This is a genomic window from Bradyrhizobium prioriisuperbiae (genome assembly GCF_032397745.1).
Classification (GTDB): Bacteria; Pseudomonadota; Alphaproteobacteria; order Rhizobiales; family Xanthobacteraceae; genus Bradyrhizobium_A; species Bradyrhizobium_A prioriisuperbiae.
Window position 1 is genome coordinate 3,142,299 of the sequence record NZ_CP135921.1, and the last position, 230,686, is coordinate 3,372,984.

213 protein-coding genes and 2 pseudogenes (2 of these 215 only partly in view) are annotated in these 230,686 nt (G+C 62.3%); 112 read left to right on the plus strand and 103 right to left on the minus strand.

The genetic code is table 11. The features are described from left to right. On the plus strand, positions 1–364 hold the 3' portion of the coding sequence (locus RS897_RS14750) for a hypothetical protein (RefSeq protein WP_315837261.1). Its footprint begins 140 nt before the window's first position; the window shows 364 of its 504 coding nt (coding positions 141–504); the start codon falls outside the window, past its left edge; its stop codon occupies positions 362–364. Positions 365–536: 172 nt separating this feature from the next. On the opposite strand, the gene pobA is transcribed toward RS897_RS14750, so the two are convergent. Further along, positions 537–1,709 (minus strand): 4-hydroxybenzoate 3-monooxygenase, encoded by a 1,173-nt coding sequence (gene pobA, locus RS897_RS14755; protein ID WP_315837262.1) that lies wholly within the window; start codon positions 1,707–1,709, stop codon positions 537–539. A gap of 271 nt (positions 1,710–1,980) precedes the next feature. Between pobA and RS897_RS14760 the strand changes: the two genes are divergently transcribed. From RS897_RS14760 to RS897_RS14790, 7 genes are all read left to right on the plus strand, one after another. Then, positions 1,981–3,006, plus strand: a complete 1,026-nt coding sequence (locus tag RS897_RS14760; RefSeq protein ID WP_315837263.1) for a TRAP transporter substrate-binding protein — start codon at positions 1,981–1,983, stop codon at positions 3,004–3,006. Positions 3,007–3,168: 162 nt separating this feature from the next. Next, complete coding sequence (locus tag RS897_RS14765; RefSeq protein ID WP_315838646.1) at positions 3,169–3,663, plus strand: TRAP transporter small permease; 495 nt, start codon at positions 3,169–3,171, stop codon at positions 3,661–3,663. A 6-nt stretch (positions 3,664–3,669) separates the two neighbouring features. Then, entirely contained in the window at positions 3,670–4,974 is a 1,305-nt protein-coding gene (locus RS897_RS14770) for a TRAP transporter large permease (RefSeq protein WP_315837264.1), read from the plus strand. Between the two features lie 4 nt (positions 4,975–4,978). Beyond that, entirely contained in the window at positions 4,979–5,440 is a 462-nt protein-coding gene (locus RS897_RS14775) for a DUF3237 domain-containing protein (RefSeq protein WP_315837265.1), read from the plus strand. A gap of 81 nt (positions 5,441–5,521) precedes the next feature. Next, on the plus strand, positions 5,522–6,325 hold the full coding sequence (locus RS897_RS14780; RefSeq protein ID WP_315837266.1) for a crotonase/enoyl-CoA hydratase family protein: 804 nt from the start codon (positions 5,522–5,524) through the stop codon (positions 6,323–6,325). A gap of 188 nt (positions 6,326–6,513) precedes the next feature. After that, positions 6,514–8,403 (plus strand): feruloyl-CoA synthase, encoded by a 1,890-nt coding sequence (locus tag RS897_RS14785; RefSeq protein ID WP_315837267.1) that lies wholly within the window; start codon positions 6,514–6,516, stop codon positions 8,401–8,403. A gap of 184 nt (positions 8,404–8,587) precedes the next feature. Beyond that, positions 8,588–9,745 (plus strand): ABC transporter substrate-binding protein, encoded by a 1,158-nt coding sequence (locus tag RS897_RS14790; protein ID WP_315837268.1) that lies wholly within the window; start codon positions 8,588–8,590, stop codon positions 9,743–9,745. Between the two features lie 151 nt (positions 9,746–9,896). On the opposite strand, the gene RS897_RS14795 is transcribed toward RS897_RS14790, so the two are convergent. From RS897_RS14795 to RS897_RS14805, 3 genes are read right to left on the minus strand one after another with little or no spacing between them, the layout of a single operon-like run. Next, positions 9,897–10,628 (minus strand): ABC transporter ATP-binding protein, encoded by a 732-nt coding sequence (locus RS897_RS14795; RefSeq protein ID WP_315837269.1) that lies wholly within the window; start codon positions 10,626–10,628, stop codon positions 9,897–9,899. Continuing rightward, on the minus strand, positions 10,625–12,391 hold the full coding sequence (locus RS897_RS14800; protein ID WP_315837270.1) for a branched-chain amino acid ABC transporter ATP-binding protein/permease: 1,767 nt from the start codon (positions 12,389–12,391) through the stop codon (positions 10,625–10,627). Before RS897_RS14800 ends, RS897_RS14795 begins: the two co-directional genes overlap by 4 nt. Before the next feature lie 5 nt (positions 12,392–12,396). After that, positions 12,397–13,437, minus strand: coding sequence for a branched-chain amino acid ABC transporter permease (locus RS897_RS14805; protein WP_315837271.1), 1,041 nt, complete (start codon positions 13,435–13,437; stop codon positions 12,397–12,399). Positions 13,438–13,715: 278 nt separating this feature from the next. On the opposite strand from RS897_RS14805, the gene RS897_RS14810 reads away from it, so the two are divergent. Beyond that, positions 13,716–14,240, plus strand: a complete 525-nt coding sequence (locus tag RS897_RS14810) for a MarR family winged helix-turn-helix transcriptional regulator (protein WP_315837272.1) — start codon at positions 13,716–13,718, stop codon at positions 14,238–14,240. Positions 14,241–14,261: 21 nt separating this feature from the next. On the opposite strand, the gene RS897_RS14815 is transcribed toward RS897_RS14810, so the two are convergent. From RS897_RS14815 to RS897_RS14850, 8 genes are all read right to left on the minus strand, one after another. Continuing rightward, positions 14,262–15,542, minus strand: a complete 1,281-nt coding sequence (locus RS897_RS14815; RefSeq protein WP_315837273.1) for a glycerate kinase type-2 family protein — start codon at positions 15,540–15,542, stop codon at positions 14,262–14,264. Between the two features lie 283 nt (positions 15,543–15,825). Then, positions 15,826–17,055: an ABC transporter substrate-binding protein gene (locus RS897_RS14820; protein ID WP_315837274.1), complete on the minus strand. Its 1,230-nt coding sequence runs from the start codon at positions 17,053–17,055 to the stop codon at positions 15,826–15,828. 185 nt (positions 17,056–17,240) lie between these two features. Further along, positions 17,241–18,467 (minus strand): ABC transporter substrate-binding protein, encoded by a 1,227-nt coding sequence (locus tag RS897_RS14825; protein WP_315837275.1) that lies wholly within the window; start codon positions 18,465–18,467, stop codon positions 17,241–17,243. A gap of 51 nt (positions 18,468–18,518) precedes the next feature. After that, positions 18,519–19,541 (minus strand): branched-chain amino acid ABC transporter permease, encoded by a 1,023-nt coding sequence (locus RS897_RS14830; protein ID WP_315837276.1) that lies wholly within the window; start codon positions 19,539–19,541, stop codon positions 18,519–18,521. A 2-nt stretch (positions 19,542–19,543) separates the two neighbouring features. Further along, positions 19,544–20,422 (minus strand): branched-chain amino acid ABC transporter permease, encoded by an 879-nt coding sequence (locus RS897_RS14835; protein ID WP_315837277.1) that lies wholly within the window; start codon positions 20,420–20,422, stop codon positions 19,544–19,546. An 11-nt stretch (positions 20,423–20,433) separates the two neighbouring features. Next, a complete protein-coding gene (locus tag RS897_RS14840) occupies positions 20,434–21,147 on the minus strand; it encodes an ABC transporter ATP-binding protein (RefSeq protein WP_315837278.1) in 714 nt (237 codons plus the stop codon). Continuing rightward, positions 21,144–21,968 (minus strand): ABC transporter ATP-binding protein, encoded by an 825-nt coding sequence (locus RS897_RS14845; RefSeq protein WP_315837279.1) that lies wholly within the window; start codon positions 21,966–21,968, stop codon positions 21,144–21,146. Before RS897_RS14845 ends, RS897_RS14840 begins: the two co-directional genes overlap by 4 nt. Positions 21,969–22,049: 81 nt before the next feature. Then, entirely contained in the window at positions 22,050–22,922 is an 873-nt protein-coding gene (locus RS897_RS14850) for an IclR family transcriptional regulator (protein WP_315837280.1), read from the minus strand. 182 nt (positions 22,923–23,104) lie between these two features. Between RS897_RS14850 and RS897_RS14855 the strand changes: the two genes are divergently transcribed. The 5 genes from RS897_RS14855 to pimD all read left to right on the plus strand — a co-directional run bounded on the left by RS897_RS14855 (position 23,105) and on the right by pimD (position 30,514). Beyond that, complete coding sequence (locus RS897_RS14855; RefSeq protein WP_315837281.1) at positions 23,105–25,204, plus strand: 3-hydroxyacyl-CoA dehydrogenase NAD-binding domain-containing protein; 2,100 nt, start codon at positions 23,105–23,107, stop codon at positions 25,202–25,204. Positions 25,205–25,206: 2 nt separating this feature from the next. Further along, the gene (gene pimA / locus RS897_RS14860) at positions 25,207–26,874 is read left to right on the plus strand and encodes a dicarboxylate--CoA ligase PimA (protein WP_315837282.1); all 1,668 of its coding nucleotides are present in this window, start codon (positions 25,207–25,209) and stop codon (positions 26,872–26,874) included. 6 nt (positions 26,875–26,880) lie between these two features. Beyond that, on the plus strand, positions 26,881–28,065 hold the full coding sequence (locus tag RS897_RS14865) for an acetyl-CoA C-acyltransferase (RefSeq protein ID WP_315837283.1): 1,185 nt from the start codon (positions 26,881–26,883) through the stop codon (positions 28,063–28,065). A gap of 80 nt (positions 28,066–28,145) precedes the next feature. Next, the gene (gene pimC / locus RS897_RS14870; RefSeq protein WP_315837284.1) at positions 28,146–29,336 is read left to right on the plus strand and encodes a pimeloyl-CoA dehydrogenase large subunit; all 1,191 of its coding nucleotides are present in this window, start codon (positions 28,146–28,148) and stop codon (positions 29,334–29,336) included. A gap of 29 nt (positions 29,337–29,365) precedes the next feature. Further along, entirely contained in the window at positions 29,366–30,514 is a 1,149-nt protein-coding gene (gene pimD / locus RS897_RS14875; protein ID WP_315837285.1) for a pimeloyl-CoA dehydrogenase small subunit, read from the plus strand. Positions 30,515–30,680: 166 nt separating this feature from the next. Here the strand turns inward: pimD and RS897_RS14880 are convergent, their stop codons facing one another. Beyond that, positions 30,681–31,964, minus strand: coding sequence for an IS701 family transposase (locus RS897_RS14880; RefSeq protein ID WP_315831101.1), 1,284 nt, complete (start codon positions 31,962–31,964; stop codon positions 30,681–30,683). 226 nt (positions 31,965–32,190) lie between these two features. Between RS897_RS14880 and RS897_RS14885 the strand changes: the two genes are divergently transcribed. Then, positions 32,191–32,964 (plus strand): SDR family NAD(P)-dependent oxidoreductase, encoded by a 774-nt coding sequence (locus tag RS897_RS14885; RefSeq protein ID WP_315837286.1) that lies wholly within the window; start codon positions 32,191–32,193, stop codon positions 32,962–32,964. Between the two features lie 15 nt (positions 32,965–32,979). On the opposite strand, the gene RS897_RS14890 is transcribed toward RS897_RS14885, so the two are convergent. The 3 genes from RS897_RS14890 to RS897_RS14900 all read right to left on the minus strand — a co-directional run bounded on the left by RS897_RS14890 (position 32,980) and on the right by RS897_RS14900 (position 35,091). After that, positions 32,980–33,399, minus strand: coding sequence for a type II toxin-antitoxin system VapC family toxin (locus RS897_RS14890; protein ID WP_315837287.1), 420 nt, complete (start codon positions 33,397–33,399; stop codon positions 32,980–32,982). Further along, positions 33,396–33,644: a FitA-like ribbon-helix-helix domain-containing protein gene (locus RS897_RS14895; protein WP_315837288.1), complete on the minus strand. Its 249-nt coding sequence runs from the start codon at positions 33,642–33,644 to the stop codon at positions 33,396–33,398. The genes RS897_RS14890 and RS897_RS14895 overlap by 4 nt, the downstream gene beginning before the upstream one ends. A 121-nt stretch (positions 33,645–33,765) precedes the next feature. Beyond that, a complete protein-coding gene (locus RS897_RS14900; RefSeq protein WP_315837289.1) occupies positions 33,766–35,091 on the minus strand; it encodes an alpha/beta hydrolase in 1,326 nt (441 codons plus the stop codon). Between the two features lie 207 nt (positions 35,092–35,298). On the opposite strand from RS897_RS14900, the gene glpK reads away from it, so the two are divergent. The 9 genes from glpK (at position 35,299) to RS897_RS14945 (ending at position 44,364) form a co-directional block, all read left to right on the plus strand. Next, positions 35,299–36,807, plus strand: coding sequence for a glycerol kinase GlpK (gene glpK, locus RS897_RS14905; RefSeq protein WP_315837290.1), 1,509 nt, complete (start codon positions 35,299–35,301; stop codon positions 36,805–36,807). 9 nt (positions 36,808–36,816) lie between these two features. Further along, on the plus strand, positions 36,817–37,431 hold the full coding sequence (locus RS897_RS14910) for a GNAT family N-acetyltransferase (protein WP_315837291.1): 615 nt from the start codon (positions 36,817–36,819) through the stop codon (positions 37,429–37,431). After that, positions 37,428–38,057 (plus strand): glutathione S-transferase family protein, encoded by a 630-nt coding sequence (locus tag RS897_RS14915; RefSeq protein WP_315837292.1) that lies wholly within the window; start codon positions 37,428–37,430, stop codon positions 38,055–38,057. The genes RS897_RS14910 and RS897_RS14915 overlap by 4 nt, the downstream gene beginning before the upstream one ends. Positions 38,058–38,357: 300 nt before the next feature. Further along, positions 38,358–39,245, plus strand: coding sequence for a helix-turn-helix domain-containing protein (locus RS897_RS14920; protein ID WP_315837293.1), 888 nt, complete (start codon positions 38,358–38,360; stop codon positions 39,243–39,245). Positions 39,246–39,483: 238 nt separating this feature from the next. Continuing rightward, positions 39,484–40,149, plus strand: coding sequence for an NADPH-dependent FMN reductase (locus RS897_RS14925; protein WP_315837294.1), 666 nt, complete (start codon positions 39,484–39,486; stop codon positions 40,147–40,149). A gap of 84 nt (positions 40,150–40,233) precedes the next feature. Further along, positions 40,234–41,400 carry an LLM class flavin-dependent oxidoreductase gene (locus RS897_RS14930; protein WP_315837295.1) on the plus strand — a complete coding sequence of 389 codons (1,167 nt, stop codon included), beginning with the start codon at positions 40,234–40,236 and terminating at the stop codon, positions 41,398–41,400. Positions 41,401–41,414: 14 nt separating this feature from the next. After that, entirely contained in the window at positions 41,415–42,179 is a 765-nt protein-coding gene (locus RS897_RS14935; protein WP_315837296.1) for an alpha/beta fold hydrolase, read from the plus strand. A gap of 99 nt (positions 42,180–42,278) precedes the next feature. Further along, complete coding sequence (locus RS897_RS14940) at positions 42,279–43,526, plus strand: MFS transporter (protein WP_315837297.1); 1,248 nt, start codon at positions 42,279–42,281, stop codon at positions 43,524–43,526. 79 nt (positions 43,527–43,605) lie between these two features. Then, positions 43,606–44,364 carry a glucose 1-dehydrogenase gene (locus RS897_RS14945; RefSeq protein WP_315837298.1) on the plus strand — a complete coding sequence of 253 codons (759 nt, stop codon included), beginning with the start codon at positions 43,606–43,608 and terminating at the stop codon, positions 44,362–44,364. A 46-nt stretch (positions 44,365–44,410) separates the two neighbouring features. Here RS897_RS14945 and metH read toward each other — a convergent pair whose 3' ends face one another. Beyond that, positions 44,411–48,274, minus strand: coding sequence for a methionine synthase (gene metH, locus RS897_RS14950; protein ID WP_315837299.1), 3,864 nt, complete (start codon positions 48,272–48,274; stop codon positions 44,411–44,413). 7 nt (positions 48,275–48,281) lie between these two features. Next, the gene (metF, locus tag RS897_RS14955; RefSeq protein ID WP_315837300.1) at positions 48,282–49,199 is read right to left on the minus strand and encodes a methylenetetrahydrofolate reductase [NAD(P)H]; all 918 of its coding nucleotides are present in this window, start codon (positions 49,197–49,199) and stop codon (positions 48,282–48,284) included. Between the two features lie 430 nt (positions 49,200–49,629). Between metF and RS897_RS14960 the strand changes: the two genes are divergently transcribed. After that, positions 49,630–50,643: an LLM class flavin-dependent oxidoreductase gene (locus RS897_RS14960; RefSeq protein WP_315837301.1), complete on the plus strand. Its 1,014-nt coding sequence runs from the start codon at positions 49,630–49,632 to the stop codon at positions 50,641–50,643. 9 nt (positions 50,644–50,652) lie between these two features. Here the strand turns inward: RS897_RS14960 and RS897_RS14965 are convergent, their stop codons facing one another. After that, entirely contained in the window at positions 50,653–51,501 is an 849-nt protein-coding gene (locus RS897_RS14965) for a prephenate dehydratase (RefSeq protein WP_315837302.1), read from the minus strand. 38 nt (positions 51,502–51,539) lie between these two features. Continuing rightward, positions 51,540–52,283, minus strand: coding sequence for a 3-deoxy-manno-octulosonate cytidylyltransferase (locus RS897_RS14970; protein WP_315837303.1), 744 nt, complete (start codon positions 52,281–52,283; stop codon positions 51,540–51,542). A 218-nt stretch (positions 52,284–52,501) separates the two neighbouring features. Here RS897_RS14970 and RS897_RS14975 point away from each other — a divergent pair, with 218 nt between their 5' ends. The 6 genes from RS897_RS14975 (at position 52,502) to RS897_RS15000 (ending at position 61,002) form a co-directional block, all read left to right on the plus strand. Continuing rightward, entirely contained in the window at positions 52,502–53,053 is a 552-nt protein-coding gene (locus RS897_RS14975) for a c-type cytochrome (protein ID WP_315837304.1), read from the plus strand. 258 nt (positions 53,054–53,311) lie between these two features. After that, entirely contained in the window at positions 53,312–55,213 is a 1,902-nt protein-coding gene (locus RS897_RS14980; protein WP_315837305.1) for an extracellular solute-binding protein, read from the plus strand. Between the two features lie 14 nt (positions 55,214–55,227). Further along, the gene (locus tag RS897_RS14985) at positions 55,228–57,093 is read left to right on the plus strand and encodes an extracellular solute-binding protein (protein ID WP_315838647.1); all 1,866 of its coding nucleotides are present in this window, start codon (positions 55,228–55,230) and stop codon (positions 57,091–57,093) included. Beyond that, a complete protein-coding gene (locus RS897_RS14990) occupies positions 57,090–58,199 on the plus strand; it encodes a microcin C ABC transporter permease YejB (protein WP_315837306.1) in 1,110 nt (369 codons plus the stop codon). The genes RS897_RS14985 and RS897_RS14990 overlap by 4 nt, the downstream gene beginning before the upstream one ends. Then, on the plus strand, positions 58,199–59,377 hold the full coding sequence (locus RS897_RS14995; protein ID WP_315837307.1) for an ABC transporter permease: 1,179 nt from the start codon (positions 58,199–58,201) through the stop codon (positions 59,375–59,377). The genes RS897_RS14990 and RS897_RS14995 overlap by 1 nt, the downstream gene beginning before the upstream one ends. A gap of 5 nt (positions 59,378–59,382) precedes the next feature. After that, entirely contained in the window at positions 59,383–61,002 is a 1,620-nt protein-coding gene (locus RS897_RS15000; RefSeq protein WP_315837308.1) for an ABC transporter ATP-binding protein, read from the plus strand. On the opposite strand, the gene RS897_RS15005 is transcribed toward RS897_RS15000, so the two are convergent. Both RS897_RS15005 and RS897_RS15010 read right to left on the minus strand, forming a co-directional pair. Beyond that, positions 60,999–61,847, minus strand: coding sequence for a C40 family peptidase (locus tag RS897_RS15005; protein WP_315837309.1), 849 nt, complete (start codon positions 61,845–61,847; stop codon positions 60,999–61,001). The two genes, RS897_RS15000 and RS897_RS15005, sit on opposite strands and share 4 nt — an antisense overlap. Further along, on the minus strand, positions 61,840–63,219 hold the full coding sequence (locus RS897_RS15010) for a leucyl aminopeptidase family protein (RefSeq protein ID WP_315837310.1): 1,380 nt from the start codon (positions 63,217–63,219) through the stop codon (positions 61,840–61,842). The genes RS897_RS15005 and RS897_RS15010 overlap by 8 nt, the downstream gene beginning before the upstream one ends. 128 nt (positions 63,220–63,347) lie before the next feature. Here RS897_RS15010 and RS897_RS15015 point away from each other — a divergent pair, with 128 nt between their 5' ends. Beyond that, entirely contained in the window at positions 63,348–64,175 is an 828-nt protein-coding gene (locus RS897_RS15015) for a tetratricopeptide repeat protein (protein WP_315837311.1), read from the plus strand. 63 nt (positions 64,176–64,238) lie between these two features. Here RS897_RS15015 and RS897_RS15020 read toward each other — a convergent pair whose 3' ends face one another. From RS897_RS15020 to RS897_RS15060, 9 genes are all read right to left on the minus strand, one after another. Beyond that, positions 64,239–65,216 carry a type II secretion system F family protein gene (locus tag RS897_RS15020; RefSeq protein WP_315837312.1) on the minus strand — a complete coding sequence of 326 codons (978 nt, stop codon included), beginning with the start codon at positions 65,214–65,216 and terminating at the stop codon, positions 64,239–64,241. Positions 65,217–65,225: 9 nt separating this feature from the next. Beyond that, positions 65,226–66,200 (minus strand): type II secretion system F family protein, encoded by a 975-nt coding sequence (locus RS897_RS15025; RefSeq protein WP_315837313.1) that lies wholly within the window; start codon positions 66,198–66,200, stop codon positions 65,226–65,228. Between the two features lie 133 nt (positions 66,201–66,333). Continuing rightward, positions 66,334–67,806 (minus strand): TadA family conjugal transfer-associated ATPase, encoded by a 1,473-nt coding sequence (locus RS897_RS15030; protein ID WP_315837314.1) that lies wholly within the window; start codon positions 67,804–67,806, stop codon positions 66,334–66,336. 16 nt (positions 67,807–67,822) lie between these two features. Continuing rightward, positions 67,823–69,088, minus strand: coding sequence for a CpaE/TadZ family protein (locus RS897_RS15035; RefSeq protein ID WP_315837315.1), 1,266 nt, complete (start codon positions 69,086–69,088; stop codon positions 67,823–67,825). After that, on the minus strand, positions 69,085–69,834 hold the full coding sequence (locus RS897_RS15040) for a CpaD family pilus assembly protein (protein WP_315837316.1): 750 nt from the start codon (positions 69,832–69,834) through the stop codon (positions 69,085–69,087). Before RS897_RS15040 ends, RS897_RS15035 begins: the two co-directional genes overlap by 4 nt. Positions 69,835–69,848: 14 nt before the next feature. Then, on the minus strand, positions 69,849–71,309 hold the full coding sequence (locus RS897_RS15045) for a type II and III secretion system protein family protein (protein ID WP_315837317.1): 1,461 nt from the start codon (positions 71,307–71,309) through the stop codon (positions 69,849–69,851). 16 nt (positions 71,310–71,325) lie between these two features. Then, positions 71,326–72,111 (minus strand): Flp pilus assembly protein CpaB, encoded by a 786-nt coding sequence (cpaB, locus tag RS897_RS15050; protein WP_315837318.1) that lies wholly within the window; start codon positions 72,109–72,111, stop codon positions 71,326–71,328. 128 nt (positions 72,112–72,239) lie between these two features. Further along, positions 72,240–72,764, minus strand: coding sequence for an A24 family peptidase (locus tag RS897_RS15055; protein ID WP_315837319.1), 525 nt, complete (start codon positions 72,762–72,764; stop codon positions 72,240–72,242). A 338-nt stretch (positions 72,765–73,102) separates the two neighbouring features. Next, the gene (locus tag RS897_RS15060; RefSeq protein WP_315837320.1) at positions 73,103–73,279 is read right to left on the minus strand and encodes a Flp family type IVb pilin; all 177 of its coding nucleotides are present in this window, start codon (positions 73,277–73,279) and stop codon (positions 73,103–73,105) included. 381 nt (positions 73,280–73,660) lie between these two features. Between RS897_RS15060 and RS897_RS15065 the strand changes: the two genes are divergently transcribed. The 3 genes from RS897_RS15065 (at position 73,661) to RS897_RS15075 (ending at position 75,529) form a co-directional block, all read left to right on the plus strand. Further along, complete coding sequence (locus RS897_RS15065; RefSeq protein ID WP_315837321.1) at positions 73,661–74,194, plus strand: pilus assembly protein N-terminal domain-containing protein; 534 nt, start codon at positions 73,661–73,663, stop codon at positions 74,192–74,194. Positions 74,195–74,318: 124 nt separating this feature from the next. Further along, the gene (locus tag RS897_RS15070) at positions 74,319–74,876 is read left to right on the plus strand and encodes a TadE/TadG family type IV pilus assembly protein (RefSeq protein ID WP_315837322.1); all 558 of its coding nucleotides are present in this window, start codon (positions 74,319–74,321) and stop codon (positions 74,874–74,876) included. Continuing rightward, positions 74,873–75,529, plus strand: a complete 657-nt coding sequence (locus RS897_RS15075) for a TadE/TadG family type IV pilus assembly protein (RefSeq protein ID WP_315837323.1) — start codon at positions 74,873–74,875, stop codon at positions 75,527–75,529. The genes RS897_RS15070 and RS897_RS15075 overlap by 4 nt, the downstream gene beginning before the upstream one ends. Positions 75,530–75,627: 98 nt before the next feature. Here the strand turns inward: RS897_RS15075 and RS897_RS15080 are convergent, their stop codons facing one another. From RS897_RS15080 to RS897_RS15090, 3 genes are all read right to left on the minus strand, one after another. After that, a complete protein-coding gene (locus RS897_RS15080; protein ID WP_002714433.1) occupies positions 75,628–75,840 on the minus strand; it encodes a cold-shock protein in 213 nt (70 codons plus the stop codon). A 275-nt stretch (positions 75,841–76,115) separates the two neighbouring features. Further along, positions 76,116–76,397 carry a translation initiation factor IF-1 gene (gene infA, locus RS897_RS15085; protein WP_315837324.1) on the minus strand — a complete coding sequence of 94 codons (282 nt, stop codon included), beginning with the start codon at positions 76,395–76,397 and terminating at the stop codon, positions 76,116–76,118. A 39-nt stretch (positions 76,398–76,436) separates the two neighbouring features. Continuing rightward, entirely contained in the window at positions 76,437–77,867 is a 1,431-nt protein-coding gene (locus RS897_RS15090; protein WP_315837325.1) for a DEAD/DEAH box helicase, read from the minus strand. 523 nt (positions 77,868–78,390) lie between these two features. Here RS897_RS15090 and urtA point away from each other — a divergent pair. The 16 genes from urtA to RS897_RS15170 all read left to right on the plus strand — a co-directional run bounded on the left by urtA (position 78,391) and on the right by RS897_RS15170 (position 92,931). Beyond that, positions 78,391–79,713, plus strand: coding sequence for an urea ABC transporter substrate-binding protein (gene urtA / locus RS897_RS15095; RefSeq protein WP_315837326.1), 1,323 nt, complete (start codon positions 78,391–78,393; stop codon positions 79,711–79,713). 136 nt (positions 79,714–79,849) lie between these two features. Beyond that, on the plus strand, positions 79,850–81,445 hold the full coding sequence (urtB, locus tag RS897_RS15100; protein WP_315838648.1) for an urea ABC transporter permease subunit UrtB: 1,596 nt from the start codon (positions 79,850–79,852) through the stop codon (positions 81,443–81,445). Continuing rightward, positions 81,442–82,614, plus strand: a complete 1,173-nt coding sequence (urtC, locus tag RS897_RS15105) for an urea ABC transporter permease subunit UrtC (RefSeq protein WP_315837327.1) — start codon at positions 81,442–81,444, stop codon at positions 82,612–82,614. The genes urtB and urtC overlap by 4 nt, the downstream gene beginning before the upstream one ends. A 4-nt stretch (positions 82,615–82,618) precedes the next feature. Continuing rightward, positions 82,619–83,380 (plus strand): urea ABC transporter ATP-binding protein UrtD, encoded by a 762-nt coding sequence (gene urtD / locus RS897_RS15110; RefSeq protein WP_315837328.1) that lies wholly within the window; start codon positions 82,619–82,621, stop codon positions 83,378–83,380. A gap of 3 nt (positions 83,381–83,383) precedes the next feature. After that, positions 83,384–84,079 (plus strand): urea ABC transporter ATP-binding subunit UrtE, encoded by a 696-nt coding sequence (gene urtE, locus RS897_RS15115; protein WP_315837329.1) that lies wholly within the window; start codon positions 83,384–83,386, stop codon positions 84,077–84,079. A gap of 44 nt (positions 84,080–84,123) precedes the next feature. Next, positions 84,124–84,960, plus strand: coding sequence for an urease accessory protein UreD (locus RS897_RS15120; RefSeq protein WP_315837330.1), 837 nt, complete (start codon positions 84,124–84,126; stop codon positions 84,958–84,960). 29 nt (positions 84,961–84,989) lie between these two features. Further along, the gene (locus tag RS897_RS15125) at positions 84,990–85,292 is read left to right on the plus strand and encodes an urease subunit gamma (protein ID WP_315837331.1); all 303 of its coding nucleotides are present in this window, start codon (positions 84,990–84,992) and stop codon (positions 85,290–85,292) included. 25 nt (positions 85,293–85,317) lie between these two features. After that, on the plus strand, positions 85,318–85,890 hold the full coding sequence (locus RS897_RS15130) for a HupE/UreJ family protein (protein WP_315837332.1): 573 nt from the start codon (positions 85,318–85,320) through the stop codon (positions 85,888–85,890). A gap of 7 nt (positions 85,891–85,897) precedes the next feature. After that, on the plus strand, positions 85,898–86,203 hold the full coding sequence (locus RS897_RS15135) for an urease subunit beta (RefSeq protein ID WP_315837333.1): 306 nt from the start codon (positions 85,898–85,900) through the stop codon (positions 86,201–86,203). 49 nt (positions 86,204–86,252) lie between these two features. Next, positions 86,253–87,965, plus strand: coding sequence for an urease subunit alpha (gene ureC / locus RS897_RS15140; protein WP_315837334.1), 1,713 nt, complete (start codon positions 86,253–86,255; stop codon positions 87,963–87,965). Positions 87,966–88,015: 50 nt separating this feature from the next. Further along, positions 88,016–88,315 carry a putative quinol monooxygenase gene (locus tag RS897_RS15145; RefSeq protein WP_315838649.1) on the plus strand — a complete coding sequence of 100 codons (300 nt, stop codon included), beginning with the start codon at positions 88,016–88,018 and terminating at the stop codon, positions 88,313–88,315. Between the two features lie 25 nt (positions 88,316–88,340). Continuing rightward, positions 88,341–88,640: a putative quinol monooxygenase gene (locus RS897_RS15150; RefSeq protein ID WP_315837335.1), complete on the plus strand. Its 300-nt coding sequence runs from the start codon at positions 88,341–88,343 to the stop codon at positions 88,638–88,640. Between the two features lie 10 nt (positions 88,641–88,650). Beyond that, entirely contained in the window at positions 88,651–89,292 is a 642-nt protein-coding gene (locus tag RS897_RS15155; protein WP_315837336.1) for an urease accessory protein UreE, read from the plus strand. Positions 89,293–89,407: 115 nt separating this feature from the next. Beyond that, positions 89,408–90,061 carry an urease accessory protein UreF gene (locus tag RS897_RS15160; protein ID WP_315838650.1) on the plus strand — a complete coding sequence of 218 codons (654 nt, stop codon included), beginning with the start codon at positions 89,408–89,410 and terminating at the stop codon, positions 90,059–90,061. A gap of 33 nt (positions 90,062–90,094) precedes the next feature. Then, on the plus strand, positions 90,095–90,733 hold the full coding sequence (gene ureG / locus RS897_RS15165) for an urease accessory protein UreG (RefSeq protein WP_315837337.1): 639 nt from the start codon (positions 90,095–90,097) through the stop codon (positions 90,731–90,733). 533 nt (positions 90,734–91,266) lie between these two features. Beyond that, positions 91,267–92,931 (plus strand): CHASE domain-containing protein, encoded by a 1,665-nt coding sequence (locus RS897_RS15170; RefSeq protein WP_315837338.1) that lies wholly within the window; start codon positions 91,267–91,269, stop codon positions 92,929–92,931. Positions 92,932–93,086: 155 nt separating this feature from the next. Here RS897_RS15170 and RS897_RS15175 read toward each other — a convergent pair whose 3' ends face one another. Further along, the gene (locus tag RS897_RS15175; RefSeq protein ID WP_315837339.1) at positions 93,087–93,629 is read right to left on the minus strand and encodes a sigma-70 family RNA polymerase sigma factor; all 543 of its coding nucleotides are present in this window, start codon (positions 93,627–93,629) and stop codon (positions 93,087–93,089) included. Next, on the minus strand, positions 93,629–93,832 hold the full coding sequence (locus RS897_RS15180; protein WP_315837340.1) for a NepR family anti-sigma factor: 204 nt from the start codon (positions 93,830–93,832) through the stop codon (positions 93,629–93,631). The genes RS897_RS15175 and RS897_RS15180 overlap by 1 nt, the downstream gene beginning before the upstream one ends. A gap of 224 nt (positions 93,833–94,056) precedes the next feature. Here RS897_RS15180 and RS897_RS15185 point away from each other — a divergent pair, with 224 nt between their 5' ends. Both RS897_RS15185 and RS897_RS15190 read left to right on the plus strand, forming a co-directional pair. Beyond that, a complete protein-coding gene (locus RS897_RS15185) occupies positions 94,057–94,863 on the plus strand; it encodes a response regulator (RefSeq protein WP_315837341.1) in 807 nt (268 codons plus the stop codon). Positions 94,864–95,138: 275 nt separating this feature from the next. Continuing rightward, positions 95,139–95,702 carry a hypothetical protein gene (locus RS897_RS15190; RefSeq protein WP_315837342.1) on the plus strand — a complete coding sequence of 188 codons (564 nt, stop codon included), beginning with the start codon at positions 95,139–95,141 and terminating at the stop codon, positions 95,700–95,702. A 153-nt stretch (positions 95,703–95,855) separates the two neighbouring features. Here RS897_RS15190 and RS897_RS15195 read toward each other — a convergent pair whose 3' ends face one another. The 4 genes from RS897_RS15195 to RS897_RS15210 form a co-directional block, all read right to left on the minus strand. Further along, on the minus strand, positions 95,856–96,299 hold the full coding sequence (locus RS897_RS15195) for a hypothetical protein (protein WP_315838651.1): 444 nt from the start codon (positions 96,297–96,299) through the stop codon (positions 95,856–95,858). Between the two features lie 108 nt (positions 96,300–96,407). Continuing rightward, a complete protein-coding gene (locus tag RS897_RS15200) occupies positions 96,408–96,770 on the minus strand; it encodes an ElaB/YgaM/YqjD family protein (RefSeq protein WP_315837343.1) in 363 nt (120 codons plus the stop codon). Positions 96,771–96,833: 63 nt separating this feature from the next. Continuing rightward, positions 96,834–97,931, minus strand: coding sequence for an AI-2E family transporter (locus tag RS897_RS15205; protein ID WP_407654551.1), 1,098 nt, complete (start codon positions 97,929–97,931; stop codon positions 96,834–96,836). Positions 97,932–97,983: 52 nt separating this feature from the next. After that, entirely contained in the window at positions 97,984–98,142 is a 159-nt protein-coding gene (locus tag RS897_RS15210; RefSeq protein ID WP_315837344.1) for a DUF3309 family protein, read from the minus strand. 234 nt (positions 98,143–98,376) lie between these two features. On the opposite strand from RS897_RS15210, the gene RS897_RS15215 reads away from it, so the two are divergent. From RS897_RS15215 to RS897_RS15230, 4 genes are all read left to right on the plus strand, one after another. Next, positions 98,377–99,168, plus strand: coding sequence for a L,D-transpeptidase (locus RS897_RS15215; RefSeq protein ID WP_315837345.1), 792 nt, complete (start codon positions 98,377–98,379; stop codon positions 99,166–99,168). Positions 99,169–99,193: 25 nt separating this feature from the next. Beyond that, a complete protein-coding gene (locus RS897_RS15220; protein WP_407654497.1) occupies positions 99,194–99,847 on the plus strand; it encodes a DUF2865 domain-containing protein in 654 nt (217 codons plus the stop codon). A gap of 56 nt (positions 99,848–99,903) precedes the next feature. Beyond that, positions 99,904–100,068 carry a hypothetical protein gene (locus RS897_RS15225; protein ID WP_315837347.1) on the plus strand — a complete coding sequence of 55 codons (165 nt, stop codon included), beginning with the start codon at positions 99,904–99,906 and terminating at the stop codon, positions 100,066–100,068. A gap of 103 nt (positions 100,069–100,171) precedes the next feature. Continuing rightward, the gene (locus RS897_RS15230; protein ID WP_315837348.1) at positions 100,172–101,887 is read left to right on the plus strand and encodes a right-handed parallel beta-helix repeat-containing protein; all 1,716 of its coding nucleotides are present in this window, start codon (positions 100,172–100,174) and stop codon (positions 101,885–101,887) included. A 154-nt stretch (positions 101,888–102,041) separates the two neighbouring features. On the opposite strand, the gene RS897_RS15235 is transcribed toward RS897_RS15230, so the two are convergent. Beyond that, a complete protein-coding gene (locus tag RS897_RS15235; protein ID WP_315837349.1) occupies positions 102,042–104,135 on the minus strand; it encodes a methyl-accepting chemotaxis protein in 2,094 nt (697 codons plus the stop codon). 207 nt (positions 104,136–104,342) lie between these two features. Between RS897_RS15235 and RS897_RS15240 the strand changes: the two genes are divergently transcribed. Both RS897_RS15240 and RS897_RS15245 read left to right on the plus strand, forming a co-directional pair. Further along, entirely contained in the window at positions 104,343–104,501 is a 159-nt protein-coding gene (locus tag RS897_RS15240; RefSeq protein ID WP_315837350.1) for a Thivi_2564 family membrane protein, read from the plus strand. A gap of 235 nt (positions 104,502–104,736) precedes the next feature. Beyond that, positions 104,737–105,327: a DUF2865 domain-containing protein gene (locus RS897_RS15245; RefSeq protein WP_315837351.1), complete on the plus strand. Its 591-nt coding sequence runs from the start codon at positions 104,737–104,739 to the stop codon at positions 105,325–105,327. Positions 105,328–105,401: 74 nt separating this feature from the next. Here RS897_RS15245 and RS897_RS15250 read toward each other — a convergent pair whose 3' ends face one another. The 7 genes from RS897_RS15250 to cysD all read right to left on the minus strand — a co-directional run bounded on the left by RS897_RS15250 (position 105,402) and on the right by cysD (position 113,978). After that, on the minus strand, positions 105,402–107,564 hold the full coding sequence (locus RS897_RS15250; protein ID WP_315837352.1) for a malate synthase G: 2,163 nt from the start codon (positions 107,562–107,564) through the stop codon (positions 105,402–105,404). Between the two features lie 297 nt (positions 107,565–107,861). Next, positions 107,862–108,311, minus strand: coding sequence for a hypothetical protein (locus RS897_RS15255; RefSeq protein WP_315837353.1), 450 nt, complete (start codon positions 108,309–108,311; stop codon positions 107,862–107,864). Between the two features lie 11 nt (positions 108,312–108,322). Then, positions 108,323–109,207 carry a sulfate ABC transporter permease subunit CysW gene (gene cysW / locus RS897_RS15260; protein ID WP_315837354.1) on the minus strand — a complete coding sequence of 295 codons (885 nt, stop codon included), beginning with the start codon at positions 109,205–109,207 and terminating at the stop codon, positions 108,323–108,325. Further along, positions 109,207–110,034, minus strand: a complete 828-nt coding sequence (cysT, locus tag RS897_RS15265) for a sulfate ABC transporter permease subunit CysT (RefSeq protein ID WP_315837355.1) — start codon at positions 110,032–110,034, stop codon at positions 109,207–109,209. Before cysT (RS897_RS15265) ends, cysW (RS897_RS15260) begins: the two co-directional genes overlap by 1 nt. A gap of 158 nt (positions 110,035–110,192) precedes the next feature. Then, a complete protein-coding gene (cysP, locus tag RS897_RS15270) occupies positions 110,193–111,197 on the minus strand; it encodes a thiosulfate ABC transporter substrate-binding protein CysP (protein ID WP_315837356.1) in 1,005 nt (334 codons plus the stop codon). A 54-nt stretch (positions 111,198–111,251) separates the two neighbouring features. Then, positions 111,252–113,168, minus strand: a complete 1,917-nt coding sequence (gene cysC / locus RS897_RS15275) for an adenylyl-sulfate kinase (RefSeq protein WP_315837357.1) — start codon at positions 113,166–113,168, stop codon at positions 111,252–111,254. Between the two features lie 15 nt (positions 113,169–113,183). Next, positions 113,184–113,978 (minus strand): sulfate adenylyltransferase subunit CysD, encoded by a 795-nt coding sequence (gene cysD, locus RS897_RS15280; RefSeq protein ID WP_315837358.1) that lies wholly within the window; start codon positions 113,976–113,978, stop codon positions 113,184–113,186. 227 nt (positions 113,979–114,205) lie between these two features. On the opposite strand from cysD, the gene cysG reads away from it, so the two are divergent. The 12 genes from cysG to RS897_RS15340 all read left to right on the plus strand — a co-directional run bounded on the left by cysG (position 114,206) and on the right by RS897_RS15340 (position 125,687). Continuing rightward, the gene (cysG, locus tag RS897_RS15285) at positions 114,206–115,627 is read left to right on the plus strand and encodes a siroheme synthase CysG (protein WP_315837359.1); all 1,422 of its coding nucleotides are present in this window, start codon (positions 114,206–114,208) and stop codon (positions 115,625–115,627) included. Then, positions 115,624–115,938, plus strand: coding sequence for a DUF2849 domain-containing protein (locus RS897_RS15290; protein ID WP_315837360.1), 315 nt, complete (start codon positions 115,624–115,626; stop codon positions 115,936–115,938). Before cysG ends, RS897_RS15290 begins: the two co-directional genes overlap by 4 nt. Before the next feature lie 12 nt (positions 115,939–115,950). Continuing rightward, complete coding sequence (locus RS897_RS15295; RefSeq protein ID WP_315837361.1) at positions 115,951–117,603, plus strand: nitrite/sulfite reductase; 1,653 nt, start codon at positions 115,951–115,953, stop codon at positions 117,601–117,603. Beyond that, the gene (locus tag RS897_RS15300) at positions 117,590–118,099 is read left to right on the plus strand and encodes a DUF934 domain-containing protein (RefSeq protein WP_315837362.1); all 510 of its coding nucleotides are present in this window, start codon (positions 117,590–117,592) and stop codon (positions 118,097–118,099) included. Before RS897_RS15295 ends, RS897_RS15300 begins: the two co-directional genes overlap by 14 nt. After that, entirely contained in the window at positions 118,096–118,830 is a 735-nt protein-coding gene (locus RS897_RS15305) for a phosphoadenylyl-sulfate reductase (protein ID WP_315837363.1), read from the plus strand. The genes RS897_RS15300 and RS897_RS15305 overlap by 4 nt, the downstream gene beginning before the upstream one ends. A gap of 122 nt (positions 118,831–118,952) precedes the next feature. Then, complete coding sequence (locus RS897_RS15310) at positions 118,953–119,942, plus strand: sulfate ABC transporter substrate-binding protein (protein ID WP_315837364.1); 990 nt, start codon at positions 118,953–118,955, stop codon at positions 119,940–119,942. A gap of 24 nt (positions 119,943–119,966) precedes the next feature. Continuing rightward, a complete protein-coding gene (gene cysT / locus RS897_RS15315) occupies positions 119,967–120,803 on the plus strand; it encodes a sulfate ABC transporter permease subunit CysT (protein WP_315837365.1) in 837 nt (278 codons plus the stop codon). A gap of 7 nt (positions 120,804–120,810) precedes the next feature. Further along, positions 120,811–121,746: a sulfate ABC transporter permease subunit CysW gene (gene cysW, locus RS897_RS15320; RefSeq protein ID WP_315837366.1), complete on the plus strand. Its 936-nt coding sequence runs from the start codon at positions 120,811–120,813 to the stop codon at positions 121,744–121,746. Continuing rightward, positions 121,736–122,785: a sulfate/molybdate ABC transporter ATP-binding protein gene (locus RS897_RS15325; RefSeq protein WP_315837367.1), complete on the plus strand. Its 1,050-nt coding sequence runs from the start codon at positions 121,736–121,738 to the stop codon at positions 122,783–122,785. The genes cysW (RS897_RS15320) and RS897_RS15325 overlap by 11 nt, the downstream gene beginning before the upstream one ends. A gap of 142 nt (positions 122,786–122,927) precedes the next feature. Further along, positions 122,928–123,446, plus strand: coding sequence for a CAP domain-containing protein (locus tag RS897_RS15330; RefSeq protein ID WP_315837368.1), 519 nt, complete (start codon positions 122,928–122,930; stop codon positions 123,444–123,446). Positions 123,447–123,719: 273 nt separating this feature from the next. Further along, positions 123,720–124,886, plus strand: a complete 1,167-nt coding sequence (locus tag RS897_RS15335; protein WP_315837369.1) for a patatin-like phospholipase family protein — start codon at positions 123,720–123,722, stop codon at positions 124,884–124,886. A gap of 12 nt (positions 124,887–124,898) precedes the next feature. Then, on the plus strand, positions 124,899–125,687 hold the full coding sequence (locus tag RS897_RS15340; RefSeq protein ID WP_315837370.1) for a 3-hydroxybutyrate dehydrogenase: 789 nt from the start codon (positions 124,899–124,901) through the stop codon (positions 125,685–125,687). Positions 125,688–125,749: 62 nt separating this feature from the next. On the opposite strand, the gene RS897_RS15345 is transcribed toward RS897_RS15340, so the two are convergent. The 10 genes from RS897_RS15345 to RS897_RS15390 form a co-directional block, all read right to left on the minus strand. Beyond that, complete coding sequence (locus RS897_RS15345) at positions 125,750–127,129, minus strand: flippase (RefSeq protein WP_315837371.1); 1,380 nt, start codon at positions 127,127–127,129, stop codon at positions 125,750–125,752. 107 nt (positions 127,130–127,236) lie between these two features. Beyond that, on the minus strand, positions 127,237–128,061 hold the full coding sequence (locus RS897_RS15350; RefSeq protein ID WP_315837372.1) for an aspartate dehydrogenase: 825 nt from the start codon (positions 128,059–128,061) through the stop codon (positions 127,237–127,239). 57 nt (positions 128,062–128,118) lie between these two features. Beyond that, complete coding sequence (locus tag RS897_RS15355; RefSeq protein ID WP_315837373.1) at positions 128,119–129,618, minus strand: tripartite tricarboxylate transporter permease; 1,500 nt, start codon at positions 129,616–129,618, stop codon at positions 128,119–128,121. Then, entirely contained in the window at positions 129,618–130,106 is a 489-nt protein-coding gene (locus RS897_RS15360) for a tripartite tricarboxylate transporter TctB family protein (RefSeq protein WP_315837374.1), read from the minus strand. The genes RS897_RS15355 and RS897_RS15360 overlap by 1 nt, the downstream gene beginning before the upstream one ends. After that, positions 130,103–131,071 carry a Bug family tripartite tricarboxylate transporter substrate binding protein gene (locus RS897_RS15365; RefSeq protein WP_315837375.1) on the minus strand — a complete coding sequence of 323 codons (969 nt, stop codon included), beginning with the start codon at positions 131,069–131,071 and terminating at the stop codon, positions 130,103–130,105. The genes RS897_RS15360 and RS897_RS15365 overlap by 4 nt, the downstream gene beginning before the upstream one ends. A 67-nt stretch (positions 131,072–131,138) precedes the next feature. Continuing rightward, on the minus strand, positions 131,139–131,693 hold the full coding sequence (locus tag RS897_RS15370) for a DUF924 family protein (protein ID WP_315837376.1): 555 nt from the start codon (positions 131,691–131,693) through the stop codon (positions 131,139–131,141). A 36-nt stretch (positions 131,694–131,729) separates the two neighbouring features. Further along, positions 131,730–133,421: a long-chain fatty acid--CoA ligase gene (locus RS897_RS15375; protein WP_315837377.1), complete on the minus strand. Its 1,692-nt coding sequence runs from the start codon at positions 133,419–133,421 to the stop codon at positions 131,730–131,732. Between the two features lie 228 nt (positions 133,422–133,649). Then, the gene (locus RS897_RS15380; protein WP_315837378.1) at positions 133,650–135,056 is read right to left on the minus strand and encodes a D-alanyl-D-alanine carboxypeptidase family protein; all 1,407 of its coding nucleotides are present in this window, start codon (positions 135,054–135,056) and stop codon (positions 133,650–133,652) included. Positions 135,057–135,415: 359 nt separating this feature from the next. Then, on the minus strand, positions 135,416–137,215 hold the full coding sequence (locus RS897_RS15385; protein ID WP_315838653.1) for a glucan ABC transporter ATP-binding protein/ permease: 1,800 nt from the start codon (positions 137,213–137,215) through the stop codon (positions 135,416–135,418). 83 nt (positions 137,216–137,298) lie between these two features. Then, positions 137,299–138,327 (minus strand): ABC transporter substrate-binding protein, encoded by a 1,029-nt coding sequence (locus RS897_RS15390; RefSeq protein WP_315837379.1) that lies wholly within the window; start codon positions 138,325–138,327, stop codon positions 137,299–137,301. Positions 138,328–138,569: 242 nt separating this feature from the next. Between RS897_RS15390 and RS897_RS15395 the strand changes: the two genes are divergently transcribed. The 6 genes from RS897_RS15395 (at position 138,570) to RS897_RS15420 (ending at position 142,886) form a co-directional block, all read left to right on the plus strand. After that, positions 138,570–138,965 (plus strand): hypothetical protein, encoded by a 396-nt coding sequence (locus RS897_RS15395; RefSeq protein WP_315837380.1) that lies wholly within the window; start codon positions 138,570–138,572, stop codon positions 138,963–138,965. 146 nt (positions 138,966–139,111) lie between these two features. Beyond that, positions 139,112–139,513 (plus strand): phosphoribosyl-ATP diphosphatase, encoded by a 402-nt coding sequence (gene hisE / locus RS897_RS15400; protein ID WP_315837381.1) that lies wholly within the window; start codon positions 139,112–139,114, stop codon positions 139,511–139,513. Positions 139,514–139,575: 62 nt separating this feature from the next. After that, a complete protein-coding gene (locus tag RS897_RS15405) occupies positions 139,576–140,157 on the plus strand; it encodes a YqaA family protein (protein WP_315837382.1) in 582 nt (193 codons plus the stop codon). A gap of 150 nt (positions 140,158–140,307) precedes the next feature. Beyond that, positions 140,308–140,916 carry a hypothetical protein gene (locus RS897_RS15410; protein ID WP_315837383.1) on the plus strand — a complete coding sequence of 203 codons (609 nt, stop codon included), beginning with the start codon at positions 140,308–140,310 and terminating at the stop codon, positions 140,914–140,916. Between the two features lie 166 nt (positions 140,917–141,082). Beyond that, positions 141,083–142,051 (plus strand): NAD(P)H-dependent flavin oxidoreductase, encoded by a 969-nt coding sequence (locus RS897_RS15415; protein WP_315837384.1) that lies wholly within the window; start codon positions 141,083–141,085, stop codon positions 142,049–142,051. A 46-nt stretch (positions 142,052–142,097) separates the two neighbouring features. Continuing rightward, positions 142,098–142,886, plus strand: a complete 789-nt coding sequence (locus tag RS897_RS15420; protein WP_315837385.1) for a thioesterase family protein — start codon at positions 142,098–142,100, stop codon at positions 142,884–142,886. A gap of 101 nt (positions 142,887–142,987) precedes the next feature. On the opposite strand, the gene RS897_RS15425 is transcribed toward RS897_RS15420, so the two are convergent. The 4 genes and pseudogenes from RS897_RS15425 to RS897_RS15440 all read right to left on the minus strand — a co-directional run bounded on the left by RS897_RS15425 (position 142,988) and on the right by RS897_RS15440 (position 147,422). Continuing rightward, a complete protein-coding gene (locus tag RS897_RS15425) occupies positions 142,988–143,713 on the minus strand; it encodes a thermonuclease family protein (protein ID WP_315837386.1) in 726 nt (241 codons plus the stop codon). A 184-nt stretch (positions 143,714–143,897) separates the two neighbouring features. Beyond that, the gene (locus tag RS897_RS15430; RefSeq protein ID WP_315837387.1) at positions 143,898–144,563 is read right to left on the minus strand and encodes a hypothetical protein; all 666 of its coding nucleotides are present in this window, start codon (positions 144,561–144,563) and stop codon (positions 143,898–143,900) included. A 166-nt stretch (positions 144,564–144,729) separates the two neighbouring features. Then, on the minus strand, positions 144,730–146,355 hold the full coding sequence (locus RS897_RS15435) for an MFS transporter (protein ID WP_315837388.1): 1,626 nt from the start codon (positions 146,353–146,355) through the stop codon (positions 144,730–144,732). After that, positions 146,342–147,422, minus strand: a pseudogene (locus RS897_RS15440) (HlyD family secretion protein). Before RS897_RS15440 ends, RS897_RS15435 begins: the two are co-directional and overlap by 14 nt. Before the next feature lie 319 nt (positions 147,423–147,741). Between RS897_RS15440 and RS897_RS15445 the strand changes: the two are divergent. The 5 genes from RS897_RS15445 (at position 147,742) to RS897_RS15465 (ending at position 152,500) form a co-directional block, all read left to right on the plus strand. After that, positions 147,742–148,497: an SDR family NAD(P)-dependent oxidoreductase gene (locus RS897_RS15445; RefSeq protein ID WP_315837389.1), complete on the plus strand. Its 756-nt coding sequence runs from the start codon at positions 147,742–147,744 to the stop codon at positions 148,495–148,497. 110 nt (positions 148,498–148,607) lie between these two features. Further along, on the plus strand, positions 148,608–150,707 hold the full coding sequence (locus RS897_RS15450) for an FUSC family protein (protein WP_315837390.1): 2,100 nt from the start codon (positions 148,608–148,610) through the stop codon (positions 150,705–150,707). Further along, on the plus strand, positions 150,704–150,901 hold the full coding sequence (locus tag RS897_RS15455; RefSeq protein ID WP_315837391.1) for a DUF1656 domain-containing protein: 198 nt from the start codon (positions 150,704–150,706) through the stop codon (positions 150,899–150,901). The genes RS897_RS15450 and RS897_RS15455 overlap by 4 nt, the downstream gene beginning before the upstream one ends. A 16-nt stretch (positions 150,902–150,917) precedes the next feature. Further along, positions 150,918–151,817: an efflux RND transporter periplasmic adaptor subunit gene (locus RS897_RS15460; RefSeq protein WP_315837392.1), complete on the plus strand. Its 900-nt coding sequence runs from the start codon at positions 150,918–150,920 to the stop codon at positions 151,815–151,817. Further along, positions 151,817–152,500 carry an esterase/lipase family protein gene (locus RS897_RS15465; RefSeq protein WP_407654552.1) on the plus strand — a complete coding sequence of 228 codons (684 nt, stop codon included), beginning with the start codon at positions 151,817–151,819 and terminating at the stop codon, positions 152,498–152,500. Before RS897_RS15460 ends, RS897_RS15465 begins: the two co-directional genes overlap by 1 nt. Positions 152,501–152,505: 5 nt before the next feature. Here RS897_RS15465 and RS897_RS15470 read toward each other — a convergent pair whose 3' ends face one another. From RS897_RS15470 to RS897_RS15495, 6 genes are all read right to left on the minus strand, one after another. Beyond that, positions 152,506–153,855 carry an HlyD family type I secretion periplasmic adaptor subunit gene (locus tag RS897_RS15470; RefSeq protein WP_315837394.1) on the minus strand — a complete coding sequence of 450 codons (1,350 nt, stop codon included), beginning with the start codon at positions 153,853–153,855 and terminating at the stop codon, positions 152,506–152,508. Next, positions 153,852–155,618, minus strand: coding sequence for a type I secretion system permease/ATPase (locus RS897_RS15475; protein ID WP_315837395.1), 1,767 nt, complete (start codon positions 155,616–155,618; stop codon positions 153,852–153,854). The genes RS897_RS15470 and RS897_RS15475 overlap by 4 nt, the downstream gene beginning before the upstream one ends. A gap of 194 nt (positions 155,619–155,812) precedes the next feature. Continuing rightward, the gene (locus tag RS897_RS15480; RefSeq protein ID WP_315837396.1) at positions 155,813–156,820 is read right to left on the minus strand and encodes a hypothetical protein; all 1,008 of its coding nucleotides are present in this window, start codon (positions 156,818–156,820) and stop codon (positions 155,813–155,815) included. Beyond that, a complete protein-coding gene (locus RS897_RS15485) occupies positions 156,817–157,062 on the minus strand; it encodes a hypothetical protein (protein ID WP_315837397.1) in 246 nt (81 codons plus the stop codon). Before RS897_RS15485 ends, RS897_RS15480 begins: the two co-directional genes overlap by 4 nt. Further along, positions 157,059–157,685: an aspartyl/asparaginyl beta-hydroxylase domain-containing protein gene (locus RS897_RS15490; RefSeq protein ID WP_315837398.1), complete on the minus strand. Its 627-nt coding sequence runs from the start codon at positions 157,683–157,685 to the stop codon at positions 157,059–157,061. Before RS897_RS15490 ends, RS897_RS15485 begins: the two co-directional genes overlap by 4 nt. Then, positions 157,682–158,248, minus strand: coding sequence for a GNAT family N-acetyltransferase (locus RS897_RS15495; protein WP_315837399.1), 567 nt, complete (start codon positions 158,246–158,248; stop codon positions 157,682–157,684). Before RS897_RS15495 ends, RS897_RS15490 begins: the two co-directional genes overlap by 4 nt. 121 nt (positions 158,249–158,369) lie before the next feature. Here RS897_RS15495 and RS897_RS15500 point away from each other — a divergent pair, with 121 nt between their 5' ends. Further along, complete coding sequence (locus RS897_RS15500) at positions 158,370–158,708, plus strand: DUF6916 family protein (RefSeq protein WP_315837400.1); 339 nt, start codon at positions 158,370–158,372, stop codon at positions 158,706–158,708. A gap of 91 nt (positions 158,709–158,799) precedes the next feature. Here the strand turns inward: RS897_RS15500 and RS897_RS15505 are convergent, their stop codons facing one another. From RS897_RS15505 to RS897_RS15515, 3 genes are all read right to left on the minus strand, one after another. Further along, positions 158,800–159,360 (minus strand): phage tail protein, encoded by a 561-nt coding sequence (locus RS897_RS15505; RefSeq protein WP_315837401.1) that lies wholly within the window; start codon positions 159,358–159,360, stop codon positions 158,800–158,802. 33 nt (positions 159,361–159,393) lie between these two features. Continuing rightward, a complete protein-coding gene (locus tag RS897_RS15510) occupies positions 159,394–159,957 on the minus strand; it encodes a phage tail protein (protein WP_315837402.1) in 564 nt (187 codons plus the stop codon). 103 nt (positions 159,958–160,060) lie between these two features. Continuing rightward, a complete protein-coding gene (locus RS897_RS15515) occupies positions 160,061–160,609 on the minus strand; it encodes a phage tail protein (RefSeq protein WP_315837403.1) in 549 nt (182 codons plus the stop codon). 456 nt (positions 160,610–161,065) lie between these two features. Here RS897_RS15515 and RS897_RS15520 point away from each other — a divergent pair, with 456 nt between their 5' ends. From RS897_RS15520 to RS897_RS15530, 3 genes are all read left to right on the plus strand, one after another. Then, positions 161,066–162,598, plus strand: a complete 1,533-nt coding sequence (locus RS897_RS15520) for a methyltransferase regulatory domain-containing protein (RefSeq protein WP_315837404.1) — start codon at positions 161,066–161,068, stop codon at positions 162,596–162,598. A gap of 425 nt (positions 162,599–163,023) precedes the next feature. Next, positions 163,024–170,640, plus strand: a complete 7,617-nt coding sequence (locus tag RS897_RS15525; RefSeq protein ID WP_315837405.1) for an Ig-like domain-containing protein — start codon at positions 163,024–163,026, stop codon at positions 170,638–170,640. Positions 170,641–170,761: 121 nt separating this feature from the next. Further along, on the plus strand, positions 170,762–171,625 hold the full coding sequence (locus RS897_RS15530; RefSeq protein WP_315837406.1) for an outer membrane protein: 864 nt from the start codon (positions 170,762–170,764) through the stop codon (positions 171,623–171,625). A gap of 113 nt (positions 171,626–171,738) precedes the next feature. On the opposite strand, the gene RS897_RS15535 is transcribed toward RS897_RS15530, so the two are convergent. Further along, positions 171,739–172,104: a Crp/Fnr family transcriptional regulator gene (locus RS897_RS15535; RefSeq protein ID WP_315837407.1), complete on the minus strand. Its 366-nt coding sequence runs from the start codon at positions 172,102–172,104 to the stop codon at positions 171,739–171,741. A 334-nt stretch (positions 172,105–172,438) separates the two neighbouring features. On the opposite strand from RS897_RS15535, the gene RS897_RS15540 reads away from it, so the two are divergent. Continuing rightward, complete coding sequence (locus RS897_RS15540) at positions 172,439–172,621, plus strand: hypothetical protein (protein WP_315838954.1); 183 nt, start codon at positions 172,439–172,441, stop codon at positions 172,619–172,621. Positions 172,622–172,648: 27 nt separating this feature from the next. Here the strand turns inward: RS897_RS15540 and RS897_RS15545 are convergent, their stop codons facing one another. After that, the gene (locus RS897_RS15545) at positions 172,649–173,824 is read right to left on the minus strand and encodes a GGDEF domain-containing protein (protein ID WP_315837408.1); all 1,176 of its coding nucleotides are present in this window, start codon (positions 173,822–173,824) and stop codon (positions 172,649–172,651) included. A gap of 180 nt (positions 173,825–174,004) precedes the next feature. Next, positions 174,005–174,469, minus strand: coding sequence for a MarR family winged helix-turn-helix transcriptional regulator (locus tag RS897_RS42275; RefSeq protein WP_407654553.1), 465 nt, complete (start codon positions 174,467–174,469; stop codon positions 174,005–174,007). A gap of 156 nt (positions 174,470–174,625) precedes the next feature. Here RS897_RS42275 and RS897_RS15555 point away from each other — a divergent pair, with 156 nt between their 5' ends. The 4 genes from RS897_RS15555 to RS897_RS15570 are packed head-to-tail and all read left to right on the plus strand — an operon-like array spanning position 174,626 to position 177,861. Continuing rightward, positions 174,626–175,237 carry a glutathione S-transferase N-terminal domain-containing protein gene (locus RS897_RS15555; RefSeq protein ID WP_315837410.1) on the plus strand — a complete coding sequence of 204 codons (612 nt, stop codon included), beginning with the start codon at positions 174,626–174,628 and terminating at the stop codon, positions 175,235–175,237. 12 nt (positions 175,238–175,249) lie between these two features. After that, on the plus strand, positions 175,250–175,990 hold the full coding sequence (locus RS897_RS15560) for an SDR family NAD(P)-dependent oxidoreductase (protein ID WP_315837411.1): 741 nt from the start codon (positions 175,250–175,252) through the stop codon (positions 175,988–175,990). Between the two features lie 27 nt (positions 175,991–176,017). Continuing rightward, positions 176,018–176,935: a DMT family transporter gene (locus tag RS897_RS15565; RefSeq protein ID WP_315837412.1), complete on the plus strand. Its 918-nt coding sequence runs from the start codon at positions 176,018–176,020 to the stop codon at positions 176,933–176,935. Between the two features lie 14 nt (positions 176,936–176,949). Further along, a complete protein-coding gene (locus RS897_RS15570) occupies positions 176,950–177,861 on the plus strand; it encodes a DMT family transporter (RefSeq protein ID WP_315837413.1) in 912 nt (303 codons plus the stop codon). A gap of 25 nt (positions 177,862–177,886) precedes the next feature. Here RS897_RS15570 and RS897_RS15575 read toward each other — a convergent pair whose 3' ends face one another. Further along, complete coding sequence (locus RS897_RS15575; RefSeq protein WP_315837414.1) at positions 177,887–178,405, minus strand: hypothetical protein; 519 nt, start codon at positions 178,403–178,405, stop codon at positions 177,887–177,889. 357 nt (positions 178,406–178,762) lie between these two features. On the opposite strand from RS897_RS15575, the gene RS897_RS15580 reads away from it, so the two are divergent. From RS897_RS15580 to RS897_RS15610, 7 genes are all read left to right on the plus strand, one after another. Then, positions 178,763–178,984, plus strand: a complete 222-nt coding sequence (locus RS897_RS15580) for a hypothetical protein (RefSeq protein ID WP_315837415.1) — start codon at positions 178,763–178,765, stop codon at positions 178,982–178,984. Positions 178,985–179,507: 523 nt separating this feature from the next. Continuing rightward, the gene (locus tag RS897_RS15585) at positions 179,508–179,909 is read left to right on the plus strand and encodes a hypothetical protein (protein WP_315837416.1); all 402 of its coding nucleotides are present in this window, start codon (positions 179,508–179,510) and stop codon (positions 179,907–179,909) included. 422 nt (positions 179,910–180,331) lie between these two features. Further along, positions 180,332–182,701 (plus strand): tellurite resistance TerB family protein, encoded by a 2,370-nt coding sequence (locus RS897_RS15590; RefSeq protein WP_315837417.1) that lies wholly within the window; start codon positions 180,332–180,334, stop codon positions 182,699–182,701. Next, positions 182,698–184,011: an ATP-binding protein gene (locus tag RS897_RS15595; protein WP_315837418.1), complete on the plus strand. Its 1,314-nt coding sequence runs from the start codon at positions 182,698–182,700 to the stop codon at positions 184,009–184,011. Before RS897_RS15590 ends, RS897_RS15595 begins: the two co-directional genes overlap by 4 nt. After that, positions 183,980–186,214, plus strand: coding sequence for a DEAD/DEAH box helicase (locus RS897_RS15600; RefSeq protein WP_315837419.1), 2,235 nt, complete (start codon positions 183,980–183,982; stop codon positions 186,212–186,214). The genes RS897_RS15595 and RS897_RS15600 overlap by 32 nt, the downstream gene beginning before the upstream one ends. After that, complete coding sequence (locus tag RS897_RS15605) at positions 186,214–189,642, plus strand: TM0106 family RecB-like putative nuclease (RefSeq protein ID WP_315837420.1); 3,429 nt, start codon at positions 186,214–186,216, stop codon at positions 189,640–189,642. The genes RS897_RS15600 and RS897_RS15605 overlap by 1 nt, the downstream gene beginning before the upstream one ends. A gap of 307 nt (positions 189,643–189,949) precedes the next feature. Further along, positions 189,950–190,141 (plus strand): hypothetical protein, encoded by a 192-nt coding sequence (locus RS897_RS15610; protein WP_315837421.1) that lies wholly within the window; start codon positions 189,950–189,952, stop codon positions 190,139–190,141. A gap of 181 nt (positions 190,142–190,322) precedes the next feature. Here the strand turns inward: RS897_RS15610 and RS897_RS42280 are convergent, their stop codons facing one another. From RS897_RS42280 to RS897_RS15655, 10 genes are all read right to left on the minus strand, one after another. Further along, positions 190,323–190,868 carry a DNA-binding protein gene (locus RS897_RS42280; RefSeq protein WP_407654498.1) on the minus strand — a complete coding sequence of 182 codons (546 nt, stop codon included), beginning with the start codon at positions 190,866–190,868 and terminating at the stop codon, positions 190,323–190,325. Further along, positions 190,865–192,049 (minus strand): Wadjet anti-phage system protein JetD domain-containing protein, encoded by a 1,185-nt coding sequence (locus RS897_RS15615; protein WP_315837422.1) that lies wholly within the window; start codon positions 192,047–192,049, stop codon positions 190,865–190,867. The genes RS897_RS42280 and RS897_RS15615 overlap by 4 nt, the downstream gene beginning before the upstream one ends. Next, positions 192,046–195,501: an SbcC/MukB-like Walker B domain-containing protein gene (locus tag RS897_RS15620; RefSeq protein ID WP_315837423.1), complete on the minus strand. Its 3,456-nt coding sequence runs from the start codon at positions 195,499–195,501 to the stop codon at positions 192,046–192,048. The genes RS897_RS15615 and RS897_RS15620 overlap by 4 nt, the downstream gene beginning before the upstream one ends. Next, positions 195,498–196,181 (minus strand): DUF4194 domain-containing protein, encoded by a 684-nt coding sequence (locus RS897_RS15625; protein ID WP_315837424.1) that lies wholly within the window; start codon positions 196,179–196,181, stop codon positions 195,498–195,500. The genes RS897_RS15620 and RS897_RS15625 overlap by 4 nt, the downstream gene beginning before the upstream one ends. Continuing rightward, positions 196,178–197,566, minus strand: coding sequence for a Wadjet anti-phage system protein JetA family protein (locus RS897_RS15630; protein ID WP_315837425.1), 1,389 nt, complete (start codon positions 197,564–197,566; stop codon positions 196,178–196,180). Before RS897_RS15630 ends, RS897_RS15625 begins: the two co-directional genes overlap by 4 nt. Before the next feature lie 598 nt (positions 197,567–198,164). Next, positions 198,165–198,398 (minus strand): hypothetical protein, encoded by a 234-nt coding sequence (locus tag RS897_RS15635; RefSeq protein WP_315837426.1) that lies wholly within the window; start codon positions 198,396–198,398, stop codon positions 198,165–198,167. 72 nt (positions 198,399–198,470) lie between these two features. Further along, positions 198,471–199,754, minus strand: coding sequence for an IS701 family transposase (locus RS897_RS15640; RefSeq protein ID WP_315831101.1), 1,284 nt, complete (start codon positions 199,752–199,754; stop codon positions 198,471–198,473). Positions 199,755–199,912: 158 nt separating this feature from the next. Then, the gene (locus RS897_RS15645; RefSeq protein ID WP_315837427.1) at positions 199,913–200,584 is read right to left on the minus strand and encodes an NADPH-dependent F420 reductase; all 672 of its coding nucleotides are present in this window, start codon (positions 200,582–200,584) and stop codon (positions 199,913–199,915) included. A 93-nt stretch (positions 200,585–200,677) separates the two neighbouring features. Then, the gene (locus tag RS897_RS15650; RefSeq protein ID WP_315837428.1) at positions 200,678–201,643 is read right to left on the minus strand and encodes an SDR family NAD(P)-dependent oxidoreductase; all 966 of its coding nucleotides are present in this window, start codon (positions 201,641–201,643) and stop codon (positions 200,678–200,680) included. A 53-nt stretch (positions 201,644–201,696) separates the two neighbouring features. Continuing rightward, the gene (locus tag RS897_RS15655) at positions 201,697–202,431 is read right to left on the minus strand and encodes an SDR family NAD(P)-dependent oxidoreductase (RefSeq protein ID WP_315837429.1); all 735 of its coding nucleotides are present in this window, start codon (positions 202,429–202,431) and stop codon (positions 201,697–201,699) included. A gap of 84 nt (positions 202,432–202,515) precedes the next feature. On the opposite strand from RS897_RS15655, the gene RS897_RS15660 reads away from it, so the two are divergent. Continuing rightward, a complete protein-coding gene (locus RS897_RS15660; RefSeq protein ID WP_315837430.1) occupies positions 202,516–202,875 on the plus strand; it encodes a winged helix-turn-helix transcriptional regulator in 360 nt (119 codons plus the stop codon). Between the two features lie 342 nt (positions 202,876–203,217). On the opposite strand, the gene RS897_RS15665 is transcribed toward RS897_RS15660, so the two are convergent. Then, positions 203,218–203,826 (minus strand): FMN-dependent NADH-azoreductase, encoded by a 609-nt coding sequence (locus tag RS897_RS15665; protein WP_315837431.1) that lies wholly within the window; start codon positions 203,824–203,826, stop codon positions 203,218–203,220. A 170-nt stretch (positions 203,827–203,996) separates the two neighbouring features. Continuing rightward, entirely contained in the window at positions 203,997–204,911 is a 915-nt protein-coding gene (locus RS897_RS15670) for a LysR family transcriptional regulator (RefSeq protein ID WP_315837432.1), read from the minus strand. A 455-nt stretch (positions 204,912–205,366) separates the two neighbouring features. On the opposite strand from RS897_RS15670, the gene RS897_RS15675 reads away from it, so the two are divergent. Further along, positions 205,367–206,148, plus strand: a protein-coding gene (locus RS897_RS15675; RefSeq protein ID WP_315837433.1) for an IS5 family transposase whose coding sequence is annotated in 2 segments (ribosomal slippage) — positions 205,367–205,691 and positions 205,691–206,148 — 783 coding nt in all. Because the reading frame shifts where the segments join, the coding sequence is not laid out codon by codon here. A 140-nt stretch (positions 206,149–206,288) separates the two neighbouring features. Here the strand turns inward: RS897_RS15675 and tnpC are convergent. From tnpC to RS897_RS15695, 4 genes are all read right to left on the minus strand, one after another. Then, entirely contained in the window at positions 206,289–207,860 is a 1,572-nt protein-coding gene (gene tnpC, locus RS897_RS15680; RefSeq protein WP_315838655.1) for an IS66 family transposase, read from the minus strand. Between the two features lie 73 nt (positions 207,861–207,933). Then, positions 207,934–208,281 (minus strand): IS66 family insertion sequence element accessory protein TnpB, encoded by a 348-nt coding sequence (gene tnpB / locus RS897_RS15685; RefSeq protein ID WP_315837434.1) that lies wholly within the window; start codon positions 208,279–208,281, stop codon positions 207,934–207,936. Then, complete coding sequence (gene tnpA, locus RS897_RS15690; protein WP_315837435.1) at positions 208,278–208,688, minus strand: IS66-like element accessory protein TnpA; 411 nt, start codon at positions 208,686–208,688, stop codon at positions 208,278–208,280. Before tnpA ends, tnpB begins: the two co-directional genes overlap by 4 nt. Before the next feature lie 43 nt (positions 208,689–208,731). Next, positions 208,732–209,613 carry an alpha/beta fold hydrolase gene (locus RS897_RS15695; RefSeq protein ID WP_315837436.1) on the minus strand — a complete coding sequence of 294 codons (882 nt, stop codon included), beginning with the start codon at positions 209,611–209,613 and terminating at the stop codon, positions 208,732–208,734. Positions 209,614–209,728: 115 nt separating this feature from the next. On the opposite strand from RS897_RS15695, the gene RS897_RS15700 reads away from it, so the two are divergent. Both RS897_RS15700 and RS897_RS15705 read left to right on the plus strand, forming a co-directional pair. After that, on the plus strand, positions 209,729–210,337 hold the full coding sequence (locus RS897_RS15700) for a TetR/AcrR family transcriptional regulator (protein WP_315837437.1): 609 nt from the start codon (positions 209,729–209,731) through the stop codon (positions 210,335–210,337). Positions 210,338–210,462: 125 nt separating this feature from the next. After that, a complete protein-coding gene (locus RS897_RS15705) occupies positions 210,463–211,323 on the plus strand; it encodes a DMT family transporter (protein WP_315837438.1) in 861 nt (286 codons plus the stop codon). 285 nt (positions 211,324–211,608) lie between these two features. Here RS897_RS15705 and RS897_RS15710 read toward each other — a convergent pair whose 3' ends face one another. Continuing rightward, complete coding sequence (locus tag RS897_RS15710; RefSeq protein ID WP_315837439.1) at positions 211,609–212,421, minus strand: SDR family NAD(P)-dependent oxidoreductase; 813 nt, start codon at positions 212,419–212,421, stop codon at positions 211,609–211,611. An 87-nt stretch (positions 212,422–212,508) separates the two neighbouring features. Next, the gene (locus RS897_RS15715) at positions 212,509–212,655 is read right to left on the minus strand and encodes a hypothetical protein (RefSeq protein WP_315837440.1); all 147 of its coding nucleotides are present in this window, start codon (positions 212,653–212,655) and stop codon (positions 212,509–212,511) included. A 17-nt stretch (positions 212,656–212,672) separates the two neighbouring features. On the opposite strand from RS897_RS15715, the pseudogene RS897_RS15720 reads away from it, so the two are divergent. Both RS897_RS15720 and RS897_RS15725 read left to right on the plus strand, forming a co-directional pair. Next, positions 212,673–213,107, plus strand: a pseudogene (locus RS897_RS15720) (TraB/TrbI/VirB10 family type IV secretion system protein); the annotation flags it as partial. A gap of 4 nt (positions 213,108–213,111) precedes the next feature. Beyond that, positions 213,112–213,351, plus strand: coding sequence for a DUF2274 domain-containing protein (locus tag RS897_RS15725; RefSeq protein WP_315837441.1), 240 nt, complete (start codon positions 213,112–213,114; stop codon positions 213,349–213,351). On the opposite strand, the gene RS897_RS15730 is transcribed toward RS897_RS15725, so the two are convergent. After that, positions 213,327–214,271, minus strand: coding sequence for a LysR family transcriptional regulator (locus RS897_RS15730; RefSeq protein WP_315837442.1), 945 nt, complete (start codon positions 214,269–214,271; stop codon positions 213,327–213,329). The two genes, RS897_RS15725 and RS897_RS15730, sit on opposite strands and share 25 nt — an antisense overlap. 396 nt (positions 214,272–214,667) lie before the next feature. Here RS897_RS15730 and RS897_RS15735 point away from each other — a divergent pair, with 396 nt between their 5' ends. Further along, positions 214,668–215,081: a nuclear transport factor 2 family protein gene (locus tag RS897_RS15735; RefSeq protein WP_315837443.1), complete on the plus strand. Its 414-nt coding sequence runs from the start codon at positions 214,668–214,670 to the stop codon at positions 215,079–215,081. Between the two features lie 306 nt (positions 215,082–215,387). Next, positions 215,388–216,308 carry a LysR family transcriptional regulator gene (locus RS897_RS15740; RefSeq protein ID WP_315837444.1) on the plus strand — a complete coding sequence of 307 codons (921 nt, stop codon included), beginning with the start codon at positions 215,388–215,390 and terminating at the stop codon, positions 216,306–216,308. 49 nt (positions 216,309–216,357) lie between these two features. Here the strand turns inward: RS897_RS15740 and RS897_RS15745 are convergent, their stop codons facing one another. The 7 genes from RS897_RS15745 to RS897_RS15770 form a co-directional block, all read right to left on the minus strand. After that, positions 216,358–217,143 (minus strand): enoyl-CoA hydratase/isomerase family protein, encoded by a 786-nt coding sequence (locus RS897_RS15745; protein WP_315837445.1) that lies wholly within the window; start codon positions 217,141–217,143, stop codon positions 216,358–216,360. A gap of 21 nt (positions 217,144–217,164) precedes the next feature. After that, positions 217,165–217,401: a DUF2867 domain-containing protein gene (locus RS897_RS42285; protein ID WP_407654554.1), complete on the minus strand. Its 237-nt coding sequence runs from the start codon at positions 217,399–217,401 to the stop codon at positions 217,165–217,167. 433 nt (positions 217,402–217,834) lie between these two features. Further along, complete coding sequence (locus tag RS897_RS15750; protein WP_315837446.1) at positions 217,835–218,887, minus strand: NADPH:quinone reductase; 1,053 nt, start codon at positions 218,885–218,887, stop codon at positions 217,835–217,837. Beyond that, a complete protein-coding gene (locus RS897_RS15755) occupies positions 218,853–220,019 on the minus strand; it encodes an iron-containing alcohol dehydrogenase (protein ID WP_315837447.1) in 1,167 nt (388 codons plus the stop codon). The genes RS897_RS15750 and RS897_RS15755 overlap by 35 nt, the downstream gene beginning before the upstream one ends. Before the next feature lie 58 nt (positions 220,020–220,077). After that, on the minus strand, positions 220,078–220,896 hold the full coding sequence (locus tag RS897_RS15760; protein ID WP_315837448.1) for an MBL fold metallo-hydrolase: 819 nt from the start codon (positions 220,894–220,896) through the stop codon (positions 220,078–220,080). Positions 220,897–220,917: 21 nt separating this feature from the next. Next, complete coding sequence (locus RS897_RS15765; protein WP_315837449.1) at positions 220,918–221,718, minus strand: MBL fold metallo-hydrolase; 801 nt, start codon at positions 221,716–221,718, stop codon at positions 220,918–220,920. 22 nt (positions 221,719–221,740) lie between these two features. Next, positions 221,741–222,856 (minus strand): CaiB/BaiF CoA transferase family protein, encoded by a 1,116-nt coding sequence (locus RS897_RS15770; protein ID WP_315837450.1) that lies wholly within the window; start codon positions 222,854–222,856, stop codon positions 221,741–221,743. Between the two features lie 194 nt (positions 222,857–223,050). Here RS897_RS15770 and RS897_RS15775 point away from each other — a divergent pair, with 194 nt between their 5' ends. The 5 genes from RS897_RS15775 to RS897_RS15795 all read left to right on the plus strand — a co-directional run bounded on the left by RS897_RS15775 (position 223,051) and on the right by RS897_RS15795 (position 228,175). Then, on the plus strand, positions 223,051–224,253 hold the full coding sequence (locus RS897_RS15775) for an acyl-CoA dehydrogenase family protein (protein ID WP_315838656.1): 1,203 nt from the start codon (positions 223,051–223,053) through the stop codon (positions 224,251–224,253). Positions 224,254–224,306: 53 nt separating this feature from the next. Continuing rightward, entirely contained in the window at positions 224,307–225,098 is a 792-nt protein-coding gene (locus RS897_RS15780) for an enoyl-CoA hydratase/isomerase family protein (protein WP_315837451.1), read from the plus strand. Positions 225,099–225,132: 34 nt separating this feature from the next. Then, on the plus strand, positions 225,133–226,365 hold the full coding sequence (locus tag RS897_RS15785; RefSeq protein WP_315837452.1) for a thiolase family protein: 1,233 nt from the start codon (positions 225,133–225,135) through the stop codon (positions 226,363–226,365). Continuing rightward, positions 226,362–227,309: an NAD(P)H-dependent flavin oxidoreductase gene (locus tag RS897_RS15790; protein WP_315837453.1), complete on the plus strand. Its 948-nt coding sequence runs from the start codon at positions 226,362–226,364 to the stop codon at positions 227,307–227,309. The genes RS897_RS15785 and RS897_RS15790 overlap by 4 nt, the downstream gene beginning before the upstream one ends. Before the next feature lie 215 nt (positions 227,310–227,524). Next, positions 227,525–228,175: a TetR/AcrR family transcriptional regulator gene (locus tag RS897_RS15795; RefSeq protein ID WP_315837454.1), complete on the plus strand. Its 651-nt coding sequence runs from the start codon at positions 227,525–227,527 to the stop codon at positions 228,173–228,175. Between the two features lie 44 nt (positions 228,176–228,219). On the opposite strand, the gene RS897_RS15800 is transcribed toward RS897_RS15795, so the two are convergent. Then, a complete protein-coding gene (locus RS897_RS15800; protein ID WP_315837455.1) occupies positions 228,220–229,008 on the minus strand; it encodes an SDR family NAD(P)-dependent oxidoreductase in 789 nt (262 codons plus the stop codon). A gap of 189 nt (positions 229,009–229,197) precedes the next feature. Then, complete coding sequence (locus RS897_RS15805) at positions 229,198–230,001, minus strand: glucose 1-dehydrogenase (protein WP_315837456.1); 804 nt, start codon at positions 229,999–230,001, stop codon at positions 229,198–229,200. A gap of 130 nt (positions 230,002–230,131) precedes the next feature. Between RS897_RS15805 and RS897_RS15810 the strand changes: the two genes are divergently transcribed. Beyond that, positions 230,132–230,686 carry the 5' portion of an acyl-CoA dehydrogenase family protein gene (locus tag RS897_RS15810; protein WP_315837457.1) on the plus strand. The gene runs 660 nt beyond the window's last position, so only the first 555 of its 1,215 coding nucleotides appear in the window; the start codon lies at positions 230,132–230,134; the stop codon falls past the right edge of the window.

Here is a 230,686-nt window from a genome sequence, read left to right on the forward strand (position 1 = left end):
CACCAGGCACACCGGACGTGGCGATATTCATTTCGGCTGGGTGCTGCAGGGACGCGCGATCCAGGATGTCTGGATCCTGCCGGGCATCTTCTATGGCACGACGCTGCGGGTCTATGATCCCGGATTGGATGCCTGGCACATCCTCTGGACCGATCCGCTCAAGCAGCTCTATACCCGCCAGATCGGCCGCGCGCACGGGAAGGACATCGTGCAGGAAGGCAGAGCCGACACCGGCGCGGCCATCCGATGGAGCTTCAGCAAGATCACATCGAACTCGTTCCGCTGGCGCGGCGAGCGCTCGTTTGATGACGGCAAAAACTGGCAGCTCCAGTCCGAATTCCGGGCGCGACGCGTTGCGATCTGAAAGTCGAATAAAGTAAGTTATCCGTCACCCTGAGGTGGCCGTGCGGAGCGCGGCCCTCGAAGGGCGACGGCCAATACTTAAATAGAATTGGCCGTGCATCCTTCGAGGCTCGCCCAGCGGTGCAAGTGCACCGCAAGGCTCGCACCTCAGGATGACGGTCAACATCATTTCTCTAATACGGCAACCCGACATAATTCTCCGACAGCGCCGCTGTCGCGGCTTTCGAGCCCACCAGATAAGTCAGCTCAGCAATCTGGATACGCGCGCTGAATTCGTCGGTGTCGGCGAAATGATGCAGCATGGAGGTCATCCACCACGAGAAACGCTCCGCCTTCCACACCCGCGCCAGCGCCTTGGTGGAGTAGGCATCGATGCCGGCGGCGGATTTCTCGGCGTAGAACTCACGCAATGCGACCGATAGATAATGCACGTCACTGGCCGCGAGATTGAGGCCCTTGGCGCCGGTCGGCGGCACGATGTGGGCAGCGTCGCCGGCCAGGAACAGACGGCCGAATTTCATCGGTTCGGCGACAAAGCTGCGCAGTGGCGCGATGCTTTTTTCGATCGAGGGACCGGTGACCAGATGGCCGGCGGCCTCCGGATCAAGACGCCGTTTCAGTTCGTCCCAGAACTTCTCGTCCGACCAGTTGTCGACGTGATCGTCCAGCCGGCATTGCAGATAATAGCGGCTGCGGGTTTGCGAGCGCATCGAGCAGAGCGCGAAACCGCGGTCGTGCTTTGTGTAGATCAATTCCGGCGACACCGGCGGCGTCTCGGACAGAACACCCAGCCATCCGAACGGATAGACCCGCTCGAACTGCCTGATGGCATCGGCCGGCACGCTCTGGCGGCTGATGCCGTGGAAGCCGTCGCAGCCGGCAATGAAGTCGCAGGCGATCTCGTGGGTGGTGCCGTCCTTGACATAGGTCACGCGCGGCTTGTCGCCGTCGAAATCCCGTGGCGTCACCTGGTCGGCGTCGTAGATCGTGGTCAGCCCGGCGGCGGCGCGGGCATCCATCAGGTCGTGGGTGACTTCGGTCTGGCCGTAGACCGTGACGGTCTTGCCGCCGGTCGCCTCTTTCATGTCGATGCGGTGGCGCACGCCGTCGAACACGAGCTCGATGCCGTCATGGATCAGGCCCTCGCGATGCAGCCGCGCCGAGGCGCCGACCTCGTCCAGCAGCTTGACGGTTCCTTGTTCCAGCACGCCGGCGCGGATCCGTCCCAGGATGTAGTCGCGATCCTTGCGTTCGACGATGATGTTGTCGACGCCATAGATGTGGAGCAACTGGCCCAGCAACAATCCGGCTGGACCGCTGCCGATGATCACGACTTGCGTGCGCAAGACTTCTATCCTTCAGTTGATGCGTTGTGTCGGTGGTCGGGTTACCCGCAGGTAACGGTGTTCAGCCGGGTAATGATTATATGATACAACGGTCGCTGAAAAGGTTGCCTTGGCAAGCATCGTCGGGCAGTCGTTAAATTATATAAGGTGCTCTGGGGAGGCTTGTTGCCGCAGTGCGATGCGGTTGCTTGCAAACCGACGTAAACTAGATAACATGTTAAGGAATTAATCCGGGCGATTGAAACCGGGACAATCACGGAGGGAGATGCCGATGAGAAAAGCACTGTTGGCGTTATTGGCTGCCGCAAGCGTTTTGCCCGCGCTCGCGCAAGGCGCGTTTGCTCAGGACAAAACCATCAATCTGAAGATTTCGCTGTGGGTTCCTCCCGCGCATCCGCTGGTGCCGGCAACCCAGGCCTGGGCGGCGGACCTCGAGAAGGCGTCCGGCGGCACCATCAAGGCGACGGTGTTCCCATCTGAACAGCTCGGCAAGGCGTTCGATCATTACGACATGGCGCGCGACGGTATCGCCGACGTGACCTATGTGAACCCGGGTTACCAGCCGGGGCGTTTTCCGATCGTGGCCGCGGGCCAGATCCCGTTCGTGTTCGGCGACGGCAAGAAGGGTACGCTCGCGCTCGACGAATGGTATCGCAAATACGCGCCGACCGAGATGAAGGACACCAAGCTCTGTTTCGCCTTCATCCATGATCCGGGTTCGCTGCACGGCAAGAAGAAGATCGTGGTGCCGTCCGACCTCAGCGGTGTGAAGGTGCGCCCGGCGCAAAGCACCATCGCCGAGATGGTGAAGCTGCTCGGCGGCACCAACGTGCAGGCCTCCGCGCCGGAATCCCGCGACGCGCTGGAGCGTGGCGTGGCCGACGAGATCGCATTCCCCTGGGGTTCGATCTTCCTGTTCGGCATCGACAAGGTGGTGAAGTATCACATCGATGTGCCGCTCTACTCCACGGTGTTCACCTACAACGTCAATCTCAAGACCTACAATGCGATGTCGGACGCCCAGAAAAAGGTGTTCGACGATCACTGCACCCCGGAATGGGCTTCGAAGGTGTCCGATCCCTGGACCGATTTCGAAGCCAACGGGCGCACCAAGATGAAGGCGCTTGCTGGCCACGAAGTCTACAAGCTGACCGACGAGCAGATCGCGCAGTGGAAGACCGCAACGCAAGTGCTGCATGCCAACTGGGCCGATCAGGTCAAGGCCGCCGGCGGCGATCCGGCCAAGATCAACGCGGATCTGGAAGCTGCGATCAAGAAGCACGGCGCCGGAATCTGATCCCGGTGTCTTGATCGGTCGCGGCGGCGCTCACGTGCCGCCGCGTTCGCCCCTGCCTAATTCTCACACCATCTCGTTGGCCGAGTCATGACCGCATCGCCCGAAGTCACAAAGGACGGCGCCCTGGCGCCGCCACCCGAGACCAGCCGCAGCAAGAGCTTCATGGATCGGTTTATCGATTCCATCGAGTGGGTGGCTGCGGCGTTTGTCGGCATCGTGGCGCTGAACACCTTCGTCGCCATTATCATGCGCAAGTTCTTCGCGGTGACGATCCCCGACTATTATGATTTCGGCCGGCTGCTGCTCGGTATTCTGATTTTCTGGGGCATTGCCGCCACCAGCTATCGCGGTTCGCACATCACGGTGGATCTGGTGTGGGCCAACGTCCAGCCGCGCTACCAGCGCTGGATCGATGTGTTCGCCACCCTGGTGCTGCTGTTCGTGGTCACGGTGCAGACCTACACGCTGTTCGACAAGGTCTACACCACCTACCAGGACAACGTGCTGACCTACGACTTGCGGCTGCCGAACTGGCCGTTCTTCGCGGTGGCCTGGATCGGTGACGTCTCCGCCGTGCTGCTGATCGCGATCCGCACCTATCGCCTGATCTTCCATCCGGAAGATATTCATGATGCCAAAATCAAGACGGCGGAGTAAGCGACCGTGAGCCCTGAAACAGTCGCCGTCCTCGGCTTTGTCTCTCTGTTCGTGCTGATGCTGCTGCGCGTGCCGGTCGGCATGGCAATGGGCCTCGTCGGCATCACCGGCTTCGGTTATCTCACCGGTTTTTCGCCGGCGCTGAAGCTCGTGGGACAGACCACCATGCGCACGGTCACCGACTATACCTTCGGCGTGATCCCGATGTTCCTGCTGATGGGCACCTTCGTGTCGGTGTCGGGCATCAGCCGCGAGCTGTTCCGCGCCGCCAATACCTTCGTGGGACACTGGCGCGGCGGGCTCGGCATCGCCACCATCGCTGCCTGCGGCGGTTTCGCGGCGATCTCCGGCTCGTCGGTCGCGACCGCCGCGACCTTCTCCGCGGTTGCCTATCCGGAGATGCGGCGCTTCAATTATCCGCAGTCGTTCGCCACCGGTGTGATCGCGGTCGGCGGCACGCTCGGCGCCATGCTGCCGCCCTCCACGGTGCTGGCGGTCTATGGCATCATCACGCAGCAGGATATCGGCAAGTTGTTCATCGCCGGCATTTTGCCGGGCCTGCTGGCGATCGCCATGCACATGATCACCATCGCCATCATCGGGAAGGCCAGGCCAGGGTTCCTGCCGACCGGCATCAAGAGCTCGTGGGCGGAGCGCGCCAGCGCCCTGCGCGACGTCTGGTCGCCGCTGCTGCTGTTCCTGTTTGTGATCGGCGGTCTTTATGGAGGGCTGTTCATCCCGACCGAAGCCGGCGCGGTCGGCGCAGTCGGCGCCTTCGTGATCGGCGTGCTGCGCGGCAAGCTCAACCGCGAAGGCATCCTGCAGTCGCTGCTGCAGGCGACGCGGACGGCGGCGGCGGTGTTCACCGTGCTGATCGGCGCATTGTGTTTCGGTTATTTCCTCACCATCACCCAGACGCCGCAGCACGTGACCCAGTTCCTGACCGGGCTCGGCATCGGTCCCTACGGCGTGCTGGCGCTGATCCTCCTGATGTATCTGGTGCTCGGCTGCCTGATGGACGCCATGGCCATGATCATCCTGACCGTGCCGATCGTGTTTCCGGTGGTGATGGCACTCGGCTTCGATCCGATCTGGTTCGGCGTCATCATCGTGATGACGGTCGAACTCGGCTTGATCCATCCGCCAGTCGGCATGAATGTGTTCGTGATCAAGAGCGTGATCAAGGACGTCAACATGTCGACCATCTTTGTCGGCGTGCTGCCGTTTGTGGTCACCGACCTGATCCGCCTCCTGATCCTGATCCTGTTCCCGCTGCTGGCGACATGGTTGCCCGAGCGGATGATGGGGTAGGCAAATGGCACCAACGCTCGCCACCCGATATGTGTTCAACCTTGCGATCAAGGTCGGAGCGCCGATCGAGGCTGGCGATTTCGGCTATGGCCATCGCCGGGTGATTCCGATCCTCGGCGGTGAACTGACCGGTGAGGGGATGCACGGGACAATCCGGGAAGGTGGGGCGGACTATCAAGTCATCCGCCCCGATGGCCTGACCGAGCTCGAGGCGAAATACGCCATCGAAATGGATGACGGCGCCATCATCTACATCGAGAACATCGGTATCCGGTTCGGCCCGAAGGACGCCCTCGACAAGATCCGCCGTGGTCAGCCCGTCGATCCCGCTCTGATCTATTTCCGCTCGGTGCCGCGGTTCGAGACGGGCGCGCTGTCCTACCGCTGGCTGATGCACTCGCTATTCATCGGCGTCGGCACCCGCCATCCCGACCGGGTGGAGCTGGACGTCCATCAGGTGCTGTAGGCTGCTTCAATTGGGCAGGGGCGTTGACTCGTCTCAATATAGTTATATAACATAATTATATCGAGGGATAGCAAACCGCCCATGGGACACGCCACGCCAGACACCACTCCCGGCGCCTCGTCGCCCCTCGCCATCGCGCGGGCCGGGGCCATCCTCACCGTCGGCCTGAACCGGCCCGCCAAGCGCAATGCGCTGAACGACGGCACCGTGCTGGCGCTGGATGAGTGCTTTTCCAGCATTGCCGACGATGTCCGTGCCGTGGTCATCCATGGTGTCGGCGACCATTTCTCCTCGGGCCTCGACCTGTCGGAATTGTCGGAACGCGACGTGACCGAAGGCCTGGCGCATTCGCGGATGTGGCACCGGGTGTTCGACAAGGTGCAGTTCGCGCGTGTGCCGGTGATTGCTGTGCTAAAGGGCGCCGTGATCGGCGGCGGGCTCGAACTCGCCTGCGCCGCCCATATCCGTGTCGCCGAGCCCAGCGCCTATTACGCGCTGCCCGAGGGACAGCGCGGCATTTTCGTCGGTGGCGGCGGCTCGGTGCGGCTGCCGCGGCTGGTTGGCGTGGCGCGGATGGCCGACATGATGCTGACGGGCCGTATCTACAACGCGACGGAGGGCGTGGCGCTCGGTTTCTCGCAATACCTCACGGAGGCCGGCGGCGCTTTCGACAAGGCGATGGAATTGGCCGAGCGGGTCACCACCAATGCGCCGCTGACCAATTTCGCGGTGCTGCAGGCGTTGCCGATGATTGCCGAGGCGAACCCGCAGGTCGGGCTGATGATGGAATCGCTGATGGCCACTGTCGCCCAGAACGATAAGGAAGCGAAGGCGCGCATCCGCGCGTTCCTCGACCGCAAGACGGCCAAGGTCAAGCCGACCTGACGGGCTAGTGTGGCGCTTCCGAAATTCCCCTCACATCGTGGCGATCTCCTCGAGGGAATTTTGGAAACATAAGCCACACGAGAATCTAAAGTTTTCTAGTGTCCTGATCGAATTCGAAGTTTGCTCAGGGGTGCTGCTAGGTGATGCGAACTTCGAATTCGGGACACGAGATAACGGGGACGCGCACGATGTCTGCGACTGCTTCGAGGCACGATCCGGCCAATCCCACCAGCGCCCCGTTACGGCCGATTTCGTTCGGCCGGCCCGCGGTAACGATCGACCGCCGCGACAACGGCACCATCTACCTTCGCCCGCGGATCGCGCTGAGCGATTATCCGCGTCGGCTCACCGACAAGCTGCATCATTGGACCAAACTCACGCCGCATCGCGTGTTCATGGCGGAGCGTGACAGCGGTGGCGGCTGGCGCGAAGTCACCTATGCCCAACTTTTGGACTCCAGCCGCGCGATTGCATCGGCACTGCTGGAACGGCGTTTGTCGGCGGACCGGCCGCTGGTCATTCTGTCGGGCAATTCGATCGACCACGCGCTGATGGCGTTTGGCGCGTTCTATGCCGGCGTGCCCTTTTGCCCGGTGTCGCCGCCGTATTCGCTGGTCTCGAAGGATTACAGCAAGCTCGCCTATGTCATCAGCCTGCTAACGCCCGGGCTGGTGTTCGCTGACAACGCCTCGGTGTTTGCCGATGCGATCCTGGCCAATGTACCGGGCGAGACCGAGGTCGCCGCGAGCCGCGGCGAGATCGCAGGCCGCGCCATTACGCCGATTGCTGAATTGTTGGCGACGCCGGAGGACGTGCGGCTGGATGAAGCCAATGCGGCCATCGGGCCGGAAACCATCGCGAAATTCCTGCTGACGTCAGGGTCGACCGGCAAGCCGAAGGCCGTGATCAACACCCAGCGCATGATTTGCGCCAATCAAGTGATGCTCAGCGACACGCTCGCCTTCCTGAAAGACGAGCCGCCGGTCATCATCGACTGGCTGCCCTGGAATCACACCTTCGGCGGCAATCACAATATCGGGCTGACGCTGTTCAACGGCGGCTCGATGTATCTCGACGAGGGCAAGCCGACGCCCTCCGGCATCGAACAGACCGTGCGCAATCTCCGGGAGATCTCGCCCACGGTCTATTTCAACGTGCCCAAGGGGTATGAATCGCTGCTGCCGTATTTCCGCCAGGACAAGGCGCTGCGAGACAAATTCTTCTCAAGGCTGCACGCGATGTTCTTCTCAGGCGCAGCGCTGTCGGCCCATGTCTGGAACGCGCTGGACGAGATCGCGGTCGAGGCGACGGGTCAGCGGGTGCCGATGCTGACCGGGCTTGGCGCGACCGAAACCTCGCCCTTCTTCATGTGCGTGACCCCGGAGACCAGCCGCTCCGGCCATGTCGGGCTTCCGGTGTCCGGCAACGAGGCCAAGCTCGTGCCTGATAACGGCAAGCTGGAAGTCCGCGCCCGCGGACCGAACGTGATGCCGGGCTATTGGCGGGAGCCGGCCATGACGGCAAAGGCGTTCGACGAGGAAGGCTTCTATAAATTCGGCGATGCGCTGAAGCCGGTCGACCCGAACAATCTGAACGCCGGCTTCGATTTCGACGGTCGCCTCACCGAGGACTTCAAGCTCGGCAGCGGCACCTGGGTCAGTGTCGGTCCGCTGCGGGCGCGCTTTGTCGCCACCTGCGCGCCGCTGGTGCGCGACGTGATCATCACCGGATTGAACCGTGACGAACTGGGGGCGCTGGCGATCCTCGATCTCGATGGCTGCCGTGATGTCAATCCGGCGCTTCCCACGGGCGATCTGGCGGCGGCCGCGGCCGACCCCCTGGTTCGCGAGGCATTTCGGATCAGCCTTGCGGCATTAGCCGAGGGTGCGACCGGCTCGTCCACCCGGGTCACCCGCGCCGTCTTGCTGGATGTGCCGCTCTCCATCGACCACAGCGAGGTCACCGACAAGGGCTCCGTCAACCAGCGCGCTGTGCTGGAGTTTCGCGCTGATCTGGTGGACCAGCTTTATGGCGATCCGGCCTCGGTTCGGGCGATTCTGCTCGGCGAGGCCAGCTGATGCGCAGCGCCGCGGGCTGCGTCGAAAAATGCCATCGCTCGTCTCTGCGATATCGTGCACAAGTCTTTGAAGCCGACAATAAAAGAGGCGACTAAAGTCCAAGGCAGCGAGTGAGGAAATTCTCGCCCGTTTCGGGCAAGCCTGAACTAAAATAAGCGTCAATCGCGTTTAATGGGAGGACTTGATGAATAAATTGATTTTCTCGGCTGCCGCTGCATTGCTGGCCCTGCCGGGACTGGCTGCACCGGCGGCGGCGCAGAGCAACGAGATTGTGATCGGCATCACCACGTCGACCACGGGTCCGGCGGCGGCGCTCGGCATTCCGGAGCGCAATGCGGTCGAGTTCGTGCCGACCGAGATCGGCGGGGTCAAGCTCAAGGTCATCGTGCTCGACGACGCCGGCGATCCCACCAATGCCACCACCAATGCGCGGCGTTTCATCACCGAAGCCAAGGCTGACGTGATTATGGGCTCCGCCACCACGCCGCCGACCGTCGCGGTGTCGACGGTCGCCAATGAAGCGGGCGTGCCGCACTTCGGGCTCGCGCCGATGCCGTTCACACCGGCGCGCGAGAAGTGGTCGGTGGACATGCCGCAGCCGATCCCGATCATGGGCAAGGTGCTGTATGCCCACATGAAGAAGAACAACATCAAGACCGTGGGCTACATCGGCTATTCGGATTCTTATGGCGACCTCTGGTTCAACGACCTGAAGGCGCAGGGTGGTCCGTTGGGCCTTCAACTCGTGGCGGAAGAGCGTTTTGCGCGTCCCGACACGTCGGTCACCGGCCAGGTGCTGAAGCTGCTCTCGGCCAATCCGGATGCGATCCTGATCGGCGCGTCCGGCACGGCCGCTGCGCTGCCGCAGTCCACGCTGCGTGACCGCGGCTACAAGGGGCTGATCTATCAGACCCATGGCGCTGCCAGCATGGATTTCATCCGCATTGCCGGCAAGGCCGCGGAAGGCGTGATCATGTCGTCGGGTCCGGTGATGGCGCCGGAAGGCCAGCCCGACACCGCGCTGACCAAGAAACCGGGCCTCGCGCTCAACACTGCGTATGAAGCCAAGTATGGCCCCAACAGCCGCAGCCAGTTCGCCGGTCACTCCTACGATGCGTTCGAAGTGCTCAAGCGCGTCATTCCGGTGGCGCTGAAAGAAGCGAAGCCCGGCACGCCGGAGTTCCGCGAGGCGATCCGCAAGGCGCTGATCAGCGAGAAGGAAATCGCCGCCAGCCAGGGTGTCTACAACTTCACCGAAAAGGATCGTTACGGCCTCGACGACCGCTCGCGCATCCTGCTGACGGTCAAGGACGGCAAGTATGTCGTCCTGCCGGAGGACTGAGGTTTCTCCAAAAAGAAGCCGGGGCCGATCGCAAGATCGGCCCCGTTTCGATTCAAGCACCGTGAACGCGTAGCCCGGATGAGCGAAGCGATATCCGGGGCTCTGGTCTCCCGGATGTCGCCGTGCTCATCCGGGCTACAAGTGGTGCCGCTCACACCGCCGATGCGTCGTCGTGCTGGAAGCCGAGATAACTCGCCACCACGCGCTGGTCCGCCGCGATGTCCTTCGCCGGGCCGTTCAGGATGAATTCACCCAATTCCATCACATAGGCGCGGTCCGCGATCTGCAGCGCGGCCTGGGCATTCTGCTCGACCAGCAGCACCGAGACGCCGGCTGATTTCAGCTCGGCGATGATCTTGAAAATGTCGGCCACGATGCGTGGCGCCAGCCCAAGGCTCGGCTCGTCCAGCATCAGCAGTTTAGGCTGCCCCATCAGCGCCCGGCCCATCGCCAGCATCTGCTGCTCACCGCCGGAGAGGGTGCCGGCCAACTGAGTGCGGCGCTCCTTCAGCCGCGGAAACAGTGCATGAACCCGCTCGAACGACTGTACTGTCGCGGCCGCGTTGCGAAACGCGCCAAGCTGCAGGTTTTCCTCCACGGTCATGGTCGAGAACAGCTCGCGGCGTTCCGGCACCAGGGACAATCCGAGGGAGACCCGGTCCTCGATGTCGAGCAGTCCGATATCCTTAGCGGCGAAGGCGACGCTACCTTTGAGCGGCAGGATGCCTATGATGGCGTTCAACAGCGTTGTCTTGCCGGCGCCATTGGCGCCGACGATGGTGACGATCTCGCTCGTTCCCACGTCCAGGGAGACGGAGCGGACGGCCTCGACCTTGCCATAGGCCACATGCACATCGGACACCGCAAGCAATGGCGCACTCATGCGACGCCTCCGAGATAGGCCTTGATGACATCCGGATGGGACTTGATCACGCTCGGGGTGCCCTCCGCGATCTTGGTGCCGAAATCCAGCACCACGATGCGGTCGGCGAGGTTCATGACAAAGCCCATGTCGTGCTCGACCAGCAGCACCGACATGCCCTCGGTGCGCAGCTGCCGCAGCAGTTCGGCGAGCTGTTGCTTTTCTTTATGGCGCAGGCCGGCTGCGGGCTCATCGAGCAGCAGCAGGATCGGATCGACGCACAAAGCGCGCGCGATCTCCACGATGCGTTGCTGTCCCAGCGCCAGGCTGCCGGCCAGCTGATGCATCTGGGCGCCCAGCCCGACGCGCTCGATCTGCCGGGCGGCTTCCGCCAGCAGCTTGGCCTCGTCCACGCGATCGAGCCGCAGCATGCTCGCGATCGCGCCGGCACTGCCGCGCAGATGAGTGCCGATCGCGACGTTTTCCAGCACCGTCATGTCGGGCACCAGCTTCACATGCTGGAAGGTGCGGGCGACGCCGAGTTTGGCGATGTCCTGCGGCGTCGTGTTGATGATGGGCCGGCCGAACAGCGAGATCTTTCCCCCCGTCGAGCCCAGGACCCCGGTGATCAGGTTGAAGGTCGTGCTCTTGCCGGCGCCGTTCGGGCCGATCAGGGCGACGATCTCCCGTCCCTGCACCTCGAAGGAGACGTCGTTGACAGCGATGACACCCCCGAACTGCTTGCGGGCGCCTTCCAGCTGCAGCAGCGTCGCACTCGTCGTCTCGGTGTGGCTGCGCACCGGCAGCGCCGCGGCGGGTTCTGGCCGCTTGCGCGGCGGGGTGAACGGCCACAGCGCCGCCAGCCGCGGCCACACCCCGGTCGGGGCGACCTGCAGCAGCGTCACCAGCAAGAGGCCGAACACGATGGTTTCCAGCTGACCTTCGCCGAAGACGAAAGGCAGGTAGCTTTGCAGGATCTCTTTCAGGATCACCACAATGCCGGCGCCGAGCACCGCACCCCAGACATAACCCGCGCCGCCGACCACGGCGATGAACAGATATTCGATGCCGGATTGGGCGCCGAACGGCGTGGGATTCACCGCGCGTAGGAAGTGGGCATAGAGCCAGCCCGAGAGCCCGGCCAGCACCGCGGCATAGATGAACACCAGGAGTTTCGCGCGCGCGGTCTGCACGCCGAACGCTTCCGCCGCCACATGGCCGCGGCGCAGGGCGCGGATGGCGCGCCCGGTGCGGGAGTCCAGCAGGTTCAGCGTCAGGATTCCGGCAATGATCACGCCGGCCCAGATCACGTAATAGATCGATCCGGCGCTCATCATCTTCAGCGGGCCGATCGACAGTGGCGGAATGCTGGAGATGCCGTCGTTACGTCCCAGGAATTCAAGCTTGCTGAACAGATAAAAAAGACTGAGGCCCCAGGCGATGGTGCCGAGCGGCAGATAGTGGCCGGACAGCCGCACCGTAACCAGGCCGAGCAGCACCGCGGCAAGCCCGCTGACCAGCAGCGACAGCGGCAGCGTCAGCCAAGGCGACAGGCCGTAGGTGGTGGTCAGCACCGCGGTGGTGTAGGCGCCGAAGCCGCAGAAGGCGGCCTGGCCGAAAGACGTGAGGCCGCCGACGCCGGTCAGCAGCACCAGCCCCATCGCCACCAAAGCGGCAAGGCCGATATTGTCCAGCAGCACGATCCAGAACGGCGGCATGCCGGGAATGATCGGGAGCGCCGCCATCACCAAAGCGAACACGAGAATGGGCCATCGCTGCGTCATGGCGATCAGTCCTTCTCTTCTTCGACGGCGGGCGACGATAGCGAACGCACCATCAGCACCGGAATGATCAAAGTGAAGACGATGACCTCCTTGTAGTCGCTGGCGTAGAACGACGACAACGCCTCGACGCAGCCGACCACAAGCGCCGCGATCGCGGTCACCGGATAACTGCCGAGCCCGCCGATGATGGCGGCGACAAAGCCCTTCAGCCCGATCAGGAAGCCGCTGTCGTAATAGATCGTGGTCATCGGCACGATCAGGATGCCCGACACCGCGCCGATCACCGCGGCCAGCAGGAAGGCGATCTGTCCGGACAGGGTGGTGCGGATGCCGACGAGGCGCGCGCCGAGGCGATTGACCGCGGTGGCGCGCAGCGCCTTGCCGTACAGCGTGTGGCCGAAGAACAGCCACAGGGCGACAATCAGGACCAGTGCGATGCCGTAAACCGCGAGGTTCTGTCCGGTGATCCGCATCGGCCCGAGCGAGAACGCCACATCTGCGATCGGGGGCGCCCGCAGGCCCTCGGCACCGAAGAACACCAGCCCCAGGCCCTGCATGGCAAGATGCACGCCCACTGATGCGATCAGCAGCACCAGCACCGAGGCGTGGGCGATCGGCTGGTAAGCGATGCGATAGAGATAGAGCCCGATCGGGGCGACGATGACCAGCGACAGCAGGAAATTGACGGTCATGCCGTTCTGCCGTCCGGCGACCAGCATGGCTAGGCCGAGGATCAAGAGCGGCAGCGCGACATTGATCGCAGCCGAGCGGGCGATTGACTGGATGCGCAGTGCTTTGCGGGCGACGAACAGGTCGAAACAAAATGCAATGATCCCCATCACCAGCGCGAGGCGCGCCGTGCCCGGCAGTTTCCCGGCCGACAGCGTCGCGTAGGTCAGTGCGCCATAGGTGATGAATTCGCCCTGCGGGATCAGGATCACCCGGGTGACCGCGAACACCAGCACCAGCCCCAGGCCGAGCAGGGCGTAGATCGCGCCATTGGTGATGCCGTCCTGAAGCAGGAACAGCAGAATTGTGCTATCCAAGGTTGTGCATCCCCCTCGAGCACCGGCGCGTGCAGAGTGTGCGCCGGTGTGACCGTGTCTTCAGCAGCGATATGTCTTCAGCGGTGATATGTCATCAACAGTGAAATAAAGTCATATGCAGTGATAAAGTCAGGAGCGGTTGTTTGCCGCTTCAGTTATTTGATATACTCCATAACAATTATTAGATATAACTACAAGTGGGTCTGGCTGCGAGCGCCGGTCGCGACCCGGTCCGGCAGATCGCTGCGATTTCAACGAGATATTTTGCGGGTCCCCTCATGGCCGTTTCCAGGACAGCAGCTTCTCCCGGCGCCAAGCCGGCCGCAATTCGCAAGACGCCGGCGCCCAAAGCGGCCGCCGATGTGGAGGCGGCGCCGCTCGTGCTTGGCGAACTGTCCGAGCTGCTCGGCTATCAGTTCAAGCGGGCGCAGCTGCGGATTTTCGAGGACTTCATCCGTTGCGTCGAGCCGCTGCATCTGACGCCGGCGCAATTCTCGGTGCTGATCATGCTGGAGAAGAACCCGGGCCGCAATCAGACCGAAATCGCCACCACGCTCGGCATCCTCAGGCCGAATTTCGTCTCGATGCTGGACGCCCTGGAGAGCCGCGAGTTGTGCGCGCGGGTACGCTCCACCGAGGACCGCCGCTCGCACATCGTGCAACTGACCGACAAGGGCCGCTCCATCCTGGCCCGCGCCAAGCGGCTGGTTGCAACCAAGCATGAAGCCCGGCTCAACGCCTTGCTCGGCGAAGCCGACCGCGCGGCGCTGCTGCAGATGCTGGACAAGCTCGCGAAATTTTAGGGTAAGCCGTCTCCGCAAGACCTAGTCGACCAGAATCACCCGCACGTCATTGACGTTGGTCAGGGTCGGGCCGGTGATCAGCAGGTCCCCGGTTTTCTCAAAAAAGCCGGTGGCGTCGTTGTTCAGGAGATAGCCGGCCGGATCGAGCCCGAGGGATCGCATCTTGTCGAACGTTGTCTGGTCGATCATGGCGCCGGCCGGATCGGTCGGCGACCCGGCACCGCCGTCGGCGCCATCGGTGTCGGCCGCGATGGCGGCGATGTTCGGGGTGGTGGCGAGCTTCGCCGCCAGCGCCAAGGCATATTCCTGGTTGGGGCCGCCGCGGCCGTTGCCCGTCACCGTGACGGTGAGCTCGCCGCCGGACAGGATGGCGAGGCGCCGGCCCTCGGCGCGCGCCTTCAGCGCCATCTCCGCATGGTCGGCGGCCACGGTGCGCGCCTCGCCCTCGAGATCGGCGCCGAGGTCGATGACTTCATAGCCGGCCTGCTTCGCGGTCAGCGCCGCGGCGTCGATGGAGTCGCGGGGACGGCCGATCAGCTTGAAGCTGGTGTGCGCGAAAATCGGATCGTCGGGCTTGCAGCTTTCATTGCGCGGGTCATCCAGCGCGCGGCGCACCGCGTCGTCGACGGTCAGATTGTAGCGCGCAATGAGGGCACGGGCGTCCGCCAGCGTCGTTGCATCGGGCACCGTCGGCCCGGACGCGATCACAGCGGGATCGTCATGGGGCACGTCGGAAATGCCGAGTGTAATGATTTGCGCCGGGTACGCGGCGCGGGCGAGGCGGCCGCCCTTGATGCGGGAGAGATGCTTGCGGACCGTGTTCATGTCGCCGATCGGCGCGCCTGAGCGCAGCAGCGCCTTGTTGACCTGCTGCTTCTGGGCGAACGAGACGCCCTCGACCGGGGCGACCCAGTTTGCCGAACCGCCACCGGAAATCAGCACCAGCACCAGGTCGTCGGCGGTCGCGGTGGCGGCGAGCTTCAGGGTCTCGTCGGCGGCTTTCAAGCCGGCCTCGTCGGGGACAGGATGGCCGGCCTCGATCACCTTGATGCGCCGGGTCGGAACGCCATGGCCATGCCGGGTGGTGGCGAGGCCCGACAGCCGTGCCGGGTCGAGCCCGAGCCGGTCGAGATAGTGGACTTCCGCGGCGGCGGCCAAAGCGGCGGCGGCCTTGCCGGCGGCGAGGCAGATCACGCGGCCCTTTGGAGCAGCGGGCAGATGTTGCGCCAGCACGCGGTCCGGATGGGCGGCGGCGACGGCGGAATCGAAAATCGAACGGAGCAGGGGGCGATGGTCGGTCATTCTCGGTGCATATTCCTCGGGCCGCGTCTTTCGCAAGACGCGGGGTGACAACGGTATCCATCCTGTTCCGGAGCGAAAACGCGAGGCGCGCTTTCCTTAGGCTTCCCGTTCAAATCATTGGATTTTTTGGCGCAGTCAAGGGCGCAGTGGGGATCAATAGCAGCATTTCCTGCTTTTCAACAGGGTCGCGTTGTCAGGCCAATTGGAAGGTGTTTCGCGAACGATCAAAAAAAGCCCCTCGGCAACGGGTGGTTGCCGAGGGCTGGCATTCAAGACGGTCCGGCTAGCCGCCGGTCTCACCGCTGATCACGGGCCCGAACAGCTCCCATTTCTCGCCCTTGATCTTCTGCAGTTGCACCTGCTCGATCGGTGCAAAGTCGGTGGGGCTGGTGTTGATGGTGATGCCGGGCAGCAGGTTGGTGGTCCGGAAGCCCTTCAGGCTGGCGGCCTGCTTCATCACATTCTCGCGCGTGAGGTTGTCGCCGCACTGCTTCAGCACCTGCACCAGGGTCTGGGCGACATTGTAGCCGACCATGACCGAGGCGTCGGCGCGATTGCCCTCGGGGAAATCCTTGGCCAGGAAATCGTCGAAGGTCTTCATGCCGGGATCGTCCTTCCATTGCGGATCGAGCGGATCCTGCAGATAGGCGACCGAGATGATGTCCTGCGCGTTCTCGAAGCCGGCCGGCTTGATCACGCTGCCGATCGAGGCGCTGACGTTGTTGAGGAAGTGCAGCGGCTTCCATCCGAGCTCGCCGACCTTCTTGATCGCCTGCGCCGCGAACTTCGGCGTGGTGATGTTGACGAACACGTCGGCATTGAGCGACTTCAGCTTGACGATGTGCGAGTCGATGGTCGGCTCGGACACTTCATAGGGCTCCTCGATGATGATCATCGACGCGGCCTTGGCGCCGAGGCCGTCCTTCAGTCCCTTCAGGTAATCCTTGCCGTAATCGTCATTCTGGTAGAGCACGGCGATCTTGGCGTTCGGCTTTTCCTTCAGCAGATATTTTGCGTAGATCCGCGTCTCGGCCTGGTAGTTGGGCTGCCAGCCCATGGTCCAGGGAAATTCCTTCGGATCGTTCCATTTGGTCGCGCCGGTGGCCACGAACAATTGCGGCACCTTTTTCGCGTTCATGTATTTCTGGATCGCGGTGTTCGACGGCGTGCCCAGGGAATTGAACACGATGAGGGTCTCATCGCTTTCCACCAGCTTGCGCGCCTGCTCCACCGCCTTGGGCGGGCTGTAGGCATCGTCATAGGAAATGAAGTTGATCTTGCGGCCGTTGATGCCGCCGGAGGCATTGATCTTGCGGAAGTAGGCCTCTTCGGTTTTCCCGATCACGCCGTAGGCGGAGGCCGGTCCGCTGTAGGGCATGATGTTGCCGATCTTGATTTCGGTATCGGTGGCGCCGGTGTCGTATTTCTTCTGGGCAAATGCGCCGCTGCTGCTCGCAGCGATCACGGCAAAAGCGGTCGAAAGCACCGCCAGTCGTCGGGTGACGAAAGACATTCAGTTTCTCCCTTTTTGTTTTGGTCGATGTGTCTTTTTGGTTGTTTTTGGAAACCTCTGCGGGTCTCGCGTCGACATTGAATACCGTTTACCGGGGGTCTTCAAGAAAAAGCCCCCGGCGACAAGGTCGCAGGGGGCCTGAACTTTAGTCAGCCGACGTCGCCGACGGCTGCAACCGGAAGCTGCTACCCGCCGACTTCGCCGTTGATGATCGGGCCGAACAGATCCCACTTCTCGCCCTTGAACTTCGCCATCTGCAGCTGCTCGATCGGATAGAAGTCGGTGGCGCTGGTGTTGATCTTGACGCCCGGCAGCAGGGTGTCCAGCGTGAAGTCCTTCAGGCTGGCGGCCTGCTTCATGATGTTCTCGCGGGTCAGGTTGTCACCGGCCTGCTTGAGCACCTGCACCACGGTCTGCGCCTGGCCGTAGCCATAGACCACCGAGGCATCGGTCCGGTTGGCATCGGGCGCATATTTGGCCAGGAAAGCATAGAATTTCTTCATGCCTTCGTCATTGTCCCACTGCGAATCCGCGCCGTCCTTGGCGTAAGCAGCGGTAAGCATGTCCTGTGCGTTTTCGAAACCGGCCGGCTTCAGCACGCTGCCCACGGATGCGCCGACGTTGCTCTGCACATAGGTCGGCTTCCAGCCGAGCTCGGCGACCTTCTTGATGGCCTGAGCGGAGAATTTCGGCGTGGTGAGGCTCATGAAGGTGTCGGCGCCGGTCGCCTTCAGCTTGACGATGTGGGAGTCGATGGTCGGCTCGGACACTTCATAGCTGTCTTCGGCGATGATCATCGACGCGGCCTTGGCGCCGAGGCCGTCCTTGATGCCCTTCAGCAGGTCTTTGCCGAAGTCGTCGTTCTGATACATGATCGCGATCTTGGCGTCGGGCTTCGTGCTCAGCAGATACTTGGCATAGATGCGGCCTTCGCTCTGGTACGCCGGCTGCCAGCCCATGGTCCAGGGGAAGTCCTTCGATTCGCCGAACTTGGTGGCGCCGGTGGCCACGAACAACTGCGGCACCTTCTTCGCATTCATGTATTTCTGGATCGCCGAATTCGACGGCGTGCCGAGCGGGCCGAACACGAACAGCACCTCGTCGCTTTCCACCAGCTTGCGGGCCTGCTCCACCGCCTTGGGCGGGCTGTAGCCGTCGTCATAGCTGGTGAAATTGATCTTGCGGCCGTTGATGCCGCCCTGTTCGTTGATCATGTTGAAATAGGCGGCTTCCATCTTGCCGATCACGCCATAGGCCGAAGCGGGGCCGCTGTAGGGCATGATGTTGCCGATCTTGATCTCGGTATCGGATGCGCCGGTGTCGTATTTCTTTTGCGCGAGGGCTGCGCCGTTGCTGAGCGCCAGGGCGGCGATTGCTGCCGACAGGCCAATGAGGGTGGTACGCGTGGTCATGGTCGAAAAAGCTCCTTCTTGGTGGGTGTCTTGAGTCGGTCTTTTTTGCGGTCAGCTTTTTGAGCCGACCAGTTTCTTGAAAAGGGCCTCTGCAGTGTAGGCCACCTGGCGTGCCCCGTGCGGGACGACGAAGATGATGATGATCAGCAGCACGCCGAACACGGCGCCCGACAGGCCCTTGGAGATGCTCTCGGCAATGTTCGGCACGAACACGATGAAGGCCGCGCCCGCCAGCGATCCCGGCAGCCAGCCGACACCGCCGACCACCATGCCGAGGAAGATCGCGATCGCCAGCGTAATGGTGTAGCCGTCCGGCGCCACGAACTGCACCACGATGGCGCCGAGCGCGCCGGCGATGCCGGTGAAGGCCGCGCTGATGCCGAACGCCAGCGTCTTGTAGAGCGACAGGTTGACGCCCAGCGCCGACGCCGCGATCTGGTTGTCGCGGATCGCCATCATCGCGCGGCCGGAACGCGAATTCAGCAGATTGACGGAGGCGATGTAGATCAAAAGCCCCACAGCCAGGGTGAAGTAATACAGCCACATGTCCTGCGACATCGGCAGGCCGAACGGCGCGTCCGGCTTGGTGATGACCAGGCCCTGTACGCCGCCGGTCCAGTGCTCGAACACGCCGAGCTTGAGCATCTGCGGCATGGCGGTGGCCAGCGCGAACGTCGCCAATGCCAGATAGACGCCGCTGAGCCGCAGCGCCGGCAATCCGAACAGGAAGCCGAAGATGAAGCAGACCAGGCCCGAGACCGGCAGCGTCAGCACATAGTTGATGCCGGCGTGCTCCATCAGGATCGCCGAGGTGTAGGCGCCGAGTGCGTAGAACGCGCTCTGGCCCAGCGAGAATTGCCCGCTGCCGCCGGTCAGGAGATTGAGTGCGATGATTGCGATCGCATAAACCAGCAGCATGGTCAGCTGGAAGATCACGAAATTCTTCACGAACAGCGGGATCAGCAGCATCAAGACCAGCATGATCAGCGATGCGCCGAGGCTCACCGTCATGGATTTTTTCGACGGCACGCTGACGGCCGGGGCCTCGGTCACGGTTTCCTGGAGTGCGGTCATGATCAAACTCGCTGAACGACGGCACGGCCGAACAGGCCGTTGGGTTTAACGACAAGCACGGTAACGATCAGGGCCAGTGCGATCGGCAGCTTCAGTTCGTTGCCGACGCCGGGAATGTAGGTGCCGACCAGGTTCTCGAAGACGCCGACCAGGAAGCCGCCGATCACGGCGCCGAACGGGCTGGTGAGGCCGCCGAGCACCGCGGAGGCGAAGCCGTACAACAGCACGCCGCCCATCATGTTCGGTTCCAGGAACACGATCGGGGCGATCAGCATGCCGGCGATGGCGCCGATGGCGGACGCCATGCCCCATCCCAGCGCAATCATCCAGCCGACATTGATGCCGACCAGGCGGGCTGACTCAGGCAGCGAGGCAGCGGCGCGCATCGCCAGGCCAATCCGGGTGAAGCGGAAGAAGATGTAGAGCAGGATCAGCAGCACCACGGTGACGCCGATCATCCCGGCCTGGTGGGTCGAGATCAACTGGCTGCCGAGGAACGGCCGCGAGCCGAATGGCGAGGGGAACTGCTTGATGGTGAAGTCCCAGGTCAGGCCGGCGACGCTGTTGATGATGGCGAACAGCGCGATGAAGCCGGCGACGTGGGTCAGGATCGGGGCATTGGCCAGCGGCTTGAACAGCGACCGCTCGATGATGATGCCGCCGGCGAACGAGATCCCGAGCGTCAGCACGAAGGCGATCCAGTACGGCACCCCCCACTGGATCAGTTGCCAGGCGATGAAGGTCGAGAACATCGCCATTTCGCCTTGGGCGAAATTCAGGTGGTCGATGGCCTGATAGATCATCACGACAGCGAGCGCCATGCAGGCGTAGATCGCACCGGTCGCAATGCCAGCCAGGACCTGGTTGGTAAAAAGCTCCATGGCCGGTCTCCTTAATATCCGAGATAGGATTTGCGGATGTCTTCGTTGTCGGCGATCTCTTTGGCGTCGCCCGACATCACGATGCGCCCGGTCTCGATGACATAGGCCTGCTTGGCGATTTCGAGCGCCAACTGGGCGTTCTGCTCCACCACCAGAATGGTGACCTTGTCCTCGCGGTTGATCTTGCCGAGGATACCGAACAGGTCGCGCACCACCAGCGGCGCGAGGCCGAACGAGGGCTCGTCGAGCAGCATCAGGCGCGGCCGCAGCATCAGCGCGCGGGCGACCGCGAGCATCTGCTGTTCGCCGCCGGACAGCGTGCCGGCCTGCTGGCTGGAGCGCTCCCTCAGCTTCGGGAAATGTCCGTACATCCGCTCGATGTCGCCGGCGATCGCCTTGGTGTCGCTGCGGGTGATGGCGCCGAGCTGCAGGTTTTCCTCCACCGTCATGCGGGTGAAGGTGCCGCGGCCCTGCGGCACATGCGCGATGCCGAGCTTGACGATGCTCTCCGTCGACTTGCCGGTCAGCGGCTTGCCTTCGAAACGGATGGTGCCGGTGGAGCGGATCATGTTGCAGATCGAGCGCAGTGTCGTGGTCTTGCCGGCGCCGTTGGCGCCGAGCAGGGTGGTCACGCTGCCCTCATTGAGGCTGAACTGCAGGCCGTGCAGCGCCTGCACCTGGCCGTAATAGGCGCGCAGGTCCTGGATATCGAGCATCGCACTCATGACTCGTTGCTCCCCGAATCCTTGCTGCCAAGGTAAGCCTTGATGACATCCGGGTCAGACTGCACCTGGGCCGGCGTGCCCTCCGCGAGCTTCTTGCCGAAATTGAGCGCGACCACGTGGTCGGCGATCGACATCACGAGGCCCATGTGATGCTCGACCAGCAGCACGGTGATGCCGCGCTGGTCGCGAATTTTACGAATGAGGTCGCCGAGTGCGTGGACCTCTTCATGGTTCAAGCCGCCGGCGGGCTCATCAAGCAGCAGGATCTTTGGCTCGGCGGCCAGGGCACGTCCGAGTTCCACCCGCTTCTGGGTGCCGAACGGCAGGCCTGCGACTTTCTGGTCGCCGACATCCATCAGGTCGAGATAGTCGGCGATGTCCTTGACGCGCTTGTTGAGGGCTTGTTCCTCGCGCCGGACCCAGGGCAGCTTCAGCATGTCGCTGACCACATCGCTTTTGGTGCGCGAATGCGCGCCGATGCGGATGTTGTCCAGCACCGACAGGTTCTGGAACAGCGCCACGTTCTGGAAGGTGCGGCCGATGCCGATATCCGGAATCTTGTGCGGCTGCTGATTGAGGATGGTCTGGCCATCCATCAGGATGTCGCCCCGGCTCGGCTGGTAGAGCCGGCTCAGGCAATTGAACAGCGTGGTCTTGCCGGCGCCGTTGGGTCCGATCAATCCCAGGATATGGCCCTTGCGCATGTCAAACGACACGCCGTTCAAGGCGATGATGCCTCCGAACGTGACGCTGACGTCACGCACCGAGAGCAGGGGCGCGACCGAACCGGTCTGTCCCTGCGCCAGAGCTGCCTGCGTCATGCCGTGCAGCTCTTGCCTGTCGGCATATGGCTCTCGCCTGCCGCAGTCGTCGCATCGAGCCAAGCATTGCGCGCGCGAACGCTAGCCGATCCCCTCAACCACTCGAGCAATTTTCCCTCCTGACTTCGACTTTTTATTGTTGATCATGTCCACGCGTCCCATGGTGGGACGGCCGGTCATTGCTTTTTCGATATTCTTGACCATCGCCACCAGGCGCGGTCCGATATCGTTGATCAGTCTGTCTTCCGAAAACTTGAAAGCCGGTGCGCCGCAATTGAATGCGTACGGACCGGTTCCATCGTTCAGGTTCAGCGCGACACCCGCGGCGTGAATGTCGCTATGCCATTCGCCGGCGGAGATCGTAAAGCCGTATTTGGCGATCATCTCCCCGGCGCGCTCGATGCCCTCTTTGACCTTCGGCCAGCGATTGCCGGCAGTCTCGCGGATCTCGCGCAATAATGCAGTTCGCTCGTCGTCAGGCAATGCCAACAAATAGGCACGCCCCATCGCCGTGGTCGCTATCGGAACGCGCGAACCGACATCGAGCAACACGCCCACCGTGAGTTCGCTGCGGCTTTGCCCGAAATAGATCATGCTCAGGCGGTCGCGGGCGCCGATCGCCACTGCTCCGCCGGTCTCGCGCATCAGCTTGTCACGGAAAGGATCGGACAAATGCCGGATGCCGAGATTGGCCAGCGCGGAATATCCCAGCGCCATCGCCGCGGGCGTCAGCTGGTATTTTTCAAATCTTGGAACTTGTGCGAGGTATCCCAGCTTGGTCAGCGTGTAGGTCAGCCGGGAAATGGTCGGCTTCGGCAGATTGGTTCGGGCGGCGATTTCCTGATTGCCGAGAAGGCCATCGTTAGGGCGGAACGCGCGCAGAACATCGAGCCCTCGCGAGAGCGCGACGACGAAATTGCGATCGGTCGCGCTTTTCTTCGCAACTCGCTTCATTCAAAACAATCGCTTCATGCAAACTTGCCGTACCGCCCCTCGTTGACAACGGACGCTCTTCAAAATAACCCTCCGTGTCAAGGTGTGAAATTAAATTCCGCAGTGCGAAATAGACCGGGACGGTTTGTCGCACGCAGAAAACCAGCACCAGGCAAGAGAAACAAACGATCAAGGAGAGCAGCGTGAGTGAAGTGGTGAAGGTAGAACGTCGCGACGTGATTGCCATTGTCACGGTCGACAGCCCTCCGGTGAATGCTCTCAGCGCCGCCGTTCGCAGCGGCATCAGCGAAGCGATCAAGAGTGCGGGCAGTGACCCGCAGGTGCAGGCCATCGTGCTGACCTGCGCGGGGCGCACCTTCATCGCCGGCGCCGACATCACCGAATTCGGCAAGCCGCCGAAGCCGCCCGGCCTCGGCGAGGTGATCAGCGACATCGAGAATTGTCCGAAGCCCGTGGTCGCCGCGATCCATGGCACGGCGCTCGGCGGCGGCCTGGAAGTCGCGCTGGGATGCCACTTCCGCGTCGCCACCAAGGATGCCAGGCTCGGTCTGCCCGAGGTGAAGCTCGGCCTGTTGCCCGGCGCTGGTGGCACGCAGCGTCTGCCGCGTGCGGTGGGTCCGGAGCTCGGCGTCAAGATGGTCGTGACCGGCGATCCGATCGGCGCCGCGGAGGCACTGAAGAACGGCCTGATCGAAGAGATCGTTGACGATGTCGCGACCGGCGGTGAAGCCTTTGCGCGCAAGGTGCTGGCGGAGAAGCGTCCGCTGCGCAAGCTGCGCGATGACGACAGCAAGCTGGTGGCGGCGAAGGCCGACCGTTCGATCTTCACCAATGCCGCGGCCGCCGCCAACAAGCGCAATCGTGGCCTGGAAGCGCCGCTCGCCTGTGCCGAGGCGGTGGGCTGGACCCTGGATACGCCGTTCGACGAGGCGCTGAAGAAGGAGCGCGAGAGCTTCCTGCGGCTCGTGGCTGGCGACCAGTCCAAGGCCCAGCGTTATGCCTTCTTCTCCGAGCGCGAAGCCGCCAAGATCGACGGCGTGCCCGACGGCACCAAGCCGCGCAAGGTGGATCGCGTGGCTATCATCGGTGCCGGAACCATGGGCGGCGGCATCGCCATGTCGTTCGCCAATGCCGGCATCCCGGTGACCCTGATCGAAACCGGCGAGGAGCAGCTCAAGCGCGGCCTCGGCGTGATGCAGAAGAACTACGAGGCGACGGCGGCGCGCGGCGGCATTCCCGCCGATGCCCCCGCCAAGCGCATGGGCCTGATCACCGGTGTGGTCGGCCTCGAGAACGTCAAGGACGCGGACCTCGTGATCGAGGCGGTGTTCGAAACCATGGCGATCAAGAAAGAGGTGTTCACCAAGCTCGACCAGTTCGCCAAGCCCGGCGCGGTGCTGGCCAGCAACACCTCCTATCTCAACATCAACGAGATCGCGTCCGTCACCAAGCGGCCGCAGGATGTGCTGGGCATGCACTTCTTCAGCCCGGCCAACGTCATGAAGCTGTGCGAAATCGTCCGCGCCGAGAAGACCGCGCCGGATGCGCTCTCGACCGCGGTCGCGATCGCCAAGCGCATCGCCAAGGTACCGGCCGTGGTCGGCGTCTGCGACGGCTTTGTCGGCAATCGCATGCTGGCCGCCCGCGGCAAGCAGGCCGAGAAGCTGTTGTTCGAAGGCGCGCTGCCGCAGCAGGTCGATGCCGTCGTCACCAAGTTCGGCATGCCGATGGGCCCGTTCGCCATGGGCGATCTCGCCGGCCTCGACATCGGCTGGCGCTCGCGCAAGGACCGCGGCATCAAGTCGGAAATCGCCGACGCACTGTGCGAAGCCGGCCGTTTCGGCCAGAAGACCGGCAAGGGTTATTACAAGTATGAGAGCGGCTCCCGCGCGCCGCTGCCGGATCCGGACGTCGAGAAGCTGATTGACGAGACCTGCGCGCGGCTTGGCATCAAGCGCCGCGAGGTCAGCGACGACGAGATCCTCGAGCGCATGATGTACCCGATGATCAACGAGGGTGCGCGCATCCTCGCGGAGAAAGTCGCGGCGCGTCCGAGCGACATCGACGTGATCTGGCTGTACGGCTATGGCTGGCCGATCTATCGCGGCGGTCCGATGTTCTACGCCGACCAGGTCGGCCTCAAGCACATCGCCGAGCGGCTGTCGTTCTATGCCAAGCAGACCAACGATCCCTCGCTCGAGCCGGCGCCGCTGTTGAAGCAGCTTGCCGAAAAGGGCGAGACGTTTGCTTCCTACGCCAAGGGAGCTGCCAAGGCGGCCTGATCATGGCTTATCCTGGTGAGAGGCACTACCCGGACGGTATCAGTTGGAGCGCGCCGATCCCGTTCGGCACGCTGCCGGGGCTGCTTGCGAAGGCAGCCGCGGACTACGGCGTCCGTCCGGCGCTCGAGTTCCGCGACAAGCCCATCAGCTTTGTCGAGATCGGCGCCATGGTTGATACCGCGGCCGGTGCGTTCCTGCGCGCCGGCTACGGCAAGGGGGCTTCGATTGCGCTGTTCCTCGGCAACACGCCGGATCATCCGGTCAATTTCTTCGGCGGGCTGAAAGCGGGTGCGCGCATCGTGCACCTCAGTCCGCTCGACGGCGAACGCGCGTTGTCGCACAAGCTCAGCGACAGCGGCGCGCGGGTGCTGGTCACCAGCAATGTCGCGACGTTGCTGCCGACGGCGCTGAAGTTTCTCGACAAGGGCCTGATCGATCGTCTCATCGTTTGCGAGGACGACCGCTGGGGCGATGTCGGTAACGCCAAAGCGCCGTATCCGCAAAGCGACGCCATCGTCACCTTCCGCGATTTTGTCGCTGATGCCGTGCCGCCGGCGCAATGGCCGTTGGTCGATCCCGAGGATGTCGCGCTGCTGCAGTACACCGGCGGCACCACCGGGCTGCCGAAGGGCGCGAAACTCACCCACAAGAACCTGACCTCGGCGGTCGGGATCTACGATGTCTGGGGCGCCAAGGCGAAAGCCGAGCGCAACACCATCGAGCGGGTGATCTGCGTCCTGCCGCTGTTTCATATCTATGCGCTGACGGTGATCCTGCTGCGCAATCTCAAGAACGGCGATCTGATTTCACTGCATCAGCGCTTCGATCTCGAGGCGGTGATGCGCGACATCGAGGTCAAGCGCGCCACGTCTTTCCCGGGCGTGCCGACCATGTGGATCGCCATCGCCAACCTGCCGGATCTCGACAAGCGCGATTTGTCGTCGCTGGCGTCCTGCGGCTCCGGCGGTGCGCCGCTGCCGGTCGAAGTCGCAAAAATCTTCGAGCGCAAGACCGGCATGAAGCTGCGCAGCGGCTGGGGCATGACCGAGACCTGTTCGCCCGGTACGGGACATCCGCCACAGGGGCCCGACAAGCCGGGATCGATCGGCTTGATGCTGCCCGGCATCGAACTCGACGTGGTCGCGCTCGACGATCCCACCCGTGTGCTGCTAGCAGGCGAAACCGGAGAGATCCGCATCCGCGGCCCGAATGTCACCAAGGGCTACTGGAACCGAGAGAAGGAGACCGCCGAGGTCTTTGTCGGTGATCGTTTCCTGACCGGCGATATCGGCTACATGGATGCCGATGGCTACTTCTATCTGGTCGATCGCAAGAAGGACATGATCATCTCCGGTGGATTCAACGTCTATCCGCAGATGATCGAGCAGGCGATCTACGAACATCCCGCCGTGCAGGAAGTCATCGTGCTCGGCGTATCAGATCAATATCGCGGCGAAGCGGCGAAAGCCTTCGTCACTCTGAAGGCGGGCGCGGCGTCGTTCACGCTTGATGATCTCAGAAGTTTTCTCACCGGCAAGATCGGCAAGCACGAACTGCCGGCTGCACTTGAATTCCGGGACCAATTGCCGCGAACCACGGTCGGCAAACTGTCCCGCCATGAGCTACGTTCCCAGCAACAAACTCCATCGCAATCCGCAGCAACAAGGTAATCCATCATGACCGATGCAGTGATCGTCTCCACCGCCCGCACCCCGATCGGCAAGGCCTATCGCGGCGCGTTCAACAACACCGAAGGCGCGACCCTGCTCGGCCACGCGATCGGCGAAGCCGTCAAGCGCGCCAAGGTTGATCCCAGCGAGATCGAGGACGTGGTGATGGGCGCTGCCATGCAGCAGGGCACCACCGGCGGCAATATCGCCCGCAAGGCGGCGCTGCGTGCCGGTCTTCCCGTTACCGTCGGTGGCACCACCATCGACCGGCAGTGTGCCTCGGGCCTGCAGGCGATTGCGCTGGCCGCGCGCTCGGTGATTTTTGACGGCGTCGAGATCGCTGTCGGCGGCGGCGGTGAATCGATCAGTCTGGTGCAGAACGATCACATCAACAAATTCCATGCCGTCGATCCGGAACTGATGAAGATCAAGTCCGACGTCTACATGGCCATGCTCGACACCGCCGAAGTGGTGTCGAAGCGTTACGGCATCTCGCGCGAAAAGCAGGACGAATACTCGCTGGAAAGCCAGCGCCGCACTGCGGCCGCCCAGCAAGGCGGCAAGTTCAACGACGAGATCGCGGCGATCACCACCACCATGGGTGTGGCCGACAAGGCGACCGGTGCGATCTCCTTCAAGGAGATCACCCTGTCGAAGGATGAGGGCCCGCGTCCGGAAACCACCGCCGACGGTCTCGCTGGCCTCAAGGCGGTCCGCGAGGGCGGCTTTATCACCGCCGGCAATGCCAGCCAGCTCTCGGACGGCGCCAGCGCCACGGTGATCATGAGCGACAAGGAAGCCGCCAAGCGCGGCCTGAAGCCGCTCGGCATCTTCCGTGGTTTCGTGTCGGCCGGCTGCGAGCCGGACGAGATGGGCATCGGCCCGGTGTTCGCGATTCCGCGCCTGCTCAAGCGCCACGGCCTGAAGATCGAGGACATCGATCTGTGGGAGCTGAACGAAGCGTTCGCCGTGCAGGTGCTGTATTGCCGCGACAAGCTCGGCATCGATCCGGAGAAGCTCAACGTCAATGGCGGCTCAATCGCGGTCGGCCATCCCTATGGCATGACCGGCGCGCGTCTCACCGGCCACCTCTTGATCGAAGGCCGTCGCCGCAACGCGAAGTACGGCGTGGTCACCATGTGCGTCGGCGGCGGCATGGGTTCGGCCGGCCTGTTCGAGATCGTTCAGTAATTGTTTTTGTGCGCGCGGTTGTTCGGACCGCGCGCACCAATGGTTTCAAGATAACCGTTTTTTGAATCAGGGAGAGTCCGATGGATCTCAGCTTCAGCAAGGAAGAACTGGCGTTCCGTGACGAAGTTCGCGCCTTCTTCAAGGAGAGCGTGCCGCCGCAGGTGCGCCAGAAGCTCCTGGAAGGCCGCCACACCAGCAAGCAGGACCTGGTGGACTGGCAGCGCATTCTCAACAAGAAGGGCTGGGCGGTGCCGCATTGGCCCAAGGCGTACGGCGGCACCGGCTGGACCCCGGCGCAGCAGTACATCTTCCTTGAGGAGCTGCAGATTGCGCCGGCGCCGCCGCCGCTGCCGTTCGGCGTCAACATGGTCGGGCCAGTGATCTACACCTTCGGCAATGAAGAGCAGAAGAAGTATTACCTGCCGCGCATTGCCAATCTCGACGATTGGTGGTGCCAGGGCTTCTCCGAGCCGGGCTCGGGATCGGACCTCGCCTCGCTGAAGACCACGGCGAAGCGCAAGGGCGATGTCTATGTGATCAACGGCCAGAAGACCTGGACGACCTTGGCGCAATATGCCGACTGGATCTTCTGCCTGTGCCGCACCGATCCGACCGCCAAGAAACAGTCCGGCATCTCGTTCATCCTGATGGACATGAAGTCGCGCGGCATCACCGTGCGGCCGATCCAGACCATCGACGGCGGTGTCGAGGTCAACGAAGTGTTCTTCGATGACGTCGAAGTGCCGGTGACCAACCTGGTCGGCGAGGAAAACAAGGGCTGGGATTACGCAAAGTTCCTGCTCGGCAACGAGCGCACCAACATCGCCCGCGTCGGCATGTCGAAGGAGCGTATCCGCCGCATCAAGGACCTCGCCTCCAAGGTGATGGCCGGCGACAAGGCGCTGATCGAGGATCCCAAGTTCCGCGAAAAGCTCGCCGCCACCGAGATCGAGCTCAAGGCGCTGGAATTGACCCAGATGCGCGTCGTCGCCAACGAGAGCAAGAACGGCCGTGGCAAGCCGGATCCGGCCTCCTCGATCCTCAAGATCAAGGGCTCGGAAATCCAGCAGACCATCACCGAATTGCTGATGGAAGTGATCGGCCCCTTCGCGGCTCCCTATGCGCCGGACAACGAGGAAGGCCGCAACGAATTCCCGGATTGGACCACCCAGATCGCGCCCGGCTACTTCAACTACCGCAAGGTGTCGATCTACGGCGGCTCCAACGAAATTCAGCGCAACATCATCGCCAAGGCCGTGCTCGGTCTCTGAGCTTCCTTTCGTAATTTGAGGATTGGGTAATGGATTTTGATCTGTCCGAGGAGCAGCGGCTTCTCAAGGAAAGCGTCGACGGGTTGCTCGCCGATTCCTACGATTTCGAACAGCGCAAGAAATACGGCGCGGAAAAGGGCGGCTGGAGCAAGTCCCTGTGGGGCAAGCTCTCGGAGCAGGGCCTGCTGGGTCTGCCGTTCACCGAAGAGGACGGCGGCTTCGGCGCCGGCCCGGTCGAGACCATGATCGTCATGGAAGCGCTGGGACGGGCCCTGATGCTCGAGCCGTATCTGGCGACGGTGGTGCTCGGCGGCGGCTTTCTCCGCCGGGGTGGCTCCGCCGCGCAGAAGGCGGCTTATCTGCCCTCGATCATCGATGGCTCGAAAACCCTGGCGTTTGCGCAGCTCGAGAAGAACTCCCGCTACGATCTCGCCGATGTCGCGACCACGGCAAAGAAGAGCGGCGCGGGCTTCGTGATCGACGGCGAGAAGTTCGTCGTGATCCACGGCGACACGGCCGACACCCTGATCGTCACCGCCCGCACCAAGGGCGGGCAGCGCGATCACAACGGGATCGGCGTGTTCCTGGTGCCGGCCAATGCCAGCGGCGTCCGTATCAAAGGCTATCAGACCCAGGACGGCTTGCGTGCCGCCGACATCACGCTCGCAGGCGTCGAGATCGGCGCGGATGCGGCGATCGGCGATCCCGAGAACGCACTGCCGCTGATCGAGCAGGTCGTCGATGACGCGCGCATCGCGCTGTGCGCCGAAGCGGTCGGCGCGATGGAAGAGTCGCTCAAGACCACGGTCGAGTACCTCAAGACCCGCAACCAGTTCGGCGTGGCGATCGGCACCTTCCAGTCGCTGCAGCACCGCGGCTCGGATATGTTCGTGGCGCTGGAGCAGGCCCGCAGCATGTCGTATTTCGCGACCATGGCCGGCGCTTTCACCGATCCCAAGGAACGCGCCACGGCCGTTGCGGCGGCCAAGGTGCAGATCGGCCGTTCCGCGCGTTTTGTCGGGCAGCAGGCGATCCAGCTGCATGGCGGCGTCGGCATGACCATGGAGTTCAAGATCGGCCACTACTTCAAGCGGCTGACCATGATCGAAAGCCTGTTCGGCGACGCCGACTATCACCTGCGCCGCGTCAGCGAGCAGGGCGGGTTGTTGAAGGACTAAACGAAAGCTCGTGACTCGTAGGGTGGGTTAGTCTTACTGCGTCATGATTTTTCTGCGCGTGGGTGATGCTGCGACGGCGCCGCAACAAGGGCATCGTATGATTGTTTTGCTGAGGGCCCGGCTCAACCGCACGCGCATGGTTGCGATCGAGTTCGGGACGTGGCGTTCAGGCCGCAAGGGCAGATCCTCTGGGTCGATAATTGTCGGGTAAGGGAGGGACCTGGACTGGCGCGGCGGAACAAGTTTCTGAGGGGGGAATCGTCGCCTGTTCGGCGATCAGGAAGCCGTAGGCCGCGATGCACAGGGTTGCGTGATGATGGAAGCCACGCCAGCCGCGCCCCTCGTAGTGACCGAGCCCGACCTCCTGCTTGAGCTCCTGATAGTCGCGCTCGATGCGCCAGCGCAGCTTGGCCAGATTGACGAGCTGCGTGAAGCTGACGTTCTCCGGCAGCGTGGCGAGCCAGTATTTGGTCGGCTCTGCTTCGCCCTCCGGCCATTCGATCAGCAGCCACTCCGGCGACAGCTTCTCGGGGATCAGTTTGTTGTACCCGACGCGGACACGCACCCGCGCAAAGCGCGAGGATAGCTGGTCGGCCGAGCCTTCCCGCCACGCCACCGTGCGCCAGGCCTGCTTCGGGAGACTGAGTGCCACTTTTTTGGCCGAGACCAGTTCGGGCTCGTCGCGGCGGCCGGTGTTGTTCATCGGCTTGTCCATCCGCCGCGGGCCGCTGCCAGGGGCCCACATCAAGATGGTCGGCACGATGCCGACCACGTAAGGCAAGCCCAATTCTGTCATGCCGGCACGCAGCCGCGCGTCCCTGCCGTAGGCCGCATCCATCAGCGCGACGCCGCGTGGCAGACTGCTCTCGCAGGCCCAGCGGATTTGCTCCAGCGCGATCTGCGGCTTAGTCTTGAACTTGATCTGCTTCGGCACGCCTGCCTTCTTCCGCCGGGCACGATCCTTCGTCCAGGCTTCCGGCAAGTACAGCCGATAGGCCACCGGAAGGCTGGCGGCATGATTGGCGATCGAGAGCGACACCGCCACCTGGCAATTGGCCTGCTTGCCGAGCTGCCCGCAATATTGGTGGTGCACGCCGACCGAATGCTTGCCTTGCTTGGGGAACGAGGTGTCGTCGATGATCCACGCCTCGATCGGCCCGCTCTTCTCGATCGCCGGCAGCACCAAATCGCGCACCTTGGTCAGCACGTCCTCGTCCGACCAGGCCGCGTTGGCGACAAAATGCAGCAACGACTGATGCTGTGCCGCCGTGCGCGCTGGAGCCGTCCGCGCCGCCATCGGCTCCACGCTCTTGCGTTCCCCAGGCAGCATCAGGCCCGTGCAATAGTCGCGCAGCGGTCTCGTCCGCTCCACGTGACCGATCACGCTTCCAAGACCGGCTACATACTCCGCAAACCGCGTTTCGCTATCCCCACCCTGATCGAGATTCATCCGGCCCTCCGCGCGCCAAATATTGAATCTCCTCAATTACTTGATTCTCAGCCTCAATGACTGCGACCGTCTGACTCAGTAGGATTAGCCGAAGGCGTAACCCACCACTTCACGTTGCGAAAGTAATGGTGGGTTACGCGGAGCCTGTCATCGGGCCGCGCTTCGCGCGGACCCGTTGGCTAACCCACCCTACGGCTCACAGCCAAAACAAAAACAAGAGGCCATCATGAACGGCACGCCTTTCGACCTCACCGGCAAGGTCGCCATCGTCACTGGATCGAGTCGCGGCATCGGCCGCGCCTCGGCCGAACTGCTGGCGAAGATGGGCGCCAAGGTCGTGATCTCCAGCCGCAAGGCCGAGGCCTGCCAGGCCGTCGCCGACGGCATCGCCAGGGACGGCGGCGATGCCCATGTCATCCCCTGCAACATCAGCCGGCGCGAAGAGGTGCAGGCGCTGGTGGAGGGCACGGTCAAACACTACGGCCGGCTCGATATCCTGGTCTGCAATGCCGCGGTGAATCCGTATTACGGGCCGCTGCTCGACATCACCGACGAAGCCTTCGACAAGATCATGGGCGCCAACGTCAAGAGCAACATCTGGCTCTGCGGCCTGGCGATCCCGAAAATGGTTGAGCGCGGCGGCGGCTCCGTCGTCATCATCTCCAGCATCGGCGGTCTGCGCGGTTCCACCGTGATCGGCGCCTACGGCATCTCCAAGGCGGCGGATTTCGCGCTCGCCCGCAGCCTCGCCGGCGAATGGGGCCCGCAGAACGTGCGGGTGAACTGCATCGCGCCGGGGCTGGTGAAGACCGATTTCGCCCGTGCGCTGTGGGAGAACGAAGACCTGCTCAAGCGCCGCACCGCCACCACGCCGCTGCGCCGGATCGGCGAACCGCACGAGATTGCCGGCGCCGTGGTGTATCTGGCCTCCGACGCCTCCACCTTCATGACCGGCCAGACCATCGTGATCGACGGCGGCGTCACCACCGCGGCGGTTTAGCCGGGGCGTTTCGCTTCACCCGTTCCAAGGATTGATGAGCGTCAGCCCCACGTCTGCGAAATCGTCGACGTTGCGCGTGGCAAGCTTTGCGCCGCGTGAGATCGTGATGGCAGCGATTTGTGCGTCGAACTGGCTGATCGGCCGCCCAGCGCGGCGTCGCCCGCTTGCGAGCAGCGCATAGGCGTTAGCGGCGTCGCTATCAAATGGCAGAATACGGCCGGCAAAATCATCTTCGAATATCGGCAGGATCGCGGCCTCGAGGTCGCGGCGCCGCCGGCCATCAGGTAGCAACCGCAATCCGTAGAGCACCTCGGCCTGGGTGATCGTCGTGGTGAAAACGGAGGAGGGCGGTAGTGCGCCGAGCCAGGCTTCGACGGTCTTCTGCGGCATCGGCGTCAGCATTTCGGAAATGATATTGGTATCGAGCACGATCATTCGCTGAAATCCACTCGCTCGCGAATCGGTTCGCGGGAGGGGATCTGCAGAGTGACGCCGCCGGTTGGTGCGATGCGGGTGCGGATGGCCTTGGCCAGGTTGCGTGGCTCACGGGGTTTGGTCGCCAGGGCTGCGCGCAAAATGTCCCGGGCTTCATCTTCCATCGAGCGGCCGTGGATGGCGGCGCGCATGCGCAGCTGAGCCTTCAATTGTTCGTCGATGTTGCGGATGATCATGCTTGCCATGGCATTCGTCCTTTTATCAATGATAGCATATATATCATTGATATCATTTTTGCAAGCGGGGCTTCTTGGATCGCCCAGGCTGCAAAGCGCTGTTACCCGCCACGCAATGCATCTCTCATGCCTACGGAATCGGATAGCCCTTCCACAACCATTCCAGCGCCGCCGGCAACAGCTGTGCGATGGCCGGGCGGTCGACGTGTTTGGCGTTGCGCACGAACAGGAACTGGTAGTGATAGCCCTTGTCCGCGAGCACCTTCGCCATCAGTTGGTTCGACAAGGTCCAGTCGTGCATGCCGTCGGGGATGGTTGGATTTGGATAGAACAGGTCCTGGTCGCCGACCATGAACCAGAAGCGGATCGGCTTGGCCGGCGCGGCTGTTATCAGCGGCGTGCCCGGTGGCTCCGATGGCGTGAGCACGCCCGCTTTGACGGTGAGGTTGGGGCCGGCCGGGCCCGCCCACGGGCTGTGATATTCCCAGGCGCCGCCGCGCAGCGAGGGATCGTGCGGCCATTGCTGGTTCACCATGGTTGGAGAGAATGCCAGCACTCGCTGATAGAGCTCGGGATGAAACCACGCCATGTTGAAGGCTGCCGAGCCGCTCGAACTCAGGCCCATGGTCGCGCGTCCCTCGGGGTTTTTCGTGAGCTTGATGTCGGCGCGCTGCTCGACCAGCGGCAACACCTCGCGCTCGACGAACTGGGCGTAGGTCCCCGACACCGTGTCGTATTCGCGGCCGCGCTGGCTGCCCTGGGCGTCCTGGCCGCCGTTGCCGATCTGGATGGCGATCATCGGCGGCACGCGGCGTTGTGCGATCAGGTTGTCGAGGGCGGTGGCGAGATGCTTGTAGGCGGTGGACCCGCCGTCGCCGACCACGATGAATGGCAACTCCGTGCCGCGCACATATTGCGCCGGGATATAAACCTCGACCGTGCGGGTCCAGGTGCCGGGATGGCTTGATGTCACCACCATGTGCGACTTGTCGTCCGGCGCCGTCGTCGCCATGATCGAGCTGTTGCTGCAGCCCGCGATGTCGTCACGGATCAAGCCGGGGTTGTAGATCACGCTGTCCTTTGACGACATGGTGAAAGATGTGATCGTGCCGCGCAGCACGCCATCCTTGGCAATGGTCTCGGGGGCCGGTGTGTGGGTCGGGCCGATAATGAAATTTCCCTCGGCGCCGGGAGGCGGCAGTGTACCGTCGGGCAGCTCCGTCGCGCGCGGATAGTTCGGATTTGATGGATCGCGGGTCGGCGGCGCGGTCTTGAAATCGAGGCCAGTCGTGTCAATGAAGAAGGGTGCCGCCTTGTCGGTGGTGTTGGCGCCGGGAGGAACGGCCATGTTCTGGGTGACGCAGCCCGTCTGGGCCGGGGTCTGAGCCGAAGCTGCCGGTATGAGCCAGGCGGCAGACATCAGCGTCCCGGTGAGGGCGGCCAAGAGGGCGTTCATTGTTTTCTCCCGGAGGCGGCGAGTCTTTTTTGAGCCCGTTTGACGCAAAGTATGTCGGCCCGTCACGGGCGGTCAATTCTCATGGGATTCTGCTGAGGTTTTGGTCGCAATCGAGCGATGCAAGCTCACGGGTTGGGTTGACGCCAGCGTCGACAATCGCTTTGTTTGCGATTAACGCTCCAAACGAAACTTGCCCGAGGAAACACCATGGCGTCCCATATTCTTGCGATCGATCAGGGCACGACATCGTCCCGCGCCATCGTGTTCCGGGCCGACATCTCCATCGCCGCTCAGGCGCAGCAGGAATTCCCCCAGCACTTCCCCGCCTCGGGCTGGGTCGAGCATGAGCCGGACGATATCTGGAATTCCACCATCGCCACCTGCCGCGAGGCGCTGTTGAAGGCCGACATTCTGGCGTCCGACGTCGCCGCCATCGGTATCACCAACCAGCGCGAAACCACCGTGGTGTGGGATCGCGCCACAGGGCAGGCGGTACACCGCGCCATTGTCTGGCAGGACCGCCGCACCGCGGATGTCTGCGCCAAGCTGAAGGCCGAGGGGCACGAGCCGGCGATTGTCGAAAAGACCGGGCTGATCATCGATCCTTATTTCTCCGGCACCAAGGTGGCCTGGATCCTCGATCACACCCCCGGCGCCCGTGCGCGTGCCGAGCGCGGTGAACTCCTGTTCGGCACCGTCGATTGCTACCTGTTGTGGCGGCTCACCGGCGGCCGGGTGCACGCCACCGACGCCACCAATGCGTCACGCACCCTGATGTTTAACATCCACACCGGTGTCTGGGACGACGAACTGCTGAAGATCCTGCGGGTGCCGCGCTCGATGCTGCCGGAGGTGAAGGATTCCTCTGCGATGTTCGGCGAAACCACGCCCGATCTGTTTGACGGCGTGATTGCGATCCGTGGCATTGCCGGGGACCAGCAGGCCGCCACCATCGGCCAGGCCTGCTTCACCCCGGGCATGATGAAGTCCACGTATGGCACCGGCTGCTTCGCCCTGCTCAACACCGGCACGACGCCGGTGGCCTCGAAGAACAAGCTGCTCACCACCGTCGCCTACCAGCTGAACGGCAAGCGCACCTATGCGCTGGAAGGTTCGATCTTTGTCGCCGGCTCGTCGGTGCAGTGGCTGCGCGATGGACTGGGCATCATCAAGCACGCCAGTGAGACCGGTCCCTTGGCGGACCAGTCCGACCATATGCAGTCGGTGTATCTGGTGCCGGCCTTCGTCGGTCTTGGCGCGCCCTACTGGAATCCGAGGGTGCGCGGCGGACTGTTCGGGCTCACCCGCAACACTGGCCCCGCCGAGCTTGCGCACGCAGCGCTTGAGAGCGTCTGTTACCAGACCCATGATCTGTGGGCGGCGATGCGCGCGGACTGGCCGGAGGCGGCAGAAGCCAACACCGTGCTGCGGGTCGATGGCGGTATGACCGCTTCGGACTGGACCATGCAGCGTCTCGCCGACCTGCTCGATGCTCCGGTCGATCGCCCGATGATCCAGGAGACCACCGCGCTGGGAGCGGCCTATCTCGCCGGTCTCGGCGCCGGCATCTATCCCGAACCGAAACGTTTCGCCGACAACTGGCGGCTCGAACATCGCTTCAAGCCGAACATGAGCGAAGCCACCCGCACGCGAAAACTCAGGGGCTGGAGCCAGGCAGTGAAGGGCCTGCTCGCCAGCGATCCCGGCGAGGACTAGGCGAGGCATATGCTGGCAAACGGCTACACCGACATTCCACCCGGCAAAGTGCCCGCCGTTGTCACCCATCTGGAGATGCATGCGCGTCCATCTTTGGGCGCCGATCCATCAGGCCCGTGGCAACTGCGCCGCGTTCAATCCCCCGACCTCGACTGGTTCCGCGGCCTGTTCCGCCATGTCGGAGAGCGCTGGCTGTGGTCGTCACGGTTGAAAATGACGGACCATGACCTCGCCGGGATCATTCACGCTGACGGCGTCGAGATTTATGCCGTGGAGAGCGAGGGCCGCGACGAAGGCCTGCTCGAGCTCGACTTCCGTAAATCCGGTGCCTGCGAAATTTCGTTCTTCGGTCTCGCGACGCCGCTGATCGGCCGCGGCGCCGGCCGTTGGCTGATGAACTGCGCGCTGGAACGGGCGTGGTCGGCGGACATCTCCCGTGTCTGGCTGCACACCTGCACCTTCGATCATCCCGCCGCGCTCGCCTTCTATCAGCGATGCGGCTTCCGCCCGTTTCGCCGCCAGATCGAGATCGTGGACGATGCCAGGCTGCTCGGCATCCTGCCGCGCACGGCCGCGCCGCATGTTCCCCTGATTGATCCCTCGGCAACGGAGCAAATATCATGATCCTGATCGGACAATACGATTCACCGTTCGTCCGTCGGGTCGCGATTGCGCTGCGGTTGTACGATCTTCCGTTCGAACACCGTCCGTGGTCGACCTTTGGCGATGCCGATAAGATTGCGCCGTTCAATCCGCTGCGCCGGGTGCCGACGCTCGTGCTCGATGATGGCGAGGTCGTGATCGAAAGCGGGACGATCCTGGATTATCTCGACGAACTGGTGGGACCCGAGACGGCGCTGTTGCCGGCCAAGGGGCCGCCCCGCCGACAGGCGTTGAAAATCTGTGCGCTGGCGACAGGCCTCGGCGACAAGGCGGTCAGTCTCATTTACGAGCGGCTGCTGCACACCGAGAAATCGCAGATCTGGATTGAACGCTGCCAGATCCAGATCGCAGCCGTGCTCGATGTGCTGGAGGCGGACAGAGGCAGCCGCACGTCGCAATGGTGGTTTGGCGACCGCATCGGCCACGCCGACATCGCGGTGGCCTGCGTGCTCCGCATAACCTGGGAAGCGCATCCCGGTGTGTTCGACCAGGCCCGCTGGCTGAAGCTCGCGGCACATGCCGCCGCCTGCGAGGCGCTGCCGCCGTTCCAGCAGATCGCGCAGCCGTTCAGCCCACCAAACTCTTGATCGGCCCGGATGCCGCGCGCGCCCTGAAGTAACCTGGTTTCGTTGTCGTAACCACAGCCGTATGTTATTCGCGCTGTGACCGATATTGAAATCGGACATGGACTGCGTTTGACTAGAGCGTTTTCGAGCGAAGTGGATACCGGTTCGCGTGAAGAAAACGCGTCAAAACAAAAAGCTAGAGCCTCTGTTGTGATTCAACCAGAACGGAAAAGGCTCTAGTGGAGCTTGTGCGCTCATGTCACACTGTCTTGACGCGCACCATTGCGGCAACTGTTCCTCGACGGAGACTTCGGGGTATTGATGGACAAGCAGGCGTTCCAGCCGGAAGAGACCCATCAGTTGCTTGGAAAGCTGGGCGCCGAGATCGAGGCGTCGAGTGAGGGATTCGGCTGGACCAATACCTTCGCGTCGCTGCAGCGCGAACCGGCCTTCGACAACGAATTCCACGCAGTGCCGGCCTGTCTGATGGTCATGCCGCGTTTCGGCCCCTCGGACATGACCTATCGTTTGAACAGCCGGATTGTGTCGCGCCATGTCCGGCCGGATGGGGTGTTCTTTCTGCCGGCGCAGCATGCCTGCGATGTGATGCTCCACGCGGTGCTGGATACGGTTCACGTCTATCTGCGCGCCGATCTGTTCCAGGATCCGGACAACGAGTCACGGAGCCTGCTGTCGGGCATCGCGCCGATGCTGGGCGAGTCCGACGTGGTGATCGGCCACCTGATGACCGCCATGGCCGATGCCGTGCAGCAGGACATCTCATCGTCGTCGCTGCTCGCCGACAGCGTTGCCTTGGCCCTGGCCAAACGCTTGATCGCGATGAATTATCATGGCGAGCGTCGGCCCCGTGCACGGCCGGCCAACCAGCTCGCTCATCGCAAAATCCAGCGGGTCCGCGAATTTGTCGAAGCCAATCTGGCCACCGACATCAAGCTCGGTGACATTGCCGGTCTCTGCGGCCTCAGCGACGAATATTTCCTGCGCCAGTTCAAGACAAGCATCGGCGCCTCGCCGTATCAGTTCGTGCTCAGCTTGCGGATCGGCCGGGCCAAGACGCTGCTTTACAAGTCCGATGCAGGCCTGTCCGATATTGCATTGCAGTGTGGCTTTGCACACCAGCAGCACCTCGTCAGCACGTTTCGCCGCTTCACCGGGATCACCCCCGGTGAATACCGGCGTCGCCGGTAACGGGGCGATCGCCGTCCAATATTTCGTGTCAGTTTTGCGCCATGCCGTCCGGTTTCGTGCAGGCCGGCATAGGCTCATGCCCCGTAATGTCCTCGGAGAATAAGCGCGGACAATAAAGCCGCGCCCACCGGGGAAACGACCAAATGCGTATCGGAATAGCCGGTACGGAGCCGCGGCCGCACGCCTGCTCCCATCGCCATGGCAATCAGCATCGTCACCCTATCGCGGGAGTGGCGCCGTGACCGCGCCGCTGATCGTCGGTCTCGGCGGAACGCTGCGCGACGGCTCGACCTCAGAGCGGGCGCTGCGTATTGCGCTGACGGAGGCGGAACGTCTCGGCGCCAGGACGCGCATTTTCGCGGGGGCGTTGCTCAACCTGCCGGCCTATGACCCGGCGGATCCCTCGCGCAGCGTGGCTGCCGCCGAACTGGTCGAAGCCTTGCGCGGCGCTGATGGGATCATCGTCGCCACGCCGAGCTATCACGGCTCGATCTCGGGGCTGATCAAGAACGCAATCGACTATACCGAGGATCTGCGCGCCGACGGACGGGGCTATTTTTCCGGCCGTGCGGTCGGCGCCATCGTCTGTGCCGACGGCATCCAGGCGATGGGCGCCACGCTGGCCACGCTGCGTGCGATCGTGCATGCGCTACGTGGCTGGCCGACCCCGTTTTCGGCCGTGATCAATTCCGCATTAAAGCCGTTTGCGGCCGACGGCGCTTGCCGTGATCCGCAGGTTGCCCAGCAGCTGGCGTTCGTGGCGGAGCAGGTCGTGGAGTTCGCGCAGATGCGCCGTCTGCGCGACGCTGCGGAATCCGACGCCGGCAATGTCCGCCGACATGCCAGCGGAGCAAACCCCCAGGGATCGCGACTGATCGAACTGACGCTGGAATTCATGAACTGACATTCGTGCGGCTGCGCCGACGATATCGCGCGGCATCCGCACTGTTCAGGCCATGCATCACAAGACCATTTAAGGAGGCCAACGATGTCTGACGTCCGCTTCAACTTCATGCACTTCATGCCGTATGTGCATCTGCCGCCCGATCACAAGGACTACAAATCGCTCTGGGTGAATTTCCCGAACAAGTACTACGACCCGGAGAAGGCACACGCGCTTTACGAGCGGTATCTGTCGGAGCTGGTGCTGGCGGACCGGCTGGGATTCGATGCCGTTGTCGTCAATGAGCATCACAACACCAGCTACAGCATGATGCCGGCCCCAAGCCTGATTGCGGCGACGCTGATTCCGCAGATCCGCAATGCCAGGATCTGCGTCTGGGGCACGCCGCCGAACCTGGAGTATCCCAACAGGCTGGCTGAGGAGTATGCGATGCTCGATGTCCTGTCCAAGGGCCGGCTCGAGGTGGCGTTTCCGCTGGGAACCGGCATGGAGTACTGGGCCAATCCAGTCAACCCGGTGACGGCCCGCGAACGGCATCGCGAATCCATCGACATCATCCTGAAGGCATGGACCGTCGAGGGACCGACCAGCTATTACGGCGATTTCTATACCTACCGCTTCCTCAACAGCTGGCCGCGGCCGTACCAGCAGCCGCATCCGCCTTGCTACATTGTCGGCACTGGCAGTCCGGAGACCATCGAACTCGCTGCTGAACTCGGCTTCGGCTATTCGGCGGTGTTTGTCACCCGGCAGCGCGCGCTCGAACTCAACAACAAGCTGCGGCAGCGCTCAGCCGACTTCGGCCACCAGGTGCGGCCGGATCAGCTGCCACTGGGCGTCCTGACCTATGTGGCAGAGAGCCAGGAGCAGGCCGAGCGGGAGTTCGTCGAACATCTGCAGTTCTTCTTCGAGGACGGATTGCGCACCACGCCGCAGTTTCTGGCGCCTCCCGGTTATGTCTCGATCGAGCAGCTGAAGGCCCGCGCCGCCGTCGGTGACAAGTTGCACGGCTCATTCGACTTCAAGACGCTGACGGATTCGCTGTTCATCGCCGTCGGCACTGCCGAGAAAGTTGCCAACCAGATCGGTGAGTGGGGCCGGCAGATGGGCACCACCCATTTCAACATCCAGGGTCATCTCGGCAACATGCCGCACTGGAAGGCAGTGAAGAATCTGTCGCTGATCGCGGAGGGCGTATTTCCCCGCCTGCGCGCCAAGCCCGCTGCTGCGCAACGCGTCGCGGCCGAATGAGAGTGGAGGTCGATATGGTGACGTTTCAACGGGAAGTTCACACGGTCAACGGCGTCAACATCGTGATGTACACGGCGGGAGAGGGGCCGCCGCTGCTGTTCCTGCACGGCGCCGGCACGTTCCACGGCTTCGAATTCGCGGCCAAATGGGCCGAGAATTTTCGGGTGCTGGTGCCTTATCATCCCGGCTTCGGCGAGTCCGACGACGATCCGGCGATGCTCGATATGCATGATTATGTCATGCACTATGTCGAGCTTCTGGACATGCTCGGTGTCGGCAAGGTCAACCTCGTCGGTTTCTCGCTCGGCGGATACCTCGCCGCCCGGTTCGCGACGGAGCATAGCCATCGGGTGATCAAGCTGGCACTGATCGGTCCCGCCGGCCTGCGCGACACCGAGCATCCGGCGGTCGATGTTCTGGCCGTTCCACCTGAACAACTGCCAGGCTTGCTGGTCTCCAATTTCGAGGTGATCAAGCGGTATCTTCCCGAGAAGCCCGACCTCGATTTCATCGCGGCGCGCTACCGGGAGACCACCACCGTCGCTCGTCTGCTCTGGGAGCGGCCGTGGGATCGCAAGCTGCCGCGGCAGCTGCATCGGCTGAAGATGCCGACGCTGCTGTTGTGGGGCGAAGACGACAAGATCATTCCCTCGCAACAGGCTAAGCTGTGGAAGACGTTCATTCCCGGCGCCGACATCCAGATCGTCAAGGGGGCGGGCCATCTCGTGCTCGATGAGAAGCCGGAGGCGGTGACCGCGGTCGAGCGGTTCCTCGGCTAAATCCAAATTTTAAGAACGGTCACGACGGGATCGCGCAAGGCGCGATCCCGCGGGAGAGGTGTTGCCAACAAAAAACATTGATCAAGGGGAGATAATGCCATGAGTAAGTCACGCATCTTCAGTTACGAAAACCTGGTCATGATCCTGATGGGCCTGGCATTCGGATTCGTCTTCTTCGACCGGCTGGCGCTCAGTTTTCTCGCACCGTTCCTGGTGCCGGAGCTGCAGCTGAACAACACCCAGCTCGGCATGCTCGCTTCGGCGCTGGCGCTGACCTGGGCGATCGCGGGTTACGGTGTCGGCGCTTTGTCAGACTATCTCGGTAACCGCAAAGTGCTGCTGGTGACGGCCATCGTGGTGTTTTCGGCCTGCTCTGTGATCTCCGGCCTGGCGACCTCGTTCCTGATGCTGCTCGGCGCCCGCCTGGTGATGGGGCTTGCCGAGGGGCCGGTGCTGCCGATCGCGCAGTCGATCATGGCCGCCGAATCCTCCGAGCACCGGCGCGGTTTCAACATGGGCGTGCTGCAGAACTTCCTGAGTTCGCTGCTCAGCTATTTTGCCGCCCCGCTGATCCTCGTGGCCGTCGGTGCCGCTTATGGCTGGCGCGAAGCATTCTACATCGCCGGCATTCCCGGCTTCATCGTTGCACTGTTGATCGCGTTGTTCATCCGAGAGCCGAAGGTCGTTGCGCCGGCATCGGCCCATGGCGGCGGACACAACACGATTCCGCTCAAGGTCATGTTGGGGTATCGCAACATCTGGATCTGCACCATCATCAGTTGCTTGATGGTTGCGTGGCTCCTGATCCAGCTCACCTTCCTGCCGATCTACCTGGTGCAGACCCGCGGCCTCTCGCCGGGAGAGATGAGCATTGCGATGAGCGCGCTCGGCGTGGCCGCGGCGGTCTCCTCCATCCTGGTTCCGGCGCTGTCGGACCGGTTTGGCCGCCGACCGATCCTGGCGGTGTTCGCATTCGTCGGAGTTCTCAGTCCGCTCACCACGGTGCTGTTCAATGGCCCGCTGCCGGTGATGATCGTGCTGATCGGTCTGGGTTTCCTCGCGATCGGCTGCTTCTCGCTGTTCATGGCCACTGTTCCCTCCGAAACCATTCCGCCGGCCTATGTGGCGACGGCACTTGGTTTCATCATGGGTGTCGGTGAGATCGCCGGCGGATTTGCCGGCCCTGGCCTCGCTGGAATTGCCGCCGACGCGTTCGGGCCGTCGATCCCGATGTGGATCGCTGCATGCCTCGGCTTCGTGGCCGCCCTGTTCTGTCTGATGGTGGACGAAACGGCACCGCGCATTGTCGGTGCCTCCAAGCCGATCCAGGCGCCTTCGCTTGCCTGATACGAGAATGTTCGCGCGGCAATCGTCGGACATCCCCTCGATTGCCGCGCATCCGAAATCAAAAATATGAAGGGCGCAGATGACGCAGCGTTTCAAGGATAAGGTCGTGCTGATCACCGGGGCGGCTGGCGGGATCGGCCGCGCGGCCGCGATCGCGTTCGCCGGGCAGGGTGGCCGTGTGGTGGTGGTCGACATCAGCGAAGCGGATGGCCGGCGTACGGTCGACTTGGTCGGCGACGCGGGCGGCGAGGCCATCTTCGTCGCAGCCGACGTCAGCAAGCCTTCGGATTGCCAGGGGATGGTGCGGCGCGCGATCGCGGAGTTCGGCCGCCTCGATATCGCCTTCAATAACGCCGGCATCGGCAGCACCGGATTTGCGCTCGCCGACGAAGAGGAGATCGCCTGGGACCGGACCATCGCGATCAATCTCAAGGGCGTCTTCCTGTCGATGAAATACGAGATCGCCGAAATGCTGAAGACCGGCGGCGGCGTGATCGTCAACACGGCGTCGGTGGCTGGCCTGGTCGGCAATCCGGGGCTCGGCAGCTACTGCGCGTCCAAGCACGGCGTGGTCGGACTGACCCGGGCCGCGGCGCTGGATTACATTGGCAAGGGCATCCGCATCAATGCGGTGTGTCCCGGCGCCACCCGGACCGCGTTGCTGGAAGGCTGGTTCCAGGATCCGGAGGTCGAGCAGCATGTGATGAAGCTGCATCCGATCGGCCGCATTGCCGATCCCGCCGAGGTGGCACGGGCGGTGCTTTTCCTGGCGTCCGACGATGCTTCGTTCATGGTCGGGCATGCCATGCCGGTCGATGGCGGCGTCACGGCGCAATAGAGCGGTCGCCTCGTGGAACTCGACGGTCGTCGATGTTGGCGGGGCCTTAGCCCCGCGCCGCCTTCTTGCGATACTGCAGGTGGAACGCGCAGGCGCATCCCGGCGGATGCGACTGGGTATCGTCGGCCTCGGACGTCACGAGTGGTGGCGTTGCCTCGGTCGGAGCCGGATTGGAGTTCGCCACTGGAATGTAATTCAGCACCGGAGCGAGCCAGCGCTCGGCTTCCACCACCGTCCAGTTTTTCCGCGCGGCATAGTCCTCGACCTGGTCGCGCTCGATCTTGCCGACACCGAAATAGTAGCTCTCGGGATGGCCGATATAGAGGCCGGACACCGATGATCCCGGCCACATCGCGTAGCTTTCGGTCAGCTTGACGCCGGCGGTGCGCTCGGCATCGAGCAGGCGGAACAGCGTCGCTTTCTCTGTATGGTCGGGCTGGGCCGGATACCCCGGCGCCGGGCGAATGCCGGCATATTGTTCGAGAATCAGATCATTGGTGCTGACATTCTCATCCGCCGCGTAGCCCCAGAACTCTTTGCGGGCGCGCTGATGCATGCGCTCGGCGAAGGCTTCGGCCAGCCGGTCCGCCAGGGCTTTGACCAGGATCGACGAATAATCGTCGTTGGCCAGTTTGAAACGATCGGCAATGACATCCTCGCCGATCCCGGCGGTGACCACGAACGAGCCGATATAGTCGGCGACGCCGCTCGATTTCGGCGCGACGAAATCCGACAGCGCGGTGTTGGAGCGGCCTTCGCGCTTTTCCAGCTGCTGGCGCAGGGTGTAATAGGTCGCGATCGGCGTGGTGCGGGTGTCGTCGCTGTAGACGATGATGTCATCGCCTTCGGCATTGGCGGGCCAGAAGCCGATGGTGGCGGAGGCCTTGAACCACTTCTCATCCACGATCTGCTTCAGCATCCGCTGCGCGTCTTCATAAAGCGAACGCGCCACTTCGCCGGCCTTCGGGTCGTCGAGAATCGCCGGGAAACGTCCGGTCAATTCCCAGGTCTGGAAGAACGGCGTCCAGTCGATGTAGTCGGCCAGTTCGGCGAGCGAATACTCTGTAAAAGTCTTGGTGCCGATGAAGGACGGCTTTTTCGGCTGGTACCTGGTCCAGTCGATGGTCATGGCGTTCTCGCGGGCCTTGGCCAGCGATAGCCGCTTCTTGTCGGCCTGGGCTTTGGCGTGCGCGGTGGAGATCTTCAGATATTCCTGGCGAACGTCCGCGGCATACGCCGTGCGCCGCTCCGGCGACAGCAGCGACGAGGCCACGCCGACCGCGCGGCTGGCGTCATTGACGTGCACCACCGGGCCGCGCTTGTAGTTCGGGTCGATCTTCACCGCCGTGTGGACGCGGCTCGTCGTGGCGCCGCCGATCAGCAGCGGCAGGTCGAGGCCGTTACGCTCCATCTCGGCTGCCAGGTGGCACATTTCGTCGAGCGATGGCGTGATCAGGCCGGACAAGCCGATGATGTCGGCCTGTTCGGCTTTCGCGGTTTCGATGATTTTGGCTGCCGGCACCATGACGCCGAGGTCGATCACCTCGAAATTGTTGCACTGGAGCACGATGCCGACGATGTTCTTGCCGATGTCGTGCACGTCGCCCTTGACGGTGGCGAGCACGATCTTGCCGGCCGAGTTGCGGCCGTCGGTGGCGACGCCATTGGCGAGGTTGCGCGCTTTTTCTTCTTCCATGAACGGCATCAGATAAGCGACGGCCTGCTTCATGACGCGGGCGGACTTCACCACCTGCGGCAGGAACATCTTGCCGTCGCCGAACAGGTCGCCGACGATGTTCATGCCGGCCATCAGCGGGCCTTCGATCACTGCCAGCGGCCGATCGGCGAGCGCGCGCGCGTCCTCCGTGTCGGCCTCGATGAATTCGGTGATACCGTGCACCAGTGCGTGCGACAGCCGCTTGTCCACCGGCCATTCCCGCCAGGCGAGATCGGCTTCCTTGGTCTGCTTGCCGTCCTTGCCGCGGAATTTCTCCGCCAGCGCCAGCAGCCGCTCGGACGCGCCGGGATCGAGGTTGAGGATGACCTCCTCGCAAACCTGGCGCAGCTCGGGATCGAGGTCGTCATAGACGGCCATCTGTCCGGCGTTGACGATGCCCATGTCCATGCCGGCCTTGATGGCATGATACAGGAACACCGAGTGCATGGCTTCGCGCACCGGCTCGTTGCCGCGGAACGAGAACGACAAATTGGAGACGCCGCCGGAGATATGCGCGTGCGGCAGGTTCTGGCGGATCCAGCGCGTCGCCTCGATGAAATCGACCCCGTAATTGTTGTGTTCCTCGATGCCGGTGGCGATCGCGAACACGTTCGGATCGAAGATGATGTCTTCCGGCGGGAAGTTCAGCTGATTGACCAGGATGTCGTAGGCGCGTTTGCAGATCTCGGTCTTGCGCGCGAAGGTATCGGCCTGGCCCTGTTCGTCGAAAGCCATCACCACCACGGCGGCGCCATGGCGGCGCGCGATGGTGGCTTCGTGGATGAATTTCTCTTCGCCTTCCTTCATCGAGATCGAGTTGACGATCGGCTTGCCCTGAACACACTTCAGGCCGGCTTCGATGACATGGAATTTCGAGGAATCGACCATCACCGGCACGCGGGCGATGTCGGGCTCGGACGCGACCAGATGCAGGAAGGTGGTCATTGCCAGCTCGGAATCGAGCAGGCCTTCGTCCATGTTGACGTCGATGATCTGCGCGCCGCTCTCGACCTGGTCGCGCGCGACCTGCAGCGCGGCGGTATAATCGCCGTTGGTGATCAGTTTGCGGAAGCGGGCCGAACCGGTGACGTTGGTGCGCTCGCCGACATTGACGAACGGGATTTCCGGCGTCAGTTCGAACGGCTCCAGTCCGGACAGCCGCAGTCGCGGTGCGATCTCCACCACCTTGCGCGGAGGGTGGGGCGCCACGGCGGCTGCGATCGCCGCGATATGATCCGGCGTGGTGCCGCAGCAGCCGCCGACGATGTTGACCAGGCCGGACTGGGCGAATTCGCCGACCAGGCGCGCCATGTACTCGGGGCTCTCGTCATACTGACCGAATTCGTTCGGCAGGCCGGCGTTGGGATAAGCGCACACCAGCGTATCGGCGACGCGGCCGATATCGTCAATATGGGCGCGCAGGTCTTCGGCACCGAGTGCGCAATTGAAGCCGATGGTGACGGGATCGGCGTGACGTACCGAATACCAGAACGCTTCCGGCAACTGGCCGGATAGCAGGCGCCCGGATTTGTCGGTGATGGTGCCGGAGATCATCACCGGCACATGAATGCCACGCGCCTCGCAGATCTCGGCCACCGCATACAGCGCGGCCTTGGCGTTGAGGGTGTCGAAGATGGTCTCGACCAGCAGCAGATCAGCGCCGCCGTCGAGCAGGCCATTGATCTGTTCGCTATAGGCGATCCGCAGATCGTCGAAGGTCACGGCGCGATAGCCCGGGTTCGAGACATCCGGAGAAATCGATGCCGTGCGGTTGGTCGGTCCGAGCGCGCCGGCGACAAAACGTGGTTTGCCATCCTCGGCGCTGACAATATCCGCCGCCGCGCGCGCCAGTTTCGCGCCCTGCAGATTGAGTTCGTAAGCGAGGTCGGACATCTCGTAATCGGCTTGCGCGATCGAGGTCGACGAGAAGGTGTTGGTGGCGACGATGTCGGCGCCGGCGCGCAGGTACTGCGCATGGATGGTCTGGATCGCGTCCGGCTGGGTCAGGATCAGCAGATCGTTGTTGCCGCGCACGTCGCGGTGAAAATCCTTGAACCGCTCGCTGCGGAACGCCGCCTCGTCGAATTCAAGCGCCTGGATCATGGTGCCCATGGCACCGTCGAGCACCAGGATGCGCTCGCTCGCGAGTTTGCGCAGACGTGTTTCGGTCTCGGACTGGATCTTCGCTGTCATGACGGGCTCAAGCGGCTTTCTGCGAAACCGGACGCAAGCCCAGCAGATGACTGATGGCGAACACGAGATCGGCGCGGTTCATGGTGTAGAAATGGAAGTTGTCGACGCCCTGCTTGGCGAGCTTCTGCACCTGGCCCGCAGCGACGGTTGCGGCCACCAGCTTGCGGGTTTCCGGATCGTTGTCGAGGCCGTCGAACTTGGCTTCGAGCCAGGATGGCAGGCTCGTGCCGGTGCGGGTGGCGAAGTTTCGCACCTGCTTGAAGCTCTGCACCGGCAGGATACCGGGCACGATCGGAATATCGATGCCGCGGGCGCGAACCCGATCGACATAACGATAATAGAGATCGTTGTCGAAGAAGCACTGGGTGATCGCCCGCGCCGCACCGGCATCGACCTTGGCCTTCAGGAAATCGATATCGGCATCGAAGTCCGGGCTTTCCGGATGCTTTTCGGGATAGGCGGAGACCGAGACCTCGATATCCGGATAGTGCCGCTTGATGTCGGCGACGAGGTCGGCGGAATTCTTGTGGCCGTCGGGATGCGTCACGTAGGGCGTGCCCATGCCGCCGGCCGGATCGCCGCGCAGGGCGACGATGTGACGGACGCCGACATCATGATAACGGCCAACGATATCGCTGATTTCCGCACGCGATGCCCCGACGCAGGTCAGGTGCGCTGCCGGCAACAGGTCGGTCTCGCCGAGAATGCGGGTGATCGTCGAGTGGGTGCGCTCGCGGGTCGAGCCGCCGGCGCCGTAAGTCACCGAGACGAACGACGGCTGCAGCGGCGCCAGCCGCTTGATGGTCTCCCACAGGTTCGTCTCCATCTCCTCCGTCTTGGGCGGGAAGAATTCGAACGAAATCCGGGGCTGTTTTGCAGGGGCGCCGCTATGGGCGGCCCGGGAGGACAACGCGGTCTCACTCATGATGTGTCTCGACTCCACGCAACCCTGGTTCTGATGGGCTAGCTCCGGTCAGGTGGCCGGGCTCCTCTGGCGATCTGGGTGCCGAACATAAGGGAAGATCGGCGTTCCGCCCAGCCCACCGAACACCGGAATTGGATGGGAAATTGCCCATTTAGTCCATAATTTTCCCTATATAACGGCAATTTATTCTGTCATTGGGCAGATTTCTTCAGTCTCGATCGCGGAGGTGTTCCTGTCTATATATTTGATAATGCGTATAAATATAGTATTTTGAGATTATTTTCATGCGCTCAAAATTGTGGGCATAATATAATTAATGTCATAAATCCAAAAATTGGCCCATTCTCGGTCGGTAAGGACGTTTCAACTTCGGCTATCCGCTGGTTACCGCGCCCTTTGAAGCGGCGGTCTGAACCTTTAGCTTAAAAGCATGCCTCCGCTCTCGATCCTCGACCTCTCGGTCGTCACATCAGCCACCAAACCCGCCACCGCGCTCCGCAACAGCATCGATCTGGCGCGGCACGCCGACCGGCTCGGCTATGTCCGCTACTGGCTGGCCGAGCATCACAATCTGTCCTCGGTCGCGAGCCCTTCGCCGGACCTGATGATCGGCCAGATCGCCGCGGTAACCGAGCGCATCCGAGTCGGCTCAGGCGGCGTGATGCTGCCCAACCACGCGCCGCTGGTGGTGGCCGAGCGCTTCAAGATGCTGGAGGCACTATTTCCGGGCCGGATCGATCTCGGGCTCGGGCGTGCGCCGGGCACCGATCGCGCCACCAGCTACGCGCTGCGCCAGCGGTTGCTGGATCGTGACGGCGACGATTTCCTCGAGCGGCTGCAGGAGCTGATGCTGTGGGAGACCCGCGAATTTCCTGCCGGTCACCCCTTCAACAACGTGGTCGCGATGCCCGACGACACCCCGCTGCCGCCGATCTGGCTGCTCGGCTCCAGCGACTACAGTGCTCAGCTCTCCGCGCAGGTCGGCATGGGTTTCGCGTTCGCGCACCATTTTGCCTCATATGATGCGGTCGAGGCGCTGACCCATTACCGCCGCCACTTCCAGCCGTCGCGCTGGTGCGCGACGCCGCGCGGCATTCTGGCGATCGCGGTCATTGTCGCGGACACTGATGAGGAGGCGGAGCGGCTGGCCTCATCCGCCGATCTCAACCGCCTGCGTCGCGATCGCGGCCAGTATCTGCCGCTGCCCTCGCCCGAGGAGGCCTTGGCTTATCCATATACGGAAAATGAGCGGGCTGCGGTGACGCGTAACCGTTCCCGGCTGTTTGTCGGCAGTCCGGCAACGGTGCTGCACAAGATCCAGCCGCTGATGTCAGCGAGTGAGGCGGACGAGGTGATGGTCATCACCGCCGTGTTCGACCACGAGGCGCGCAAGCGTTCCTATAGCCTGCTGGCCGACGCGTTCGGCCTCGCCAAGGCAGCGTAATCTTCGACCTTAATCCTTGGTTTCGCTGAACGTCGCCCGGAACGGGTGCGCCGGATAGACGCCGACAATGCGGAATTCGCGCGAGAAGAACTTCAGCTCCTCCAGGGCGTAGGCCAGGCCGCGATCTTCCGGATGGCCGTCCACATCGGCGTAGAATTGCGTGGCAAAGAAATTGCCGTCCACCATGTAGCTTTCCAGCTTGGTCATGTTGACGCCGTTGGTGGCGAAACCGCCCATGGCCTTGTAGAGCGCGGCCGGCAGGTTGCGCACCCGGAATACAAAAGTTGTGACCAGCGGGCCTGAGTCCGGCTTGGCCCATTTCTCCTCGCGGGCCAGCAGCACGAAGCGCGTGGTGTTGTGGGCCTCGTCCTCAATGTCCTCGCTCAGAACATCGAGGCCGTAGATCTGCGCGGCCAGTCGGGAGGAGATCGCCGCGCAGGTCTTGTCGCCGCGCTCCGCAATGGCGCGGGCGGAGCCTGCGGTATCGCCGGCGACAATCGGCTTGATGCCGAGCTTGCGGATGACCTTGCGGCACTGGCCCAGCGCATGGACATGGCTTTCGACGGTCTTGATGTCGCTGAGCTTGGCGCCGCGCGGCGCCACCAGCTGATGGCGGACCGGCAGGAACCATTCGCCGACGATGAACAGCCCGGAATGCGGCAGCAGGTGATGGATATCGGCGACGCGTCCGGCCACCGAATTCTCGATCGGAATCATGCCGAGATCGGCTTCGCCCGAGGCGATCGCGGCAAGCGCATCCTCGAACGTCGCATAGGGGGCGGCCTCCGCGTCAGGAAAGGCCTCGACGATGGCGATATGGGAGTTCGCGCCCATTTCGCCCTGGAATGCGATTTTCATCGGTCTGCTCGTCACGGTTGGTGGGTTCGATTGTTCAGTCAGGATTTCGCCGCCAGCATCTCGCGGGCGATTTCGAGGTCATGGGGCGTATCGACGCCGAGCGGGACCGAGTCAACAACCGTGACGTCGATCCGCATGCCGGCTTCCAGCGCGCGCAGCTGTTCGAGGCTTTCACGCCGCTCCAGCGGCGAGGGCGGCAGCGTGACGAACCGCGCCAGGGCCTCGCGGCGATAAGCATAGAGGCCGATATGATGATAACGCGGGCCATCGCCGTAGGGGGCGGTGGCGCGGGTGAAATACAGCGCGCGCAGATGACTTGTCGTAATTGGCGAACCGATCATCTTCACAACGCTTGGGTTGGTGTGCTCCTCGTCCTTCGCGATGACAGCCGCCAGCGTGCCGATGTCGACCGCGGGGTCCTGCAGCGGTCCCAGCACGGCGCGGATGTCGTCGGCGGCGATGGTGGGCAGGTCACCCTGGACATTGATGATGGTGCGGACCTGCCCGGAAGGGTCGAGCTTGCACAGCGCCTCGTAGATCCGGTCCGATCCCGACGGATGGTCGTCCCGGGTCATGATGGCCTTTCCGCCATGTGCGGTCACGGCGTCGGCGATCTCGGACGTATCGGTGGCCACCACCACCCGGCCGATCCGGGCTTCCTCGGCGCGGCGCACGACTTGGACGATCATCGGCAAGCCGGCGATATCCTTCAGCGGCTTTCCCGCCAGGCGGGTCGAAGCCATGCGGGAGGGAATCAGCAGCAATGTATCGGATCTGGCCATCGGCAAAACGGGGTGGGTCAGAGTGGAAAAACGCGAAATTGCGGGCGTTTTCAACGACGCCGGGCGGGTTATACGGGTTGCCAGAGCGCAGGCAAACCGTTATCTCGTCGCTAGCCGTTTCTGCGGCTGCGAACGCTTGATTTTTGGGCCGATTTTTGGTCTTCAATCACATCATTCGTGCTTATAACGTGACCTTCCGGCGTGGGGCCTGATCCGCTATGGACTCCTTCGAACTCAACAAAATCATGGGCGCAATTCTGGGCACCTGCCTGGTCTTGATGGTGACGAATCTGACCGCGGGTGCGGTTTTCTCGCCCAAGAAGGTGGAAAAGCCGGGTTTCGAGATCGCGGCCAAGGAAGAGACCGCCAGCGGCGGCGGGGCCAAGGAAGCGGCCGCGCCGGCTGAGCCGATCGAAAAGCTGCTGCAGACCGCCTCGGTTGAAAAGGGCGCGGCATCGGCCAAGAAGTGCGCCGCCTGCCACACCTTCGAAAAGGGCGGCCCGAACCGGGTGGGTCCGAATCTCTACGACATCGTGAACCGCGACCGCGCGGTCGAAGCCGGGTTCAACTACTCTGCTGCGATGAAGGCCAAGGGCGGCAAGTGGACCTTCGACGAACTCAGCAAGTTCCTGCACAATCCGAAGGGCTACATCCCCGGCACCGCGATGGGCTTCGCCGGCCTGCCCAAGGACAGCGAGCGCGCCGACGTCATCGACTATCTGCGCACGCTGGCGGAAAATCCCGCGCCGCTCCCGACCGCTGCGAAATAATCGCTGGTTGCGATTTTGTCATGTTTCGACGGCCAGGCTCGCCCTGGCCGTTTTCGTATGCAACGTGCCCCTACCCAGGCCGGTGAATCGCCGCGACAAAATGCGCCTGGTGAACAACAGTCACTTTTGCGCGTTGGCCGTCGGAAACGACCTCGTGAGGGGTGGCAACCCATCCAAAAACCGACATAATCGCTGGGGACGTTGATCGGGGGGCGTTGGCCCTGCCGTGCAAACCGGCACAAGTACAGGATTAGTTGTTTGAAGATTTCCCGACGCCGCGTTCTCCAGGGCGGAGCCATTGCTGCAACGGCTCCGCTATTCCAAATCACATCTGCCGGTCTTTTGATCGATGCCGCGAATGCGCAAACGGCTCCGGCCGATACGAGATGGCGGCACGGGTTGTCGCTGTTCGGCGATATCAAATATCCGGCGGGCTTCAAGCACTTCGACTACGTCAATCCCGATGCGCCGAAGGGCGGCATTATCAGGCAGATTGCGAACGGGACGTTCGATAGCTTCAATGTCGCGGTCGCCGGCGTGAAGGGGAATATCGCCGCGGGGGTTAACCAGATCTATGATACGTTGACCGTCCCCTCGCTGGATGAAATTTCTACTGAGTATGGCTTGCTGGCGGAGGCCGTTAGCTATCCGGACGATTTCAGTTCGGCCATTTACCGGTTGCGGGCCGAGGCCAAGTGGCACGACGGCAAACCGGTGACGCCGGAAGATGTTATCTTCTCCCTCGATGCCTTCAAGACCCACAATCCGCGGATGTCGGGCTACTACCTCCACGTGGTGAAGGCGGAAAAGGTAGGGGATCGCGATGTGAAATTCACTTTTGACGGGCCGGGCAACCGTGAGTTGCCGCAGATCGTCGGGCAATTGGTGGTGCTGCCGAAACACTGGTGGGAGGGCACCGACGAGCAGGGACGCAAGCGCGACATCGGTACGACCACGCTGGAAAAGCCGCTGGGGTGTGGCGCCTATCGCATCAAGGACTTCGTCCCCGGCCGTTCTATTTCCTACGAACGTGTTCCCGAGTATTGGGGATCCAAGCTCAACGTCAACATCGGTCAGGACAATTTCGCCGAGCTGCGGTTCGAATATTTCCGCGATTCCATCGTGGCGATCGAAGCCTTCAAGGCCGATCAAGTGGATTACCGCGCTGAGAACAGCGCCAAGAACTGGGCCACTGCGTACGATTTTCCGGCTGTGAAGGACAATCGTGTGCTGCTCGAGGAATTCGAGACCCGCAACAGCGGTATCATGCAGGCGTTTGCCTTTAACATTCGGCGCGACAAATTCAAGGATGCACGGTTGCGCCGTGCCTTCAATATGGCGTTCGATTTCGAGGAGATGAACAAGCAGATCTTCTTCGGCCAGTACACGCGTATCAAAAGCTATTTCGAGGGCACCGAGCTTGCCTCGTCCGGACTGCCGCAAGGCGCCGAACTGGCTATCCTGGAAACTGTGCGCGCCAAGGTCCCACCGGAGGTCTTCACCACCGAATACACCAATCCCGTCAACGGCGCGGCGGATGCGGTTCGCAACAACCTTCGTGAGGCCGTGCGGCTGATGAAGGAAGCCGGCTACGAGGTGCGCGACCGCAAGATGACCAACGTCAAGACGGGCGAAGCCCTGAACGTTGAGTTCCTGAGCTACGACCCAAACGGTGAGCGTTACGTGCTGTTCTACAAGCCGTCGCTGGAGCGGCTGGGGGTCGGCGTGACGGCGCGCACGGTTGACGATGCGCAGTATGAGAATCGGCTACGACAGTGGGATTTCGATATCATCACCGGGCTCTGGCCGGAGTCGCTGTCGCCCGGTAACGAGCAACGCTATTTCTGGGGCTCGCAAGCCGCTGACCAGGCCGGCTCGCGCAACTATATCGGCATCAAGGACAAAGCGGTTGATACGCTGATCGAGCGCGTCATCTTCGCCAAGAATCGCGACGATCTGGTCGCTGCGACCAAGGCGCTCGACCGCGTGCTGTTGTGGAATCACTTCGTGGTGCCGCAATGGACCTACAACAAGCAGCGGCTCGCCCGCTGGGATCGTTTCGGACGGCCTCCGCAGTTGCCGAAATACGGCGCGTCCGCATTCCCCACGGTGTGGTGGTACGACGTCGACAAGGCCACCCGCATAGGCAGACGCTCTTGAGCCGCGGCTCTCGCGTGCCGTCGATCACACGACGCGCTGTGCTGGCCGTTGGTGGCAGCGCGGCGGCGGCTGCGGTGCTGCGGCCGGCAATGGCGACCGAGCCCGGGCAGAGTGTCCACGGCATTTCGGTGTTCGGCGACCTGAAATATCCGGCGGACTTCCATCACTTCGATTATGTCAATCTCAACGCGCCGAAGGGAGGGGTTTATTCGACCATTCCTTCGGTGCGGGCCTACAACCAGTCGTTCCTGACGTTCAATTCACTCAATGCCTACATTCTCAAGGGCGACGGTGCCCAGGGCATGGCGATGACGTTCACCACGCTGATGACGTCGGCCGCTGATGAGCCCGACGGCATGTACGGGCTTGCCGCAGCATCCGTGGCGATTTCCGCCGACAAGTTGGCCTACCGTTTCACCATGCGCCCGGAAGCGCGTTTCCATGACGGCAGCAAGCTGACGGCGCAGGACGCGGCGTTCTCGCTGACGGTGTTGAAGGAGAAGGGCCACGCCATTATCCAGCAGCAGCTGCGCGATATGGTCAAGGCTGAGGCGCTCGACGATGCGACGCTGCTGGTGACGTTCGCGGAAAAGCGTGCGCGTGATGTGCCGCTCTATGTCGCGGGCTTGCCGATTTTTTCCAGGGCCTATTACGCGATGCGGCCGTTCGACGAATCCACCCTCGATATCCCGCTCGGCTCTGGGCCTTACAAGGTTGGCCGTTTTGAAGCCGGACGCTATATCGAATTCGACCGGGTTAAGGACTGGTGGGCGGCGGACCTGCCGGTGTCGCGCGGCTTGTACAATTTCGACGTGGTCCGCTACGAATTCTACCGTGACCGCGACGTGGCGTTCGAAGGTTTTACCGGGCGCAGCTATCTGTTTCGCGAGGAATTCACGTCGCGGGTGTGGGCGACCCGTTACGATTTTCCGGCGATCAAGGATGGCCGGGTCAAGCGCGAGACATTGCCGGACGATACGCCGTCGGGCGCGCAAGGCTGGTTCATCAACTCCCGCCGCGACCGGTTCAGGGATCCGCGGGTGCGTGAGGCGTTGATCAACGCCTTTGATTTCGAGTGGACCAACAAGACCATCATGTACGGCGCGTATGCGCGCACGGTGTCGCCGTTTCAGAACTCCGACATGATGGCGAACGGACCGCCGCCGCCGGAAGAACTGGCGCTGCTTGAGCCGTTCCGTGGTCAAATCCCCGATGAAGTGTTCGGCGTGCCGTACCTGCCGCCGGTGACCGACGGCTCCGGCCAGGACCGCAGCCTGCTGCGCAAGGCCTCGCAGCTGCTGCAGGACGCCGGTTTTCCGGTCAAGGACGGCAAGCGCATGCTGCCCAACGGCGAGATCTTTCGGCTCGAGTTCCTGATGGACGAGCCGACGTTCCAGCCGCATCACATGCCCTATATCAAAAATCTCGGCACGCTTGGGATCGAAGCGACCTTCCGTCTGGTCGATCCGGTCCAGTATCGTGCGCGCGTCGACGATTTCGATTTCGACCTCACCGTGCAGCGCTTCTCGATGTCCTCGACTCCCGGCGACAGCATGCGTCCGTTCTTCTCCTCGCAGGCGGCAAAGACCAAGGGCTCGTACAATCTTGCTGGCATCGAGAACCCCGCGATTGACGCCCTGATCGAGCGCATCATCGGCGCCGACAATCGCAACGATCTGAGGGTTGCCTGCCGGGCGTTCGACCGCGTGTTCCGCGCCGGCCGTTACTGGGTGCCGCAGTGGTTCCGCGCCACCCATCCAATCGCCTATTGGGATGTGTTCGGGCATCCGCCCAATCTGCCGCGCTACGTGTCCGGTGTCGGCGCGCCGGATCTGTGGTGGACTGAGCCCGCAAAGCCGGAACAGGCCGTCAAACCATGAGCGCCTATATCGCCCGCCGGTTGCTGCTAATGGTGCCGACCCTGCTCGGCATCTTGCTGGTCTCGTTCGTCGTGGTGCAGTTCGCGCCAGGCGGGCCGGTCGAACGCGTGATCGCACAGTTGAGCGGCGCCGACACTGGCGCGAGCTCGCGCATTTCGGGATCGTCGGGCGGTGATTTCGGCGCCCGCGCCCAGCCGGGTGCGGCAGGGGATGCGGTGAATTCGAAATACCGCGGCGCGCAGGGGCTCGATCCCGCCTTCATCAAGAATCTCGAAAAGCAGTTCGGTTTCGACAAGCCGGCGCCCGAGCGCTTCCTGCTGATGCTGTGGAACTACGCCCGTTTCGATTTCGGCAAGAGCTATTTCCGTGACGTCAGCGTGCTGCAACTGGTCAAGGAAAAGCTGCCGGTCTCGATGTCGCTCGGCATCTGGATGACACTGCTGACCTACCTGATCTCGATCCCGCTCGGCATCCGCAAGGCCGTGCGCGATGGCTCCCGGTTCGACGTCTGGACCTCCGGCATTATCATCATCGGCTTTGCCATTCCGGGGTTCTTGTTCGCGATTCTGCTGATCATCCTGTTCGCGGGCGGATCGTTCTGGGATCTGTTCCCGTTGCGAGGGCTCACGTCGGACGGCTGGTCGCAATTCCCCTGGTACTGGAAAATCATCGATTACTTTTGGCACCTGACGTTGCCACTGGTCTCGATGGCGCTCGGCGCCTTCGCCACCATGACACTGCTGACAAAGAACTCGTTCCTCGACGAAATCCGCAAGCAGTATGTGATGACCGCGCGCGCCAAGGGCTGCAATGAGCGCCAGGTGCTCTACAATCACATCTTCCGCAATGCCATGCTGATCGTGATCGCAGGCTTTCCCGGGGCCTTCATTCACGCCTTCTTTTCCGGCTCGCTGCTGATCGAAACCATCTTTTCTCTCGACGGACTGGGTCTGCTCGGCTTTGAGAGTGTGTTGAACCGCGATTACCCCGTGGTCTTCGGCACGCTCTATATCTTTTCGCTGGTCGGACTCGTGGTCAATCTGCTGTCCGATCTCGCCTATATGTGGATCGATCCGCGGATTGATTTCGAGGCGCGGGAGGTGTGATGAGCGTGATCGCACCGGAGCCGATCGAGACCACCACGGTTGCCCCGCTCGGGGACGCGGTGCCGGTGACCCGGCACAAGTTCAGCCCATCGCCGCTGAACAAGCGCCGCTGGCAGAATTTCAAGACCAGCCGGCGCGGCTACTGGTCGCTCTGGCTGTTTGCAATCCTGTTTTTCGTATCGCTGTTCGCCGAGCTGATCGCCAACGATCGTCCGTTGTTGATCAAGTATGACGGGCATTTGTATTGGCCGGCGTTCTTCAACTATCCGGAGACCGCGTTCGGCGGCGATTTCGAAACCGCGGCCGATTATCGCGATCCCTATCTGCAGAAATTGATTGCGGAGAAGAATGGCTCGATCGTCTGGGCGCCGATCCGCTACTCCTACGATACGCATAACCTCGATTTGCCGACGCCGGCGCCATCCAAACCGACCTGGATGCTGACGGAGGCAGAGTGCAAGCCGGTGGTCGAACGCAAGGGGCTGAAGAGCTGCCGGGATCTGGAATACAACTGGCTCGGCACCGATGACCAGGGGCGCGACCTGGTGGCGCGGCTGATCTACGGCTTCCGCATTTCCGTGCTGTTCGGCCTGGCGTTGACCATCACATCGTCCATCATCGGTATCGCAGCCGGCGGCGTGCAGGGCTATTTCGGCGGCTGGGTCGATCTTGGTTTCCAGCGCTTCATCGAAATCTGGAGTGCCATCCCTTCGCTGTATCTGCTGCTGATCCTGTCGTCGGTGCTGGTGCCGGGCTTCTTCGTGCTGCTCGGCATTCTCCTGCTGTTTTCCTGGGTGTCGCTGGTGGGACTGGTCCGCGCTGAATTCCTGCGCGGACGCAACTTCGAGTACATCCAGGCGGCCCGGGCGCTCGGCGTGTCGAACGGCACCATCATGTTTCGACATCTGCTGCCCAACGCCATGGTCGCGACCATGACGTTCCTGCCCTTCATCGTGTCGTCCTCGGTGATGACGCTGACCGCGCTGGATTTCCTCGGCTTCGGCCTGCCGCCCGGCTCGCCTTCGCTGGGCGAGCTGTTGTCGCAGGGCAAAGCCAATATCCAGGCGCCGTGGCTCGGCTTCGCCGGCTTCTTTTCGGTCGCGATCATGCTGTCGCTCTTGATCTTCATTGGCGAAGCGGTGCGTGACGCGTTCGATCCACGCAAGACCTTCAGGTAGCCGCGATGGATGCGATCAACCAGCCGCTGCTCGATGTGCGCGATCTCTCGGTCAGCTTTGGCTCATCCGTCGCCGTCGACAGGATTTCATTCGAGATCAGACGTGGCGAGTGCGTGGCACTGGTCGGGGAATCCGGCTCCGGAAAGTCGGTCAGTGCGCTGTCGGTGCTGAAGCTGCTGCCGTATCCAACTGCACATCATCCCTCCGGCTCGATCCGCTTCAAGGGTCAGGAGTTGCTGCCGTTGACGGAGAACGAGATTCGCTCGATCCGCGGCAACGATATTTCGATCATCTTCCAGGAGCCGATGACCTCGCTCAATCCGCTGCACACGATCGAAGCGCAGATTGGCGAGATACTGTTGCTGCACGCGGGACTGCGCGGCGCGGCGGCGCGGACCCGCATCCTGGAACTGCTGACCCAGGTCGGGATTCCCGAACCCGAGACGCGCCTCGGGAGTTATCCGCATCAATTGTCCGGTGGCCAGCGCCAGCGGGTGATGATCGCCATGGCGCTGGCTAACGAGCCGGATCTGCTGATCGCCGATGAGCCGACCACCGCACTCGACGTCACGGTGCAGGCGCAGATCCTGAAGCTGTTGGCGGATATCCGCGCCCGACTCGGCATGAGCTTGTTGTTCATCACCCATGATCTCGGCATCGTGCGCCGGATTGCGGACGTGGTCTGTGTGATGAACAACGGCAAGATCGTGGAAAAGGGCCCGGTGGAACAGGTGTTCACCGATCCCCAGCATCCTTACACCCGGGCGCTGCTTGCGGCCGAGCCGAAGCCGGATCCCGCACCGCCGCGCCCGACAGAACCGGTCGTGATCAAGACCGACGATCTGAAAGTCTGGTTTCCGATCAAGCGTGGTTTGCTTCGCCGCACCGTCGGCCAGATCAAGGCGGTGGATGGTGTCAGCCTGTCGGTCCGCAAGGGCGAGACGCTCGGCGTGGTCGGGGAATCCGGATCAGGCAAGACCACTCTTGGTCTGGCGCTGCTGCGGCTGATTTCATCCGACGGCCCGATCGTCTTTCTTGGCAAGGACATTCAAGGACTGCGCTTCAAGGAAATGCGGCCGTTTCGGCGCGACATGCAGATCGTGTTTCAGGACCCTTACGGCGCATTGAGCCCCCGCATGTCGGTCGGCGACATCGTGGCCGAAGGGCTGACTGTGCACCAGCCGTCGCTCGACTACGATGCGCGCGAGGCGCGTGTGGTCAAGGCGCTCACCGAGGTCGGGCTCGATCCGCAGACGCGCTTTCGTTACCCACACGAATTCTCCGGCGGCCAGCGCCAGCGCATCAGCATCGCCCGCGCGGTGGTGCTGGAGCCGAACTTCGTGGTTCTGGACGAGCCGACCAGCGCCCTGGATATGCTATTCCAGGCCCAGATGGTCGAGCTATTACGCGATCTGCAGCGCAAGCGCGATCTGACCTACATGTTCATCTCGCATGATCTGCGGGTAGTGGCCTCGCTGGCGAGCCATTTGATCGTGATGCGTCACGGCAAGATCGTCGAGGAAGGGCCGGCTGCGGAGCTGTTCAAGGCTCCGAAAACCGATTACACGCGAGCGCTGTTTGCTGCCGCTTTCCGCAATGAGGCGGCGCCGATTGCTGAGAGTTAGGTTTCCAACCTTTTCACGCTGGTCAATTCGCTGCCCGCAGCCCTGATCCGCTCGATCGCGTCCCGTGTCCGCTCGAGCGCCGTCATCATGTGATGGGCGTTGGCGTGGATCAGCGTGTCACCGTCGCGCACGATCGCGACATGGCCCTTCCAGAACAGCAGGTCGCCACGCCGGGCGTCGATCCACAGCGCCGATGGCACCGCAGTTCCGAGTGCACTCTCTTGCATGTCGCTGTCGCGCGGTGCCGCCACGCCGGTCGCGGCGAGCGCAATCTGCACCAGGCCGGAGCAATCGATCCCGAGGCTGGTTTTGCCGCCCCACAAATACGGCGTTCCGATAAAGCGCTCCGCGACCGCGACGAAGTCGCCCTCGGTGTGATCGATGCCTGCGACATGAGCGAGCGGCAGATAGTGTCGCTGGCTGGTGATGGCAAAGCTATCGTCCGTTCGCACGATTTCCACCAGGGCGCCGAGCGGAAGCGTGTCGACCGGCGGCAACTTGATTGACGGTCCGGGGAAAGCAAAGGTCCTCAGCGCTGTAACCTTGTGCGTCGGCGTGGTGCGCGGCACCACCAACGCTAGATCGGGAAGCCAGCCGACATACCCGTCGCTCTGCAACTGTCCCCACGCCCAACCTTCGATGTTGCGGTCATAGATGGTGATGCGTTCGCCCTTGAGCGCCTGGGTATCGAGCGCGGCGTCGTGCGAAGGCTCTCTCCGCAGTGGCACGATGGCATCGAACACCTCGAAGTCTTCGCCCTCGACAAAGCGTTCGGCCTTGACCTCGCCCTGAAGGTGCATGGCCGCGAGGTCGGGACGGGCGGGAGTAAGGCGTGGATCAGCCATAACGTTCGCTCAGCAGTTTGTAGATCGCGCGCGCCGCCTGGCATTCGCCGCCTTCGGGCCGCGCCGGCTTGGCGGTCGGCGTCCAGCCGTAGATATCGACATGCAGCCAGCTTTTCGCCGCCTCGACGAAGCGTTGCAGGAACAGTGCGCAGGTGATCGAGCCGGCGAAGCCGTTCGAGGGAGCGTTGTTGATGTCGGCGATCTTGGAGTCGAGCCATTTGTCGTAGGCCGGCCACAGCGGCATCCGCCACAACGGATCGTTTTCCTGTCGGGCACAGCGGGCGATATCGCCGGCCAGCGTTTCGTCATTGGTGTAGAAGGGCGGAAGATCTGGCCCCAGCGCGACGCGTGCGGCGCCGGTCAGTGTTCCCAGGTCGATCAGGAGGTCGGGCTTGTCCTCGTCGGCGAGCGCCAGCGCGTCGGCCAGCACCAGCCGTCCTTCGGCGTCGGTGTTGCCGATCTCGACGGTCGGTCCCTTGCGTGAGGGGAAGATATCGAGCGGGCGAAAAGCGTTGCCGGCGACTGAATTTTCCACCGCCGGAATCAGCACCCGCAGGCGGATTTTGAGCTTCGCCGCCATCGCCATCTGCGCCAGCGCCAGCACGTTGGCGGCGCCGCCCATGTCCTTTTTCATGATCAGCATGCCGCTGGACGGCTTCAGATCGAGGCCGCCGGTATCGAAGCAGACGCCCTTGCCGACCAAGGTCACCTTCGGGTGCGCGGGATCGCCCCAGCTGATGTCGATCAGGCGGGGCGCGCGCGGCGAAGCGCGTCCGACGGCGTGAATCAGTGGAAAGTTCTGCTGCAGGAGATCGTCACCAACGATGCAGGTGAATGTCGCGTCAAAGCGATCCGCGAGCGCCTTCGCCGCCTGGGCGAGTTCCTCCGGCCCCAAGTCATTGGCCGGTGTGTTGATCAGGTCGCGTGCGAGGGCGGCCGCCTCGCTGATGCGGGTGACATCGTCAATGTCGATCCCGTCCGGCGCAACCAGACGTGCGGCGGGCTGATCGGCCTTGCGATAGCGCGTGAACCGATAGCTGCCCAGGGCAAACGCCAGGGTCGCCAAGCGCGTGTCGTGGGGAGCATTGGCGAAACGATAGACTCCGGCCGGCAGCAGCCCGGGCAGCTGGCCCGGCCGAAACGGGTCACCTGCGCCATCATTCGCATTTTCCAGCCCGAACAGCACCTGGGACAGAGCGCCATCGGCGGCCGGCAAAGCGAGGTACTGGCTCGGTTTCGCCACAAATCCGTTGGTTTCAGCGAATTGCCGGGCTGTCGCCGGCAGCGCCGCTTTCACGTCCGCCCATGAGGATTTGGTCACGAACGTGATGGGGATCGAAGCAGAGGCGGAAGGTTCAAAAACGCTGGGCATCGAAGGTCTCGCCTGAGGAAGGGGACTGATCCGGCGGATATAGCCCGATTAACCTGACGTTAGGGTTAACAGTCTATTGATGGCGTCATCTCCTGCCGTATTCCGTCGAATTTTGTGAGTAGATGCGCATGCGTGACCAGCCTCATTTTGCCCGGCTTCTGCTGTCCGCAGCGACAGTGGTGATCTTGGCCGCGGCGGCTGCCGGGTGTCAAACGATGGCGCGATCCTCCGGCGACGTGACCGGCTCGGTGGGTGGGCCTCTTGGAGCACGGGCTGAAGCGCCGGCTGGCCGCGATGCCCGCACTCCCATCGACGGATTGGGTGAGCGCTATCGTGCCAATCCGCGAGATCCGGACGCCGCGCTCAAATACGGTCAGGCATTGCGTACCAATGGCCAGCGCACCCAGGCCGTTGCGGTGCTCGAGGCCGCAACGCTGGCGAACCCCGGCAACAAGCCGCTGCTGGCGACCTATGGACGCGCGTTGGCCGAAAACGGCAATTTCAAGCTGGCGTTCGATACGTTGAGCCAGGCCCATACGCCGGCGAATCCCGATTGGCGCATTCTGTCCGTGCAAGGGACGACCCTGGATCAGATGGGACGTCATGACGAGGCGCGCCGCTATTACGCGAGCGCCCTGAAAATTGTACCTGAGGAACCCTCGGTGCTGTCCAATCTCGGATTGTCCTACATGCTGTCCAAGGAGCTGCCCAAATCGGAAGAAACGCTGCGTCGGGCCTACAGCAGCCCCGGCGCCGATGTTCGTGTCCGGCAGAATCTGGCTCTGGTCGTGGGTCTGCAGGGTCGCTTTTCCGAGGCGGAAACCATCGTCAAGGCGGATCTGCCGCCGGAAGAAGCCGCCGCCAACGTCGCCTATCTGAAGCAGATGCTCAATCGCAGTGAAGGTTCTCGGCAGGGCGCGCAGAGCGAAGCTGCCTCCGCCCCGCATCGCTCCTGATCGACAGCTTTTCCGGCAAGTAGCCCCGACCAGATCATCGTCGGGGACGTCACATCCATTCCGTCAGTGCATGTAACCTGTAACCTTGATCGCTGTCGGTCCCATGATCACGATGAACAGGACCGGCAGGAAGAACAGGATCATCGGCACGGTCAGCTTCGGCGGCAAGGCCGCCGCCTTCTTCTCGGCCTCGTTCATGCGCATGTCGCGATTTTCCTGGGCCAGAACGCGTAACGTATGAGCCATCGGTGTGCCATAACGTTCAGCTTGCTGAAGCGCCAGCGCGACGGATTTGACGCCTTCCAGGCCGATCCGCTTGGCGAGATTCTCATAGGCGACCTTGCGATCCTGCAGGTATGAAAGCTCCGCGGTTGCGAGTGTCAGTTCTTCCGCGAGCGGGATCGATTGCGCGCTGATCTCCTGGCTGACCCTGCGGAACGCGGCTTCGATCGACATGCCGGATTCGATGCAGATCAGTGTCAGGTCGATAGCGTCGGGAAAGGCACGCTTGATCGAAAGCTGCCGTTTGGAAATCGCGTTCCTGAGAAAAAGCATCGGCGCCTGCAGGCCGAGATAGGACATGCCAATGCAGATGGCGAGTTTTATGGTGAAGGGCTGCTGCAACTTCGATAACACGAAGACGTAAAACGCGCTCGCCAGCAAGAAGGCAATTGGAGTGACCATGCGAAAAAATAGGAAGGTCGTGTAAGGCGCCTGACCGCGGTATCCGGCCATGACCAGCTTTTCGCGCGCGGACTCCTGTGCGACCCATTTTCCAAGGTTGAAATCGTCGACGGCCTTCTGAACGAGTTGCCGGGGCGCCTGTCGCAAGGTTACTTTTTCGGTGCGATTCATCCTGTCGCGCTCTCGCTGCCGGATGCGCTCGCGTTCGCTGGCAACGGCTTTCATCCGCTTGGAGAGATCCTCTCCGGCAAGCAGCGGCGTAATCAGAGTGTAAGCGGTGGCGCTGGCTGCAATCGCAGCCAGCAGCATCGCCAGAAAGCGGGTGTCGTGGAGTTTCTCGACCAGGAACTCGAACATGACGGTTTCTCAGAAATCGAAATTAATCATACGTTTCATCACGAGGACGCCCATGGTCATCCAGATGACGGATCCAGCAAGCATGATCCGTCCGGTCGGATGGGTCCAAAGCAACGAGATGTAGTCGGGCGTCGATATATAAACGAACAGCATGACGAGCGGAGGCAACGCGCCGATGATCGAGGCGGATGCCTTGGCCTCCATCGACATCGCCTGGATTTTTCCTGCCATCTTCTTGCGGTCACGCAAAACCTTGGAGAGGTTTCCAAGTGCTTCGGAGAGATTTCCGCCGGATTTTTGCTGAATTGAAATGACGATGCCGAAAAAGCTCGCCTCCGGCAGCGGCATTCTATCGTAGAGGCGCATGCAGGCTTCGCCCAGCGGCATGCCGATCGCCTGGGTCTCCACAATCGCGGCGAATTCGCTCTTGAGCGGTTCAGGCGAGTCATTCGCGACGACCCGCAGCGAGTCGAACAATGGCAGGCCCGATTTGATGCCGCGGACGATGACGTCGACGGCATCCGGCAATGCGGCGAGGAATTTTTTCTCACGACGTTTCTTGAGAAAGCCGAGAATCCAGCGCGGCAATCCAAAGCCCGCGGCAAATGCCAGGCCGAGAGCCGGCAGGAGGCCTGCGCCGACGACCAGCGGAATCAGGAAGGCGAGCGCGCCGAGCACGGCCGAGATGACCATGAATTTTTCCTTCGACCAGGTCAGGCCCGCCTGGGTAATTCGCGTTGCAATCGCGACTTTCTGCGCTTTCCGGTTTCGTTCTTCGATTTCTTTGATCGACGCCTCGACCTGATCGCGTCGCGTGCGCTGGTTCCGGTCGCCCATGCGGGTAACCGGTTCGGCCTTGGAAAGCGATGCACGGCGTTTGGCGCTTTGCCGCTCTCCGGAGAGCAGCGGGTAGATGAACACCCACGCCAGCCCGCCGACAAAGAGAGCCGCGAGAAACGCGAAAGCCAGCGATTGCAGTTTCATATCCCTCGCTCCTCAGCACGATCCCGGGGCAGACGCGGACATCCGTCTGCTCCAGGGCGCTTCGCAAAGCCGGTCGGCCGGACCGGTGCAGTCTCTCGGTTCTGGTGTGGCGTTTCCGAAATTCCTCGGCACACTAGCTATCGGCCACGATGACTTCGGCAGCGTCGAGCGCTGCGGCAAGGCGCTTTTCCTCTCCGTAGTAACGTGCGCGTTCCCAGAATTTCGGTCGGCCAATGCCCGTGGATCGATGCCGGCCGAGAATGCGCCCATCCGCGTCCTCGCCGACGATGTCGAACAGGAAGACGTCCTGCGTGATGATCGTATCGCCTTCCATCCCCATCACTTCGGTGATGTGCGTGATCCGGCGAGAGCCGTCACGCAGGCGTGCGGCCTGGATGATCACGTCGATGGACGAGCAGATCATCTCCCGGATGGTGCGCGATGGCAGCGAGAAGCCGCCCATCGTGATCATCGATTCACATCGCGACAGGGCTTCTCTGGGATTGTTTGCGTGCAGGGTTCCCATCGAGCCGTCGTGGCCGGTGTTCATGGCCTGCAGCAGGTCGAACGCCTCAGGTCCGCGAACTTCACCGACGATGATCCGCTCGGGCCGCATGCGCAGGCAGTTGCGGACAAGTTCGCGCATCGTGACTTGACCTTCGCCTTCCAGGTTTGGCGGGCGGGTTTCCAGCCGCACCGTGTGCGGCTGCTGCAGTTGGAGCTCCGCTGCGTCTTCGCAGGTGATGATGCGTTCGTCGTGGTCGATGTAGTTGGTCAGGCAATTCAGAAGCGTGGTCTTGCCCGAGCCGGTGCCACCTGAGATCAGCACGTTGCAACGCACCCGGCCGATGATCTTGAGAATCTCCGCGCCTTCCGGCGAGATCGCCCCAAAGCGCGTGATCTGGTCGAGAGTCAGCTTGTCCCGTTTGAATTTTCGGATCGTCAGGACGGGACCATCGAGGGCCAGCGGCTCGACGATGGCGTTGACGCGGGAACCGTCGGCGAGGCGCGCATCGCAGATCGGCGAGGATTCATCGACACGCCGGCCGACCTGGCTGACGATGCGCTGGCAGATGTTCAGCAATTGCTGATTGTCGCGGAAACGAATTCCGGTTCTCTGAATCTTGCCGCCAACCTCGATATAGACCGTGCTGGCACCGTTGACCATGATGTCGGCGATATCATCGCGCGCCAGCAGCGGTTCGAGCGGCCCATAGCCGAGAACGTCGTTGCAGATGTCGTCGAGCAGTTCCTCCTGCTCGGCAATCGACATCACGATGTTCTTGATGGCGATGATTTCGTTGACGATGTCGCGTATTTCTTCCCGCGCCGACTCTCCGTCGAGCTTCGAGAGCTGCGCAAGGTCGATGGCTTCGATCAGGGCACCGAAGATCGTTGCCTTGACCTGGTAATAGTTATCTGAACGGCGAATCTCGTTGACCGGAGGCGGCGTCGACGGTCTTGCCGGCGCGAGCGGGGGCGAAGCGACGGCGGTCGACGATTCGAGCGGCCGCTGCGCGACGGTCGACGCTGCCGGCGTGGCATCGGCGCCTGCCGGTCTTGCCGACCGGGTATCTGTGTCCGCTCCACTGCGCTTACCAAACACGACGTCACTCCGCGAACTACGACTTCGACTTCAACCGGTCGAGGAGAGGGGCCAGCAATGAACTGCGCGACTTCTTGGTTTCGCCGCGACCGGTCAGTCGTTGCGCGATCTGAAGGAATATTTCGGCGGCGCGGTGGCTTGCCGACACCTCGGCGATCATTTGACCGTTGTTGGCGGCGATGCCAAAAGCTTGCGGTTCGAATGGAATCGAAGCCACGGGCTCGCTTTCCATCGCCTTGGCGAATTCTTTGGCGCTGATCTCGGGGCGTTTCGGGATCCCGGTCTTGTTGAGGCAATAAAGCGGGACGCGGTCGTTGGGGCGCGCCGCTTTCAGCAGATCGAACAGGTTCTTGGTGTTTCGCAGATTCGCCAGGTCCGGCTCCGCGACGATCAGGATATCATCGGCATTGACGAGCGCACGCCTGGCCCAACCGGACCATTGATGCGGCACGTCGAGCACGATGCAGGGCACGGCGCTCCGGAGCGTATCGAAGATCGAATCGAAGGCTTCCGTTCCGAAATCATAGACCCGGTCCAGCGTTGCCGGTGCCGCGAGCAGGCTCAGATGGTCGGTGCATTTGGACAGCAGCCGGTCGATGAATGCGGTGTCGACGCGATCCGGCGAAAATACGGCCTCCGCGATCCCTTGTGGAGGATCCTGGTTGTAGTCCAGACCCGCCGTGCCGAACGCGAGGTCGAGATCGGCGACCACCGAATCCAGCGCGAGATCGCGCGCGATGGCCCAGGCGACATTATGGGCGATGGTCGATGCTCCAACACCGCCTTTGGCGCCGACGACCGCGATGATGCGGCCGACCGCCTTCGCCTCGGGTGTCGAGAACAGCCCGCAAACCGAACGAACGATGTCGATCGTCGAAACCGGTGTGATCAGGTAATCGCTGACGCCCCGGCGAACCAGTTCGCGATAGAGCGTGACGTCGTTGATCCGCCCGATGACAACGACACGGGTCCCGGGATCGCACACCGTGGCCAAGTGATCCAGGCCGGCCAGAATGTCGCCGCGCCCGTCGGTCTCCAGGACGATGACATTCGGTGTCGGCGCGTTGCGGTAGGCCTCGGCTGCGGCGGTCATTCCGCCCATCTGGACTTTGAGATGGGCTTTGCCCAGCCGCCGGTCTGCGCCGGCGGACTGTACGGCGGCGGCGGTTTCCACGCTCTCGCAAAAGGCCTGCACCGACACGCGGGGCGCCGGTGCGATATGCTCTTCCGCCGCTGGCGCGATCGTTTCGCTGTCCGGGTTCTGTTGGGCGTAATTGATCATTTTCCGAGATCGCTCAGTTTGGCCCTTTCGGCATCGGGATACTGTGTCCCGGTCGCGGTGCCCTTGCGGTACTTGTCGAAGGCGATGGAGCGACGGGCGGTATAGGCCGGTGTTTCAGGGCGGGGCTGCACGAGATCCGATGGATTTTCGACCATTGCGGCCATGTTGCGTTGCACTGCGCAGCCGAAATTGTGATACGGCTTGTTTTCGACGTAGCCCTTGTTCTTGATGGATGGGCCGAGATCGTCGGGCCATAGCCCGCACGGACCGGCCTCCGCGGTGATGCGCGGGTAAGTCAGGCGGATCGTCGCAAACTGGCGCGGATCGCTCGGGCGATAGTTGCGGGTCGTGATGCCGCGGGCCGGGATTCCGAGCGCGGTCAGGAGGGCGTGGATTTCCCGGTAGGAGTCTGCAGCCGTGCGGGCGTTCGGCGTGTCCTTGGGAATGTCGATCACGAGGCTTCCGGTGCCCTCGCGCAGCCAGGCTTGCCCCAGTCCGATCACGTCCGCACGCTGTGTTGCACTCAGGCCGCCGCGTCCGCTTCCCACGAACACCTCGACCGATTTATTGGCCTCTTCGATGACGATCGGGTGGCGCTCGCGATAATCGGTGGGAATGCTGGCCGTGACGCCGTCTTTGTCACGGGTATGGGTGAGGCATCCGCCCAGCGAGACCGACAGGCCGGCAAGCAGCAACACCGCGCCAAGTCGGCGCTTCGATATCACGGGATGGCTGGGTGCGGTCATTGTCCTGTCCCGTTTCAGTCGGTGATGAAGCCGTATTTGCCGCGATAGTTCCGGCCCGGCTCAGTTCGTCCCCGAACACCGTAGATGCGGTTGATATTGCCCAGAAGGTCGGACTGCGGATCCGCCGCGTCGACGAACCCATCGTCCGGGCGTGAGAGGTCTTTTTGCGCGACGGCACGAACGATGTAGGGCGTCACCAGCACCATCAGCTCGGTTTGCCGATTGGCGTAGTCGCGGCTGCGGAACAGCGAGCCGAGCACCGGAAGCTGCATCAGGCCGGGCAGGCCGTTGATCGATTGCTTGGTCTGCTCCTGGATCAATCCGGCAAGCGCCATCGAGCCACCCGATGGAATTTCGAGGGTGGTCTCAGCCCGGCGGGTTCGGATCGAGGGAATGGTGATCGAGTTGGTCGACGTCGCCGACGATTGCTGTGTGATATTGATGGAATTATCGTTCGACAGTTCCGACACTTCCGTCATCACACGCAGGCTGATCCGCCCTTCCGACATCACCACCGGGGTGAAATTGAGCGACACGCCGAATTTCTTGAACGAAATCTGGGTCGTACAGACATGTGTGGTCGGATCGCAGGAATAACCTGCGGGAATGGGAAATTCGCCGCCGGCGATGAAGGTCGCCGACTCGCCGGAGATTGCCGTCAAGTTCGGCTCGGCCAGCGTGCGGATGACGCCGGCGCTTTCCATCGCGCGCAACGTCGCCTGAACCGAGGGAAAATTGCCGGTGATGGCGTTGGCCCCAACCAGGGCCCCGCCGTTGACGGTGAACGGGTTGTTGTTGGTAAAGCTGAGCACCGCTCCGCTGCTCAGATTGTTGAGATCGACGCCCAGCTGCTTGAGAATGTTGCGCTGGATTTCGGCCACGGTGACCTTCAGCATGACCTGATCGCGGCCGCGGACGGTGATGTTGTTGACGACTTTAGCTGCGTCTCCGACCAGCTTGGCCGCGATATCGGCCGCCTGCTGGGCGTCAGCGGGGCTCGTCGCCGAGCCGCTGAGCATGATGCCCTCGCCAACACCCTCGATCTGGATATCGCTGTTGGGAAAGCTCTGGCGCAGTGCGGCCCGAACGCCGTTGAGATCGCGTGTCACGGCGATATCGTAGGCCGCCATCTGCTGTCCGGCCGAATCGAAGAAGATAATGTTGGTCTGTCCGACAGCGGCGCCGATGATGTAGGCGCGCTGTGCGGACCGCACCACGGCGTTGGCGATCTTGGGATCGGCGACGAGCACGTCCTTGATGTCCCGCGGCAGGTCTACCACCATGGATTTGCCGATACCCAGCGGCAGGAAGCGCGCATTCATCTGGCCTGCCACCGCGGTCGCGACGGGCGCGCGCGTGTCGGCGGCGCGGACCTCTGAGACGACCGGGTCGAGCGTCAGAGCCGCGGCTGCGACAAACGACAATGCGCGAACCATACGTGTTCGCAGCGATCGCTGATGTTCCCCGCGCGTCATTCCTTGCGCCCCTTCATCATCTCTGCAGAGTCGTGGTCGACGGAATACCGAAGCGGACCACGTTGATCGTGTTGCCCTGACCGCGCTCAGCCCGGGTCGGCGGTGCACTGGCATCGACGATGCTGCGAAGAGCCAATGCCAAGGTTCCGGTCTGGCGCGCCTTGGACAGCGCTTCGGTCTGTTCCGGCTTCAGCTCGAGCGTCGCGGTCTTGCCGACGACGACCTTTTGGCCGTTCTTCTCTTCGATCGTTTGATCGATCGCGAGGACGCGAATATTGCTGAGAATGATTTCGGAGACGATGGACTCGCCGCCGCCTCGATCCGAGCTCTTCTCGCGGCGCGACAGGATGACGTCGACGCGATCGTTCGGCAGGATAAAGCCTCCGGCACCGGTCTCGGCCGAAATCTCGGTGGAAATGGCCCGCATGCCCGACGGCAGGATCGCCGCCATGATCCCGGATCCGGGGCCCTTGACGAGCTTCATCTCGCGAATGGGTTCGCCCGCGATGAAAGGCGACCGGGCGATGGATCCCGTCAGTTGGGTGAGCGCGTCTGGGCGCTCGGTGCGACGAATGAAGCCACTGCTGGTGTTGGCAGCCGGCCACGTTTGCCACTGCAATTCGTTGCCGGAGACGGTCTGGCCCATCGGAATGTCGGACTTCGCGACCAGAACGTCGGCCGTTTCGATTTGCGGCGCGGGTGCCTGCGCGACGGGCGGGGGTTCTCCTCCGCTCAAGAGATAGAGCGCGATTCCGCCGGCGGCCAAAGAGACGGCCAGAACGATGATACGCCCGGTATTCATACGCTTCACTTTCCGCAAGACACTGGCGACACGTCCGTCGCTGTCTTCGGATTTGACCAGTTAAAGGTCAAAGCATGGTTAATGAGGCGTATCTAAATCACGTTAATGAGGTGTTTCCCTGCGTCCTTTCAGGACATTGCGAAGCGCGTCAGGTCGACCACCTGGATCCATGGGGTATCGGGATAGATCGCCAGAGCCCCGAGCGCGAGTGCAACCCCGTAGGGGATGTCGGCATCCCTGCCGTGCAGGCGCAGCAGCCAGTCCTGTTTTCCGAGCGCATAAGGCAGTGGCCATTGGCGAAATTGAAGCAGCAGCAGCGTCAGGGCACCGCCGAACAGCGACGCGCACAACAAGTACTGGAGCAGGTACGGAAGCCCAAACCAGAGTGCCGCAGCAGATGCGACCTTGGCGTCGCCGCCGCCGATCCAGCCCATGGCGAAGCAGGCGAACGATACCACCAGCACGATCAGGCCGGCGGCGCCATGCTGCAGCAGATCGTTGACCGTCATGCCGCTTGACGCGGCAAGCACGGCGAAGCCCGCAACCAACAGCAGTGAAACGCGATTGGAAATCGTCATGGTGAGGAGGTCGCTGACCGCGGCAAAGGCCATCAGTGCGGGCAGAAAGAACAGGCGTGCGATGTCGAGGACCATGCTGAACTCAGCAACTATGCTTATAGAGACAAATCAAGTGCCATTCGGAGCATCACCGTAACTGCAAGTGGTGAATAATCGAGAAACGAATTGCTATGCAATTGCGATACGCCACGCGAGGGTTGCGAGCGCCAGCATCAAGGCAATACAGACGATCCGGACGGCTTTGTCCTGATAGTCGCTGGGGTAGGAAGTGGCTGTATGGACTTTCGGTGACGCCTTGCGCATATCCCGCATCCTGATCCACTGCACGTGGGGACATTCGAGAGTAGTAGGAAATACAAAAGGCTCCGATAAACCGGAGCCTTTTGAGTTGAAATCGATGAAATTCGGCGTCGTTAGTTCGACGTCGTCTTGAGCTTGCTGCTGATGACGCCGAAGCCGGTGTTCAGCTGGGTACCAATCGTGTTGACGATCGTAATGATGGCGAGGGCGATGCCGCCTGCGATCAGGCCGTACTCGATCGCGGTTGCGCCGGACTCGTCCTTCACGAAGCGGGCGATGAGGTTCTTCATAGGTAGCTCCATATCTGCACGTGGCTGTCGAAACTTCTGTTGGCATCGGCAGCCCCCTCGGCGTGCCTTCACCATGGGGGCACCCTAGAATTCGACAATTGCGGCGCAGTTAATTTGAATGCAGAAACAGCGGTGCAATTGGACGTTCTTGAGCAGAGTAAATGTCGACTTAATAAAATTAACAAAATTGCGCGGTTTTTATCGGGATGTTTCTGGGATTGCTTGGCCCTCATCGGATGGAAAGCGCTGGTAATAGGCTGTGGTGCAGTCTCCGGTGCTCTGTTTGCAGTTCATTCATCAATTAACGTCAGATTTGCCATGTCGGGCGCCGGCACCGCTGCGTATCGCTTTGGCCGGCTTGTCAACGTCCCGGGGTAGAGTATGTCGACTGCTGTTAAGCGCGCGCATGCGCGCTGGATTTGCCGATTTTCAGTTGCCGTCGCCGGCTTCGCGCTGCTTCCGCTGGTCGCGAACGCTGCCGGTTCGGGCGACCAGATCGATGTGGTGGTCGATCAGGCCAGGCTCATCAAGCTTCCCGAGCGCGTTGCCACGCTGGTCGTCGGAAACCCCATGATCGCCGACGTCACGCTTCAGGCGGGTGGCATGATGGTCGTGACCGGCAAGGGATACGGTGCGACCAATTTCATCGCTCTGGACCGAGAGGGGACGGTGTTGGTCGATCGGGTGATTCAGGTCGAGGGCCCAACCGATAAACTCGTCACCATCTATCGTGGCGTTGATCGCGAGACTTACAGTTGCACGCCGGTTTGCCAGCGCCGCGTGACTCTCGGTGACGGCGCGGGCTATTTCACCTCAACGCTCGAGCAGGCCGGTAACCTCAGCAATCAAGCGGCGGGCAACGCCACCACCGCGGCAGCCAACTCGAGTGCTCCGGGAGGGGCCGCTACTCGTTGAACGGCTGCGGCCGTTAACAAACGGTTAATTTCTCGTGCCGGATTGTTTCGACTGCTCGAAAGCTTTCGACAATTACTCTTCGATATTCTGGAGGTAGTTGTTTCCTGCCTTCGGGATTTCTGACATGTCATCCTGCGTTCGCTCAAGATCGGCCGTCAATGCGCTGCTTTGCCGTTTTCGAAATGGCGAGCAGGGAAGCTCAGCCGTCGAATTTGCGATTGTCGCGCCGATTTTTCTTGCCTTGACGGTCGCGATCGCTGAACTGGCCATGGTCTTTTTCGCGGGGCAGTATTTGGAAACGGCTGTCCAGGATTCCGCTCGCCTCATCATGACCGGACAAGCTCAGACCGCCGCGGTCAGCTATACCGCCGACACGTTCAAGACTCAGGTCGTGTGTCCGCGTCTGAACCTATTGATCGATTGCAACAACCTGTCGATCGATATTCAGAGCTTCTCCTCATTCACTGGCATCGATCCAGGATCGCCTGTTGATGCAACCAACAATATCAAGTCGAAATTCCTGTTCGATATGGGGAGCCCGACCAGCACGGTTCTGGTACGCGCCTTTTATCCCTGGCAATTGATGACCGCGCGGATGTTCGATATTTCGAATCTCGCGGATGGCAAATATCTTATCCAGGCCTCTGCGGCCTTTCGCAACGAGCCGTACAACAACCAATGAGTGATACAGAGCTCAAGGTAAAAGTTGAAATGATGTCGGCCGAAAATGTGAATATGACCGATCGCCCGATGTTTTCACCGCTCCGCCGCTTTCGGACTGATGTTCGCGGGGTCTCGGCGATCGAGTTCGCGATTATCGCGCCATTCATGGTGCTGCTGTTTTTTGGCCTGTTCGATGTCTTCAATCTCGTGACGGCCAAGAGGAAGGTCACGATTACGGCCCGAACGCTCTCCGACATCATTTCGCAGGCGACCAAGGTCGACAGCGGCGGTGTGGGAAGCGCGCTCGATGCAAGTCAGCAGATCATGAAGCCCTTTCCGATTACGACCGACACCACCAGTCAGACAGTGTCTGAAATCAAACTGCTCGATAATCAGGGCAAGGGGACGGTTGTCTGGAGTGAAACACGGCCGACGGGCGGCAAAACTCCGACGTATAAGCCGGGAGATGTGGTTACGGTGCCGAAGGAGCTTAATCCGAACAATCAGGTCATCTACCTGGTCAAGAGCGAAATCATCTACACGTACAAGCCGCTGACAACGACCGTCATCAGTGCCGATTTCGATTTGGCGGATCTGTTCTATACCCGGCCGCGTCAATCGGCTTGTGTTCAGTACAATAACGGTAGCAGCACGCTCCCCGCGAACTGTTGAGAGCGCACCTTCAGGCCTCGCAAGCAAAAAGGCCGCGCTATCAGCGCGGCCTTTCGTCGTCGGCAGATAAGTTTGCAGTCGAGCTGCGCTAAGGCTGATCAGCCTGCAGCGCGAAGATTGTCGGCCGATGATTTGCCGGAACGGCGATCAGCGACGATTTCGTAGCTGATCTTCTGGCCTTCACGCAGAGTGCCGAGGCCCGCACGTTCCACGGCGCTGATGTGAACGAACACATCGTTGCCGCCGTCGTCCGGCTGAATGAATCCATAACCTTTGGTCGCGTTAAACCACTTCACAGTGCCCATGCTCACGGGGGTAGTCCCTTCTCGGATAGTAATAGTCAAAGCTCGTTGTTAGGCGAGCTGGTGAGATCGAATTTTGGAAGGGTCGTCAGCGTAACCCGGCTGTACCGGTGGATAGCCAATGTCGTCCGGCCGAAAATCGATACTTTAGTCATAAGCGAAAATAGCTTTTCAAACAATCCTGACGTGCGGGATTTTTTGGACCGGTTCAAATCGCCTCAAATAGAGCGAAACCCTGCACGCATGGCGTGCAGGGTCTGGATTCACAGTATCCCGAACGGAACCTACCGGCGCCGGAACTGGCCGCGCGGCGGTCCGCTGCGGGGCGGTCCGCCGCTCGGCCGCTCGTCCTTGTGCCGGAAAATCAGCCGGCCCTTTTCCAGGTCGTAGGGCGACATTTCGATTGTCACGCGATCGCCCGCCAGTGTCTTGATGCGGTTTTTTTTCATCTTGCCGGCGGTATAGGCAACGATTTCGTGCCCGGCATCGAGTTGGACGCGATAGCGGGCATCGGGAAGGATTTCGGTGACCAGCCCTTCAAACTGGATCAGTTCTTCTTTCGCCATGGACTTCTCCGGATCGGAAATTGCTTGGAACGTGATGGATTAATGTTGCGGCTGCCGCTTCGGGCGGCTTTCGCGGTGCAAAAACGCGACGCCCTGCATGCTGCCGTCGCCTTGGCCGCCGTGGGATGCGCGTGACGGTTCGTGCCGGTTGCCGTCATGCCGGGCGGGCTGGGCCGGATGAGCGGTACCGGTGCCGCCGGGGCCGCGCCGCCGCCGGTGTTTGCCCTTCGATGCGGGGGAAGCGTTGTTGGTCCGGGCGCCGTTGTTGGACGGCGATCCGTTGCGCTGTCCGTGACGTGCGGGGCGCTGCTGCGACGGTGCAGCTTCGGTGTCGCGATGTCCGGGCGTGCGGCGGTCTTCCCGCGGCAGGGTGGTCCGGATCAGCTTTTCGATGTCGCGGAGATAAGCCATCTCCTCGCCGGCGCAGAGCGAGATCGCAACGCCGTCGGCGCCGGCGCGCGCGGTGCGGCCGATGCGATGGACGTAGGTTTCCGGCACGTTCGGCAGGTCGAAGTTCACCACATGGCTGACGCCGTCGACGTCGATGCCGCGCGCGGCGATATCGGTCGCGACCAGGGTGCGGATCTCACCGGACCGGAAGGCCGCTAGCACCCGCTCGCGGTGGTTCTGCGACTTGTTGCCATGGATGGCGTCCGCCGGAATTCCGGCCTTCACCAGGCCCTTCACGACCTTGTCGGCGCCGTGCTTGGTGCGGGTGAACACCAGGGCCCGGTTGACCGGCTCCTGCTTCAGGATCTGCGCCAGGGTGGCGGGTTTGGCGGAGTGATCGAGCTGGATGATGCGCTGCGTCACGCGCTCGGCCGTTGAAGCCACCGGGGTGACGGCAACGCGGGCTGGATCGCGCAGCATGCTCTCGGCGAGGTCAGCGATGTCCTTCGGCATAGTGGCTGAGAAGAACAGCGTCTGCCGCTTGATCGGCAGCTTGGCGACGATTTTGCGGATGTCGTTGATGAAACCCATGTCGAGCATGCGGTCGGCTTCATCGAGCACCAGGAACTCGACGTTGGCGAGCTTCAGGGCGTTGCCCTGGATCAGGTCGAGCAAACGGCCCGGTGTGGCGACCAGGACTTCCACGCCCTGCATCAGGGAGCGGACCTGACGGCCCATCGGTACGCCGCCGATCGCCAGCGCGGACGAAATCCGCAGATGCCGGCCATAGGCGTTGAAACTCTCGAGGATCTGTCCGGACAGTTCCCGGGTCGGGCTGAGCACCAGCACGCGGCAGTTCTTGGGTTGCGGGCGGATGCGTGATTCCAGCAGGCGGTGCAGAATCGGTAGAGCGAATGCCGCGGTCTTGCCGGTGCCGGTCTGGGCGATGCCGACCACGTCGCGGCCGGTCAAAGCGATGGGAATGGTTTGGGCCTGGATGGGGGTGGGCGTGACGTAATTTTCTTCTTTAAGTGCACGCGAAATTGGATCGGCGAGGCCGAAATCCTGAAAGGAGGTCAAAGTGTTGCTTTCTACGAGTCATTGCGCGCGTCCAGCCGAATGCCGGATACGAGCGGGTGTCGTGGGACACCCGCGTGTTTGGGGCGTCGGTTTGGTTAGAAGAGAGTGGGCAAGCCAGACACCGTCGTAGGAAAAACGACAACGGATCAGAACACGCAGCCCGCAGAGACCTGATGATTCAAGGTCGCGCCGGTTATATGAGCTACGAAGACGGCGCTTTCAAGATAAAATGCGGAACCGGATGAAAGAGGCCGGAGCATTCAGGTGGCTTCCGTATGCAACGAAAGTAGACAGCGCCGCAAATTTGATCAAAAAATGTGCGAATTGCCAAGGAGGTAGTCAATTATAACGCCCTTTAATTGGGCAAAAAATCGACGCCGAGTCGGCAAAAATCAAATATAGTATATTTATATCATATAGTTATCTCTTGTGTGCGAGCTGGCATGGTTCTTGCGATTCCCTTAACGCAGACGGCCGAGGGCTGTTCAGCAGGTATTTGTCTGCGTCAGGGAGATGACATCGCATGTTTACTCAATTTACGTCGGCCATTGCCCGGCCGTTGAGCCGTCGCAAGGCTTTGGCAACCGCCGCCGGTCTTGCGCTCGGTCTCGCCACCTTCGGTGTGGCTCAAGCCGCGGAAGACACCATCAAGGTCGGCATCCTGCATTCGCTGTCCGGAACGATGGCGATCAGCGAAACCACGCTGAAGGATACCATCCTGTTTCTGATTGATGAGCAGAACAAAAAGGGCGGCGTGCTCGGCAAGAAGCTCGAGGCTGTGGTGGTCGATCCGGCCTCCAACTGGCCGCTGTTCGCCGAAAAGGCCCGCGAGCTGATCACCAAGGACAAGGTGTCGGTGGTGTTCGGCTGCTGGACCTCGGTGTCGCGCAAGTCGGTGCTGCCGGTGTTCAAGGAATTGAATTCGATCCTGTTCTATCCGGTGCAGTACGAGGGCGAGGAGAGCGAGCGCAACGTGTTCTACACCGGCGCCGCGCCGAACCAGCAGGCGATCCCGGCGGTCGACTATCTCGCCAAGGAAGAAAAAGTGAAGCGCTGGGTGCTGGCCGGCACCGACTACGTTTACCCGCGCACCACCAACAAGATTCTGGAAGCCTACCTGAAGTCGAAGGGTGTCGCCCCGGAAGACATCATGATCAACTACACGCCGTTCGGTCATTCCGATTGGCAGACCATCGTGGCCGACATCAAGAAGTTCGGCTCGGCCGGCAAGAAGACGGCGGTGGTCTCCACCATCAACGGCGACGCCAACGTGCCCTTCTACAAGGAACTCGGCAACCAGGGCATCAAGGCGACCGATATCCCGGTGGTCGCGTTCTCGGTGGGTGAGGAAGAGCTCGCCGGCATCGACACCAAGCCGTTGCTCGGCCATCTCGCCGCCTGGAACTATTTCCAGTCGATCAAGACCCCTGAGAACGAGAAGTTCATCAAGGAGTGGCAGGCCTACACCAAGAATCCGAAGCGCGTGACCAATGATCCGATGGAAGCGCATGTGATCGGCTTCGACATGTGGGTGAAAGCGGTCGAGAAGGTGAAGTCGACGGAGGCTGACAAGGTGATCGATGCCCTGCCGGGCACCACCGCGAAGAACCTCACCGGCGGCGTGTCGGAAATGCTGCCGAACCACCACATCACCAAGCCGGTGTTCATCGGCGAGATCAAGGCCGACGGCCAGTTCGACGTGGTGTGGAAGACCCCCGGTCTCGTCGCGGGCGATGCCTGGTCGAAGGAGCTCGATGGTTCCAAGGACCTGATCGGCGATTGGGTCGGCAAGAAGTGCGGCAACTGGAACACCAAGACCAACAAGTGCGGCGGTCAGGGCTCCTGATTTCTGGTTCTCTCAAGACTTTGTTTTCCTGAGACTTGTTCTCCCAAGACTGTGGAAGGCGGCGACTGTCGCCGCCTTCTTTTTTCCCTTCCGCCGGGGCGGTGACGTGTTCAACAATTTCATTTCGCGCTGCGCGATGCTGGTTTTTGCACTGGCACTGGTTTTCGTCTCCGTGGTGGCCTCGGTGGCGCCCGTCTGGGCAGGTCCGTTCGAGGACTCGGTCAGCCAGTTCGCCAACGACTCATTTTCCGACACCGAGGAAGCTGTCACCGCGCTGGCCGCGAGCGGCAATCCCCAGGCTTATCCGATCATCAGTGCGCTGCAGGAAGGCCGCCTGATCGCGGATCTGAAGAGCAAAAAAGTCTACATCAAGCAGCCCGACGGCAAGATCGTCGAGGCGGCGACCGGTGCCGTGGCTCCGGACGCGCCAGCCGCTCTCGATGCCGTTCGTCTCAACAACCGGTTGCGGCGGTCGGTGGTGGCCGTGGTCAGCAGCCTGACGCTGGCCTCGCCCGATCCGGCCAAGCGCATCCTTGCTGCACAATCCGTGTTCAAGACCCACGACGTCTCCGACCTGCCGGCGATCGAAAGCGCGCTGCAAAAGGAAACCAACAGCGCCGCCAAGCGCGCCTTTGCCTCGGCGCGCGCAGCGATTCTGCTGTTCAAGCCCGATGCCACCGAGGCTGACAAGATCGAGGCCATTGCCACGGTTCGTGCCCGCGGCGATCAGGAGGCGCTGGCGCTGCTGTCGGGATTGCCGGCCGAGACCTCTCCCGCGGTGGTGCGCACCGCTGCGAGTGCCGTCAGTTCGATCCAGAGCAGCCTCGCGATCTGGTCCACCGCGCAGAATGCCTGGTATGGCGTCTCGCTGGGATCGGTGCTGCTGCTCGCCGCCATCGGCCTTGCCATCACCTTCGGGGTGATGGGCGTCATCAACATGGCGCACGGCGAAATGGTGATGATCGGCGCCTACGTCACCTTCGTGGTGCAGGAGGTGATCCGCACCCGTTATCCCGGCCTGTTCGACTATTCGCTGCTGATCGCGGTGCCGCTGGCCTTCGTGGTGGCCGGCCTGATCGGCATCCTGATCGAGCGCAGCATCATCCGCTTCCTCTATGGCCGGCCGCTGGAGACCCTGCTGGCCACCTGGGGCATTTCGCTGGTGCTGCAGCAGGCGGTGCGTACCGCCTTCGGACCGACCAACCGTGAAGTCGGCAACCCCTCCTGGATGAGCGGCGCATTCGAGATCGGCCAGCTCACCATTACCTACAACCGGCTCTGGATCGTCTGCTTCACGCTTGCCGTGTTCGTGATCCTGCTCGGCATGCTGCGTTACACCAGCCTCGGCCTTGAAATGCGCGCGGTGACGCAGAACCGCCGTATGGCGGCCTCGATGGGGATTGCAACCTCCCGGGTCGACGCGCTGACCTTCGGGCTCGGCTCCGGCATCGCAGGAATCGCAGGCGTGGCGTTGTCGCAGATCGACAACGTCAGCCCCAATCTCGGCCAGAGCTACATCATCGATTCCTTCATGGTGGTGGTGTTCGGCGGCGTCGGCAACCTCTGGGGCACCCTGGTCGGCGCGCTGACGCTCGGCATCGCCAACAAGTTCCTGGAGCCGGTGGCGGGGGCCGTGCTGGGCAAGATCGCCATTCTGGTGCTGATCATCCTGTTCATCCAGAAGCGGCCGCGCGGCCTGTTCGCGCTGAAGGGGCGGTCGGTGGAAGCATGATGCCGCATCTGCTCACCCGTTCGCTGAACCGCAGCGCCACCGTCCTTTTGCTGGTGGTCGCCGCCATCGGCATCCTGCTGCCGCTGTCGAACCTGCTGCTGCCGGAGTCTTCGCCCTTCCAGGTTCCGACCTATCTGATCTCGCTGTTCGGCAAGTATCTCTGCTACGCCATTCTCGCGCTCTCCATCGATCTGATCTGGGGCTATTGCGGCATCCTTTCGCTCGGACACGGTGCCTTCTTCGCGCTCGGCGGCTACGCCATGGGCATGTACCTGATGCGCCAGATCGGCAGCCGGGGCGTCTATGGCAATCCGCTGCTGCCGGACTTCATGGTGTTCCTGAACTATCAGAAGCTGCCGTGGTACTGGCAGGGCTTCGACATGTTCTGGTTTGCCGCGCTGATGGTGCTGGTGGTGCCGGGCCTGCTCGCATTCTGTTTCGGTTGGCTGGCGTTTCGCTCGCGCGTCACCGGCGTCTATCTCTCCATCATCACCCAGGCGATGACCTATGCCCTGCTGCTGGCGTTCTTCCGCAACGATTTCGGTTTCGGTGGCAACAACGGCCTGACCGACTTCAAGGACATTCTGGGCTTCAATGTGCAGGCGCAGGGCACCCGCGCGGTGCTGTTCATGCTGTCCTGCCTGGCGCTGATGCTGGGCTTCCTGATCTGCCGGGCAGTCGTCACCTCCAAGCTCGGCAAGGTGCTGATTGCCGTGCGTGACGCGGAATCGCGCACCCGGTTCCTTGGCTATCGTGTGGAATCCTACAAGCTGTTCGTGTTCACGCTGTCGGCCTGCATGGCCGGTGTCGCCGGCGCGCTGTACGTGCCGCAGGTCGGCATCATCAATCCCGGCGAGTTCGCGCCGGGCAATTCCATCGAAGCGGTGATCTGGGTCGCCGTCGGTGGCCGCGGCACGTTGATTGGGGCGGCGATCGGCGCCGTCGTTGTCAACTATGCCAAGACCGTCTTTACCTCAGGCGTGCTGGCGCCCTACTGGCTGTTCATGCTGGGCGCGATGTTCATCCTGGTGACGCTGCTGCTGCCCAAGGGCATCGTCGGCACCGTCCAGGCCTGGTGGGAACCGTGGCGCGAGCGGCGGATCGCGACCGCCGCTGCCGCAAGCGCTGCGGCCGAAGACGGCGTCTCCAAACCCCATTTGGCGGAGTGAACCGATGAACGCCACGGAAACCCGCACCACCTCCGCCTTGCTCTATCTCGACGGCGTCCACGTGTCGTTTGACGGCTTCCACGCCATCAACAACCTGTCACTGACCATCGCGCCCGGCGAGATGCGCGCCATCATCGGCCCCAACGGCGCCGGCAAGACCACCATGATGGACATCATCACCGGCAAGACCAAGCCGGACGAGGGCGATGTGCTGTTCGACGGCACCGTCGACCTGACAAGGTTGGACGAAACCCAGATCGCCGAACTCGGCATCGGCCGCAAATTCCAGAAGCCGACCGTGTTCGAAAGCCAGACCATCGAGGATAACCTGCTGCTGGCGCTGAACACCGATCATCGTGTTCGCACCACGCTGTTCTGGCGGCAGAGCAGGGACGAGGCGGAGCGGATCGATCGTGTGCTGGAAACCATCAAGCTCACCGATGCGCGGGAACGGCTGGCCGGCAGCCTCTCCCACGGCCAGAAGCAATGGCTGGAGATCGGCATGCTGCTGGCGCAGGATCCCAAACTCTTGCTGGTCGACGAGCCGGTGGCCGGCATGACCGACGTGGAGACGCACCAGACCGCCGAACTGCTGAAGGAGATCAACCGCGACAAGACCGTGGTGGTGGTGGAACACGACATGACCTTCGTGCGCGAGCTCGGCGTGCGGGTGACCTGCCTGCATGAGGGCTCGGTGCTCGCCGAAGGATCGATCGATCAGGTGTCGGCCAACGAGCGCGTCATCGAAGTGTATCTGGGACGCTGAACCATGCTTGAGGTCAAGGATATCAGTTTGTTTTACGGCGCAGCGCAGGCGCTGCGCGGGGTGACCGTCGCGGCCGAGCCGGGCAAGGTGACCTGCGTGCTCGGGCGCAACGGCGTCGGCAAGACCAGCCTGCTGCGCGCCATGGTCGGCCAGCAGCCGATCGCCGGCGGCAGCATCACCTTTGACGGCGCCGACATCACCACGCTGCGGCCGTACGAGCGCGCCCGGCGCGGCATGGCGTTCGTGCCGCAAGGGCGCGAGATCTTCCCGTTGCTGACGGTCGAGGAAAATCTGAGGACCGGGTATGCGCCGCTGAAACGCGACCAGCGCAACATCCCGGATGACGTGTTTTCGCTGTTTCCGGTACTGCAGTCGATGCTGGGGCGTCGCGGCGGCGATCTGTCCGGCGGCCAGCAGCAGCAGCTCGCCATTGGTCGCGCTCTGGTGATGCGGCCGAAGGTGCTGCTACTCGATGAGCCGACCGAGGGCATCCAGCCCTCCATCATCAAGGATATCGGCCGCGCCATCTCCTATCTGCGCAGCCTCGGCACCATCGCCATCGTGCTGGTCGAACAATATCTCGACTTTGCCTGCGAACTCGGCGACCATTTCGCCGTGATGGATCGCGGCACCGTGACGTTCCGATGCGACCGGACGACGCTCGATCCCGCCGCCATCAGCCGGGCCATGGCGATCTAGCTCCCGGCCTTTGACAGCACGACGACAACACGACCTGGGACGGGATGCACGTCGATCGAACAGCAACGGCTGCGGAGACCTTCGCCGCCAACCGGGCGGTGGGGGAGGTGGCGTTTGACGTGCAGGTGCGCGACGGCGTCACCCGCCGGGGCGAGCTGCATGAGGCAGGGTCGTTGCGGGTCAGATTTCCGTCGCCGGAATCCCAGGGGTTGTCGGCGGTGTTCGTCAACACCGCCGGTGGTGTCGCGGGCGGCGACCGCTTCGATATCCGCATTGGCGCCCGTGAAAACGCACGCCTGACCGTCACAACAGCTGCCGCGGAGAAGGTTTATCGGTCGCACGGTGCGGACTCGCAGCTGAACATCGCCCTGCAGGTCGACGAAGGCGCGCACCTTGCGTGGCTGCCGCAGGAAACCATCCTGTTCAACCGGGCGCGCGTTAGCAGGCGCATTGAGATCGATCTGGCGGAAAGCGCCTCGCTGCTGATGTGTGAAATCGTGGTGTTCGGACGCGCCGCGATGGGCGAGCGGATGATGTCGGGGGCGTTTTCCGATCGCTGGCGGTTGCGGCGTGGCGGCAAGCTGGTATTTGCCGAAAATATCCGGCTCGACGGCGATGTCGGGGTGAAGCTGGCGCGGCCGGCCATCGCCAATGGCGGGGTCGCGATCGGCACCGCATTGATCGCGCCCGGTGATGAAGCGCTGGTGGAACGTGTTCGCGAGGCGTCGGTGGACTTCGGCGGTGAGGTCGGCGTATCAGCCTGGAATGGGTTTGCAATGGTCCGCTTCTGTGCGCAAGATGCGGCGCGGTTGCGCGCCGATATGATGACGGTGCTCGGTCGCGTCAGTCCGGCGGCGCTGCCCCGGCTCTGGTTGCAGTGATCGGGTTACAATAGTTTCGGATACGCCTCATGAATCTCTCCCCCCGCGAAAAGGATAAGCTTCTGATCTCGATGGCCGCCATCGTGGCGCGCCGGCGGCTGGAGCGTGGCGTCAAGCTCAACCATCCCGAAGCGATCGCGATCATCTCCGATTTCATTCTGGAAGGGGCCCGCGATGGCCGCACCGTGGCCGAACTGATGAAGTCTGGCGCTGAAGTCCTGACCCGCGACCATGTGATGACAGGCATTCCCGAGATGATCCACGACATCCAGGTCGAAGCCACCTTCCCGGACGGCACCAAGCTTGTGACCGTGCACGCGCCGATCCGCTGAATTCATCGAACGGAGACATAAGAAAATGATCAGGTTGTTAGCTCTCGCTTTGTTGCTGCTGCCATCGGCGGCCTTCGCCCATCCCGGCCATGACGAGTCCGGCCTGGTGGCCGGGCTGTCGCATCCCCTGACCGGGATCGACCATATCGCGGTGATGATCGCGGTCGGCCTGTGGGCCGCGCTGAAGGGTGGCCGGGCGCTGTGGGTCTGGCCGGCGGCATTCGTTGGGGTGATGCTGGTCGGTGGTGCGCTGGGCATGACCGGCGTGGCGCTGCCGTTTGTCGAACCGGGCATCCTTGCCTCGGTGGTGGTGCTCGGTCTCCTGGTGGCGCTGGCGGTGGATCTGCCGGTGTGGCTTGGCGCCGCCATTGTCGGTCTGTTTGCTCTGTTTCACGGCCATGCCCACGGCGCTGAAGTGCCGGAGGCGGCGAGTGGTTTGGCCTATATGGCCGGTTTTGCGGTGGCCACGGCAGTGCTGCATGGCGTGGGTATTGCGGTCGCACTGTCGCTGAAGTCCGCCCGCTGGCAGCCGCTGGTGCGGGTCGCCGGAGCGGCTTGCGCATTGGTCGGCGTCGGCCTCGCCATCAACGTGATCTGAGGGCGACATGATTCCGGGCGAGTTGTTCATCAAGGACGGCGACATCGAGCTCAATGCCGGCCGCAAGACGGTGACGCTCAGCGTCGCCAATTCAGGCGACCGTCCGATCCAGGTCGGCTCGCACTATCATTTCTTCGAGACCAATCCGGCCCTGAAGTTCGATCGCAAGAAGGCCCGCGGCATGCGGCTTGATATTGCGGCGGGCACCGCGGTGCGGTTCGAGCCGGGGCAGACCCGCGAGGTGACGCTGGTCGCGCTCGCCGGCAAGCGCACCATCTACGGTTTCCGCGGTGACGTGATGGGCAAACTTTAAGAGATCGACTGCGGGCCTTTCCGAAAGAGACGCGGCTGGAGCGTAAATAATGGCGACGAAGATTTCGCGTTCGGTCTATGCCGATATGTTCGGTCCCACAACGGGCGACCGGGTGCGTCTTGCCGACACCGATCTGATCATCGAGGTCGAGAAGGACTTCACCGTCTACGGTGAGGAAGTAAAATTCGGCGGCGGCAAGGTGATCCGCGACGGCATGGGCCAGAGCCAGGTCACCAGCCGCCAGGGCGCCGCCGACACCGTGATCACCAATGCGCTGATCTTGGATCACTGGGGCATCGTCAAGGCCGACGTCGCCATCAAGGACGGCTATATCAGCGCCATCGGCAAGGCCGGCAATCCGGACATCCAGCCCGGCGTCACCATCGTCATCGGCCCGGGCACCGATATCATCGCGGGCGAAGGCAAGATTCTCACCGCCGGCGGCTTCGACAGTCACATCCATTTCATCTGCCCGCAGCAGATCGAGCATGCGCTGATGTCCGGCGTCACCTCGATGCTTGGCGGCGGCACCGGGCCCTCGCACGGCACCTTCGCCACCACCTGCACACCGGGCCCCTGGCACATCTCACGTATGATCCAGTCGTTCGACGCGTTTCCGGTCAATCTCGGCATTTCAGGCAAGGGCAACGCCTCGCGCCCGGCCGGACTGGTGGAAATGATCAAGGCCGGCGCCTGTGCGCTGAAGCTGCATGAGGACTGGGGCACCACGCCGGCGGCGATCGACAATTGTCTGTCGGTGGCCGACGATCACGACATCCAGGTGATGATCCACACCGACACGCTGAACGAGTCGGGTTTCGTGGAGGACACCATCAAGGCGTTCAAGGGCCGCACCATTCATGCCTTCCATACCGAAGGCGCCGGCGGGGGACATGCCCCCGATATCATCAAGGTCGCCGGCCTCAAGAACGTGCTGCCGTCCTCGACCAATCCGACGCGCCCGTTTACCCGCAACACCATCGACGAGCATCTCGATATGCTGATGGTGTGCCACCATCTCGACCCGTCGATCGCGGAAGACCTGGCGTTTGCCGAAAGCCGCATCCGCAAGGAAACCATCGCCGCGGAAGATATCCTTCATGACATCGGCGCACTGTCGATGATGTCGTCGGACAGCCAGGCGATGGGCCGGCTTGGCGAAGTCATCATCCGCACCTGGCAAACCGCCGACAAGATGAAGAAGCAGCGCGGATCGCTGCCGCAGGACAAGGGCAACAACGACAATTTCCGCGTCAAGCGCTACATCGCCAAATACACCATCAACCCGGCGATCGCCCATGGCGTGTCGAAGCTGATCGGCTCGGTGGAAAAGGGCAAGCTCGCGGATCTCGTGCTGTGGTCGCCGGCCTTCTTCGGCGTCAAGCCGGATTGCATCGTCAAGGGCGGCACCATCGTGGCGGCGCCGATGGGCGATCCCAACGCCTCGATCCCGACCCCGCAGCCGGTGCACTACCAGCTGATGTTCGGCGCCTACGGTCGCGCGCGCACGGCCTCGTCGGTGGTGTTCTCGTCAAAGGCCGCGGTGGCCGGCGGACTGGCGAAGAAGCTCGGCATCGAAAAGGCGCTTTATCCGGTGCAGAACACCCGCGGCCGGATTTCCAAAAAGAGCATGATTCACAACGATGCGACACCGAACATCGAGGTCGATTCCGAGACCTACGAGGTGCGGGCCGACGGCGAATTGCTGACATGCGCGCCGGCCGAAGTGCTGCCCATGGCGCAGCGCTATTTCATGTTCTAGGGTCGTTCCCGGCTGCTACTGCCAACAGAAAAACCGCCGGGAGGAATATCTTGATCTATGTTGTCGCCACGTTGACCGTGAAACCCGAAACACGCGCCGAACTCATTGCCGCCGCCAAGCTGTCCATCGCCGCGACCCGCAAGGAGCCGGGCAACATTTCCTACGATATGCACGAGAGCGTCACCGATCCGACCAAGATCGTTTTTGTCGAGCAATGGGAAAATGCCGAGGCATTGGTTCCTCATCGCACGGCCGATCACATGAAGGCCTTCGGCCGCGTTGCCGTCAATTGCATGACCGCACCGCCCAAGATCGAGATCATCACTCCCGCCAAAGTCGACGTTCGGTAAGAGCAGCAACAGGGAGAATTGATCCATGATCTATGTCGTTGCCATCACGCAGTTGAAGCCGGAGAACAAGGATGCCTATGTGACCGGCGCCCGCGATTGCATCGCCGCCACCCGCAAGGAAGCGGGCTGCATCTTCTATGACGGACACATCAGTGTGAGCGATCCCAACCAGTTCGTGTTTGTCGAGCGGTGGGAGAGCCGGGAAGCTCTGAACGCCCATGGCCGCTCCGACCACATGAAGGTCTGGCGCAAGCTGTCTGCCGATTTCAAGGCCAGCCCGACGGTGATCGAGATCATCAGCGACGGCAAGGTCGAAACCCTGTGAGAGAGTGTCCATGATCCGCGCCGTCAAGGTCATCCCGCCCGGTCGGTGGACCGAGCAGCCCGCAGATACGGTCGTTCTCGATTTCGACGACCGGCACCGGCGTCGCATGGCGATGACCGGGACGCGCGGCCTGGACTTCCTGCTCGACCTCGAGGAGGCTGTCGCGCTGCGCGGCGGTGACGCCCTTGTGCTGGAAGACGGTCGGCTGATCGAGGTGGTGGCGGCACCGGAGCCGCTGATCGAGATCCGTTGCAACGATCCGCAACATCTGGTGCGGATCGCCTGGCATCTCGGCAACCGTCATCTGCCGACGCAGATCACCAGCCGTGGGATGCGGATCCGCAGGGATCATGTGATCGAAGAAATGCTCCGGGGGCTCGGCGCCCGTGTGATCGAGATCGAAACGGCGTTCGATCCCGAAGGCGGTGCCTATTCCGGCGGCGGCCAGGCGCACGATGCCGGCCATGGTCACGCCCATCATGGGCACGATCATCACGATCACGGCCATCACGATCATGGTCACCACCACGATCACGCGGTTCATGATCATGCTGGCCGTCAGAGCCATGATCATCACGGGCATGACCATCACGACCACCATCACCACGACGAGCCCTGCGGTCACGATCATGCTCATGATCACCGGAAATAAGCCGGACAAAGGCAGCCGCAAGCGCAAGGGCGCTGCCATCGCGCGCAGCGGGAGTCCCGACCCGCCAGCCGCTCCCGTTCCGGCCACGGATGACCGTGCCGCTCTCTATCGGTTGATGACATGGTTGTCGCCGTCGTTTCCGGTCGGCGCCTTTGCCTATTCCAGCGGCCTGGAATGGGCTGTCGAAGCCGGCGATATCACCGACAGCACGTCACTGCGGGAGTGGCTGGGCTCGATGCTCATCGATGGAGCCGGCTTTAACGACGCGGTTTTTCTCGCCCACACCCATCGCGCGCTCACTGCGGGGGATGCGGCGGCTCTGGCCGATGTTGCCGCGCTCGCTGCAGCCATGGTGCCATCGCGCGAGCGGCAACTGGAAACCGCCACCCAAGGGCGGGCCTTTATGGATATCGCGCGTGCGGCCTGGTCCTGCGCCGCGCTGGAGCAGGCGATCGCGGGATTGAAGCAGGCTCCGGTTTATCCCGTCGCGGTCGGTCTTGTCAGTGCGGCCCATGGCATCGCCTTGGCGCTGACCCTGCACGCCTTCCTGCATGCGCTGACGGCGAACTGGATCTCGGCGGCGGCGCGGCTGGTTCCGCTCGGGCAGACCGACAGCCAGCGAACGCTGGCGAGTCTCGAAGAGATCGTCGGTGCGACGGGCCGGCGCGCGTTTGAGGCGACGCTGGATGATCTCGGCAGTACCACCTTTCGCGCCGATCTCGCCAGCATGCGTCATGAGGCGCAATACACCAGATTGTTCCGGTCATGAGCAGGGATCTGCTCCAAGCGATGAGAAACTGACATGCCTCAATTTCACGGCCCACTTCGCGTTGGCATCGGCGGCCCGGTGGGATCGGGAAAAACAGCGCTGATGGATCTGCTCTGCAAGGCGATGCGTGAGCATTACGACATCGCCGCCATCACCAACGATATCTACACCAAATGGGATGCGGAATATCTGGTGCGATCCGGTTCGCTGACGGCGGATCGCATCGCCGGCGTCGAGACCGGCGGCTGTCCCCATACGGCGATCCGTGAAGATGCATCGATGAATCTTGCCGCGGTCGCCGACATGCGGGCGAAATTTCCCGATCTCGACATGATCCTGATCGAATCCGGAGGCGACAATCTGGCGGCGACCTTTTCGCCGGAACTGGCGGATCTCACGATTTATGTCATCGATGTCGCGGCCGGCGACAAAATTCCCTCCAAGGGCGGACCGGGCATCACACGCTCGGATCTGCTGGTGATCAACAAGATCGACCTGGCCCCCCATGTCGGCGCGTCACTGGAAAAGATGGATGTGGATGCACGTCGCATGCGCGGCGAGCGGCCCTTTGTCATGACCAATCTGAAAAAGAGCGAAGGCCTCGACCGCATCATTCGTTTCATCGAAACCAAGGGCGGCCTGCGCGCGCCGGCCGGCGCCAAGGCCGGGTGATCTCTTCAGGCTCCGGTCGTGGTGAAATCCGCATTGCGATTTTCAGGAACGGACTGGGGCGTTTCGTGTTGTGTTGTCATGAGACACATGCACCAGGCACAGCCCGATGATCGGGCCCGGGATTATGGCAATGCCTTTCTGGCGCTGACGCTGCTCGGCATCGTCATGATGGTGTTTGGGCTGGCGCTGGCGACGGCGTAGCATCGGGCATCCTTTGTGGCTCCCCACCGACAGCTTTGATCGCTCCCTGAGTGAATCCGCCAGCTACTGGAAAACAGCAGTCCCGTCGCCAACCGGGTTGTCGGCCGCGGTTGGCCGGGCCGCCTTTCTTTCGACTGGCATGGAACAAAATGGCAGCTTAATCTTTGATTTGCCTATCGCTTGCATGGAACAGGTCATTAACCCTCAAGGGGGCAATTGGGCGTATCGTGTATCGATGACTGTTCGCATTGCTGATCGCCGCATTGCCGATTGTCCACAGCGTTGGTCCGAGGCATTTGCCGTCGTCCGGCTCCCGTGGCCGGGGTAGAGCTGTGTTCAGGCTTGGTTTCCTCATTGGATTGATCGCGCTGATCGGAGTTCTGATCTCCGGGCTGGTCGCGTATCGCGTGTACCATCAGGAAATATCGCTCGACGATGCGGCGCTGCAGCGTTCGGTCGATATCCACGCGCGACTGGTGCAGGATCGCCTGAGCGAGCGAGAGCTGTTGACCCGCATCATTGTCGGCCTGATCCGCCGGCCGTCCCTGCTGCAGGGGAATGTCCTGGAGCCGCTGCGCTCATCGATCTATGCGTTCAAGACCGATTTTGTGGTCGCCAGCTGGGTGGCGCGGGTTCCGCCGGCGGGCCTGACGAGTGCCGAGAAACAGCTGGCCACGGCGGGTTTCTCCCGTCCCAAGATTCGCGACGCCGAAGATCAGGTTCTCAATCTTGCCTCGATCACTCAGCCGACCGACGTGCTGATGGATGTCGAGCCGCGGAATGACGAAACCTTGACCTTCCCCGGGCGAACGCTCGACCAGCATCCCGTGCTCGGCCCGTTGCTGGCCCGCGCTGCGCTGGAGGGCAAGCCACTGTGCTCGGATCCGCTGGTGTTGATGCGGACCAATGGTCCGGTCGGGGTCGTGCTGGTCGCGCCGGTAACACAGGACGGCAGCAGCAGCGTTGCCGGCTTCATCATGTTCTCCTATCGCATTGCGCCGCTGATCCTCGCCAACGAAGACACCAGCCCCTTCGATGTGGTGCTGCGTGATCCGCGCGAGCTCTCCAAGGAGCTGAAGGCCGACCCGCAGGGGATGGTGACGGCCGTGACTGCGCGGCAGGACCCCGCGACCCCGATGCTGCGGCGTATTGTCTCATTCGGCGGCAAGGATTGGGCGCTGGGCTATTACCCCAAAAACAATTCGAGGGCGCGCGGCGAAGAACTGGCGGCCATTGTGGCGATCATCGGCGTCGCGCTGACCAGCATCATCTGCGGCCTGTTCGGCTACGTCATCTACAACAACATACGATTGAGCCGGGAGATCGAGGTCAGGATCGGCTTCGAGAATCGTCTCACCGCGGTGATCGGCGAACTCAATCATCGTGTGAAGAACATTCTTGCGGTGATTCAGTCGATCGTGACGCGCACATTGCGTCATGGCACCGACGTCGATTCCGCGCGCGAACTGCTGATCGGCCGCATTCATGCGATGTCGAACGTGGTGTCCCTGCTCAGCGACAGTCAGTGGCAGGGCGTGAAACTCAGAGGGTTGCTGGAATCCCGCGCGATTCCCCATGCGGAACGCATCGCGCTGAGCGGCCCCGATATTGCGGTCAGTCCGCGGGCGGCGCAAAGCCTGTCGCTGCTGTTCTTTGAATTGGCCTCTCATGCGGACGAAGGCCTGTCGCTGGTCGGCAAACACCCCAACATCTCGGCGCAATGGCATGTGATGGGCCAGGGCAAGGATGCGATTTTTGATTTTCGCTGGGAGGAGTTCAATACCAGTGCCGCGACGCGGCGTCCGGACAGCGACTTCGGTGTTATCCTGCTCGATCGTGTCGCCCCCGAAGCGCTTGGTGGAGCCTCGAAGCGGTATTTCACCGATGTGAGTTATGTCTATGAACTGACGGCGCCGATGGAGACCGTGGTCGATCAGGCGGAGCTCGACCGCACCGACCGTCTCGCAGCCCCCGTCAACACCGGCAAACGGAAATAGCTCCGTCGATGCGCCTGCATCGCGGCTCGCGGCATCCCGGCTGATGATTCGATTTAGGCCGCGTCTGCTTCACGCGGCGTTTAATTCAAGCAGCGCCAGGACGGCCACCGCCTGGTGGCCGTCCTGTTCACATTTTTCAATTTATGTGCGGAGCGTTATCTGCCACCGATCACGGCACGGACCGTATTGTCCGGCCCGAAGTCATCGGCGCCTTCCACATAGAGCAGATTGCTCAGTTTCGAGCGCGCGCGATTGACGCGACTCTTGATGGTGCCGACCGCGCATCCGCAGATCGCCGCAGCATCTTCGTAGGAAAAGCCCGATGCCCCGACCAGGATGAGGGCCTCTTTCTGGTCTTGCGGCAGCTTTTCCAGCGCGACGCGAAATTCCTCGAATTCCAGGTGATGGCTTTGACCCGGTTGGGACTTCAGCGTCTTGGCATAGCTGCCATCGGCGTCCTCGACCTCGCGCCGGCGCTTGCGATAGTCGGAGCGAAACAGGTTTCGCAAAATCGTGAACAACCATGCCGGCATGTTCGAGCCCGGCTGGAACGATTCGATGTTCGCCAGCGCCCGCAGCAGGGTTTCCTGCACAAGGTCGTCGGCCCGGTCGCCGTTGCCGCTGAGCGAAATCGCGAATGCGCGCAAACTCGGCACGCACGCGAGCATGTCGTCACGAAGCTGATTGGTGAGGGGCATTAGTCCCTCCTGTCGTTTTTGGTCACCAGATCTCCGGCATCGGCGGTGTCGAGTTTGCGGATCAGCTCCGCAAAACGATCGGGGACCCCCTGTCGGACGACATCATCGTACATCGCCCTAAGCTGATGCCCGATGCGGGATTGAATTTCGGCATTCAGTCCACCTGGCTTGCCGGTGGATGGCTTGCGTTTTGGATCATTCATGAGCTGTTCCGTAACTTCCCCAGGAGCTAAGTTCCTCGAAACAAAAGGCTTTTCTGGAGGGCGAGCCTTTCTCGTCGGGCGTTAGTGCAGGCGTAATGCGACAGACGGGATAAAGTTCCAGAAATCTCGGAACTTTCGCTGGGCTGGGACGTAATCAATCGCAGGTGGGAACCCCGGCGATTCCGGGGTTCTGCGCTTGAGCGAATGAAATGGATGGAGGGGGGATGTCTCGTTCCCAGGTCGTTGCCGAACACTTGCCGTTGCTTCGCCGCTATGCCCGTGCCCTGTCGGGCAACCAGGCGTCAGGCGACGCCTATGTCGCCGCCATGCTGGAGGCGCTGCTGCAGGATCAGTCGCTGCTCGATGAGAAGAACGGCCCTCGCGTAGGCCTGTTTCGGCTGTTCACGCAGATATGGAATTCCGTTGCGATCAATGACGGCGCCGATGCCTCCGTGGCCTCGATCCCCTCCGAGCGGCGGTTGTCGAACATTACACCGTTGCCGCGGCAGGCTTTTCTGCTGTTGTCGCTGGAAGGCTTCTCCGAGGACGAAGTGTCGTTCATCCTTGACACCAGCGTCGCTGAGATCCGCCAGCTGACTGACGCCGCCGGCCGCGAACTCGCTGCAGAGATTGCGACCGACGTCCTGATCATCGAGGACGAGACGTTCATCGCGATGGATCTGGAGAGCCTGGTCAAGAATCTCGGACACAATGTGATCGGCGTGGCGCGAACCCATTCCGACGCCATCGCGCTGGCCAAGAGCCATCGGCCTGGCTTAATCTTGGCCGACATTCAGCTGGCGGATGGCAGCTCAGGCCTTGATGCGGTCAACGAGTTGTTGCGCGTTTTCGAGGTCCCCGTCGTGTTCATCACAGCCTATCCCGAGCGCTTCCTCACCGGCGAACGGCCGGAGCCGGCGTTTTTGATCTCCAAACCGTTCCAGCCCGCCATGGTATCGGCGGTGGCGAGTCAGGCGCTGTTCTTCCAGCGCAACTCGCGCAACCGCGCGGGCAAGGTCGCCGCTTCATAAGGGCTGCTGAAGCCCGCAAACTGCTGATACAGGATAAGCATTTTGAACGGGCCTCGGTCATGACCGGGGCCCGTTTTGTTTCTGGCGTCGTTTCCGGATGGGAGCCAGATCCTTGAAAACAAGGGGAATGTGAAAACAAAAGAAAAGCGGGACGCCGCCGGCATCACCACGGCAGCGTCCCGCGTTGACCGGTTAATTAGGGGCAGGGGGAATAACCGGCTGCAGAAATGACTCCGTACGTCTGAGATCGTTCCGCGCGGGGCAAGGAATTTTTTTTGGAATTTTTTGGAAATTTTTTTCAGACGGTGAATTTTTTCGGCACTTCGACCGACAAACAGTGGAACCAGATCGATCCCGTCTCTGTTGTCACTGCAAATCAGAAAGTTGGAAGACAACGGGTTGATCGCGTCAGGGCAGCGGCGAGGCGCAACATGTCTCATATTTCAACAGGTGCTTTGGGTTTGATTGCGGCGTCGCTGGCTTTCAGCGGTGTGCAGTTCGGAATGGCGTCGGACGGCGGCGTTGGCGGTGCTACCGCACTCCGAGGAAGCGTCAGCCATGATGCCGTTTTTGTCGTGAACCGCGACGCCAAATCGGATCGCGACGCAGGTGCGGCGACCCAAGCGGGCACGGTGACTCTGTCGTTTCAGGTGCCCGGCCTGAAGGATGGTTCGGTGGCCATGCGCATGCCGACCGCGGACGCCATTCGTTTGCGTCCCGCCGTCAACAACGCCAAAGCCAGCAATACCCCGCGACGCAGGACCGTGGCTTGCGAGCCGGTGGTGAGTGTCCTGACCGACGTTGCGAAGCACCTTGAGCCGGGACGCTGCATCACCTGACGAGGTGATATCCTGAATCCTTGATATCTCGAACAAACGGTGCCGCATGGTTGTGGCGCCGTTTGTGTTTTGGCTGCGTTTGTGTTTTGGCTGGTTGTGTTTCGAAGGCACTGGGATTCGACGCGGAATCGCTGCCGCTCAGGCGACAGAGGACTACTCCGCAGGATCTTCTTCGGGCGCTTTTCGCTGCGCCATCAGGCCGAACGCAATGCCGCCGACGGCCAGCAAAGGCAACAAGCGCTTCACTCCCACGGCCCGGACGATCTGAAGCCCTGCCGCCATCATCATGGGATCGCTCATCACGGTGGCGAAAGCTGATTTGGTATTGGCTTTCGCGGCTGCCTCGACGGCTCGCCGCGTGCGCCGGCGTCGATACAGGTAGATGCCGGTCACGATCAGTGTGACCACGAAGAAAAATGCGGCGCCGGACAGGCAGGCCGGGACGATACCGTATTGCTGCAGCACATATGAGAACGCCGCCGCGCACAGGAATGTGAGAGTAATGAATAAGGCAATCGAAATGGCCGCGATCAGCGCTGTCATGCGCAATGCGACGCCGGTCGAAACCTTGAGATCATCGATAAAGTTCTGCAGCATCAAAATCGCCTGTTGTTGAAAGACTGCGTCACGCAAACTGCGATCCAGCAATGCTGGCTGGATCGCTGTATCCGTAAGTCCCGTGGTGGTGACGTCAGCGGCGCCGGATCAGCGGCGCCACGTCACGCCGATCAGAAAACCGAGGCCGATCGCAAGACCGACCGCAGCCAGCGGCCGCTGCTGCACGGCATCTTCCAGGCTCTCGCTCAGCGTTGCTGCCGCGTCCTGGGCCGCATCGAATGCGGCACTGCCTTGCTCCGAGAGGTCGGACACGATGCCGTCGACGCTGGAGCGGGCCTGCTTGTAGCCGCGCCGCGCCTGCTTTTGCGCTGTGCCGGCCAGGCCGTTGAGTGCATCGGTAATCTGCTCCGCGAGATTGGAGATGTCGCTTTTCACGGCGTCCACATCCTTCTGCAAACGGTCATAGCTGGCTTTATCGGTCATCGCGGCTTCACCCTCATCGCTCGACATTGAATGCTCCCTTAAGGGATTTGCTTCTCAAGGGATTCATGCCGGGCAAACGCGCCGTGGCACTCATGGTTCCCGTGCGGGGACGAGATGCTCCTTGAGGATCAGCGCGACAATCAGCAGCGGTGAAGCCAGAAATGCACCCATCGGCCCCCACAGCCAGGTCCAGAATGCGAACGCGATGAAGACGGCGAGTGCGTTCAGCTCCAGGCGCCGGCCGATGATGGTTGGCGTGATGAAATGGCCTTCGAGAAATGTCACGCCTGCGAACAGGATCGGGGCAATCAAGCCGGTGGCCAGTGTCGACGAATTGACCACGCCGATCACCGTCAGCACGACGAACATGACGACGGGACCGATGATTGGGACGTAGTTCAGGGTTGCGGCAAGGGCGCCGAGGCCGGCGGGATTCGGCATTCCGGTGACCGAGCAGATCAGGCCGGTTGCGATGCCGACACCCATATTGATCATGGTTACGATCAGCAGGTAGCTGCCCAGATTCTGTTCGATGGCATTGAGGATGCGCAACGTCCGCAGCCGGGTTTCGCGCGCCGCGAAGTTCATGATCAGCGAGCGCCGCAACTCGGGCCAACTGGCGACGAACAGAATCAAGGTGACGAAGAACAGCAGCAGCTCGGTCAGGGTCGGAGACAGGAATTCGAGCGTGGGCTGCACCCATTCGATCTTGGGCAACGATAGCGCGGCTGTCGACGGTTCGCTGCCGAACATGGCCTGCAGCTGATGCCACAGCGCGAGCGGCCGGTCGAAGACGTGCAGCTTCTCCTTGAAGTGCGCGCCGAGTTCGGGAAGCTGGGATGACCACTCCAGCATCGGCGCTGATATCAGCGCGATGATCAGGGCGATGATGGCGCACATGGTGGCGATCATCAGGGCCGCCGACGCCGCCCGCGGAATGCGATAGCGCTCGAGAAAGCCGATGCCGGCCGAAAGCATGGTGCCGATCACGAACGCGGTGACGATCGGCATGAACAGCGTACGGGCGACATAGAGCACGGTGATCACGGCGATCGCCAGCAGGCCGACCAGCGTGACGGCGACGACTTCCGCGCGTCGAATGAGCGGAGGCTGCTCGTCGAGGCTCTCGTGCAGCGGTGTGCCGGTCGGCCGGCTGGCGGGACGGGACGACGATGGGGGATCGGTCAGTTCTGCGCGCGATATGCCGATAGGATCAGACACCATAGGATCAGACATGGGATCAGAGACGCCCGAGCAGCAGCAGGACAAGGACGATGATCAGCACCGTGCCGACAATGCCAGAGGGGCCATAGCCCCATGAGTTGCTGTAGCCCCAACGGGGGATAACCCCGAGCAGGATCAGAACCAGGAGGATGATCAGGATGGTGCCGAGCGGCATGGCCGGACTCCTTGCGAAGGATTGCCCGGACGCCGCGGATTGCTGATGGACAGTCCTCGACCCCGGCTTTGGGGCGTAACGGACCGGCGTCATCAAGGTTCCCCGTCGCGGGGACGTGAACGGTGTTCCCTTTTTGGGCAACACCGGCGGTGGAACCGAATCGCGCTTGCCTCGTTGGTTCAACATGTCGCGTCCACGCGTGGCGTGCGGCGCCGGCATCATGAGGGCAGGGTCATGACACCATCGATTTGCCGGCGCACTGACGTGCGGCGCGTGTCCGGAGCAGTCGCCGTAATCCTCGCTACCGCTTTCTTGTCCACCGGCGCCTCCGCGCAGGCGCTTGGATATGCTAACGATCCACGGAGCCAAGGCTTTTGGACCGACGGTGGCCTGCCATCGGCGCAACAGCCGATGACCGATGATAATGGCAGCGATGCTTACGTAGTGCCGCAGCGGCTGCAGCGCCAAACCGTCAGCTACGCCACGCACGAGGCGGCCGGCACCATCGTCATCGATACCGCGAATACCGTTCTCTACTACGTGCTCGGCAACAACCGCGCGATCCGCTACGGCGTTGGTGTCGGCCGCGAAGGCTTCACCTGGTCGGGCACCCAAAACATCACCCGCAAGGCCGAGTGGCCGGACTGGCATCCGCCGACGGAGATGATCGCCCGCCAGCCCTATCTGCCGCGCTTCATGGCCGGTGGTCCCGGAAATCCGCTCGGGGCCCGCGCCATGTACTTGGGCTCCAGCGTATACCGCATCCATGGCACCAACGATCCGTCGACCATCGGCAAGTTCGTGTCCAGCGGCTGCATCCGGCTGACCAATCCAGATGTGGAAGATCTGTTCAGCCGGGTCAATGTCGGGACCCGGGTGGTGGTGCTGCCCAAGAGTGGTGCACCGCGGTTTGAGGCCCACGCTACCGTTCCTGCGAGGGCAGCTGCGATGGTCCCCGCACAGCCGATGCCGGTCCGAACCGCGTTTCAGCGCCAGGTGAACCAGACCACCGCTGGATTGTACTAAACCGGGACGTTCGCTGGGGAGCCTGATGATGCGCGTGTCGAGATCCCGGATCACTGTCGGATTGGCACTGGCCCTGACGCTGTGGCTGGCGGGGACCGGCGTCTCGACGTCGGCCCAGGCTCAGGATTTCTTCTCAGCCTTGTTCGGTGGTGGAGCTCCGGCGCCCCGGCCTTTTGCGCTTCCGTTCGGCAGCCCGTTTGACGAGGCCCGGCCGGCGCCCGCTCCGCGACCAAGCTCAGGTGGCGGCGGTGGCCGCACGGCTTACTGCGTCCGCACTTGCGATGGACGATATTTCCCGGCCCCGGCGACCGAGGGCCAAAGCCGCGCCTCGGTGTGCAATAGCTTCTGCCCCGCCAGCGAGACCAAGGTGTTTTACGGCGGCTCCATCGACAACGCATCGACCGAGAGCGGCAAGTCATACTCCGACCTGCCCAATGCCTTCCGCTATCGCAACGAACTGGTTGCCGGCTGCACCTGCAACGGCAAGGATTCGGTTGGGCTTGCCGCGATCAAGATCGATGACGATCGCACCCTGCGCAAAGGCGATATCGTCGCCGGCCCGAGCGGGCTGGTGGTGGCTTCGGGCCGCCCCGACAAACGCACCGCCGTGAACTTCACGCCGGTCTCGCCGTCTGTCCGCGCCAAGTTCGAGCGGGTGCCTGTGGTTGCCAACGAGTGAGCTGATGGATCAGCCTACAACAAAAAGAGCCGCCCCGCAGGGCGGCTCTTTTGCTTGTGACGCTGATTGTTATGCAGCGCGAATGTTGGCGAGGAAGTCTGTCACCTGGCCGCCGCGCCCTGCTGCTCGACCGGCTCGCCGTCTCGAAAAGGAAGCACCAGGCGGTCGGTGCCAGCATCCTGGAGGGCATCGACGAGATCGTGACCTGCGCCAAGCCTTGATTGTCCATCAAGCCAAACATGCCCGGGTTGAGGAAATCTCGATAGCTGCGTAACATTCCAACCGGCGGCGATCTGTATGTGGTTGCGCATTTTAAGAAGATGAATGACGTTCGTCTCCGCGGTAGCTGCCTGGGGGCTTCATATCATGCTGCACCAAATATTCGCATTCGCGCGCGTGCTCTTCGCGCTTTCGGCTATTTTCGTGGCACTGCCGAGCGAAGCCGCCGCGACGGTCTGGCTATCCTTTAACACGGCAGGATCTCCGGTGGGCGACGTCCAACCTACCAGAATCTCTGGGTCGATCACGACGTCGTTCTCACTCACAGACGGGAACGCCGTTGTGCAAGTCCGAAATGCCAATGGGCAGATTGTTTTTGAGAAAGACGTTTCCAATCTGAATTTCCAACCCGGCACGGCTCTCCCCATCTCTTTCACATACACGCCCGTGGTGAGTGGAAATTTTAGTATTTCCGCGGGGCTTTTCAGCTCGGATTGGAACACAACCTATCAATGGACGGATCAATTATCATTTTTCGCAGTGTCCGCTTCGACCGCCGCACACACTTATCATGTATCTCCGACCGGATCGGATGGGAATCTGGGAACGTTGAGCGCGCCATTGCGAACAATCGGCTATGCCGTATCTCTCGCCCAACCCGGCACCGATATCGTCGTGCGCGCTGGTACCTACTACGAGGCAGTCGGATTTGGCGCCAGCGGCACGGCCGGCGCTCCGATTCGTCTGTATGCCTACGGCGGCGAGAAAGTGATCGTCGACGGATCCTCGAATTCGGCCAATGCGAATAATATCGGTGTGAGCGGCGCCTATGTCATTATAAACGGCTTCGAAGTGCAAAACTCGAAAAATGCCGGCATTGTCGCCTACAACACCCACCACGTGACGATCAGCAATAATATCGTCCACGGCTCCTACAGTGCTGGCATCGCGTCAACCAACTGGATAAATATTGGGAATTCCCATGACAACGTCATTCAGGGGAATATCGTGTATAACAATGTATTGCAGAACTCCTCGCGCACGGCCGGCAGCGGATGGAGTCAAGGAATCTCGGTATCTTGGGACAACAATTCAATTATCACGGAAAACACGTCCTATAATAATTATGGCGAGGGCATAGGAACATTTCTTTCCGTCGGCGTGATGATCTCGAATAACGTCGTTTATGACAATTACAGCGTCGAAATATACTTGGATAACGCCGCAAGCGCGACGGTTAACGCAAATTCGATCTATAACACCGGCAATTCTGCATTCTTCCGGAATGGATACCAAGCCTCATCCATTCAATTGGCGCGCGAGACCTATTCGCAATCCGAGCCGCTCGTCAACCTGACGATTACCAACAACGTTGCCGTCAATGGGGCGTTTGGCTTTTTCTATGGCAATTATGGTAGCGGGGGCGGTATCCAAAATAGTCTTATTGCCAACAACACATTTGTGAATGCGACGGGCAACGCAATATATATCGACCCTTCGCAGGGCCACAGCGGCAACACGTATGCGAATAACATTGTCTATAAGAACGTGGGGAGCGGAACCCTTGTTGCGGGAACCAATAGTGGCGCGATCTTTTCGCACAACAATTGGTTTGGCAGCAGCGCGGGGTATTTTGCCGGAGCAGGCGATATCAACGCCGATCCGCAATTCGTCACTTCCGGCATGGTTGCGGCAACGGATTACGTTCTGCAACCAACCACCTCTCCCTGCCGTTGGGCCGGCATGTCCTTGAGCCAAGTGACGAGAGATTATTTCGGACAGACGAGAAGCGTGCCGCCGACCATCGGCGCATTTAACTGACAGCGAAGACTTGACGATCCGCCGCCAATTTGATCAGGCCCTCGGTTCGCGCAAAATTCGAACGGGTGCCGGTGGTGGCCACGGAATGGAGTTTTTGATCCTGGCTTGTGCCTTGAATAAAACAGCCGCCCGATCGGGCGGCTGTTTTATCTTGTCAGGCGGCGCGAATGTTGGCGAGGAAGTCGGTGACCTGGCTGCGGAGCTGCCGGGTCCGGACATCGAGGGCTTCCGCGGCCGCCTTGACGTTCTGTGCGGCGGATCCGGTTGCGTCGGCACCGGCGCTGACGCCGGTGATGTTGTTCGACACGTCCTGGGTGCCCAGCGCTGCTTGCTGGGTGTTACGGGTGATCTCCTGGGTCGCCGCACCCTGCTGTTCGACCGCGGCCGCAATCGCCGTCGCCACTTCACTCACCTCGCCGATGGTGCCGCCGATGGCCTTGATGGCGTCCATTGCCTCATTGGCGACCTTGCGGACGGCGGCGATCTGCAGGGAAATCTCCTCGGTGGCCTTGGCGGTCTGATTGGCCAGCGATTTGACTTCCGAGGCGACCACCGAAAAACCCTTGCCGGCTTCGCCGGCGCGTGCCGCCTCGATGGTGGCGTTGAGGGCCAGCAGGTTGGTCTGGCTGGCGATGGTGTTGATCAATTCCACCACTTCGCCGATCCGGTTCGCGGTCTGCGCCAGCCCCTGCACGGTGCCGTCGGTCTCGCGCGCCTGGCTGACGGCGCGGGTGGCGATGCCGGCGGCGTGGGTCACCTGCCGGCTGATGTCGTTGATCGATGCGCTGAGCTCTTCCGAGGCGGAAGCCACGCTCTGCACGTTCATCGAGGCTTCGCCGGAGGCGCGCGCCGCGAGCTGAATTTGGGCGTTGGTCTGGTCGGAGACTGCCGACATGCTGCTGGAGGTCTCTCCCATCTGCTGTGAGGCCTGGCCCAGCGCGTCCAGGGTCTCGCGCATCTGGCCCTCGAACTGGGCGATATGCTGTTCGATCGCCTGCTGTCGTCCCGCAGCCTGGGCGCTTCGGCTGGTCTGGTCGGCTTCGATGCGAGCCTTCTCCATGGCGTTCTGCTTGAAGGTGCCCAACGCACCCGCCAGCGCGCCGATTTCATCGCGGCGGTCTGCGAACGGCGCATCGGCGGTCAGGTCGCCGGCCGCGACCTTGAGCATGGCGTCGCGAATGCTCTGCAGCGGCATGATCACGCGCTTGCGCACGGCCCACATGCTGCCGAATGCGATGGCGAGCGCACCGACCAGCAGTATGAGCTGCCCGATCAAAGCCCATTGCGCCGCGGACTGCCGGCTCGCGCCGTAGTCCTTGGCGGCGTCGAGCGCGCTTTCGGCGACAGCGACCGCCGATGCCATCCGCGCCACCGTGTAGGGGCTCCACTGGCTGGCGGTCATTTCCGGCTTTTCCCCTGACATCAGGGCCTTCAGGAGGCGGTCACGCAGCGTGGTGTATTGCGGGTCGAAATAGGCGGTCTTCGCGTCCGAGAGCGCTCTGGCGAGGCTGGCGGGCAGTTTCATGCCGGCCGACGCGGTTTCAAGCGCGGTCCAAGCGATCTGAAGACCGCCGACATGCTTTATATAGGTCTGCTCGGTCTCGCCGGAGACTTTGCCGGCGCCGAGGCCGTTTGACACCAGCAGCGAGGCTTCGCCAGCCGTGTTGCGCAGCAGCCAAGCCATCTGCTTGATCGCAAGCAACTGGTCGATCACCGGGTCGGCGTGATTGACGTCGGCTGCGAGCCGTGCGGACAGCTTTTCGAGCACCTCCAGCAGTGTGGCGGTCGTGTCCATGAACTCCTTTGCCAGGGTCGGACGTCGCGATGCTTTTGGTTTGGCCATGGCGTCCCAGGCCTCGGTCTGCAGGGCTTTCAGCTTCTCGAACTGTTGCGTCAGCTCGGGCAGCAGCACATTGCGATCGGCGAACTCCATCGCCGACAACAGACCGATTGCCGATTGTATGGCCGGCATTTCGGCGCCCTGGATGCCCTGGAGATAGGTGACGATGTCAGGTTGAATGACGGCCTCGCCGGTGAGGGTGCGGTTGGTGGTGGAGCGGTCGGTGCGCAGATTGTGCATCGCCTTGAAGGCATCGGCGGATGCGGCGGCCACCGTCCTCATCCGGCTTGCGGAGCGCAGTTGCTGCAGCGAATCCCAGGCCGTGAACGACAGCATGGCCACAATGCCACACGCCATGATCCCGATGACGGATGTCAGCAGCGCAGTCACACTTAAACGATTCAGCATCGATTCCCCCCGGATCCCCAGAGGCCAGCACTAACGATAAGAGGTAAAAATACCGGTAACCATATGCCGCGTTCATGGGTTGTGAGCGGCCGTGGATTGCAACCGCCAGTTCGACGTTCCCAGCTCTGGAACCGCCGTCATCGACGCGAGTTGATCAGCCAAGCCGGCATGATGCCGCGTCCTTGGTTATTTCCTGGAGTTGTTTGCATGTCATTGCTGATCAGCGCGCTGGTCACCTTCCTGGTGGTCATTCTGGTTTTGTATCTCGTGAACATGTTGCCGATCGACGGTCGCGCCAAGCAGATCATCCGCGTCATCGTCATCATCATCGGCGTGCTCAATCTGCTTCGGCCGCTGATGTATTGAGGCCCGTCAATCGGAGCCCTCAAGTCGAAGCGCTGGTGATAGGCCAAGGATCCGGAGACCATCTCCCGGGTCCTTAACGACAACAATCACTAAATCGATTTGCCTGAAATACGGGCGGCGCTTTAACGTGAAACGCGCTATCGTGTGGTTCGATAAGACCGTTGTCATCCGTACGACAACGTCCCGATGTATTTTCAGCAGATTACGCCCGCGGTTTGAGCGGATGGAGTGTTTCGTGAACGGCTTTCGGGCGATCCGCCTGGTTCTGTCTGTAGTCTGCCTGAGCATGGCCGCGGTGCCGCAAGCGGGTGCGCAGGATTTCTTCGCCTCCTTGTTCGCACCTCCCGCGGCGCCGGTCGAGGCGGTGCCCGGCACCCGCCTCACCGTCAGGCCGCGCGCGCCCCGCGCTGAGCGTGCCTTCTGTGTTCGCACGTGTGATGGGCGATACTTCCCGCTCCAGGCCGCCAGCAAATCGTCCAGCGCCGAGTCCTGCAGCAATCTGTGTCCGGCCACTGAGACCAAAGTGTTTTTCGGCGATACCATCGATGCGGCCTCCACCCGGGAGGGGAGGTCCTACAGCAAGAGCACCAACGCGTTCCGCTACCGCAATGAGTTCGTGGCGAACTGCACCTGCAACGTTGGCGGCGCGTTCGGGCTGGCGCATATCCGCATCGAGGATGACAAGACGATCCGTCCCGGCGATATCATTGCCGAGGCGAAGGGATTGGTGGTGGCCGAAGGCAGCCGGCGGCATGGCATTGTGTTCAGGCCGATGTCGGCGGCGCGGGCCAAGTCGGAGCGACTGCCGGTCGTGGCTTCGCAATAGTCGCCCGTTCTGTGGAGGCACGAAAAAGCCCCGGCGCGAACCGGGGCTTTTTTAATGAGATCAGGACAACGGGTTCAGCCTGCCACCTTCGCTTCCTTGCGGCGGGCATGCAGGATGAACTCGGTGTAGCCATTGGGCTGCTCGCGTCCCTTGAAGACGAGGTCGGAGGCCGCCTGGAAGGCGATGCCGTCAAAGCCAGGTGCCATCGGCTTGTAGAGCGGATCGCCGGCGTTCTGCCGGTCGACCACCACCGCCATCCGCTTCAGCGATTCCATCACCTGGTCCTTGCTGACGACGCCCTGGTGCAGCCAGTTGGCCAGATGCTGGCTGGAGATGCGCAGGGTAGCGCGATCTTCCATCAGGCCGACATCGTGGATGTCAGGCACCTTGGAGCAGCCGACGCCCTGATCGATCCAACGGACCACATAGCCGAGGATGCCCTGGCAGTTGTTGTCGATCTCCTGCTTGACGTCATCAGGGGCCCAGTTCGACTGCGACACCGGAATGGTGAGGATGTCGGACAGTTTGGCCCGCGGCACGGCCTGCTTGATCTCGGTCTGGCGCTTCGCCACGTCGACCTGATGGTAGTGCAGGGCGTGCAGGGTCGCCGCCGTCGGCGACGGCACCCAGGCCGTGGTCGCGCCGGCCTGCGGGTGGCCGATCTTCTGCGCCAGCATGTCGGCCATCTTGTCGGGGGCCGCCCACATGCCCTTGCCGATCTGGGCATGGCCGGGCAGGCCGTCGATCAAGCCGTTGTCGACGTTCCAGTCCTCATAGGCCTTGATCCAGGGCTGCGCCTTCATGTCGTTCTTGCGGATCATCGGGCCGGCTTCGATCGAGGTGTGGATCTCGTCGCCGGTGCGGTCGAGGAAGCCGGTGTTGATGAACACCACGCGCTCCGAGGCCACCTGGATGCAGGCCTTCAGGTTGACCGTGGTGCGGCGCTCCTCGTCCATGATGCCGACCTTCAGCGTGTTCTTCGGCAGCGACAGCACCTGCTCGACGCGGCCGAACAGCTCGCAGGTCAGCGCCACCTCGTCGGGGCCGTGCATCTTCGGCTTGACGATATAGACCGAGCCGGCGCGGCTGTTGCGTGTCGACGAATGGCCCTTCAGGTCGTGCACGGCCAAGAGGCCGGCGACGGCGGCGTCCAGGAAGCCTTCCGGGATTTCCGCGCCGGTGCTGTCGAGCACCGCGTCGGTGTACATGTGATGGCCGACATTGCGCATCAGCAGCAGGCTGCGCCCATGCAAGCGGACTTCCTTGCCATCGGGCGAAGTGTAGACGCGGTCGGCATTCAGCGTGCGCTTTTGCGTCTTGCCGCCCTTCTCGAAGTCGGCGGACAGCGTGCCGTTCATCAGGCCCAGAGTGTTGCGATAGACCAGTACCTTGTCCTCGGCGTCGACGGCGGCAACGCTGTCTTCCATGTCGAGAATGGTGCTGACGGCGGATTCGAGGATCACGTCGGACACGCCCGCGGCGTCATCCCTGCCGATGATGTGGCTGCGGTCGATGTTGATGTCGATGTGCAGGCCGTTGTTGACCAGCAGGATCGCTTCCGGCGATGCCGCGGCACCGTGATAGCCGGCGAACTGCTTCGGGTTCTTCAACGCGGTGGTGGTGCCATTGGTCAGCTTGATCGCAAGCGCGCCCTTGTCGATGGCGTAGGACGACACTTCGCTGTGGCTGCCGCTGGCCAGTGGCGCGGCCTGGTCGAGGAAGGCCTTGGCCCTGGCGATCACCTTGGCGCCGCGCGCCTTGTTGTAACCCTTGCCGCCTTCGCTGGGATCATGCGGGATCGCGTCGGTGCCGTAGAATGCGTCGTACAGGCTGCCCCAGCGGGCGTTCGCCGCGTTGAGCGAATAGCGCGCGTTGGTCAGCGGCACCACCAGCTGTGGCCCACAGATCTGGCCGATTTCCGGGTCGATATTGGTTGTGGTGACTTCGCGGGTGGCCGGCTCGTCCAGCAGGTAGCCGATCTCCTTCAGGAACGCCGTGTAGACGTTGAGATCGAAGGGCTTGCCCTTGTTGGCGCGGTGCCAGTCGTCGATCTTGGCTTGCAGGCTGTCGCGAAACGCCAGCAGCTCCTTGTTGCGCGGCGCGAGGTCGCGGACGATCGCAGCAAGCCCGGCCCAAAAGCTGTCGGCGGAGATCCCGGTCTGGGGAGCGGCTTCCTTGGCGATGAAGTCGGCAAGGACTGTGTCGATCTTCAATCCACTGGCTTCGATGCGTGTCATGTTTTGCAATCTCACGGAACAGGGGCGGGGCTGCCGCCTTGGGCCTCGGAGCGCCCCGCGGTTTCGGCAAATGCCGGCCCCTTGGGAAAAAACACTCCAAATCAATAGCTTGTGCGATATTCGCCGGTCGACCAGGGGCCATTTTGGGCGGACAACGCGCAGGCGGGACGAGGCGCTGTTTGCAGGTGCGAACAGCGTTGCAACGTGGTTTTAGCGCCAAAGGCCGGGAAAAGAGAAGAGGCTTGCCACCGTCATTTCGTCGGGACCAGATTCCCGTCATGCGGGATAATGGAGGCCTCAGTCCGTCCCCGCGGTGGCCGCGGGCGGGAAGATGTCCGCCTCGCCTGTCTGGGCGTAGGCCTGGCCGAATTCGATGGTCCCGTTGCCGATCTTGTAGGGCACCATGACCGTTACGGAATATCCGTCGCGATGGTTCATCGACACCGCGATTGCGTCGGACGGCTCTCCGGTCGAGGGCACGATGGTCCGCACGTCGTAGACCAGGGCTGTGGCCCTGACCTCGCCTTTGCCGGCGGCCTCCCGCAAGCCGTCCTTGATCAGGCGGATGAGATCGCCCGAGGGCGGATGCTCTTGCCCGTCGTCGGCGTCCGCTATTGAGATGAACTCTCCATCGATTGTCTTGGCGCCGCCAAATGGCAGGAATTCGCCGTGACGGCTCAGCGTCTGCTCGGCAAACGGCAGCACGGAATTCATCAGAGACTGGCAGTCCGCTTTGGCGTCGGTCACATCACGGCTCATCAATGCGAGGGGCCGGCGTGCGGCACCCGGCCGACCCGCTCCAGTCCCACCTTGATCAGGATGGTCAGCAGCGCAACCGCCGTCAGCACGGTGGCGGCGGTGAAGGCGCCGACGACATTGTAGTCCTGATAGAGCAATTCGATCTGCAGCGGCAGGGTGGTGGTCTGCCCGCGGATGTTGCCGGAGACGACGGAGACCGCACCGAACTCGCCCATCACGCGCGCATTGCAGAGAATGGCGCCATAGACCACGGCCCATTTGACGTTCGGCAGTGTCACGCGCCAGAACGTGGCAAAGCCGGAGGCGCCAAGCGTCACCGCGGCTTCCTCCTCGTCGGTGCCCTGCACCTGCATTAGCGGAATAAGTTCACGCGCGACAAACGGCGCGGTGACGAACATGCTGGCCAGGAAAATCGCCGGCAGCGCGAACATCACCTTGATGTCGTAGGCCTCGAGCAGCGGGCCGAACAGGCCCTGCGAGCCGTAGACGAACAGATAAGCCACGCCGGCAACGATCGGCGACACCGAGTAGGGCAGTTCGATCAACGCGATCAGGAAGGTTCGTCCCGGAAATTCGAACTTGGTGACGGTCCAGGCCGCGGCCAGGCCGAACAGGATGTTGATCGGCACCACGATCAGCGCCGTCATCAGCGTCAGCATCACCGCATGCACGGTGGCCGGCTCGGTCAGGTTGCGCCAGAACACGCCGAGGCCGGACGACAGGCCGGTGGCGACGATCAGCACCAGCGGTGCGACCAGGAAGAACGCCGTGATGATGAAGACGATGGTGAGCACGATCCGCCGTGGTGTCGGCGCCCCGCCGACCGGCGTATGCATCCAGGCGGCGCGCGTGCTTGAATTGGGTGCGAGAGGCTCCGCCGACATCAGGTGTCTCCGCGTCCGATGACGCGCAGTTGCCAGGATTGCACCGCGTTGATCACGATCAGCATGATGAACGCCATCAGCAGCATCACGGTCGCGATCGCCGCCGCGGCCTGATAATTGTATTCCTCGAGCCGGATGTAGGTCAGCAGCGCCACGATCTCGGTGCGCATCGGCTGGTTGCCGGCGATGAAGATGACCGCGCCGAATTCGCCGAGGCTGCGGGCGAACGACAGCGAGCAGCCGGCGAGGAAAGCCGGGAAGATCGACGGGAAAATGATCTTGCGCAGGATCTGGAAATCGCTGGCGCCGAGCGAGCGGCCGGCCTCTTCGACTTCGGAGCCGAGATCCTCGATCACCGGCTGCACTGTGCGCACCACAAACGGAATGCTGGTGAAGGCCATCGCAATTGCAATGCCGAGCGGCGTATAGGCTACCGAAATCCCGATCGCCTCCAGCGGCTTGCCGAACCAGCCGTTCTTGGCGAACAGGGCCGTGAGGGCGAGGCCCGCGACCGCGGTGGGCAGCGCGAACGGCACGTCCACCAGGGCATCGAGCAGCCGCTTGCCGGGAAATTCGTAGCGCGCCAGCACCCACGCCAGCAGCAGTCCATAGATCGCATTGAAGATGGTCGCGGCAAACGCCATCGTCAGCGTGACGCGGATCGCCGCCAGCGTGCGCGGCGACGACAGGATGCCCCAGAGCTCCGACAGTCCGATCCCCGACGCCTTCAGCAGCAGCGCGCACAACGGCAGCAGCACGATCGCCCCGAGATAGAGGACGGTCGTGCCCAGCGCCAACCCGAAACCTGGAATCACCCGGCGTCGCAAGTTTCTCTACCTTCCGAACATTGAAGGCCTGCGCGCGGTCATGGAGAAGCGTGCGAGCGGGCTTGGCCGGAGAATAATCCTCAAGCCGTCGTCATATAACGTTTTTCCCGGCGCGGAAACCGTCCGCGCCGGGAAAAGCCGGTTCCAGAAAATGTGAGTTAGTTCTGGCGGGCGCCGAACAACTGGTCGAGCTTGGCGCCGGAATTCAGGTGATCGGTGTTGATCTTGTCCCAGCCACCGAAAGCCTCTTCCACCGTCACCAGCTTTACCTCGGGGAACCGATCCTTGAACTGCGCTGCGACGGTCTTGTCGTTGACGCGGTTATACTGCTTGGCAAGGATGGTCTGGCCTTCCGGCGAATAGAGGTATTCGAGATAGGCAGTCGCCAGCGCGCGGGTGCCGTGCTTGTCGGCGTACTTGTCCACCACCGTGACCGGGAATTCCGCGAGCAGGCTCTGTGGCGGCACCACCACCTGATACTTGTCCTTGCCGGCAATGTCGCGAATGCCGTTGGTCTCGGCTTCGAAGGTAATCAGCACGTCGCCGGTCTGGCGCTCCACGAAGGTGGTGGTGGCGGCGCGTCCGCCGGTGTCGAACACCGGAACGTTGGCGAACAGTTTCTTGACGAACTCGTCGGCCTTCTCCTCGCTGCCGTACTTGCCTTTCGCGAACGCGTAGGCGGCGAGATAAGTGTAGCGCGCATTGCCGGAGGTCTTCGGGTTCGGGAAGATCACCTGGACGCCGGGCTTCACCAGGTCGTCCCAATCCCTAATGTTCTTTGGGTTGCCGGCACGCACCAGGAACGCCGGCAGCGAATAATATGGCGACGAATTGTTGGGCAGCCGCTTCTGCCAGTCCGCCGGGATCAGCTTGCCCTTGTCATGCAGCACCTGCACGTCCGTCACCTGGTTGAAGGTGACGACGTCGGCCTCCAGCCCTTCCAGGATCGAGCGGGCCTGCCGCGACGAGCCGTTGTGCGACTGGTTGATGGTGAGGTCCTGGCCAGTCTTGGCCTTCCACTGCTTGGCAAAGGCCACATTGACTTCGGCATAGAGCTCGCGCGCGATGTCATAGGAGACGTTGAGCAGTGTGGTCGGCGTCTGGGCGTTCGCCGCCGAGATCAGACTCAGGCTGGCGGTGAGGGCGATGAGAAGGCGGCGCAAGACAAGTCTCCCCGGAATGAAGGCAACGGCAACGAAGGCAAAAATACAGCAGCGTCAGATATTGGCGGCGAGATCCGAGAGTTCGCCGAACAGCACGCCGGCCTTTGTCAGCAACTGTTCGATGTCGTCGGCCGCATCCGCGATTGCGCGATCGGTGGTGTCGATGACGAGCTCGGCGTTCGCCGGCGGCTGATAGTCCCGCGCGATGCCGGTGAAGCTCGGCAGGCTGCCGGCGCGCGCCTTGGCGTAATGTCCCTTGGGATCGCGGCTTTCGCAGACCTCCGCCGGCGTCGACACATAAATCTCGTGGAACAGATCGTCGGCAATGCGCCGCGCCTGGGCACGATCGTCCGCCGACGGCGACACCGCCGCGACGATGGCGATGTGTCCGTTGCGCGCGAGATGCGTGGCGATCTCCGCCAGGCGACGGATGTTTTCGGTGCGGTCATGCGGCGAGAAGCCGAGATCGCTGTTCAGGCCGGCGCGGATGGTGTCGCCGTCGAGCAGGATCGGCGAGCCGCCGCGGCTGAACAGCTTGCGTTCCAGGGCGCGGGCGAGCGTCGACTTTCCCGAGCCGGGCAGGCCGGTCAGCCAGACCACGGCGCCGGCATGGCTGTAGCGTGCCGAGCGTTCGTCCGGGCGCAGCGCGGATTCCACCGGCACGATATCGATGGGAACGGCGCGCTGTCCGGCGTCGACGCTGAGCACCAGACCGCCGCCGGCGATCCGGCCGTTGACTTCGATCACCAGTCGCCCGGTGCGGGCGTTCTCGGCATAGGGATCCGCCGCGATCGGCTGCGCCAGCGAGATGTCGATCTCGCCGACGTGATTGCGGGCGATCGAGTGGGTGCCGACACTGGACAGTTCGCCGGGATCGACGGCGTTTTCGATGGCGACGACGGTGGCGCGGGTTTCCTTGGTGCCGAGCCGCACCAAAATGGTGGCGCCTGCCTTCAGCGGCTGGTCGTGCAGCCAGAACACCCGGGCGTGAAGCCGGCGGGTGTCGCGCAATGTCTCCGAGGAGTGGGCGATGATGTCGCCGCGCTCCAGGAACAGCTCGCGGTCCAGCGTGATGCCGACCGAGCGCCCGGCGCCTTGTCGATCGGTCAGCGGCGTGGTCGGCCAGCTTTCGACACTCTTGATCTTGGCGATCTTGCCTGCCGGCATGATCACGATTTCTTCGCCGGCAATCAGGGTGCCGGATTCGATGCGGCCGGCGACGATGCGCCGGTCGTCGAACTTGTAGATGGCCTGGATCGGCAGCCGCAGCGCCAGTTCATCGAGCCGCCGCGCGGGCGTCAGGGCATCGAGCGCCTCCACCACAGTCGGGCCGGAATACCATGCGATGGCCGGCGTGCGCGCGGCGACGCCGTCGCCGTCACGGGCGGAGATCGGAACGATGGCGGTGGGTGTGACGCCGAGGCCGGTGAGATGCGTGATGATCTCGGTGCTGATTTCGTCGAAACGGGCCTGAGAGAAATCCACCCGATCCATCTTGTTAATGACCACGGCGACCTGGCGGACGCCGAGCAGATGCAAGAGATAGCCATGGCGCCGGGTCTGGTCGCGCACGCCCTCGGCTGCGTCGATGATCAGCACCGCGGCATCGGCCTGCGAGGCGCCGGTGATCATGTTGCGCAGGAATTCCGCATGGCCCGGCGCGTCGATCAGCACGATGTCGCGCGAGTTGGTGCGGAAGCGGATCTGGGTGGTGTCGATGGTGATGCCCTGGTCGCGCTCGGTCTGCAGCGCATCGAGCAGGAACGACCATTCGAACGGCATGCCGCGCCGCGCGCTAACGGCCTTCAGCATTTCCAGCTTGCCGTCGGGCAGGCTGCCGGTCTCATGCAGCAGCCGGCCGACCAGAGTGGACTTGCCGTGGTCGACATGGCCGACAATGACGATGCGGACCTGCGGGCGCTCCGCGGCGGCAGCCGGGGTAGCGACGAGATTGGAAACGGCGATGGTCATGCTCATTCCGTCTGATCAGAGGTAGCCCGAGACGCGCAGGCGTTCGAAGGCATCTTCGGTTTCGTGGTCCAGCGCGCGTCCCGCGCGTTCCGGCACCTTGGTGCTGGCGAGTTCGCGCAGGATCTCGTCGATATTGGAAGCCAGCGATGCCACCGGGAAAGTGATGTCCTGGTCGCCCAGCGAGCGATAACGCTTGCCGTTGTGGGACAGATACAGCGGAATGATCGGAATGTTTTCGCGCTGGGTGTAGGCCCAGATGTCAGCCTCGGTCCAGTGCAGGATCGGGTGCACGCGCAAATGCGCGCCTTGCGGCGGCGAGGCGTTGAACTGGTCCCAGAATTCCGGTGGCTGATCGCGCACGTCCCATCCGCCTTCGGTGCCGCGCGGCGAGAACACGCGCTCCTTGGCGCGGGTCGCCTCTTCGTCGCGGCGGATGCCGGCGATCAGGCCATCGAAGCCATACTTCGCCAGCGCCATCTTCAGACCTTCGGTCTTGCGGGCGGCGGAGCGCGCAGCCGGCGGCAGCGTCGGATCGACTGCATCGATCGGCGGGCAGGGTTCGATTTTCAGGTCGAGCCCCCATTCCGAACCATAATGGTCGCGGAACGCATACATTTCCGGAAACTTCTTTCCGGTATCGACATGGAGAGCGGGGAACGGGACCTTGCCGAAGAACGCCTTGCGGGCCAGCCATATCATCACATTGGAGTCTTTGCCGAGCGACCACAGCAAAGCCAGTTTCTTCAGCCGGGCGAAGGCCTCACGGAAGATATAGATGCTCTGGGCCTCGAGTTCGTCGAGATGGTCCATTGTCGTGTCTTTACTCTCGTGGATGAGCTACTTAGCCGGCGCTACATCTGGTCTAACGCGCAGGAAACGCCAAGAGAAAAACTGTCTCCTTCTCCGGGCGTTTGGAGCACGAAATTCTAGGATTGCATCGCAGCATAGAAGAAATAATTTTCTCTTTGCGGGCTTAAACAGATACATATATAGAAAATAATTCCAGTCAACCCCGTCAGTGGGGAAGCGGAGTATCGATGCGCTTTCTACCGGTGTTCCTCGATCTGCAGGCCGGGCCCATCTTTCTGGTGGGCGCGGGTGAGCTTGCGCAGGCCAAGTTACGCCTGCTGCGGGCCGCCGGCGCGCGTGTGCGCTGGCACGCCATCGACGGACACTATGATCTGAATTCAGCGGATGCCGCAACCGCAACCATCGAGCGCTCCGAAACCGATCCGCTCACCACCGATCTGGCTCAAGTCATTGCCGTGATCTGCGCCGGCGCCGGCGCGACCGGCCATGCCATGGCCGCGCGTGCACGCGCGGCGGGCATTCCGGTCAACGTCATGGACGAACTCGATCATTCCACCTTCATCTTCCCTGCGATCGTCGATCGCGGCGATGTCGTGGTCGCGGTGGGCACCGGCGGTGCGTCGCCGGTGGTGGCGCGCCGCGTGCGCGAGCGCATCGAGGCGATGCTGCCGGCGCGTATCGGCGACCTCGCCACTTTCATTGGACGCTGGCGCACGCTTATCCGCGATCGCATTTCTGAGATGCCGCTGCGCCGTCGGTTCTGGGAGAGTATCGTCGATGGGCCGATCGGTGCCGCCGTGCTGGCGGGACGTGTGCATGAGGCCGAACACGCGCTCAAGAGCATCATCGATCCGTCGCGTTATGCCGCGCGGCAGGCGTCCGGTTTTGTCACGCTGGTTGGCGCCGGCCCCGGCGATCCGGATCTGTTGACGATCAAGGCGCTGCGGGCGCTGCAGGATGCGGATGTGATTTTCTATGACGACCTGGTGTCGGCTGAAGTGCTCGATCGTGCCCGGCGCGATGCGGCGCTGGTGTCGGTCGGCCGTCGCATCGGCAAGCCCGGCATCGGCCAGGATGCGGTCAACCGCCTGCTGATCGAGGCCGCTCAGAAGGGCCAGCGCGCGGTGCGCCTGAAGGGTGGCGATCCCTTTATCTTCGGTCGCGGCGGCGAGGAAGTCGCTGCTTTGCGCGAGGCCGGCGTGCCGTATGCGGTGATCCCGGGCATTACCGCGGGTCTCGGCGCGGCTGCGGAATCCGAAGTGCCGCTGACATTCCGCCGCGAAGCCCTGCGCATCACCTTCCTGACCGCCCACAAGGTGCGCGATGCCGAGGCCGTCGACTGGTCGGCGCTGACCGATACGAAAATGACGGTCGTGGTCTATATGGGCATGACCGCGGCGCCGGCGATCCGCGCCGGAATGCTGGCGGCCGGTCGTTCGCCGCAGACGCCCGTCGGCGTGTTTGCGCGCGCGACGCGCCCCGATGCCAAGGCCGTGGTCGGTAGTCTCGACAATCTTCCCGCGTTGGCCGCGCAGGTCGACAAGGGCCCCGCCATTCTCGTGATCGGCGACGTGGTCGCCCGCTCCGCGCCATGGCGCAATGAAAACCTCGCACAACTTCTCTCCAATTTTGGGATCGCTGCCGAATGACGTCCCCGCTGCAACAAAAAATCAAGATCGCCGGACCCTCGATCGTCACCGCCAATCGCACCAGCGACGGCATCGTGATCTATCGCACGGCCGACCATGGCTGGTCGGCGGACTTGTCCGATGCCGCCATCGTCCGCACCGCGGACGAAGCGCGTGCTTTGCTGGCGGAAGCCATCGCCGACGATGTGGGGGCGATCGGCTCTTACATCGCTCCGGTCGAGGTTTCCGGCGACGGCAGGATTGCGCCGGGCAATCTGCGTGAACATATCCGCAAGGACGGCGTCACCATCGACCTCCTGGTTTCCGCGTAAGGCTTCTCGATCATGTACGCATACGACGAAATCGATCGCACCTTCCTCAATGAGCGCGTCTCCGAATTCCGCGATCAGGTGCAGCGCCGTCTTGCCGGCGAATTGACCGAGGACGAGTTCAAGTCGCTGCGCCTGATGAACGGCGTCTATCTGCAGCTGCACGCCTACATGTTCCGTGTCGCCATTCCCTACGGCACGCTGTCGTCGCGACAGCTGCGGCGGATGGCGCATGTGGCGCGCAAGTACGATCGTGGCTACGGCCACTTCACCACCCGGCAGAACATCCAGTACAACTGGATCAAGCTGGCAGAGCTGCCGGATGCGATGGAAGATCTCGCCGAGGTCGGCATCCACGCGATCCAGACCAGCGGCAATTGCGTGCGCAACGTCACCACCGACCAGTGGGCCGGCGTGGTGCCGGATGAAGTCGAGGACCCGCGGGTGTGGGCCGAGGTGCTGCGCCAGTACACCACGCTGCATCCGGAATTCTCGTTCCTGCCGCGCAAGTTCAAGATCGCGATCACCGCGTCGGATCACGACCGCGCGGCGATCAAGGTTCACGATATCGGCCTGCGCATCCTCAGGAACGACAAGGGCGAACTCGGCTTCGAGGTGCTGGTCGGCGGCGGCCTCGGCCGCACGCCGTTCATCGGCAAGATCATCAAGCCGTTCGTGCATGCCCGCGACATTATCAGCTATGTCGAGGCTGTGCTGCGCGTCTACAACCAGTACGGTCGTCGCGACAACATCTACAAGGCACGCATCAAGATCCTGGTGCACGAGCTCGGCGCCGAAGCCTTCGCCCGGGACGTCGAGACCGAGTGGGCGCAGATCCGCGACAGTGCGCTTCTGATCGACGATGCAATGGTCGACGACATCCGCTCGCGATTTAGCTATCCGGCCTACGAAAAGCTGTCCGATACGCCGGACGAGCTGAAGAAGGCTGACGACCCGCGTTTCCAGGCCTGGCTGCAGAACTCGGTCGCTCCGCACAAGGAGCCGGGCTATGCAATCGTGACGCTGTCGCTGAAGCCGGTTGGCGGCCCTCCGGGCGACGCCACCGCCGAGCAGATGGACGCCATCGCCGATCTCTCCGACCGCTATTCGTTCGGCGAGCTGCGCGTCGGCCATGAACAGAACCTGGCATTGCCCAATGTCGCCAAGCGCGATTTGCCGGCGCTGTGGCGTGCGCTGGACAAGATCGGCGTCGCGACCCCGAACGTCAATCTGGTGACCGACATCATCGCCTGTCCGGGATTGGACTATTGCTCGCTGGCCAACGCCCGCTCGATCCCGATCGCGCAGGAATTGACGCGGCGATTTGCCGATCATGACCTCGCCAGCATGATCGGCCGGCTGCATGTCAATATCTCCGGCTGCATCAATGCCTGCGGTCATCACCATGTCGGCCATATCGGTATTCTCGGGGTCGAGAAGAACGGCGAGGAAGTCTACCAGATCACCATCGGCGGCCGCGCCGACGAGAAGGCGGAGCTTGGTGTGCTGATCGGACCGGCGGTGAAGTATGCAGAAGTTGCCGATGTGATCGAGGATATCGTCGAGGCCTATCTGGCGCTGCGCGCGCGGCCTGACGAGCTGTTTGTCGATACGGTGAAGCGCCTCGGCGTCGAGCCGTTCAAGGAGCGTGTCTATGCCACTCGTTAAAAACACCACTATCGTTGCCGATGAATTCGTGCGGGTGGCCGACGAGGATTCGATTCCCGACGGCCCGGTCCTGCTGCCGGCGGCGCGGTTTTTGGTTGATCCGGACGGCGTGCTGAAGCGCAACGCCAAGGTCGGCGTGATCTGGCCCAACAACAAGCCGATCGCGGAACTTGCGCCCTATCTCGATCGCCTGGCCGCAATCGCGCTGGTGTTCCCGACCTTCCGCGATGGTCGTGGTTACTCACAGGCACGTCTGCTGCGCGAACGGTTCGGCTTCCGCGGTGAATTGCGGGCCATCGGCCAGGTGCTGCGCGACCAGTTCGTGTTCATGCTGCGTGCGGGTTTTGATGCCTTCGAGGTCAAGAAGGACAGCGATGCGGCTGCTTTTGCCGACGTCGCGAAACGCTACTCGGTGTTCTATCAGCCGACCGGAGACGGTCGTGCAACCGCGACGCGTCAGCGGTTGTCGCATCCGGCGGAGGCCGCGCGGTCATGATCGCCGTTCGGAAGGACGCCGTGGCAAACGACGCGCCGCCGGTGCGGCCGTCGGCAACGGAGCTTGATCGTCTGCTCGGCGATGCGTCGCCGGCGGAGATCGTGACTCAGGCGCTGAAAGTCGTCGGGCGTGACAAGCTTGCCGTGGTGTCCTCGTTTGGCACGGAATCCGCCGTACTGCTGAAAATCGTTGCCGACGTCGATCCCGCCATTCCGGTGGTGTTTCTCGACACCGGCTGGCTGTTCCAGGAAACCCTGGATTACCGTGATACTCTGATCAGGCAGTTGGGACTGCGCGACGTGCGCACCATCCATCCGCTGCAGGACAATCTCGCCAGGCAGGATGCCGATCGCGACCTCTGGTTTTCCAAACCTGACGAGTGCTGCCGGATCCGCAAGGTCGAACCGCTGGCGCGGGCGCTGCAGCCGTTCGACGGCTGGATCAACGGGCGCAAGCGCTTTCAGGGCGGCTTGCGTGCCACCCTGCCGGTGGTGGAAACCGACGGCACGCGCCTGAAATTCAATCCGCTCGCCAACGTGACGCCGGACGAACTCGAGGCCGTGTTCACGGCAGCGAACCTGCCGCCGCATCCACTTGTCGCATCCGGATTCCGCTCGGTCGGGTGTATGCCTTGCACCAGCCGCAGCGAGGATGACGAGGATGCCCGTGCCGGCCGCTGGCGTGGCCGCGACAAGACGGAATGTGGCATTCATACCGTCGCGACTTCATAGCATGTTGATCCAACATCGTTATGAAGAATGAAATGCGGTTTCGTTGACTTGAGTAAATTTCTCCCGGAGTTTGATCCGCGCTTTCGATGACGATGACGTTGTCGAGCTGAATGGAGATCGAGATGTTGCGTCGTATTCTCCCCGTCATTGCGGGTCTGTTTTGGGCGGGATCGGCGTATGCCGCCGACATTTCATTGCTGAACGTCTCGTACGATCCCACGCGCGAGCTCTATGTGGAGTTCAACAAGGCGTTCGCCTCGGCTTATCAGAAAGAAACCGGCAAGAGCGTCGAGATCAAGCAGTCGCACGGCGGCTCGGGCTCGCAAGCGCGCAGCGTGATCGACGGCCTGCAGGCGGATGTCGTGACCCTGGCGCTGGCCTATGACATCGATGCGATCGCCAGCAAGGGCCTGCTCGACAAGGACTGGCAGAAACGACTGGCGCAGAATTCGTCGCCCTATACCTCGACCATCGTGTTCCTCGTCCGCAAGGGCAATCCCAAGGGCATCAAGGACTGGGATGACATCATCAAGTCCGGCGTCAGTGTCATCACGCCGAATCCCAAGACCTCCGGCGGCGCACGCTGGAACTATCTCGCCGCATGGGCCTACGGCTTGAAGAAGTATGGCGGTGCGGACAAGGCGCAGGATTTCGTCGGCAAGATCTTCAAGAACGTGCCGGTGCTGGATACCGGTGCGCGCGGCTCGACCGTGACATTCGTGGAACGCGGCGTCGGTGACGTGCTGCTGGCCTGGGAGAACGAGGCCTATCTCGCGGTCAAGGAGTTCGGCAAGGACAAGTTCGAGATCGTGGTGCCGTCGCTGTCGATCCTGGCGGAGCCGCCGGTCACCGTTGTCGACAAGGTCGTCGACAAAAAGGGCACCCGCGACCCGGCCAATGCTTACCTGAGCTACTGGTACACCAAGGAAGGCCAGGAGATCGCGGCGCGCAACTTCTATCGTCCCCGCGATCCGGAGATTGCCAAGAAGTACGCCGATTCCTTTGCAAAGGTCGATCTCGTCACCATCGACGACGTGTTCGGCGGCTGGACCAAGGCCCAGAAGGAACACTTCGGCGACGGCGGCGTGTTCGACCAGATCTACAAGAACTGATCGTTCGGAACGGGTGAGGGCATCGTGAGCGGGACATCGAGGCGGAGCGTATTGCCGGGATTCGGTCTGACCATGGGTCTGACCCTGACCTGGCTCTCCGTTTTGATTTTGATCCCGCTCGCGGGTCTGTTCATCAAGACCACCGAACTGTCGCTCGCGCAGTTTGTCGGCATCATCACCAGCCCCCGCACACTGCACGCGCTGGTGGTGTCGTTCGGGCTCGCCTTCGCGGCCGCGATCGTCAATCTCATCGCCGGGGTGCTCGTGGTGTGGGCGCTGGTGCGTTATCGCTTTCCCGGCCAGCGGCTGTTCGATGCCATCGTCGATATTCCCTTCGCGCTGCCGACGGCGGTGGCCGGCGTGGCGCTGACGGCGCTGTTCGCCGAAAAAGGCTGGCTCGGCGCCCCATTGGCATCGCTTGGGATCAAAGTGGCGTTCACGCCGCTTGGCATTTTCATTGCCATGATTTTTATCGGCATCCCATTCGTGGTGCGCACGGTGCAGCCGGTGCTGATCGATCTCGAAGCCGAACTCGAGGAAGCCGCCGCCAGTCTCGGCGCCAATCGCTGGCAGATCATCACCCGCGTGATTCTGCCCAGTCTCACGCCCGCGATCCTCACCGGCTTTGCGCTGGCATTCGCGCGCGCGGTCGGCGAATACGGCTCGGTGATCTTTATCGCCGGCAACCTGCCCAATGTGTCCGAGATCGCGCCGCTGCTGATCGTGATCCGGCTGTCGGAGTATCGTTATGCGGATGCGACCGCGATTGCGGTGGTGATGCTGGTGGTCGCGTTCCTGATCATTTTCATGATCAATCGCATCCAGCGCTGGGCGCAGGTTCGCGCCGCGGCAATCAGTTGAGTGCCGCATGACCCTCGTTGACACCCGTCCCCTCCCTGCCGAAGCAGAGACCGCGCCCATCATTGAGAGCGCGGCACCGGTCGTGATCCGCACGGCGCCGCTGGCGCAGCTTAATTCGCGCACCGAACCGCGCTGGATTCGCTTGTCGATCATCGGCTTTGCAGTGGTCTTCCTGTCGATTTTCGTCGTGGCGCCGTTGCTTCTGGTGTTTGCCTCGGCGTTTTCCAAAGGCGTCGGGGAATATCTGGCGGCGCTGTCGGCATCGGAAGCGCTCGCGGCTATCAAGCTGACGCTGCTGGTCGCCTCGATTTCGGTGAGCCTCAATCTGGTGTTCGGCCTGATGGCGGCCTGGGCGATCGCGAAGTTCGAATTTCGCGGCAAGACGCTCCTGATCACCCTGATCGACCTGCCGTTCTCCGTCAGTCCCGTGATCTCCGGGCTGGTGTTCGTGCTGCTGTTCGGCGCCCAGGGTTATTTCGGCCCCTGGCTGCAGGATCACAATCTGCAGATCCTGTTTGCGCCGCCCGCCATCATTCTCGCCACCACCTTCGTGACGTTTCCGTTCGTGGCGCGCGAACTGATCCCGCTGATGCAGGAACAGGGCACCCAGGAAGAGGAAGCGGCGATCTCGCTGGGCGCCTCGGGCTGGCGCACGTTCTGGCGGGTCACGTTCCCCAACATCAAATGGGGCGTGCTCTACGGCGTGCTGCTGTGTAACGCTCGGGCGATGGGTGAATTCGGCGCGGTGTCGGTGGTCTCGGGCCACATTCGCGGTGAAACCAATACCATGCCGCTGCTGGTCGAAATCCTGTATAACGAGTATCAGATGGTGGCGGCGTTTGCGATCGCATCGCTGCTGGCGTTTCTGGCTTTGATCACACTGATCGTGAAGACGGTCCTCGAAGGACAGCTCGCAGAGGGAAAGCAATCAAGTGACGATTGAGGTCCGCAATATCGTGAAGAAGTACGGAGCCTTCGCGGCTCTGGACAATGTCGACCTCAAGGTCGACACCGGCGAACTCCTGGCGCTGCTCGGCCCGTCGGGCTCCGGCAAGACGTCGCTGCTGCGCATCATCGCGGGGCTGGACTGGCCCGATGCCGGCAGTGTCAGCTTCGATGGCGAGGATGCGCTGGCGCGCGGCGCCGGCGAGCGTCATGTCGGCTTTGTGTTCCAGCACTACGCGCTGTTCCGCCACATGAGCGTGTTCGAGAACGTGGCCTTCGGCCTGCGGGTGCAGCCGCGCGCGGTGCGCAAGAGCGAGGCCGATATCCGCAAGCGGGTCAAGGAGCTGCTCGATCTGGTGCAGCTGGACTGGCTGGCCAACCGTTATCCGAGCCAGCTCTCCGGCGGCCAGCGCCAGCGCATTGCGCTCGCGCGCGCGCTGGCGATCGAGCCGCGTATCCTGCTGCTCGACGAGCCGTTCGGCGCGCTCGACGCCAAGGTACGCAAGGAGCTGCGGCGCTGGCTGCGGCAGTTGCATGACGAAATTCACGTGACGTCGATCTTCGTCACCCACGACCAGGAAGAAGCATTGGAAGTCGCCAACCGCGTGGTGGTGATGGACAAGGGCAAGATCGAGCAGATCGGCTCGCCCAGTGATGTCTATGACAATCCGGCCACCGCCTTCGTCCACGGTTTCATCGGCGAATCCATCGTGCTGCCGGTGCAGGTCAGCGACGGCCGTATCAGCCTCGGCGACAGGGTGCTCGACATCGAGTCGCGCGATGCAGTTTCGGGTCCGTCCAAACTGTTCATCCGGCGGCATGACGTGGTGGTCGGCCCGGCTGGCAGCGGTGCGCTGCAAGGCGCGGTGAAGCATGTGCGCGCATTCGGCCCGACCCAGCGCGCCGACATCGCGCTGCAGACCGATGGCGACGAGACCCTGATCGAGATCGATGCGCCGCGAGACCGCGATCTGAAACCCGGCGACATCGTCGGCCTGCAGCCGAAGCGCTATCGGATTTTCGGCGCCCAGGCCTGACGTGGCACTCGGCCGGGCCGGGAACCGGCTCGGCCGAGCCGGTCTCTGTTCGCTATTTATCCGTTCACTATTCAGCCACGGTTGGTGTGCAACAACGATTCTCGTTTTGAGCGGCTGACGGGCCGCCGCGGGGGTTGTTTCAATGTTGCGTGCCACTTTGGCGGTCACCATCCTGGCCGGCATCTTTGTCCTGGGCGGCTGTGCCGCCGACCGCGATGTGCCGCCGGAACAGCCCGCCTTCTATCTCAGCATGGCTCATGGCGGCGCCAAGCTCGATGCGGCCGTCGCCGCCTCGATGATTTCCGGCTACCGCAAGAATAACGGGCTTGGCGCGGTTGAGGTCGATCCGGTGCTGATGCAGGCGGCCGAAGCCCAGTCCCAGGTCATGGCGAGCCGCAACAAGCTCGACCACAACGTCACCGGCCCGCTCGGCAAGCGGATCAAGGCCGTGGGCTATGACGCCAAGGTGGCGGTCGAAAACGTATCGGCCGGGTATCATACGCTGGCGGAAGCCTTTTCCGGCTGGCGGGACTCGCCGCCCCATAAGGCCAATATGCTGAACGGCGGTGTCACAAAACTGGGCATTGCCGCGAGTTATGCTCCGAACACGAAATACAAGGTGTTCTGGACCCTCATTCTGGCGGCACCGGACAGCAAATAGCCCGCCTTTTTGAGCGATTCTTGCAGGAAACCTGGGAGTCGATTGACGACTAGTGCCCCCGCATCCGAAGTTCTGATAACTTGCTGAATCTTCTCACATGAACTTCGGATGCGAAAAGGGGCACTAGAAAAATTTAAAAATCTGGTGCCGCTTGTCGATCTGAAGTTCCTGGGTGACTTTGCAGCGAGTGGTGCAGGAACTTCAGATCGGCGGCACCAGTGAACTGACGCCACCCTGATCCTGTCCTACAACATTTTCTTTTTGTTGGGTTTCATGGATTCTCCTTCGTCTTCATCTCCATCCGCGGCAACCATACCGGCTCAGGCTCAGCGCGTTCTCGTCCTGCAGGGCGGCGGTGCACTCGGGTCCTATCAGGCGGGCGCCTATGAGGCGCTCTGCCGGCATGATTTTGAGCCTGACTGGGTCGCCGGCATCTCCATCGGTGCCATCAACTCCGCGATCATTGCCGGCAATCCCAGGGAAAAGCGGCTGACGCGGCTGCGCGAGTTCTGGGAGATGGTGTCGGCCTCGGTGCCGTGGCAACCGCTGCTGTCCGGCGATCATGCCCGCACCGCCTTTAACGAGACCAGTGCCGCAATGATCGCGACCTTCGGCGTGCCCGGCTTCTTCATGCCGCGGATTCCGCCGGCGCTGTTGTGGCCGCTCGGCAGCCAGCAGTCGCTGAGTTTCTACGACACCACCCCGCTGCGCGAGACGCTGGAGCGGCTGGTGGATTTCGACTTGCTCAACGACAAGAGCAAGCGGATCCGCCTCAGTGTCGGTGCGGTCAACGTCAAGACCGGTAACTTCACCTACTTCGACAACGCGCTGCAGGATATCCACCCCGAACACATCATGGCCTCGGGCGCCCTGCCGCCCGGCTTTCCCGCCATCGAAATCGACGGCGAATTCTACTGGGATGGCGGTGTCGCCTCCAACACGCCGCTGGATTATGTGCTGGATCAGGCGCAGCGAACGGATCTGCTGATTTTTCAGGCCGATCTGTTCAGCGCACGCGGGCCGCTGCCGAGCACGCTGCTGGAAGCATCGGAGCGCGAGAAGGACATTCGCTATTCCAGCCGCACGCGGCTGAACACCGACATGAACAAGAAGATCCACGACGCCCGCCTGGCCGTGCGGCGTCTGATCGCGAAACTGCCGGCCGATCTGCGGAACGATCCGGACGTGATCTTCCTGAACGAGGCGGCCAAGGAAAACACCGTCACTGTCGTGCATCTGATCTACAAGAGCAAGAATTTCGAGACCTCGTCGAAGGACTACGATTTCTCGCACTTCGCGATGCAGGAGCACTGGAAGGCCGGCGCGACCGACGTCGATCTCTCGATGCGCCATCCCGAATGGCTGCGGCGGCCGCAGAATGGCGAGACCATGGTGACTTACGATCTCACCGGAGACGATTCCCCAGAGCCGGGTGAATAACAGGAGCTGACGATGGTTGACTTGAAGGGCAAGACTGCGGCGGTCACGGGTTCGACCAGCGGCATTGGACTTGCGATCGCGCGAACGATGGCGAAGGCGGGTGCCAACATCGTCATCAACGGCATGGGCGATCCGGTTGCAATCGAGAAGGAGCGGGCCGGCATCGAAACCGATTTCGGCGTCAAGTGCGCCTACTCTCCGGCGGACATGACCAAACCAGCCGAGATCGCGGAATTCATCGCGCTCGGTGAGAAAACCTTCGGCTCGGTCGACATTCTGGTGAACAACGCTGGCATTCAATTCGTTGCGCCGATCGAAGAGTTTCCGATCGAGAAGTGGGACGCGATCATCGCGATTAACCTGTCGGCGGCGTTCCACGCCATCCGCGCCGTGGTTCCCGGCATGAAGAAGCGGCAGTGGGGCCGCATCATCAGCACGGCGTCCGCGCATTCGCTGGTGGCTTCTCCGTTCAAGTCGGCCTATGTGTCGGCCAAGCACGCGATCGCCGGTCTGACCAAGACGGTGGCGCTCGAAGTCGCGACCTCGAAAATCACCTGCAACTGCGTCAGCCCGGGTTATGTCTGGACGCCGCTGGTCGAGCACCAGATTCCGGAGACCATGAAAGCGCGCAACATGACCAAGGAGCAGGTCATCAACGACGTCCTGCTCGACGCCCAGCCGACCAAGGAGTTCGTGACGTCGGAGCAGGTGGCGGCGCTGATGCTCTATCTCTGCAGCGACGACGCGGCCCAGATCACCGGCACCAACCTGTCGATCGACGGCGGCTGGACGGCGGAGTAAGGCGGCAGGCCATATTTCACGTGATATCGAGCCTGATCCAATTCGTTTGGATCAGGCTTTTTTCATGATTTGGATTTGCCGAAGGCGAGCACGTGCAGACCGAGGCGCTGGCGGGTGATCCAGAACAGCAGCACTGTTTCAAAGATCAGCGACAGCGAGGTCGCGGCCGCCGCGCCATACCCGCCATAATGCGGCACCAGCAGCAGGCACAGCACCACATTCATCACAAACGCCAGCGCATAGGCCAGCGCACAGACGTGCTGATGTCCCAGCATGTTGAGCAGGCGTTCCACCGGGCCGATTGCCGAGCGGGCGACGAGGCCGATCGCGGCCACAAACATGATGCCATAGCCGCCGGTGAACTGCGGGCCGAACAGCCAGAGCAGCGGCTCGCCCAGCGCCAGCAGCACCAGCGTCGCCGCCAGCGACGGCCAGAACGTCCATTTGATCGCATGGGCCACATAGGCCGATAGCCGCTCTTTGTCGCCGGCGGTGTGATACTCGCTGAAGCGATGCGCCGTGGTCGCCGACATCGCGTAGTGAATGAACGACACCAGCGCCAGCGTCTTCACCACGGCGAAATAGACGCCGACGTCCTCGGACGAGCGGAACTGCTGCAGCATCAGCACGTCGGTGTAGGACAACAGCAGGTAAAAGCTCTCGACCAGCATGATCGGCAGCGACACCGCCAGCCAGTTCTTGACGGCATAAGCCTTCGGTCCGGGATCGACGGTGGTGGCGAGGCGGCGGTTCAGCACCGTCATCTGCCCGATCATGGCGATCCAGACCGCGGCGACGCTGGCCAGCATGGCGTCGACGGCAGTGAGTTTGAGACCCAGCGCGAACGCACCGGCGGTGAAACCAATGATCAGGGATTGCCGCACCACGAACTGCGGCATCAGGCCCAGCCGCATCCAGTCGTGCGAGCGCGCCAACCCGTCCTGCACGTTGGCGACCACGAAAGCCGGCAACGTCAGGCAACCGATATAGAGCGGCAGCACGGTGTCGGCATTGATCCATGGCGAGGCCAGTTTGACGGCACCCGCCAGCAGCAGCGACACCGTCAAGGACACCGCGAATGTCAGCCAGCGGCTGCCGGACAGGAAGCCGCGCAGCAGCGCGTGTTGGTTGGCGGCGCGATATTCGGGAATCAGCTTCTGTGCGGAGACCGCTATGCCGAAGTCCATCATGCTGCCCAGCAGCAGCACCCAGGTCCAGACATAGACATAGACGCCGTAGTCGGAGGTGCCCATCCAGCGCGCCAGCAGCACCTGGGACAGGTAGGCGAGCCCGGCGCTGAATACGCGGATGATGAAGACCGTGCCGGCAAGCCGTTTGGTGAGCGAGGCTTCGTGCGAATCGCCGCCACCGAGAAGCGCACGCAGCCGCGCCAGCAGGCCGGCGGATTCCGGGTTTGTCGTCTCGGTGTCGATCACGGCCACTATCAATCGCTCCGCCGGTGCTTTCGCGGCGGTCTCTGCCTTATCAACCCTTCGTTAAGATTTGGTTGGGTGGGAAACCGTTCGGGGTCCGAGCGGATCCCGGAAGATCAGGAGCCGACGCGTAGCGGTGCGTGCATCTTGCGCAGATACGAGATCACCGAGAGCGCGGTGATGCGGCCGGTTTTCGGATTTTCGCTGGGAATGTTCTCGATAGTCATCGAGAAGCTGGCGGAATCGGCGTCGACCTGGATGGTGTGGGTGTTGCGTGTCAGCGCCGGGTCGGCCCAGATATCCAGCACGGTCCGGTCGGGGCCGATGCCCGCAAGCGACAGCGCCACCGCGACATTGAGATTGGCAGGGAAACCGATCGCGGCCTCACGCGCCGTGCCGCTGAACACCCGCAACGGTTCCTTGATCCCCTCGATCGCGATGTTGTTCTCGACGAGGTAGGGCGCCCCGAGCAATCCCTTCACCGGCTTGCGGGTGATCATCCGCACCGAATTGATGGTGCCTTCGGCTGCCGCCGCCACTGCATCCAGGCCGAGCAGGGCGCCGGTCGGCACCACGATCTGGCCACCATGGCGGCGCGCCAGATCGATCAGTCCGTCATGGCTGAGCAGAGCGCCAGCGCTGAGCACGATCGCGGTCTTGCCGGCGCGCAGGAATGGTTCGGTGATGGCCGGCAAGAGTGCGGCCGGCGCGCATTCGATGACGACGTCGGCAAGGGCTTCCAGCTCTTCGATGGCAACGACGGACACCGGGCGCGACAGGTGCGCCAGCCGCTCGCGCGCCTTGTCGCGATTGTTGGCCGAGACGGCCACGAGTTCGCAACCGGGCAACCCCCCCTGGTCGAGGGCTTCGGCAATGCGCAGGCCGATCGCGCCAAGGCCGGCGATTGCGATGCGCTTGGGGGCAGGCTGGGATGACGTCACGTAACAGTTCTTTCTAGCGGACAGTTGCGGTGCCGGGACTGATATCAATGTTTGATATCAATCCTCATTCGCCTTGAAGCGGCTCATGCCTTTCAGCACGAACGGGGCCACGAGCGCAATCAGCGCGATGCCAAGCAGGGTCGCCGACATCGGGCTCTGCAGCAGGGTCATGGGATCGCCGAGGCTGATCGAGAGCGCCCGGCGCAGTTGGCTCTCGGCGATCGGACCGAGGATCAGGCCGACCACCACCGGCGCGATCGGAAAATCGAACCGGCGCATCAGGAAGCCCAGCACGCCAAAGCCTGCCAGCATCGAGAGCTCGACCACTGACGGTTTTGCGGCAATCGTGCCCATGGTGGCAAACACCAGAATGCCGGCATAGAGCCATGGCTGCGGGATCGCCAGGAGCTTCACCCACAGTCCGACCAGCGGCAGGTTCAGCACCAGCAGCATGCAGTTGGCGATGAACAGACTGGCGATCAGGCCCCACACCAGGTCCGGTCGCTCGGCGAACAGCAGCGGTCCCGGATTGAGGCCATACTGCTGGAAGCCCGCCAGCATCATCGCGGCGGTCGCGGAGGTCGGCAGCCCCAGGGTCAGCAGCGGCACGAGGGTGCCGGCGGCGGAGGCGTTGTTGGCAGCCTCCGGTCCGGCCACGCCCTCGATGGCGCCCTTGCCGAACTCTTCCGGGTGTTTCGCCAGCCGCTTCTCGGTAGAGTAGGACAGGAAGGTCGGGATCTCCGCGCCGCCGGCCGGAAGCGCGCCGATCGGAAAGCCGAACAGCGTGCCGCGCAGCCACGGCTTCCATGAGCGCTTCCAGTCTTCCTTGGTCATCCACAGCGAACCACGCACCGGCTCGAGCTTTTCCTCGGCGTGATGGCGGCGCGAGGCGACGTACAGCGCCTCGCCCACCGCGAACAGGCCGACCGCCAGTGTCGTCACTTCGACGCCGTCGAGCAGTTCGGGGATGCCGAAGGTGAGCCGGGGCTGTCCCGTCAGCTTGTCGATGCCGATCAGGCCGAGCGTGAGTCCGATGAACAGGCTGGTCAGGCCGCGGATCGGCGAATCCCCGAAGGTTGCCGACACCGTGACGAACGCCACGCACATCAGCGCGAAATAATCCTCCGGCCCGAAACGCACGGCGAAGTCCACCAGCCACGGTGCGAGAAACGCCAGCCCGAGTGTCGCCAGCGTGCCGGCCACGAACGAGCCGATCGCCGAGGTTGCAAGCGCCGGGCCGCCGCGTCCCGCCTTGGCCATCTTGTTGCCTTCCAGCGCTGTGGCCATCGAGGCGCTTTCGCCGGGAGTGTTGATCAGGATGGCGGTGGTCGAGCCGCCATACATGCCGCCGTAATAGATGCCGGCGAACATGATCAGCGAGCCGCCGGGGTCCAGCTTGTAAGTCACCGGCAGCAGCAGCGCCACGGTGAGTGCGGGGCCGATGCCGGGCAACACGCCCACCGCGGTGCCGAGGAAGACACCGATCAGGGCATAGAGCAGGTTCATCGGCTGCGCGGCGACTGCCATGCCATGCGCTAGCGCTGCGAATGTATCCATTACAGCAGTCTTTCCAGTGGACCGGCCGGAAGGCTCAGGGTCAGCAGGCGGTCGAACGCAAGGTAGATCAGCGTCGTCAGCACAAAAGCGATGGCGAAGTCGGTGAGGATCGCACGCCGGCCGAACGCCCGCGACGTGGTGATGAACAGCGCCGTGGTGGCGAGAATGAAACCGCCGCCGAGACCGATGATGGCGATCAGCAGCGCAAGCCCACCAAGGATCAGCAACACCGCCTTGGGGTCGGCGCTCTCGCGCGGCGGCAGGTTGCCGCGCAGCGCATCTATCAAATTGCCGATTGCGAGCAAGCCGAGGCCGATCGCGATCACGATCGGCATCGCCTGCGGACCCATGCCATAGACCGTATTGGACTGCAGAGCGCTTGCATCCCAGACCAGAACGACGGCAAGCCCCGCAAGGATCGCCGCGATCACGACACCGGCGGAATCGATGCGGCGCCCCGGCGCTGGCTGCGAGGTTTCCGTGCTCATGATTTCACGAGGCCGACGGACCTCAGCACGTCGGTGACGCGGACCGTTTCTTTTTTAAGAAAATCAGCGAAGGCGTCACCGCCGAGATAGGCGTCTTCCCAGCCCTTCTGCTTGAGGGTTTCTTTCCAGGCGTCGGACTTCACCATCTTCTCGACGGCGTCGCTCAGGGTCTTGCGCTGCGCCGGCGTGATGCCGGGAGGTGCGACCACCGAGCGCCAGTTGGCCAGCACGAGATCAATACCCTGCTCCTTGAAGGTCGGGATATCGATGCCGGGCATGCGTTTCTCCGAGGTTACGCCGAGTGCGCGCAGCTTGCCGGACTTGATCTGTCCCTCATACTCGCTGAAGCCGGAAATGCCGGCGGTGACTTTGGCGCCAAGGATCGCGGCGAGCGATTCGCCGCCGCCGGAGAACGGGATGTAGTTGATCTTCTTCGCGTCGGCGCCGGTCGTGCCGGCGAACAGCGCCGCCATCACATGATCGACGCCGCCGGCCGAGCCGCCTGCGAAGGTCACCTTGGCGATATCGACCTTCAGTGCATTGGCCAGGTCCTGCGCGGTCTTGAGCGGCGAACTCGCCGGCACCACGATCACCTGGGTCTCCTCGGTCAGGCGTGCGATCGGCGTCACCTGCTCCAGCGTCACCGGCGATTTGTTCATGGCCAGCGCGCCGACCATGACAAAGCCGTTCACCATCATCTGGTTGCCGTCGCCCTTGGCGCCGTTGACGAACTGCGCGATGCCGACACTGCCGCCGGCGCCCGCCACGTTGGTCACCTGCACACTGCGGGCGATGCCGGCCGCAACCAGTGCCTGCTGCATGGCGCGTGCGGTCTGGTCCCAGCCGCCGCCGGGAGCCGCTGGCGCCATCACTTTGAGTTCGAGCTGCTGCGAGAGGGCCGGATAACCTGTCGCGAGTGACAGGGCGACGATCGCGCCGGTCAGACGCGTGCGAAACGAAATCATGGGGTCTCCTCCAGGCATCGGCGGGGCGGCGGTATCAAATCATCCGTCGCGGCAATTGGCCGCCATATCAGCCGGAAAATCCGCCGCTGTCCAGAAAGGACTGTTCGTCCGCCGTGCTGTTTCGATTCAGGATGCGATTGCGATGCGGAAAACGTCCGAAGCGCGCGATGATCTCGGCATGGTGCTCCGCCCACTTCAGGCTTTCGGCGTCGCCCAGCATCTTGAACAATGCAACGCAGGTTGTCTGGTCGTCGGCATCTTCGGAATGCTCGAACGGCAGATAGAAAAACGAGCGCAGCTCAGGCTCGATGTCGGCGTCGGCGCCGCGGTCAATGGCGCGGCGGGCAACCTCGCGGGCGAGAGGATCGCTCGCATAGGTGCGCGGATCGTTGCGAAACATGTTGCGCGGAAACTGGTCTAGCACGATCACCAACGCCAGCGCGCCGTCGGAGGTCTCTTCCCACGAGGACAGGTGACCGGCTGCTGCTGTCTCCCAGAGCGGCAGAAAGCGTGCTTTGAGCTCGGCGTCGAACGCGTCGTTGCGGTTGAACCAGCGGTCCGGGCCGGCGTCGCGCCAGAACCGCAGAATGTCGGCGGGCAGGATCTTGCTTGTCTCAGTCATTCCAAAGATCTCGCCCGCCATTCCCTCGCAGCAAGCTCAGCTTGCCGCGGCCATCTTCGGTTTTTCATCGCGCAATTCGCGGCGCAGGATCTTGCCGACATTGGTCTTCGGCAGTTCGGTCCTGAACTCGACCTGCTTCGGCACCTTGTAATTGGTGAGCTGGGTGCCGGCGAACTTGATGATGTCCTGGGCGGTGAGGTTGGGATCCTTCTTCACCACAAAGGCTTTCACCGCTTCAGTGGATTTTTCGTCCGGCACGCCGATCACGGCGCATTCCAGCACACCGGGGTGGCTGGCGAGGACTTCTTCGACTTCGTTGGGATAGACGTTGAAGCCGGAGACCAGGATCATGTCCTTCTTGCGGTCCACGATCTTGGTGAAGCCGTCGGCGCTCATGATGCCGATGTCGCCGGTGCGGAAATAACCGTCGCTGGTCATCACCTTCGCAGTCTCTTCCGGCCTGTTCCAGTAACCCACCATCACCTGCGGTCCCTTGGCGCAGATCTCGCCGGCTTCGCCGAGCGGCAGCTCGTTGCCGTCGTCGTCGCGGATCGAGAGATATGTGGACGGCACCGGAATGCCGATCGAACCGCTGAAGCGGTCGATGTCGGCCGGATTGCAGGTCAACGTCGGCGAGGTCTCCGACAATCCGTAGCCTTCCGACAGCGCGCAGCCGGTGGTCTTCAGCCAGGTTTCCGCCACCGGCTTCTGCACCGCCATGCCGCCGCCGAAGCAGGTCTTGAACTTCGAGAAGTCGACCTTCTTGAATTCCGGGTGCTGCAGCAGCGCGTTGTAGAGCGTGTTCACCGCGGGGAAGCTGTTGACCTGGTACTTCTGCAATTCCTTGATGAAGCTGCCGATATCGCGGGGATTGGGAATCAGCAGATTGACGCCGCCGGCGCGCACCGCGAGCAGGTAACACGCGGTCAGCGCGAAGATATGATACAGCGGCAGCGCGCAGACGATGAACAGCTGATCGACCACCGGCGGCTTGCGCAGCGCCGGCTGCAGCCAGGCATCGTTCTGCAGCACGTTGGCCAGGATGTTGCGATGAAGCAGCGTTGCGCCCTTGGAGACGCCGGTGGTGCCGCCGGTGTATTGCAGGAACGCAACATCATCGGGGCCGATGCTCGGCTTGTTCAGCTTGAGCTGTCGCCCGGCGGACAGCGCGTCGTTGAACGACACGGCGGTGGGCAGCGAGAACGCCGGCACCATCTTCTTGACCCGGCGCACCACGAAATTGACGATCACGCCCTTGAAGCCCAAGAGGTCGCCCATGCTGCCGACGATCACGTGCTTGACGCTGGTTTTCGCCAATACCTTTTCCAGGGTGGTGGCGAAGTTCTCCAGCAGCAGGATGGCTTCGGCGCCGGAGTCCTTCAGCTGATGCTCCAGCTCACGCGGGGTGTAGAGCGGATTGACGTTCACCACCGCGTAGCCTGCGCGCAGCACCGCGGCGGTCGCGATCGGGTTCTGCAGCACGTTCGGCATCATGATGGCGACACGAGCGCCCTTCTGCAGGCCCTTGCTCTGCAGATAGGCGCCGAGCGCCACCGACATCTCGTCGAGCTCGCCGTAGGTGATCGCCTTGTCCATGCAGATGAAAGCCTTGCGGTCGCGAAACTTCGCGAAGCTTTCCTCGAGCAGCGCCACCAGCGATGGGTACTGGTTGACGTCGATGTCTGCAGGCACGCCGGCGGGATAATTCTTCAGCCAGATCCGATCCATGGTGTTCCCCCGTGAAGTTTGCCGGTTCGTTCTTGCGACGACATATTGACCGGTCACAACTGTTGATGGGCACCAGTATTGGGCGAACCTGCGGGGGCTTGCAAGCCGGTGTGCTTTAGAGCCGCATCAGACTGCGGCCATCTCGATTTAGCTGATGCAAATCAAAGCGTTGCCCGGCGGCGGCTGGGCTCATGAAGGGGCTCATGAGCCGCTGATGGCCGGTTGTGTTCAGCTGTGCGGTGCGCTGGTAGCGCCGGGGGCTGTGCCCTGGATCACCGGCTTGGCAGCGCTGCTTTCCTTCTTGCCCTTGGCCGGCTTGGCCGCGGGGTCGGTCTTGGCGCCTTTGGCGGCGGCCGGCTTCGCCGCGGCGCTGGCCGGCGAGGCTGCGGGTTTGCTCGCGTGAGGCTTCGCGGTTGCTTTGTCAGCCGCGGGTTTGACACTGGCGGTCTTGCCGGGCTTGGCGTCAGCGGCCGGCTTTGCCGCGGTTTTTGCGTCCGCTTTGGCGTCCGTCTTGTGCCCGGCAAGGCGCGCCTTTTTGCCTTTGCCTCGGGCTTTGGGGGTCTGGCTGTCCGCATCGGCGGCGTTCGCCGCGATCAGGGCCGCACCGGCCTTCTTCGGTCCGGTGTAGACGATAACGGGCTCGACCGGTCCGGCCCCTGCCGCCATCAGCTCCGACGCCTTGGCCTGGCCGACCTGCAGGCCGGCGAACAGCGACAGGCCGCCTTCGCCGCTTGCTGTCGTCCCGGCGTTGTCGTCATCGGACTCCGGTGCCTGCTGGCGCTTGCGGTTCGGCCCGCACATGTCGTCGCGCAGATTGGGTGGTTCGGCCGCGACCGGGACCAGCGCGTCGACGGTGCCAAGCGACGGCGTCAGCCAGGCGAGGCCGGTGCCCGAGAAGCCGCGCTCCAGCAGTTGCGCCGCCTTGTACGCGCGCATGCTCGATGACGATGCGCCCAGCACCACGGCGATCAGCCGCTTGTTGTTGCGGGTCGCGGACGCCACGAGATTGAAGCCCGAGGCGCAGATGAAGCCGGTCTTCATGCCGTCGGCGCCGGGATAGCGCCCGATCAGGCTGTTGAAGTTGCGGGTCACCCGTCGGCCGAACTTGATCGCCGGGATGTGGACGAAATACTCGTATTCCGGCAGGTCGCGCAGGATGGCGCGGGCCAGGATGGCGAGATCCCGGGCGGACGTGACATGCCCGTCGGCGGGAAGCCCGTTCGGATTGACGTAGTGGGTTTGCGTCATGCCGAGGCGCAGCGCGGTGCGGTTCATGTCGTCGGCAAACGCCTCGACCGATCCGTCGATCCCTTCCGCCAGCACCACGGCCATGTCGTTGGCGGACTTCACCATCATCATCTTCATGGCGTTGTCGATGGTGACCTGCGTGCCAGCCTTGAAGCCCATCTTGGAGGGCGCCTGGCTCGCTGCGACCGGCGACACCGTGATCAGGCTGTCGAGGGTCAGCTTGCCGTCCTTGACCGCCTTTAGCACCACATAGGCGGTCATCAGTTTGGTGACCGATGCCGGATACCAGGGGTAAGTCGCGTTCTCAGCGAACAGCACCTTGCCGGTGTCGGCTTCGACCACGAGGGTGGCCTCGGCGCTGGCTGGGCGCGGCGCTGCGAACGCCATCAGGCATGTCGCGAGCGCGAGACAGCTGAGGAGGCGGCCGACAAGGGATTTGTGAGGTGAGGCGATCAGAGAAAGCAATGTCCGATTCCGGTCCGTTGCGGCGCGTCGGCCTGTCGGCTCGACGTCCTTGAAGCGTATCGTTGACGATCAGGTGGCCCTCGATCAAGCCGTGTCAGGGCCGGATCCGAGAGCGTTCACCGCAAATCGGTTGATGCCGCGAAAACTTATCCTGTTCTCGCCGTTCCGAACAGAGGTTCCCAAGGTTCGTCCAAGGTTCGTCCAGGGTTCCTGAGCTGCAGCGGGCGTGGCCGGAGTCGTCCACGAAAGGGGCCAAATTTCGACCATCGGTCGCCCCCTGATCACATCTGCGCTGGCGTCTCCGCTTGCGGCGCGGGGGGCGTATGGTCCTGGACCATGAACTGGGCCCGGGCGAGATCGGCAAAATGCCCGCCACGTGCCACCAGTTCATCGAACGTTCCGGTTTCGATCACCCGGCCGTTCTGGAACACCAGGATGCGGGTGGCATTGCGGATGGTCGAGAGCCGGTGCGCGATCACGAACGTGGTACGGCCCTGCATCACGGCGTCGAGTGCGGCATTGACCTTGGCTTCGGTCACGGCGTCGAGTGCACTGGTGGCCTCGTCCAGAATCAGGATCGGCGGATTTTTCAACAGCGCGCGCGCGATCGAGAGGCGCTGACGCTCGCCGCCGGACAGCATCCGGCCGCGTTCGCCGGCATTGGTCTCGAACTTCTGCGAGCCGCGCTCGATGAACTCCAGCGCCTGCGCGCGCTCGGCCGCCTGCCGCATCTCGGCCTCTGTGGCGTCGGGTTTGCCGACCCGCAGATTGTCGGCAATGGTGCGGTTGAACAGCAGCGCCTCCTGAAACACCACGCCGATATTCCGGCGCAGGGCGCTCAGCTTCAAGGCGCGGATGTCCATGCCGTCGATCTTGATGATGCCGGACTGCGGGTCGAACGCCCGGTGCAGCAGCGCGATCGCGGTCGATTTGCCCGCACCGGTGGGGCCGACCAGCGCGATGGTCTGGCCCGGCAGGACCGTGAACGAGAGGTCTTCGATCGCTGGCCGCTTGCCGTCATAGGAAAACGATACGTTGTCGAATTCGACCAGGCCCTGCAGGCGGCCGGGATCCATGGCGTCCGGGCGGTCGCGCACCGCCGGCACGGCGTCGAGGATGTCGAAGAACTCCTGCAGCCGCGGCGCTTCCATGAAGATGTTGTTGATGAAGCTGACCACCTGCTCGAGTTTCTGGATCAGCATGGTGGCGAACGAGACGAACATCACGATCTCGCCGATGCTGGCGAGACCCTGTCCATGCAGGATGATGCCGACCACGAAGATGGCGAGGATGGTGATGGTGGTCGAGGCGCGCGTCATCACCGTGACGATGGCCCACCACGACAGCACCGGAATCTGCACCGCCAGCAATTTGCCCGCGACACTGCGAAGTCCCTGAACCTCCGCGTCGACGCGCACGAAGCTCTGCACCAGCGCCACGTTGCCGAGCGAGTCCGAGGCACGTGCCGCGAGGTCGCTGAAATGCTGTTCGACTTCGCTCTGCAGGCTGTAGGTCTTGCGCACCACCAGCGTGGTCAGCACCGTGAACACGATGCACAGCACGAACAGCAGGATCGCCAGCCGCCAGTTGAGATAAAGCGACAGCGGCAGCAGCACCATCAGCGACATGATCGCGGCAAAGTGCTCGCGGAAGAAGCCGAGCCACAACCGCCACAGCGCGTCGGTGCCCTGCAGCATCACCTTCATCAGCCGCCCGGAATGGATGCCGGTGTGGAAGGTGAGCGGCAATTGCATGATGTGTTCGAAGTACGTCGTCAGGATCGCCTGCCGCTGCCGATGCGACAAACGATCGGCATGCAGCGCCACCAGCACGCCGCAGGCGATGGTGAACAGGCCGAAGGCGGCCCAGATTCCGAGCAGCGACCATATGGCCGGGGGCGTGCCCGCGAGGCCGCCGGCAGCCGGGGCTCCGGACAGCGCATCGATGATGCGTCCGAACAGGACGGGCTCGGCGAACTGGGCAACGGCCAGCAGCAGGTTGGCAATGGCCAGCACCCAGCCGAGCCGCGATTCTTTTCCCAGCAATTGAAGAACGCGGACGTAGAGGCGAAGCATCGCGATAAACCCATGACCATTACGCTAATCAGGGGGCGATCTAATCAGGGATTGATGTGGGAATACACCCATGGCGGGTGTTTTTGCACTCAATTGATCTGCCGTTGCTCGGGCGGCGGCAGCATGGTGTCGTCGAAAATATCCGGAAGTGTAAAGTTTTTATGGAATTTGAAATCCGCTGCTATCGCCTGGAGTGAGGCGCGGAAACGCGCGGCATCGATGCTGCCCAGGCCATGCGCCTTGACGTGGTCGGTGACGATGTTGTCCTTGAGCACGACGCGCAGCCGTTCCAGTTCGAGATCGCGCGATGCGCCATCGACCCGCGTGATGACATCGTCGATGGCGCGCCCGGGCGCGTCATTGGCCAGCCGGACGCCCGCGATCAGGGCCCGCAGGAAAGCGCTGACGGCGTCCACATGATCGGCGGCGAATTTCGGGTTGACGATCACGGCCTGGCCGTAGGCCTCGCAGCCATAGTCGGCGAACCGCAGCACCGCGAGATCGCTGGCCGGAATGCCGCGATCCCGCAGATTGATCGCTGACAGATACGAGAAGCCGGTCACCGCATCGACCTGGCCGGCCGACAGGATCGGCTCGCGCACCGCGGCGCTGATCTTTTCGAACCTGACCTTGGCGCTATTGACGTTGTTGCTGTGGGCAAGCGACGGCCAGAACCGGATCGCGAGATCGCCCTCGGCGACACCGAGCGTCTTGCCCTCCACGTCGGTGAGGGTGTTGATGCCACGGCTACGGCGCGCGATCACGGCATAGGGTGCCTTGTCGAACAGCACGAACACCGCCTTCACCGCGGGCGCCGTGTCACCGTCGCGAAAGCGGATCAGCGCGTTGAGGTCTGCCAGCGCCATTTCGCTTGCACCTGACGCGACGCGGCTGATGGCGTCCTGCGAGCCGGCGGCGGTGTCCATCGTCACCGTCACGCCTTCGGCGCCGAACAGTCCGCCGGCGGCGGCCACCATGAAGGGAGCCGTGGTGCCGTCCAGCGGACGCTCGAACGAGAAACGCAGCGCCGTCGCCGCACGAGCCTTCCGGCTGCTGACGAGCACACCGGCGCCGATGGCGCTCAGCAGCATGCGGCGGCGGGTCGGGGTGTATGACATCGGCTCCAGATACTGCACTAGCATGAACAGTGGGAGATTGATGGTTTATCGGTATCCATATGGTGGTTTCGCGACAGCATGTCTCAAGCCAACCTGCGACAGACGGTAGCAGGCTACATCGGCCAAGGTCACATATCAGCCCAAATCCGTTCAGCTTGCGTTGGGTTAAGGGAACCTAAAGTGCCCCGGTTCGTTTTCTCAGGTCTGACCATTGGGTCAGGGGGCATTTGAGGAGTGCTGAAATGATGCGTCGAGGTCTTTCTTTCACCGCCCGCGGTGTTGCGCTCGCGACAGTCGCCGCGCTGGCGCTGACGATGTTCGAGCCCGTGCCGGTTTTGGCGCGTGATGCCGGCCCGGCTCCGGCAACGGCCTCGGCTGGCGTCGTTGCGGCCAGCGGTGCGACCGATTTCAGCGCGGCACGCCGCCGCTATCGCCGCGGTGGCGGCAACAATGCCGCTGCGATTGCCGCGTTCGGTGCGTTCGCCGGGATCATCGGCGGCGCGATCGCCGAGTCCCAGCGCCGGGATTATTATCGGGAACGCTACTATGATGGTGGTCCCGGCTATTACGGTCGGGGTTATGGCTACGGTGGTCCGGGTTATTATGGCGGCGGGCCGCGCTATTACGGTGGCTGGTAACAGCGCCTGACACCGCGCACGCCTGAGCGTGCCTGATCGAGTTCAACACCCGGCTGGGTCAACCCGGCGGGTGTTTGCTTTATGACAGCGATTTGCCGCGCCTTTCGTTAACACCACGGAGATGGCTTTTCGCTAGTGTCGGCTGCATGAGTGATTCGATGGAACGGCTTTATGCAGCGGTCGTGACGGCGAGGGATCTCGATCCCGCCGCGTCGCGCACTGCGCGCCTGCTCCAGCAGGGTCCGGCCAAGATGGCCAAGAAGCTGGCGGAAGAAGCCGTCGAAGTCGCGATCGATGCGGTAGGTGGCAATCCCGACGCGGTGGTCCGCGAAAGCGCCGATCTGCTCTACAACCTGACCGTGCTGTGGGCCGCCCTCGGGATCGAGCCGGCCGATGTGTGGACGGAAATGGACCAGCGTGAGCGCCTGCTGGGCATTGCCGAAAAGCTGCCTAAAACGGCGGCGAAGCTGGCCAAGCGGACGGCAGCCGGCCTCAATCGGCGACCAATTGTCGCGATCGACGGCGGACGGCTGCGAAAGCACCGTTAAATCGCCATCAAATTCATAATTCCCTGCATGGACAAATCGGTCCGAGGGTGCTTCATCGCGCCATGCTGAGACGTATCTACGACTGGTGTGTTGCTGCCGCCGACAAGCCTTATGCGCTTTGGATCATGGGAGCGGTCTCGTTCGCCGAGAGCTCGTTCTTTCCGGTGCCGCCGGATGTGATGCTGATCCCGATGTCGCTGGCGCGCCCGAACAAGGCGTGGCTGTATGCGCTGGTCTGCACCATCACGTCGGTGGCCGGCGGCGTGGCCGGTTACGCGATCGGTGCGCTTCTCTACGATTCCCTCGGGCAGTGGCTGATCCAGCTGTATGGCTTGGGCGACAAGATCGACGGGTTTCGCGCGGCTTATGCCGAGTGGGGCGCTCTGATCATCATCGGCAAGGGCTTGACGCCGATCCCCTACAAGCTCGTCACCATCGCGTCCGGCTTCGCCGGCTATAATCTGCTGCTGTTCGTGCTGTGCTCGATCATCGCCCGCGGCGGCCGCTTCTTCATTGTGGCGATCCTGATGAATCGTTACGGCCCGTGGATCAAGGCGCAGATCGAGAAGCGGCTGGGACTGTGGGTGGCGCTGGGCGCGATCGTGCTGGCGCTGGGCTTCGTCATCGCGATCAAAGCGTTTTGAGCCGCGGTTCCCGCCGGATCGCGCGCCGGTCCGGCCGTCTCCGCCGTTCGGTTGAGCAGAAGATCGTGCTTTTCCAATTCAATCGGCTTCGAAAACCCCCTACAATGGTCCTGTGCCTTCAAAGCTGATTCATGGATCGCGGCCCCTGCTATGTCTGACCGACTTCGGATGATCGTGCGTCCGGCCGCACAGACGACGGGCGCGGTGTCGGTCGTGCTGGTGCTGCTGGCGGCGAGCGCCGCCTGGTCGCAGACCTCCTTGGCGCCGCAGCCATCGCCAACTCAAGCATCGCCGACTCCTGCACAAGCGCCGCAACCGTGGCCGCCGCAACAGCCGCCGCCAGTGGTGCAGGCCACGCCCGACCCGGATCAGCCGCTGGCGTCGGGCCGTCCCGGTTTTGTCGATGAGATCGGCAAATTCTTCAGCGAGCCCCCCTGGGGCCTGCCGCCGTTGAAGACACCGGCACAGACGCTTGAAGACCTCAACGCCCGCACCAGGGATGCGACCGACAACCTGACCCGCTTCTCAAAGGGGCAGGTGGTGGCGGGCCGGATCAAATGCCCGGTTGCACCCAACGGCGCGCCGGACTGCAAGGTGGCGGCCACCAGGATGTGCACCGACAAGGGCTACAAGGAAGGGCAAAGCCTGGATTCCGACTCCGCGGAAAGCTGCCCGGCAAGCGTGATTTTGTCCGGCAAGAAGCAGGACTTCCAGGAGTGCCGGGTCGAGAATTTCGTGATCCGCGCGCTCTGCCAATAGCCGGCTTTTCCCTTTACATGTCTGGCATGCAAGCGTCGCGCGGTTGCCTCCATCCCGATTGCAAGATTGCTTTTTGATCCACCCTTCTGGCATCGTTCGGACATGATGCGGGCCGCGCCCGCCGGAGAAACAGCCCGTTTGGGATGAGACAAAAGGATTTCGACGAATGAGCATGCCTGCCTTGTTCAAGGGGCGCCTGTCGCTGCCGGTGATCGGATCGCCGCTGTTTATCGTGTCCAACCCGGATCTGGTGATCGCCCAGTGCAAGGCCGGTATCGTCGGGTCGTTTCCCGCGCTGAATGCGCGCCCGGCGGCGCTGCTTGACGAATGGCTGGCGCGCATCATCGAAGAGCTTGCGGCCCACGACAAGGCGCACCCCGAGCGTCCCTCCGCGCCGTTCGCCGTCAACCAGATCGTCCACAAGTCGAACAACCGGCTCGATCAGGACATGGCGCTGTGCGAGAAATATCGCGTGCCTGTCATCATCACCTCGCTGGGCGCGCGTGAAGAGCTCAATCAGGCTGTGCACGGCTGGGGTGGCATCGTCTTCCACGACGTGATCAATCAGAAGTTTGCGCACAAGGCGGTCGAGAAGGGCGCCGATGGCTTGGTGCTGGTCGCAGCCGGCGCGGGCGGTCATGCCGGGCAGATCTCGCCGCTGGCGTTCGTGGCGGAAACCCGCAAATGGTTCGACGGCCCGATCGCCCTGTCGGGCGCCATCGCGAACGGCCGCGCCATCCGCGCCGCGCGCGTGCTGGGCGCCGACTTCGCCTATATCGGCTCGGCGTTCATCGCCACCAAGGAGGCGAACGCCGTGGACACCTACAAGCAGATGATCACCGCATCCGGGGCCGAGGACATCGTCTATTCGAATCTGTTCACCGGCGTGCACGGCAACTATCTCAAGCCGTCGATCGTCGCCGCCGGCATGGATCCGGAGAATCTGCCGGTATCCGATCCCTCCAAGATGAACTTCGGAACGGATGCCAGCGGCGAGCGCGCCAAGCCGAAGGCCTGGAAAGAGATCTGGGGCAGCGGCCAGGGCGTCGGCAGCATCGAGCAGGTGTTGCCCGCGGCAGAGCTGATCGCGCGCTTCAAGAAGGAATACGACGAAGCGATCGATCCGCCATTGTGATTGCGGCCACCGGCATGACACGCATTCGATCTCGCGAGGCCTGGTCGTGACCGCGCGGCCTGACGACGCGATCTTTCGCCTCGACGGCAATCGTGTGTGGACCAGCCCGCGGGCCGGTGGCCCCTGGGATCCGCGCGCGCAGCACGGCTCGCCGCCGGCGGCGCTGGTGGCCTGGATCGCCGCCTCGCTGCCGTCACCGGTGCCGATGCGGGTTGCACGGCTGACCATCGACCTGATGCGGCCGGTGCCGGTGGCGCCGCTGACATTCACCAGCGAGATCATCAAGGAGGGGCGGAAGATCCAGCTCCGCGAGGTTCGTTTGCTCGCTGACGATGTCGAGGTGGTGCGTGCCAGCGTCCTCAAGGTCCGGACGGCGGAAAACGCTATTCCGGTCGAGGCGGCAACGCCTCCGCTCGATGTGCCCGGTCCCGATCAGTGCCGCGACGACAACATGAATTCCGCGCGCAATGTCTTTCTCGGTACCATGTCGATGCGGCCGGCGTTCGGTCGCTTCATCGAACAGGGACGGGCCGCGATCTGGTTTCGCGCCAACGTGCCCCTGATCGAAGGCGAGCCGCTGTCGCCGCTGCTTCGTGCGGTGATCGCTTCCGATTTTTGCAACGGCACTTCGCCGTCGCTGGATTTCAGCAAGTGGATGTTCATCAACGCCGACCTGACCGTCAATCTCGCCCGCTATCCGGCCGGCGACTGGATTTTGGTCAATGCGGAATCCTATTCCGGCCCCGACGGTGCCGGGTTGTCGATCGCCCGCCTTGCCGATGCGCAGGGTTATTTCGGACGGGTGATCCAGAGTCTGGTGGTCGAACCGCGGTAACCACGGCTGTAGCCCGGATGAGCGAAGCGATATCCGGGATGATGTGCGCTGAGGTTGTTATCCCGCATGTCGGCTTCGCCTCATGCGGGCTACGAAGAAAGCTACCGCTTGGTCTCGCGGCAGCTTGCCAGCTCCGCCTCTTCCTTCGAGCAGAACCAGCGGTCGCCATTGTCGGGCTCCATGCTGACGCGCGCGTACCAGCGGCCGCCCGGCACATGATAGATGCAGGTGCCGGACCGGTTGACATGGCCCTTGATGGCGCATTCGGGCGACGGCGGCTTGGACGCGGACCGCCCGCGCAGCAGCAGCGCGCGTGAGGCGGGATTGACGTCGAGACTTCCGAGCACGGGGGCCTGCTTGTTGCGCCGGCGCCATTCCGGCGGCGCGATGAACGCGCCGGCCCATAACCCCGCCTTCGCGGTCTTCGCCTCGGTTTCGTCCGCGTCATAGTCATGGGAAATCCGCAACGCGACCGCCCAGCCGGATCGCACCAGCCACTTTGCGATATCCTCGCCGTCCACCGTGCATTTGGCGATGGTGCGGCCGAACCGCTCGATACGCGTGCTCTGGCAGGCCCACGGCTTCGATCCAACGTATTTGGCGAGTTCGTCGCGCGCCGTGAGGCCGCATGCCCAGCGTTCGCCCGCTGCATCCACACAGAGCTGCTCGAGTGCGGGGGCGGCAATCGCGGCCAGACGGAGCCGGGCCTTGCCGATGTTGACCGCGCCGCCGCTGATGACATGGGGGACGCCGGTGACATCCGCAGCGCTGGCGATCCCCGTTGCGGCCAGCAGGATCGTCGCAATGGACAAGGCAATCTTCAGCATCACTGCTCCTGAAATCAGCCGCATATTATTCAATGAATGTGCCGGCGGTGTCCGCGCCGACGCCCGCCCGATCCCAACGCCGCCTATTGCCGTCGGGATTCGACCGCCAAGTCAAGTCCGGCAATTTCAAGATATGGTGTGACGCAATGCAACGTGCCGGTCGGCGTTATCAGCAATGCTGGCGCTACAGCATCGCGACCAGCTTCTCCATGCCGATGATCCGGGCCAGCATGATCACCTCGGTCTTCTGGTCCGAGCGCATCTGCATCAACAACGGCATCGCCGCCGTCTTCAGCCGTTCGACTTCCGGCGTCGAGGTGTCGACCGGCACGGTCTTGCCGGGAGATTTCTTGTTGGCTTCGTAGATCTGCTTCACCACGGCACGCAGCGCGACTTCGAGCTCCGGCCAGTACTGCTCCTGGGAGGCCGACAGTCTGAGGCGCTGCTTCAGGCTCGCGATCTGCGCATCGTTGAGGATGACGTTGGTCGGCTTCGCCGGCTTGACCGCCGCGGCCTTGGGCTTGGGCTGGTCGCCCACCGAGGGCTTCATCAGGTCGGCGGGCAGCCTGCCGTCGAGTGCGGCCACTGCACCGGTGTCGAGCGCGGCGTACTGGTTGACCGGCGAGGGGCGTGGCGGGCGTGGTTCGGGCACTTCGGTTGAGGATAGCGACGCCAGCCTGATCGGGGCGCCGACCGCAAGCTTGTCGGCCTTGACGGTCGCATTCGACGCCGGGAACGGCGCGGCCGGCTGCAGATCGGCGGCCTCCGAGTGCTCCTGAAAACTGAAGGTGCGCGCGAGCGCGACAGCGCCAGCCGCCACCGCGCCGGCGACGCCAACAACTGCCAACACGCCGAGTGTCATTCGCAAGGTCAAGAGCGCTCCGTCCGGCCGGTTCAACCGCCCCCCAACGCGTCTTCGCAAAGACTTGTTAAGTATGGCTTAACCACGGCCGCAACGGTTACCGGCACAATCGGGAGAAACTGGGGCAGCGGTCCCCTCAGCCGGCAGGCGGCACTCAGGCACCTTCGGGCACGGGCTTTGCGGCCGGGGTGGGCGCGGGGCCTGCCGCCGGTGTGAACGGCCCGGCCGGCGAGGGTCCGATGCAGGCCGCAAAGATCAGGGCCGCAATCGCCAGGCTGAAGGTCAGCGAGAAACCGTCAATATAAGCCAGCACATTGGCCTCGCGCTGCACCAGGCTCGCCAGCGTGCCCAGCGCCCGCCCAGGCGCAAGGCCTGCGCTGTGATCGGCGAAGTGCGCTGACAGCTGGTTCAGCCGGGTCACCGCTTCGGGATCGCTGCTGGTGACGTTCTGTCCCAGGAAGTTCGAATGGGTCTGTTCGCGCACCCGCAGCCAGGTCGCGATCAGGGCAGACCCGATCTCGGCGCCGCCCAGCCGCATCACCTGGATGTAGGCGGCAAAGGAGGTGGCGCGGGCCGGGTCCGAATTGGCGAGTGCGATCAGGATCAGCGGCACCAGCGAAAATGCCTGCCCCACCGACATCAGCAGCAGCATCGGAACGAAATCACCGCGCGACCAGTCGTGACTGACGGAGGTGCCGAGCAGGCTGGCGATGGCGAAGGCCGCAAGGCCGATGTACAGCACCGCGCGCACGTCAAAACGATGCAGCAGATAGACCGTCAGCGGCAACAGCGCCAGGATCGGTGCGGCGACGCACGCCAGCAGCAGCGGGCCGGTCTGCTCGGGGCGCAACTGCGCAATGGTGGTGAGAAAATTCGGCACCAGCGACGCATTGGAGAGGCTGGTCAGCGAGTAAAGCAGGATGACGACCAGCGACAATCCGATATTGCGCGAGAACAGCACATTGGGCTGCGCCCATGGTTCACGGACCACAGCCTCGTTGATGAAGAAGGCGATCAGCAGCAGGCCGCCCGCGACCAGCAGCGAAGTGACCGTGCCGGAGGTCAGCCAATCCAGCCGGTTGCCCTGGTCGATACCGGCATACAGCATGGCGAGACCCGCGCCGGCCAGCAGCATGCCGCCCCAGTCGGCATTGGCAAGCAGCGCTCTGTTGATCGGCTCGTGCGGCGTTCCCAGATAGACCATCAGGCCCATCAGCGGGGCGAGGAAAATGTCCTGCCAGTACAGCCATTCCCAGCCTGGGTGTTCGACATAGAATCCCACCGCCCAGACGCCGAAATTCTGGGTGAAGCCGACCCGGAACGAATACACCGCGATCGCGGCCACCCACCATTTCATCGGCAGGTTGCGGAAGATGATCATCAGCGTGACCGGAACGAAGGTGCCGATCAGCAGTCCGTGGACGAGGTTGAGTGTCAGCAAGGCCGCATAGTCCCGCGTCAGCGGAATCAGCAGCGAGACCAGCGCATAGAGAATGCTCGGCCCGATCAGCACGCGGCGGATTCCGAACACGGTGGCAAGCCACGCCACAGCCGGCGCAATGAAGATCTGCGGCGCGGTGGCCGCGGTGCTGAGCCAGGCGCCTTCGTCGAAACCCAGCGCCAGCGCGCCGCGCAGATCGGGCAGGCCGATCGAGAACAGGCGGCCATGGAAGTTGGACAGGAATGCGCCGAGCAACACGGCCGCGACGGCGAACATCGGGCGATGTGAGACACCGCCGGTGGAAACCGGGCCGCTTTCGACGACTTTACTTTCGGGCATCGGCGGTGCTCGCGCCATCCGTGGGCTGAATGTTGCCGTCGGTATGGATGCGGGTCACCACCGACATGCCCGGCAGCAGCCGCTCCAGCAGCGGCTGGCCCTTGTCCAGGGTAATGCGCACCGGAATTCGTTGGATCACCTTGGTGAAATTGCCGGTGGCGTTGTCAGGCGGCAGCAGCGCGAATTGCGATCCGCTGGCCGGCGCGATCCGCTCCACCCGTCCCTGCAGTCGCTCGCTCGAGAAGGTGTCCACGGTGACATCCACCGGCTGGCCCGGTTTGACGCGCGTGAGCTGGGTTTCCTTGTAGTTCGCGATCACATAGACGTTCGGCAGCGGCACCACGCTGATCAGGTTGCTGCCGATGTTCACATAGTCGCCGGGCTGCACTTGGCGTTCGCTGACCAAGCCATCGAACGGGGCAATGATCCTGGTGTAGCCGAGCCGCAGCTTGGCCGCGGTCAGCGCCGCCTGGGCGCCGAGCACGTCGGCGGCGCGTTGCTTCTTGGTGCCGTTCAGCACTTCGAGCTGATGCCGCTGGGCGGCGATCACGGCGGCGGTGGCCTTGAGATCGGCTTGGGCGCGAGCGTGATCGGCGATCGCCTGTTCCAGCCTCTGGCGGGTGCCTGATGACGTCACGCTCAGCGATTGCTGGCGTTCCTGTTCCTGGCTGGTCTCGAGTTCACGCGCGATGGCCGACTGCCGCGCCGCCTCGGCCTGGGCGATGGTGGCGTATTGCAGCTCCACTTGATTGTCGAGATTATCCAGCGTGGCCTTCGCCGCCTCGACGCTGGCCTCCGCCTGGGCCACCTGGGCGGCATAATCCTCGGGCGCGATTTCCACCAGCAGGTCGCCGGCCTTGACGCGCTGGAAGTCGTTGACTGCAACCGTGCGGACCTCGCCGGCGACGCGGGTGGCGAGCCGGGTGATCTGGGCACGGATGTAGGCGTCGTTGGTGGTCTGCGTCGCCCAACGGCCGGTCCAGGCATCCCAGCGCCAGGTCGCAACGCCGACCAGAACCAGGGGCTGCGAGTACGGCGGCCAGCGGCAACATCAAGCGGCGCATCATCGCGGTTCATTCCCCCATCGCAAACCCGGATCTTTGCAGGTCTTGTCGTTACAGGTCATGGTCTGAACAATTCGGCCGCTCGATGCAAGCGGGCGGATTGCTGTTCTGCGACAGGACATTACCATCTCCCGATGGGCGATTGTAGAACCCCCGGCGGTGCCGCGGCCGTGATCGGTTTGCCCGCAATCCATGCAGCGGGGCGGGGGCTGCGACAGAACCGTTTGACTGTGCCGATCATTGCTTCAACATCTCCGCCGGAGTGCACGGCGTCGTGCCGCTGTCATATCTCTCGGGTCGATCACAAAAAAAGGAACGGAGCATGGATCTCGGATTGAAAAACAAGAACATCCTGATCACCGGCGGCAGCAAGGGCATCGGGCTTGCGATTGCCGAGCTGTTTGCCGACGAGGGCGCCAATGTCGCGATCTGCGCACGCAACGCCGACGGTGTCGGCAGCGCGGTCAAGTCACTCACGGCCAAGGGTATCAAGGCATGGGGCCAGGCGATCGACGTGGCGGACCCTGCGGCGCTGAAGCAATGGGTCGAAGGCGCGGCCGGAGAGCTCGGCGGCATCGATGGTCTTGTCTGCAATGTGAGCGCGCTTGCCGTCGGCAATACCGAGGAGACCTGGGAGAAGTCGTTTCGCGTCGATATGATGCACACGGTGAATTCGATCGCCGCAGCACTTCCGTATCTGGAAAAATCCAAGATCGCATCGATTGCGATCGTCTCCAGTGTGTCAGGTTTCGAGGTCGATTTCGCCGCCGGTTCCTACGGCGCGTTCAAGGCGGCGCTGATCCATTACGCCAAGGGCCTCAGCACCCAGCTGATCGCCAAGGGCATTCGCGTCAACGCGATATCGCCGGGCAACACCTACTTCGAAGGCGGCATCTGGCAGAATATCGAGCAGGGATCGCCGGACCTCTACAAGATGGCGATGGGGTTGAATCCGACCGGCCGGATGGGCACGCCGCAGGAAGTCGCCGCTGGCGTGGTGTTCCTTGCAAGCCCGGTGGCTAGCCGCATCTCCGGCACCAACCTGATCATCGACGGCGCGCTGACCAAGGCCGTTTAGAGCCCGTCCGACGCTTCAATCGCATGCCGGACAAAATCCGGCATGCGATCGCGCGGAATTGATGCTAGGCAAACGGACTCGTTTCGAAACGCGTTCCGATCGTCATCGATATGCTGCAGATTATCAGACAATTCCGCTGGCTTGACGGCGTGTTCTCGCTGAAGACGTTCGTCGCCGCCATGCTGGCGCTGTACATCGCATTTCGTCTCGATCTGTCGCAGCCGAGCTGGTCGGTCACCACCGTCTACATCGTCTCCCAGCCGTTCGCCGGGATGGTGCTGGCCAAGTCGCTGTATCGCGTGCTGGGGACACTGATCGGCGCGGTGATGTCGCTGCTCATGGTGGCGCTGTTCTCCAATGCGCCGGAACTGTTCTGCCTGGCACTGGCGATCTGGATCGGGCTCGGCACCTTCATCACAATCTATCTGCGCGATGCGCCGCAGGCCTATGTCGGCATGCTGTCGGGCTATTCGGCGGCGATCATCGGTCTGCCGGCGGCGCTGGCGCCGGACACCGCCTTCGATTTCGCGGTGGCGCGCTGTCTCGAGATCACGCTCGGCATCGCCTGCGCCACGCTGATCCATCACGTAGTGTTTCCGCAGCGCGCCGGTGATGCGCTGCGCCGGGCGCTGGATGCCATGCTGCCGCGCATGGCGCGCTGGGTGGGGGACGCGCTGCAGGGGCGCCAGAGCGAGGCCCGCGGCCTGGTCGATCGGCGCGACATCATCGCCTCGGCCGTGGCGCTGGATGGCCTGCGCGTGTTCGCCGCCATCGACACCCCGGCCATCCGGGCGGTCGATCCGGTGATCCGCCGCTTCGAGGGCACGCTGCTCTCGCTGTTGGCGCTGCTTGTCTCCGTCTACGACCGCTTCGCCTTGCTGCGACGGGATCGTCCGGCTGCGGCGGAGGCGCTGCAGCCGCTGATGACGCGGGCCGCCGATCACATCGCCGCTTCAGCCGGGGCCACCACACCGGATGATGCGCGCCGGGAAGGCGAATTGGAGGCGGCACTCAAGCTGGAGATCGATCGCCTGCTTCCCTCGCGGGAGATGCTGGGGCGCGATCCCCGCGCATTCCTGTTGCGCAGCATCCTGCTGCGGCTCGGCGACATCCTGGAGATGTGGCGCGATGCGGTCTGGCTGCGGACTCACATAACGTCGGGGCTTCGCCTTGACGATGGTCAGCCGGCGCCTGGCTTTCATCCCTATCGCGACACCACGCTTGCGGTGGTCGGCGGGCTGGTCTCCATGGTCACGGTGCTGATCGCTAGCGCATTCTGGATCGGCTCGGCCTGGTCGAGCGGTCCCACCGCCATCACCTATGCCGGCATCATGTGCGCGATCATGGGCGGGCGCGACAATCCGGCGGCGGCATCGACCATGTTCCTGAAGATGAGCATCGTCGGCAGTCTCATCGCGTGGCTCTATTTGTTCGCCGTGCTGCCGCCGCTGACGACCTATCCGGTGCTCGTCGTCGCGCTCGCGCCCTTCTACCTGCTGTGTGGACTGCTTCTGACCTCACCGGTCGCGACCCCTTTCACCATGCCGCTGATTTTCGTCGCGGGCGGGCTGATAGGAATTTCCAATACCATGGCCTACGACTTTGCCGCCTTCGGCAACAATGTGGTGAGTTATGTGGTCGGCATCGGGATCGGTGCCGCCGCGCTCGGTCTGCTGCGGCCGATCGGCGCCGACTGGGCTGTGCGGCGGCTATGTCGCGGCATGTTCGGCGACCTGGCGCATGCGGCCGGCTCGGCGGTCGCCGACACGCGCCAGGCCTTTGAAAGCCGGATGTTCGACCGGATCAATGCCCTGTTCATGCGGCTCGACCCGATGGTTGCGGAGCCGCGCGCGATCCTGCAGGCGAGCCTGGCGGCGCTGCGCATCGGCCTCAACATCCTGGCTTTGCGCAACCTGCGGCTGGTGCTGCCGGCGGCGGCCGTGTCGTCCGTGCAGCAGGCGCTGGCGGCTCTCGCCGGGCATTTCGAGCGCATGCGCCGCGGCCGCGCGTCGCCGCTGCCACTCGCGGTGCTGGTGACGGCGCGTCAGGCCATGCTGGCTGCGGGCGAGCAGACGGAGCTGGTCCGTGCGGCGGAGGCGCTTTACAACATCGAGACGACCTTGCGCCTGCATGCGGATTTCTTCGCGCCGGCCGCGCCGATGACGCCCATGACCTCAAGTGATACCCCGACCGATCCGGTGACCGCATGATCAAGGAAATCAGTCTGGACGGCGTGTTCCTGCCGCCGCTGTTCGGCTATCTTCTGGGCACCGCGCTGGTCTGGTATCTCCTGCGTTATCTGCTGGGACGGTTCGGGGTCTATCGCTTCGTCTGGCATCCGCCGCTGTTCAACACCGCGCTGTATGTGATCCTGCTCAGCGCGTTCGTCGCGTCCACGCTTTGATGAGGTCGAAACTCCGATGCCGAACATGACCTCGATGGTGCGTTTTGCCGTCACGGTGGTTGCGGTGGTGATCGCGGCGATCGCCGGCTGGTATCTGTGGCGCACCTATGAAGACAGCCCCTGGACGCGGGACGGGCGGGTGCGCGCCAATGTGGTCAATGTCGCGCCGGATGTGGCTGGCGCCGTCATCGACATGAAGGCCAGGGACAACCAGGCCGTCAAGATCGGCGACGTGCTGTTTGTGGTCGATCCCGCGCGTTACCAACTGGCGCTCTCGCAGGCGGAAGCCGCACTCGTCGGTGCCAAGACCCTGTTCGACCAGCGCCAGGAGGAATACGACCGGCGCCAGAAGCTGAGCTCGATTTCGATCTCCGACGAGGCCTTGACCCAGGCGCGTACCGCGGCGTTGTCGGCTCAGGCCGCCTCCGATCAGGCAGAGGCGGCGCTCGGGGTGGCGAAGCTGAATCTGGCGCGCACCGAAGTGCGCGCGCCGGTCAACGGCTATGTCACCAACCTGCTGTTCCACCGCGGCGACTACGCCACCGCGGGGCGTGCCGCGCTGGCCATCGTCGACAGCGATTCCTACTATGTCGCCGGCTATTTCGAGGAGACCAAGCTGCGCCATATCAAGATCGGCGACGCGGCCTCGGTCCGGCTGATGGGCTTTACCGCGCCGATCGAGGGCCATGTGCAGAGCGTGGCTCGCGCCATCACCGATCGCGACAACGCCACCGGCAGCGACCTGATCGCCAACGTCAATCCGACCTTCACGTGGGTGCGGCTGGCGCAGCGCATTCCCGTCCGCATCGCCATCGACAAGGTGCCTGACGGCGTCACGCTCAGCGCCGGCATGACCGCGACCGTGGTGGTGACGGGGACGACGGACAGCGCCCGGGTCAAGCCGCCGGCGCGATGATGTTGGACAGCGCCACCAAATCATCCGGTCAGGGCGGCGTTGTTCTTCTGCATGCCATCGCCAGGACGTCGCGATCCCTCGACAAGATGCAGCGGGCGCTCGACACGGCGGGATTTGCGACATTGAACCTCGGCTATTCCAGCCGCCGCAAGCCACTCGACGCGCTGGCGACGGACATTCACCCGGCTATCGCGCGGTTCGCTGACGGTTTTGATGGGCCGATCCATTTCGTGGCCCACTCCATGGGCGGGTTGCTGACACGGGTCTATCTCGCGACCCATCCATTGCAGCGGCTAGGCAGGGTGGTGATGCTGGGCACGCCCAATGGCGGCAGCGAGGTCGCCGATCGGCTCAAAAACTTCAGGCTCTACCGCGCCTATTTCGGACCTGCCGGCCAGCAACTGACAACGGTGCGGGATCACGCCACAGAGAGGCTTTTGCCTGCGGTCGATTATCCGGTTGGCATCATCGCGGGCAACCGCTCGATCGATCCGATTTCGTCGGCGCTGCTGCCAAAGCCGCATGACGGCAAGGTCGCGGTCGCGAACACCAGGCTCGCCGGCATGGCCGATCATATCGTGGTCGGCGCAGCCCACCCGTGGCTGCTGCGCCATGGACCAGCGATCGAACAGACCATTGCGTTCCTGCGCGACGGGCGCTTTCGGCACACGACGGGTTGGTGACCCGCTTACTTCTCCCTGAACGCGCGCATCAGCTGGTCGTGCAGCGGCTTGGCGAGGTAGGACAGCATGGTGCGCTCGCCGGTCTGCACGAAGGTCTCGACCGGCATGCCGGGGATGATCTTGACGTTGCCCAGACGCGCGATCTCCTCCGGCGTCATCGAGACGCGAATGGTGTAGGTGCTCAGCCCGGTGCGCTGGTCGGTGGTGGTGTCGGGAGAGACCCGGCTCACCGTGCCATTCAGCTCCGGCGTGGTGCGCTGGTTGAAGGCGGAAAATCGCAGCAGCGTGCTCTGGCCGATCTGCACCTTGTCGATGTCCTGCGGATTGACCTTGGCTTCGACCGAGAGATTTTCGCCTTGCGGCACGATCATCATAATGGCCTCGCCGGCGGTGATCACGCCGCCGACGGTGTGAACCGTCGACTGCAGCACCATGCCGTCCTGCGGCGCGCGAATCTCGATACGCCGCAGCTGGTCCTCGGCCGCGATCTTGCGCTCAACCGCCTCGCCGATCTTGTCGTTGGCTTCGCGCAGGTCTTTCGAGATTTCGCTGATCGCATCCCTGTCGATTTGGATGATCTGCAGTTCGATTTCGGCAATCTTGCCTCGGGCCTGCGCGCGGGTCGCGGTCAGCTGCGCCCGCTCGCCGGTCAGCCGGGCCGCCTCGCGTTCGACCTGCGTAATCCGCGCAATTTGCACCAGATTCTGCGCATACAGGATTCGAACTGCGGAAAGTTCCTTCTCAACCAGAGCGATTTCGCGGGTTTTCGCCTCTTCCTGTGCGGCGAGACCACCGATCTCCTCGTTCAGTTGGGTGATGCGCTCCTTCAGCTGTGCCTTCTGTCCGGTCCGGCCAGTCGAGCGAACCTCGAACAGCTTGGCCTCGCTCTCCATCACGGCGCGAACGTCGGGATTGGTTGCCTGGTCGTGCAGTGCGGTCGGAAACGCAATTGTGTGTGGCGGGGTATGCTCCTCGGTTTCGGTACGGGTGCGAAGCGACCTCAGTTCTGCTTCGAGCCGCGCCGCCCGCGCCAATAGGCCGTTGAGGCTCTTGCTGACGATGGCAAGGCTCGCCCGGGTCACGGTGTCGTCCAGTCGCACCACCACGTCGCCTGCCTTGACCAGGTCGCCGTCACGCGCGCGCACCTCGCCGACCACGCCGCCGGTCGGATGCTGCACCTTCTTCACATTGGAATCGACCACCACCGATCCCGGCGCGATCAGGGCGCCCGAAATCAGCGCGGTCGAGGCCCAGCCGCCGAGGCCGCCGGCCAGCAGCAGGACAACCACCAGCCCGACCATCAGGTGCAGGCGGATCGAACGGCGCGAGGGTCCAGTCGTTGTGGTGTTTGTCATGATTTTGCGACTCCGCCTTCCGCCACGATCTTGATCGGATTCGGTGGTGGCGCCGGCTGCGCCTTTTGCATGACCTGGCCGAGCACGGTCTCCTTGGGGCCGAAGGCCTGCGCGCGGCCGTCTTTCACCACCAGCAGCAGGTCGACGCCCTCGATCGCCACCGGCCGGTGCGCGATCACCACCACGACCGCGCCGCGATCGCGCGCAGATCGAATGGCGCGTGTCAACGCTTCGTCGCCTTCCGCGTCGAGGTTCGAATTCGGCTCATCCAGCACGATCAGGAACGGCTTGCCGTACAGCGCGCGCGCCAGCGCAATGCGCTGGGCCTGTCCGGCCGACAGCACGCTGCCGCGTTCGCCGATCTGGGTGTCATAGCCGTTGGTCATGCCAACGATCAGCCCGTGCACGCCGGCATCCTTCGCGGCATCGATGATGTCGTCGGACTTGGCGTCGGGATCGAAGCGGCTGATGTTCTGGCCGATCGAACCGGCGAACAGTTCGACATCCTGCGGCAGGTACCCGATGTGGCGGCCCAGGATGTCGGGCTCCCACTGGTCGATCGCCGCGGCATCGAGCCGGACCTTGCCGCGTGCCGGCTGCCAGACGCCGACCAGCGCCCGTGCCAGCGACGATTTGCCGGACCCGCTGGGACCGATGATGCCCAGCCCATGGCCGGCATCGAGCGAGAAGCTCACGTCGGAGATGACAACCTTCTGGGTGCCGGGCGGCACGATGCTGATATTCTCGGCCACCAGGCGCTGCGTCGGTGGCTGCAGCCGGATCAGTTCCTGTTGCGGGGGCAGCGCTGCGAGCAGTTTGCTGAGGCGATGCCAGCTCTGCCGCGCGGCGGTGAAACTCTTCCAGTGGGCGATGGCGAGGTCCACCGGCGCCAGCGCCCGCGCGCTCAGGATCGAGCCGGCGATGATGATTCCGGCCGTCGCCTCCTGGTGGATCACGAGATAGGCGCCGACCCCGAGCACCGCCGATTGCAGCATCATGCGCGCAACCTTGGCGATCGATCCGAGGCCGCCGGTGACGTCGCTGCTGCGTCGGTTGTCGGCAAGATACTCGTCGTTGATTTTGCCCCAGCGCCGGGTGTGGTGCCCCGTCATTCCCATTGCGACCACGACTTCGGCATTGCGCCGGCTCGCCGCGGCGAGATCGTTGCGGCGCATCGACAGCGTAATGGCGTCGCGCATCGGACCCCGCGCCAGCACTTCCGTCAGCAGGGTGATAATGATCAGGATGATCGCTCCGATCAGCGCGGTCACGCCGATCATGGTGTGAAAGGCGAAACAGACCGCGAGATACAGCGGCAGCCACGGCAGGTCGAACAGGGCGCTCGGTCCCATGCCGGACAGGAACGACCTGACATTGTCGAGATCGCGCAATGGCTGCAGGCCATCATTGTTGCCGCCAGCGACCAGCGGCACGCGGACGACGGATTCGAACACCCGGTGTCCGACCGCTTCATCGAGCGACGTCCCGATCCGCACCAGGACCCGCGCGCGGATCACGTCGAGAATGCCCTGGGCGATATACAATCCGCCGGCGAGGATGATCAGGCCGACCAGCGTCGGCACGCTGCGGCTCGGCAGCACCCGGTCATAGACCTCCAGCATGAACAGCGAGCCGTTGAGATACAGCAGGTTGATCATGCAGCTCATGATGCCGACGCCGATGAAGGCGTTGCGGCAGGCGCGCAATGCCTCGCCGAGTTCGGAGCGCCGGCGTCCCGGCACGGGACCTGAAGGAGCAGCCATCAATCCTGATCTTTCGTCATGGGTTTAAGAAGCTGGGTCTAAAAACCGGGTCCAAACTACACGGGCCCGAAATCCTGGGTTGTGAGTTTTGGCACAAAATCATGAGCGCGAAACGACGGACGCAGGTCTCAGTCCCCTGCGAAGCCGATACCCACTTCTATCGATTTGGGCGGCCAGCGTCCAATTTCGTCGTATTAACCTAAACTTACGGCGTGCGCGGTCGGCTGCCCCAGGCGCTTGGCCTCCAACTGGCGGTAGAGTTCGGTGAGCCAGCGGTCGGCGAGGTCGCGGACGGTCGCGGTAGCGTCGTGCTGCTTGCCTGCGCTGTCATTGACGAAGGCGTCGCCGGGCATCTTCGCATTGCGGGAACCGGCCTCAGTCAGCACGGTCTGCTCGTGTGCATCCGTGGCAATCCCGAAGTGCGGCATGATCAGCGTCGACACCGCCTGTGGCAGTTGCCGGTGGTTGATCAGGAGTCCACCGTCGGGTGTGTCATGCCGCACCATGGGCTCGCAGATGCCGGCCAGAACGCGCGCCTGATACTCCGCCGGCGCCTGCCATGAGAGGTCGGGATTGAGGCCGAACCGGTCGGCGCCGACAAGTTGGGGCAGCATCTGCATGCCGGGCTGCCGCCGATGCGACACGAGCACCTCGACCGGATCACGGTACAGGAAGATCCAGGGCACCGTCGGGAAAGCGCGGCGGAACAGCGCCAGGTCGCGGGTATGCCAGCAATCGAGCTTGACCACGAACAGCCGCTCGTCGCCGCGCCGCGCCTGGCCGAACGCAGAGATCATCCACTGCAGCCAGCGGACCTGGTCGTCTTCGCTCAGATCCGGATTGATCCGCCGGGCATTCACCACCGTGTCGACCGGGCCGGCTTCGGAGATGGCGATGGCGCCGGGCAGGGCGCCCAGCATCTGCGACACCAGTGTCGAGCCGCAGCGCGACATGTGGAAGATGAAGCCGTCGGGCTGCAGATGCCGGTTGGCCTGCAGCCACTCCGGCAGCCGTTCGATCGGCGTTTGATAGCGGAACAGCCGGTTGAACGGTTTGCGCAGGGCGTGCTGGACGGAATCGTCGAAGAACGGTTCCCGCAGCGGCTGTTCGCCGAAAAACGACCAGTCCACCCGCAACGTATCGTCGCGCCAGGAGGCCGCGACCGGGAGCCAGCCGGTCGGCGGCAACCGCCTGCCGCTCATGAGATCGTGGAGCGTGCGTTGAACACGCGTGATGTCGTGCGCATCGCGGTCCAGACGTCATCGGCGGCAAAGCAGAAGCCGCGCTCCTGTCCCATCCGGATCACCAGGGCGATGAATTGGTCGATGTCGGCCATTGCGCGCAGATCGTCATGCAGTTCGACAGTGTCGAGTACGAAGCCGCAGAACTGGTCCAGCTGATCGTCTCCGCTGTCTTGCTCCTCGTGCGACGATGGGTCTGTCACAGGGCTGCCTCCTGCTCTGCAGTACAGGCTGCCTGTCGGAGCATGCCCGCGATCCAGTCGTTGACGGTGGCGTCGATCACGAGGTGCACGCGGCTGCTGGTGCCCCGGTTGGCCACGCTGTGCGGATCGGAGAGCCGCAGATACCAGCAGCTGCCCGCTGTCATCGCCAGCCGCCGGCCGTTCAGGCGGAAGTCCACATCCGAATTTGTGATCACCGGGATATGCAGCCGCACCACGCCGTCCTCGAAGCTGAGGTCATAGTCGGAATGTTCCTTGATGACCGATCCTGGCGTCAGCTGCATCAGGCGAACCGCCAGCAGCGGACATGGGAATGTCGCCAGCACCTCGCGGAAACAGGGGCAGCGATCGAGGATCGGAGTGTCGACGAATTCCGTGGCGGACGGATTGGAAAAGATCATCATCACCGGATGGGTGGCGCCGGCCTGGGCCCGCAACGGAATGACGCTCCATTCGCCCTCGTAGTTCTGGGGCACGAAGTGGTCGATCCATTCGCCCTTCGACAGGCTCTCCAGGTCGCGCCGCAAGGCGTCTGCATCAAAGTCGAACGGCAGGCGCACCTGGTCGGGCAGCCGCGGTGACGCCCTGCCGTTTGCCCCCGTCATGGCTGTTTCGCCTCGTCCAGCGGGCGCCAGCGCAGCTCGATATGGGCTTCGTCGCCATTGCCGGTGTCGCGAAAGCCGAGCCGGCCAAACATCTTTAGGGACGCCGCGTTGTTGGCCATGACGATCGCCCGCACACCGCCCCGCGCCGTGGCATGCGCCATCACCGATTGCACCAGCGCGGTGCCGAGGCCGCGTTGCTGCTGGTCGGGCAAAAGCGCGATGTCGACGATATAGACCGCGTCGGCTTCATCATGTTCGATCAGTTCGCCGATCGGGCCGTCGGCTGTTTCGACCACCAGTCGGCGCGCCCCGGGGAACCGGTCGCGATAACCCTGGCTGCGCGCCCGGTATTGCATGGTCAGGAGATTGTCGATCATCGTTTCCGGCAACCCGCCGAGCCGCAACACGCCGCCGCGGGTGGCGCGGAACAGCTCGAACAGGAATGCCGCATCCGCGTCTGTGGCGGTCCGCAGGCGCACGTTTGCGCCGGACGCCTCGATCTCGCGCGCGATGTTGGAGGGCGCTGCATCCTGAGACCTGCTCCCGGCGGCTTCACTGGCCATGAGATGACACCGTTCGCGATACCATTGTCGTTCGCCGGGATAAAAGCATGCTGGAATTTTTCACGGCGATCCTTCAGATTGCAGCGACGTTGAAAGAGAGTCCAAACGAGAGCCTGTGAGCATGACCGAGACCAACGCCACTCCCGACGATGCGCTTCCCGAATTTCTTCTTGTCGAGCATTTCGAACCGTTTGTCGGCAAGATTGTTCGCTTCAAGGGGACGCGTTACGCCTTTCCGCTCCACAGCATCCATCGCCCTCAGGGCCCCAACTGGGAAAAGCCGGACTGGGTCAAGCGTTACCCCTTCACGCTGATCTTTCGCGGCCCGAAGGAGCGCGATGTGCTGCCTGAAGGCCTCTATGACTGCGAGATCGAGGGCGGGCCGACTGTCACCATCTATGTCGCGCCGATCATGACGCCGCAGCCCGATTGCCAGGACTACCAGGCCGTCTTTAATTGAGCACAACGTTGGTCGCGTCGCTCCAATCGAAGTTGCTCAATGAACCGTCGCTGAATGGGGGCCTCACTTTGGCTGAGCCGCAACGCGCCGCTCAGTTTCGTGACGGGAAGATGCCGTTCAGTGCAATGCAGAAATTGATCACCAGATAGGGCTGAATGTTTGTGTGCGGCTGGGTGCCGCCGTTGAGGCCGATAACCTGTGGCGCCAGCGTATTGTTAGGCGACTGGTTGCTGTACATCTGGACTTTGTAGTTTCCCGGCGGGTTGATCGATGTGCCCTGCGAGTTGCCAAGCACGGCGGTGCTGCTGGGGGTGGGACCATTGCTGGCCGCCCCGGTCGTGCTGTCCGCCATCAGGAGGTGGTTGTGCCGCGTGAGCTCGGTAATGATGAGGGTATGATTCTCCTCGCCGGCAAAATCGCCCTGGTTGTAATACGGCCCGCCCTGGGCCTGTCCGTATCCGATCGGCATCCGGCTCTGCAGGTTCGGCAACGCGAATGTGGTGGTGCCGTTGCCGCCATACATGGTGCCGAGCAGGGAGAACAGCGCCTGATTCTGCGCGATCGCCAGAATCTGCCCGTTGCATTGCAACCAGCCTCTGGGGGCGAAGTTGAAGGAGAACATCTCGATCTGTCCGACGTAAGGTTGGCTCATCCGAATCGGCTCCGTCTTTAACTTGAATTGTCTTTAATTGCGCGGCGGGAACACGCCCTGCATGGCGATGCAATAATTGAGCGCCAGGTAGGGCTGCATGTTGTTGTGCGGCTGGCCGCCGCCGTTGAAGCTGATCGACTGAGGTGCGAGGCCGGTCGTCGCCGCGGTCGCGTTCGGGCTGTAGATCTGGGCGTTGTAAGTCGTTCCTCCGCCACCCTTGCCGCCGACGGTGTACTGGCTCAAGCCCAGCTGATTTCCCGCCGCGGTCGTCGTCGATCCCTGGACCGAGGTGGTGTTGAAGGCGTGGCTGTGCGCGGGAAGCTCATTGACCGTCAGCGACACTGCCGTCGTGCCGCCGGTCTGTCCTGAATCATAGTCGCTCAGTCCTGGTCCCTGGCCGACACCGATGGCGCCGCGGCCCTGCAGGTTCGGCAGCCCGAAGTTCGAGGTGCCGTTGCCGCCATAGTTTGTGCCGAGGATCGAGAACAGTGCGGTGTTCTGCTGGATCGGGATGATCTGGCCGGCGCACAGCGCCCAGCCGCGCGGTGCGAAATTGAATCCGTAAAGTTCGATCTGTCCGATGTATGGCTCTGTCATGTCTGTTGTCCTGCGCGCGAACTCTGGGCCTGATTAATAAAAGCCTTGTCAATAAAGCCCTGGCCGAGTTCTGGCCTTGGCTGAATCTTGGCTCGGTCGAGTCTCAGCCCTGGCTTGGATAAATCCCGTAGACAGCGATGCAGTACAGCGCTGCCTGATACGGCTGGAGGTTGTTGTGCGGCTGGGTCTGGCCCGTCAGCGAGATGGTCTGGGCGGCCAGCGGCACCTGCTGGTTCGCGGATGCGTAGGGAATATAGGCGGTCGATTGCTGTGCCGGGTCCATGAACTCGTCGGCGAGGTACGTGGTGCTGTTGGGCGTGGGGGTGTTGCCGCTCACTCCGGTCACGACGCTGACGATATGATCGTGCTGGGGGATCGTGTTGGTCGTCAGCGTCACGTTCTCGACGCCCGCGCGCTGACCGATCACATAGGTCGACAGGCCTGGACCTGTTCCCATGTGGATGGGGATGCGGCTGCGCATATCCGGAAGCGCGAAGGTGGTGACCCCGTCACCGCCATAGGTTGTGCCGATCAGGTTATAAAGCGCGTCGTAGTTCGAAATCGCCAGCAGCTGACCGGAACACGTCATGTAGTTGCGAGGTGCGAACGTGCCCCCGAAGAGCATGATCTGTCCGAGATATGGTTGCGACATGCCGCGAGCCCCCCTTGCGGACGCACTTCACTTTCATTTCACACAACTGAACAGGGCGTATGACTTTAAATGTCGATACGACTTTGAAAGTCGATGCCTGTCGCCGCACGAAACGAACGAGTGCCGAAAACGATAATAAGAAATCAGGATGTAGATTTTTTGGCAGTGATAAAAGTCACACTAGTGTCCTGAAAGCGCTTGCCGCACACTCGCACGAACTTCGCATTCAGCACACGAGAGCTTACGATCGTCGCGACGCGAGCACAACGGAATTTTGGCGCGCCCGCTTGCTTTTCATTTTTATCAACCAGACGGTGAATACGATATGACGAATTCTTGGGGAACGGGCAGGGTGGTGCGTTGCCTGCCCCAAGTCGAGACACGGGTCGAGACGCAGATCGACACATCGGACGACCGGCAGCAGCAAATGCGAATCGATCGAGGGGTGCAACACGCGTGACCAAGTCCGGAGGCTACGTCACCGACATCGGCTATACGGCAGGCTTTTACCCGGAGACCGCTCCCGGTCATCTCGCCTTTGCCGCTCTCGCTGCCGGACGGGCGCCTGGCGGCGCGGCACGTCCCGGCCGCGTGCTCGAGCTCGGCTTCGGCCAGGGGTTTGGCCTGGCGCTGCTCGCCGCCGCCAATCCGGACGTTGTCTTCGAGGGCTGCGACTTCAATCCGGCCCACGTGGCCCATGCACGGGACCTCATTGCATCAGCTGGCCTTGCCAACCTCGCGGTGACGGAAGCGAGTTTTGAAGCCGCGGCCGTGGCTCCCGGTGCCTGCGATGCCGATGTCGTGCTGCTTCATGGCGTGCTGAGCTGGGTCGCGGCGGAGACGCGCGAAGCGGTGCTCGCGATCCTGAAGCATCGGATGCAGTCCGGTGCGGCCCTCTACGTATCCTACAATTGCTTGCCGGGCTGGGCACAGCTGACGCCGATCCGGGAGTTGATCCTCGCCATCAAGCGACAAACGGCCGGCGGGTCGGAGCAGCAGATCGCGCAGGCGCTGAACTGTCTGGGCAGCCTGAAGCAGGCCAACGCGCCGTTCTTCGCCAGAAACCCGGTCGCCGCCGCTCATCTCGAAACCATGCTGGGTTTGGATCGTGCCTACTTGGCGCATGAATATCTCGACGACCATGCACAGCCGCTGCAGTTCGCCGATGTGGCCACGCGCCTGGGCGCGGTCGACCTTGCTTATGTCGCGTCCGCGACCTTAACGGAGAATTTCAACGCGTTCGCCATGCCGGCCGATCTGCAGGAGCCGATCGCGCGCACCCACGACGAGATCCTGCGCCAGACCATTGGCGATTTCGCCGTCGGCAAGCACTTCCGTCGCGATATTTTTCTGCGCGGCGATCCGGCTCTCGACGCGGCGGCGCGTCGCCGGCATCTCGCTGGGCTGCGTTTTGCACTCACCGTGCCGCGTCGGCGGCTGGTGTTCAAGTTTCTCGGGCCGCTGAGCGAGCTTCTCGGCAAAGACGATTTTTATGCCCCGATCGCGGATCGGCTCGCGGATCGCATCGCAACCTTCGAGGAACTGCTGGCGCTGCCCGTTTTCGGCGCCGATGCCACGGAGCGGCTGATCGAATGCCTTGCGCTGCTGATCCATTCCGGACAGGTACTGGTCGTCACAGCGCCTCCCGCGGCGGACACCGCACCCGCCCAGCGTTTCAACCGCTTGATCGTCGACCGCGCCCGGCAGGGACGTATCTACGGTTATCTTGCCTCTCCGGTGGCGCGGACCGGCGTTCGCATCGACGATTTTGCCTTGCTGACACTTGCGGCGGTGTTCGATGGTAAGAGCGATACCGCAGTTACAGCAGCGCAGCATGGCTTGTCGCTCATCACGGCGCTGGGCCGGCGTCCGCTCGACAACGGCCGGCCCATCGAGCGAGACGATGATGCCGTAGCGTTCCTGGCCGCGCGCATGGAACCGGTGATTGCCGACGATCTTCCGCTCTGGCGGCGTCTCGGTATTCTGTGACAGGGCGATCAGCCCGAGGCCCATTCACGATGAGAAAATGACACGGCGACGACGGTTTCGCCGTACCCGGGCGCGTGAGCGGACGACACGTTGTCGCCGGGGGTGAGGATTTACCATGTCACAACCTTCGCTTGAGGGCGCAAGGCGATAATGCTACGGTTTACAAATAGTTAACGGGCCTGATCCAGCGTTTCGCACCGATTGCAGCGTGGTGTGCGGAAGCGGGTAGGTAGCCTCAAGGTGATTTTTTGCACAACACGACTGAATTTCAACTGTTACGGCTGGGGCATTAGCCGGACCAAAACGTAACGAACGTCGCAGGCAAAGCTTTGCAAAGCATGGCTCTGAAGAGCCGAACTCGAACAATCAGGTCGAGATGCGCGATGGGCTGATCGTCTGCTTTTCATAGCCGGGAGTTTTATGTGATGTCGAATTCTGATGTTCGGAGTGCCGTTCCGAAGCAAGTCGTTTTCATCGATTCCCGCGCTCCTGACATCCAGGCCCTGATCGCCGGCGTCACGCCGGGCGAACTGGTGTTCGTGCTCGATGCATCGAGCGACGGCATCCAGCAGATCGCCAACATCCTGGTGGCCAACAATCTCACCGGCCTTAGCGCCATCTCCATCGTCGGCCACGGCACGGCCGGCGCCATCGATCTCGGCTCCACGGTGCTCAACGAGTCGAATCTGGCTGAGCACTCCGCCGCGCTCGCGACCATCGGCGCCGCGCTGACGGCGGATGGCGATATCGCGCTTTACGCCTGCAACACGGCGGCCGGCGCCGCTGGCCAGCAATTCATCGCCGATTTGGCGACCTATACCAGCGCCGACGTTGCCGCCGCGACCCATGTCGTCGGCGATGCCGCCCATGGTGGTTCCTGGACGCTCGATGCAGCGACCGGATCGATCGAAGCTTCGACGCCATTCACTGCGGCAACGCTTGAAAGTTTCGAAGGCACGCTCGCTCCGCTCAGCGGCCAGCTCTGGTACGGCGTCAATGGCGACACCGTCGGCAGCAGCAACCCGTTCGGCTACATCAATACGGATGGCAGCGGCCAGACCGTTGCGGGATCCTCGCCTGGCGTTCCTACACACTACAGCTGGTTTGGAGACATCGGCCTCGATACCGCGCCCGGATTATATTTCGCCATCAATAAGGACGCGGACAACGACTACACCTCGCTTGTCGTTGGCCGCACCGCCACGGGCGCGACGATCGGTACGCCTATCCTGCTCAATCCCAACGGCAACACCAGCGACTACGAGATCAACGCGCTGGCTGTCGATCCCAAGAACGACTACATCTATATCGGCATCTGGGGGACCGTCGCCGACAGCGGCATTATCAGGGTTCCGTACAATCAGCTCACGGGCGTCGTCAACAACGGGAATGCGATTATCTCGGGCGGCGTGATCGATCCGTCGCTCTATGTCGTCAAGGCAGGCGCCAATTTCACCAATCCGATAGACTTTTCGCTCGACGTCGCCAACCAGAAACTCTATTTCGCCGCCAACGATATGACCAATACCGGTGCCTTTTACGGCAACGGATATGCCAACACCAACGGCGTCTACGTGGTCGATCTGGCCACCGCCACGCCGACCACTGCGCCGACCTTGCTGTCGACCAGCTTTACGAGTGATATCAATCATTCCATTGTTGCGGTGGCCGTCAACGCCGCCGACAATGTCGTCTATTTCGCCACGACCGACTACAGCGGCGATGACACCTTCAGCACCATCTATTGGATGTCCACCAGCGGTGGCGCCGTTCACCAGATGACGCTGCCGGCGGGGATTACCCTGCCGTCCATTGCGAACAGCGGGCTCGCCTACGATCCGGTGTCGAATCAGTTGATCGTCAGCGACGACGGCAACGGCAGCACACCGCCCCCGTCCATCTATCAGTTGCAGCTCGACGGCCCCGGCACGAGCTTTACCGGTGGTGCGGTCTTGGGGAATGCCGATGACGCAGTGCCCAGCGCGTTCACGACGGGTATCGCATTTAATGCTCTGGCGAGCATCGGTGCGCTGAGCGGCTCCTCGACCCAGGCCCTGCAGGGCGGCAACGGCATCACCTTGCTTGGTGTGGCGCCGACCAACGTGACCGATTCCGACGGCGGCGGCAATCTCGCCAGTGCAACGGTCAAGATCTCCAATGGCCAGGCCGGTGACTTGATCGGCATCGACGCGAATTTCACTCTCACCACGACACCAACCAGTGTTGTGATCGGGGGCCTCACCTTCCTGGTCAGCTACAACGCCGCCACCTATACGCTGACCATCGCCAATCCGTCGGGCGTTCTGCACACCTACGACGAATTCGAGACGGCCCTCGCCCACGTCACCTTCAAGGACACCGGCACGGACACCACCACCGTCGGCCATCCGACCCGCTCCGTCGTCTGGCAGGTGAACGACGGCGCAAACGGCAATCCGACCGGCGCGGCCGGCACCAACAACACGACAACGACGATCACCATCGACCGCGCGCCGGTGGCGGGGGCTGACACCGGTGCGGCGGTATCCGGCGGATCCAACGGGTCCGGCAACGTGCTCACCAACGACACCGATCTTGATGGTGACGCGCGTACCGTGAGCGCCGTCAACGGGAGTGGTGCCAATGTCGGCAATTCGGTTGCCGGCACGTACGGCCATCTCACCCTCGGCAGCAACGGCAGCTATACCTACACCGCCGATAACACATCGGCGATCAATGGTGCGACGAACGGCAGCCACCCGACCGATTCCTTCACCTACACCGTGTCCGACGGCAATGGCGGCACGTCGACGACGACGCTCACCATCACCATCGATCGCGCGCCGACCGTTGTGGCCGACACCAACACGGTGGTGGCGGGTGGCACGACAGCGACCACGAGCGTGCTCACCAACGATTCCGATAAGGACGGCGACAGCTTTACCGTCACGGCGGTCAACGGCAGCGGCGCCAACGTCGGCAATTCGGTTGCCGGCACCTACGGTCATCTCACGCTCGGCAGCAACGGCAGTTACACCTACGCCGCGGACAACGCGGGGGCGATCAGCGGAGCGGCGACCGGCAGCCATCTCACCGATACGTTCACTTATACGGTCAACGACGGCCAGGGCGGCACGGCGACATCGACGGTGACCATTACCCTCGACCGTGCGCCGACGGTTGTCGCCGATACTAACACCGCGCTGTCCGGCGGCGCTCAGGTCAGCAGCAATGTCCTGACCAACGACACTGACAAGGATGGCGATACACTGACCGTTTCGGCAGTGACTGGTGGCACCGTCGGCAACCTGATCCAGGGCACCTACGCCAACTACCAAATCAACGCCGACGGCACCTACACTTACATTGCGGGCGTGACAGCTGGGCAGCAGTCGGCAATTGCTGGCGCAGGCCCCAATCTGGTCGACCACATCACCTTCACGGTCTCGGACGGCCATGGCGGCACCACGTCGTCGACGCTGGACATCTCGATCGAGACCGCTCCGATCATTACATCGATCACGGCGTCGGGCACCGACATCGACGGCGGCGGCAATGGCGACATCAATGCCGGCCATGTCGTGACCCTGACGCTCCACATGAGCAGCGCGGTGACAGTTGTTGGCGGCGTACCGACGCTGACCCTGAACGACGGAGGCACTGCCACTTACCAGTCAACCAGCGGCAGCGATCTGATCTTTACCTATACTGTCCAGCCAGGCCACAACACCGCGGATCTTGCGGTGGCCGCGCTCGATACCCATGGCGCGACCATCCAGGATGGCGCGGCCCAGAATGCCGACTTCACCATCGTGCCGGCGGTGACCGGCACGCTGCAGATCGACACGATCACCCCGACGGTCAGCATCGCGGCCGACGATACCTCGCTTGTCGCCGGCCAGACCTCGACAGTGACCTTCACCTTCTCGGAGGCGGTGTCCAATTTCGCGCTGGGCGATGTCACGGCCACCGGCGGTGCGCTCAGCAACTTGATTCATGTCGGCATCGACGGGTCCGGCCATGACATCTACACCGCGATCTTCACGCCCGGCGTGACTGACACCGAAGCAGGTTCGATCCAGGTCACGGCCTCGAGCTACAACGACGGTGCCGGCAATGCCGGCGGCGGCAGCAACGCCGTCAACTTCACCGGCGACACGCAGGCGCCGACCGTCTCAATCGCGGCCGACGACACCACGCTGCTTGCCGGCCAGACGGCAACGCTCACCTTCACCTTCTCGGAAGCCGTGTCCAACTTCGCGATTGGCGATGTCACGGTCAGCGGCGGCGCGCTCAGCAACCTGGTTCACGTCGGGGTCGACGGATCCGGGCATGACATTTACACCGCGACGTTCACTCCCAGCGCGACCAACACCGAGGTAGGGTCCGCCCAGGTGGCGGGCGGAAGCTATACCGACGGCGTCGGCAACACCGGTTCGGCGAGCAACACCGTCAATTTCACCGGCGATACGCTGGCCCCGACGGTCTCGGTCTCGGCTGATGACACCTCACTCGTCGCCGGCCAGACGGCGACGGTGACCTTCACCTTCTCGGAGGCGGTGTCCAGCTTCGACCTCACCAACACCACGGCCACCGGCGGCGCGCTCAGCAACCTGATTCATGTCGGAATCGACGGGGCCGGGCATGATATCTACACCGCGACGTTCACGCCCGACGTGACCAACACCGAAGTGGGCTCAGTCCAGGTCACAGCCGCGAGCTATACCGATGGTGCCGGGAATGCCGGAGGCGGAGGTACCGTCAACTTCACCGGCGACACGCAGGCGCCGACCGTGTCGATCGCGGCCGACCAGACCACGCTGCTTGCCGGACAGACGGCAACGCTCACCTTTACCTTCTCGGAAGCTGTGTCCAACTTCGTGATCGGTGATGTCACCGTCAGCGGCGGCGCGCTCAGCAACCTGAACCATGTCGGCGTCGACGGGTCCGGGCATGACATCTATACGGCAACGTTTACCCCCAGTGTGACCAACACCGAGGTGGGGTCAGCCCAGGTAACAGCAGCGAGCTACACCGACGGCGTCGGCAACACCGGTTCGGCCAGCAACACCGTCAATTTCAGCGGCGATACGCTGGCGCCGACGGTCACGATCTCGGCCGACGACACCACGCTGGTCGTCGGACAAACCGCGACCGTGACGTTCACCTTCTCGGAGGCGGTGTCCAACTTCGATCTCGGCGACACCACCGTCACCGGCGGTGCGCTCAGCAGCCTGATCCATGTCGGCATCGACGGATCCGGGCACGACATCTACACCGCGACCTTCACGCCTGAGGTGAGCGATACGGCGAACGGCTCGGCCCAGGTCACGGTGTCGAGCTATACCGACGTCGCCGGCAATGCCGGCGCGGCGAGCAACACCATCACCTTCACCGGCGACACCCAGGGGCCGACGGTGTCGATCGTGGCTGTCAACGACACGCTGGCCGCCGGCCAGACCACGGGCGTGATCATCACCTTCTCCGAGGCGGTGTCCAATTTCGCGCTGGACGATATCGCGGTCAGCGGCGGCGCGCTCAGCAACCTGATCCATCTTGGCGTCGATGGGTTCGGCCACGACATCTACAACGTGACCTTTACGCCCGATGTGACCAATACCGAAGTCGGCTCGGTCCAGGTGACGGCGTCGAGCTATAACGACGGCGATGGGAATGCCGGAGGCGCAAGCAATGTCGTCAACTTCACCGGCGACACCCAGGCACCGACGGTGTCGATCGCGGCGGATCAGACCGCGCTGCTGGCTGGCCAGACCGCAACCATCACCTTCACCTTCTCTGAGGCGGTGTCGAACTTCAATCTCGGCAACGTCCTGGCCGTCGGCGGCGGCCTCAGCAATCTGGTGCATGTCGGCGTCGACGGCTCCGGCCACGACATCTACACCGCGATCCTCACGCCCTTTGTGAGCGATGCCACGAGCGGCTCGGTGTGGGTGGCGTCACCGAGCTACACGGATGGCGGCGGCAACGTCGGCTCGGTGAGCAACGTCGTGTTCTTCAGCGGCGACACCAAGGCGCCGACGGTGTCCATCGCCGCCGACGACACCTCCCTGGTGGCCGGACAGACCGCGACCCTGACCTTCACCTTCTCCGAGGCCGTGTCCAATTTCGCGCTCGGCGACGTCACGGTCACCGGTGGTGCGCTCGGCAACCTGGTCCATGTCGGAATCGACGGTTCCGGGCACGACATCTACACCGCGACCTTCACGCCTAATGTCAGCAACACGGCGAATGGTTCGGCCCAGGTGACGGTGTCGAGCTACACCGATACGAGCGGCAACAGCGGCGCGGCGAGCAACACCGTCACTTTCACCGGCGATACACTGGTGCCCACGGTGTCGTCGGTCGCGACCTCCGGCGCCGGCATCACCGCCGGCACCGGCAGTCTCAACGCCGGCGATGTCGTGACCTTCACGGTCAACGCCAGCGAAGTCGTCTTCGTCACCGGCAGCCCGACGCTCACCTTGAACGACGGCGGCGTCGCCACCTACACCGGTGGAAACGGCACGAGTGCGCTGACCTTCAGCTACACGGTCCTGGCGGGCCAGAACACCAGCGATCTCACGGTGACCGCGGCCAACCTCAACGGCGGCTCGATCCGGGATGGCGCCGGCAACGCCGCCAACCTCAGTGCGGCGGCAACCAATCCGGCCGGCACGCTGACGATCGACACCACCGCACCCACGGTGTCGGTGTCCAGCAACCTGACCAATCTGCATGCCGGCGAGACGGCGACCGTCACCTTTACCTTCAGCGAGGCGGTGCAGGACTTCACCCTGGGTGACGTGCTTGCCACCGGCGGCAGCCTGAGCGGCCTGACTCAGGTCGGCACAACCAACGTCTACACCGCGGCGTTCACACCGGTTGCCACCAACACCGAAGTCGGCCAGGTCCAGGTCAACGTCTCCAGCTACACGGACATTGCTGGCAACGCCGGAGGCGCGAGCAACGCCGTCAACTACACCGGCGACACGCTCAGGCCACACGGCACGGCCGCCGCCAATCCAGGAAGCGGCGTCCTGATGTACGGCCAGACCGTGCACATCACGCTGAGCTTCACCGAAGCGGTGGCCTTCGCCGGCGGCATTCCAGTGCTGACCCTCAATGACGGCGGGACCGCGACCTTCAATCCCGCCGCGACTTTGTTGCTGGGCGATCCGACCAAGATGGTGTTCGACTATACGGTCGGTGCCAACGACAGCAGTGTGTCCACACTCGCCATCACCAGTGTGAGCGGTGGCAACATCACCGATATCGCCAGCAACGCCTCAGACAGCCTCGCCACCTCGTTCAACGGGCTGTCGGTGCAGACCTCGGTGATTACCGCGCATACCGACAGCAATCACCTCCAGGTCGGCACCACGATCAGCACGGATGCGGCCCACGGCGTGCTGGCCAACGACACCGACACCAACCCCACCGACCATCTGGTGGTCAGCGCGGTCAACGGCTCGGCGGGGGGCGTCGACCACACCGTCAACGGCAGCTACGGGTCGCTGACGCTGCATGCCGACGGCAGCTATTCCTATACGGCCAATGGCGCTTCCAACGGCTATCTGGTCGACACCTTCAGCTACACCGCCAACAACGGCCATGGCCAGAGCTCGAGTTCCACGCTGAGCATCGCGGTGGTCGGCAACAACTACGCCTATGTGGCGGTTCCGCCGGGAGGATCGACGGGAACTGGGTATGGTAATATCGTGCTCGACGGCAGCGCGGGCGGTGCCACGCTGACATCATTGAACAGCTATAACGCCCAGCACATCCTGATCGGTGGCCCGGGCGATATCCTGAACTCCGCCACCTCTGGACGAGATACCTTTGTCTTTGCTGGTGATTTCGGGCACAACACCATCAACAACTTCACGACCAGTCTGGACACCATTCAGCTCCAGCAATCGCAAGTCGGCAGCATCGCCAGTGTCATGGCGGATCTGCACCAGGTCGGGGCGGATGCCGTTCTGACGCTGGATGCAAGCCATGTCGTCACTATCACCAACATGCAGGTCGCCAGCCTGACCGCGGCGAACTTCCATCTGGTCTGATCGGTGTTGACGCGGATTTCTTGCGGCACCGTGGCGGAAACGTCACAGCCGCAAGAACCGTTGTGAGGTATAAAGAATCATTATCAGAGGTTGCAACGGTGCCAAGGTGGGGAACGGCCTGATGATGACTGATATCGCAAGGAAACTGGTGCTGGCGGGGGCATTCGCGGCTGGTCTGATGGCAGCCGGCAGCGCTGTCGCCGCTGATCTGGCGTACAAGGCGCCGGTCAAGGTGATCGCTCCTGCGCCGGTTCCGACCTGGACGGGGTTCTATATCGGCGGCAACGTCGGATATGGCTGGGATGCATCCAAGTCGTCGGGCCTGGGATTGAGCACGACGGATCCGGGGCTCCAACCGTTCGTCGATGCCCTTCTCGCGGCAGGCTCCTATCCCGCATCACTGTCGCCCAATGCCAAGGGCGTCATCGGCGGCGGCCAGATCGGCTATAACTGGCAGGTATCGCCCCAGTGGCTGTTCGGCCTCGAAGCCGATATCCAGGGATCGGGAATCAAGGGCAGCGACAGCCGGACGCTCTTTCCCGTGCAGTTCGACGCCACCTCGACGAGCCTGACCAAATCGATCGACTGGTTCGGCACGGTGCGCGGCCGCATCGGCCTCCTGGCCAATCCGCAATGGCTGATCTACGCCACCGGCGGTCTTGCCTATGGCGACGCCAAGCTCAGCTTCAATACCACCGACGTCACTTCGGGCTGCATCGTCGGCGCGACGATCTGCGCATCGGGGTCATCGTCGGGCGTTCGTGTCGGCTGGACCGCGGGCGGCGGCGTCGAGGCGATGCTGGCGCCGAACTGGAGCGCCAAGGTCGAATATCTCTATGTCGATCTCGGCCGGCGATCCTTGGATGTTCCGGCTTCGACGGGACCGTTTGTTTTCAGCGCCTCCGCCGACTTCCGTGAACACATCGTGCGCGCCGGCATCAACTACCACTTCAACTGGGGTGGTCCGGTCGTCGCCAGGTACTGACGGTTAATTACTCGGCGACAAACGCCGAGTGCGGCTTCAAGACAGACGGTTATCGGGCGGGACGCTAGCGTTCCGCCCGATTTGTTTTGATGCGACGGATGTTCGACGCGCGCTCAGATCACCTTGCTCATGCCGCGGATGCGCCGTGCCATCGCGCCCATGATGTACATCGCAAAATTCGGGATCTCGTCGATCATGAAGCGGAATTTGCGCTGATCGAGCACCGAGACTTCCACCGGCTCCCGCACCCGGGCCGTCGAGCTGCGTGGCGATTCGTCGATCATCGACATGAAGCCGATCGCCTCGTTGGGGCCGCACACCTCGACCACCTTGTCGCCGATCAGCATCTCGATCACGCCGGACTGGATCACATACATGCAGCTGCCTTCGTCGCCCCGGCTGAACACCAGGCTGCCGGCTGGAAAGGTGACGTTGACGCCCGCGTTGCGGGCGAACATCCGCATGTCGATATCGCTCATTGTTCTCCCCCTTATTTTTATGACGGAACGATAACACGGCCGCCGGGAGCCGGAAGCGCCGACAATGCGGGAGGGTGAATTTTGTCGCCATTCGGCGGCCTTCCTTAACCGGTTGCGTCGTCCTGTGCGCGCAATGAGACGGGATGGCGCGGAGGCGGCGCGCGCCGTTAAGTTTAATGCTTCAGCTTAACCTGCGGCTTCGATTGCAACAGCGGCGCCACGCGCTAACGTCACAGCACCGGACATTGCCACTGGTCCGGACATCCCCAAGACGAAGCCGTCGGGCGAATATACGCCGCCCGGCGGCTTCACTTAATCATCCGCGGAGGCGGCCATGATCGCAGGTGGTGGAGACGTGTTACGGACGGTGACGTCGAAGCCGATGCCGGACTGGGCCGCGGCCTGGCATGTCTGGACGGTCTGGCTTCCTCGCCGCACCATCAGTGGCCGGCTGGTGTGGGGCCGCGTCTGGCGCCGCCACGACGGCCGCCACTGGATCTACAAGAAGATGGTGTGAGGGAGCGAGGGCTCTGGCCGTGCAGGCTCATGCCGCCTGCAGGCGTGCCGTCGGGTTGTCCATCGCCGGCATGGAAGCTGCGGCCAGCTCGCGCGCGAACACATATCCGCCGCGGTCGGCCTTGGCCCGATAAAGCGCCTGGTCGGAGCGCCGGAGGATCGCCTCGGCGGTGCTGCCGTCCTCGCCCGACAGGGCCACCCCGATGCTCGCGCCGATCACGATGTCATGCCCCTCGATGCAATAAGGCAGACTCACCGCCTCGGAAATCCGTTGCGCCATCCGCTCAGCCTGCGTCCGCGAGGCCACGGATGTCTGAACCAGGATGAATTCGTCGCCACCCATCCGGACGATCAGGTCGCTGTCCCCGGCCAGTGATCGCAGCCGACCGGCGACCTCCTTGAGCAGGGCATCGCCGACCGGATGGCCGAATCTGTCGTTGGCGGCCTTGAAATGATCGAGATCGATGGCGTGGATCGCGATGGTGCGGTCGCCGCGACCGGCAATCATTCGCGCAAGGTCGCTCGCCAGCACCGAACGATTGAACAGGCCGGTCATTGGGTCGATGCGTGCGAGCTGCTCGAACTGGTGCTTGAGCGTGATCTGCTTGATGGCGGAATTGAACGTCAGGCGAACCATCTCGAAACTGCCGACGAGGTAGATTGCGATCAGCACGGCCATCCCGACATGCGGCGCATCCAGCCGCGCCATCGCCACCGCGATCGGGGGAACGCCCATTACGATGAGATCGGCAACCGCGACGAAGGGCAGCATCGACAGCCGCGCGACGATGCCGGCGCCGAAGCCGAACCCGACGCCGATCGCCATCATCGCGCATAGCGCGTCGTCGAGCATCAGGCTGCGTGCCGCAAACAGCCCGATGATGAAAGCGGTAGCGGCTGTCCCGATGACGTAGTGCCGCTTGCACTGCTCGGCTTCAGCCCGGTCGCGCAGTGGTTGCCTGGCGACGCGGCGCCGGAAGGCCAGAACATCCCATGCCCGGATGCAGGCGATGATCACGCTGAGGCCGGTGATGACGGCCGTCGCCATGTCCGTGCTTTGCCACGCCACGATCGTTCCGAGGATCGCTTGCGCGACACCCGTGAAGACAATCGGCACCATCGAGCCATAGAGCCCGCCGAGAACCTCGATCAGAACTGCGTCGGAGATCGATCCCGGGCGAGCGTCCAGTCGTTGCAAGAACATGACTTCCCCCATCCTGGGGCTGTCCTAGCGGAGAATCCGTAAAAGTCGGGTCCTTCGAATCGATAAAATTGAATCAAATTGGATTTGTCGGCAGCCCGCTGGGGCCCACGGGGCTTGGCCATGCTCACCATGCGTATCGGCCGCGCCCGACTCCATGTGGCTCGAGCGAATGATCGGAAGTCAGAGTCGTGGCTCGCCGAGGTCGGCGTCCGTGACCAGCCTGAGAAGCGCGCGCAGCGCGATAGCCTGATCATCGCCAAACGCTGTCGAAAAGCGCGCTTGTGCCTCTCCCCAGCAGGAGCGCGCAACAGCGGCTTGTTCGCGCCCGCGCGCAGTGAGGTGGACGAGCTTGGCGCGTCGGTCGCGCGGATCCCGCCCAATGCGAACGAGACCGTCACGCTCCAATGGTTTCAGCGTATGACTGAGTGCCGTGCGATCCATCACCAGCGCCTGCGCAAGTGACGTCAGGGTCGGCGACTCATCCTTGGGGCAGAGCGCGATCTCGGCAAGGATTGCATATTGACCGATGGTCAGCCCGCTGGGGGCCAAACAGCGGTCGTACAACAAACTGACGCGCCTGGCCGCTTTCCGAAGTGCGGAACAGTTGCATGCGATCGAGTCCAGCAAAGCTGATCGGTTCGGCACCGGAATGTCTCCGTATGGGCATTTATAGATGCATATACATTTTAAAATTAATCGAGCAAAGGCTATAAATCTCAAAAATAGCCAAATAAAAGCGTTTGACTCCCAAGTGAGGAGTTCTTAAAAGATGCATATGCACCTATTAGGGAGCCTTTCGCAATGAAGCTCATTGGGACTTATGTCTCTCCCTACGCCCGCCGCGTGGCAGCTGCCCTGGTTTCACGCGCGATCGCGTACGAACACGACGATCTCAACGGTTATGCCAATGCGGCGAGGGCGCGGGAACTCAATCCCGTCGGCAAGGTGCCGATTCTCGAGCTCGATGACGGCGAGCGCCTGTTCGACAGCGCTGCGATCATCGACTATCTGGACGAACTTGTCGGGCCCGAGCATGCGCTGATGCCGCGGTCCGGATCGGCCCGGCGTCATGTGCTGCGGCTTTCTGCGGTTGCTAACACCATCTGCGAACTGGTGACAGTGCGCTATCTTGAGCAGCAACGGCCGGCGGGCTGTAGCCAGCCGCAGTTGCTCGAGCGGTGCCGACTGCAGATCGTTGGCGGATTCAAGGCGCTTGATGCGGCGTCCGGCTGCAGTGACGCAATACGCCTCGATTCCCTCAACATCGCGACCATCAGCGCCATCGTTGCGTTTGAGTACACGCCGCGATGGTATCCGGGTTTCGACCCCGCTGAGGCCGCGCCCTCGCTCGCGAAAGTGGTGTCGGCCCTGCACGACGACGCTGCGTTCGCACGCACCCGTCCCTTGGCCTGACGGGAGAGACTCATGACCAGTAAAGTCTGTCTCGTCACGGGTGTCGGTGGTGCAACAGGGGCGGCGATCAGCCGCCGGTTCGCGCGTGACGGCTACCAGGTGGGGATGCTTGCGCGGAACCGCGATCGCTTGAAAGACCTGGAGCGAGAGATTGCGCACAGCAAGGCATATGTCTGCGACGTCGCTGATCTGGAGGCACTGGCCAGGACCATATCCGCAGTGCGGACGGATCTCGGAAAGCCATCGGTTGTGGTGCACAATGCGGTGTCGGCCACGTTTGGGACCTTTCTTGACGCGAATCCCGCAGATCTGGAGCGTAACTTTCGGGTCAACACCACCGCACTGCTCCATCTGGCGCGCGAGGTCGCGCCGGACATGATTTCGGCCGGCAAGGGGTCGATTATCGTGACCGGCAACACGTCCTCGCTCCGTGGCGTGCCGAACTACGCGCTGTTCGCGCCGACCAAGGCTGCGCAGCGAATCCTCGCGGAGTCGATGGCGCGCGACCTGGGTCCGAAGCGGGTTCACGTCGGTTATGTCACGATCGATGGTTCGATCCAATCTCCCTGGCTCAGCGAAGATGGGCGCAAGCCTCCCGCCTGGCACCCGCCGCCGGCTGACTGGTCGAGAGCGCCTGAAGAGTGGTTTGTCGATCCGGACGCGATTGCGGAAGAGGTGTTTCGGATGGCGCATCAGCACCCATCCGCATGGACATTCGACATCATCATCCGGCCGTTTGCCGAGAAGTGGTGATGAAGATCGAGCTCCCTGGTCGGTCCGATGAAGCATGACGAGCACACCACGGTAACCCTCCAGGCGGTCGTCGCGATTGGCCTGACGATCGTCTTGTGGTCGGGAGCATTCCCGGGCATCCGGGCCGCGCTGCGTTCATTCTCTCCGTCCGAATTGGCGTTCTTGCGCTTCGCAATCGCCTCACTGGCGCTCGGAGTCTATTGGCTGTTTGCGCGACCCGCACTTCCACGACGACGTGATTGGCCCCGTTTGTTCCTCGCGGGGGTCTCGGGCATTACGGCATATAATCTTCTGCTGAACTCCGGTGAGTTGACGACAAGCGCCGGCGCAGCGAGCTTCATCGTGAACTTGACGCCGATGTTCGCCCTGATCATCGGATTTTTGAGCACAGGCGAACGCGTAACGCCGTGGGTGCTGGTCGGCACGTTGGTCAGCTTCGCCGGCGCAGCAACGATCGCGTTCGGCAGCACACCGGACATGCGCTTCGATATCGGCGCGCTCTTTGTTGCCGCCGCAGCTTTCTGCTTTGCGTTGAGCTTTGTTTTTCAGCGTCCTTTACTGGCACATGTCGGGCCGATCGGCGTGGCGACGGCCATGATATGGGTTGCGACCGCAACTTTGGTCCCGTTCGCGCCCGGCGCTCTTTCGACACTTCAAAATGCTTCGGGCGAAGCCATCGTCGCGGTCGTGTTTCTCGGTGTTGGACCCTCGATGCTTGCCTATGTGGCCTGGTCGCACGCGCTCGCGGTATATCCGGTCAGCAGAGCGACCAGCTTTCTCTACCTCGTGCCGCCCATGACGCTGGCCTTTTCGTTCGTCTGGATCGGTGAAATCCCCTCAGGCCTGACCATCATCGGTGGAATCCTGACACTGACCGGGGTCGTGGTGGTCAACACGATCGGCCAGCTTACGACGCGCGGCCGCGTCATCCAGCCTCGAAACTGAACCTGGAAACTGATTTGGTCTTGTCCCCGAATATTCGTGGCAGCCTGTTGATGGCCACTGCCATGGCGAGCTTCACGATGAATGACGCGATCACCAAGTCCGCGTCGGCCGAGATGAACTTCGGCCAGGTGATGCTGGTGCGTGGCGTGTTCGCGATTGTGCTGATTGCAGCGCTTGCGCTGCATCAGCGCGCGATGCGGCCGCTGCGCACGCTGATGATGAAGCCAGTCGCGCTGCGGATAGCTGGCGAAGTCGGCGCGACGATACTGTTCCTGGCGGCGATCGTGAACTTGCCTCTGGCCAATACCACGGCGGTCCTTCAGGTACTGCCGCTGGCCATTACGCTGGGGGCGGCGTTGATGTTCGGTGAGCCCGTCGGCTGGCGGCGCTGGCTGGCCGTCACGGCCGGCTTCACCGGCGTTCTCATCATCGTTCGGCCGGGAGTCGAAGGCTTCAACCAGCTTTCGCTGTTCGCGCTGCTTTCGGTGATCTTCTGCGCCGTCCGCGATCTCGCGACCAAACGGATACCGGCGCAAATTCCATCGCTGTTCATTACCCTGCTGACGGCTGTCGCGGTGACGGTCGCCGGAGCCGCGATACTTGGTCCGCTCGGCGGCTGGACGCCGTTATCCGGCCGCGCACTCGGTCTGCTGGCGCTCGCGGCGGTTCTTCTCCTGATCGGTTATCAATGCATCATCATGGCGCTGCGAACAGGCGCCATCTCGGCGGTGGCGCCGTTTCGCTATTCCGCGCTGCTGTGGGCGATGCTGCTCGGCTACCTGGTGTTCGGCGACGTGCCCGACGCCCTGATGGCGACAGGCGCTACGATCATTGTTCTCTCGGGCCTCTACGCCTTTGACCGCGAGCGCAAGCGTGACCGGCCCGTCGCGGCACGCGCATCCGGCCTACCGCCCGACGGGCTGTGATCGTTCATCCGGAATGGAACAAGCTCTAGAATGACCACAGCTTCACCCAGCGTCCGAGAAACTGGTACGCGACGGCAGCGGACCATCCAACGTCGTTGGTATTGTAGATCACCTGGCCGCTGAAATAGTCGTTGTTCACCTCGACACCCGGCCTTGGTGGACTGTCGAAGAATGGCCATGCCGAGATCGCGGTGGCCGACAGGCCCGCAAGCAACACCGCGACGCCGATCGTCATCTCTGCACCAGGAGACCAATTCAAATCGTTCGCCGAAAACTCCCGATTGGCTGTAATTTTTGTGAAGCTGTCGGGGTTGTAGAAACTCTTGCTGCTGAGAGCAGCCCTCCCGAGGTTTCGAACCCCCTGATTCAGGCGCGGACCGATGGCGAACCCAAAGCCGAGGTCGGCCAGCAGGAAGATGAACTTGTCTGAGGTATCGAAGTTGTTGAAAAGATAGACCGTCCCGCGCGCGCCCAGGCCCAGGGCCGCATTGGCGCCGCCAATGGCGTACGCGCCCCAGTTTTTTGACGGTGTGTTCACGGACATGCGTTGTCTCCCGCTGAGGTCTCACCAAAACGGAACCTTCGTCGTCGGAGTTTTGGCTTCCAGTTGAATGTCCAGCCCAACGCTTGGTCGCAGCCATCGCAGAGCTCGTTCAAACGGCGGAGATGGAATGCGTTGCGGTCCGCAACTGCGATGCTTTCATTCCACGCGCATCGCTTGTCTTTGCCGGCTTCTCGTCTGCTTCGTTGGGCGTCGACACAAGTGGGTGCAGCAATCATTTGAGAGATGGCATCGTCACACGATGCAGCGCATACATTTGTCGTAGCGCGAATGCTCGTTTCTTAATGATTGAGGCAGTATCGTGTCACCTGAACGCAAGCCAAGGTGAGGACGCTTTGCATGACGACGCACGATTTGCTGACGGCGCTGTTCTCGTGGTGGCCGTTTGTCATGCTGATAGGCGCTTACCTTCTGGCGACACGCTTCCTCCGCCCGCGCTCAACAACAGAGATCGTCGAGCTGTACAAACAGCAGATCGCGGAAACGCGGCGTACGAACGATGTGCTGGAGAGGATCGCGGCAACTCTTGAGAAGCGTTCGCTGGAAAATTCTGCGTCTTGACCCGGATGGCATTCTGCGAAGCGCGTGAACGCGAAGCAGGATGGTGCCCCTGGCCGGCAATCGCTTAGTACCATAACCATTTGAATTTGAAGTCACTTTTATCGTCGATTGCTGCCGATACCAGCACAAATACCAGCAGGATGACGCGCGGTATCGACGACAAAAATAAGACAGCAGGCTTCCCGTAGCGGGCACGCCTATGCCGTTCCGGACTCCACAATCGCTCTGATCGGAATCGAACACGGCTCTCACCCGAAATCCCGGAGAGATCTACCGCGAGGTTAAGGGTAGGCTCTTGTCATGCGTGCCCCATCCATTGTCCTCCGCGATGCCGAGTGAGAGACCTAATTCGTACTGGACGACCTCGGGGCGACTCGATTGCCGCTCGGTGCGGGACCGACGCCGAAAGCGCTGATCGCGCGACGCCGATTTTCGTACCGCGGGCAGCAACGTGCCGTAGTCGGCGTTCTCGCCAGTGCTGTATGTTTCGAACCGAGGAAGAAGAAAGTCGGTCGGCGGGGCCATGAACGAAAGAATGGGGAAAAGGAAACGTAGGCGTCTCGCCGCCAAGGGATTGCTTCCTTGTAAGAAGCCGCCACGCTACTTCCACGGCGGCAACTTCGGCCTACTGATAGGCGAGTATATTTTGCCGCCGTCGGTGACCGGCGTACCGCAAAATGGCGATGTTTCGCCAGATATCCGTCGGAACGATCGCATCTACATGGTGAAGCTATTTGACCAAGCTGCAATTTGGGCAGCTCACCACGAATATCCGCGCATTTATGAAGTTGAAGTCGAGTGCGTGGTCGAAGATGATCCTGACGCGCCAGGGACCGCTTTCCAGTGTGAGAAGGCACGCATCGTCAACGTCCACAAGATTCCGCCGGAAATGCTTTTGGCCGCGAGGAAAAGGCTGCTTCTGTGATCGGACAGCTTGCTACGATCCTTACGAGAAATCCGCTCGGGTGATCGCCGATTGGTAGTTCGACTGCGCAAGTGCCTCTTCGAAGGGACCATCGAGAGCAACGCGCATTGAGGAAATCATAGCTCTCGGTCGTGACGAGCCTAACGGAGACGCGCGCTTGCGGCCCCAGCCGTCAACCATTCGAAAAACTTCGTCTCGAGCTCTTGCTTAGCCACCCACGCCAGTCGTCGGCCAGGCGCCCGTTCGCAGCGTGAATCCAGCCGACGGCGTTTTGACCGTTCGCGAGCAAGCGACTTGCTCCTCCAACGAGAGTAACGGTATATAGGTAGGGAATTCGCAAGACTGTTTACCGCTAGTTGTGCGGCATGCAAAGGTCAGTCAGGGAGCTGAACGAGCGTTGGAACGCCCGGTTGATAGATGGCATGGGTCGGCGGCGGGGAAAATCGACAAAGGGTGGCGAGGCCGCATTGCTTATCGTCGGGGCGATGATCGCTGCTGCCGTTGCGATCTACCACTTTGTCGTCGAGAACGCCGCTGTGATCGGAGCAGCCGCCATCGTCTGCGGTGGCCTCTATCTTCTGCTGCGCGCTCTCTTTCGGGCAACCCGGCGCGAGGCGCCGCCGAGACCGCCTACACGCGAGCCAACCTTCAAGAATGACATTCGCCCTTCGCTAGCCAGAGGCACTCCCTCTTGGCAGGGCAGTGCGCCGGCCCGATGGGTGCACGCCAACGAGCGGGTGACCTTTGGAAAGGTGGAGATCACGGGCGGCCTTTTCTACCTTGGTGATTGCCTCGCCGTGCCCGGCGGTGTGACCGCGCAATACGCGATCAATCCCAATCTGTCCGCTCGAGCCCAGCGCGCGGATATTGATGGAAGCTCGATGCCATATTGGCCTTCCTACGCGGAGATGGATCCGGCCGCCCGTCGGGCATTCCTTGAGTGGATGCTCGGAGGTAGGCGGGATCCTGCTTACGGCATTGGGCTCATCTTCATCTTTTTCTATGGGCTCGAGCATCGTATGTTCGTCGAGCGGGGCGATGACGCTGCGTCACTGATCGGCGAGGTCAAGAGGCTGCTCGCGATCTACGGTACGAACGGGTCGTTTCACCACTACGCCAACCACTTTCTCAATATTGCTAATGTTCAATTGGCAGCGCCTATCCATTTGCCTGCACTGTCCGCGGAGCGTGCCGCGAACTCCGAAATGGACCTCGCGACGCGGCTGCATCTCGGTCAAAGACTGTTGGAGGCACCCATCTTATCGTCGGCGGATGACGCTCTGCGGTGGGTTCTGGCCATGCCGGACACTCATCTCAGAACGCCAGCGGTGCGATGCTTTGACGAGTTTGTCACTCTGTGGACGAAGCGCTTTGCTCAGCGATATCCGAGCGGTCTTTCCATACGGACGAACAAGCGGATCTCGCTACAATATCGCGCTGCCAGTGGCGCATTCACCGTCGATGTTCACGGACCACACGAACAGTATCTTGACGTGTCCGGTCTTACGAAGCAACTCGATGCCTTGCGAACCCTGGTCGAGGACTGCACAGCCGAGCTCGATGGATTCAGCCGCTTCGTCGGGCGCAAACCAAACCTCCGCAATTCCGTCGTGGCTGCGGGACTGTTACCCCCCGATATTTGGCACCAGTCGGGTTCAGCGGCGATCGATGACTTTCGTCGACAAGTCGAGACGGCACTGGGAGCCCAGGGGCGCGCGAGCACCACGGCTCAGATGATCTTCGAGATGGCGGGCTTTGATGTCGCCAGCAGCGGAAAGATCCCCACAGCTGCTGCTGAAGAGTTAGGACGAGCGTTGGATGTGATCGACGTGGCGCTCGAACCGGACCCTAGATACGGCAGCAGTGTTCCTCGGGCCGACGAACAGGTCTTTATTTTCAGGGCCGCGAATGGTGGCCCGGTCGATCCCTCTCGGCCAGCGTTTCGAGCGGCAAGAACCCAGGTCGAAGTCGCGGTGCTGGCAGCCGGCTCCGATGGAGACGCTTGCTATGAAGAGCTCCAGCGTACCATCAGCCGAATTCGGGCCACACCGGACTTGTCCGGCGTGGAGCAGGCGCGTCTGATCGCGTTTGCCGTCACGACGTTTAACAGTCCTCCCAAGCAGGCGCGCGTCTTTCGCAAGCTGCAGGAGGTCGGGGAGGCCGAACGTCGGGCAATCGCGGACGCAGCTGTCGCGGTTGTGGGCGGCGGTGCGAGTATCGACATCGGCGAAGTCAAATTCCTAGAACGGCTGCACAAATCCCTCGGCCTTCCAAGCGAGGCCGTCTATCAGAGCCTTCATCGGGCGGCCGCCGAGCGGGTTGATGAGCCAGTCTCGATCAGCGAGGAGGCGCGCGCCGCAGGCATCCCGATCCCGAAGGATCCCGCCAAGCCGGCGGAACAGATAGGCGGCGCTGGTATCAAGATCGATGCCGCCAAGCTTGCCCGCACACGTCGAGAGACCGAAGCTGTCGCAGGGCTCCTGTCCGATATTTTCAGCGAGGATGTGGCAGAACCATCGCCTCCCAAGCCTGATGCCAAGATTGCCTGGGGAGGATTGGACAGACCGTATGCTGAGCTCGTTCAGCTGCTCGAACAGCGCGGATCGATGCCACGGTCCGAGTTCGATCGCCATGCGAGAGACATCGGATTGCTTCCGGATGGGGCTATCGAGCGAATCAACGACTGGTCTTTTGATCGTTTCGATGATGCATTGATTGAAGATGGCGACGACGTGGTGCTAGCGCCGCACCTCCGTGGACGCCTCTCGGAGATGAAAGACAGGGCTGCATGAACAAGAAGCCGATTAAGCCCAGAGAGCGGGACACGATCATACAGGCTCTGTCCGCTGGTGTCGTTCCACGTCTCGGTCTGCCCCACATCCAAGTCGGCCGCGCGGGCGAAATCGGTGCACTGGTGCGCGACATCGATCGGATCGCGGATGGGGGAGCCGCCGTCCGCTTCGTGATCGGTGACTACGGCGCCGGCAAGACGTTCTTCGCCGGCGTCGTGCGCCTCATCGCATTAGAGAAGCGCTGCGTGACGATGCATGCCGACCTGTCGCCCAATCGGCGCATTCATGCAAGCGCCGGTCAGGCGCGCGCGCTCTATGCGGAAGCTGTGAACAACATGGCGACCCGCAATAAGCCTGAAGGTGGTGCGCTGCAAAGTATCGCCGAGCGTCTGGTGATGGATGCGGTGAAGGAAGCTGGCGAGAAGGGCGTCGCAGTTGAAGGCCTTATCGACCAGAAGCTCGAGGCGATTACCCAATTCTCAGGTGGCTACGATTTCGCTACGGTATTGAAGGCCTATTGGCGAGGAAGCGAAGAGGCCAACGACGCCCTGAAAGAATGCGCTATTCGTTGGCTCCGCGCGGAGTATTCAACCAAAACGGATGCCAAAAAGGACCTCGGTGTCAGAAGCATCATCGATGACGAAAATGTCTATGAATCGCTGAAATGTCTCGGCTGCCTGGTGCGGATTGCAGGTTATAGTGGCCTTTTGGTCATGTTTGACGAGATGGCTCATATCTACAAGCTTCAGAATTCCCAGTCCCGCAAGCAGAACTATGAACAGCTTCTCGACATAGTGAACGACTCGCTCCAAGGCATGACCTCAGGAATAGGCTTCATCATGTGCGGTACGCCCGACTTCCTGCTGGACACGCGCCGAGGTGTGTTTAGCTATGAGGCCCTGCAGTCCAGGTTGGCGGAAAACAGCTTTGCGAGCGGCGGGCTTGTTGATTTTTCTGGTCCAGTGATCCGGCTGCAGAGCCTGACGCCAGAAGATCTCTTCGTTCTCCTCACCAACATCAGGTTGGTCTTCGCAAGCGGAGATCCCACGAAATTCCTGGTGCCGGACGAAGCGTTGACCGCGTTCATGGAGTATTGCAACCGCAAGATCGGTGAGTCCTATTTTCGGACGCCTCGTTCGACCGTGAAAGCATTCGTGCAGATGCTCGCTGTCCTTGAACAGAACCTCGGCGTCAAGTGGCAGGAGTTGCTTGATCGCATACCGATTGCCCCGGATGCTCCGGACGATACGGCATCGAGCGAAGAGAGTGGAGACGGCGATGAGCTCACCAGCCTCCGACTCAACTCTTGAGGGGGCCTACCACAAACTGCACGGGGCCATCCGCCGATGGATTCACGATCAGGGATGGGATGAGCTGCGCGAGATTCAGGCGCGCACAATCTTTGCCGTTCTCGACGATGACCGCGACGTTCTAATTGCTGCAACAACCGCTGCGGGGAAGACAGAAGCGGCCTTTCTGCCGATCCTGACCGCGATCGCTGACAGGAAAGAGTTTGGATTCTCGGTCCTGTATATCAGTCCGCTGAAGGCCCTAATCAACGATCAGTTCAAACGTCTCGAGGGACTCTGCGAGAACATGGAGATCCCTGTCGTCAAATGGCACGGCGATGCTCCTCAGGGAGACAAGAAGCGGGCCCTTTCCAAGCCGCAAGGGGTCGCGCTCATCACGCCGGAATCGATCGAGGCGATGCTCGCCCGGCGTCCGGCCGATGCAAAACGTCTGCTGTCGTCGGCTGACTTCATCGTCATCGACGAGGTCCATTCGTTCCTTCAGGGACCGCGCGGCCTCCATCTCGCAAGCCTGCTGCGCCGCATCGATGCCATGTCCCAGCGGCCGGCGCGGCGCGTCGGCCTGTCCGCAACCATCGGCGATTTGTTTCAGGCGGCAGCATGGCTCCGTCCAACCTCGCCGGAGACTGTCCGGATATTAGAAGCGAAGTCTGATTCTCCCGAACTCAAGCTGCAGATCCGTGGCTATGTCGAGCCACCCGAGCTTGATGATCCCGATCACGCCGAAGGAGGAACGGACGTCGAAGAAATGCCGCGCAGGATCGCACTCGACGATATCGCGGACCATTTGTTCAAGACCCTGCGAACTTCCAACAACCTCGTCTTCGGAGGTTCACGGCGTACCGTCGAGTCCACTGCCGATCGCCTGCGCAGGAGGTCGGACAAGGCAGATGTGCCGAACGAGTTCTTTCCCCATCACGGCAGTCTTTCCAAGACCCTTCGGGAAGAGCTGGAGGATCGACTTAAGGATGGAAAATTGCCGACGACCGCGATCTGTACCTCGACCCTAGAGTTGGGTGTCGATATCGGATCGGTCAAATCGGTTGCTCAAATTGGGGCACCTCGCTCGCTTTCGTCGCTGAAGCAGAGGCTCGGTAGAACGGGCCGGCGGAAAGGCGTACCGTCGGTCCTTCGTGTCTATGTGCGTGAGCCGAACATTGATCAACGTTCCGGCGTGATCGACCGGCTCAGGCCGAATACCATCCGCTCGGTCGCCGTCATTCGGCTGCTGCTGCAAAAATTCGTCGAGCCGGCCGGCCAGGTGCCGGAGGTCGCTTCAACCTTGATCCACCAGATCCTCTCTGTCATCGCTGAACGGGGTGGGATCAGGGCGCGGCCACTCTACGATCTCTTGTGCGGGGCGGGGCCTTTCGCCGCCATCTCGACCGGAGAATTTGCAGATCTCCTTCGTCATCTCGCTTCCGACACGATCCGCTTCATTGAGCAATCGGGTGATGGCCTGATCATGCTCGCAGAGAAGGGCGAGCAGACGGTTCAATCCCGAAGTTTCTTTGCTGTGTTCGAGTCAGCAGAAGAGTGGCGCTTGACAATCGAGGGCAAGACCCTCGGTACGCTGCCAATATCTTTCCCGGTCCATAAAGACGGTCTTGTGGTGTTTGCGGGCCGCAGATGGATCATCAACGATGTCGACGAAAGGACCAACACCCTCTTCGTGGCCCCGCATCCGGGAGGCGTCGTACCCCGGTTTGAACGTGCCGACGGCGAGCGCCTGCATGACCGGCTGGCTGCCGAGATGCGTAATGTCTATCTGTCCACTGACGAGCCACCATATCTCGACGATAAGGCGCGGGAGCTCTTGGCTGAGGGGCGAGAAACGTTCCGTGAGCTTGACCTCGAAAAGCGAAGGGTCGTCGAAGAAGAGCGTGATCTGCACCTGTTTCTCTGGCGGGGCTCCCAAGCAACCGCTGTGTTTGGAGCCGCGGCGGCCATGGCGGGACTGCCGGGGCAAGTGCATGACCTCGGTCTGACGCTTGCCAAGACAAACGCAACTGAGGCTTTGCCGAAGTTGCGAGGGCTAGGTCAACTTGATCGCGCCAGTGCGATTGACGTCTCTGCCTTTGTCGAGAACATCGCCGCCGGTAAATTCCGGGAACAGGTGCCGGCGACGCTGGCGCGATCTCTGTGGGCTAGACAAAACGGCGCGGAAATAGACAATATACCGGAGATTGCAAGCGAGCTGTGATGCAGCGTCAGCATTTGGCGGGGGAAATGCAGAAGATCGGCGCCAAAATCAACCTTAGTGCGGGCGACCTCGTCGGGCACCTGAATTGCCATTATCTGACCAATCTCGACCTCAAGGTCGCTAACGGCGAGTTGGCCAAGCCAAAGATCTGGGACCCCGTCCTCGAAGCACTGGCCGCGCGTGGCGCTGAGCATGAGCAGGGCTATATCGATCATTTGAAATCGGGAGGGCTCGCGGTCACGCAGATCGGCGGGATCGGTGTCGACGGTACGGCAGTGGCAGCCACGCGTGAGGCGATGGCGCGGGGCGATGCGGTCATCGCTCAAGGAGCACTCCAGGTCGGCCTCTGGAACGGGCGGGCTGACATTTTGCTTCGCGTGGAGAAACCAAGTCAGTTAGGTGCGTGGTCTTATGAGGTTACCGATACGAAGCTGGCCCGGGAGACCAAGGGCAATACGGTCCTTCAGATCAGCCTCTATTCCGACATGCTGTCGAACATACAGGGCGTAGCGCCTGTTGCAGCCCATGTCGTGACACCTGGGACGAACTTCGAACCGGAAGCGTACCGGATCGCCGACTATGCAGCCTACTATCGCCATGTGAGAGGCAGTTTGGAGCGAGCGATCGCGGGACCGGCCGGCACTAGCGTCGGCCCCTATCCCGAGCCGATCGATCATTGCGACGTTTGCAGGTGGCGTCGGCATTGCGAAGAAAAGAGGCGAGCGGATGACCACATGTCCCTCGTCGCTGGTATCAGCAAGTCCCAGATCGGTGAATTAGAGAGGCGCGGCGTCGGCACGATGGCGGCGCTCGCAGCCGTGCCCATCCCTCTGCCATGGCGACCCGATCGCGGGGCCGCGAGCAGCTACGAGAGGGTTCGCGAACAGGCAAGGATTCAGGTCGAGGGTCGGACCGCAGACGCGATGCTGCACGAGGTCCTGCCGCTCGAGCCGGGTTTTGGGCTATTTCGTTTACCCGAACCGTCAGCGGGTGACATCTTTTTCGATTTCGAGGGAGATCCGTTTGTCGGTGATGGTGGGCTCGAGTTCCTGTTCGGCTACCTCTACGCCGATGACGGCGGGGTCTGGCAATATACCGGCGACTGGGCGTCCACGCGCCATGAGGAGAGGGCTGCGTTCGAGCGGTTCATTGATTTCGTCGTCGAACGGCAGAAAACCCATCCGAACCTTCACATCTATCACTTCGCTCCCTACGAGCCTGCTGCGCTGAAGCGGTTGATGGGACGGTATGCGACGCGAGAGAATGACGTCGACAACCTTCTCCGTGGAGAGGTATTCGTTGATCTCTATGCAGTGGTTCGCCACGCGATCCGCGCTAGCGTGGAAAGCTACTCCATCAAGAAGCTCGAGCCGCTCTACGGATTCAATCGATCAGTCGCTCTGGAGGAGGTCGGGGCCGTGATGGCGAGAACCCAGGCGCGGCTGGAGATGGCCGACCCCGAGGGCATTCCGGAGGACGATAAGGCGGCTGTCAAAGGCTATAACAATGACGATTGCGCCTCCACGGAGGCGCTGCGGCGTTGGCTTGAGGCCCTTCGAGCCGACCAGATCGCAAACGGGGCGACAATCGCCCGGCCTACCGCGGTGGTAGTTGAACTGAGCGAGGAGCTGACCGCCTGGCAGCAGAAGGTGGCAGCACTTTCGGCTCGCCTCCTTGAGGGCGTGCCTGACGACGCCAACGAACGCACGGACGAGCAGGAGGGGCGATGGCTTCTTGCTTCCATGCTGGATTGGCACGGCCGCGAGAAGAAGGCCGTCTGGTGGGAATACTTCAGGCTGCGCGACTTGTCTGCCGACGATCTCCTCCATGAGCGTAGCGGCCTCGCCGACATGGTCTTTCTGGAAGAGGTGCCCGGGAAGGGAAAGGTGCCCACCCATCGCTACCGGTTTGCCCCACAGGATACCGATATCCGCACCGGGGATGACCTCCACACCATCGGGGGTGACAAGTTCGGCAAAGTCACAGCCGTATCACTTGAGGCCCGAACGATCGACATCAAGAAGCGCAAGGATACCGCAGACGTTCATGCGCCAGCGGTCTTTGCTCATAGCTCTGTCGATACTCAGGTACTGGCAGACGCCGTGATGCGGCTTGGCGAGCATGTGGCCGAGCACGGCATCGAGGCGGATGGCGACTATCGGGCGGCCCGCGACTTGGTCTTGGCCGTAGCGCCACGTCTGCAGGGACTGCCACTGCAGCAGGAAGGTGAAGCCAGTCTTGCCACCGCTATTCGTGTGGCGCTGACGCTCGATCGGAGCGTGTTCCCGCTGCAAGGCCCGCCTGGCGCTGGAAAGACCTTTACAGGCGCCAGGATGATCTGCGGCCTGGCGCAAGAGGGAAAGACGATCGGGATTACTGCAAACAGTCACAAGGTCATTCGCAATCTGCTGGACGAGGTGATCAAAGCCGCGGGTGAGGAGCGGCAAGCCATCCGTTGCGTGCAGAAGGTTTCTGATGATGAGGACGATCTGCCCAGCCTGACCTTCACCAAGGACAACGGTGAATTTCTCGATGCGCTGGGCGGGTCTGCTAGCGTGGGCGGGGCAACTGCCTGGTTCTGGGCGAGGCCAGACGCTTCGCAATGCGTCGACGTGCTTTTCATCGACGAAGCTGCCCAGATGTCCCTGGCAAATGTGCTCGCGGTGTCGCAATCGGCCAAAAGCGTCGTGCTTCTCGGCGATCCACGCCAGCTCGAGCAACCCATTCAGGGAAGCCATCCAGATGGCGCCGATGCCTCGGCGCTGGACCATATCCTTGGACCGCATGCCACGATTCCTGCCGATCGCGGCCTGTTTCTCCCGGAAACCTGGCGGCTGCATCCGACAATCTGCGCCTTCAATTCGGAGCTCTTCTACGAGAGCAGGCTGTTTTCGCGGCCTGGTCTTGAGAAGCAGCAGGTCAAGTCAACAGGAAAGCTTAGGGGAGCAGGCCTTCGCTACCTCCCGATCGAGCATTCCGGCAACCAAAGTTCGTCGCAGGAAGAAGCCGATGCCGTTCGTGACCTCGTGACTAACATCCTAGGAAGTGCCACGACTTGGGTGAACCGGGACGACGTCGAGGCTGTCATCAAACTGAACGACATTCTGATCATCGCGCCCTACAACGCCCAAGTCTTTGAATTGCAAGAGCGCATCCCGGGTGGGCGTGTGGGAACGGTCGACAAGTTTCAGGGGCAGGAGGCTCCGATCGTTATCTATTCCGTCACAACCTCGAGCCACCTCGATGCCCCGCGCGGCATGGAATTCCTCTACAGCGCCAATCGCCTGAACGTGGCGACATCACGTGCGAAGTGCATCTGCGTGATGGTTGCTTCGCCACGTATCTTTGAAGCGGAGTGCCGGACCCCAAGGCAGATGCAGCTCGCCAATGCCTTTTGCCGCTATTTGGAGATGGCGACGCCAGTCTGATGTCGTTCACCAGATGTCTGTCGGCGAAACTCGGACGTGGCAGTGGTTATCGGAACTGATCCTGAACTGTCATCACAAGCAATGCGTCTGCCAGATGCTCCCGATGTTAAAGGGCCGTGAGAAGGTGCAATGCGTTTTTGCGTTTCTTGGGCGATCATCCGCTTCGTTGGCAACGACAACATGCAGCGCTTTGTGAAGAGCCGACGCTGCCCAGAAGAGCGGCGTCGCTCAATGGGCTTTTATGCGCTTATTCAACTCGGCAGCGCGGGCCCAATCCAAAAATGCCCTTGGGCAAGCGTTCCTACTGTTGGGCAAGCCGAACGTGGCGCGCATCGATCCGCTGGAAACCGATCGCCCGATCGCCATGGACGATGTCGACCGGTCGCTTCGCGAACTTCCGGAGATGGCCAGGAGCTTGGCGGAGGGATCAGGCCAGCACATCAATGGCATCTTCTTCAACGAACCCGTCCAAGCCTTCGTGTCTCGCCCCAAGCGATAAATTACCGCAGGTTAGTAACCGCTGGCATGGGCGCCAAATCCTTCCACGGCACAATGTTGGCACAAAAGGAGTCGGTTTTATTGGTGGCCTCAAGCGGCCCCGCCCTTGGGATTTGCATGACCAGCTGCTGCGGCCGTGATTTCCTTTTCGCCTCATACGTCTAGATCCCCAGGCAAGGCAGTCAGGAAGTCGTTTTGGACCGCGGCTTGCGCGAGTTTACGGGCCCGTCCGACAGCCCGCTCCGACCAACCCCCCTACTGGCAATCTCGATCTCGCGCTGGAGAGCCTCAATTGTCCGGCTGTGCCGGGCCTCATCCTCGCGGCGGGCGTTGCGTTCCGATTCCAGGAGTATTTTCAGTACCCGGATCTCGCTCTCCAGATGGGCAACACTACCCTCCGGCCCTAGGTCGACCGGGGCCGTGCTCGCCGCGGAGACGACGTCGGTCGGCTTGGCCGGCGCACTCGTTGACGCCACGGCCGGACCCGGCGTAAGTCCGGACTGTTCCGGTCCGGACTGATCAGTCCGTAAACTTTGGACCTTCGGCGGTCCGGACCGTGGTGGTGAGCCGTGGGCCCCGGCCATATACTCCTTTAAGGTCGCGGAAATTCGGGTCGAGCCGCCGCCGCCGAGGCGCTTACGGACCGAGGCGCGCGTCAGCGGCGAACCCTCGGCGGCAAGCGCCCTGACCGCCGCGACGATCTCCCCGTCGGTGAATTGTCTGCTCACTGCGCCGCCTCCAGCGGATCCTCGGGTCTCAACATCTCCTGCTCGAAAGTGCGGCAGGAATTGCCGGAAAGATACCGTGCGAGTTCGCCGAAGTCGTCGTCTCTTGCGGCGATGCCGGAGACGCGCCTCAGCGGTCGGCTTTCGGCGCCGTGGCGCTCGGCGAGCGAGACCGTCATGAGGTGGAGCCGGACGGGGCGGCCGGCGGCTTTGCGTATCGAGTCAGCGATCAGGAGGCCCCCGGCATCGACGTCGCCCCAATGGAAGATCGGAGCATGGGGCCACAACGCCGCCATGCGGCCGACCAGCAAGCGCACCGGCGGAGGCGGAAAGCCGTGCGTGTAGATCACGGCTCCGCGGCCGATCTCGCGGCATTGGCCGTTAAAGCTGGTCCAGTTCTCGACCGTCATGATGAAGTCGGGGTCGTCTCCGTCCGCCTTGCAGCCCGCGACGAGGTCGGGGTTGACGGCGCTCCAGGGGACGGCGCTGCCATACACCCGGATTCCTACCGGATCGGCGAAGCTGACTGGAGCGCGCAGGCAGACGGGGTGCCCGAACCTGACCAGACCCAACGTCTCCCAGATCTCATCCTGCCTGGAGTCGTCTGGAAGGGCCAGTGCGCCGCGCAGAATGGCGCACACCGCCGCCGCGTGGCGCTCCAGGAATTTTGAGGAGCCGGATGTCTGCACGGACGCTGTACGGAAATGCGTGCCGAAGGCGACGTCGAGCAGGCCGGCGGCGGCGGCGAACACGTTGCGGACGAGCTCCGGCTCAGGCGGAAGGCGATACCATTCGGCACCCTTGGCCCATTTGGCGCCGGCGTCCTCGATGACCTGATCGAGACCGTCGCGGCCGGCGGCTGCCGCCCGCGCAGCCGCAATTGCGGCCGCCGCCCGCGCGCCGGCCCGCGTCGTGCCGAGCTCGCGCGCCAGCAGGTCGGCGTCGGCGAGACGCACGCGTTCGATCACCTCGCGCCGGTTACCGGATCCCCGGACGAGCGCTACCGCACCCGCGCGCTCCGCACCTTCGAGCCTTTCCCTCCAGGCCCGCTGCGAGGCGGGCGACGGATCCTTCGGAGACCCGGCGGCGACGGATAGCGTGCGGACCGTGGTCGCGTTGCGGTCGGCGGATTCCAGCAACCTGACGAGCAACTTGCGTGCAGACTCGCTGCCGGAAATCGTCACTGCGCCGCCTCCAGCGCGGCGGCCTCGTCCGCGGATGCGGTACGCTCGCGGTATGCGTCGTATCCCTTGACGCGCGGGTCTTCGTCGGCGAGGTCGTCGCGCAGCGCTTCGGATACCTTTTCCGGCACGATGTGGATGTACTCTTCGTCCCGCGCGACGTTGATGAAGGTCTCCATGCCGTGCGCGAGCACGCGGGACTTCGTGTCGGGAGCGGCGGCGACGATCTGCAGATTCGTGTCGCTCATGAACTTCAGCATCTTCACGGTGTGCTCGGTGTCCAATCCGTCGAGAGCGTCGTCGAGCAGAATGATGCCGAGCGACCCGTTCCTGCGGTCCGGCGACGACGATTTGGCCGAGACCGCGGCCGCCATCGCGATGTACTGCGGAACCACGCCCTCTCCGATCGAGCCCTTCTTCATGCGCTGGCGTAGCGTCGAGACGACATCGCCGGTGCCGGCGTCCTTCACTAGCACGTCGAACGTCCAGTACGCCTTCGGGTCCCGCAGATCGTTCAGCGCGTTCTGGTCGTCGCTTTCGATCATGTCGGCTATGGAGCGGACGGCGCGCGCCTGCTCGGTGTCGGCGTCGAGCGCGACCAGGGCGGGCATCGCCCAATTCGGATCCTCCGTTGCGCGCTCGACCAGATCGACGATCGCTCCGAACTTTTCGACGTGGTTCATCCTGAAGACGTACTTCTCGCCGTAGAACACGTGCCGTTCCATCTCGCGATTGAGGTCGTCGCGGGTGTCGCGGATCTTCGAGAACGCGTGGACGAGCAGGCTGACGAACTCGTTGCGGAACGCATCCGAGAGCTGACGGCCCGCTTCCTCCGCCTCCGCGGTCTTGTCGAGCAGCGTCGAGTTCTGCAGCAGATCGCGCATCGCCCGCGCCTCGCCGAGCCGCTCGCGCCACGCTTCCACGCTGAGCACCGGCATCGGCACCTCCGGGAAGTCGGCACCGTGCTGGCCCCACGCTTCGTGCCCGCGCGCGACCCCGGCGCGGCTCTCCTCGGCGCGGGTCTCGGCCGTCTCCAGCGTCTGCTTGTGCTCGCGCCAGAAGTCCTTGGCTTCGGTCAGGATGCCGAAAACGCGACGTCTTACATCCTGCGCAGCGTCGTGTTCGCCCAACGCCTTCGCGTCGCGATCGAGAAGGGCGGCGGCGAACTGTTGACCCGCGACCTCCAACTCCACTTCCGTGCGCGTGACCGCATCGCGTGCATCGGTGGCGGCTTGGAGAGCGGCAGACCATTGCTTGTCTACCTTCGTCTGTTCGGCTTCGAGCTCGCGTATCTGCTGTTCCTTCTCGGGATCGCGTTGTCCACGCAGGTTCTGCAGCCTGCCACGGCTATCCTCCACCGCGGTCTTGGCGCGCCGCAGGCCGTCGACGACCGAACCCAGTGTCGTCTGCGAACTACTCGATTGCCCGGTAAGCGTCCGGTAGGCGTCCTTGGCGGTTTCGAGGACTCTCCTTTCGGTCTCGGCCTCCTTCAGTTCCCCATGCAAGCGCTGAAGCTCGGCCACCGCGTTCTGAGCCGCCTGGGCGCGTCCCCGGCGTCCGACCAGCAGATAGCGTGGCGGCCGCATCTTGTAGGACGAGAAACGGGTCGCGCGCATGAGATCGGTCGTCACCGCGTTCGGCTCACGCTCGATGTCGGCTTCGGTTCGCACCCGCTTGACGCGTCCCAGCATGGCATTGACGTAGGCGCCCGCGGTGGCGTTCTCGACCTCGACGACGGCGGCCAGCGAATCCGCGGCCGGCGCCGGCGCGCCCGCGCTCAGAACCGATGGTTTGACGATCTCGACTCCGTCGCTGCGGGTCGATCGCCGCTGTACCTTCACCGCATCGATGTATTGGAGGGGATCGTGCAGGATCATCGCTTCCCGCGCGTTGCCGAGCACGGACTCGACGGCGTTGCGCCATTCCTCCTTGCCCTCTCTGATGTCGATCAGATCGCAGAGCGGCGTCGCGGCGATCTTGGCGTCGGCGAGATCTTTGCGCAGGTTCTCCGCCTCCGGACGCAACAGCGCCTGGTCGATGGCCTCCGAGCGCGCCCTCCGCGCGAGATCCTCGCGTATCCGGTTGATTCGATCCTCGCGGGCCGCCGCGGCGCTGTGGGCGCGGTTGAGTTCGCGGACCGCGTTCGCTCCGACCTCGTCGACGACCCGTTGCAATAGCTCGGCATCGGAAGCCATCGATTCGATCTCGACGTCGTCCTGAGCCCGGCGGAAGTCGGCGCCGGCGTCCGCGACTCGTCGGACGTTGCGGCTCTCGGCGTCCTTCATGTAGCCCACGGCCGTGCGGATCGCATCGATCGCTTCTGCGCGGCGCTTGAGCTCCCTGCGAACGTCGCGCATCTTCGACTCTTCGCCGGAAAGATCCCGCTCGGCATGTCGGATGCTGGTTTCCAGCGCTTGAGTGCCGCCGGAGTTGCGCGCCTCCTCGACGCGCCGGGCGGCTTCTTTCTTGCGCTCATCCGCTTTCTTTTCCTCTTCCACGGCGACGTCGACCTTGGTCCGCAGTCCGACCAGCTTCTCCTCGATGGCATCGATCTCGGACTGGCGTTGGGTCACGGCGGCCTCCATCGCCGCCGCCACGCGGCCGCGGGCCTCGCGATCGTCCTCAGCGGCCTTCGAGTAGTGACCGACGACGATCCCGAGCGAGGTGATCTGTCGGTTGATGCTGTCGATGGTGCGGACGATCTCGCGATAGAACGCCAGACGTTCGCGCATCCGTCCGATGTCGATGATCTCGGTTTCGAGGACATGGGTGCGCATGAAGGCCGTGATGTCGCCGACCGGCTGGAAGACCAGCGCGCGCTTCACCGCCTTATAGTAGGAATGGGCATCCGCGTGCCACGAACCGTAGGTGAGCAGGTTGAGCAGGTAAGTCGAGTAGTCCGAGGCGCTGTCGCATTCCTCGACCTTTCGGCCGCTCGCGCGCAGACCGTCGACTGCCTGGTCGAAGCCTTTCGCCATCTCGCCTTCGTCTGTCGAGAATACGAGATCGGCCGTGGTCACGCCGCCCCCGGTCACGATCATGAAGCGTGTGTTGGGCCGCTCGCGGTGTTCGTGCGCCACGACATGCACGACACCCGCGACTTCTCCACCCTCGCGGGTCCGGAAGGACAGGCCGATCCAGGTCTGCGAACTCTTGCGCACGACCTTGGCCCTCTCGTTCTCGTCGTGCCGGACGACGCCGAGACAGTACTCCTGAAGAGACCTGTGTGCGTCCGGCCTGTTCTGTCGTACAGCAGCAGCGTTGTAGACGACGAGGTCGCCGGCGCCGCCGGTCAAGCCCGTCTGGATCGCGTCGATGCACGAGCTCTTGCCGCTGCGGTTCGGCCCCAGGAACACGGTGTTGCCGGAAAGCTCGATGTCCTCGCGTTCGATCAGGTAGAAGTCGATGAGGGAAAGGCGGACGATCTGCGGCGTCCCGAATTGCGGCTCGCTCATGCCTCGGCCTTTTCATGATCGTTACCGTCGGCATCGGGTCGAGCTTCGCGGGCGTAGCGCCTCAGCGCAGCGAGCGGCTCGGAAACGGCGACGAGACTGATCGACGGTCGTACCGTGAACGGCATTCCTTCGTGGAAGGTCGGTGGCAGCGAAGCTTGGATGAGTCCATGATTCTTCAGGAACCGGAGGATGTCGAGCATCCTGACCTTGCCGGGCGGATCCTTTCTAGTCTTCTCTCTCCACAAGTCGTAGAGACCGTCGGTGTGCCACTCGGCGTGACCGTTCACCAGTCCGGTGCTCTGGATCGCGTTGTCGTAGTAGGCGCGGAGCAACAGGATGGCGATGGCCTCATCGACGCGCAACGGCTGAGCCTGGTGAGCCTCGCGCTTGTCGCGTGGCGTGTCCGGCGCCTCCGCGATCGGCGGCATGAGACAGACCATCTTGATGTTGCCCGAAGTGTTGAACTGGAGCCGCCAGCCGAACACGTCGAACAGCCGCTCGGCGAAGGGCCGGACCTCATCGTCGTTCAGAAGCTCGTAGATGTCCTTGGAGCCGAAGTCGTTGCCGAAGATAAACTGTCGCTGCATCAGCGTGCGGAAGGCCCGCTGAAAGGCGACCTTCGGATGGTGCGTTCTGGCGAGCACTTCCTCGTATTCCTGCAATCCCGACAGCGCGTTCATCGCGGAGGCCCCGTCATTCTTGTGGCGGTGAAGTTGGGAAGTTCGCCGTATCGGCATACGGCGACGCCGCTCGCCGGTTCGAGGATCCAGCCTTTGATGCGGCGACCGCGGCCGGTCAGCGCCAGAAGGGCGATGTATCGCCAGGTGAACCAGTCCTTTGCATTGGCCGGCGCGAGCACGACCGCATCTCCGCCGCCCGTCGAGCCGAGATAGGCGAGCGCGTGTCCGGGGGTCGGTTCGGAAGCGAAATCGAACGCGCGGCAATCCTTGATGAACCGCTTCCGGTAGGGATCTTCGGGTGGCCGGCGAAGGATGCGGGGCTCGGGCGGGGGGAGGGGCTCCCTGGCCTCGGGGAAACGGGATTCTCCCACCGGCTCGAGGCAGTTCAGAAGGGGCAGGACGCAGGGAAGCTCGACGTGATCGTCGAGGTGGGCCAACTCCTCGAGGCAGGACTCTACGCGCTGCCGTATAGTCGCCGGATTGCGGCCGATGAAACGAAGGATGTCCCGGATGCGTCCCTCGATGCCGACCTGACCCTGGTCGATGCGGACGCGAAGACGCTCGATGTCGTCGAACGAGGTCGAGATCTCGGCAAGCCGCCTGCGTATGAGCGTCTCGGCTTCGGCTTCCGTCGCCGCATGACCGGCTTCGACGTAGGCGGCCATCGCCTTTTCCATCGCCGCCGCGGAGCCGAGGATTTCGCGGACGGCGCGGGTGACGTGGTGGCGCGATCGCCACGGATTGTTCTGAGACAGGATCTTGGTCCAGTCGCGGATTAGAATCCTGTCGACGAACTCCGCGAAAAACACGTCGACTGAATCGTCCATTCCCTCTGCCGCGTTAAGTCGCCGCGTCACGGACAGCAGCGCTGCGTCTATGCCGGCCATGTGGCGTCGGAATCCGACGGCCGTCTGCCACGCGGCATCGATGTTGGTGGCGTGCATCGTCGGATCGTCTGCGGCCGCGCCGATCAGGGAGGAGACCTGCGATACCAGTCCCGTGAAGCTCTTGGCGACGTTCTCTTTCAGGTCGCGAAGCACCGTCATCAGTCGCCGATAGCCTTCCGGCATCGTCACCCTGATCAGCCAGCGGTCCGACTCCTCGACCAACCAGCCGCCCTCCCGCATCTTCAGATAAAGGTAGTCGGACGACGCCGCTTCAGGCTCATCCCCATCGGGCTCGCCGACGGCCGCCGGCGGCGTCGGCATGCCCTCGATCGCTGCGGCGATCGAGTTCTTGACCTGATCGCGCTCGGGATTCTCCAGCGCCATTTCGCCGAAATGCGTCGCGCAAAGCCGCAACAGCGACGCTTCGGCTGCCAACGCGTGGCGGCCAGTGAAGATCTTGAAGGCTTCGGGCGGCACGCAACCAAACAGATCGCTCATCCGATCCCCTTCCTTGGGGAAACGAGGCCATCCGCCGTTGTCACGGCAACGGGCTCATCTCCGATGTCGGGATGGCCACAGAGGCGAGCCTCGAAGAACTCCGTTGTGCGATCGGCACGGGATGGACGGTAACGTGGGATCGCCCCGCGACCAGGTCGCTTCGCAGGTGCGAGGAAAGACGCAATTCCATGTCTTGAAAGCGACTGCCCCATATCCGACCAATGGTGGCATTTTCGGGGCCAGTCAACCACCCAAACACTTTGTCTTTGCTATCCCCAACGGAACGAACGCTCGCCGTAGATGCGGGAGGCACTGCGGGACGGGATCGTTGCCGCCATCGATTCGGCATAGCTAGTCACTCATCCGGGAACTCCCGTCAGTATCCTAAGAATCGCGTTTGAAACCTCGAAGAGCGAACCACCAAACGCATTGAGCCGTCCCAAGGCCGGCATTGCCGAGCTGGCGACCGCGGGAGGCAATTGCAGCCTCTGCGTGGCGCGGGACTACGCCATGGCCGCACGATTTGGTTGACCTAGTGCATTGTGAGGAAACGATGTTGACGCTCCGAAAGCTGCTCGCGGCGATGCTCCCTGCACGGTCAGACGGCGTTCAGGGTCGCTTCGGCCGTCTTGATCTTGCCGATGATGTCCTCGAACGACGGGACGTCGCCGAAGATCATGCCGGCCATCTTTTGGTAGTCCGCCTTCAGCGGTTCGAGCATGCCGTCGGCAGGTACGATGCCGAACGTACCGGGAGTAGCCTGGTCTAGTCTTACTGCGTCATGATTTTTCTGCGCGTGGGTGATGCTGCGACGGCGCCGCAACAAGGGCATCGTATGATTGTTTTGCTGAGGGCCCGGCTCAACCGCACGCGCATGGTTGCGATCGAGTTCGGGACGTGGCGTTCAGGCCGCAAGGGCAGATCCTCTGGGTCGATAATTGTCGGGTAAGGGAGGGACCTGGACTGGCGCGGCGGAACAAGTTTCTGAGGGGGGAATCGTCGCCTGTTCGGCGATCAGGAAGCCGTAGGCCGCGATGCACAGGGTTGCGTGATGATGGAAGCCACGCCAGCCGCGCCCCTCGTAGTGACCGAGCCCGACCTCCTGCTTGAGCTCCTGATAGTCGCGCTCGATGCGCCAGCGCAGCTTGGCCAGATTGACGAGCTGCGTGAAGCTGACGTTCTCCGGCAGCGTGGCGAGCCAGTATTTGGTCGGCTCTGCTTCGCCCTCCGGCCATTCGATCAGCAGCCACTCCGGCGACAGCTTCTCGGGGATCAGTTTGTTGTACCCGACGCGGACACGCACCCGCGCAAAGCGCGAGGATAGCTGGTCGGCCGAGCCTTCCCGCCACGCCACCGTGCGCCAGGCCTGCTTCGGGAGACTGAGTGCCACTTTTTTGGCCGAGACCAGTTCGGGCTCGTCGCGGCGGCCGGTGTTGTTCATCGGCTTGTCCATCCGCCGCGGGCCGCTGCCAGGGGCCCACATCAAGATGGTCGGCACGATGCCGACCACGTAAGGCAAGCCCAATTCTGTCATGCCGGCACGCAGCCGCGCGTCCCTGCCGTAGGCCGCATCCATCAGCGCGACGCCGCGTGGCAGACTGCTCTCGCAGGCCCAGCGGATTTGCTCCAGCGCGATCTGCGGCTTAGTCTTGAACTTGATCTGCTTCGGCACGCCTGCCTTCTTCCGCCGGGCACGATCCTTCGTCCAGGCTTCCGGCAAGTACAGCCGATAGGCCACCGGAAGGCTGGCGGCATGATTGGCGATCGAGAGCGACACCGCCACCTGGCAATTGGCCTGCTTGCCGAGCTGCCCGCAATATTGGTGGTGCACGCCGACCGAATGCTTGCCTTGCTTGGGGAACGAGGTGTCGTCGATGATCCACGCCTCGATCGGCCCGCTCTTCTCGATCGCCGGCAGCACCAAATCGCGCACCTTGGTCAGCACGTCCTCGTCCGACCAGGCCGCGTTGGCGACAAAATGCAGCAACGACTGATGCTGTGCCGCCGTGCGCGCTGGAGCCGTCCGCGCCGCCATCGGCTCCACGCTCTTGCGTTCCCCAGGCAGCATCAGGCCCGTGCAATAGTCGCGCAGCGGTCTCGTCCGCTCCACGTGACCGATCACGCTTCCAAGACCGGCTACATACTCCGCAAACCGCGTTTCGCTATCCCCACCCTGATCGAGATTCATCTGGCCCTCCGCGCGCCAAATATTGAATCTCCTCAATTACTTGATTCTCAGCCTCAATGACCGCGACCGTCTGACTCAGTACGATTAGCCGAAGTTCGTCGCGGCGTCGATCCCAGCGCCGAGCGGGCCACAGCCCGCCATCCATCTCGCCACCGCCATCATATGATGGTTGTGACTCCGAACTCTTGGACGGCACGGCGCGCGCTGGCGAGGTTGGCAATCAATTCGGGCCGGGTCTGTCGCTCTTGCATCCATGCGGGTTGCCCAGGACGGGTACGCCAGGACTCACTGAGCGGGCTGTTGTCCACGGTGTCGAAGCCGAACCGGTCGTATAGTCGCGTCACAAGCTCGACGGCCTCCGGAAAGTCACTTGAGGCCGACAACGCCAAACGGTCGGCGGAGCCGGCCGGTCTCCCCCAGGTTATGATCCGAGGAGCCTGAATGTGCGTGAAAGCCTTGACTACCTTCGATGTTGGGAGTTGCTCCTGACGCAATTCATGCTCTGTTTTTTCACCTGAATCGATAATCGGGTAATGACCGTCGCGAACCGCCATATAGTTGTTCGTGTCGATCACGACCTTCCCCGCAAGCTCGTTCACGGGCATGTCGTTAACCATCTTCAGAGGAACAGCAATGACGACGAACTCGCCCGCCGCCGCCGCGCCAGCCGCCGTTGCCGCGCGCGCTGATGGCCCTAGCTCCTCGATAAGGCTGCCTAATGTCTCGGGGCCTCGCGAATTGGCAAGGACGACCTGGTGACCGTTCGCGATAGCCGCACGCGCGATATGACGACCCACTTCGCCTGCGCCGATGATGCCAATAATAGTCACCGATAGCGACCCCTCTAATTTCGAGAAAGATGACAGCCTTGAAGGCGAGAACGGGAATGACGAAGAAGTAGCTTGGTCATTCCCGTTTCGATCTCACCTAAGCCCGATCAGGCTCTCGCTTTTCTCCCAAAGCTGCGCGGCTTTATCTGCGTCGAGCGCATATGATCTTGCGCCATCGAAAAACGGATTGGGCGTATCCTCGATCGGCGCGACTGCGCAATCTTCGAGGTAACGCCCGCCGATATCGTCCTTGTCAGCTACGACCGCAGCCCAGACCGATGTTGCCGCTGCCTGCGAAATACTTTTGAGTTCTGCTGGCGGAAGACCCGCGTCGGCGCGAGCCTTGCCAACAGTTTCGAAGAGGCCCTGCAACGCTTCCTGCGAGAAGTGGCGTGGAAGATCAGTCAAGCTGTTCCCGGGCATCACCGACGCCGCTCGGATACCGCGATTGCGATGCCGCCGGTCGAATTCAACTGCGAAGAGGGAGTTTGCGGTTTTTGATCGGCCATAGGCGACGAACGGGTCATATGCCTGTTGCTCGAAGTTCGGATCGTCCAGGTCAAGATCGGCCACGCGATGAGCCTGTGATGACAGGACCACGAGCCGGCCGTTATCAGCGAGAAGCGGTTCGATTTTCTTGATTAAGGCAAAATGGCCAAGATGATTGGTTCCAAACTGCAGTTCGAAGCCGTCAACCGTCCGACCGAACGGCGGTGCCATGACGCCAGCATTGGCGATGATGACATCGAAGGGCTGGCTGTCAGCAAGTAGTTTATCCGCGGAGGTGTCAACGCTTTTCAGGGATGCAAGATCGAGTTCGATCAACTCAAGGCTGCCATCACCGTCTCGCGCGGCGTCACGGACCAATGCAGTGGCCGATTCAGCTTTAGCCAGGTCTCTAACGGTTCCTACGACGCTGGCACCGTGAGACGCCAATGCGCGGGCCGTCTCGAGTCCGATGCCCGACGATGCGCCAGTCACGAGAAACCGCTTTCCATGAAGATTTACGCCGGAGAGCACGTCGTCAGCGGTTGATTTTGCGCCGAAGTTCTCAGTCATGTTTTTTCCTATATTGTTGGGATGAGGTAGTAACTGCGCGAGTTTCAGCCATTTCAGACCTGGGCCACGCCGCCGTCCGCGAAAACTTCGCTTCCGGTCATGAAGCTGCTGTCGCTGGAAGCAAGGAATGCGGCGACCGCGGCAATCTCGTTGGGATCGCCGACGCGTCCAAGCGGCGTGCCGGCCCTTACCGCGTCCAGCCCTGCCTCTCCCATGATCTCCACGGCTTTCTCCGTCCGCGTCGCCCCGGGCGAAAGCACATTCACGCGGATGCCCGTGCCGTTCAGATCCTGCGCCCAGGTGCGCGCGAAACTGCGGATCGCCGCCTTGGAGGCGCTGTAGAGGCTGAATTGCGGTATCCCCATCGATCCCCCGCTAGAACCGGTCAGGATGATCGAGCCGCCCTCCGACATCAACGGCAGCGCCGTTTGAACCGTAAACAGCAGGCCCTTGACGTTCGTGTCGAAAATCCGGTCGTACTGCTCGGAAGTTATCTGGCCGAGAGGCGCCAACTCCGAAATTCCGACATTGGCCAGCAGAATGTCGAGATCGCCTCGCTCCGCCTTAACTGCTTCAAACAGCCGATTGAGGTCGGTCGCATCAGTTATCGACCCGCATATGGCGCGCGCATTCGGTCCGAGCTGCGCCAGGGCCGCGTCGAGCGTGGCCTTGGTGCGGCCAAAAATGAATACGAACGCGCCTTCGTCGATGAAGCGGTTTGCCGAAGCGAGCCCGATGCCGCTGCCACCGCCCGTCACGACTGCAGTCTTCCCTTCCAGTCTTTTCACGTCCTGCCTCCCGCTTCACAGAAGGCATACTTGGCATCGAACTGACCTATTGACTAGTATGCACCTTTTGGTAAGTATCTATTTATGACCTCAAAACCCTTGCCCGTCCTTGGCTTTACCTGTGGACTCGACACCTCGCTCCGCTTGATCGCGGGCAAGTGGAAACCGCTGATCCTGTATTTCCTACTCCTGGGGCCGAAGCGGTACGGCGAATTGAAGCGAGCGGTGCGCGACGTCAGCGACAAGGTGTTGATCCAACACCTGAAGGAGCTCGAGGCCGACGGCGTCTTGACGCGGACCGACTACAAGGAAGTACCGCCGCGGGTTGATTACTCGCTGACTCCACTAGGCCGAAGCCTCGCCGAGGCGCTCGTCCCGCTTTGCGACTGGGGGACGCAGAACGCGGCCGAAGTCACAGGGGTCTTCGCCGAACGTGAACGCTGACGCCACGCACGAGACCGACGATCGCGGCTTGATCTAGCGCGCTCGGCGGTAGTCGGCAGCGCCTCGGTTGGCGAAGGCGCGATGTCAATCTCCTTCGGTATCGTGACGATAGTCTGCTGCGCCAGGGCTCAGCTTGAAAGGGCAGTCGATCTCAAGCAGTCGTTTTAGGGCTGTGTTCGCATTCTCAGATGACCAGATTAATGACGAACGTAGCTCGGTAGCTGCGTTTCCGAGCGGTAGAAAGATGACGTCGTGCCGTGCGGAAACGCGGGATCGCTCACAACCACTGCAAAACTGTGAATGCCGATTTCCATGATATTGCAACTTCACCGAGGGAGCCGTTCAGGCAGCAAGCTCGGCGATAATTGCTTCGGCCTTCACGAGCTCTTTTGCCTTGACCTCCGGACCGTAGTTGACGCCTTCCACGCGGACGGTGGTGATGTCTGTGAGGCCGATGAAGCCAAGCATGCCCGAGAGGTAGGTTTCCTGGTGATCCAGGAAAGCGATCGGGCTGTCGCCGAGATAATAGCCGCCTCGCGACGATGCGATGAAGACCTTCTTGCCTTTCACCAGGCCTTCGACTCCATTCCCGTCGTATTTGAACGACTTGCCGGCGACGACGACCCGATCGATCCAGGCCTTGAGCTGCGAAGAGACGTTGTAGTTGTACATCGGCGCGCCGACTACGATCATATCGGCCGCAAACAGCTCGTCCATATAGGCGCTGCCGAGAGCGATATCGGCGCCGAGTAAAGCATCGGGGGCGAGCGCGCCCTGCGCGGCGGCCCAATGACGATCGGACAAATGCATCGGCGCGTCGTCCACGAGGTCGCGGTAAACCACTTGAGAGTCCGGATGCAGCTCCCTCAACCGGGCGACAATGCTTGCGGAGACTGTGCGGCTAACCGATGCGTCGCCGAGAATGCTGGAATCAAGGTGTAGGATATTCATGGGAAGACCTCCGGTTGCGCTTGTTAGCGACACAAAGGCAGTCCTTTGCCGCGCTCACGTCACGCATACCTCCCACACGCCGATCTCGGTGAATAGCCGATATATTCCGATGCATCCCATCGGTGAGAGCGATAATATACGACAGACAGTCGTTGATGAAGTTAAGGGGCCTAATCGACCGTTGGCATGGATGCAGAGCAGCGGTTCAAGCGGTCGATAAACCAGCGGCCTGCGGGACCGGGTGGAGCTGACGTTCGATAGATAGCGGACATCGGCACAATAACGCCGCCCGTCGGAACGTCCTGAATGGACAGTTCCACCAGCTTTCCTTCGGCGATGTCGCGTTGGACTGCATGCACGGGCATGCCTCCCCAGCCGAGACCGTTTAACAAAAAGGCATGCTTCGCAAATAGGTCGGCGAGGTGCCAAGTCGACGACGACATCACGCCGAACTCCACACCATCTGATGAGCTTGATCTGTCCGTCAGCACGAGTTGCACATGCTTTGCCAGTTGCTGACGCGGTATCTTCCCCTTGAACAATGCGAGCGGATGATGCCGCGCGGCGACCATGACAATAGGGACGCCGGACAACGGTTCGCCGCCGAGCTCAAAACAATCTGTAGGTAATGTCGCCGCCACACCAACGGTGGCGGTACCGTCGAGAACGCGTTGATGAGTCGCGCCAAGCGCCTCGACAAAAAGCCGGAGCGGAGTGCCAGGGAATAAACTCCTGAACTCATTGGCAGCTACAGTAATAGCGGCGATCGGAAATAGAACGTCCACCACCACCGCAAGCTCGGGCTCAAGGCCCGCCGACATTCCCTTTGCCCGTGCTTTCATAAAGTCGACGCCCGCTATGATACCACGCGCGTCGGTGAGCAACGCGTTGCCAGCGGGGGTAAGGGTTGGGTATCGTGCGGAACGGTCGAACAATTTAACGGCCATCTGTGCCTCAAGGCCGCTAACGAGATCGCTGACGACCGACTGAGCGCGATGAAGTTTGCGAGCGGCCGCAGAGAAGCTGCCTTCGTCGACCGACGCAATGAAGGCACGGAGTTGATCAAATGAAACGCCATCTAACATACGACCACACCATCGCCCTGACCGATACTTAGATCATCAACATATCGGACAGGACGGAGAAATGTAAGCAATCTGACCTAGGCGGCGTGGACAAATTTCTCCGTTCGTTTGCCATTGCGTGACCGTTGCCAGGCGCACTCACGTGCGTAAGATCAAAGCATGGGCAATTGGAACGACAGCGGCTGCGAAACATGTCGGCGCGGGATTTTATCAGGTCGCAGCGACCTGCCCGAACATGTCGCGACAAGTCTGAAGGCTCACGCGCATTTGCGACGATGCCAGACATGCGGGGCATGGTGGGAAGAGAATGGGCGTGAAGCTCACGTCATTTCCCACAGCGAGGCAAGGGCGACTTTCTCGGCGCATTTCGAAAATGATCGGTAATTGCCAAACCGTGCGAGATCCGTTGACGTAGCTGCGCGGGGTTGATTCAAGGCTGCTTTTTGGAGGCAGGCTTGAGCAGGGGCGATCTCACCGAAGCAGAATGGCGCGTTTTGAAGGGCTTACTGCCTATTGAGCCTGAGAACCGTGGCCGAGGCAGGCGTCCCGAGCAGAACCGCGCAGTTATTAACGGAATCCTTTGGCGACTGCGGTGCGGCGCGCCATGGCGCGACGTTCCGCCCAAGTGTGGCAGCTGGAATACCATCTATCGGCGGTTCCGCCGGTGGAGCGAGGCCGGGGTCTGGGAGACCGTTGCGGTGACGCTCGCCGAGGTCATGGCAGACAGCGGCCACTACAGCATCGACAGCACCACAGTTCGCGCCCATGTCTCGGCAGCGGGCGGAAAAGGGGGACTCATCGACGCGCTCTTGGCCGCTCGCGGGGCGGGTTCACCAGTAAGCTTCACTGCCTGGCAGATACCCTCGGACGACCGCTCGCCTTCCATCTGACTGGTGGCGAAGCAGCGGACTGCAAGGCGTATGATGCCCTGATCGATCTGCCCGAACGCAAACCCGATGCCTTCCTTGCGGACAAGGGCTATGATGCCGATACCATTCGCGCCGATCTCGCAGAGCGGAAGATTGAACCCGTCATACCCGGCCGATCAAACCGCCGTGTGAAGATCGAGTATGATCGGGCGCTCTACCGACAGCGCAACCGCATCGAACGCATGTTCGGCCATCTCAAGATCAATCGCGCCATCGCCACCCGATACGATCAACTGGCCAATAGCTTCCTCGGCATGGTCCACATCGCCACCGCCAGATATTGGCTCAAATTTGTCCACGCCGCCTAAGGACTGTCATCAGCTCTTGTTTGCTGAGGCTACGAAGGCAGCAAGCTCGCGTCCGTAGCGGACAGGCTCCTCGTAGAAAGGCGGTACGCATCCGGCGAAGGCCCCCGGCCAGGCTGTTTTTGGCAGAAGGCGATCGCGGGCTATGCGGCGCGGGCGACGTTCTGAGATCGCCAATTCCAGGGCATGAGTTCGTCAATGCGCTTGGCGGGATGATCCGGTAGGCGAGCCAGCACGTCGGCAAGCCAAGCCTCTGGATCGACGTCGTTGAGCTTGGCGGTGGCGACGAGGGTGTAGATCGCAGCCGCACGCCAACCGCCCTCATCGGAGCCGGCGAAGGTCCAATTTTTTCGTCCCACGGCGACCGCCCGTAGCTCACGCTCAGCAGCATTGTTCGTCATGCAAAGCCGTCCGTCATCGAGGAAGCGGCTAAATGCATCCCAGCGGCTGAGGCAGTAATTGATCGCTTTGGTCGTGTCGTTGTTCCTGGAGAGCTTGGCGCGCTGCTCGCGCAACCACGCCTCCAGCTCGACAATCAGGTGACGGCTGCGCTCCTGGCGCACACGCAGGCGCTCCTGCGGAGCAAGACCATTGATCTCACGTTCGATGGCGAACAGGACATCGATGCGCTTGACCGCCTCGGCCGCGATCGGCGCCTTGGTGAGCCGTGCCAGATCAAAGAACTTGCGTCTACCGTGCGCCCAGCACGCGGCCTCGATGATCGGGCCGCCCTTACGATTGGCCTCGTAGAGCCTGCCAAAACCGGCGTAGGCGTCGGCCTGCATCAGTCCGGCATAGCCGGCCAGATGCTGCTCCGGATGCGCACTGCCACGATCGGGCGAGTAGAAGAACACGGCCGCCGGCGGATCTGGGCCGGCAAACGGACGGTCGTCGCGCACGTAAGTCCAGAGCCGGGCGGTCCGCGTCTTGCCCTTGGCCAGGACCGGCACCGTGGTGTCATCGGCGTGGATGCGCTCGGCTGCGAAGACGTGGCTCCGGATCGCATCAACCAGAGGCATCAGGGTTGCCGCGGAGGCACCTACCCAGTCCGCGAGCGTCGATACGTCGAGATCGATACCTTCACGCTGGTAGACGTCGCTCTGACGATGAAGCGGCAGGTGCAGCCCGTACTTGGCGAACAGGACATGGGCCAGCAGCTTGGGCCCTGCACGACCGCGCGCAATCGGATGCGAGGGAGCCGGCGGCTGGGTGATCGCTTCGCAGGCCCGGCAGACGAGCTTCTCGCGCACGTGCTGGATCACCTTCCACTGGCGCGGAACGAGCTCCAGCGTCTCGGTCACGTCCTCGCCAATCTTGCGCAATCGGCTATCGCCGCAGCATGGGCAGATGGCAGGCACCGGATAAACAATGCGCTCCCGCGGCAAATGCTCCGGCAGCGGCCGGCGGGCTGGCTTGCGACGCTCGAACGATGGCACCGCAATCTTCTCGGCTGCCATCTGCGCCGCGGTCTCAGCTTGCGCCGCGTTCTCCTCCAGGTCAGCGAGCTGCAGCTCGAGTTGGTCCAGCAATGCGCCGCGCTCGGAGGACTGTCCGAACTGCTCGTGCCGCAGCTTCTTGATCGTGAGCTTGAGCTTCTCGATCAGCAAGCTCCCCGCCTGGGCCTCGGCTTCCGCGGCCAACCGGGCCGCTCGCTCGGCGCGCAGCATCGCCTGCAGCGTGGTCACATCGTCGGGAAGAGAATCATCCGTGCCCATCGCCGACCAGAGAATCACAAGACGCGGTCTCTGTCCGAACCGCTGATCCTGCTATCGATTCAAATCCCAGCGATCAGCCGGCCGCCTGCGGTCGCCAGGTTTGTTGCGGCATCCGCCAGTCGATGCCCTCAAGCAGGTAGCCAAGCTGGGCTGGTGTGATCGTCACTACGCCATCAGCCGACGACGGCCACAGGAAGCGGCCCCGCTCCAGCCGCTTGGCGTAGAGCGACATGCCGAGCCCATCGTGCCAGAGGATCTTGATCAGCTTGCCGCTTTTGCCACGGAACACATAGAGGTCGCCACCGTGCGGGTCTCGCCTGAAGGCTTCCTGCACCAGCAAGCCCAGCGAGTTCATGCCGCGACGCATATCGGTGTGGCCGGTCGCAATCCACACCCGCACGCCCGACGCAATGGGGATCACCGTAGGCGCCCATCTGCCAGCGCCGCTACGGCGGTCTTCAGCGTCGCCGCGTCGACCGCACCCGTGATCCGCATCCGAGCTCCGGTCGCAAACTCGATCTCGATCGCCCCGCCGCTGCTGGCCGGCGCGACTGGACAAGGCGTCGGCACTGACTCCGCGACCACCATCGCCGGTACGAAGCCAGGTTGATCGGCGGCATCCTTCGGCTCCGGCCGAAACGAGCGTCGCCATCGCAGCAGCAGTGAGCGCGAAACGCCGTATTGCCGCGCCGTTGCCGCGACTTGGCGCGGCGCCTGTAAGCTCTCCAGGACGATCTTGAGCTTCTCGTCCTCGGACCAGCGCCGTCGCCGGCCCGTGTCCACCACCTCAAGCCGTTCGACTTGGGCACTGCGCCTATCGCTGTCCATAAGGACAGTTCTCAACAACACGCCTCATTCGGCAAGGCGGCCTTCACCGGACGGATACGAAAGGCGTGTGGCCACTCTCGGAATAAATCGAGAGTTGGCTGTTGGCATGAATAGCCTTGATGCGCTCCGACATTGCAACGCGCACCAGCCGGTCATAGACGCCGTGAGTAAGCAGGATCGGTCCGGAGAAGTCCCTGAAAACAGGCTCCAGGTCGGCGGTCTGAGTCCTAATGAATCCCTCGTTTACCGCGCGCTCCGTCATGCCGTTGACGACCAGCATGCGCTGCATCTGAGCCGCAGTCGGCTGACGATGGAAGCAGGCTGCCAGGAATTCGGCCGTCGCGAGCGTCCTTTCCGCCAGATCGTGCGAGGTCGCCGTCCGCGCGAACGTGCCTGCCTCCTCCGTCAAGAGGTCCGGAGAAAGCTTCGTCACGGCATCGACGAGATTGATGCCGGCGATCCCGGTGCCGCCATACTTACGTAGATAGGCACCGACGACGAAGCCTCCGAGCGACCAGCCGACGAGAACGGGGCGGCGCAGCTTGCTTGCCGCGATAACCGCCGCGACGTCATCTACCCACCGGTCAGCATCGGAATAGGCCCCGATCGAAGTCGGCTTGTCGGAGTCGCCATGGCCGCGCAGATCGAAACTGACCAGCCGTAAGCCCGCCAGCGACGGGTCAGCAAACTGCTTTTCCCAACTCAACCGGCTTTGACGCAGGCCGTGGATGAACAGGATCTCCAACCCGTTGGGATCGCCATATGCCTCCCCCGCCAGCGTCGTGCCGTCCGTCGATCGCGCCGAAAAGGTGTCCTTGGCGCGCGAACCGGCGAATGGCTTTTCCGGCGATGTTCCAGGTTGTGCCTGGGCGAAGACTGCGCCCGCACTGGCCGTCAGGGTCGCCAGACCGATAGCGCCCGTCATGAAACGACGCCGGGAAGCGCGCGGGGAATGGTGCATAGTACATACTCCATGTTGAATATCGACCACTAAACAACATGCTTGACAGTGGCCGTCAAGAGGTTGATTAGTGTTCACTATGGAACAGGCAGGGAAATCACGCGGCGGTCGTCCGTGGACCTTTGATCGCGACCAGGCGCTCGACATCGCCATGAGGCTCTTCTGGCGGCACGGCTATGAGGGAGTATCGATCGGCGATCTCACGAAGGCGATCGGAATCGCTCCCCCCAGCCTTTATGGCGCCTTCGGGAGCAAGGCTGGGCTATATCGTGAGGCCATCGCCCTGTACGACGAGAGCTTCAGCCGTTTCGATGCTCTCGCTATCGAGACGGCGGACTCGCTTGCGCAGGCGGTTCGTCGGTTACTCGAGGGCGTGGTTCGAGCCGTCACCCACCCAGATCGCGAACCTGGGTGCATGATCTCAAGCGGTATTGTCGCGTGCCATCCCGACCATGCCGAACTTGCTAGGGATGCCGCAGCCCGCCGCGAGGCGATGCAGAAGCGGATCGCCGATGCGTTGGCATCATTCGGCAAAACGGACGAAATTGGCCGCCTGGCCAGACATCTCACCGCGGTCATGCAAGGGATTTCGATTCAGGCGCGCGACGGAGTGGCCGAAGCGGAGCTGCGTGAAATCGTCGAAGACGTGGTGGCCGGCGTGGCAGCACAGCATATCGGACCTGGGTAGTCGCACCAGCAAAACGTGGCGCTCTCCCTTTATCGGGACGCAGTCCTCCCAACCACTTCATCACGTAGCTCCAACTAGGGGTGCCTTGCGCTCTTTATCTGGATCGATCTCAAGACGAGGATTTCATGTCTTTCATTCAGATCATATGCGCAGTGCTCGTACCCTTACTCTGGGGCTATCAGTTTGTGGTTATCAAAGTGGGGGTTATGGAGTTTCCGCCTCTCTTCTTTCTCGCCCTGCGCTTCCTAGCCATCGCGCTGCTGCTTGTTCCTTTCGTCAAAAGACCCGCTCGCCAACAACTCGGCCATATCACAGCTATTTCCGTTTTCCTGGGCGGACTGAACTTTGGGCTCTTCTATGTTGGCCTTGGCCTCGGCTCGGGAAGCCTGTCGGCCGTCGCCTATCAACTCGCCACGCCCTTCACCATCTTGCTAGCTTGGCCGCTCCTCGCGGAGAGGCCCTCTCTTACGACGTCAGCCGGAGTGCTGCTGGCATTCGTCGGCGTGATCGTGCTGGCAGCGGGGCCTGGTCTGTCGGCAAACATGCTTCCGCTGCTGCTCGTCATCGGGGCGGCCTTCGCGTTTGCGGTGTCCAACGTCTTGACGAAACGCTACGGCCCGTTTGACCCCTTGATGTTGATGGGATGGTCGTCGCTGTTCACGGCACCGCAGGTGATGGCGATGTCGTTACTCATCGAACATGGACAACTGGTTAGCCTTAGCACAGCGGATGAACGTGGTTGGCTGGCGCTTGCTTACACAATCTTCGTCGGAGGAATTGTCGGGTTTGGCCTTTGGTTCTGGCTGATCGCCCGTTGCTCCATGGGCCGCATCACACCATTCGGCCTGCTGCTTCCGGTCTTCGCCTTGATTTCGAGCGTGTTGTTCCTTGGCGAGCATATGACCACAAAATTGCTTGTCGGAGGGCTCCTCGCGATCTCCGGCGTCGCCATCACACAAGTAAGACCGGGCGCTCGACCAATTTGAATTCAGAAATCGTGTCATGGTGAGTTTCCGTGCGGGATGAAAACCACGGAACAGGAAAAGCGGCTATGGCCACACCACCAAGGCCGCCCAACTGGTCGTGGAGTTCAGCGCCATTTGGGCGAACTCGGTTCTTTCATCGGTCATAGACCTGCGCATGGCCGACGAAGTCAAGGCGACACGGACGAAGGCGGGGATGCCGCTATTATAATTTCGTCGCTGCGCGCGCAGCGACGAAACCGAAATCCGAAGCTCACACAAGAAATCCCAGAAGAGGGGGAGTGAAAGCTAGGCAACGAAACGAACCACACCGCCATCCACGCGGAGAGCCGCGCCGGTTGTCGCCGAAGCCTGCTCCGAGCAGGTGTAGATTATTATGTTGGCCACCTCATCGGTGGTTGCGAACCGCTGAATGAGAGTGGTTGGGCGCAGCGCTGTCAGGAAGCCTTGCTCGGCTTCCTCCTGCGTAATTCCGTTCGCGGCAGCCTGCTTCGCCATGAAGTCACCAAGGATCTCGGACCGGGTAGGCCCCGGCAGAATGGCGTTAACTGTGACGCCCGTACCCGCGACCGCCTCGGCAAGCCCGCGTGAGACCGCGAGTTGCGCAGTCTTGGTCATGCCATAGTCGAGCATCTCCTTGGGGATGTTGACTGCGGACTCGCTGCTGACGAACACGACGCGGCCCCAGCCCTTCTTCACCATGCGCGGCAGATAGTGGCGCGTCATACGCACGCCGCTCATAACATTCAGTTGGAACAGCCCAAGCCAGTCCTCGTCAGGGATCTTCGCGATGTCCTCGACGCTGTTGTAGTCCCGGATGTGCGCCGTACCCACGTTGTTCACGAGGATATCGGCGTCCGGCACCTGCGCGATGAAGGCTTCGACACCCTCCACGGTCGCCAGGTCGGCGGCAACGCCAGCGATTTCGCTCCCGGGAAAAGCCTGCCGAATTTGCCGCACCGCCTCGTCGACCCGGGCACTCCCACGACCGCTGATAACGACCGACGCTCCGGCACGGGCCAAACCTTCCGCAGTGGCACGGCCGATACCCGCGGTAGACCCGGTGACGATCGCCTTCTTACCCTTGAGGTCAATATTCATGTCATTCATCTTCAATCTTGGCCTGCACGGCCATCCTGTCTCTTGATGTTTAGGCGGCGCTACCGCCCAAACTTCAGGACGGGCAAGTCAGCCCGCCTTGACCGCTGCTTCCGCCTCCGCCGCGCGGGCGAGGCGTTCGACCCATTCCTGGTGATAACGGTAGAGCGCACCGGGATGCTTGCGTCCGAGTTCTTCGAGGAACCACGGGCCTTGCTGCGTTTCCTTGGTCAGCACGTGACAGCCGTCATCGGCCGCAGGGCGCGCGCTTGATAGGAGTCTATGACAGCCAAATCTCGTTTGGACAGTCGCGTCTACTCCTGGTTTGGACGAGACTGATCATGCCGAATGGCCGCTCCATCGTGCTCGAAAGGCAGCCGGGGGCTGATGCGGCAGGCTATTCTGGCCTCTCAGATGAAGTCGATAATCACTGGAAAGAACTCTTGGGGGCAGCCGCGCTTTCGACATTGCTCAGTGTCGGTTCAGAGCTTGGATCTGGCGCGGATGGCGGTTCCAACACGGCCTTACTCCAGGCGTTGCGTATGGGGGCCGCAAATTCTTTGAATCAGATCGGGCAGCAAGTGGTTCGTCGCAACCTCAATATCCAACCAACGCTCACGATTCGCCCGGGGTTTCCAGTGAGAGTGATTGTGAATCGCGACATCGTCTTGGAGCCATACGGAGGATAAAGAGATGGCTAAGCTCAAGATTGACTCACTTGTTGATGAAAAGCCCGTCAAGTTAAATTTGGAACTACCTGCTTCCGTCCACCGTGATCTCGCTGCTTACGCCGAGGCCGTGGGTGTCCAAAATGGACAGCCTATCGGCGATCCCGCTAAGCTCATAGTTCCAATGCTGACACGCTTCATGGCCACGGACCGAGCCTTCGTAAGATCAAGAAGACAGCTTCATCCCTCGGGCAAAAAAGGATAGCGCTCTGATAGCAGTCGGATAAAATTCGCGAGAGCTGGATTCTCGTTGTCCTCCCGCCACATTGCTGAAAAATCGATTCGACTCGGACCTGTCCCGTCCTGGAGCTTCCGATAGATTATCCCAGATAAGTTTGCTCCCGTGTCCGATTCTAATACCAGACTCACACCGACCCCCATGCTGATCAGGCTCTTGATCGCGCCTCGACTGACGTCGTGACGTTCTATCCGCGGACGATCACGACTCGTATTTAGCTTGGTGTTGAGGAGGGCCTCAAGTTCGGTTCCTGGATCATATTGGCTTAATAGCAGAGTTTGATTGCGAAGATCTGTCCAATAAACGACTTCCTGCGGTGCGAGAGCGTGATCAATAGGCAGGGCGACAAGAATGCGCTCGCTCCAAAGAGGAATTGCCTTGCAGTCCAACGGCGTCTCCCCTGTTGCAATGTGCAGGTCGACAACGCCATTGCGAAGTGCTGTGACCAGCTTCGTTCTAGATCGCTCAATTGTCCTCAGCTCAACTTGCGGAAATCTACCTCGGAAGTCCAGCAATGCGGTTCGCAAATTTCCGGTGGTCAACGAGGTGCAGAACCCGACAACCAGACTTCCCGCATCGCCTCGGCCGCTCGCCTTCGCAACAGCGCTTAGCGCTTCTAACTGCTCTACTATCGAACGGGCTGTCCGCAGAAAGTGACGCCCAATCGAAGTCGCGTGTACCCCAGCGGTCGATCGTTCGAATATCGTAACTCCAAACCCATGTTCAAGGATTTGGATTGAGCGACTAAGTGTGGATTGCTTTACCGACAGCGCTTCGGCGGCTTGCCTAAAGCTGCCGTGATCTGCTGCCGCAATCGCATGCACGAGCTGATTGAGGTTGATGTGGAGGCGTCTCATCGCCGTTCGTTTAGAATCTTCGGTGCTCATGACTTCACTCGATGCAGGATTCGTATTTGGAATTAGCCGCTCGGGGTAGCGCAAACAAGCGCCACGTAATCTCTCCGAAGTGGCCGCCCTCGCCGGAGCGGGACGAGATGACATCCAGTCAATACTGCGATGAAGGGTGCGCAACTACCAGCCGGACTAGACCGTTCCGATATCGGGCGTAAGAAAGGAAATGACCTGTTGACGCCTGTCCTCGGACGACAGGCGCAGTGTCTGCGACCAAAATGCGGCCCTCGCCGAACTAATCCTGCAATCGATGCGGCCGCCCCTTGTTGCTTCAGGTCGCCCGGCAATCGGAAGCAATGTGTCAGACGGCATCGGATAGGAGAACGAATCTCGAATTCCGTGCATCACGATCTCATCCAGATAGAGGAATCAATGAATACACATCATGTAGACGCCTACTTCAAAGCTATGAGCGCCAAGGAATTCGCGCAGCTCGCCGCGCATCTTTCCGAAAATATTCTCCTCCTAAGCCCCGTCTTCCCCGAGCCGTTCGAAGGGAGAGACACGGTGGTAAAGATTCTCTCTGGTCTGCTTGAAACCATCGACAGCATCCGGGTCAACCTGACCTTTTCATCGGATCGCGACGTCGCGGTCTTCTTCACCATTGAGTGTGACGGGATTACGGTCAAAGGAAACGAGCACATGCACCTGAATGAGAGTGGACTCATCGATCGCATCGAGGTGGCATGGCGCCCACTTGGCTCGGCAGTGCTCATCCAGGAAAAACTCGCGAACAAACTAGGCGGGCAGCCTATGCGCCTGGTTCCCGCACCAAGCGCTGCCTGACTGCGTCTTTCTCAATCCCCGCTGGAACGAGCTTCACCTTTCCGACGCAAAGAACGGGAGGTGGATCTCGGAGCGCGTTGTCGACGCGAGACGTCCGGCTTGGATGACGAGGTTACTATCAAGTCGGGAGCGCGCCGTCAGTCAGCCGATATTGAATGAAGCCGTCGCCCGCCTCCCGGTGACGTGGATCGTGCCCGACGCGTTCGGCTCGTCACGCAGATCGGCGGCGTCGCTTCAGTTGGCGAGAATTCGAGCTAAGGCGGAGACTGCTGGTAACGAGCCGGTCGACAAGATAGTGTCGACGTCATGCCTACGCCGCTCGACACCGTGTCCCTATCGCAGCTCCGCTGCTTCATAGCCGTGATCGATTCCCGATCATTTGCCAGCGCGGCCCGTCAATTGGCGCTGACGACCTCCGGGGTTTCGAAAACGATCTCGCGGTTGGAGGCGGCTTACGGACTACGCCTGCTGCATCGTTCGACCCACTCGATTTCGCCGACCGAGGCCGGTGAGAGCCTGATCGGACCGGCGCGTGCCTTGCTCAAGGGAGCGGAGGATATCGACATCATCCTGACGCACGCGAATGCGAGCGCCGCAACGGGTAACGTTCGGATCGGCGCGCCTCCCGCATTCGTTCGGCGTTGCCTCGTGCCGCTTTTACCGACATTCGCCGAACGGCATCCCGACGTGGTTCTCGATTTGCGGGCGAGTGACGCGATTGTCGATCTTGCGGAAGTCGGCCTCGATCTCGCGATACGAAGCGGGCCGATCGATGGCCTGCCTGGCCACGTTCGGCTGCCTTGGTTCAAATTCGACTGGATAGCCTTCGGTTCGGCTCGTTACCTAGAACGGCGTGGGCTGCCGGAGACCCCCTCCGATCTTGCCAAGCACGACTTGATCGGCTTTCGCAACACGCGTACGGGGCTGGTCGAGCCTTGGCAGTTCCGCGACGAAAGTGTCCCACGATCGCCGGCTTGGCGCTTTGTCACGGACGATGCCGAATCGGCTTTGTTGGCTGCGATGAACGGGGCGGGCATCATGTGGGCGCCAAGGTGGCTCGCAGCCGAAGCGCTTGCCTCGGGCATGGCGATCGAGGTGCTGCCGAATTGGGGCGGGCACACGACGCCAGTGTCCATCCTGCGACGTGGACAAACCTTGCTTCCAGCCCGTGTACGAGCGGTGGTGGACTTTCTCCACGGTCATGCTGCCACCTTTGGTGAAGCGTGACAGGTGATTGGAACGGCATTCCTCAGGCAACTCCGGTTTTCTGCCTCACCTAGAGGCCCGTGAATCGAGCGGCACGCTTCTCGCGGAATGCACGTATTCCTTCCAGGCCGTCTCCGAGGTTCACGCTTTCGGCGACGCCTTTCGCCTCAAGTTGCAATTGGTGCTCCAAACCGAACTGGTCGGCGCCGGCCAAAAGCGCTTTGATTCGCCCGTACGCCACGGTGGGCCCGCTCATGAAGCGATTGCATATCTCGTCGACTGCCGACGGGAGCCCCGCGGCATCGACGACATTGTTGATCATGCCCCACTGAAAGGCTTCGGCGGCCGTGATCTTGCGGTTTAGCATCAACATCTCGCGTGCCTTAGTTTCGCCAACCCTACGAAACAGCGCGCGGGCAAGACCGCCATCGGGCGGCAACCCGAGTGCGATGAACGCGGATGCGAAGGTGGCCGAAGCGGAAGCCAAGACGATATCGCCGGCCAGGCATAGGCTCAACCCGGCGCCCGCAGCGGGACCGTTTATGGAAACCACTACAGGGGCGCGCATCCGAACCATCGACAAGATTGCCGCGTTCAGATGATGTGTGGTCTCGCGGACCACGGCGCCGTAGTCATCCGCGCCGTCAAAATTGCCGGGGTCTCCTCCAACGCAGAAGAAACGTCCTTTCCCCGTGAGTACTACACACCTGACGTTTTCGTCCTCCTCGCAGTTGCGCATGGCTTTCGCGAGTTGCCTCAGGAGAGCGACGTTCATTGAGTTGCCGCTTTCAGGGCGGTTTAATTGGATTTGAACGAGGCCGTTTCGGCGCTGAAGATCGATGCAATCGAATTCCATTTGACTGTTATCCTATGGCGCTCAGCCTCTCCGTGCCGCTCTGGCTAGGTTGCTGCGTACGACGAGCCGGTGAAACGGTGAGATGAGGCGAAAATAGATCTTTCCCAACAGATTATGGCGGTGAACAACGGTGGCCAAGATGACTTCGTCATATGCGTCGTCGCGGCGGGAGCGAAGCTGCACGGAAGCCCGAAAATCCAGATGTTTGTCGTCCTCGCCGAGGATAAGCTCGAGCGTCGTCCGAGAACGCCGTTGAATAAGTCAATCGTCTCTGCCCGATTGCGCCTCGCCATGCCGGTCATGGCGACGTCCCGTATCTTGAGAAGTACCACGAACCATGGAGCGGAATGCGCGAGAATGGCGCGAGCCAGGCCGTCGATGTCCGGAGGCGTGCCTGTTGGAAGCGAGATCGCGAATGCATCGACCATGTCGGTCGTCGGAAAAAGGTGCGCACGCTGACTTTCCCCGGGAAGCTCGATGGATCGTACATTGTCAGGCTGATCCATTGCGCTCATCGATGTCAATGCTTGCTCCGATGAGTTGCCCGACGCATGGTCACCAAGAGATGGGAGAGGCACCGACAGGCATTCGTGCGTCTCGGCTTCGTGGCGAATGCAAGCGCGGGAGGCGGCTCGCGCTTTCCGGAGCGGATCATCTCGGCCGAGATCGCCATTTGCAGGTCGGAATATCGTCACGGTGCCGCTGAAACGTCGATGATCGCGTTTCCGACGAGTTCGCCCGATTCCACGGCGGTGTGCGCTTGAGCAGTGGCCTCCAAAGGGAAGCGAGCTGCGATGGTGGGGGCAAGCGCGTTTTCCTTCATGGCTTTGGTGAGAAGTTCGCAGGCGCGCCGGCGCTCATCTTCGCTCAGGCGGTAGACCAGGATGAGCCGCATGGTGATATTCTTGAACATAAGTGGATAGACCGGGAACTCGGGCTTGGGCATAGCCATGGACCCGTAGGCGGCGATTACTCCGTTCGGTTTCAAAATCTTGACTGACGTTTCGATATTGCCGCCCAACTCCACCTCGATGATCCGGTCTACGCCGGCATCCGAGGTGAAGGCTTTGACGGCAGAAGTTACGTCCTCGTCGCGGTAGTTGATGACATGATCGGCTCCGGCGGCTTTTGACTGCTGCGCCTTGAAGAAGCCGCTGACGGTCGTGATGACCCGCGCGCCGCCCCACTTGGCGAGTTGTATGGCACACTGTCCAACGGCTCCGGCGCCGCCGGTCACGAGTAGGGTCTTTCCTTCGACGGGGCCGTCTGCGAAAACCGCGTGGGTTGCCGTCAAGCCCGGAATGCCGAGGCAAGCTCCTGCATCGAAGCCGACGTTGTCGGGTAGACGAAGAGCCTGGCCCTCCGGAAGACAGACGAATTCGGCGCATGTTCCGTGCGGGCGGTCCCAAGCCGCGTTCCACGTCCAAACCCGCTCACCGATTCGATCCTTGGACACTCCGGTCCCTACCGCCTCGATGATCCCGGCCCCGTCCGAATGCGGAATCACCAACGGAAAGGCCATCGGCGCGCGGACGCCGGCCCGCGATTTGACGTCAGAAGGGTTGACCCCAGAGACAAGCACGCGGACCCTGACCTCTCCCCGTTGTGGCTCCGGCACCGGGCGTTCGCCCAGTTGGAGGACGCTTGCCGCGGGTCCTGTGCTCTCGTACCAAACTGCTCTCATTCGACTGGCTCCTTTCGATCCGAGCTCACCAAGAGAGCCGGAGTATCTCCATGACATCATCCGCTCCGTGGACGGACCGCGGATTGTTCTCGAGGAAGCCGGACGCAACGGTGCGCTCGGCGAGGTTTCTGAGCTTGCTCTCCTCGATGTCGGCCTGGCGCAGGCGGATGGGCTCCCCAAGGCTCGTCACCAAATCCTCCACGACTTCCGCCAAGCCGTGATCGGGCTTGCCGATCAATGCGCAGAGCTCTGCCTGCCGTTCGGCGTTGACCTTCGAGTTCCATCGAAGGACGGAGGCCAGCAGCATGCACGAGGTGCGGCCGTGTGGGACACCGAACGCTCCGCCGAGGACGCGGCCTATGCCATGGCTCGCTCCGACCGGGACGCCCGCAGCCGGTCCTAGGATGGAAAGCCACATTCCCAACTGTGCGTCGAGCCGGAACTGCAGGTTGAGAGGGTCAGCTTGAAGTTTTGGAAGCGTTCTGAGCAGCGTCCGAAAGGCCTGAATTGCCATCGCGTCGGCGTAGGGCGTGGACTCGGGCGAGCAAAACGTCTCCACACAATGATCGACTGCGCGGACTCCCGTGGACATGAGTACCCAATTGGGAACGCCGAGAGTGGCTTCCGGATCGAGAATGACGCTGCGCGGGATCTGCAGCGGATGGTCGAACACTTCCTTGACGCCGGATGAGCTCTCGGTCACGCCGGCGAAGCTTGTGAACTCCGCGCCCGAAAAGGTCGTAGGTACGGCGATGGACCGCGTGGTCGGCACGGAATCGTTCAATACATCGGTCGAGCCTTCCGGGGTGATGCCCTTGCGAAGGCGATCCAGATCCTCCTCGCAATCAAGCGCGAGCCACATGACTCGCTGCGTCAACTTGCATGCGTCGATGACGGATCCTCCGCCTATTGCCACGAGAAGGTCGGCGGATGCGGCGCGAGCGGCTCTCGCGGCGCCGATAACGCTTTCCCGAGGCGAATGCGGCCGCATGTCGAAATAAGCTCCGGCGAAGCGGCTTCCCAACGCATCCACGATCCCGCTCAGGAAGGTCGAACGCCTCAAGGAAGGCGAGCAGACAAGGAACAGCCGGGAACAGCCGAGACGCCGGGCCTCGTCCACGAGCGCGTGCTGCGCGGCTTTGCCGAAAATGACGCGTTCCTGGAGAGGAAAGCGATGTATGCCTGACAGCATTGCTGTTCCTTGATCAGATCGGTAAATGGCGTTCGCCCGTCGGAGACCCCTGCGACGTCTACGGTCGCGGCGGCACCATGTCGCCTCCCACCCGGGCGACCAGCCGCCCTCTCTCCAGGCGTCCGGGCGCGTCGTGAGATGGAAGCAGCCATTTGCAGCCTCTAACGGCTCGCTTCATCGCGCGCCGTTCCTGCCTCTCGCTCATTGCCGTGTTGCCGGAGATGTGGGGTTCGTTGAAGAGAACCTCGTCGAAGGGATTTCCAAGCTGATGTTCGAGGTTGTAGAAGACGTCGCCGCAGATGCGGGCAAGTCCATCGCGCGTCTCGACGAGTACGCTGAGCGAGCCTTCCGTGTGACCGCCGGAGCGTTCCACCGCGAGGCCCGGGAGAACCTCGATGACGTCACCATCCTCGGCATCGAGAAGTTGGATGGCGTCCTGCCGCCAGACCCTGCCCAACAGATGTTTCATGTCTGGTGCCGGGTATCCGCCTCCTCCTGATCCGTTGCAGCCGATCTCCAACTCGCGGCGTGACGTGACGACGCGCGTAGAATCGGGAAAGAGATCGTCCTTTCCGGCATGATCGATGTGGAGATGAGTGTGGATGATCATGGCGACGTCGCCGGGTTTGATGCCGCGAATCTCAAGCTGTGCTTCGAGCGTTCCGGCGGGCGCGTCTGTCGCCACCATGCCGACGGTCGTCATGATCTCCGTCGAACGAAAGCCGGTATCGACGAGCACCGGCCCGGCGCTCAGCCCGCGTATCAGAAAGGCGTTGACGCACACGGCCGCGGGAGTACCCGGCGTGCGATGTTTAGCAAGGAATGACGTGTCGACGGTGACGTCGCCTGCATTGATTATCTCAATTTCCAGGGCCATTGTTCGTTTCCTCTATTGTGGTTACTGCAGCGCCTCTACGGGCCCCGGCGTTTTTGAGCTTGAAAGGCGGCCAGTCACGCGCCCGTCTTCGACGGCAAAACCGTCGTCGTGCGCGGGCAACAGCCAGCGCGCTTGACCGAGCACCGCCTTCATGGCGGCTCGGTCGGCGGCTTGGCTCGCGCCGCTGTTGTCCGCCATGCGCGGCTCGCGATGGTTGGTCTGGAACGGCGGGGCAATGACCTGCATGTGCACGTCCTGAATGACGTCTCCACAAAGGCAGGCAATGCCGTCTGCGGTGTCGACAAACACGTTTATCGATCCTTCCGTGTGGCCGCCCGCCTGAGCTACGCAGATGCCCGGCAGGATCCGCTGGCGCTCAAAGCCCTGAAAATCGAGAAGCCACATCGCACCTGGCGTATGGACCCGTTCGAGAAGAAGCTCGATGTGGGCCAATCGGTAGTCCTGTCGCATCATGCCGCTGGCAGCAAATTCGAGCTCGCGCCGGTTGACCGCGAACTTGGTCGTGGTTGGAAAGACGGCGGCGCCACCGACGTGATCAAAGTGAAGATGGGTGAAGATCACCGTGGGGATATCTGCCGCGGCGAGGCCGAATCGATCGAGCTCCGCGCTGATCATCGCGGCGTCGCCGGCGCCCGTGTCTACAAGTACCGGCTCAGCTCCGCCTCCTTCGATCAGGTAGGCATAGACCGGCGTCCGGATCTTGCTTCCCAGATCCCGGTATTGCACGAACTCCCCGGCGTCGACTTCAAGAACTCCCACGTGCAGGCGGTGTATTTTTCGATGCATGTCTTCCTCCATCATCTACGGGCCCCGTTTCGTGGCCTCATTGCTTCGAATCGGTTTCGATGTCGCGGAAAATCTCATTTGAATGCTCGCCGAGCTTGGGCGTCGGGCGTCGGATGTCGGTCGACCAGGCGCTAAAGCGCACCGGTTGGATGACATGGTTCTCGGTCGTGCCGTCCGTCCGCGACAGCTTGCGGAAGAGGTTGCGGGAACGCACGTGAGGGTCGTCGATGACATCGGCAAGGGCGTTCAGCGGCGACCAAGGTACGGCATGTCGATCCAACAACGGTTGCCAGTGATCGAGAGAATGGGCGGAAAGAGCTTTCGAGATGCGGCGTCGAAGAACGTCCCTTTCGCGAAGCCGGTCCGCTTGAACCAGTTCCGAGGCATCCGGCATGTCCAGCAATGCGCAAAGTGCGCGCCAGAAATGGTCTTCGTGCGCGATACTGAGGGTAATGCGTCGTCCACCCTTCACGTCGAAGACCCCGTACGCGGGTTCGCCGAGAATTTCGAACGGCACCTCGCCGTCCATCGCGGGTGCCACATAGGTGGACATCCAAGATATCAGGCCGTCGGTCATTGAGACGTCTATCTCGGTGCCGCGGCCGGTACGTTCGCGTCCGAAAAGCGCCGAAGCGATCGAAAAGGCGGCGAACATCGCGCTGCTTAGATCGCCGTAGGAAACGTTCGGAAAATCTGCTCGGGTGCCTGTCGCCCTATCGAACAAATGCCCGGCGAACGCCAGATAGGAAAGATCGTGCGCGGTCCGATCGCGGTACGGGCCGGCTTGTCCGAAACCGGAGATCGAGACGTAAATTAGCCGTTCATTGACGGCCTTCATCGTGCCGTATCCTACGCCAAGGCGATCCATAGTTCCCGGCCGGAAGCCTTCGAGAACTACGTCGGCGCTGGCGGCGAGCGACAGCAACTGTTCGCGACCCTGCTTGCTCTTCAGATCCACGCAGACGCTTCGTTTGTTGCGGGCGAGAGCGCGAAAGAACGGAGGATAGGCCCGGGCAGGGTCACCGCCGTTCGGACGTTCGACGAGAATGACGTCGGCGCCCATGTCGGCGAGGAGCATCGTCGCATAGGGGCCGGGGTACTGCTCCGCGAGCGAAAGTATCCTGATGTTCTCGAAGATGGATGTCATGTCCATTCCATACTCGCCGGTCATTTGTCGACCCATTGGCCGGCTCGCCCGGCTTGAACCGAGATCGCGCGCCGTGCTCGGGCATCCATGCGTAGTCTTGACAGAACTGAATCGAAAGTCAATATAATGACTATGTGGATCACAAAAGAACGGTTTGCGTGACGGCGGCCGATCGCAGATTGCGTTCAGGGGAGAAGCGTCTGGTGCTTAGCGACGACGATCAGATGATTCAGGAGGCGGCACGGCGCTTCTCCAGACAGCGTTTGTTGCCTTTCGGCCGCGAGTGGGACCGAACTGGCGATTTTCCCCCGGACTTGCTGCGCGAGATGGGGAATCTCGGATTGTTCGGCATTCTTGTCCCGCAGGAGTATGGCGGTCTGGGCGGTGGCTATCTTACTTGGGCGGTCGCGCTCGAAGAGATCGCTGCGGGGAACGGCGGGATCTCGACGCTAATGCACGTTCATGCGCTCGGCGCGGCGGCCGTTCTCGCTCGCTTGGGCGATGCGGATCAAAAGTCGCGGTGGCTGCCGCGCATGGTCGCAGGCGAGGCGATCGGCTGCATTGCGCTGACCGAGCCTCATGCGGGATCCGACGTCGCTAAGGTCAAGACGCGGGCGCGAAAGGTGGACGGTGGCTGGCGGCTCGACGGACTGAAGCAGTTCATCTCCAATGGGCGCCGCGCCAACGTCGCCATCATCCTCGCCGTGACCGATCCGGAACGCGGCAACCGCGGCATGTCCCTCTTCCTCACCCCGACCGACGCGAAGGGTTTCGACGTCGGTCAGACGGAACAGAAACTGGGGCAGAGGACTTCTGATACAGTGCAGATCGCGCTTCACGACTGCTTCGTACCGGAAACCGCCCTGATGGGCGAACATGGCCAGGGCTTGCCGGCAACGATGGGCTTGTTGTCGGACGGGCGAATCTCCGTCGCGGCTCAAGCGGTGGGTATGGCTCGCGCCGCCTTTGATTGCGCGCTCGACTATGCTCGCGAGCGCGAGGCATTCGGTAAGCCGATCATTGAACATCAAGCGGTGGCGTTCAGGCTGGCGGACATGGCCACTCGGATTGATGTCGCGCGGGCATATACCCATCATGCCGCTCGTCTTCTCGACCGGGGCGCAAATTGCGTCAAGGAAGCATCGATGGCGAAACTATTCGCGGGTGAGATGGCGGAGCGCGTTTGCTCCGACGCTATCCAGATCCACGGTGGATACGGATATCTCGCGGATTACCCGGTCGAGCGAATCTATCGCGATGTCCGCGTCTGCCAAATATACGAAGGAACGAACGATATTCAGCGGCTCATCATCGCCCGAAACTTGAACGGTCGTACGTCCGTCAGCGGTCAGACGAGCAACTGCGCTGGAGCGGGGCCGGGCGACGGCAATCGCCCGCGCTGAAGGGATGGACCGGTGTGCTTGTGCACCGATCATGTGCAAGAAAGGACGATGTTTTGAATTTCTCCGACATAGAATATGAACGGCGTGGCGCGGCGGGGTGGATCACGCTCAATCGTCCGGCCGAACTGAATTCGCTGAGCCTCGCGATTCTACAGGAAATTCCGGTCGCGTTGGACCTTGCCCTGCGTGATCGCGAAGTGAAGGCGATCGTCTTCACGGGAGCCGGCCGCGCCTTTTGCGCCGGAGCCGACCTCAAGTTCGTAAATGATCTAGCGCCCGAAAGGCGCACTTCGGAGACGCGAGACTTCATCGCCAGGGCGGCCGCGATGGTGGACAGGATTGAAGCGTTTCCCAAGCCGGTCATCGCGGCAGTGAACGGTATCGCAACGGCCGGTGGTATGGAACTGCTCCTGGGGTGCGACATCGTATTCGCCGCACGCTCGGCCAGGATGGGAGACGGTCACTCCAACTACGGTCTCGTTCCCGGCGCGGGAGCTTCGGTGCGTCTCCCGCGGAAGATCGGAATCAATCGGGCAATGTATCTCTTCTACAGCGGCGAACTGCTGCAGGCCGACGAGATGGCCGCGGCGGGTCTTGTCAATCGCGTCTTCGACGACGGAGTCCTACGTCCGGCGGTCGAAGAATTTGTCGTCAAGCTTGCGACGAAAAGCCCGCTTGGCCTGGCCCGCATGAAAGCCATGGCGCTCGAAAGCTTCGACAAGTCGACGGCAAACGGCATCGCCCACGAGCAGCTAGTGAGCGAACTTCACGCGCACAGCTTCGATCGGAACGAGGGCATCGCCGCGTTCTCCGAAAAACGTAGGCCGGAATTCCAAGGCCGCTGAGAGACCCATACCAGCCCGTCGGAGGAACGTACAAATGGAAGAAATCTACATCGTCGGCGTCGGCATGACGCCCTTCGGAAAGCTCGTCGATCAGCCTATCAAAGCGATGGTCGCGACCGCTGTTGGACGAGCGCTGATGGATGCGGGAGCGCAGGTGCTCGATGTTGGTGCAGCGTTCTTCGCCAACAGCACGCAAGCGATCATGGACGGTCAGCATGCCGTGCGAGGCCAGATGGCGCTGCGCCCCCTCGGGTTCGCCGGCATTCCCATGGTGAATGTCGAAAACGCCTGCGCTGGCGGCTCAACAGCCCTCAACCAGGCGGCGGCCTACCTGAAGGCCGGCATTACCGACGTGGCGCTGGCGATCGGCGTCGAGAAGATGGTCGACTTGCAGGACAAGCGGAAATCGTCAGCCATCTTCGACGGTGCCTGGGATGTGCACAAGGTCGACGAGGTCATCGGATCTCTCGCGCAGATCGGGGACGGAATGCCCCCGCCGCCGGGCAAAGATACGAGCGTCAAGAGCCCGTTTATGGAACTCTATGCCTCGATGACGAGGGGGCATATGGCGCGCTTCGGCACGACTGAGCGTCAAATCGCGGCCGTCGCAGCGAAGAATCATCACCATTCCACGATGAATCCGCTATCGCAGTATCAGGCGGACATGACTATCGAGGAAGTGCTCGCCGGAACGTTGATCTCGTGGCCGCTAACGTTGCCAATGTGCTCACCCATCAGCGATGGTGCTGCGGCCGTGCTGATATGCACCAAGGATGCGCTCGACCGTTTTCCGAATTCGAGGCCAGTGAAAATGATGGCCTCGGTCCTCGTCAGCGGAAGCGACCGTGAATGGTCGAGATTTGACCAGCATCTCTGCCGTCGGGCTGCTGATCAAGCCTATGAACGTGCTGGCGTGGGCCCGGGGGACGTCTCCGTGGCCGAGGTTCACGATGCCTCGTCGTTCGCGGAAATCATACAAACGGAAAATTTGGGTTTCTGCGAACTTGGGCAGGGCGGGTGGCTCGCGGAGCGCGGAGAAACGTCGATTGGGGGACGTATCCCGATCAATCCCTCGGGTGGCCTGATATCGAAGGGACACCCGATCGCGGCGACGGGCTTGGGTCAAATCCACGAACTGACGCTGCAACTGCGGGGTGAAGCCGGTGCAAGGCAGGTAGAGGGTGCCCGCATAGCCGTCGCCGAAAACGGGGGCGGCTTCCATGGCGTGGAAGAGGCGGCGGCTGTCGTGACGGTGCTCGGCAGATGAACAAGAAGTTTGGAGATGCTTCGCTTGTCGGCGCGCTTGATCGTCGGATGTCGCTTCCCGTGATCGTCGCACCGATGTTTCTCGTTTCGTCCGTCGGTCTCGTGGTTGAGGCCTGTCGCGCGGGCGTTATTGGTTCGATGCCCACGCTTAACGCGCGTACTCCGGAGATTCTTGACGAATGGCTGCGCCAAATCGGCCAGAGCGAGGGCATTCGCGCACCTTTTGCGATGAACATCATAGCTCATAGCAGCAACGATCGGTTCGACGACGATCTCGATGTCGTTGCGAAGCACCGCGTTCCGCTGGTAATTTCGAGCGTCGGCAATCCGGCACGCGTCGTCGACAAGGTGAGGGGCTACGGCGGTCACGTATTCGCCGATGTCGCCAGCATAAAGCATGCGCTTCGGGCGGCGAAGGCTGGCGTGGACGGGCTTGTCCTGCTCTGCGCCGGCGCGGGAGGCCACACCGGCTGGCTAAATCCCTTTGCGTTTGTCGACGAGGTCCGATGCTTCTTCGACGGTCCGATCGCCCTGGCCGGTGGATTGTCCAACGGCCGTCAGGTTGGCGCGCTCAAAGCGCTTGGAGTCGACTACGCGTACATGGGAACTCGCTTTCTCGCGTCCGAAGAGAGCAACGCAAATCAAACGTACCGCCAGATGGTGGTCGACAGCGGAGCGGACGATATCGTGCTCACGAGCGAGGTCTCGGGTATGCCGGCGAACATGCTGCGCTTGAGCCTCGAACGCTCCGAATTGCATGGCAAGCAGCCGCCGTCCGGTAAGTTCGAAATGTCGTCGAACAATGACTCCCAGCGCGCCTGGCGCGACGTCTGGGGAGCCGGACACGGCGTGGGCGGCGTAAGGGAAGCGGAGCCGATTCGCGAAATTGTTTCCCGGCTGAGGACAGAGTTTGCGGATGGGCTAAGCGCCTCGCGAGGCCACTAGCGCAATTCGCGGCGCCGCTTCGCAAGGCGAATCCGAGCCTGTTTGTTCGGGGCGGCTCTATCGGTCCTTGCATGTTGCAGGGGCTGTGGGTCATTCTGCAAAGCCATTGAAAATGGTTGCATACCGAATATATCATAATGACTTCATTGTTGAAACCAGCATGCGGCCTTATCGGCCGTAAGCGAAGAGAACAGTTGATCTAGGGATATCAGTCTATGGCGCGCTGGAAAAACTCACTCCGCACCAGCGAGGAAATCAGCGGGCTCAAGCGCGAGGCTGTCGTGCGCGAGTCCGGACGCATCTTTAGCCGCCGAGGTTATCATAATGCGTCGTTAGACGACGTAGCCAAGGCGCTGAATGTTTCCAAGGGTACCTTATACAACTACACGAAGGACAAGGAAGAGATCCTGTTCCAGTGCTGCACGATGGCTCTCGACATCGGCGAAAAGGCGTTCGAAGCGGCGAAATCAGGCATGAACGGCGCCGAAAAGCTGCGGATTACGCTTCGCAACTATATTGCGATGCTCCACGACGAATTGGGAGCCTGTGGCGTCATTACCGAGATCGATGCAATGACGCCAGCGCATCGCAAGATAATTGTCGCTCGCCGTGATGACCATCAACAGCGCTTCATCGCGATGATGGAGGAGGGAGCCGCCGACGGCAGCCTGCGGGTTTTGGATGTCAAGCTGGCCGTCTACACCTTCATGGGCGCGATCAATGCAATTCCCCGCTGGTATTCGCCTCAGGGGCGCTTGACCAACCAGCAGATCGCCGATGGGATGGTCGATCTTCTCTTGAATGGATTGTATCCGCCGCCCAGTTCGTCAGGCGGGGCCTCCAGGCGGCCGCGCAAGGTGCGTTGATCGAGGAGTCGCCGCGGCCTGTCCAGAGGCTAAGCAAATCACCGCTAGACCGAAACGGAATAGCCTCCGTTGACCGGGTAGGTCTGGCCGGTGACCCAGCTCGCCGCGTCGGAAGCGAGGAATAGAATCATGTTCGCCGCGTCGTTTGGCTCGCCCAACCGGCGAATGAGATAGGAGCGCAGTATCTTCTTCATCGTGTCTTCATCCGGCACCAATCCCGCCACGCCGGGCGTATTGACGCCTGCGAGCGCGACGCAGTTGGCCGTGATATTGTTGCGTCCGACCGCTTTTGCCAATCCGCGCATGAAGCCCGCGGCACCTGCTTTAGCGCCCGAATAGACGGCCAGGTGCGGTTCGCCGACCCGGCCGGCATCGGAAATTACCGTGATGACCCGCCCCTCATTGCGGCTCAGCATGCCTGGGATCGCCGCTCGCGTGCAGTTGAGCACGCCGTACAGGTTCGTGCCCAGCCAGCTTGCCCAGTCGTCTGGACCGGTTTCCCAAAACGGCTTTATGTCCGCCAGCCCCTGCGTCGGACCCGCGTTCCCCGCATTATTGACGAGGATATCGATCCGGCCGAATTTGCTTTCGGCCTTTCGGAACATGGCGGTCACCGCACCAAAGTCGGTGACATCGCAGGCAACCGGCAGCGCGTTGCCGTGCAGGTGGGCTATTTCTTCCGCCACCGCCTTCGCTCGTTCCGCGTGGAAGTCGTTGACCACGATGCCACCGGCGTTGTGGGCCGCCATGTGGAGTGCAACCTGACGTCCCACACCTTGGCCTGCGCCCGTCACGAGCGCGACCCGTCCCTTTAAATCCAGAAGTGCATCCATGAACTTTCTCCGTTGAACCTGTCGCCACGGCGCGTATGAAGCACTTGTGTCCTCGCTGCTCGCGGTCGGCGGTGACGCCTCCCGATCCTGGCTGCCGAAGCACGCTCCACGCCGCTATGAACAAACAATCCGATAAATTGACTTCTAAGTCAATTCAACAAGCGCCTGACTGAGAGAGTTTCGCGGACGCTATATCTTGCGGCGTGGCATGGCGCCGGCGGTAATGCCCCCATCGAGTACCACCTCGGCCCCCGTCATGTAACTTGATGAGTCCGATGCCAGGAAAACGACGCATGACGCGACTTCGTCCGCCGTGCCTGCGCGCCCCATCGGAGCATCGTTATGTCCCATGCGGGCGGCGTCGATGTGGCGCCGCCCGAGGCCGTCCTTACCGAGCGGAATGGTGTCCCACAGCGGCGTGTCGATGACGCCGGGGTGGATCGAGTTGACTCGGATATTGTCGCCCAGGCCGGCGCATTCCAGCGCGAGCGCCTTAGCGAAGAGACGGGCGCCGCCCTTCGACGCGCAATAGCCGGAGAAGCCCGACGATCCGCGCAATCCGGCAACCGACGACATCACGATGATGCTGCCGCCTCCGGATCGTTTCATCGCCGGAATCGCATATTTCGCGCTCAGGAATACGCCGTCCAGGTTGATCGCGGTCTGCTGCCGCCAAGCCTTAAGCGACATTTCCGTGACCAAGCCCTTCACGGCCACGCCCGCATTGGCAATCATAACGTCGAGGCGGCCAAATCGACGCTCTACGGCCCGCACGGCTTCGGGCCAACCTGCCTCGTCGGTCACGTCCTGGGTGAGCGCCATGGCGCGGCTGCCGGACCCGGTCAATGTCTCTACCAGTGCTTCGGCGCGTACGCCGTCGACGTCGGACACGACCACGGCCGCGCCTTCGCGCGCCAGCGCGGCGGCGGATGCCGCGCCGATGCCCGAGGCGGCACCCGTCACGAACGCTACTTTCCCTTCCAACTGCCTCATGCGGAAATACTCCTTTCATCCCATGCACGAATTGACTTCAAAACTTATATACTTGACTTTGAAGTCATGCGATGCATTTATCTTCGTGTCGAAGAAGCCTCGCGTCGGCGCGGCGGCAAGGGAGTCAGCAATGAGCGCAACGAGTCAGGCGGCATCGGCAGGCGGTGTGATAATGCGCAGCCGCCCCGAGACGACGGGCCTTCCGGAAAAGGAATATGAGGAATTCAAGCGCGATATATTCGAAGCCATCTGGCGAGATCTCGACCCGTTGGAAGAGCAAATCGAGAACGAAGAGCACGTACCGCACGAAATCGTTGACCCGCTTCTGCTGAAGATGGGGGCGTTCGGCCTGATGATTCCGCGTCGATTCGGCGGTATCGGACTGTCGACGTCGCAGTACATGCCCATCTTGGCTGAATTCTCAAAAATCCAGGGCGGCATTCGCGTGCTCGTGCACGTCCACAACTCCGTAAGCCACGGCCTGCTCGAAATCGCTTCGGAAGAGCAACTTCAGGAAATCATGCCGGGAGTGGCGAAAGGCAAGAAGTCCGTGGCGTTCGGTCTTACCGAACCTGACTTTGGTTCGGGGGCGGATATTGGGACCCGGGCAGTGCGCGAGGGTAATGATTACGTCATCAACGGCCGCAAATGGCTGATTACCAATTCGGACTTCGCTACCCATTTC

Bases quoted from the DNA above. Each gene is read 5' to 3' on its own strand.
- RS897_RS14775 (WP_315837265.1), top strand. From the start codon at position 4,979: ATGGCACCAACGCTCGCCACCCGATATGTGTTCAACCTTGCGATCAAG.
- RS897_RS15785 (WP_315837452.1), top strand. From the start codon at position 225,133: ATGGAAGAAATCTACATCGTCGGCGTCGGCATGACGCCCTTCGGAAAG.
- RS897_RS15010 (WP_315837310.1), bottom strand. From the start codon at position 63,219: ATGCCCAGCGTTTTTGAACCTTCCGCCTCTGCTTCGATCCCCATCACG.
- RS897_RS15460 (WP_315837392.1), top strand. From the start codon at position 150,918: ATGCCGAACATGACCTCGATGGTGCGTTTTGCCGTCACGGTGGTTGCG.
- RS897_RS15495 (WP_315837399.1), bottom strand. From the start codon at position 158,248: ATGGCCAGTGAAGCCGCCGGGAGCAGGTCTCAGGATGCAGCGCCCTCC.
- RS897_RS15600 (WP_315837419.1), top strand. From the start codon at position 183,980: ATGAGCTCACCAGCCTCCGACTCAACTCTTGAGGGGGCCTACCACAAA.
- RS897_RS14785 (WP_315837267.1), top strand. From the start codon at position 6,514: ATGTCTGCGACTGCTTCGAGGCACGATCCGGCCAATCCCACCAGCGCC.
- RS897_RS15530 (WP_315837406.1), top strand. From the start codon at position 170,762: ATGATGACTGATATCGCAAGGAAACTGGTGCTGGCGGGGGCATTCGCG.
- RS897_RS15120 (WP_315837330.1), top strand. From the start codon at position 84,124: ATGCACGTCGATCGAACAGCAACGGCTGCGGAGACCTTCGCCGCCAAC.
- RS897_RS14790 (WP_315837268.1), top strand. From the start codon at position 8,588: ATGAATAAATTGATTTTCTCGGCTGCCGCTGCATTGCTGGCCCTGCCG.
- cysW (WP_315837366.1), top strand. From the start codon at position 120,811: ATGACCCTCGTTGACACCCGTCCCCTCCCTGCCGAAGCAGAGACCGCG.
- urtE (WP_315837329.1), top strand. From the start codon at position 83,384: ATGCTTGAGGTCAAGGATATCAGTTTGTTTTACGGCGCAGCGCAGGCG.
- RS897_RS15605 (WP_315837420.1), top strand. From the start codon at position 186,214: ATGCAGCGTCAGCATTTGGCGGGGGAAATGCAGAAGATCGGCGCCAAA.
- ureC (WP_315837334.1), top strand. From the start codon at position 86,253: ATGGCGACGAAGATTTCGCGTTCGGTCTATGCCGATATGTTCGGTCCC.
- RS897_RS15025 (WP_315837313.1), bottom strand. From the start codon at position 66,200: ATGAAACTGCAATCGCTGGCTTTCGCGTTTCTCGCGGCTCTCTTTGTC.
- RS897_RS14895 (WP_315837288.1), bottom strand. From the start codon at position 33,644: ATGGCAAGCATGATCATCCGCAACATCGACGAACAATTGAAGGCTCAG.
- RS897_RS15745 (WP_315837445.1), bottom strand. From the start codon at position 217,143: ATGGAATTCGATTGCATCGATCTTCAGCGCCGAAACGGCCTCGTTCAA.
- RS897_RS14840 (WP_315837278.1), bottom strand. From the start codon at position 21,147: ATGAGTGCGATGCTCGATATCCAGGACCTGCGCGCCTATTACGGCCAG.
- urtB (WP_315838648.1), top strand. From the start codon at position 79,850: ATGCTGGTTTTTGCACTGGCACTGGTTTTCGTCTCCGTGGTGGCCTCG.
- RS897_RS15215 (WP_315837345.1), top strand. From the start codon at position 98,377: ATGACACCATCGATTTGCCGGCGCACTGACGTGCGGCGCGTGTCCGGA.
- RS897_RS15755 (WP_315837447.1), bottom strand. From the start codon at position 220,019: ATGCTGTCAGGCATACATCGCTTTCCTCTCCAGGAACGCGTCATTTTC.
- RS897_RS15630 (WP_315837425.1), bottom strand. From the start codon at position 197,566: ATGAGCGATCTGTTTGGTTGCGTGCCGCCCGAAGCCTTCAAGATCTTC.
- RS897_RS15555 (WP_315837410.1), top strand. From the start codon at position 174,626: ATGAAGCTCATTGGGACTTATGTCTCTCCCTACGCCCGCCGCGTGGCA.
- RS897_RS15390 (WP_315837379.1), bottom strand. From the start codon at position 138,327: ATGTCATACACCCCGACCCGCCGCCGCATGCTGCTGAGCGCCATCGGC.
- RS897_RS15650 (WP_315837428.1), bottom strand. From the start codon at position 201,643: ATGACTGAGAACTTCGGCGCAAAATCAACCGCTGACGACGTGCTCTCC.
- RS897_RS15235 (WP_315837349.1), bottom strand. From the start codon at position 104,135: ATGCTGAATCGTTTAAGTGTGACTGCGCTGCTGACATCCGTCATCGGG.
- RS897_RS15760 (WP_315837448.1), bottom strand. From the start codon at position 220,896: ATGGCCCTGGAAATTGAGATAATCAATGCAGGCGACGTCACCGTCGAC.
- RS897_RS14825 (WP_315837275.1), bottom strand. From the start codon at position 18,467: ATGACCACGCGTACCACCCTCATTGGCCTGTCGGCAGCAATCGCCGCC.
- RS897_RS15405 (WP_315837382.1), top strand. From the start codon at position 139,576: ATGCTGAGACGTATCTACGACTGGTGTGTTGCTGCCGCCGACAAGCCT.
- RS897_RS14930 (WP_315837295.1), top strand. From the start codon at position 40,234: ATGTCTGACGTCCGCTTCAACTTCATGCACTTCATGCCGTATGTGCAT.
- RS897_RS15070 (WP_315837322.1), top strand. From the start codon at position 74,319: ATGTCATCCTGCGTTCGCTCAAGATCGGCCGTCAATGCGCTGCTTTGC.
- RS897_RS15290 (WP_315837360.1), top strand. From the start codon at position 115,624: ATGACGTCCCCGCTGCAACAAAAAATCAAGATCGCCGGACCCTCGATC.
- RS897_RS14920 (WP_315837293.1), top strand. From the start codon at position 38,358: ATGGACAAGCAGGCGTTCCAGCCGGAAGAGACCCATCAGTTGCTTGGA.
- RS897_RS15300 (WP_315837362.1), top strand. From the start codon at position 117,590: ATGCCACTCGTTAAAAACACCACTATCGTTGCCGATGAATTCGTGCGG.
- metH (WP_315837299.1), bottom strand. From the start codon at position 48,274: ATGACAGCGAAGATCCAGTCCGAGACCGAAACACGTCTGCGCAAACTC.
- RS897_RS15770 (WP_315837450.1), bottom strand. From the start codon at position 222,856: ATGGACATGACATCCATCTTCGAGAACATCAGGATACTTTCGCTCGCG.
- RS897_RS15670 (WP_315837432.1), bottom strand. From the start codon at position 204,911: ATGTTAGATGGCGTTTCATTTGATCAACTCCGTGCCTTCATTGCGTCG.
- RS897_RS15750 (WP_315837446.1), bottom strand. From the start codon at position 218,887: ATGATGTCATGGAGATACTCCGGCTCTCTTGGTGAGCTCGGATCGAAA.
- RS897_RS15735 (WP_315837443.1), top strand. From the start codon at position 214,668: ATGAATACACATCATGTAGACGCCTACTTCAAAGCTATGAGCGCCAAG.
- RS897_RS15045 (WP_315837317.1), bottom strand. From the start codon at position 71,309: ATGACGCGCGGGGAACATCAGCGATCGCTGCGAACACGTATGGTTCGC.
- RS897_RS15250 (WP_315837352.1), bottom strand. From the start codon at position 107,564: ATGACACGCATCGAAGCCAGTGGATTGAAGATCGACACAGTCCTTGCC.
- RS897_RS15185 (WP_315837341.1), top strand. From the start codon at position 94,057: ATGTCTCGTTCCCAGGTCGTTGCCGAACACTTGCCGTTGCTTCGCCGC.
- RS897_RS14970 (WP_315837303.1), bottom strand. From the start codon at position 52,283: ATGGCCAGATCCGATACATTGCTGCTGATTCCCTCCCGCATGGCTTCG.
- RS897_RS14810 (WP_315837272.1), top strand. From the start codon at position 13,716: ATGGCCGTTTCCAGGACAGCAGCTTCTCCCGGCGCCAAGCCGGCCGCA.
- RS897_RS15725 (WP_315837441.1), top strand. From the start codon at position 213,112: ATGGCTAAGCTCAAGATTGACTCACTTGTTGATGAAAAGCCCGTCAAG.
- RS897_RS14975 (WP_315837304.1), top strand. From the start codon at position 52,502: ATGGACTCCTTCGAACTCAACAAAATCATGGGCGCAATTCTGGGCACC.
- RS897_RS15330 (WP_315837368.1), top strand. From the start codon at position 122,928: ATGTTGCGTGCCACTTTGGCGGTCACCATCCTGGCCGGCATCTTTGTC.
- RS897_RS14885 (WP_315837286.1), top strand. From the start codon at position 32,191: ATGAACGGCACGCCTTTCGACCTCACCGGCAAGGTCGCCATCGTCACT.
- RS897_RS15580 (WP_315837415.1), top strand. From the start codon at position 178,763: ATGACGACGCACGATTTGCTGACGGCGCTGTTCTCGTGGTGGCCGTTT.
- RS897_RS15125 (WP_315837331.1), top strand. From the start codon at position 84,990: ATGAATCTCTCCCCCCGCGAAAAGGATAAGCTTCTGATCTCGATGGCC.
- RS897_RS15015 (WP_315837311.1), top strand. From the start codon at position 63,348: ATGCGTGACCAGCCTCATTTTGCCCGGCTTCTGCTGTCCGCAGCGACA.
- pimC (WP_315837284.1), top strand. From the start codon at position 28,146: ATGGATCTCAGCTTCAGCAAGGAAGAACTGGCGTTCCGTGACGAAGTT.
- RS897_RS15335 (WP_315837369.1), top strand. From the start codon at position 123,720: ATGGATTCTCCTTCGTCTTCATCTCCATCCGCGGCAACCATACCGGCT.
- RS897_RS15490 (WP_315837398.1), bottom strand. From the start codon at position 157,685: ATGACGGGGGCAAACGGCAGGGCGTCACCGCGGCTGCCCGACCAGGTG.
- RS897_RS15360 (WP_315837374.1), bottom strand. From the start codon at position 130,106: ATGAGCACGGAAACCTCGCAGCCAGCGCCGGGGCGCCGCATCGATTCC.
- hisE (WP_315837381.1), top strand. From the start codon at position 139,112: ATGAGTGATTCGATGGAACGGCTTTATGCAGCGGTCGTGACGGCGAGG.
- RS897_RS15005 (WP_315837309.1), bottom strand. From the start codon at position 61,847: ATGGCTGATCCACGCCTTACTCCCGCCCGTCCCGACCTCGCGGCCATG.
- RS897_RS14820 (WP_315837274.1), bottom strand. From the start codon at position 17,055: ATGTCTTTCGTCACCCGACGACTGGCGGTGCTTTCGACCGCTTTTGCC.
- RS897_RS15540 (WP_315838954.1), top strand. From the start codon at position 172,439: ATGATCGCAGGTGGTGGAGACGTGTTACGGACGGTGACGTCGAAGCCG.
- glpK (WP_315837290.1), top strand. From the start codon at position 35,299: ATGGCGTCCCATATTCTTGCGATCGATCAGGGCACGACATCGTCCCGC.
- RS897_RS15210 (WP_315837344.1), bottom strand. From the start codon at position 98,142: ATGCCGCTCGGCACCATCCTGATCATCCTCCTGGTTCTGATCCTGCTC.
- RS897_RS14795 (WP_315837269.1), bottom strand. From the start codon at position 10,628: ATGAGTGCGCCATTGCTTGCGGTGTCCGATGTGCATGTGGCCTATGGC.
- RS897_RS15800 (WP_315837455.1), bottom strand. From the start codon at position 229,008: ATGGATGCACTTCTGGATTTAAAGGGACGGGTCGCGCTCGTGACGGGC.
- RS897_RS15060 (WP_315837320.1), bottom strand. From the start codon at position 73,279: ATGAAGAACCTCATCGCCCGCTTCGTGAAGGACGAGTCCGGCGCAACC.
- RS897_RS15545 (WP_315837408.1), bottom strand. From the start codon at position 173,824: ATGTTCTTGCAACGACTGGACGCTCGCCCGGGATCGATCTCCGACGCA.
- RS897_RS15565 (WP_315837412.1), top strand. From the start codon at position 176,018: ATGAAGCATGACGAGCACACCACGGTAACCCTCCAGGCGGTCGTCGCG.
- cpaB (WP_315837318.1), bottom strand. From the start codon at position 72,111: ATGAATACCGGGCGTATCATCGTTCTGGCCGTCTCTTTGGCCGCCGGC.
- RS897_RS15035 (WP_315837315.1), bottom strand. From the start codon at position 69,088: ATGATCAATTACGCCCAACAGAACCCGGACAGCGAAACGATCGCGCCA.
- cysG (WP_315837359.1), top strand. From the start codon at position 114,206: ATGCGCTTTCTACCGGTGTTCCTCGATCTGCAGGCCGGGCCCATCTTT.
- RS897_RS14945 (WP_315837298.1), top strand. From the start codon at position 43,606: ATGACGCAGCGTTTCAAGGATAAGGTCGTGCTGATCACCGGGGCGGCT.
- RS897_RS15175 (WP_315837339.1), bottom strand. From the start codon at position 93,629: ATGCCCCTCACCAATCAGCTTCGTGACGACATGCTCGCGTGCGTGCCG.
- RS897_RS15355 (WP_315837373.1), bottom strand. From the start codon at position 129,618: ATGGATACATTCGCAGCGCTAGCGCATGGCATGGCAGTCGCCGCGCAG.
- RS897_RS15380 (WP_315837378.1), bottom strand. From the start codon at position 135,056: ATGGCGTTCGCAGCGCCGCGCCCAGCCAGCGCCGAGGCCACCCTCGTG.
- RS897_RS15395 (WP_315837380.1), top strand. From the start codon at position 138,570: ATGATGCGTCGAGGTCTTTCTTTCACCGCCCGCGGTGTTGCGCTCGCG.
- RS897_RS15155 (WP_315837336.1), top strand. From the start codon at position 88,651: ATGATCCGCGCCGTCAAGGTCATCCCGCCCGGTCGGTGGACCGAGCAG.
- RS897_RS14865 (WP_315837283.1), top strand. From the start codon at position 26,881: ATGACCGATGCAGTGATCGTCTCCACCGCCCGCACCCCGATCGGCAAG.
- RS897_RS15640 (WP_315831101.1), bottom strand. From the start codon at position 199,754: ATGAATCTCGATCAGGGTGGGGATAGCGAAACGCGGTTTGCGGAGTAT.
- RS897_RS15305 (WP_315837363.1), top strand. From the start codon at position 118,096: ATGATCGCCGTTCGGAAGGACGCCGTGGCAAACGACGCGCCGCCGGTG.
- RS897_RS15000 (WP_315837308.1), top strand. From the start codon at position 59,383: ATGGATGCGATCAACCAGCCGCTGCTCGATGTGCGCGATCTCTCGGTC.
- RS897_RS15375 (WP_315837377.1), bottom strand. From the start codon at position 133,421: ATGGATCGGATCTGGCTGAAGAATTATCCCGCCGGCGTGCCTGCAGAC.
- RS897_RS15055 (WP_315837319.1), bottom strand. From the start codon at position 72,764: ATGGTCCTCGACATCGCACGCCTGTTCTTTCTGCCCGCACTGATGGCC.
- RS897_RS15435 (WP_315837388.1), bottom strand. From the start codon at position 146,355: ATGCCCGAAAGTAAAGTCGTCGAAAGCGGCCCGGTTTCCACCGGCGGT.
- RS897_RS15740 (WP_315837444.1), top strand. From the start codon at position 215,388: ATGCCTACGCCGCTCGACACCGTGTCCCTATCGCAGCTCCGCTGCTTC.
- RS897_RS15510 (WP_315837402.1), bottom strand. From the start codon at position 159,957: ATGACAGAGCCATACATCGGACAGATCGAACTTTACGGATTCAATTTC.
- RS897_RS15475 (WP_315837395.1), bottom strand. From the start codon at position 155,618: ATGGCTGCTCCTTCAGGTCCCGTGCCGGGACGCCGGCGCTCCGAACTC.
- RS897_RS15365 (WP_315837375.1), bottom strand. From the start codon at position 131,071: ATGATTTCGTTTCGCACGCGTCTGACCGGCGCGATCGTCGCCCTGTCA.
- RS897_RS15705 (WP_315837438.1), top strand. From the start codon at position 210,463: ATGTCTTTCATTCAGATCATATGCGCAGTGCTCGTACCCTTACTCTGG.
- tnpC (WP_315838655.1), bottom strand. From the start codon at position 207,860: ATGGGCACGGATGATTCTCTTCCCGACGATGTGACCACGCTGCAGGCG.
- RS897_RS14935 (WP_315837296.1), top strand. From the start codon at position 41,415: ATGGTGACGTTTCAACGGGAAGTTCACACGGTCAACGGCGTCAACATC.
- RS897_RS14915 (WP_315837292.1), top strand. From the start codon at position 37,428: ATGATCCTGATCGGACAATACGATTCACCGTTCGTCCGTCGGGTCGCG.
- RS897_RS15620 (WP_315837423.1), bottom strand. From the start codon at position 195,501: ATGAGCGAGCCGCAATTCGGGACGCCGCAGATCGTCCGCCTTTCCCTC.
- RS897_RS15020 (WP_315837312.1), bottom strand. From the start codon at position 65,216: ATGTTCGAGTTCCTGGTCGAGAAACTCCACGACACCCGCTTTCTGGCG.
- urtA (WP_315837326.1), top strand. From the start codon at position 78,391: ATGTTTACTCAATTTACGTCGGCCATTGCCCGGCCGTTGAGCCGTCGC.
- RS897_RS15500 (WP_315837400.1), top strand. From the start codon at position 158,370: ATGACCGAGACCAACGCCACTCCCGACGATGCGCTTCCCGAATTTCTT.
- RS897_RS15765 (WP_315837449.1), bottom strand. From the start codon at position 221,718: ATGATGGAGGAAGACATGCATCGAAAAATACACCGCCTGCACGTGGGA.
- RS897_RS15480 (WP_315837396.1), bottom strand. From the start codon at position 156,820: ATGAGCGGCAGGCGGTTGCCGCCGACCGGCTGGCTCCCGGTCGCGGCC.
- RS897_RS15200 (WP_315837343.1), bottom strand. From the start codon at position 96,770: ATGTCGAGCGATGAGGGTGAAGCCGCGATGACCGATAAAGCCAGCTAT.
- RS897_RS14815 (WP_315837273.1), bottom strand. From the start codon at position 15,542: ATGACCGACCATCGCCCCCTGCTCCGTTCGATTTTCGATTCCGCCGTC.
- RS897_RS14850 (WP_315837280.1), bottom strand. From the start codon at position 22,922: ATGAAGCGAGTTGCGAAGAAAAGCGCGACCGATCGCAATTTCGTCGTC.
- infA (WP_315837324.1), bottom strand. From the start codon at position 76,397: ATGGCGAAAGAAGAACTGATCCAGTTTGAAGGGCTGGTCACCGAAATC.
- RS897_RS15515 (WP_315837403.1), bottom strand. From the start codon at position 160,609: ATGTCGCAACCATATCTCGGACAGATCATGCTCTTCGGGGGCACGTTC.
- RS897_RS15795 (WP_315837454.1), top strand. From the start codon at position 227,525: ATGGCGCGCTGGAAAAACTCACTCCGCACCAGCGAGGAAATCAGCGGG.
- RS897_RS15700 (WP_315837437.1), top strand. From the start codon at position 209,729: ATGGAACAGGCAGGGAAATCACGCGGCGGTCGTCCGTGGACCTTTGAT.
- RS897_RS15340 (WP_315837370.1), top strand. From the start codon at position 124,899: ATGGTTGACTTGAAGGGCAAGACTGCGGCGGTCACGGGTTCGACCAGC.
- RS897_RS14965 (WP_315837302.1), bottom strand. From the start codon at position 51,501: ATGAAAATCGCATTCCAGGGCGAAATGGGCGCGAACTCCCATATCGCC.
- RS897_RS14845 (WP_315837279.1), bottom strand. From the start codon at position 21,968: ATGACGCAGGCAGCTCTGGCGCAGGGACAGACCGGTTCGGTCGCGCCC.
- RS897_RS14765 (WP_315838646.1), top strand. From the start codon at position 3,169: ATGGATCGGTTTATCGATTCCATCGAGTGGGTGGCTGCGGCGTTTGTC.
- RS897_RS15535 (WP_315837407.1), bottom strand. From the start codon at position 172,104: ATGAGCGATATCGACATGCGGATGTTCGCCCGCAACGCGGGCGTCAAC.
- urtC (WP_315837327.1), top strand. From the start codon at position 81,442: ATGATGCCGCATCTGCTCACCCGTTCGCTGAACCGCAGCGCCACCGTC.
- RS897_RS14800 (WP_315837270.1), bottom strand. From the start codon at position 12,391: ATGACGCAGCGATGGCCCATTCTCGTGTTCGCTTTGGTGATGGCGGCG.
- RS897_RS15625 (WP_315837424.1), bottom strand. From the start codon at position 196,181: ATGAACGCGCTGTCGGGATTGCAGGAATACGAGGAAGTGCTCGCCAGA.
- RS897_RS15295 (WP_315837361.1), top strand. From the start codon at position 115,951: ATGTACGCATACGACGAAATCGATCGCACCTTCCTCAATGAGCGCGTC.
- cysC (WP_315837357.1), bottom strand. From the start codon at position 113,168: ATGACCATCGCCGTTTCCAATCTCGTCGCTACCCCGGCTGCCGCCGCG.
- pimD (WP_315837285.1), top strand. From the start codon at position 29,366: ATGGATTTTGATCTGTCCGAGGAGCAGCGGCTTCTCAAGGAAAGCGTC.
- RS897_RS14830 (WP_315837276.1), bottom strand. From the start codon at position 19,541: ATGACCGCACTCCAGGAAACCGTGACCGAGGCCCCGGCCGTCAGCGTG.
- cysW (WP_315837354.1), bottom strand. From the start codon at position 109,207: ATGTCGGCGGAGCCTCTCGCACCCAATTCAAGCACGCGCGCCGCCTGG.
- RS897_RS15135 (WP_315837333.1), top strand. From the start codon at position 85,898: ATGATTCCGGGCGAGTTGTTCATCAAGGACGGCGACATCGAGCTCAAT.
- RS897_RS15790 (WP_315837453.1), top strand. From the start codon at position 226,362: ATGAACAAGAAGTTTGGAGATGCTTCGCTTGTCGGCGCGCTTGATCGT.
- RS897_RS15710 (WP_315837439.1), bottom strand. From the start codon at position 212,421: ATGAATATTGACCTCAAGGGTAAGAAGGCGATCGTCACCGGGTCTACC.
- RS897_RS15660 (WP_315837430.1), top strand. From the start codon at position 202,516: ATGACCTCAAAACCCTTGCCCGTCCTTGGCTTTACCTGTGGACTCGAC.
- RS897_RS15415 (WP_315837384.1), top strand. From the start codon at position 141,083: ATGAGCATGCCTGCCTTGTTCAAGGGGCGCCTGTCGCTGCCGGTGATC.
- RS897_RS15150 (WP_315837335.1), top strand. From the start codon at position 88,341: ATGATCTATGTCGTTGCCATCACGCAGTTGAAGCCGGAGAACAAGGAT.
- tnpA (WP_315837435.1), bottom strand. From the start codon at position 208,688: ATGGACAGCGATAGGCGCAGTGCCCAAGTCGAACGGCTTGAGGTGGTG.
- RS897_RS14760 (WP_315837263.1), top strand. From the start codon at position 1,981: ATGAGAAAAGCACTGTTGGCGTTATTGGCTGCCGCAAGCGTTTTGCCC.
- RS897_RS15665 (WP_315837431.1), bottom strand. From the start codon at position 203,826: ATGAATATCCTACACCTTGATTCCAGCATTCTCGGCGACGCATCGGTT.
- RS897_RS15195 (WP_315838651.1), bottom strand. From the start codon at position 96,299: ATGCTGCAGAACTTTATCGATGATCTCAAGGTTTCGACCGGCGTCGCA.
- RS897_RS15230 (WP_315837348.1), top strand. From the start codon at position 100,172: ATGACGTTCGTCTCCGCGGTAGCTGCCTGGGGGCTTCATATCATGCTG.
- RS897_RS15575 (WP_315837414.1), bottom strand. From the start codon at position 178,405: ATGTCCGTGAACACACCGTCAAAAAACTGGGGCGCGTACGCCATTGGC.
- RS897_RS15425 (WP_315837386.1), bottom strand. From the start codon at position 143,713: ATGCTGAAGATTGCCTTGTCCATTGCGACGATCCTGCTGGCCGCAACG.
- RS897_RS15465 (WP_407654552.1), top strand. From the start codon at position 151,817: ATGTTGGACAGCGCCACCAAATCATCCGGTCAGGGCGGCGTTGTTCTT.
- RS897_RS15595 (WP_315837418.1), top strand. From the start codon at position 182,698: ATGAACAAGAAGCCGATTAAGCCCAGAGAGCGGGACACGATCATACAG.
- RS897_RS15180 (WP_315837340.1), bottom strand. From the start codon at position 93,832: ATGAATGATCCAAAACGCAAGCCATCCACCGGCAAGCCAGGTGGACTG.
- RS897_RS15525 (WP_315837405.1), top strand. From the start codon at position 163,024: ATGTCGAATTCTGATGTTCGGAGTGCCGTTCCGAAGCAAGTCGTTTTC.
- RS897_RS14890 (WP_315837287.1), bottom strand. From the start codon at position 33,399: ATGATCGTGCTCGATACCAATATCATTTCCGAAATGCTGACGCCGATG.
- RS897_RS14910 (WP_315837291.1), top strand. From the start codon at position 36,817: ATGCTGGCAAACGGCTACACCGACATTCCACCCGGCAAAGTGCCCGCC.
- RS897_RS15240 (WP_315837350.1), top strand. From the start codon at position 104,343: ATGTCATTGCTGATCAGCGCGCTGGTCACCTTCCTGGTGGTCATTCTG.
- RS897_RS15220 (WP_407654497.1), top strand. From the start codon at position 99,194: ATGATGCGCGTGTCGAGATCCCGGATCACTGTCGGATTGGCACTGGCC.
- RS897_RS14995 (WP_315837307.1), top strand. From the start codon at position 58,199: ATGAGCGTGATCGCACCGGAGCCGATCGAGACCACCACGGTTGCCCCG.
- pimA (WP_315837282.1), top strand. From the start codon at position 25,207: ATGGCTTATCCTGGTGAGAGGCACTACCCGGACGGTATCAGTTGGAGC.
- RS897_RS14835 (WP_315837277.1), bottom strand. From the start codon at position 20,422: ATGGAGCTTTTTACCAACCAGGTCCTGGCTGGCATTGCGACCGGTGCG.
- RS897_RS14880 (WP_315831101.1), bottom strand. From the start codon at position 31,964: ATGAATCTCGATCAGGGTGGGGATAGCGAAACGCGGTTTGCGGAGTAT.
- RS897_RS15730 (WP_315837442.1), bottom strand. From the start codon at position 214,271: ATGAGCACCGAAGATTCTAAACGAACGGCGATGAGACGCCTCCACATC.
- RS897_RS15075 (WP_315837323.1), top strand. From the start codon at position 74,873: ATGAGTGATACAGAGCTCAAGGTAAAAGTTGAAATGATGTCGGCCGAA.
- RS897_RS15130 (WP_315837332.1), top strand. From the start codon at position 85,318: ATGATCAGGTTGTTAGCTCTCGCTTTGTTGCTGCTGCCATCGGCGGCC.
- RS897_RS14960 (WP_315837301.1), top strand. From the start codon at position 49,630: ATGCCTCCGCTCTCGATCCTCGACCTCTCGGTCGTCACATCAGCCACC.
- urtD (WP_315837328.1), top strand. From the start codon at position 82,619: ATGAACGCCACGGAAACCCGCACCACCTCCGCCTTGCTCTATCTCGAC.
- RS897_RS15470 (WP_315837394.1), bottom strand. From the start codon at position 153,855: ATGACAAACACCACAACGACTGGACCCTCGCGCCGTTCGATCCGCCTG.
- RS897_RS15455 (WP_315837391.1), top strand. From the start codon at position 150,704: ATGATCAAGGAAATCAGTCTGGACGGCGTGTTCCTGCCGCCGCTGTTC.
- RS897_RS15040 (WP_315837316.1), bottom strand. From the start codon at position 69,834: ATGACCGCACCCAGCCATCCCGTGATATCGAAGCGCCGACTTGGCGCG.
- metF (WP_315837300.1), bottom strand. From the start codon at position 49,199: ATGAGTGAGACCGCGTTGTCCTCCCGGGCCGCCCATAGCGGCGCCCCT.
- RS897_RS15695 (WP_315837436.1), bottom strand. From the start codon at position 209,613: ATGACGGGCGCTATCGGTCTGGCGACCCTGACGGCCAGTGCGGGCGCA.
- RS897_RS15590 (WP_315837417.1), top strand. From the start codon at position 180,332: ATGGGTCGGCGGCGGGGAAAATCGACAAAGGGTGGCGAGGCCGCATTG.
- RS897_RS15065 (WP_315837321.1), top strand. From the start codon at position 73,661: ATGTCGACTGCTGTTAAGCGCGCGCATGCGCGCTGGATTTGCCGATTT.
- RS897_RS15585 (WP_315837416.1), top strand. From the start codon at position 179,508: ATGAACGAAAGAATGGGGAAAAGGAAACGTAGGCGTCTCGCCGCCAAG.
- RS897_RS14900 (WP_315837289.1), bottom strand. From the start codon at position 35,091: ATGAACGCCCTCTTGGCCGCCCTCACCGGGACGCTGATGTCTGCCGCC.
- RS897_RS15370 (WP_315837376.1), bottom strand. From the start codon at position 131,693: ATGACTGAGACAAGCAAGATCCTGCCCGCCGACATTCTGCGGTTCTGG.
- RS897_RS15310 (WP_315837364.1), top strand. From the start codon at position 118,953: ATGTTGCGTCGTATTCTCCCCGTCATTGCGGGTCTGTTTTGGGCGGGA.
- RS897_RS15410 (WP_315837383.1), top strand. From the start codon at position 140,308: ATGTCTGACCGACTTCGGATGATCGTGCGTCCGGCCGCACAGACGACG.
- RS897_RS15160 (WP_315838650.1), top strand. From the start codon at position 89,408: ATGACATGGTTGTCGCCGTCGTTTCCGGTCGGCGCCTTTGCCTATTCC.
- RS897_RS15560 (WP_315837411.1), top strand. From the start codon at position 175,250: ATGACCAGTAAAGTCTGTCTCGTCACGGGTGTCGGTGGTGCAACAGGG.
- RS897_RS15450 (WP_315837390.1), top strand. From the start codon at position 148,608: ATGCTGCAGATTATCAGACAATTCCGCTGGCTTGACGGCGTGTTCTCG.
- RS897_RS14940 (WP_315837297.1), top strand. From the start codon at position 42,279: ATGAGTAAGTCACGCATCTTCAGTTACGAAAACCTGGTCATGATCCTG.
- cysD (WP_315837358.1), bottom strand. From the start codon at position 113,978: ATGGACCATCTCGACGAACTCGAGGCCCAGAGCATCTATATCTTCCGT.
- RS897_RS14990 (WP_315837306.1), top strand. From the start codon at position 57,090: ATGAGCGCCTATATCGCCCGCCGGTTGCTGCTAATGGTGCCGACCCTG.
- ureG (WP_315837337.1), top strand. From the start codon at position 90,095: ATGCCTCAATTTCACGGCCCACTTCGCGTTGGCATCGGCGGCCCGGTG.
- RS897_RS14780 (WP_315837266.1), top strand. From the start codon at position 5,522: ATGGGACACGCCACGCCAGACACCACTCCCGGCGCCTCGTCGCCCCTC.
- RS897_RS15635 (WP_315837426.1), bottom strand. From the start codon at position 198,398: ATGCCCTTGTTGCGGCGCCGTCGCAGCATCACCCACGCGCAGAAAAAT.
- RS897_RS15805 (WP_315837456.1), bottom strand. From the start codon at position 230,001: ATGAGGCAGTTGGAAGGGAAAGTAGCGTTCGTGACGGGTGCCGCCTCG.
- RS897_RS15505 (WP_315837401.1), bottom strand. From the start codon at position 159,360: ATGAGCCAACCTTACGTCGGACAGATCGAGATGTTCTCCTTCAACTTC.
- RS897_RS15445 (WP_315837389.1), top strand. From the start codon at position 147,742: ATGGATCTCGGATTGAAAAACAAGAACATCCTGATCACCGGCGGCAGC.